We start from the raw sequence: 230,686 nt of genomic DNA, 5'->3' as shown, positions 1-230,686 counted from the left end.
CAAAACCCTGCTCTCGCAACAGAGCCGCGATCCGGCCGAGTTTCCCGCCTATCTGGAGCAGTTAAAAACCGAGGCGCTGGCCCAGGGCATTAATGCCGGCGTCGTGAACCAGGCTTTTGCGCAAACGCACTTTGTCGATCGGGTCATCAGCTCCGATCGGAACCAGCTGGAAAATAAAGTCACCCTGGATGAGTACCTGCAGCGCGTGCTGCCGGCCTGGAAGATAGAACAGGCGCGGACCCAATACCGGGACTACCAGCCGCAGCTGGCGACCATCAGCGCCCGTTACGGCGTGCCGGCGCGCTTTATCGTGGCGTTGTGGGGCATGGAAAGCGGCTTCGGCAAGATCCAGGGACGTGAGGATGTCGTCTCCGCCCTGTCTACCCTGGCGTTTGAGGGCCGGCGTGAAAAGTTCTTTAAAAGTGAATTGTTCGCCGCACTGCGTATCCTGGAGCAAAACGACATCGGCGTCGGTGAGCTGAAAGGCTCGTGGGCCGGCGCCATGGGGCAGAGCCAGTTTATGCCCAGTTCCTACCTGCGCTATGGCGCCGACGGCGACGGCGACGGCAAAATAGATATCTGGAATAATGTGATGGACGTGTTCGCCTCCACCGCCAATTATCTGGCCACGGAAGGATGGAAGCCGGGGCAGGGATGGGGGCAAGAGGTCCGCCTGCCGGCGGGGTTCCCGGCGCAGGCTGCCGGACTGAAGGACACGCAGGCGCAAACGGTGGACGCCTGGAGCGGGCAGGGCATACGCCTGGCCGACGGCAGTTCCCTGCCGGCTTCGGCGCAGCGCGCCTGGGTGGTTATCCCGGACGACAATCAAAGCCGGGCGTTCCTGGTCTATGATAATTTCCGCACCCTGATGCGCTGGAACCGCTCTTATTATTTTGCCCTCAGTATCGGCACGCTGGCGGATGCCCTGGGTCAATAACGACCGCCGTGAAGGTTTGCGGCGACTGGGGTATGATAATAGCGGAAACTACTATGTAATCGACTCATCATTTACCGGCAGGAGACTGTGGACATGTATCAACATCGCGATTGGCAAGGCGCGTTACTGGATTTTCCGGTGAGTAAGGTGGTCTGCGTCGGCAGCAACTATTCCGACCATATCAAGGAGATGGGCAGCGCCACGCCCACCGAGCCGGTGCTGTTTATCAAACCCGAGACCGCCTTGTGCGATATCCACCAACCCATCGCCATTCCCGCCGATTGGGGGGAAGTGCACCATGAGGTGGAACTCGCGGTCCTGATCGGCATGCCGCTCAAGCACGCCGATGAGGCCCATGTGGCCCGCGCCATCGCCGGCTATGGTGTGGCGCTCGACCTGACGCTCAGGGAGATGCAGGCCAAATTCAAGAAAGCCGGGCAACCCTGGGAAAAAGCCAAAGGTTTTGACGGTTCCTGCCCGATTTCCGGCTTTATCCCGGTGGCGGAGTTTGGCGATGCGCAGCAGGCTACGCTGACGCTTAAGGTGAATGACGACGTGCGCCAGCAGGGCAACACGCGGGATATGATCACGCCCATACTGCCGCTTATCGCCTATATGAGCCGTTTTTTTACCCTGCGCCCCGGCGATATTATCCTGACCGGCACGCCGCAGGGCGTGGCAAAGCTGCAGTCCGGCGACCGGCTTACCGTGACGCTTAACGAGCTGGCCCTGGAAACCCGGGTTATCTGAATCTGATTTCATCGCCGCCTTGCGTCACGGCAAGCCGGCATCTAAAATAGCTGCCCGTCGTTTAACCGGATACCATTATGACAAGCCGCCCCTTTTGGCAAGAAAAAACCCTGGCCGAGATGACCGACGATGAATGGGAATCGTTATGCGACGGTTGCGGCCGGTGCTGCCTGCATAAGCTGATTGACGATGACACCGAGGAAGTCTATTTCACCAACGTGGCCTGCAACCAGCTGAATATCAAGACCTGCCAGTGCCGTCATTACGACACGCGCTTTGAATATGAACCGGATTGCATCAAGCTGACGCGCGAAAATCTCCTCACCTTTGACTGGCTGCCGCCCACCTGCGCCTATCGGCTGCAGGAGGAAGGCAAGCCCCTGCCGCAGTGGCATCCGCTGATCACCGGCTCCAAGGCCGCCATGCACGGCGAACGCATTTCGGTGCGTTATATCGCGGTGCGGGAAAGCGAGGTTACCGACTGGCAGGACCATATCCTGAACAAACCGGCCTGGGCGCGTTAAGCTGCCGCCCGGCGCGGGCTTAGCCCAGGGCCTTTTCCGCGCGCATCAGCGACGGGTATTGGAACAGTACGCGTCCGACGCCGCGGTTAAGCGCCCACCAGATGCCGATCGCGCCCGCGGTGCATAACGCGGTTGCCGCCAGCGGATATGCCGCCAGCCAAAACAGCGAGAACAGGCGATGGTCAAACGCGTGGTAACGCGCCAGCGCGCCCAGCATGGGTACGGCCAGCAGCTCGGTCAGCAGTTTATGCAGCACATAGATCTGCAGCGTATTTTTGCCTATCCAGTTAAGCATCCGCAACGCTTCGTTATGCCATGACCAGTTACGGTTCACCCACTGGCAGCACAGTATGGCGATACACACCGCCAGCGCGCTGGTAAACAGGCTCTTATCCATGGCAAGCACCGCGTGAATCAGCGCCAAGACGGCAAGGGATGCCAACAGTATCCGCCGCGAGCGGCTCTCGGCCAGCAGGGCGACGATGCGTGCGCCCAGGAAACAGCCGGTAAAAAAGAAAATCCCGTTTTGCGCCACGCTTGCCGGCCCCCACCACGGCACCATCCCCAGGACGCATGCGTAATTCAGCAGCGCGCCCAGGATAAGCAGCGCCAGCCAGTGACGTCGCCACAGTTTGCAGACGACAAAATACATGGCCAGGGCGTACAGATACCAGGGGCTGGACATCGCGGTCGCCACATACAGCAGAAACTGGCCGGTGGAGGCCGCGTAGGCGGCGTTATGCGCCATCAGCCGCCAGTCGTCAAACGCCAGCTCGCGGTTGATGAAACTCACGCATAACCACTGTACGGCGCACCATAGCAGGTAAAGATAAAAGAGATTGACCGCTTTCTTGGTCGCCACCTCATGCCAGGAGCGGTTGATCACGCTGTCAGCGGCCAGCAGGCCGGAAATAAAGAAAAACGCCGGCATGCGCAGCGGCACCAGATAATGGTTAACCGCCACCCAGGCGCGGGTGAGAAATAGGTGCGCGTCAATCAGCGCGAGCGAGGGAATATAGCTGGTGGTAATGACATGATTTAATACCACCAGCAGAATGCAGATCCCCTTAAGGGAATTAATCCACTGAATTTTTTTGGCTGTATCGGGCATGAGCGACTCCCCGCGGGGCGATGTGGGCGAACCTGGAGGGAGAGTAGCGGGCGAGGGGGTCGGACACGAGTGAAATCGCTGTGTTTTTGTACGATTTCACTTTTACTTATTTCGTTCCCCCTCTCAGGTTTACGTAACAACAGCCATCGCCGGCATGGCGCAGCTCATAAAACGCCGCCGCACGTCCCTGCGGCCATCGGGCGATGCTCAGGGCGTCTTTGTCATGGCGCCCTCTACGTGATTATTGAGGCCTCTTCACCGTTTTGCCTGAAGAGCTGAAGGCGCGGCGGTCGATTTCCGGTTAACGGTTAAACAGGTCGCGTTTTTTGGGGCGAAACGGCTGGGCGATCAGGACCAGCACGCCGACCAGGAGATAAGCGCCAAAAATCACGATCATCCACTGCGGCATCTCCAGGGACATAAAATGCCATTGTCTGACCGCGCAATCACCGGTGGCGCTGAATACGGACGGCAGCCATTTATCCAAGGGCAGCCAAGAGGGGAAGCTGACAAAAAAATCACAGGTGACAAACGGCGAGGGATTAAGCTGGATATCCGTATGCTTCATCGCCAGCATTAGGCCTTCCCAGGCGCTGTAGAGCCAAATAATTAGCGCACCGTAGCGCAGGGGCGTCGACGGCGCGACGGCGCCGACGATGCCGGCACCCATAATGCCGAACAGCGCGCAGCGCTGGTAAATGCACAGTACACAGGGTTTTAATAACATGACATGCTGGAAATAAAGCGCCACCAGCTCCAGGGCGAAGGCGGTAAGCGCCAGCAATACCCAGGCACCACGCCCTCTTGAGCAGCGGTTAAAGAATTGCAACATACATTATTATCCAGGCCGGTTGGTTGCTTTTAAACAGGCAGTTTAAATCAATTAAAGCCAGAAGCCAGCCTCTTTTTTAGGAATATGCCACTTGATATCATACTTGTTTCCCTTTTATTCAATCTGATGGTGTTCTGCTTTTTCCGCTGCTATTTTGTCGTGCCGCCTGCGCGGGAATCGCCGCAGCGGAATCATGCCGAATAAGGCCGTTATGCGCCGTGGTAGGAAAACCCCGCCGGTAATGCGGCGGACATGACATTTTATTGCCGGATATGGCAGGGTTTTGCTGTTACTATCCCTTAACGCTGTATATCGGGTTCACGCGTTCTGATATCATTAGGCCGTTTTTAGCTCACATACGCATGCTGCTACGGAACATAACATTATGGTCATTAAGGCGCAGAGTCCTGCCGGTTTTGCGGAGGAGTATCTGATTGAGAGTATTTGGAACAATCATTTCCCGCCAGGTTCAATCCTGCCCGCGGAGCGCGAACTGTCCGATGTGATAGGCGTTACGCGCACCACCCTGCGGGAAGTGCTGCAGCGGCTGGCGCGTGACGGCTGGCTGACAATCCAGCACGGCAAGCCCACCCGGGTGAATAATGTCTGGGAAACCTCCGGGTTGAATATCCTGGAAACCCTGGCCCGCCTGGACCATGACAGCGTGCCGCAGCTGATTGATAATTTATTGTCGGTGCGCACCAATATCGCCTCGATCTTTATCCGCATGGCGATACGCTTTTATCCGGATAAGGCGCAGAACGTGCTGGCCCAGGCGAAAGACCTGGAGGATCAGGCGGATGCCTTCACCGAAATGGATTACCGTATTTTCCACGAGCTGGCCTATGCGTCGGGCAATCCTATATATGGCCTGATCCTGAACGGCCTGAAAGGCATGTACCTGCGGGTGGGACGTTATTATTTCTCCAATCCCCAGGCCCGCGAGCTGGCGCGTAATTTTTACACGCATCTGGCGGCGCTGTGCCGCGACGGCCTGTACGATCAGGTTATCGATCTGGTCCGCCACTACGGTAATGAAAGCGGCGTCATCTGGAGCAGCATGCAGTCCGCCATTCCGCGCGATATCGCCGAATTCAGGCGTTAACCTCAACGCCTGACAGGCCCGCAGAACCGTTCCCGGCCGGCGCGCACGCGTCGACATGCGTTTGGAATGTTATGGGAAAAGAATACAGACGATAAAGCGTAGCCGCGCTATTGAAAACGCGGCGCCTCTACAAGACGGCGCCCATGCCATCACAGCGGTATAGACCGCGGCGGACAGCGTTCAATCAACTCAATATTGCCATCGTCATTGACCTGTTCCATATAGACATCAAAACTCCACAGCCGATGAATATGCTTCATCACCTCGCGCCGGCTTTTAGCCAGCGGCGCGCGGTTTTGCGGCGTATAGCGCAGTGTCAACGAGCGGTCGCCGCGCAGATCGACATTCCAAATCTGGATATCCGGCTCCAGGTTGCTCAGGTTATATTGCGATGAAAGCTCCTGACGTATGGCCCGGTAGCCCTCCTCGTTATGAATGGCGGCAATTTCCAGATAATTATTGTGGTCGTCATCCAATACCGTAAACAAACGGAAATCGCGCATGATTTTCGGCGACAGGAACTGGCTGATAAAACTCTCATCCTTGAAATTATGCATGGCGAAATGCAAGGTCTCCAGCCAGTCGCTGCCGGCGATATCCGGGAACCAGTGCTTATCTTCGTCCGTCGGCGACTGGCAGATGCGTTTGATATCCTGGAACATGGCGAACCCTAACGCATAAGGGTTGATGCCGCTGTAATACGGACTGTTATAGGGCGGCTGGTAGACGACGTTGGTGTGGCTGTGCAGAAACTCCAGCATAAAACGATCGGTGACTTTTTTCTCATCATAGAGATGGTTAAGAATGGTGTAGTGCCAGAAGGTGGCCCAGCCTTCGTTCATTACCTGGGTTTGTTTCTGCGGATAAAAATATTGGCTGACCTTGCGCACGATGCGCAGGATCTCACGCTGCCAGGGCTCGAGCAGCGGGGCGTTTTTCTCCATAAAGTACAGCAGGTTTTCCTGCGGCTCATGGGGATAGCGGCTGGCCTGGGCCGGCAACTCTTCTTTTTCGCGCCGGGGCAGGGTGCGCCACAGTTCGTTAACCTGGCTTTGCAAATACTCCTCGCGGCTCTTTTGCCGCGATTTTTCTTCCTGCAGCGAGATTTTCTGCGGACGTTTATAACGATCGACGCCGTGGTTCATCAGCGCATGGCAGGAATCGAGCAGTTGCTCCACCTGCTCGACGCCGTAGCGTTCCTCGCATTTGGTAATATAGCCGCGGGCGAAGATGAGATAATCGACGATGGAGCTGGCATCGGTCCAACTGCGGAATAAATAGTTATTTTTGAAAAAAGAATTATGGCCGTAACACGCATGCGCCATGACCAGCGCCTGCATGGTCATGGTATTTTCTTCCATCAAATAGGCAATACAAGGGTTGGAGTTAATGACAATTTCATACGCCAGCCCTTGCTGGCCCTGTTTGTAACGTTGTTCAGTCTCGATAAATTTTTTGCCGAACGACCAATGGGTATAATTAATCGGCATGCCGACGCTGGAATAGGCGTCCATCATTTGCTCGGAGGTGATCACTTCTATCTGGTGGGGGTAGGTGTCCAGCCGATAAAGCTTCGCCACCCGGTCGATCTCGTCCAGATAATCCTGCAGCAGCTCAAATGTCCAGTCGGGTCCATCGCTAAGACAAGTGGTATCCTTAAAACTTTCGTCAAGAGAAATCGTCATCAGCGCACCTCATCGTTACAGACAGCACTTCATCATGCTGGCTTATAATTAATCCTAGTGCAAGATGAAAATGACGCAGGCGCCGCGCCAAATTTAATCCCGGCGCGATTATCCCCGGTTAATGGCGTATTGCCCTTGAAATAACCCCACGGCTGAGTATTTTAGGATGGGCTAACAGCAATGTCGCGGCTTGCGCCGGCCAAGGAAACGCTGGCCGGTTAACCGTTTTTTCTCCCCTACTACATTATTATTGTGCTGCGCAATGGGCGCCATAGGATTGGATAATCATGCGGGTCATCATTCTGGGTAGTGGCGTTATCGGCGTGGCAAGCGCGTGGTATCTTGCCCGGGCGGGGCATGAAGTGCGGGTGCTTGACCGGCAGCCCGGACCGGCGCAGGAAACCAGCGCCGGCAACGCCGGACAGATTTCCCCCGGTTATGCCGCGCCATGGGCCGCGCCGGGCGTACCGTTAAAGGCTATAAAATGGATGTTTCAGCGCCATGCGCCGCTGGCTATCCGGCTGAAAGCCAGCGATCACCAGTTGCGCTGGATGTGGCAAATGCTGCGTAACTGCGACAGCCACCATTATTATATTAATAAAAGCCGCATGGTGCGCCTGGCGGAATACAGCCGTGATTGCCTCAAGGCGCTGCGCGACGAAACCGGTATCGCCTATGAAGGCCGCCAGGGCGGCACGCTGCAGCTGTTTCGCACCGACCAGCAGTATGCCGCCGCCGCCAGGGATATCGCCGTGCTGCGCGATGAAGGCGTCCCTTTCGCCCTGCTGGAAGCCCATCAGCTGGCCGGCGTCGAACCGGCGCTGGCGGGCGTGGCCCATAAGCTTAGCGGCGGGCTGCGGCTGCCTAACGATGAAACCGGCGATTGCCAGCTGTTTACCCAGCGTCTGGCCGCCATGGCCGCCGCGCAGGGCGTTGAATTTCAGTATAATTGCTCTATTACCGGCCTGATGCGCACCGGCAACCTGGTGGCCGGGGTCGTCTGCGACGGCGAGCTGCTGCAGGCCGATGCGTATGTGATGGCGCTGGGTTCGTATTCCACCGCCATGCTGCGCGATCTGATCGACATACCCGTCTATCCGCTGAAGGGCTATTCGCTGACCATCCCCCTGGCCGATGAACAGGGCGCGCCGGTATCCACGGTCCTGGATGAAACCTATAAAATAGCCGTCACCCGCTTTGATCGGCGTATCCGGGTGGGCGGCATGGCGGAAATCGTCGGTTTCAACACCGGCCTGGAAAAAGCCCGGCGCGACACGCTGGAAATGGTGGTGCGCGATCTTTTTCCGTTCGGCGGCCATATCGAACAGGCCACATTCTGGACCGGACTGCGCCCGATGACGCCGGACGGCACGCCCATCGTCGGGGCCACGCCGGTGAAAAACCTGTATCTCAACACCGGACACGGCACGCTCGGCTGGACCATGGCCTGCGGGTCGGGGCGGCTGCTGGCGGATATCATCAGCGGCGCGCGGCCGGAGATTCCCTATGACGATTTATCGGTCGCCCGCTATGACGGCAATTTCAGGGCGGGCGTGGAGCCGAAAATGGCCTGACGAGCGCGCGGCGGGGCCGCCGCCGCCGGTGCTATTGCTGCAATGACGTCAGCCTCCCCGACAAGCGCCGGGTATGCAGGCGGGCGAGGCCGGCAAATACCGCGCCCAATAACATCACCAACGACAGCGACAGGCGCGGCGGCAGCGGCAGGGCGATAAACGCCAGGCTGATGGCGGCCGCGCCCGCCATCTGGACAAAGCCGTTCAGCGCGGCCGCCACGCCCGCCTGGTCGGGATACGGCTCCAGCGCGTAGCTGGCGGCGGGGCCCAACAGAAAGGCCAGTCCGGAACAGGCTATCGCCACCGGCAGCATATAGCTCAGCCAGTGGGTTTGCCATATCAGCGGCGTCCAGGCGACGCTGGTCAGTAACGTCAGGCTGCCCAGACCCATCAGCAGGGTACCGATGGTCAGGCAGGCGGGGCGGCCCGCTTTGCGGATCACCCGGTTGGCGATGACGCTGACCAGCATAATCCAGCCCCCATTGGCGCCGAAGGCCAGCGAAAACTGCAGCGGCGTCAAGTGGGCCACCCCCATCAGCACCTGGGATGAAAGCGACACATAGGTCAGCGCCATCGCCATGGCGCCGGTATTGACCAGGGAAAACACCCGAAACCGCCGCTGACCGAGGATCGCCAGATAGGCGTTCACCGGCAGGCCCAGGCGGCGCAGGGTATTGCCCGGGCGCGTTTCCGGCAATCCCCGGGCAATCAACGCCAGCACCACCAGGGCATAAGCAGTCAGCGCCCAGAAGGGCGCGCGCCAGCCGAACCACTCGGCCAGCAGCCCGCCGGCCAGCGGGGCCAGCGCCGGCACGATATTCAGCGTGCCGTTCAGGAAGCTGAAGGCGCGGGCCGCGTCGTCGCCGTTGAGCCGGTCGCGCACGCAGCTGAACAAGGCGACGGTGGTACAGCATACCGCCAGGCCCTGCAACACCCGCGAGCACAGGAACACCGCGGGCAGTTGGGCCAGGGCCGCCATGGCGGCCCCCAGGCCGTACAGCGCCACGCCCGCCAGCGCCATGGGCCGGCGGCCGAAATAATCCACCAGGGGGCCGGTAAGCAGCTGACCGACGCCCATGACCAGGATAAACAGCGGGATAGTGGACTGGATCAGGGACTCCGGAGTACCCAGTCCTTTGGCGATGCCCGGGATCACGGGCAAATAGAGATCGATACCCAGCGGACCCAGCAATACTAATGACAGCAACAGCAGCAGAAATTTTCGCATCTATAACCACATATTAAGAACGAGCTTAAGAATAGGGGCAGCCGGCGGGCAAGGAAAGAGGAAAAATGGTCATCCAGGCTAATATATGATAATTTTTGTCACATTGTTTCTGATGTTGTTACCCGCCTTTATGAAAACGGAATATAAAAGTTTTTCCAAATTGTTGCATTTGACTTCCAGGGCATTGCGCATGGCGATTGACCGGCGTTTGAAATATCTCGGGCTCAGCCAGGCCAGCTGGGTGGCGGTGGCGGCGATAGCCGGCGCGCAGTCGCCGCTGTCGCAAAGCGAACTGGCGCTGATCCTCGGCGTCGAAGGCGCCACTATCGTCTCCATGATAGACCGCCTGGTGAAGCTGGATTTGGTTCAGCGCATTCCCACCGCCCAGGACCGGCGCAAGAAATTGCTGGTGGTCACCGCCGAAGGCAAGGCATTGTACGAAAAAGTGCGCATGGAAGCCGATGCCATCGGTAAGGAGATCCTGGAAAACGTGACCGAACAGGATATCCAGGTTGCCATGCAGGTGCTGACCAAAATCTACGCCGCCACCGAATCCCTGGATTGACGCCCCCGTCCGCCGTGCCGACGGCGCTGGCACCGGCCCATCCGGGCAGATGGCGACGTTTTTGCGTTGCCGCGGCGCCGTTAAACCTGCTCTTCGGCGATTTTAATACCGATTTTACTCACTTTCTGATCGTCTTTTTCGGCGATGGTCCACACCAATCCTTCCGAGACGACGTTATCGCCCACCACCGGTTCGCCGCCGCCCAATAATTGCATCACAAAGGCGCCCAGCGTCAGCTCATGTTCCACTTTCTCATGCAGATCGAGGCCATAGATGGCCGCCACGTCTTCCAGCCTGGCATTGGCCTCGAGAATAAAATCGCCGAAAAAACGCTGATCCAACGCCACCGGCGGCGACTGGCTGAACAGCCTGCCCAGCGCCGGCAAATCCCGTTCCCGGCCGATAACGCACAGTACATCGCCCTCTTTCAACCGGGTGTTGCCGGTGGGATGCAACATCACGTTATCGCGAAACAACGCGGCGATACGGGTGTGCTTGGGCATTTTCATATCGCGCAGCGCGGCGCCGACACACCAGTTATCCTCATTAAGCTGGTAAATAAACTGTTCCCAGGGATTTTCGGGATGGATATCCATGCCCACCCGGTTGATAGGCTTGGCGGTGGGCGGCACCACCACCTTAGCCAGCCTGGCGGCAAAACCCAGCGACGTTCCCTGCAGCAAAAGTGAAATCAATACGATAAAAAACGCGACGTTAAAATACAGGCGCGCGTGGTCCAGGCCGGCCATCATCGGGAATACCGCCAGGATGATCGGTACGGCGCCGCGCAGTCCCACCCAGGAGAGAAACACCCGCTCCCGGGCGGTAAAGTTGCGAAAGGGCAGCAACCCGACCCAAATGGATAACGGACGGGCGACCAGCATCAGCCAGAGCGACAAGATCAGCGCCGGCACCGCAATCATCCACAAATCGCTGGGCGTCACCAACAACCCCAGCACCAAAAACATGCCGATCTGGCTTAACCAGGCCATGCCGTCGAAGGTTTGCAAAATACCGTGTCGGTTGCGGATCGGCCGGTTGCCCAATAAAAAGCCGCAGAGATAGACCGCCAGGATGCCGCTGCCTTCCAACGCCGTGGTCAGGGAGAAAATCATGATGCCGCCGCTTACCGCCAGCAGCGGATACAGTCCCGGGGCCAGGGAAATTCGGTTAATGGTTTGCAGCAGCAGCCAGCCGCCGCCCAGGCCGAACAACATCCCCAGGCCGAACTGCTGGATCAAATGCACCAGGAACATCCAGCTTAAATGGGATTCATGTCCCTGGATCATCGAGATAAGCGTAATGGTCAAAAACACCGCCATGGGATCATTGCTGCCGGACTCAATTTCAAGCGTGGCGTTGACGCGCTCGTTCAGGCCTTTGTCGCCCAGCAGCGAGAATACCGCGGCGGCGTCGGTGGAACCGACGATGGCGCCGAGCAACAACCCTTCTATCAGGTTGAGGTGAAATAGCCAGGCCGCCACCATGCCGGTCAGTCCGGCGGTAATCAGTACGCCCACAGTCGCCAGCGACAGCGCGGGCCACAGCGCCACGCGAAACGAGGTGGCGCGGGTGCGCATGCCGCCGTCGAGTAATATCACCGCCAGCGCCAGGTTGCTGATGAGGTAGGCGACCGGATAATTATCGAAACCGATGCCGCCGATACCGTCCACCCCGGCCAACATGCCGATGGCCAGGAAAATAACCAGGATTGGAATACCCAAACGGGAAGAGAGGGAACTCAGCAGGATGCTGCCGCCCACTAAAATAGAGCCAATAATAAATAAACTGATGATGGTGCTGCTGTCCAACCTAACTCTCCTTTATTGTTTTCGCCGGCTCCCGCTCATCCTGAACGGAAATATGAGGCTACTGTTCCAGACAATATTGCCGGGCGGTGATGGGTGCCGCTGTTTATGCATGGAGGGGGCTTTCAAACTACCTCCTTTCACGCCAACCACAAAGCCGTTTTTTGCCAAAAGGCTGTTTTTAGGCATTTCACGTCCAATACGCGGGATAATGGCTAAAAATCGACGCAAAGGGTTTTATGCCATGGCCGTGCCGGGATAATCATCGACATCGGCCGGCGGCTGGACAAGGGGGTCTGAATGGAGCGCCCATGCTATGGCGCATGCCTGGGTTTTTCATTCATGTTACTATAAATTACCGCTGATAATGAATTACTGAATAAAAATTCCGATGAAATTTGACGGGCAATATTACGACATGCTGATCGTGAAGGAATGGCAGGATTTGATTGCCATCACCAGCGAGGCCGCACATAAGCTATTAATTTCATTGAAAAATGAAGATATTGATTTATTGGTGGACGATTTTTACGATTATATGCTGGGGGATGATAGCGCCCGGCTATTTCTTTCCAGCCAGCAGGTCAAGGATCGTCTGCATGCCACGCTGGTTCAATGGCTAAAGGCGGTATTGAGCAGTTCCGCCGCCGATCTGCCGGCATTGATCAGCGTCCAGCGTAAGGTCGGCGACGTGCATGCCCGCATCGGCATCCCCATTGATCTGGTGGCGCGCGGCGCCCGACGTGCCAAAAGATCCCTTTATATCCTTCTGCGGCGCGATATTACCGATTTGGCCTTATGTTACGACGCCATGCGCTTTTCATCCCTGGCTATGGATATGGCTATCGAAGTCATGACCACGGCGTATTCCCGGTCCCATGAAAATACCACCAAGGGCAAGGAGAATTTCCGCTTATTCTCCATTCTCGACAACGTCCATGTGGAACGGGAGCGCCAGCTTGCGGCGTTGCTGAACTGGGAAAACCAGTTTATCTACAACATCGCCACCGGTCTTCCCCTGGCGGAGATCGTGCCGCTGGCAGACGCGGAATTCGGGCTGTGGTTTCAGCACAAAGGACGGCACGTGTTTGAATCCGTTGACGAAGTCGCCGCCATCGAGGGATTGTTGGCCGGCGCCGACGCGTTTATTGCCTCCTACAGCGCCGATCGGGTGGCGGTAGCGGAACTGCGCCACACCCTGCTTCGCACCGTGCGTAACCAGGTAAAGCAGATCAGCACGCTGCTGGCGACGCTGTTCGACGAGCTGGCGAAATTTGAAAATGGCAAAGATCCCCTGACCAATCTGCTGAACCGGCGCTTTATTCCCACCATACTGCGCCGGGAAATCGCCCTGGCGATGCGCTCCGGCACGCCGTTTGTCATCGCCATACTGGATGTCGACTATTTCAAAAGCATTAACGACAGCTTTGGTCATGATGCCGGGGATGCGGCGCTGAAAAAAATTGCAGTGACCCTCTATGAGAGCGTACGCAGCAGCGATTATGTTTTTCGTTACGGCGGGGAGGAATTTATGCTGCTGTTTGTGGAAACGTCCGAAAGCCAGGCGGTTTCCATACTGAACACTATTCGCAACCGCATCGCGGAGCGGCCGGTCCAGCCGGCGGACGGTGGCAATATCACCCTGACGGTGAGCGTCGGCCTGTGCATATTCGACGGCCATCCCGATTATGAGCGCTTAATTAAAAAAGCCGACAACGCGTTATATCTGGCGAAACAAAACGGCCGGGATCGCATCGAAATCTACCGCGAAGGGCATCACTGAGGCGGGAGCTACACCTGGCAACGGGCGTTGTGGCAACGGGGCGGGGCAAAACCTAAATCAGCCAGAATAAAACCGCAGTCTGGCTGATTTACCTACAGTTGCGTTTATCTTTCGTTAACCTGTTTATGGAACAATTCCCTGAATACCGGATAGATATCTTCCTGATCGCGGATATGCTGCATGGCAAAATTGTCATATTTGGCCTGCAGATCTTCATATTCCCGCCACAGGGTTTGATGCGCCCGGCGGGTGATCTCGATATAGCTATAATACCGCACCATCGGCAATAGCTTGCCGGCCAGCAGTTCGTGGCACAGCGGCGAATCGTCCGCCCAGTTATCGCCGTCGGAGGCCTGCGCGGCGTAGATATTCCACTGCGCGGGGTCATAACGTTCCTTCACCACCTCTTCCATCAGCTTCAGCGCGCTGGAGACAATGGTGCCGCCGGTTTCCTGGGAGTAGAAAAACTCATGCTCATCCACTTCCTTGGCCTGGGTGTGATGACGGATGTAGACCACGTCGACGTTTTTATAGGTCCGGCTGAGAAACAGATACAGCAGGATATAAAACCGCTTCGCCATATCCTTGGTGGCCTGATCCATCGAACCCGACACATCCATCAGACAGAACATGACCGCCTGGCTTGACGGTTCGGCGCGCCTTTCGAAATTTTTATAACGCAAATCAAAAGTATCGATAAACGGTACCCGGGCGATTTTCTGCCGCAGCTCCGCTATCTCCTTATGGATCCGCTCCTCCTCCAGCAATTGGGCCGGCTCGCTGTTGGCGAGCATGGCCAGCTCCTCCTCGAGCTCCCGGATGCTGCGGCGTTTGCCGGCGGTCATGGCGGTGCGCCGCACTAAGGAGTTTTGCAGCGAACGCACCACGCTGATATTGGCCGGCACGCCGGTGGACGTATAGCCGGAACGGTGCGTCTTGTACTCATTCAGCTGCTTATGCTGGTTTTTTTGCAGATTGGGCAGCGCCAGGTCCTCAAACAGCAGGTCGAGGTATTCGTCTTTCGAGATTTGAAAGACGAATTCATCCTCGCCTTCGCCGTCCTGGCTGGCATTGCCCTGGCCGCTGCCGCCGCCCCCGCCCGCGGGCGGACGCTCAATGCGGTCGTTCTGGATAAAGTGATCGTTGCCGGGATGCACCCGATGGCGCATGCCCCCACGTCCCTGATGGAAAATAGGCTCATTGATATCAGTATTGGGAATCGACACCGATTCCCCGCTTTCTATATCGGTAACCGAACGCTTGTTGATGGCCCCGGCAATCGACTGTTTGATTTGCGACTTATAGCGGCGTAAAAAGCGCTGGCGGTTCACCATGCTTTTGTTCTTGCCGTTAAGTCGTCGGTCAATAAAGTAGGCCATATATTTCCTCCGGGCGACACTGTCCACCAGCTTTACTTATGCCGAAATCCTCGACAATAAGCCACTACGGCCAGCCACGCCGCAGCACAAATGCGGCGGCGTGACGACAATGTCGGCTACTGCGATCAAGACGATTTCCTCACCCGCAGATACCATTCACATAACAGGCGCACCTGTTTGCGGGTATAACCCTTTTCCATCATGCGATCCACAAAGTCGTCATGTTTTTTCTGCTCATCGGTAGATGTTTTCGCATTAAATGAAATAACAGGCAACAACTCTTCGGTGTTGGAGAACATTTTTTTCTCAATAACGGTGCGCAATTTTTCATAACTGGTCCAGTTAGGATTACGTCCGTTATTGTTGGCGCGGGCCCGCAGCACGAAGTTGACGATTTCGTTACGGAAATCTTTCGGGTTGCTGATGCCCGCCGGTTTTTCAATTTTTTCCAATTCCGCATTCAGTGCTTCCCGATCGAATAACTGGCCGGTATCAGGATCGCGGTATTCCTGGTCCTGGATCCAGAAATCGGCATAGGACACGTACCGGTCAAATATATTTTGACCATATTCGGAATAGGATTCGAGATAAGCGGTTTGAATCTCCTTACCGATAAACTCGGCATATTTAGGAATCAAATAACCCTTGAGATGTTCGAGATATTTTTCGGCAATATCCTGCGGAAACTGCTCGCGTTCAATTTGCTGTTCCAGGATATAAAATAAGTGTACCGGGTTAGCCGCTACCTCGCCGTGATCAAAGTTGAATACCCGCGACAAGATTTTAAAGGCGAAGCGGGTGGATAAGCCGTTCATGCCTTCGTCGACCCCCGCGTAATCACGGTATTCCTGATAGGATTTTGCCTTCGGGTCGGTATCTTTCAGGCTCTCGCCGTCATAGATGCGCATTTTGGAGTAGATACTGGAGTTTTCCGGTTCTTTCAGCCGTGAAAGGATGGAGAAACGGGCCAGCGTTTCCAGCGTGCCCGGCGCGCAGGGCGACTCCGACAGCTCACTATTGACCAACAGTTTTTCGTAGATCTTGATTTCCTGCGAAACCCGCAGGCAATAAGGCACTTTGACGATGTAGACACGGTCAAGGAACGCCTCGTTGTTTTTATTGTTGCGGAACTGCACCCATTCCGATTCGTTGGAGTGGGCGAGAATGATGCCGTTGAACGGCAGCGCGGCGATACCTTCGGTACCGTTATAGTTCCCTTCCTGGGTGGCGGTCAGCAGGGGATGCAGCACCTTGATCGGCGCCTTGAACATTTCGACGAATTCCATGATGCCCTGGTTGGAGCGGCAAAGGGCGCCGGAATAGCCATAGGCGTCGGGATCGTTCTGGGCGTGGTCCTCCAGTTTGCGGATATCGACTTTACCTACCAGGGCGGAGATGTCCTGGTTGTTCTCATCGCCCGGTTCGGTCTTGGCGATGGCTATCTGCTCTAGAATGGACGGCCAGACCTTGACCACTTTAAAACGGGTGATATCACCGCCGAACTCGTGCAGGCGTTTGGCCGCCCACGGCGACATGATGGTGCCGAGATAGCGGCGCGGCACGCTATACTCTTTTTCGAGGATGTTGGCGTCTTCCTGCGGGTTGAACAGGCATAACGGATGATCGTTGACCGGGCTGCGCTCGCCGTTGGCGCTCAGGATGTAGATGGGCACCCGCTGCATCAGCGCCTTGAGACGCTCGGCCAGGGAAGATTTACCGCCGCCAACCGGTCCGAGCAGGTACAGGATCTGTTTCTTTTCTTCCAGTCCCTGGGCCGCGTGCCTGAGATATGACACGATTTGCTCAATAGCCTCTTCCATGCCGTAAAATTCTTCAAAGGCGGGGTAGCGTGCTATAACGCGGTTGGAAAACAGTCGGGAAAGCGGTGGCTCCTGGGCGGTGTCGACCATGACCGGCTCACCGATGGCCATTAACAGTCTTTCCGCCGCGTTGGCGAATGCGCTGCGATCCTGGCGGCAGATGGTAAGGAATTCCTGCAGTGTGAACTCTTCGTCCTTGGCAGCTTCGTAGCGCTGACGATACTGGTCAAATATGTTCATAGCGATGCCCGTCCTTCGTTATTAGCACAGGTTAAAAAGGAGCTAGGATAAGTATTTAGTGCTCCTGAAAAAATCGATCTCTCCTAAGTACAGCAACCACTATGCCAACTTTGTTTGCACTTTATTGTTACCGCTCTCAGGAAAAACCTTTCTCTATAATAAAGTTTAGTTGGCATCTGGCAAATGTCATTTATGTGTTACCGCTTTTTTTAAGATATATCAATGACTCAGTTAACGTTTTTTTACCAAAGCCCTGTGTGGCGCGGCCTGTAGGGCTGTGGACCGATTTTGGCATAGTGTATATAAAATTAGGATATAATTTAGACGTTAATTGTTCTTTTCTGTAAATAATCGGCAAACGGCGTTGGTTTACTTTACACTTCACGTTTATATTGCGGTTTGTTCGTTTTTTTAACACTACGGGAAGCATCCATTGTGAAAACTCACCCATTATCCTTACTGAGTCTCGCGGTAGCCCTGGGCCTCTGCGCCCCGGTGGCAATGGCCGGCACCTGGTCCGTGGGCGCATCCGCGCTGCACGCCACCAGCCCTTATAAAGGCGCCGACGACAGAACAATCCCGTTTCCCATCATTAACTATGACGGGGACAGCGTCTACCTGCAAGGCCTGAGCGCCGGCTATTATCTGTGGAAGGATGCGCAGAACCAGCTGTCGCTGACGGCCGAATATTCGCCGTTCGGCTTCAAGCCCAGCGACAATGATTACGGCTATATGAAGCAGTTGGATAAGCGGCGCGGAACCGCCATGGCGGGGCTGCGCTATAAGTATACGGCGCAATGGGGCATAGTTCGCGCATCCTATCTAGGCGATATCCTGGATAACAGCGATGGATTTACCGCCGATCTCGCTTATCTTTATCCTTTTACATTCGACCGGTTGACCCTGTTGCCCGGCATCGGCGCCAACTGGGCCAGCGATAACCAGAACGATTACTATTATGGCGTCAGCCGGCATGAATCCAGGCGCAGCGGCTTGGCGGAATACCAGGCCGACGACGGATGGTCGCCGTACCTGGAGCTGACGGCGGTTTACGCGTTGAACGAAAACTGGAATGCCTCGCTGATGGCGCGCTATACCCGGTTGAGCGATGAAGTGAAAGATAGTCCGATGGTGAATGCCAGCGCGACGACGCTTATCGGGGTAGGGATGACCTACCGCTTTTAAATGGTGCGCACCATGCTTCATTGGGGTGCATTTATGCGCGGGCGCACCAATCAGGTGCGCCCGCGGTGTTTTATACAACAGGAGGAACTATGGCCAGTAAACAGGTGATTTTTCCCGATGGGCATACCCTGCCCGCGATAGGTCAGGGCACCTGGTATATGGGCGAACGGTCCAGCGATATCCAGGCTGAGGCGCGCGCGTTGCAGTATGGACTCGACCTGGGGCTGAGCCTGATTGATACCGCCGAAATGTACGCCGACGGCGGCGCGGAGCGCGTGGTGGGCCGGGCTATACAGGGCCGGCGCGAAGAGGTGTTCCTGGTGTCGAAGGTCTATCCGCAGAATGCCGGTGGCGCCAAGGCGCAGGCGGCATGCGAAAACAGCCTGCGCCGTCTGCAAACCGATTATCTTGATCTGTATTTATTGCACTGGCGCGGCGGCATTCCGTTGTCCGATACCATCGCCGCCATGGAGACGCTGCGCCAGGCGGGAAAGATCAAACGTTGGGGCGTGTCGAACCTGGACGTGGCGGATATGGAGGAACTGTGGTCGCTGCCGGGCGGCGATGCCTGTATGACGGATCAGGTGTTGTACCATCTGGCCTCGCGCGGTATTGAGTACGATCTGCTGCCGTGGTGCCAGGAACGGGGAATGCCGGTGATGGCATACTGTCCGCTGGCGCAGGCCGGCAAGCTGCGTAACGGGTTGATGGACAATCAGGCGGTACAGCGTATCGCCGGCGAACTGGCGCTTACGCCGGCCCAGGTGTTACTGGCATGGGTGATACGGCGTCCGGGGGTGATTGCTATTCCCAAGGCGGGAAGCCGGGCGCATGTGAAGGAGAATGCCAGGGCGCTGGAGGTGGTATTGAGCGCGGCGCACCTTGATGAATTGGATCGCGCGTTTCCCGCGCCCCAGCGCAAAACCCATCTGGATATCGTCTGATCTTAGCGACGACCCGAGAGGACCGGCCCGGCCCCACCGGCACGCTTTCCCGGTAACAGGTTTGCTGCAGTTTAGCGTGGGCGGCCCTGGCCGCCATGGGGCCGTAAGCCGCGGTCAGGCTTTACGTAGGCTGATAACCGTCGCCAGGCGCGCGGGGGCGGCCGGCGTGGCTACCAGCGGTTTATTGACGCGTGCGGTTTCCACGCAAACATAGGTTTTATAGCCCTCGTCCGTGATATCGCTGATTTTTTTCGCCAATTCCGCGCCGGGATTCCAGGCTACCACGTCGCTGTAGTGGTGATGATGGATTTCGATGACGCGTTTATTGCCCCGGTCGTTAATCAGGCTGATGTCCTGCGGGTGGGTATATACCCGATCCACTTCGCCGCTGAACGTGACGTCGCCCTGCTGTTGCGCGGTAACGCCGCCGTTCACCTTGTCGATATAGCTGTTGCCCAGTCCGCTTACGCTGACGTCGTTAATATCCTTGATATTAAAATAGCTGTGCAGGGCGGCGGTGTTCTGGAAATCGCCTTTGGCTTCCAGTTCGATGCTGCAGGTGCGGCCCAGGACAAATGTCGCGGTCAGGGTAAAGGGTTTCGGCCAGTATTGCTCGGTAACGGCGCTGTCGTGCAGGCTGAGGGACAGGGTGACCTGCTGATCGTTTTCCTGATGGACGTCGAGATGCCAGGGCAGGATACGCGCAAAACCATGGTTGGGACTGGCTACCTTGCCGAACCAGGGCCAGCAGACGGGCACGCCGCCGCGAATGGCCACGCCATCCTTGAATTCGCTGCTGTCGCTTAACCACAGCACCGGTTCTTCGCCTGCGGGCTGCCAGGCCACCAGATGGGCGCCCTGCAGGGTAACCGCCGCCTTGACGCGCGGATGATCGATGACGATAACCGGCAGTTCATCCATCTGACGCAAGCTGATGGAGGATGAGAGCTGCTCTTTGACGGGTAACGCAAAAACAGAGTTATGCATACATGAGCCTTGTGAAGTTAAGCATTGGAATCAAATAAAAAGGGCGACATTGCTGTCGCCCCATAAGCCGTTCTTTATCGACAATGATTACTTGGCGATATGGGAAATCAGATCCAGTACTTTATTGGAATAACCTGTTTCGTTATCGTACCAGGCTACCAATTTTACAAAATTCTTGTTCAGCGCGATGCCGGCTTTGGCGTCAAATACCGACGTCAGTTTTTCGCCGTTGAAATCGGTGGAAACCACGTCTTCATCGGTGTAGCCCATTACGCCTTTCAGTTCGCCTTCGGACGCTGCTTTCATCGCTGCGCAGATTTCTTCATACGTTGCGCTTTTTTCAATGCGCGCGGTTAAATCGACAACGGAAACGTTCGGGGTCGGAACACGGAAGGACATGCCGGTCAGTTTACCGTTCAGCTCGGGGATAACTTTACCCACGGCCTTGGCGGCGCCGGTTGAGGACGGAATGATGTTCTGGGACGCGCCGCGGCCGCCGCGCCAGTCTTTATGGGACGGGCCGTCGACGGTTTTCTGCGTTGCGGTGGTGGCGTGTACGGTGGTCATCAGCGCTTCAACGATACCGAATTTATCGTTAAGTACTTTGGCCAGCGGCGCCAGGCAGTTGGTGGTACAGGAAGCGTTGGACACGATATCCTGGCCATCATAGGATTTATGGTTCACGCCCATGACGAACATCGGGGTATTGTCCTTGGAAGGGCCCGTCAGGACCACTTTCTTAGCGCCGGCGGTGATGTGCTTGCGGGCGGTTTCGTCGGTCAGGAAGATGCCGGTGGCTTCTGCAACCACGTCAACGCCAACGTCACCCCATTTCAGGTTAGCCGGATCTCTCTCAGCGGTAACACGGATGGTTTTGCCGTTTACAACCAGATGGCCGTCTTTCACTTCCACGGTACCGTCGAAACGACCGTGAGTTGAATCATACTTCAGCATGTAAGCCATATAGTCGGCGTCTAACAGGTCATTGATGGCGACGATTTCGACATCGTCACGTTCCTGCGCAGCACGGAAAACAATACGGCCGATACGGCCAAAACCGTTGATACCTACTTTGATAGTCATATATTCCACCAGCTAATTATTAGTGAATAAAAGGTTACTTGTAAACTTACAAAAACCTCGCGCAGCGTCAAGCGGAATCGTGTCAATTATTGCTGCAAATCAAACGTAATCACACCATTTGAACGTAAATTGTCCGTTCCGCCGCCCGCACAGCTACGAATAAGATGGGGGCCGTAGCCCGCCATTTAAACTGCACCTGGCAGCTAAATGTGACATGCATCACACTTACCGCTCACGTCGTTTCTCGCCCTCTAGTTTAAGCTAAAAATCATCCCGGTGTTGTTAATTATTTGTTATAATAAGCCGGTTCAAAACCCTTATCATTCATTCACCGCCTGAGAATCGCACGTATGGCTAAAAATGATCCCGATCGCATCGTCCCCGACCATCTGACCGATATGCAGCGCCACGTCACGCAGGAGCGGGGCACCGAGCCGCCTTATAGCGGTAAGTTGCTGGAAAATAAGCGCACCGGCCAGTACCACTGCCTGTGCTGCAACGCGCCGCTGTTTTTTTCTGCAACCAAATATGACTCCGGCTGCGGCTGGCCGAGTTTTTACGAGCCGGTTAACGAGTCCGCCATCCGTTATCTGGACGACAACTCCCATGGTATGCATCGCGTGGAGATCCGCTGCGGCAATTGCGATGCCCATCTTGGGCACGTATTCCCGGACGGGCCGCAGCCCGGCGGCGCCCGTTTTTGCGTTAACTCCGCTTCGCTGCGTTTTAAGGACCAGGAAAATGGCGAAGAAATCGACGGCTGATTCGCACGTAACACACCCGCGCGTATCGCTGCCGGCGGAGGCAAGCTTTATCGATTCAGCTAATTATTCTTATGATAAGGAATAAATCGTGGACGTTGATGCGCTACTGGCTAACCTGACGCCTGACATCTACCAGCGCCTGAAAACGGCGGTGGAACTGGGCAAATGGCCCGACGGCGTTCCCCTGACCGCCGAACAAAAGGATAACTGCCTGCAAATGGTGATGCTGTGGCAGGCCCGTCATAATCATCAGCCGGAGCATATGAGCATCGGCACCGACGGGCAAATCGTGATGAAAAGCAAGCGCGAGCTGCTTGAGGAACTGACCGGGCGACCGGTGGCGCGTATCAAGCCCGAATAGCGCGGCCACCCCGGCAGGCGCGGCCGCGTCACCATGCCGGGAAACGCCTATCCTTCGCCGGCGCCGCTTCGCGCTCAGACGCCGCGCATCATCTCATCCAGGGTCACCAGCCTGGCGCCGTGGCGGCGCATTTCCTCCAGCGCCCTTTGGCTGTCGCCGGCGTCCAGGTTGACGCCGCGGCATCCTTCGGTGAGCACGTCGGTGCGATAGCCCAGCGACAGCGCGTCAAGCACGGTGAACTTTACGCAATAGTCGGTCGCCAGCCCCATCACCGTCAGATGGGTGATATCCAGCGCGCGCAGCCAGTCATCCAGCTCGGTCTGCTGGCGATGGCCGTTATCAAAAAATGCGCTGTAGCTGTCTATCTCGGGCTGGCGGCCCTTGAGGATCTTCTTATCAATCCATTGCTGATGCAACTGCGGGTGCAACTGCGCCCCGGGGGTATCCTGTACGCAGTGCACCGGCCACCATACCTGGCTGAGACCGTCCAGCATGCCGGTATCGCCCACCCGGGCGCCGGCGTTGACCGCAAAACTGCCGTGCTGGCGTGGATGCCAGTCCAGCGAGGCCGCCACCGGGAAACCCGACCGGCGGCAAAAGGCCATCGCCTGGTTGGCGACGCTTATCACCGCGTCTCCCTCGGCGACCGCCAGCGCGCCGCCCGGGCAAAAATCATTTTGTAAATCGATCAACAGTAAGGCGCTGTTCATAGATCTCTCCCGTTCACTCTTTAACGGTTAACTCCCCGCGCAGGTTTTGCTGCATCAGACGGCAAATATCGGCGGCCGGCAGCGACTGGCTCAATAAAAAGTGCAGTTTGGTCAGGGTGGCCTCGACGGTCATATCAAATCCGCTGATAACGCCGGCCCGCGCCAGGGCGTTGCCGGTAGCGTAGCCGCCCATATCGACCCGGCCGGAAAAACATTGGGTCAGGTTGACCACGATGCTTCCACGCGCCACCGCCTGGCGCAATTCATCCAGCAGCGCCGGGTGCTGCGGGGCGTTGCCCACGCCGTAGGAGCGCAGGATCAGCGCTTTCACCGGCTGGCGTAAAAAATTGCCCACCACATCGGCGGAAATGCCGGGATAAAGCGTGACCACCCCGACCGGCTGCGGCGTGATCGGATGACTGATAAGCACGCCGTCGCCCCCGGGCGGCAGCGGGGAGGCCATGCGGCGTATATGGATGCCCGCTTCCAGCAGCGGCGGCAAATTGGGTGAGGCAAACGCGTCGAAACCGTCGGCGTGGGCTTTGGTGGCGCGGTTGCCGCGAAACATCTTATTGTTAAAAAACAGGCTGACTTCATTCACGGGATAGTTGGCCGCCAGGTACAGCGCGTTGAGCAGATTGGTCTGGCCGTCGGATCGCAGTTCCTCCAGCGGGATCTGCGATCCGGTGACGATCACCGGCTTATTCAGGTTTTCCAGCATAAACGACAGCGCGGAGGCGGTGAACGCCATGGTGTCCGTGCCGTGTAAAATAACAAACCCATCATAGCGATGATAATTTTCCGCGACATCCTGGGCGATATGTTGCCAATCGTCGGGCGTCATATCGGAGGAGTCGATCAGCGGCGTGTATTCATGCACGGTGAAATCGGGCATTTCCGGGCGATAGAATTCCGGCATCAGGGCCAGCTGACGCTGCAGATGCCCCGAGACCGGGATATAACCGTTTTCGGAACGTTGCATACCAATGGTGCCGCCGGTATACGCAACATAAATGGATTTTTTTGACATGAAGGGACAGGCGTTGACGGGATAATACGCTAATTATACGTCCTGCAGGCAATAACACCAGCCCCGGACGGGGCTGGTATCGGTTGGGGCGGCCAGGTTATTGGACGTCACCGCAGGTAAGGCAATAGGCGTAACGGTTCTGGGGGTCGTTCAATTTCGGAAACGCGTTGGCCTGGGTGGAAAACAGGGCGGAAATCTGCGCGGCCGGCACCGGCAGGAACGCCTGGATCATGACGGGCAGATGCGCATAAACCGCGGCGCTGGTTTGCGACATGACCATATCAAGCAGGCTCGGCTCATCCAGATACCAGTTCAGGTAGTATTGCTGTAATTTCGCCAGTTCGGCCGCTTTCGCCACCGCGTCGTCAAAATCCCCCAACTGATCGACCAGGCCGTTGGTCTTGGCATCGCTGCCGACCCAGACATGACCCTGGGCAATCTTATCGACCTCCTCGGGAGATTTGTTCCGCGCCTTGCCCACAAGCGTAATAAAGTTCTTGTAGCCGTTCTCGATGTTGAGCTGCATCATCTGCGAAAATTCCGGCGGCAGCGCCTTGGTCATCGACAGATCGGCCAATGGCGAGGTGGCGACGCCATCGGTATGGACGCCTATGCTGCCCAGGGAATCCTCGAAGGTGTTGATAACGCCGAAAATACCGATCGAGCCGGTGAGGGTGCTGGGACTGGCGATGATGTAGTTGGCCGGGGTTGAAATCCAGTAACCGCCGGATGCGGCCATGCCGCCCATGGAAACCACCACCGGTTTACCCGCGGTGCGCGCCGCCTCGAGCTCGGAACGGATCATCTCGGAGGCGCTGACGCTGCCGCCGGGACTGTTAACCCGCAAGACGATGGCCTTGACATCGGGATCCAGCCTGGCGTCGCGGATCTGGCCGGCGGTCGTGTCGCCGCCGACCGACCCCGGGGTTTCCGGGCCGTCGATAATGGCGCCGTTGGCGAAAATAACCGCAATCTGGCCGCCTTTTTGCGGTTGCCGCGGCGTCTGGTAATCATAAATACTGACGGCGTTAAACGCGTTTTTTTGCTTGTTCCAGCCAAAGGCCTTGGTCATTTCCGCTTCGATGGCCACACGGGAGGCCACGGTATCGACCCACTTATTCGCCAGCGCGAACTGCGCCGTATCGCCGTCGACGGACCGCAGGCCGGCCACCATCGCCTGGGCGCCGGGGAACAGCTGATCAGACGTGATCTGGCGGTTTGCGGCCACGGTATCTACATAGTGCTGCCATAACTGGCCGAGCCAGCGGCTGTCGGCGTCACGGGCGGCGGGGGACATATCATCGCGCAGGAACGGCTCCACGGCGGATTTATAGGTGCCGACCCGGAAAATATGGGTATTGACCTTCAATTTATCCAGCAGTGATTTGTAATACAGATTATTGGTGGCCAGACCATGAAGATCCACCGCGCCCTGGGGCGTAAGGTAGATTTTATTGGCGAAGCTGGCCAGGTAGTACTGCGCCTGGTTGTAGCTGTCGCCGGCGGCATAGATCGGCTTGCCAGAGTCGCGGAATTCGCGCAGCGCCTTACCGATATACTGCAGCGAGGCCTGGTCCGCGCCGGCGAAATCCTTCAGCGAAAGCACCAGGCCGGTAATGTTGCCATCGGATTTTGCCTGGCGCAGCATATCCACCACGTCAAACAATGAGTTTTCCTGCAAACGGTTACTGGATGCGCCCAGTAATTCACGGCCGATTTGCCGTAATTTATTATTGACCGACGGCTTTTCGACCACCACCCCGGTAAGATCCACCAGTAAGGCGCCTTTGCCCGGCTCCGGCGCCGACCGGTGCAATTGCAGGTAAATACCTACGCAGACGACAATAATGAAAATAAGAAACAGGTTCAGGATAAATTCGCGGATGAAATTTAACAAACGCCAGCACCATCTGAAGGGGCCGGATATTATTCGCCACAATGTGCGCATGTGTGCTCCATAAAAACTACGTGTGCAGGAATCATAATCTAAAATCAACTCAGCAACGTTTAACCATCAACGTTACGATGGCTGAATAGTCGTCACGATGCCGATGAGAGTGTGTTGTCAGGTATCCTAAAGATCCCCCCGCTAAAAGTCAGCATTAAAGATAAGAAAAAATCCGCTTAAAAAGCGTCATACTGTTTCCAACCAAGGGCATATGTTACCGTAGCGGTCGTGCCCACCATCAGGAGTAAGGTAATGGATGCATTAGAACTTTTGTTAAACCGGCGTTCGGCGTCACGACTTGCCGAGCCGGCGCCCGCCGGCGACGTCCTGGATAATATTATCCGCGCCGGCATGCGCGCCCCGGATCATGGCGCGCTGCAGCCGTGGCGCTTTGTCATCATCGACGGGGAAGGGCGTACGCGTTTTAGCGAACTGCTGCACCAGTCGGCACTTGAGGCCGGGCTGGACGAAAAGGGCGTTGAAAAAGCCCGGCAGGCGCCGTTCAGGGCGCCGATGATTATCGCCGTACTGGCCTGGTGCGATACCCAGACCAAAGTTCCACGATGGGAGCAGGTCATTTCGGCGGGATGCGCAGTGCAGGCGATGCAGATGGCCGCCCTGGCGCAAGGCTTCAACGGCATCTGGCGCACCGGCCTGTGGGCGACGGCGCCGGCTGTGAAACAGGCGTTCGGCTGCCGTGAACAGGATGAGATCGTCGGCTTTTTGTATTTGGGTACCCCGCAGTTGAAAGCCTCCACCACTATCCTGGCGCCGGATACGGAGCCGTTCGTGCGTCACTTCTAGCCGTTCCCGGCGGGCCGGCGTTGCGCGATGTGCCCGCGCCGCGCGCCGGCGGCGCGTGGCGCGGCCTGGCCAACAGTGGTATCCTGATGCCCGTAGATCCGGCCCTGGCGGCCTGTGTAAGAGTAAAATAGAGGGTGCGCGATGCAGCTTTTTATTGCTGAAAAACCCAGCCTGGCCCGGGCGATTGCCGATGTCCTGCCGCAGCCCCACCGCCGGGGAGACGGCTATATAGCCTGCGGACCGGACCATGTGGTGACCTGGTGTATCGGTCATCTGCTTGAGCAGGCGCAGCCCGACGCGTATGACAGCCGCTATGCCCGCTGGTCGCTGGCCGATTTACCTATCGTGCCGCAAAAATGGCGGCTGCAGCCGCGGCCATCGGTGCAAAAACAGCTAAATGTGGTGAAAAAGCTGCTGGCCGACGCCGCGGAAGTGATCCACGCCGGCGATCCGGACCGCGAGGGCCAACTGCTGGTGGATGAGGTGCTGGATTATCTGGCGCTGAGCGGGGATAAACGTCGCAATGCCAAACGCTGTCTGGTCAACGATCTCAATCCGCAGGCGGTCAGCAAGGCTATTTCCCGTCTGCGCGAAAACCGCGAATTTATTCCGCTGTGCGTTTCCGCGCTGGCGCGTGCGCGCGCCGATTGGCTTTACGGCATCAATATGACCCGCGCTTATACCCTCCTGGGCCGCAACGCCGGCTATCAAGGCGTATTATCCGTGGGTCGCGTGCAGACGCCGGTGCTGGGGCTGGTGGTCAAGCGCGATGAGGAAATCGAGAACTTTGTGCCGAAAACCTTTTTTGAGGTTAAGGCGCATATTGTGACACCGTCACAAGAACGCTTTGTCGCCCTGTGGGTGCCCAGCGAGGCCTGCGAATCCTATCAGGACGAGGAAGGACGCCTGCTGCATCGCGCACTGGCCGATCATGTGGTTACCCGTATCGCCGGCCAGCCGGCGCGCGTAACCCTGTATCAGGATAAGCGGGAAGCCGAGGCGCCGCCGCTGCCGTTCTCGTTGTCAACCCTGCAAATCGAGGCGGCCAGGCGCTATGGACTTAGCGCCCAGCAGGTGTTGGATGTCTGCCAGCGCCTGTACGAGACCCATAAGCTGATTACCTATCCCCGTTCGGACTGCCGTTACCTGCCGGAAGAACATTTTGCCGGGCGCCAGGCGGTGCTTAACGCCATCCAGGCCCACCAGCCGGACCTCATGACGCAGGCAACACTGGATAAAGACCAGAAAAACCGCGCCTGGGATGATAAAAAGGTGGACGCGCATCATGCCATCATTCCCACCGCCCGCGGTGGCAAAACGACGCTCACCGAGAACGAGCATAAGGTGTATGCGCTGGTGGCCCGGCAATATTTGATGCAGTTTTGCGCCGATGCGATGTTTCGCCGCTGCGTGATCAATCTGGATATTGCCGGCGGCAAGTTTGTCGCCAAAGCGCGCTTTCTGGCGGAAGCAGGATGGCGCACGCTGCTGGGCGGCAAGGAGCGCGACGAGGAAAATGACGGCACGCCGCTGCCGGTGGTGGCGAAAGGGGATGAACTGCTGTGCGAGTCGGGGGAAGTGGTGTCCCGCGAGACCCAGCCGCCGAGGCCGTTCAACGATGCGACGCTGTTGTCCGCCATGACCGGTATCGCGCGGTTTGTGCAGGATAAGGAATTGAAAAAAATCCTGCGGGCCACCGACGGGCTGGGCACCGAGGCCACCCGCGCCGGCATTATCGAGCTGCTGTTTACCCGCGGGTTTTTAGTGAAAAAAGGGCGAAATATCCTCTCGACCCGCACGGGACGCGGCCTGATCCATGCCCTGCCGCCCAGCGCCGCCAGCCCGGATATGACCGCGCATTGGGAGGCGACCCTGACCAAAATCAGCGAAAAACAGTGCCGCTATGAGGATTTTATGCAGCCCCTGACCGCTACCCTGCAAAGTCTTATCCAGCAGGCGCGACAGCAGCCGGCGCCGCCGTCACTGCGCGGCCTGCCGCCTGCCGCTGCTAAGGGAAATACCGGCGCGACAGGCAAAAAAACCTTCCGGCGCGCGCCCCGCGGTACGCCAAAACCCCAGGCGGGCGCCGCCTGAGGCATTTTGTGACGCCGTCACATTTTTTCTGCCGGCATGGCCATAAAAATACCTGTGCCCGGCGTTGGCCGCGCGCCTTATTGCCTGCGTATACGTATAAAAGCCTGTAACAGCGGCCCATCCGCGGGCGCCAGCGCATAGGTGGCGGCAACCGCCGGTGGAAGCCAGGCAATTTCACTGTGACAGTGTAACGATATCCTGCCGCTAAAAGCCGTCACGTGCCAGGCGTGCAGCTGGATATGGCGGTCGGGCAGCGTAAGGCGTTCGCTGCCGATATACGCGCCGATTAGGGCGTCGATAGACAACTCCTCTTGTAACTCGCGCCGCAGCGCCTGCTGCTGGCTTTCCCCCGCCTCCTGTTTGCCGCCGGGAAATTCCCACAGGCCCGGCTGATCGCGTCGGGCATCCCGCCGCGCCACCAAAATGCGGCCGTCGCGCTCGATAATGGCCGCCACCACCTCAATGACCGGGGACGGCGCAATCACAGCGTGAAATCCGCCCAGACCGGCGCATGATCGGACGGTTTTTCCATGGCGCGGATAGCATAGTCGATGCCGGTGGCCGTGCAGGTCTGCGCCAGCAACGGCGACGCCAGCAGCAGGTCGATGCGCAGCCCGCGATTTTCATCAAAGCCGCGCGAGCGGTAATCGAACCAGGAGAACCGGTCGGCGCTGTCGGGAAATTGCTGGCGGAAGGTATCAACCAGGCCCCAGGTCTGCAGACGTCCCAGCCATTCCCGCTCTTCGGGCAAAAAGGAGCATTTGCCGGTGCGCAGCCAGCGTTTACGGCTTTCCTCGCCGATGCCGATATCCAGGTCGGTGGGACTGATATTCAGATCGCCCATGATCAGCAACAGGGATTGCGCATTGTGGTGTTGTTCAACGTAGTGTTGCAGATCCTGGTAGAAACGCTGCTTGGCGGGAAACTTAACCGGATGATCGCGGCTTTCCCCTTGGGGGAAGTAGCCGTTGACCAGCGTCAGGATGCCTTTCGGGGTAGCGAAATCGGCCATGATAATGCGGCGCTGGGCGTCGGCCTCGTCCGTCGCGAACCCGCGGCGCAGCGCCAGCGGCTGTTCGCGGCACAGCAGCGCCACGCCGTAGTGGCCTTTTTGGCCATGGTAATAGACGTGGTAGCCGTGGCGGGAGACCTCTTCCAGCGGGAACATATCGTCATGCACTTTGGTTTCCTGCAAGCCGATAACGTCGGGCTGATGCTGCTCGATAATGGCCTCGAGCTGATGGGGCCTGGCCCGTAGCCCGTTGATGTTAAAGGAGACAAACTTCATTTTGTGCGCCATCAAGGAAGTGATACGTGATGGTAGCAGAAAAAAAAACGGTTATAAACGATGGCGAACCTGGCGAAGGTTTCATCCTCCCCCCAACGGGAAGTCGGTAATCCTGGGTGCTTTGGGAAATAATGAGGCGTATACGAGATGGTGGTGGGGGAAGGAATATTCGTCGCTGCGCTCCTCACCCTGCGGGCCGATGCTGGCGCATCGTTGTCTCGCTGCGCTCGGCTCGAACCTTGGTCGAAGGTTCTCATCCTCCCCCCAACGGGAAGTCGGTAATCCTGGGTGCTGTGGGAATGTATGCGGTGTATGCAGATGGTGGTGGGGGAAGGAATATTCGTCGCTGCGCTCCTCACCCTGCGGGCCGATGCTGGCGCATCGTTGTCTCGCTGCGCTCGGCTCGAACCTTGGTCGAAGGTTCTCATCCTCCCCCCAACGGGAAGTCTGTAATCCTGGGTGCTGTGGGAATGTATGCGGCGTATGCAGATGGTGGTGGGGGAAGGAATATTCGTCGCTGCGCTCCTCACCCTGCGGGCCGATGCTGGCGCATCGTTGTCTCGCTGCGCTCGGCTCGAACCTTGGCCGAAGGTTCTCATCCTTCCCCAACGGGAAGTCGGTAATCCTGGGTGCTGTGGGAATGTATGCGGCGTATGCAGATGGTGGTGGGGGAAGGATTCGAACCTTCGAAGTCAGTGACGGCAGATTTACAGTCTGCTCCCTTTGGCCGCTCGGGAACCCCACCTGGCTCAGAAATGAATATCTGGTCAAGCGGGGCGCATCATATCAAATAAGACGGCACTGTAAAGAACAAACTTGCGTTAAATGATTCACTTGCCGTTTTTTTCGGCACAAGGCGGCAAAACCGCCCTGGAACCCCTCACAAGATAATGGTGCGGTTACCGTAAACAAAGACCCGCTGCGCCAACACCCGGTACAATGCCCGGCTCAGGACGTTTTTCTCGACGTCGCGGCCGGCGCGCATCATATCCTCCGCGGTATAGGTATGATCGACGTTAATCACGTCCTGGCTGATAATAGGCCCCTCGTCCAGATTATCGTTCACGTAATGGGCGGTGGCGCCAATGATCTTTACGCCGCGCTCGTAAGCCTGGTGATAGGGCCGCGCGCCGATAAAGGCGGGCAGGAACGAATGGTGGATATTGATAAGCTGGTTGGGATAGCGGCGCACAAACGTAGGCGTCAGCACGCGCATATACTTGGCCAGGACCACATAATCAGGGTGGTAGCCATCGATCTGCTCCGCCATGCGCGCATCGTGCTCTTCGCGGGTAAACCCTTCGTGGCTGACCAGATGAAAGGGAATTTCAAACCGCTCCACCAGCGTGCGCAGCGTCTCGTGATTACCGATCACCGCGGCGATGTCCACATCCAGCCCGCCGTAGGTGCTTTTCATCAGCAAATCGCCCAGGCAGTGCGCCTCCTTGGTCACCAGGACCACGATGCGGCGGCGCCCGGCCTGGTTCAGCTCGCGCACCGTGCCGGCCGGTAAAACCCGATCTAGGTCGGCCAGCAGCCGCGCGTCGTCAAATACGCCTTCCAGCTCGGTGCGCATAAAAAAACGCCCGCTGCGATGATCAACGTATTCGTTATTTTGCACGATGTTTAAATGATGGCTGAAACAAATACTGGTGATTTGCGCGATCAGGCCTTTTTCATCCGGGCAAATGGTGCGTAAAATTTTTCTTTGTATAGTTTGCGACTGCATTAACTTGCTGATCCTGTCGAAGCCGATGATATGTCATGAAAAGCATACCGGAACGAACCGGCCGGGTCAGCGTCCACAACACTTCTTGTATTTGTTACCCGAGCCGCAGGGGCAGGGCTCGTTTCTGGCGGGCTGCTTATGCAGGCCGTCGACATAATACCAGCGATCGTCCATGCGGACAAAGCGTGAACGTTCATGGATAAAGCCCGGCCGATGCCGCTGCTCATCAAAAAAGCGGGCGATGAATTCAACATAGCCCTCCTGCGCGTCCCGGCCGGCGGATTCCGCCTTGACCACAAGCCCGCGCCATTGCGTTACCGCGCATTGGGCGGTTAATTCAGCGCGCCAGCGCGCCGCTTCGCAGTCCGGATGCCAGGTGGCAATCAGGTAATCGACGTTACGTTGCGTGAACGCGGTATAACGCGATCGCATTAACTGGCCCGGCGTCCGGGGCGGGCGGGCGCCGCTGATAAACGCAGCGCAACACTGGTCCGGAGGCAGGCCGCTATCGCATGGGCAAAGAATATCCACAACACCTCTTGTCACGACGGCAAAGCCGCCTTGTATTACCATTGCTACCGGTCAGATCCGGCGCCGGGTACGGCGCGCGGACTGTAAAGACGCTATTTTATGCCATACCTCAAGCCAAGGCAAAAAATCAATGATTTTGAACAAAAAAGCATATGGTTTTACAACGAAAAGGCTATTTATCCTTGTCAAAATATGCCGAAACCGCCATCATTTTGCCCGGAAAGGGTGCATTTTTACCTAATGACTACTACGCTCCTTACTTAAGCAACATCATTTTAACGCCGTCGAGAAGGTTATCCGGCTTGTTGAATGGGGTATCAGGGGATAGGTCGGTAACCAATGTAGCCGATTGCTGTTCAAACGCAGGAACGCATAAATTATAAGCAACACACTAATCAGCCCCTGAGATTTCTTAAAAGTAAAAGTGGTCTGCTTGAGCCGCTGTTAAGCTGATTGGAAAAAGAGGTTTTTGATGGCGAAGCCGTTAGTAAACAAACAAATTTTAGTTGTTGAGGACGAGGCTGTTTTTCGCTCCGTACTGACGCAATTTCTTCAATCGCTGGGGGCCGTTGTTCATGAAGCATCCCATGGCGGCGAAGCGCTGAGCATGCTGCCTATCACTAAACCGGACCTGGTAATCTGCGATCTTGAAATGGCCGAAATGAACGGCCTGACGTTTGTGGAGCGTTTCCGCTCGGTGGATGCCGCCACGCCGGTATTGGTGGTTTCCGGTACCGATCAGATGACCGATATCGCCAAGGTCCTGCGGCTTGGGGTGCAGGATGTGCTGCTCAAGCCCCTTGATGATTTTGTCCGTCTGCGGGAAACCGTGCTTGGCTGCCTTTACCCCGATATGTTTACCTCGCAGGTGGACGAAGAAGAGCAACTGTTCCAGGATTGGGACGCCTTAAGCCAGCACCCCGGCGCCGCCGCTAAGCTGCTCAAGCAATTGCAGCCGCCGGTACAGCAGAATATTGCCCGCTGCCGGGTGACCTACCGGCAACTTACCATGGCCGAGCAGCCTGGACTGGTGCTGGATATCGCCGCCTTATCCGAGCACGATCTGGCCTTCTATTGCCTGGATGTGACCCGGGCGGAGGAAAAAGGCGTTTTGGCCGCCTTGCTGCTGCGCGCCTTGTTTAACGGGCTGCTGCAGGCGCATCTGGCCAACCGCGCCCATCGCCTGCCGGAGCTTACCACCCTGTTGAAACAGGTGAACCAACTGCTGCGCAAGGCCAACCTGGACGGACAGTTTCCCCTGCTGGTGGGGTACTACCACCGCGGCCTGAATAACCTGATTCTGGTATCGGCGGGGTTGAACGCCACGCTCAGCGCCAATGAGCAGCAAATCCAGCTCAATAGCGGCGTGCCGCTGGGCACGATGAGCGGCGCCTATTTAAACCAGGTGAGCCAGCATTGCGACGCCTGGCAGTGCCAGGTCTGGGGCGCGGGCGGCAGATTACGGTTAATGCTGTCCACGGAATAATCGCATCCTGCGGCATGCGTTGCAGGTTGCCGTTTATTTGACCAGCCAAGTTATTAATTTATAACCCGTTCTAAAATGGGTAATTGTCCTAATTTCTTCACAAACCCCTCCTTTCATCAGGCACCTTCTTCGTAAACTGATATACTTGATAGGTTTAAAATTAGATAAAAAAATTTATTATCTTGATGATAAGAGAGAGGTGGTTGATGTCTGCAATTAATACCAAAGTAAGAAAAGCGGTGATTCCTGTGGCCGGTTTGGGAACGCGTATGTTGCCGGCGACCAAGGCTATACCGAAAGAAATGCTACCTTTAGTCGATAAGCCCCTGATTCAATATGTTGTCAACGAATGTATCGCTGCCGGCATTAACGAAATTATCCTGGTCACCCATTCTTCTAAAAATTCCATCGAAAACCATTTTGATACCAGCTTTGAGCTGGAAGCCATGCTGGAAAAACGCGTTAAGCGCCAGCTGCTGGCTGAAATCCAGGCCATCTGCCCGCCCCACGTTACCATCATGCAAGTGCGCCAGGGCCTGGCGAAAGGGCTGGGACATGCGGTTATGTGCGCCCATCCGCTGGTGGGCGACGAACCGGTGGCGGTTATCCTGCCGGACGTCATTATCGACGAATACGAATCCAACCTGAAAACCGAAAATCTCAGCGAAATGCTGGCGCGCTTCGCCGAAACGGGCCGCAGCCAGATCATGGTTGAACCGGTGGAAGACGTAACCAACTACGGCGTGGTGGATATCCAGGGCAAAGAATTGAAACCCGGCGAAAGCGCGCCGATGGTCAACGTGGTGGAAAAACCCGCCGCCGAGGACGCGCCGTCCAACCTGTCGGTGGTGGGCCGTTATGTGTTGTCCGCCGATATCTGGCCGCTGCTGGCTAAAACGCCTCCGGGAGCCGGCAATGAAATCCAGCTCACCGACGCCATCGCCATGCTGATGGAAAAAGAAACGGTGGAAGCCTATCACCTGAAGGGGCTGAGCCACGACTGCGGCAATAAACTGGGTTACATGGAAGCCTTCGTCGAATATGGCATTCGTCATGAAAGCCTGGGCAAAGAATTTACCCAATGGCTAAAAGAAACCATCGTGGATTGATTTTTTTTTGAGCGCATTTTTTTACCAGGAATTTCAACATGAAAGTGACTGTGTTTGGTATCGGTTATGTTGGTTTGGTGCAAGCGGCGGTACTGGCTGAAGTGGGTCACGACGTGCTTTGCGTCGATGTCGACGCGCGTAGAGTCGAGAATCTGAAAAACGGCAACATCCCCATCTATGAACCAGGGCTGACCCCGCTGGTGCAGCAGAACTACGAATCAGGCCGGCTGCAGTTCACCACCGACGCCAAGGCCGGCGTTAGCCACGGCATCATGCAGTTTATCGCGGTGGGCACCCCTCCCGACGAGGACGGCTCGGCGGATCTGCAATACGTCACCGCGGTGGCCCGGACCATTGCCCAGTATATGGACGATCATAAAGTGGTGCTGGACAAGTCCACCGTACCTGTCGGCACGGCGGATAAAGTTCGCGCCGTTATGCAGGAAACCCTACAGGCGCGCGGCAGCAAGCTGACTTTCGACGTGGTCTCCAATCCCGAGTTCCTTAAGGAAGGCGCCGCGGTGGCCGACTGTATGCGTCCCGAGCGTATCGTGGTCGGTACCGATAACGATGACGTGGTTGAACTGCTGCGTGAACTTTACGAACCGTTCAACCGCAATCATGACCGTATGATCCTGATGGATATCCGCAGTGCGGAATTAACCAAATATGCGGCTAACTGCATGCTGGCCACCAAGATCAGCTTTATGAACGAGATCTCCAACCTGGCGGAGCTGCTGGGCGCGGATATCGAGAAAGTGCGCCAGGGCATTGGCTCGGATCCGCGTATCGGCTATCACTTTATTTACCCTGGGTGCGGCTACGGCGGTTCGTGCTTCCCTAAAGACGTGCAGGCGCTGATCCGCACCGCCGAGCATATCGGCTACCAGCCCAAACTGCTGCAGGCGGTGGAAGACGTTAACTACCAGCAAAAGGATAAGCTGCCGCAGTTTATCAAGCGTCATTTCGGCGACAATCTCGCGGGCAAAACCTTTGCCTTGTGGGGCCTCTCCTTCAAGCCCAACACCGACGATATGCGCGAAGCCTCCAGCCGGGTATTAATGGAAGCGCTATGGCAGGCCGGGGCGCAGGTACAGGCTTTTGACCCGGAAGCGATGGACGAAACCCAGCGCATCTACGGCCACCGTGCCGACCTGAAGCTAATGGGCACCAAGGAAGCCGCGCTGCAGGGGGCTGATGCCCTGGTTATCTGTACCGAATGGCAAAATTTCCGCGCGCCTGACTTTGATATGCTGAAATCGGCGTTAAAGCAGCCGGTCATTTTCGACGGACGCAACCTGTACGATCCGGAACGCCTGGCCAGCCGTGGTTTCACGTATTACGCCATAGGTCGTGGGGCTTCGCTCGCGTCTTATAAGTAAGAGGGGCCCCATGAAATTTTTGGTCACCGGCGCCGCGGGTTTTATTGGTTATCACGTCAGCAGGCGCCTGCTTGCTGACGGCCATCAGGTCATCGGCATTGATAACCTGAACGACTATTACGACGTCCGCCTTAAGCAATCGCGGCTGCTGCAATTGCAGGGCGACACCGCCTTTACCTTTCATCGGCTGGATTTAGCCGACCGCCAGGGAATGGCGTCCCTATTCGCCGGGGAAGGGTTCGAACGCGTGATCCATTTGGGCGCGCAGGCGGGAGTGCGTTATTCGCTGGAAAACCCCCTGGCGTACGCGGACTCCAACCTTATCGGCCATCTGAATATACTGGAAGGGTGCCGTCACAATGGCGTCGGGCATTTGCTTTATGCCTCATCCAGCTCGGTATATGGCCTGAATCGTAAAATGCCGTTTTCCACTGACGATACGGTGGATCATCCGGTGTCATTGTACGCGGCGACGAAAAAAGCCAATGAGTTAATGTCTCATACTTATTCACATCTTTATCAACTGCCAACCACGGGTCTGCGTTTTTTTACCGTATACGGCCCCTGGGGCCGGCCGGATATGGCATTGTTTAAATTTACCGAAGCCATGCTTGCCGGCAGACCTATCGATGTGTATAACCGCGGCGAGATGCGGCGTGATTTCACTTATATAGACGATATCGCGGAAGCCATTATCCGTTTGCAGGATGTCATTCCCACGGCGGACAGCCAATGGACGGTGGAAACCGGGTCTCCCGCCACCAGTTCCGCGCCGTATCGCGTATATAATATCGGCAATAGTCAACCGGTCCAATTGATGGAATACATCAAGGCGCTGGAAAATGCGCTGGGCATTAAGGCCGAGATGAATTTATTGCCGATGCAGCCCGGCGATGTGCTTGAAACCAGCGCGGATACCGCGGCGTTGTACGCAGCCATTGGTTTTAAACCGCAGACGGAGGTAGCGGAAGGAATACAACATTTTGTCAATTGGTATCGTGATTATTATCACCAATGACTTTAGGGGGATGTTGCGATTAATGTCAAAAAGGCGACCTTCAGGTCGCCTTTTTGTGAGCGCTGCCCGCTAACGGTTAATCACTCCACCGGCGGCGGCAGTAAAGGACAAATTGCCTGGCACCCGGATCGAACGCCAAATGTTTCTTATGCTAATAATGCTGCTCATAATTTATGCACATTATGAGCTGAGGTTTGCTTACCGGTAAAAAAAACACCCGCTGAGTATTCAAACGGGTATTTATAATAGCGGTAATTTGGATTAAAGCAGGAAATCGTCCAGCGTCTTGCCTTCATCTTCAATAGACTTCTTGATGACGGCAGGCGTACGGCCTTGGCCGGTCCAGGTTTTGATTTCACCGTTTTCATCGGTGTACTGATATTTAGCCGGACGTGCCGCACGCTTGGTTTTACCCGTTGCTTTAGAAGCGCTCATGGTTTGCAGCAATTCATTCGGATCGATACCGTCGGCAATCAGCATTTCACGATATTGCTGTAATTTGCGGGTGCGTTCTTCGATTTCAGCCTGTGCTTGGCTGTCTTCCTCACGGCGTTCGTTGACAACGACCTCAAGTTTCTCCAGCATTTCTTCCAGAGTCTCCAGGGTACATTCTCTCGCTTGCGCACGCAGAGTTCGGATGTTGTTAAGAATTTTAAGTGCTTCGCTCATTGTCCTAATCTCGAATAATATAAATGGGGCGTCGGGGTAATAATAGAGCGGTAGTTTCTTTTCTGCAATAGCTAGTTTGTAAGTAAAGTAAAAAATAATCTTTTTTTTAAACCACCGCAGCCAAACGACAGTAAATATAAGGCTTGGGGCGAGTAACGACAAATTGATTCGCCATGTTGCGTTTTTCCCCTACTGCACTTTATGGAGCGCATATTGCACAAGACGTTTCATTATGAGCCATGTTTATATCAGGGGGAAATAGCAGGGTTATAAGCCCCCCATTAACCTCCGCCGGTTAATGAAGGTCCGACCTGGCGCCGGGGTAAGCGCGCCTGGCAAATGACCGGAGGGTGAATGGTAAAGTAGCCTGTAAATGATTCAATAAAATTACACTATTTTTATTCATTGCGGCGGGGGCGCCTTATTAGACCCGGCCCGGCCAACCGCCGCGCAGGGCGGGGGGAGTGAATCCGACGCGGGGCGGGGTGGGCCTTTGTGTTAAAGAATATGATACACTTATGGTCATATTAATTATGTCATGATTTTTCACCGGGGTATGGGGCTGATGGCTCAACTATATTTTTATTATTCTGCGATGAATGCGGGTAAATCGACGGCGCTGCTGCAATCTTCCTATAATTATCAGGAACGGGGCATGCGTACGCTGGTATTTACCGCGGAAATAGATAATCGCTTCGCGCGCGGGCAGGTCCGTTCCCGTATCGGCCTTTCCTCGCCGGCCGAGCTATACCGCCCCGATACCGATTTACTGGCCGTCATCACGCAGGCGCATCAGCTTGAGCCGTTGCACTGCGTGTTAGTCGACGAAAGCCAGTTTTTAACCCGGGAACAGGTTAACGGGTTGTCCGATGTCGTGGACCAGCTCGATATTCCGGTGCTCTGCTACGGCTTAAGAACGGATTTTCGCGCGGAATTGTTTCCCGGCAGTCAATATCTTCTTGCCTGGGCGGATAAATTGATTGAACTGAAAACTATCTGTTATTGCGGTCGCAAGGCGAACCGGGTATTGCGGCTAAATGACGAGGGCAAGCCCGTGCATGATGGGCAACAAGTGGTTATCGGCGGGGATGAGCGTTATGTCTCCGTTTGCCGCAAACATTACAAACAGGCGCTGGAACAGGATGTGTCCGTGCCAGGTTACACGCGCCTGACGCCGTCGGCTTAGGTTCGCGCCGGTCCCGACCGGCGGCGAATCCGCCAGGCAGGCAGCCCGCGCGCTTAAACCGCCCAGGCGGCGCGCAGCGGCTGCCAATGACCGGGCCTGGGCGTCGGCCGCGCCCAGGCCCGGGAATCCCGTGTCGGGGCCTTTAGGGGCCTTCAGCGGTCTTTGTCTACGAGTGGCGGCGTTGCCGGCGAAAGCCGGGGACGGTATTGAGGACTGGGCGGTGGGACGCGCCGGGGACGGCTAAAGGCAGGCAAGGGCACCCGGAGTTATGAATACCCCGTACGGCGCTGGCGTTGCGATAGCGCGTTAAACGGCCCAGGCGGGCCGTAGCGCGCATCCCCAGGCGGGGGCGCAGTGATAGCGCTGCGGACACAAAAAAGCCCCTTACGGGGCTTTTTGGCGTTTCCCCCGCCGGAACGGGGGACTGACAGGCATCAGCAGTATCAGCTGGTGACTTTCTTGCCTTTCTTCTCGGATTTCACGACGTCATTTATCGTCGCTTTGATATTACCGACAGGGGCGGGCGCATTGGCCGCCGCGACGGCGTTTTCAAAGGGTTCGACGAATTTACGGCCGTAGTAGGTATCCATCAGGATTTGCTTGAGTTCGGCAATCAGCGGATAACGCGGGTTGGCGCCGGTACATTGGTCATCGAACGCATCTTCCGACAGTTTGTCGACTTTTGCCAGGAAGTCTGCTTCCAGCACGCCGGCTTCGCGAATAGAGGTCGGGATGCCCAGGTCTGCCTTGATTTCGTCAAGCCAGGCGAGCAGATTCTCGATCTTCTGCGCGGTACGGTCGCCCGGTTTGCTCAGGCCCAGATGGTCCGCCACTTCGGCGTAGCGACGGCGTGCCTGCGGACGGTCGTACTGACTGAACGCGGCCTGCTTGGTCGGGTTGTCGTTGGCGTTGTAGCGGATCACGTTGGAGATCAGCATAGCATTGGCCAGGCCATGGGGAATGTGGAATTCCGACCCCAGTTTATGGGCCATGGAGTGACATACGCCGAGGAAGGCGTTGGCAAACGCGATACCGGCGATGGTGGCGGCGTTATGCACGCGTTCACGGGCCACCGGGTTCTTGGCGCCTTCATGATAGCTGGCCGGCAGGTATTCTTTAAGCAGCTTAATGGCCTGCAGCGCCTGGCCGTCGGAAAACTCGGTGGCCATAATGGACACATAGGCTTCCAGCGCATGGGTTACCGCATCCAGGCCGCCGAAGGCGCACAGGGATTTAGGCATGTTCATCACCAGGTTGGCGTCGACAATCGCCATATCCGGCACCAGGGCATAATCCGCCAGCGGGTATTTCTGGCCGGTGGCGTCATCGGTGACCACGGCGAACGGCGTAACTTCCGAACCGGTGCCCGAGGTGGTGGTAACCGCAATCATCCTGGCTTTTACGCCCATTTTCGGGAACTTGTAGATACGTTTACGGATATCCATAAAGCGCAGCGCCAGCTCTTCGAACGGGGTACCCGGATGTTCGTACATCACCCACATGATCTTGGCGGCATCCATCGGCGAGCCGCCGCCGAGGGCAATGATGACATCGGGTTTAAACGACATCATCTGCTCGGCGCCCTTGCGCACGATGCTCAGGGTCGGATCGGCCTCAACCTCGAAGAACACTTCGGTTTCAATGCCGTGGTTTTTCAGCACCGAGGTAATCTGGTCGGCATAGCCGTTGTTGAACAGATAGCGGTCGGTGACGATAAAGGCGCGTTTTGCGCCGTCGCTGGCCACTTCGTCCAGGGCGATCGGCAATGAACCACGACGGAAATAGATGGATTTAGGAAGCTTATGCCACATCATATTTTCAGCTCGCTTGGCCACGGTTTTCTTGTTGATGAGATGCTTGACCCCGACGTTCTCGGAGATCGAGTTCCCGCCCCAGGAACCACAACCCAGCGTCAGGGACGGCGCCAGCTTGAAGTTATAGAGGTCGCCGATACCCCCTTGAGAGGCCGGGGTGTTGATCAGGATACGCGCGGTCTTCATCTTGTCGCCGAAAAAATTCACGCGTTCAGGCTGGTTATCCTGGTCGGTGTACAGACAAGAGGTATGGCCGATGCCGCCCATCTCCACCAATTTTTCCGCTTTGATCACGGCGTCTTCGAAATTCTTGGCGCGGTACATGGCCAGCATCGGCGACAGTTTTTCATGGGCGAAGGGTTCTGAGTCGTCCACGACGGTCACTTCACCGATCAGCACCTTGGTGTTGCCCGGCACTTTGATACCGGCCATATCGGCAATCTTCGATGCCGCCTGGCCGACAATGGCCGCGTTAAGCGCGCCGTTTTTCAGGATGATGCCCTGAACGGCCTTCAGTTCCTCGCCGCGCAGCATATAGCCGCCATGGCTGGCGAAACGTTCGCGTACGGCGTCATAGATTTCGTCGACCACGATAACCGACTGTTCGGAGGCGCAGATGACGCCGTTATCGAAGGTCTTCGACATCAGGATGGACGCTACCACGCGTTTGATGTCCGCGGTTTCATCCACCACGACCGGGGTGTTGCCGGCGCCGACGCCGATGGCAGGCTTGCCGGAGCTGTAGGCGGCCTTGACCATGCCCGGACCACCGGTGGCGAGGATCAGGTTGACCAGCGGATGATGCATAAGCTGGTTGGATAATTCCACGGTCGGCTCGTCTATCCAGCCGATGATGTCTTTCGGCGCACCGGCGGCGACGGCGGCCTTAAGCACGATTTCCGCCGCGCGGTTGGTGGCGTTCTTGGCGCGCGGATGCGGCGAGAAAATGATGCCGTTGCGGGTCTTCAGACAGATTAACGCCTTGAAGATAGCCGTCGATGTCGGGTTGGTGGTGGGCACGATACCGCAGATGATACCGATGGGTTCGGCGATGGTGATAGTGCCGAACGTATCGTCCTGGGCCAGGATGCCGCAGGTTTTTTCATCTTTATAGGCGTTGTAAATATATTCGGAGGCAAAATGGTTTTTAATCACTTTATCTTCGACGATGCCCATACCGGATTCGGCTACGGCCATCTTGGCGAGGGGGATGCGCGCATCGGCGGCGGCCAGGGCGGCGGCGCGGAAAATTTTATCCACCTGCTCCTGGGTAAAATTGGCATATTCGCGCTGGGCTTTTTTGACGCGTTCTACCAGCGTATTAAGTTCAGCGACATTAGTAACAGCCATAATGCTCTCCTAATAAATGTTAAAATTTTGGGTTAGATTGTTAAACTCTTTAAGTAAAAAGCCTGCCCGCCTCGCCCACAAAGATATATATGACTAATATTATATCAGTTAGTCTATCTGCCCAATCAGGGATATGCATTGGCACAATGAGCTTTTTACTTAATGAGTTTCTTCAATCACCTACTTTAACAAAAAATTCAGTTAAATTGCCGCTTTTTTATGCTTACCCGGCTTTGCGTTAAAGGGATCTTAAAGAGTATTACCGCAGTTATATGTGATACATATCACAAATTATGCATGCTGACTCCATTCAGCATGGAGGGATGGCCGCAAAAGTTACACAGGTGCCTTAATTACGTTAACCGATGAAATGTCGGGATAAATACGATTACAATTAATTAACAAACTGGCTGCAAAATTCGCCCCAAATAGCGATTTACCGCCGGGGGAGAAAGCAAAACGGCAGGCCGCCAGAAAAATCCACCTTAACATTGCCTGCCTAACCCCGCGCAGCGATGCTCATAACGGTCAGCATCAAAATAGGACAAAACATGCACGGAATTGGCCAAAATGCACCATAAAGCATCAGCGTATATTAACTGCGCAATGGGATTTTGTCGGCATAATGGGAAATTAATCGTGCTTTATTTCAAAACGATAGCGGGTTTTATCGGAATTTTCCGGATTTTTTTTCAGCCTAAGCGGCAAAGGGTCTTGTCACAATGCTACTCAGATGTTATTAGTGTTTATTCACGCATCATTAGGCGTTTATTCTCTTTACAGGCCATAAATTGACCTTATGTGTTTTTATGTAACAAATGATTAAATAATAATTATTTTTCCATGTAAGGCTGATATTTTTTGATGCCATGATAACTGTAAATAACTTCTTGCCAGGCCTGTGTCCCACCCGATTGCTGTTTTTGCCGGCGCCGCGCCGGCTTGTTTCCTTTATAGCCTTCACCAATAAGGAATACCGCTTCTTTGCCTTGTGGTTTCGTTCACCATAATTGGCGTGGGAGTTGTCATACCCGTTTAACGGGAACCTGCGTGCCGCAAAGCCGGGGCCACGCAATAATAAAAAACTGGAGTGCACTGATAATGACCAACATCACGAAAAAGACACTGCTGGCGGCGGGCATCATTGCCGCACTGGGCGTCGTGTCGGTAGGATCCTCTTTCGCCGCGGACGTTCCCGCCGGCGTGCAGCTTAGCGACAAACAGGAATTGGTGCGCGGCAACGGCGCCGAAATACAGTCCCTCGATCCCCATAAGATAGAAGGGGTGCCGGAATCCAATATCAACCGCGATGTGCTGGAAGGGCTGACCATTAACGACCTGTACGGCCATACGCAGCCGGGCGCCGCCGAAAGCTGGGAGACCAAGGACTCGAAAGTCTGGATCTTCCATCTGCGCAAAGACGCCAAATGGTCCAACGGCGATCCGGTGACGGCGCAGGATTTTGTCTATAGCTGGCGTCGCCTGGCCGACCCGCAGACCGCGTCGCCGTATGAAAGCTATCCGCAGTACGCCCATATCGTGAATATCGATGAAATCATTGCCGGCAAAATGAAACCCGATACCCTGGGCGTTAAGGCCGTGGACGATAAGACGCTGGAAGTGACCCTGAGCCAGCCGGTGCCTTATTTTCCTAAATTACTGAGCAACCCCGCCATGTCGCCGGTGCCGCAAAAGGTGGTGGAGCAGTTTGGTGAAAAATGGACCCAGCCCGCCAATTGGGTCGGCAACGGCGCGTATAAAGTAAAGGATTGGGTCGTCAACGAGCGTCTGGTGCTGGAGCGTAGCCCGTCCTATTGGAATAATGCCAAGACGGTGATCAACCAGGTGACCTACCTGCCGATTTCCTCGGAAGTAACCGACGTGAACCGCTATCGCGCCGGCGAATCCGATATGACCTATAACAATCTGCCGATCGAATTATTCCAGAAGCTGAAACGCGAAATCCCGAAAGAAGTGCATGTCGATCCGTATCTGTGTACCTATTATTATGAAATCAATAACCAAAAGGCGCCCTTTACCGATGTGCGCGTGCGCACCGCGCTGAAACTGGCGCTGGATCGCGATATTATCGTTAACAAGGTTAAAGCCCAGGGCGACTTGCCCGCCTTTGGTTTTACGCCTCCGTATACCGACGGCGCCAAGTTGACCCCGCCGGAGTGGTTTGGCTGGAGCCAGGACAAACGTAATGCCGAAGCGCGTAAGCTGCTGGAGCAGGCCGGCTACACCAAGGATAAGCCGCTGACCTTCGATTTATTGTACAATACCTCCGATCTGCATAAGAAACTGGCGATTGCCGTTGCGTCGATATGGAAAAAGAACCTGGGCGTGGAAGTCAAGTTGGTAAACCAGGAATGGAAAACCTTCCTCGATACCCGTCACCAGGGGACCTTTGATGTATCCCGCGCCGGCTGGTGTGCCGATTACAACGAACCCACCACCTTCCTGAACATTATGCTGACCAATGGTTCGAGCAATACCGCCCATTACTCCAGCCCGGCCTTTGATAAGCTGATTGCCGACGCCGTCGACGCCAAGAGCGATGATGCGCGCACAACCTTGTATCAGCAGGCTGAACAGCAACTGGATAAGGATTCCGCCATCGTTCCGGTGTATTACTATGTGAACGCCCGGCTGGTGAAACCTTATGTTGGTGGATATACCGGTAAAGATCCGCTGGATAATGTGTATGTAAAAGACCTTTACATCATCAAACATTAACCAGGCGTAATGGATGACAACAGGGCAGGGTCTTCACGGGCCGTGCCCTGTTTTTCCTGTTCAAGTGAACGATTTGAATAAATGCACGTTATAGGTATTGGGCATGTTAAAGTTTATTATCCGCCGGTTGCTTGAAGCGATTCCGACGCTATTCATATTGATCACCATTTCATTTTTCATGATGCGGCTGGCGCCCGGGAGTCCGTTTACCGGCGAGCGCGGCCTGCCGCCGGAAGTGATGGCCAACATCGAAGCCAGGTACCATCTCAACGATCCGATGATAAAGCAGTACGGCGCGTATCTGGTCCAACTGGCGCACGGTGATTTCGGCCCGTCGTTCAAATATAAAGACTATTCGGTTAACGATTTGGTGGCCAATTCTTTTCCCGTCTCGGCCAAGCTAGGCCTGGCGGCGTTTATACTGGCGATGGTGGTGGGGGTATTCGCCGGCGTCATGGCGGCGCTGCGGCAAAATACCAAATGGGATTACCTGGCCATGGGTTTTGCCATGACCGGCGTCGTCATACCCAGCTTTGTGGTGGCGCCGCTGCTGGTGCTTATCTTCGCCATTACGCTTAAATGGCTGCCGGGCGGCGGCTGGAACGGCGGCGCGCCCAGGTTTGTGCTGCTGCCGATGATTGCCCTGTCGCTGGCCTATATCGCCAGCATCGCCCGTATCACCCGTGGCTCGATGATTGAGGTGCTGCACTCCAACTTTATCCGCACCGCCCGGGCCAAGGGACTGCCCATGCGGCGCATTATTTTCAGCCACGCCCTCAAACCCGCGCTGCTGCCGGTCATTTCTTATATGGGACCGGCGTTTGTCGGCATCATTACCGGCTCCATGGTAATAGAAACCATCTTCGGACTGCCGGGGATCGGCCAGCTGTTTGTCAACGGCGCGCTGAACCGTGATTATTCGCTGGTGTTAAGCCTGACCATCCTGGTCGGGGCGCTGACGATTTTATTTAATGCGATTGTCGATGTGCTGTACGCGGTTATCGACCCGAAAATACGTTATTAAGCTGGAGCACGCACATGATGATTGGTAACAAAAATAGCGAGGCTCTGGAGAAACTCAGCGAAACGCTGCAAGTGGAAGGCCGTAGCCTTTGGCAGGACGCCCGCCGGCGTTTTATCCATAACAAGGCCGCGCTAACCAGCCTTATCGTTCTGGCGCTGATCGTGGTGTTTGTCGCCCTGGCGCCTTCCCTGGCGCAATTCAGTTACGACGATACCGACTTTGCCATGATGTCGGCCGCGCCGAGTATGGAATCCGCGCATTATTTCGGCACCGATTCCTCCGGCCGCGATCTGCTGGTGCGCGTGGCCATCGGCGGACGGATTTCCTTGATGGTCGGCGTCGCCGCCGCGCTGGTGGCGGTGATCCTGGGCACGCTTTACGGTGCGCTGTCCGGCTATCTCGGCGGTAAAACCGACTCGGTGATGATGCGCCTGCTGGAAATCCTCAACTCTTTTCCGTTTATGTTTTTCGTTATCCTGCTGGTGACTTTTTTCGGCCGCAATATCTTTTTGATCTTTATCGCCATCGGCATGGTGTCCTGGCTGGATATGGCGCGTATCGTGCGCGGCCAGACCCTGGGGCTGAAACGCAAGGAGTTTATCGAGGCCGCGGTGGTCAGCGGGGTGCGTACCCGCAATATTATCCTGCGCCATATCGTCCCCAACGTGTTGGGCGTGGTGGTGGTTTATGCGTCCCTGCTGGTGCCGAGCATGATCCTGTTCGAGTCGTTCCTCAGTTTCCTGGGGCTGGGCACGCAGGAGCCGCTGAGCAGCTGGGGCGCCTTGTTAAGCGACGGCGCCAATTCCATGGAAGTGTCGCCCTGGCTGCTGATGTTTCCCGCCTTTTTCCTGGTGGTGACGCTGTTTTGTTTTAATTTTATCGGCGATGGCCTGCGTGATGCCCTCGACCCGAAAGATCGTTAAGGAGTGCCGTGATGAGCATAATCGACCCAAAAACGCCGACGCCCTCCCTGGCGTCGGCTGCGCCCGCGCCGGCATTGCTGACCGTTAAGGATTTGCGCGTGACCTTCGCCACCGCCGACGGCGATGTGACCGCGGTTAACGACCTGAACTTTACCCTGCGGGCCGGGGAAACGCTGGGTATTGTCGGCGAGTCCGGCTCGGGTAAGTCTCAGACCGCGTTTGCCCTGATGGGACTGCTGGCCGCCAACGGGCGTATTGAGGGCTCCGCCGCCTTTAATGGCCGTGAAATTCTCAACCTGCCGGAGAAGCAGCTGAACAAACTACGCGCCTCGGAAATCTCGATGATTTTCCAGGATCCGATGACGTCGCTTAATCCTTATATGCGGGTGGGCGAACAGCTGATTGAAGTACTGTTGATGCATAAAAAAATCAGCAAGCATGAGGCGTTTGAAGAGTCGGTGCGTATGCTCGACGCGGTAAAAATGCCCGAGGCGCGCAAGCGGATGCGGATGTATCCCCATGAGTTTTCCGGCGGCATGCGTCAGCGGGTGATGATCGCCATGGCGCTGCTGTGCCGGCCGAAACTGCTGATAGCCGATGAGCCCACCACCGCGCTGGATGTCACCGTCCAGGCGCAGATCATGACCTTGCTAAACGATCTGAAACGCGAGTTTAACACCGCCATCATCATGATTACCCACGATTTGGGTGTGGTGGCCGGCATCTGCGATCGCGTGCTGGTGATGTACGCGGGCCGTACCATGGAATACGGTACGGCGCGCGATATTTTTTACCAGCCCAGCCATCCTTATTCCATCGGCCTGCTGTCGGCGGTGCCACGGCTGGATGCCGACGGTTCCACCATGATGGTGACCATTCCCGGCAATCCGCCCAATCTGCTGCGTTTGCCGGAGGGCTGTCCGTTCCAGCCGCGCTGTCCTTACGCCATGGATATCTGCGTCAACATGCCGCCCCTTGAGCGGTTCGCCACGGAGCGTCTGCGCGCCTGCTATAAGCCCCTGGAGGAATTGGTATGAATGCCATGGACGAACATAAAAAGGTGCTGCTGGATGTCGAAAACCTGAAAGTGTATTTCGAGGTGAAAGGCGATAAACAGTGGTTCTGGCAACCGGCCAAGAGCCTAAAGGCGGTCGACGGCGTGTCCCTGCGGCTGTACGAGGGAGAAACGCTGGGGGTGGTGGGCGAGTCGGGCTGTGGCAAATCGACCTTTGCCCGGGCGCTGATTGGCCTGGTGAAATCCACCAGCGGGCGTATCGCCTGGCTGGGCAAGGAATTGCAGGGGATGAGCAGCGATGAGTGGCGCGAGACGCGTAACGATATCCAGATGATTTTCCAGGACCCGCTGGCCTCGCTTAATCCGCGCATGACCATCGGCGATATCATCGCCGAGCCGTTGCATACCTATCATCCGAAGATGCCGCGCCAGTTGGTGAAAGACAAGGTGCGCAACATGATGCTGAAGGTGGGGCTGTTGCCGAATCTTATCAATCGGTATCCGCATGAGTTTTCCGGCGGGCAGTGTCAGCGTATCGGCATCGCCCGCGCGCTGATACTTGAACCCAAGCTGGTGATTTGCGACGAGCCGGTGTCGGCGCTGGACGTGTCGATCCAGGCGCAGGTGGTGAATTTATTGCAGCAGCTGCAGCGTGAGATGGGGCTGTCGCTGATCTTTATCGCCCACGATCTGGCGGTGGTGAAGCATATTTCCGATCGGGTGCTGGTGATGTACCTGGGCCACGCGGTGGAGTTGGGTACGTATGATCAGGTGTATCATAATCCTCAGCATCCCTACACCAAGGCGTTGATGTCGGCGGTGCCGATACCGGATCCGGATAAGGAACGTAATAAGGCCATTCAACTGCTGGAAGGGGATTTGCCGTCGCCGATCAATCCGCCGTCGGGGTGTGTGTTCCGTACCCGGTGCCCGATTGCCGGCGAGGCGTGCGCGGTGACGCGGCCGATACTGCAGGGCAGTTTTCGGCATGCGTGCTCCTGCATTAAGGTGGATGTGAGCCAACTGGCGCAATAATCGGGAATAAAACCCACTTTTCGCCAGCAGGGTGCCAGCGGGCGTACCAATGATATGGTCTGGTGATTTTGGTGCGCCGGATGGATGTCGCCACGTTTATGCCGCTGCGGCGAGGGTTTCGCTGGTGGTTGGGGGGAGACTTATGCCGCTGCGGCGAGGGTTTCGCTTGCCGTGCGTTAGGTTGTTTTATGTCTTGCCCGGTGCCGGCAAGCGACAAGAAGGGTGGTTCGCGCCACCCTTCTTGACTTCCGCGCGTCCGGCAGACCGTGCGCCGCTGCGCGGTTCCCGGCATCACCCATCCCGTCTTTTGGACCGCACGGGACGCGCTCCCGGCGCGCCCTTTGCTTTCGCCGCTCCCGGCGGCTCATCCAGCCGCGATGCGCGCCGCCGGCGCACTCTATGCCGGCACCACGTCAACACCATCGTCTGTGAGTAAATTAATGTTTTAGGGTTCTCAGCGGTATGCGTTTACCGGGAAAAATATCAGCATCCAATTTGGGCTAAAGTCTACAATCTAATGGCTAATGGCTAATGGCTAATGGCTAATGGCTAATGGCTAATGGCTAATGGCTAATGCTTACTGCTTACTGTTAAAACTTAAAACTTAAAACTTAAAACTTAAAACTTAAAACTTAAAACTGAATGATGAATGCCTTACTGCCTTATTACATGACGGCTCTACCGCCTTACTGCATGACTCCATGTCTGTATGACCTGCTTTTCGCTGTGCCAGCTGCTTTTTTCCATACGCGTTGCATCCCATAACCGTCAATCCTATCCCGACGCCAAACTCTATCCAAGCAAAAGCGCCGCTATCGCTTCAGAAAATACATTGCCAACAGCGACATATGTCCCGGCATAAAGCGCGCTGACGGCGCCAGTGCCCCCGGCATGAGCCGCCGGGAGCGGCGAAAGGCCCGGTGGCGCCGGGAGCGCTAACCGGGCCGGTGCATCACGGGGGCATGGGCGGCGGAAGGCATCGCGCAGCGACGCGCGACCTGCCGGGCGCGCGGAGGTCAAGGAGGCCGTCGCGGTACGGCCTCTTTGTCGCTTGCCGGCACCCGGCACTGCATATAACCACCGAACGCACGGCAAGCGAAACCTCCGCCACGGCAACATAAACTTTATCGCAGCGGCATAACCTCCGCCACGGCAACATAAACCTTATCGCAGCGGCATAACCTCCGCCACGGCAACATAAACCTTATCGCAGCGGCATAACCTCCGCCACGGCAACATAAACCTTATCGCAGCGGCATAACCTCCGCCACGGCAACATAAACCTTATCGCAGCGGCATAACCTCCGCCACGGCAACATAAACCCTATCGCGGCGGCATAACCTCCGCCACGGCAACATAAACCCTATCGCAGCGGCATAACCCCCGCCACGGCAACAGAAATCCCCCAGCCTAGAACGGACCTGGCATGTCATGCGGCACTTGTGAAGTTATTCTTTCCAGAGGATATGGCAGATTTTTTCCGCTTTATCGCGGCAGATCAGCATGCGCGCAAAAACGTCGTTGACCTCCTGTCCGTCTTCATCCGCCAGGCCGATAACCACTTCAGCGAAAAAATCCGGATTGAGGTCAAAATCCACCTGCTCGTGCCATTCTTCCGACGGGTCAAACAGCTCAGCCGCGCCGCGTTGTTCAAACTGCAGATTAAAAAGAATCAGATCGGCCTGATCAAGGTTATCCGGCGCCAGTTCAAGAAAAATATCATAAGCCTGCTCCAGCGTTTCATCATCTGTCAGGCGATTGTCCAAATCCATAACCGGGGTCCTGTGTGGGTATCACGGAGGCATCAAGGGCGTTGCATGGCGCTATTACATCATGGCCTTCGCTAAATTTACAGCAATGGACTGAAAAAGTAGAACAGGCGCTCGACAATGCGTTGCCAGTAGGGGCGTTTGGCCCAGACCTGCGGGTCGATAAGCCGGGAGCGGGCGATATAATCCTCCTGGACCCGCGCCAGGTCGCTGCCGAAGTCATCATCGTCAATCACCAGGGTAATTTCAAAATTGAGCCACAGGCTGCGCATGTCGAGATTGACGGTGCCGACCAGGCTGAGCTGGCCGTCCACCAGTACGCTTTTGGTATGCAGCAGGCCACCCTCGAACTGATGGATATTGACGCCCGCTTCCAGCAGTTCGGCGAAAAAGGCCCGGCTGGCCCAGCCGACCAGCAGGGAGTCGTTATCGCGCGGCACCACGATATGCACGTCCACGCCGCGCTGGGCCGCGGTGCAAATGGCGTGCAGCAGATCGTCGCTCGGCACCAGATAGGGCGTGGTCATGATTAACTGCTGCCGCGAGGAATAAATTGAGGTCAGCAGGGCCTGGTGGATCATGCCTTCCGGGAAACCGGGGCCGGAGGCAATGACCTGGATAGTATGTCCCGTCGCCTGTTCAAACGGCATGATATTGACATCGGGCGGCGGTGGGAGCACCCGCTCACCGGTCTCGATTTCCCAGTCGCAGGAATAGATAATGCCCATGGCGGTCGTCACCGGGCCTTCCATCCTGGCCATCAGGTCGATCCATTGCCCGACGCCGGCATCCTGCTTGAAATAGCGCGGATCGACCATGTTCATGCTGCCGGTGTACGAAATATAATTATCAATCAGCACCATCTTGCGGTGCTGACGCAAATCCATGCGCCGCAGAAAGACACGCAGCAGGCTGACGTGCAGCGTTTCCACCACCTCGACGCCGGCGTTACGCATCATGGCCGGGTAGGGGGTGCGGAAAAACGCGACGCTGCCGGCGGAATCGAGCATCACACGGCAGCGCACGCCGCGCCTGGCGGCCGCCATCAGCGCCTCCGCCACCTGGTCCACCTGGCCGCCGGCCTGCCAGATATAAAACACCATCTCGATATTAGTCTGCGCCAGTCCGATATCCCTGATCAAGGCTTTAAGGGTGGCGTCGGTACCGGTAAGCAGCTGCAGCTGGTTGCCTTTCAGTCCGCCCATACCCTGGCGTAACTCGCACAGCTTGAACAGGGAGCGGGCGACTTCGCTGTTTTCGGTGGCGAAAATCCGCGTGCACTGCTTGAGGTCATGCATCCACTTGGCCGTGGACGGCCACATGGCCTTGGCCCGTTCCGCGCGGCGCTTGCCCAGGTTGAGTTCACCGAACAGCAGGTAGGTGATGATGCCCACCAGGGGAAGGATATAGATAACCAATAACCAGGCCATTGCGGAGGGGACCGCGCGCCGCTTCATTAACACCCGCAGGGTGACACCTGCGATCAGCAACCAATAGCCGAATACTATTAGCCAGTTGATTACAGTATAAAAAGTTGTCATAGAGGCGAAAAATCCTGTTCGCAAGGCGTTAAGCATGAGTGTACGCATACGGGGCGAAAAGAGGAAATTTTTTCGCCCCGCGCGCGCCCTTTACCAGTCCGCCGCGCCGGCGTTACAGCCTTGGCAGTCCGGGAAAATGGTTTATAATGGCGCCCTTATTATCCGGTAAGAGTCCGTTCGTGCCATGAAAAGAAGCAGAAATGAAGTCAGCCGCTGGCGCATGTTAAGGCAGGCGCAGCGCCGGCGTAGCCAGTGGGTGGAAGCACAGTCCCGCACCTATCGGCATCTGACGCGTTTGCGGCATCTTCAGTTGAAACAGCAGCGCCGTTCGTTGCTCTTTTCCGTAACGTCTTATGGTCTGTGATCCGCGCTAAATAACAGCGATAAAAAAACCGGCTTTTGGCCGGTTTACCGTATTTGAGTTCCTTATTACGGTTTTAATCAGGATTATCCCTTTCCTTATGATGTCTCTGTCACTGTGTGGCGGTGGTCGTTGATGTCGACGTCGACGTAGACGTCCCAGTGCCTTCCGGGTCGCTGGCGGATGCCATGGCGGCCACCGAGCCGGAAACCAATCCCGGATCGGTGACCGTCGCGGCACCGGAAGCGCTTTGCGTAGCCGCTTCCGTGGTTCCCGCGGCGCCGGCTGCAAAAGCAGTACCGGTGCCGGCGGCGGACATAACAAGTAGTGCCATAAAGATTTTCTTCAACATACTTACCTCCGGTTGTTAACTTCTTAACGGGGAGTACAGCAATTCCAAAGTATTAGAAATTGCCGGCGCCTACAAACCGGATATTGGCGCCCTGGCGCGTATTAACTGAATATTTATGCTGTCTTGGCCGGTAAGAGTCTGATTAAATGTTGGTTATTTTTTATACTAAGATAATTCCTAAATGATAATGATATGCCGGGACGATCACGGTAATTTCTATCAATTTTAAGGGGTTAATAGCCGTTACGTTGATTAATTGCCGTTAAGTATTAGTCGGCGTTAAGTAACAAGCAAAATAATAATGAGGCGACCAAAATAGGCGGCAGAAAAAAAATAGCATTAAGGGAAAAGCAAATTCACCGAAGGCAGGGGTTGGCACGCATTATATATAGCCCCGGCGATATCCAGGTCTGGCCAACAAAGAAAATAATGGCGTTGTTTGCCGGTAAATCCGTTGGCGCAGCCTCCTTAATAGAGAGGATAAATGATAAGCTTAGATAATGATTGATGGGTTTTGCCGCCGGGTAAATTAACCTAGCGGGCAATCAGCCGTTATTTCACGCCCGGGCCGCGTGGCGGCGCCGGGATGCAATAGGGTAATAATCAGAAGGTTTTACGGTAGGGTTTAACCTGCACCTGCTTATAAACACCCGCGGCGACATACGGGTCGGCATCCGCCCATGCCTGCGCCGCTTCCAGGGAATCAAATTCAGCAATAATGGTGGAGCCACTGAATCCCGCCGCCCCGGGTTCGTTACTGTCTATCGCCGGCAGCGCGCCCGCCGTCAGTAAACGACCCTCATCACGTAGCAGTTGCAGCCGGGCGACATGAGTGGCGCGTACGGATTGGCGTTTTTCCAGGGATCCGGGCACGTCTTCAGCATAGATAACATAGAGCAAGGGCATTACTCCCAAAGGAATGGATTCATTTCAAGTAATTTACGTTAAGACATTGAACCCCGCGGCGCAATGAAAAAATTTTCCTGGCCGCTGACGGTTGTTCAGACAGGGATAATTGCCGGTTTATCCTGTTAACCTGGCAAGAGTTTGTTTTGAGTTATTGAATATGATTGCTATTTGCATTTAAACTTCACCTTTACTGAAACTTTTGTTGATATGGCGTTGATAATTTTGAAACCGACCCGTCGATTTTCGTGGCCGTTTGTCTTGTCCGCAGGGCTGCATACCTCGCTGGTGGCGGGATTGCTGTATACGTCGGTAAACCAGATAACCGCGCCGACCGCGGTTGAGCAGCCGATGAGCGTTACGCTGGTGGCGCCGGAGCCTGAGCCGGTGGCCGCGCCGCCGCAGCCGCCGGTGGAACCGCCCGAGGTTGAGCCGACGGCTGCGCCCGAACCCGCCCCGGAGCCTGTGCGCGAACCGGATCCCATCCCCGCGCCTGAGCCTCCCGCGCCGGTACAGCAGCCGAAACCCCTGCCCAAGCCCAAGCCGGTGCATAAAGAAGCGGCTAAACCCAGGCCCAAGGTGACCGAGCCGCGCGCCGAACCGACACCGCTCGCCGCTCCGCCCCGTGAGGCGCCCGTACGTGCCGCTCCGGCGCCCGCGCCGGCGCCGTCCGCACCGGTGGCCGATACCGGCCCGAAAGCCATCAGCCGCCCGGAACCGGGCTACCCTGAGCGCGCCAGGGCATTGGGCATCGAGGGAACGGTGAAGATCCAGTTTGATGTCGATGATAGCGGCCAGGTGGAAAACCTGCGTATCATCTCCGCCACGCCGCGCAATATGTTCGAGCGCGAAATTCGCCAGGTGATCCGGCGCTGGCGCTACCAGAGCGGCAAACCGGGCAAAAACCAGACCACGACCATCGAGTTTAAGCTGTCGGGCGTCAGCAGCAGCTAGGCCGGGCCGCGGTGTGCGCAAGGCCCGGCACGGGCCGCCGCCTGGGGCAAAACGGGCGGCTAAGCGCCGCCGGGGGCGAAGTGGCGCTTGCCGTCGGGCAGGGGACGCGCCTTGCCTTCGTCGTCCACCGCGACATAGGTGAAAGCCGCTTCGGTGGCGCGGTAGCGCTGGCCGATGGGGGCGGAAGAGACTTTTTTGATCCAGACTTCCACGTTAATGCTCAGCGAACTGTTGCCCGTGCCGGTACAGCGGGCGTAACAACAGACCACGTCCCCCACCGCCACCGGTTTCAAAAACGTCATGCCGTCGACGCGCACCGTGACCACTCGGCCCTCGGCTATTTCCTTGGCGAGGATAGCGCCGCCCATATCCATTTGCGACATCAGCCAGCCGCCAAAAATATCACCGTTGGCATTGGTGTCGGCGGGCATGGCCAGCGTGCGCAGCACCAGCTCGCCGGAAGGTAAAAAAGGATTGTCGCTCATCAGGGGTTCCGCTTGGTTTGACATCGGTCCGCCCCGCGGCGGACCGGGGGATCAACGGGAGTTTTTCTGGTCTTCCGTCATATGACGATAGACATACACCCCGCTTAACAGGGTGAATACCAGCGTCAGGCCGGTCAGGCCGAACACCTTGAAATTCACCCAAACGTTTTGCGGCAGCCAGAAGGCGATATAGATATTCGCCGCGCCGCAGCCCAGGAAAAACAGCGCCCAGGCAATATTAAGATTGTTCCAGACGCGCTCGGGCAGGGTCAGTTCCTTGCCAAGCATGCGCTGAATCAGCGGCTTGCCCAGCATGAACTGGCTGACCAGCAGCGCAATGGCGAACAGGCCGTAAATGACCGTGACCTTCCATTTGATGAATTCGGCGTTATGGTAATACATCGTCAGTGAGCCGAAGATGGCAACCATGATAAACGTCAGCAAGGTGACTTTTTCCACTTTCCGGTAGCGGATCCAGGTATAAATCAGCACCAGCGCCGACGCGGCAATCAGCGCGCCGGAGGCAATATAAATGTCGTACAGCTTATAAAAGACAAAGAACACCACTAACGGCAGAAAATCCAGAAACTGCTTCATAAAAAAATCCGTGGTTGGTTAAGTGACGCCGGCTTGGTTTCAGGCCTGGCGCAGCAACATATACAGGCGATACAGGTAAATCAGCAACAGTGCGGAAATAATATTACTTAAGCCGTTAAGCAGCACCGCGGCCACCAGCGACGACACCTGGGTAAACTGTGCCGCCAGCAATAATACCGCCGCCTTGGCCAGCAGCCATACCAGCACCGCCGGGGCAACCAGCCGTACATTGGCGAAAGCCAGTTTACTACTCAGGCGCATCGACTTGAATACGCCCAGATTGTCGCTGGCGGCAATCACCGGCGCCATGCTGAACGCTATGGCAATCAGGATCCCCGGTATCACAATCAATAATAGCCCGAGTTGCACCAGCAGCGTGGTAATAAATACCAATAACAGCAGGCGGGGCAGGATGGGCGCGGACAGCCCGATGGCGCGCAGCACGCTGACCGGCTGCCGGTCGGATACCAGGCGAATCATGGTCAACAGCGCCCCGGCCAGGATGACGTTGCCCACCAGACCGGCGAAAGTGCCCGCCGCAGAGGCTTTCAGCAGCACTTTTTGCTGTTCAGGCGTCATTTGCTGCACCAGTTCCTGCAGGCTGAGGCTGGATGAGTCGGCCATGTCGGGACCGTCGGCGCTCAGGATGACCAGCTGATCGCTACTGGGCGATAAGGCATGGCCGAGCACCACGCTAATCAGCGCCGCCAGCAGGGCCAGCAGGATGATGCTGGTAAACTGGTTACGGGTAAAATTCAACATGTCGCGATACAGGGTACTTGCCATAATTGGCATGTAGAGCTCCTTGGCAGAACGTTCTAAATTATCAGCCCGGTATTCTACCCTGTTAATGCCCCGGAGGGCACCCCGCGACATGATGATGCTGATTTTCCACCCTAATAAGCGTCTGCGCGGGCGCTGCGAGCGGCGGCAGGCCGTAATGCGCCCTGGCGCGATCGCAGGCGTCGTTGGGCCGCCCGCCGTCGCCGGCCATGGCAAACTCCCGGCAGGGCGAGGGACGACCGGCATAAATGGTGCAACGGACCGCTTTACCCACCTCGCCCGCCAGGGCATGGCAACGCGGCGTCCGCTCGTTGGTGCCGCGCATGCAACGTAAGAAAGGGGTAAGGGGTTCAGTTAAGGCATGGGGCACCGGGCCGCCGCCGTCATCGCCCTCGGCCCAATAAAAGGATACGCGGAACCACGCGCAACACGCGCCGCAGCTCATGCAGGGATTACTGTTATCGCTCATCGTGTCACCCGCCGACTCCACGGCGCCGAATCAGATTTGCCTGTCTGTTAACTTACGCCCGGTGCGCGGGAAAGCAACTGCCCGGGCCAAAGTATTTTTTTTGTCCTGTTTCGGTCCTGGTTGATTTGGATCAATCTCAATCAAGTCAATCCCTTGGTATAAAACATGATAAACAAGGTTCAGCTCAAATTTACCCTACGATGTGCCAAAGTAACATTTGTGAACTGAATCAACTTTGCGTGGCAAAGGCATTATCTCAACAAGGAGCGGGACATGAACAAGTGTGTTATGGGCTTGGCGGCGGCGGCCGCGCTGCTGTCGGCAACGGCGCAGGCGCATCAGGCGGGTGATATTATTGTTCGCGCGGGCAGCGCCACGGTACGGCCGAGTGAAAGTTCGGATAACGTGCTGGGGATGGGCGAGTTTAACGTGGATAACAACACCCAGCTCGGCCTGACGTTCAGTTATCTGATCACCGACAATATCGGCGTGGAGCTGCTGGCGGCAACGCCCTTCAAGCACCATGTCGGGCTGAAAAGCACCGGCGACATCGCCTCGGTTAAACAACTGCCGCCAAGCCTGATGGCGCAGTATTATTTTGGCGACGCCCCGGATAAACTGCGGCCATACCTCGGGGTGGGCATCAACTATACCACCTTCTACGACGCGCACTTTAACCAAACCGGGCAGGACGCCGGACTGAGCGATTTAAGCGTCAAGCACTCCTGGGGCATCGCCGGCCAGGCGGGGCTGGATTATAACGTCAATGAAAACTGGCTGGTGAATATGTCGGTATGGTATATGGATATCGACACCGACGTGCGTTTCAAGGCCGGCGGCCAGCAGCAATCAGTGCATACGCAAATCGATCCCTGGGTATTTATGTTCGGCGTCGGCTATCGCTTCTAAAACGAGGGTGCGGATCTGAAACCGTGCCGGCGACGCGTGCGCGCCGCCGGCAACGGGATTATTTGATACTGATGTCGTTTTCCACCGAACGCACGCCCTTGACGCCGCGGGTAATGGTCACGGCGCGGTTGGCGTCGGCCATCGAGCTGGCGAAACCGCTTAACTGCACCCGGCCCTTAAAGGTTTCGACGTTGATTTCGGTGCCCTTTAAATGGTCATCGGCAAGCAACTGCGTTTTCACTTTGGTCGTGATCACGGTGTCGTCAATATACCCGCCGGTGCCTTCGGTCTTGGCGGTCGGCGCGCAGCCGGCCAGCACGGCCGCGACGATTGCGGTTGCTGCAAGTGTCGTAAGGGATTTCCAGTTTTTCATTTTTTCTCCTTGGATTTGAATTATTTATTATAATATATCACCCGCATCTTACAGGATGGCGGCGTAATTGATACGCCGCCATTAGAGTGTTGTGGATAAAATGATTTTTTTCAAATCAACCGCGCGTGGCGGCCTTCATTTTACTGACGAAGGTGCTTAACTGCGTCAGCATGGCGGCCGGGTCTTCCAGGTTGCGCTCGATAATCTTGACGATGGCCGAGCCGGAAATGGCCCCGGCCGCGCCCGCCGCCAGCGCGTCGCGCACCTGCGACGGCTCGGAAATACCGAAACCCTGCAGCGCGGGCGCGGCATGGAACTCGGTAAGCGTCGTCACCAGATGGGCCAGCGGCACATGGCCCTGGTTTTCACTGCCGGTTACGCCTGCGCGGGATAATAAATAGGTGTAAGCCCGGCCGTGGGAGGCGATTTCACGCAGCAGGTCTTTATCGGCGTTGGGCGGGCAGATAAAGATAGGCGCCACGCCGTGGCGCATGGCGGCGGTACGGAACGGCAGGCTCTCTTCCAGCGGCACGTCGGCCACCAGCACCGAATCCACGCCAACCTCGGCGCAGCGGGCATAAAACGCATCGATACCTTTGTTAAACACCAGGTTGGCGTACATCAGCAGGCCGATGGGTATGGCGGGGTATTTCTGCCGGACAGTGGCCAGCAGTTCGAAACACTGATCCGGCGTCACCCCGGCGGCAAATGCCCGCAGGGTGGCGTTCTGGATGGTCGGGCCGTCCGCCAGCGGGTCGGAAAACGGAATGCCCAGTTCCAGGGCGTCGGCCCCGGCCTCGATTAAGGTATCGATAATTTTCAGCGACAGGCCGGGATTAGGATCGCCCAGCGTGACGAAGGGCACGAAGGCGCCTTCTTTACGGCTGTGCAGCGTGGTAAACAGTTGCTGATAGCGTTCCATTACATTTCTCCTCGCGCTTTTAATATATCGTACACGGTAAAAATATCCTTATCGCCGCGGCCCGAGAGATTGACCACCAGGATCTGCTCCTTGTCCGGCTCCGCCTTGATCATTTTCAGCGCGTGCGCCAGCGCGTGCGAGGATTCCAGCGCCGGGATGATGCCTTCATGGCGCGACAGGGCCTTGAACGCATCCAGGGCCTCCTCATCGGTCGCCGAGACGTATTCCGCGCGGCCGATACTGTCCAGATAGGCATGCTGCGGACCCACGGAAGGGAAATCCAGGCCGGCGGAAATGGAATAGGATTCCTCTATCTGCCCGTCGGAGGATTGCATCATCGGCGACTTCATGCCGAAATAGATGCCGATGCGGCCGTGTTTGAGCGACGCGCCGTGCTGGCCGGTCTCGATGCCCAGGCCGCCCGGCTCGACGCCGATCAGACGTACCGACGGCTCATCGATAAAATCGGCGAACATGCCGATGGCGTTGGACCCGCCGCCGACGCAGGCCAGCACCGCGTCAGGCAGGCAATGCTCCCGTTCCTGCATCTGCGCCTTGGTTTCCTCGCCAATCATGCGCTGGAATTCGCGCACGATGGTGGGGAACGGATGCGGACCGGCGGCGGTGCCCAGCATATAGTGGGCGCGCTCATAGCTGCCGGACCAGTCGCGCAGCGCTTCGTTGCAGGCGTCCTTTAGCGTCGAGGAGCCGCTGTGCACCGGGATCACTTCCGCGCCCATCAGACGCATGCGGAACACGTTGGGCTCCTGGCGCTGAATATCCTTGGCGCCCATATAAATGCGGCATTTCAGCCCCAGCAGCGCGGAGGCCAGCGCCGAAGCCACGCCATGCTGACCGGCGCCGGTTTCGGCGATGATTTCGGTTTTTCCCATGCGCTTGGCGAGCAGGGCCTGGCCGAGCACCTGGTTGGTTTTGTGCGCGCCGCCGTGCAGCAGATCCTCGCGCTTAAGATACAGTTTGGTCTTGGTGCCCGCGGTCAGGTTACGGCACAGGGTCAACGGCGTGGGGCGGCCGGCATAATTGGTTAACAAATCGCTGAATTCCGCCTGGAATGCCGGGTCGCTTTGCGCGCTGACAAAGGCGTCCTCCAGTTGCAGCAGCGCCGGTACCAGGATCTGCGGCACATACATGCCGCCGAATTCGCCGAAATAGGGATTTAATAGTGTCATGCGTTCCTGTCTCTTGTTGATCTGGGCAATCGATTAATAGGCGCGCAGCGTCTGAAATACCGTAGCCAGTTTATGGTGATCTTTAATACCCGGGGCGCTTTCAACGCCGGAGTTGAAGTCCAGCCCAACGCAGCCTAATTGCGCGGCGGCCACGCAGTTATCCGCCGCCAGCCCGCCGGCGAGCATGACGTTATCCAGACGCAGTCCGTCCAGCAGCGACCAGTCAAAGGGTTTACCGCTGCCGCCGCCATTATCGAACAGATAACGATCCACCGCGCTAAAATCCCGCGCCGGCGCATGGGTCCGCATATCCAGGGCTTTCCAGATACGGCAGGCGGAAGGCAGCGCCAGACGCAGGGCGCTTATATAGGCCTGGTCCTCGTCGCCGTGCAGCTGTACGGCATGCAGCGCCAGCGCGGCGGCGCTGCCTGCCACCTCCTCGATGGCGGCGTCGCGGAATACGCCGACGTAGCGCAGCGGCGCGCCGGCCATCACCGCGCGGGCGCGCGGGATATCCACACGCCTTGGCGACGAGGCGGCAAAAATCAGGCCGCCATAGAGCGCGCCGGCGTCATATGCCGCCCTGGCATCCTCGGGACGCGTCAGTCCGCAGACCTTATTCTCGCCGAGCAATACCCGGCGCACCGCGCCGTCCAGATCCGGTTCCGCCATCAACGCGCTGCCGATCAGGAAGCCGTTGGCGAAATGGCTCAGTTCCCTGACGTGGCGATAGGCGGTAATGCCGGATTCGCTTATCACCGTCACTCCCGGCAGCAGGGGCGCCAGGCGGCGGGTACGGTTTAAATCGATGGATAAATCGCGCAGATCGCGATTGTTAATGCCCACCACCCGGGCGCCGAGCGCCTGGGCGCGCCGGCACTCCTCTTCGGTTATCGCCTCGGTGAGCACGCCCATTTCCAGGCTGTGCGCCAGGGCGGCCAACTGACGGTAGGTGTCGTCGTCCAGCACCGACAGCATCAGCAGAATAGCGTCCGCCTGATGATGACGCGCCAGGTAAACCTGGTAGGGATCGATGATGAAATCCTTGCACAGCACCGGCTGGGGTACTACTTGGCTAATCTGGCGCAGGAAATCAAAGCTGCCCTGGAAGTATTTTTCGTCGGTCAGGCACGAGATGGCGGCGGCGTAGTGTTTGTACACGCCGGCGATGGCGGCCGGGTCAAAATCCTCGCGGATCAGGCCCTTGGACGGCGATGCTTTTTTGCACTCGAGGATAAACACGGTGCGCGAACCCTGGAGGGCATGATAGAAGCTGCGCGTGCTGGGGCGCACGTCGTCGATGAACCCGTCCAGCGGCTGGCGTTGCTTACGCTCGGCCAGCCATACTTTTTTATCAGCGACAATGTTTGTCAGTACCGTATCCTGCATGTCTTATCCTCTGGCCGCCAACGCGACAACACGTTCATAGGCGCCGCCGCCGCGGATGGCCGCCAGCGCCTGTTGGGTATTTTCGCGCAGATTCTCCTGGCCGAATAGTTTTAATAACAAGGCGACATTGGCGGCAACGGCGAATTCATGGGCATGTTCGCCTTTACCTTGTAACAACCGCGCCAAAATGTCACGATTTTCTTCCGGCGAGCCGCCCAGCAGGGCGTCCATTGACTGTTCCCGCAGGCCGAAATCCTCCGGCGTCAATTGATAGCTGGCGATCTCGCCCTCATTGAGTTCGGCCACCTGCGTCGGCGCGTGCAGCGCCACTTCATCCATGCCGCCGCCATGGACTACCGCTGCGCGCTGATAGCCCAGCACCCGCAGCGTTTGGGCGATGGGCAGCACCAGCTCCGGGCTGTAGACCCCGATCAGCGCCAGCGGGGGACGGGCGGGGTTAATCAGCGGCCCGAGCACGTTAAACAGCGTGCGGGTTTTCAACTGCTGGCGCACCGGCATGGCATGGCGAAAACCGGTGTGGTACTGGGGGGCGTACAAAAAGCATACTCCCAGCTCGTCGAGCGCCTGGCGCGACGCTTGCGCCGGCATATCCAGCCGGATGCCGAAGGCCGCCAGCAAATCCGAGGAGCCCGAACGGCTGGACACGCTGCGGTTGCCGTGCTTGGCCACCCGGGCGCCGCAAGCGGCGGCGACAAAGGCGCTGGCGGTGGAAATATTGATGCTGTTGCTGCCGTCGCCGCCGGTGCCGACGATATCGGCAAAAGGATAATCAGGGCGCGGGAACGGCAGGGCGTCCGCCAGCAGGGCGGTGGCCGCGCCGGCAATTTCATCCGGATGCTCGCCGCGGATTTTCATGCTGATCAGCGCCGCCGCCAACTGCGCCGGTTCCAGCCCGCCCTGGATAATCAGGCTGAAAAGCTGTTCACTTTCCTGGCGGCTGATGCGCTCGGCGCGGTAAAGTTTTTCCAATATCTGTTGCATGATCAGGTTCCTATCGTTCAGGCCAGCGCCCAGTCCAGGGTTTGGTTAAGCAACCGCGCGCCCTGGGTGGTCAGGATGGATTCGGGATGAAATTGAAAACCGCAGACGCGATCGGCGTCATGACGCACCGCCATCACCATCTCGTTAAAGTGCGCATTGACCGTCAGTCCCGCCGGGATTTCGCTGCCCACCAGCGAGTGGTAGCGCGCCACCGGCAGCGGGTTCGGCATGCCGGCGAACATGCCGGCGCCATCATGGGTGATAAGGGACGCCTTGCCGTGCAGGATTTCCCCGGCCTGGCCGACGTAGCCGCCGTAGGCTTCCACAATCGCTTGGTGGCCGAGGCAGATGCCGATAATCGGCATCTGTCCGCGCAGCCGCGTAAGCAACTGCGGCATGCAGCCGGCGGCGGCGGGGGTGCCGGGACCGGGGGAAAGCATCAGTATGGGATTATCCATGGCCATCAGATGCCCGATGATGGTCTGCGCCGGCAGTTGGTTGCGGTACACCATCACCCGGTGGCCGGTGGCGCGCAGCTGATCCACCAGGTTGTAGGTAAAGGAGTCGATATTATCGAGTAACAGGATATCAGCCATCAGAACACCTCCCTGGCATGATGTGCGGTGGCGATGGCGCGCAGCACCGCGCGCGCTTTATTGCGGCTTTCGTCGGCTTCCGCCTGCGGCACCGAGTCCAGCACCACGCCGGCGCCGGCCTGTACGGTGGCGATGCCGTCCTCGACATAGGCCGAACGGATAACGATACAGGTATCCAGCAGGCCGCTGCCGGTAAAATAGCCGATGGCGCCGCCGTAGCTGCCGCGCCGCGTGCCTTCGGCCTTGGCAATCAGCTGCATGGCGCGCACTTTGGGCGCGCCGCTCAGCGTGCCCATGTTCATACAGGCGCGGTAGGCGTGCAGCGCGTCAAGATCGGCGCGCAGGGTGCCGACCACCCGCGAAACCAGGTGCATGATAAAGGAGTAGCGATCGACCTTGGTCAAATCGGCGACATAGCGGCTGCCGGGTTCGCAGATGCGCGCCAGATCATTGCGCGCCAGGTCGACCAGCATCAGGTGTTCGGCCAGTTCTTTATGATCGGTGCGCATTTCAAGCTCGATACGGCTGTCCAGATCGCGATCCAGCGTGCCGTCCGGCCTGCGCCCGCGCGGACGGGAACCTGCAATGGGATAAATTTCTATCTGCCGGTTGGCGGCATCGTATTTCAGCGAACTTTCCGGCGAGGCGCCGAACAGGGTAAAATCGTTATCCTGCATAAAGAACATATAGGGACTGGGATTGCTCTCTTTCAGAGTATGGTAGGCGGCCAGCGGCGACGGGCAGGGCAGCGAAAAACGCCGTGAAGGCACCACCTGGAAGATTTCCCCCGCGCGGATCGCCTGCTGCATGCTGGTCACGATGCGGCCGAACTCCTCGTCGCTGCGATCGGTTTCCAGGGTCATGCTGTCGATCACCTGATGGGGGATCGGCCCCGGCGCCTGCTGCAACTGATGCTGCAACTGCTCGATGCGCGCCTGTAGACGGCGTTTTTCGCCGGCCAGAGGAGTGAACAGGCTGCCCTGCAGCCGGCAGGTGCGCTGCTGATGATCAAGTACCAGCAGGGTTTCCGCCAGGTAGAAGCAAAAATCCGGACAGCGCTGCCCCTGGCTGAGCGCGGGCAGCGTTTCAAAACCCGCCACCAGGTCATAGGCGAACAGGCCGCCGAGGAACAGGGCATCCGGCTGATCCGCCGGCGCCGGCACCAGGGTCAGCAGCAGGCGCAGGCAATCGAATACCGACAGGCCGCGCAGCCGCGCATCCTCATCCATGTCGTTGCCGACGGACGGAAACACCAGCTCGCGGCCGCTGGGATGGGCGTTCACCTCAACCCCGGCCGGCAGCGCGGCGTCCAGCAGCGGCAGCAGCGCCGCGCCGTTGGCGGTCAGCGCCTGCAGCGTAACCCGCTGGCCGAGGGCGGTAATGCGCATGGCGCTGTCAAGCACCATCAGGCTTTGCAGGTTTTGCTTATTATCGATTTCGGCCGATTCCAGCAGCAAGGTGGCCGGTCGGGCGCCGCAAAGCTGGTTGAACATCGCGGTAGGATCGTCGCGATAAGTGGCGGTGGCCTGCAGCAGTTCTAATTGAGGTTGTGTGGCTTGCATAGTGTGTTCCCTGATTATCGCCCATAAAAAAACCCGCTTGAAAGGCGGGTTAGTAGGGATCTTGCTCTGTCCGACGACAGCGACGCATGATAACACCACCCGCTAAAGGGAAGTGCGCCACCAGCGAAGCGTTACCACGGTTAAGGTTATCATCGTCAGATTCTCATTGGTTGTCTTAATGTGTACTAGTAAACTAGTTCAGCAATGAAATGTCAACAGTCACCGCTTAAAAACAGTTAAATATTTAACAGGTTCGATTCACGGGCATTTGACGTTATGATAGGAACATTCATTTTGGAAGGTAGCCTATCGTTGACTGAGATCTACGTTAAATCATCGTTGCTGACCCTATACGATCTGCACAGCCATACCACCGCCTCCGACGGCCAGCTTTCGCCGGCGGATCTGGTGGCGCGCGCCGTGGCCATGGGCGTCGACGTGCTGGCCGTGACCGATCACGATACCGTGGCCGGCCTCGCCGGGGCGCGGCAGGCGATCGACGACGGCGCGCTGCCCCTCACGCTGGTGGCCGGAGTGGAAGTCTCCACCCAGTGGCAAAACCATGAGATCCATATTGTCGGCCTCGGTATCGATGACGCGCATCCGGCCATGGACGGGCTTCTGCGCGCCCAGCGGGAAAGGCGCCTGGCCCGGGCCCATGCCATCGCCGAGCGGCTGGAACGCGCCGGTATTCACGACGCCTGGCTGGGCGCCAGCCGTTTGGCCCAGGATGAACTGGTCACGCGCGGCCATTTCGCCCGTTACCTGGTCAGCATCGGCGCCGCCGATAACGTGACCAAGGTATTCAAAAAATACCTGTCCAAGGGTAAAACCGGCTATGTGCCGCCGCAGTGGTGTACAATCGAGGAAGCGGTCGGCGCCATCCACCAGGCGGGCGGACAGGCGGTGCTGGCCCATCCCGGCCGCTACCAGCTGTCGACCAAATGGCTTAAACGCCTGCTGGACCATGTTACCGACGCGGGCGGCGACGGTATCGAAGTGGCCATGTGCCAGCAGTCGCCGCAGGAAAAAACCGCGCTGGCGGGGTATGCGCGCGAGCGCGGGCTGCTGGCCTCCCAGGGATCCGATTTTCACCAGCCCTGCGCCTGGATCGAGCTTGGCCGTAAACTTTGGCTGCCGGGCGGCGTGGAGCCGATATGGCGCGATTGGCCGGTCGGCCGGTCGGCGGTAGCAGAAGGCTTGTCAGAAGGATAATCGCGGTATGCCGGGGGTGTTCTCCCGCCAGACTATATAAGGAGTCACAATGAGTCAGTTTTTTACCATTCATCCGGAAAACCCGCAGCCGCGGTTAATTAACCAAACCGTCGATCTGCTGCGCAAGGGCGCGGTTATTGTCTACCCCACCGATTCCGGCTACGCCCTCGGCTGCCGTCTGGAGGATAAAACCGCCATGGAGCGCATCTGCCGCATCCGGCAGCTGGACGGCAACCATAATTTTACCCTGGTCTGCCGCGACCTGTCCGAACTGTCCACCTATGCCCATGTGGATAACCAGGCGTTCCGTCTGATGAAAAACAATACGCCGGGCAAATATACCTTTATTCTCAAAGCCACCAAGGAAGTCCCCCGGCGGCTGATGAACGACAAGCGCAAGACCATCGGTCTGCGCGTGCCGAGCAACCCCATTGCCCTGGCGTTGCTCGAAACCATGGACGAGCCGATGATGTCCACCACACTGATGCTGCCCGGCAACGATTTTGCGGAATCGGACCCGGAAATGATCAAGGATCATCTGGGCAAACAGGTGGATCTGGTGATTCACGGCGGTTTTCTCGGCCAGCAGCCGACGACGGTAATCGATTTGACCGACGACACGCCGGTGGTGGTGCGTGAAGGCGTCGGGGATGTTTCCCCCTTCCTTTAACGGCCGGCCGGCGGCGTTTTTACACCGCCGCCCCCGTCACCGTAAACTATGGATTGTGATCCGCGGGACCATAGTGTAAAATAGCCCCCTATCTTTCAGTTAAGTTACTGATAAGCTTACTAAATTATGGCGAAAGCCACCATTCGACGCCTGTGAAGGTGCGATTGTCACACTTTTAAAGCCTTATTTATCAGAAAGTTGTGTGTGTGAATCATATAACCCATTGATTGTACATAACTATGGTACACAGGCATGGCAAAATCTAAGTCACCAAAACTGTCACACACAGTTCTCAGAAATGGCGTTTTTTATACCAACTTCCGAACCCAAGCTGGTAAGACAATCCGGCTATCCCTAGACACTGATAGCGCCCGTCAAGCTGAAGTTACAATGTCACGGTTAAATCCCTATATCCCCCTTGTTCAATCCGGCACAATGACGCTAGAAGCATTCAAGGCGCGGGCGGCGGGGGCTGCGTGAAATGACTCAGACTGACCTAGATACATTTTTATATCGATGCTTAGAAAGTGATATTGGGGAAGCGGAACGGATCACACAGCTGGGTAAGATTGCACGCCAAATGGGCCAACCTATCGACGCTAATCATCAAAAAAGTGTTGATGAGGCAAAGGGATATCACGATGCTGTTGTTAATCCCCTGATTGATGGGGAATCTCTTACCGATGAAGCTATAGCCTTAATTCTGCGAAAACAATCAATTGACCCTACAGGTCATGAGCAGGAGATAGAGCAGGCGGCGGCGAGGATGGATATGTCTCGTTCGTTGTTATACAAGGCTTATCAGGATTATTACAGCCACGATATCGTGGGTTATCAACGCACCGTTGAACAGCTTAAAAAGCAACTGCCATCAAACAGGCAGACCGCTAATTCTCCATTTATCCAAGCTCCAGTACAGCAAAACAAGATAGAAAATAAACTCTTGTTATCAGATGCATGGAGCATGTTTATCAAGGAGAAGGGTGCGGGCTGGTCGAAACCTGTTGCACGAGAGAATAATCGTCATTTTGAATTGCTTTTGGCGGTCATAGGCGAGAAGCCAGTTGATGAAGTAACCAAGCAAAATATTCGTGACGTTGTAACCGTTGCAACTCAGATGCCAGTCAGAACCCGCTTGCCCTATAGTCGAATGACCCTTAGAGAACTTATAGAATTTGATGTTCCCGAGGAGGACTTAATTAGCCCTGCCAACGTAGGCAAGCATCTTAAAATTTACAAAGGATTCTTTAAAGTTTATCTCAAGGATTTCAAAGATATATTGACTATATCCCCCACTGAGGGAGTGACGTTTAAAGCGACGGAACGGCGGTATGGGAGTTATAGCAAAGGAGAAATGAAATTGCTCATGGGTGGGTTTGATACTCTTCCGGATGACTTGTCCTTATATTTCAAAACATTATGCTATACAGGAGCTAGGAGAAGCGAGATAGCAGTGCTTCGGAAAAAGAATCTAAGGAAAGATAAGGATACAGGCCGCTGGTATATTTTTATTGAGACCGGGAAAACCGATCACGCAGTACGACAGGTGCCGGTGCATAAGTCTATTGAACAGCAGTTGCGCCAGCACGTTAAAACTAAATCTCAGGACGATTTGATCTTTGATTTGCCAGAGTATCCCGTCATCACGCAGACGTTAACAAAGCTGTTGGGCCAGTTGGGCATCCCTGATAATGATGATTTCGGTCTTAAGAGACGCATTCATTCCATACGGCATACTTTCATATCGAATACAATAACAACTAATAATCAATCATTTGTGCAATTCATCGTTGGTCATTCTCTTAGTCAGAGTTTAGGAATATCGGCGCGGTACACGCATAGACCGCCGTTGGCTGACCTTCTGCCGGTTATTGATAGCCTTGAATGGGGTTGAGTTTGTCAGCGCGTAGTGTGGATTGGAGCTATGGTATATATATGAATTACGTCATAGGTTTTCATAGCGTAATTCTAGGTGGTATTTATGACATTTGTTTTCCCAAAATTAACGATAATTAATGGGGTATACAATGGACAAAAGCTTTTCTGTTACATTAGACAATGTGAGCTATGGGCGTATCAAAGATGGTTTTTTTGAAGTTAAACGACACGAACAAGACTTAAAAATCAAGGATAATCAAGTAGAATTAACGACTTCTACAGCTTACCCTGGAAAGGGCATTGTTAAGAAAAAAATCGTATTTGAATTTGATCCGGAAAATAAGACATTGACGCGTGATGACGGTACGGTTTTTACACTTGAAGAAGAGACCGAGTAAAGATTAATCAGACCGCAATTTCCATATGGGCAAGCCTGCTGTCTGCCCATCCACTTATAACTGATAATCATCATATGTGGCCATAATCTCGGATTTCCTGATCCCGATATACCGCATAGTCACTTCAATTGAGCTGTGGTTGAGCATCTGGCTAATCCGTGCGATATCGACCCCTGCATCGTATAACACCTTCCCTCGAGTCTTTCGGCAGCTATGCGTTGAGACTGTATAGTCATTTCCCGCAGCCTCACCAGCGCGTTTAAAAGCTGCGGCAACACTCTCCCTACGGACAGGGGCAGGGATGGCCTTACAGCGGTTGCTATGGCTCTGGAATAGGTATATGTCATCAGGATAAAGGGAGCGGCGTCGATTAATAATATCTTTGGCGACATCGTTAACCTGAATCTGGCGCACCTTGCCCGTTTTGCCTTCAGGGACAGAGAAAACATTTTTCCCTATCACATCATCAAACCTCAGGGCCAGCAGGTCGGAAATGCGCAGGGCGAAGTTCAAATCCAATGCAAATATGTCATGGTAAACATCAGTTTTATTCTGGTTTATCAACGCTTTCTTGATGACGGGGATATCCGCAGCTGGTATAGCATCAACAGTATTCATGCTCTTGTTCTCCTTATTTAGGTAACATTAAAAATAAAGTGTAATCTAAAAAAGTGCATAAGACAAGTGTCTAAGGGGTATATTTTGAGTCTCAGAGGGAGGGGTATAATTTGATTAAAAATGAATTAAATCATTTAAATGCTAAAATAAACTTAATAGTATCAGTAACTTACAATAGCATAATGAATTGTTTAATTAATTAAAGCAGCATATTATGCTAATACAATCGTCTATATCAAATATTAACTATATATATCAATAAGTTACAATGTTAATAATATGTTAAATTAGACAAGTGTTTAAAAAGAATGGAAGTAATTAATTTTTTTATTCCATTTAATTCATAGAAATATCATTACTTCATTCACCCTAACCCCCGCCCCCGTAGCATGGTCCCTAAACAGCCCCCCATTAAGCCCTATTAATGTAGGTATATCATTGCATTACTAATCATTAAGAATGCCCTTGTAGGGCCATTATAGGCCATTAAAAGGCATTTATTTTAAGAGGTTTTGCACAATGTCTGAAGTGCTAATCAACCCCTATGACCCCAAAATAGTTGCATCCTGTGATTATAAAATATCTAACGATATTTCTTTGAACCATTCTTGCATAAATCATGAATAACTCATGCATAAATTAATTCAAACTGGCCCGTCCCTCTACAGCCCTTGGTATACGTGGCTTCGTGCTATGCATATCAATGAGTTACATCATCTATAAATAGTTAGATAACATAATTACATTGTGTTATCTAAGTTTTATGACAGGGATTCGAGGGGTAATAACGTGGATTTATAAGATGATAACGTTAGTTACTACATTGAATCTAACTATAACATGATGGATTCAATTAGCATCAATTAGACGATTTTAGGGGCTTTTCGAAGAAAATAGGAGAAGATAGAGATTTATGCTTAGCTTTAAAATGAATCATCAGATCTACATCTACTAAAATAATAAATTTATACTGTTGCAATATGCGATCAGTATCACATAGGGATTAATAAGATAATGGATAATAATTAATACTCAGATAGCGTTAAAAATTCGACATAACAGAAATAAGGTCTTAATATGCCAGTTTATAAAATAATTACTCCTGATGGGTTGGGTTGTGTCACTGAAGTGAATGTCAAAAATGCAAGAGATGCAGAGATTGCATTTATGAAATCAGATGTTAGAAGACAATGTGCCAAGTATTCTTATAATGGTTCGATAGGAGATCAGAAATCATATATGGTAGTGGATATTACAGGGCTTGAAAATTTGTCAAATTTAGAATTAACCATGAAGGTTGAGAATAATACACTGGAGGCATACCTTTTTAAAGTTGAGTATAAATAAACAGGAAATTTTCTTTAAAAGGTGCCGGGCAATAGTTAAAATTATTGTAATTATTTATAAATTTTGTCTGTAAAGTTACTCCATCCACTCCTAATACACAATAGCACCGGCAAATTCTGCCGGTGCTTTCTTAACTCATACTCACATAAAAGCATGTTAAGTGTCCTATATGGGTGTCCTGCTTGTCGGAAAAGTACCGGCAAAAAATGTCAAAAGTACCGGCAAATTCTGCCTCTACCACATACATTATTTGCCTCATAGATAAAGAGAGAATAAAGAGAAAAAAAAGAAAGGGACCTAAGATCCCTTGACCTTGACCTAAGGGAGGTCTACGGAGGGATCTAATCCCTAAAGGCTCCCTTGGTTTATATGGCTCTTGCCTTTCAGGCTGCGGACACCACGCCATAGAGTGCAGTGCAATGATTGAAAATCTTGCATGTCCCTAAAGAGATAAAAGGAAACCCTAAGGGATAAAAGATATTAAATCTTTATTGTTATTATTGTTTTGATGTTTGAAGGCTCCCTTGATGTTTCTGCTATCGCAGCCTAAATGATATTGGTCGATTCGTTATCCTCAACTCGACCAATTAATTGAGTTAGTGCTCTCATAGTCATTCGAACGCACTAACAGCCCTATGTGTAACGTTCTATGGTCAGTTGAAACTAACCATACAACTAACACTCAAGACGATTACATAGCATAATGTCTTAAGGGAAGGGATACCTTAATCCATTATTAACTATGCAATCTGTTCGTGTTTATAATTCCAATCTACCCAACCTATCCCCAAAATCAGTTTAAAAGGTGACAAAAAAACATAAGCTTTCTATAGATAAATTGTCCCCTTTTTAACTGTGCAAAGATTTTTGGGGTTAGGGTTTGGGTTTCGCACAGAGAGTTGCTATGAAGGGGCTAGATTAATTATAATCCCTATAGTCGGGCCGTAGAGAGGTTTATATTTAATGGCAGTGCAATCCTATGCCTATAGCACAAGAATTGAATAGGGAGCCTTTCAGGAGATTTTATATGAATTATTCTATATTTCAGCTATCAGTGCTGCGAACAATTAAGGATAGCCAATGCGGTTGTTTTTATGGTATAGTAGCTATGTAAAAATTTATGTAAAATAATAATTGTTAATTTATGTATTGCATGATAAAATTACTCTAAGTAGTTAGATAAGCATCCCACAACTACAAGTTTATCCACTATATCTAACCTGTCCGCACCTTGAATAATCAAGCCGTGTGGGGTTTTTATTTATATAAATAAGGAGTCAATTTGAAATACGTAAATGTTGAAGATTATCTGAAAGGTCTTATCAATAAAGAAACAAACACACCACGACTTATGGCACAAAGATCACATCCAAATTGCCATCCCGCCCGCCGACTGATGATTACAGAGGCATTAATTCGCTATCGTGAATGGAGAGACAATAATAATAATGCAGAAGCAAAACAGGAGACCATTTGAATAATATCCCATATAGTTTTACATTTGAATCGATTCTAATTGAAAAGGTTGATGTTATTGCGAGAATGTGGACACACAATAGCGGGCGGCTTTACACAAGAAAAGACGTTTTAAATATATTATTAACTGAAAGTATTGAGTCAAAATTAAATGAGAGGAAATAAGTATGGCAATTAGAGAAATAAATTTTAATGAGGATCTATATTGCGTTCTGAACGAGATGTTAATACAGAGCAATCAAAACGGTGCAATATTGACATATGATGACCTTGTTAATATGTGTCTTGGGGAAGGGCTACAATCATTGCAGAAAGCGGGGATGTTGGGTTTTAATGATGTGGGGAGTAATAACAATGAATAATGAACAATTGGATAATAAAAATATGAACCAAGAAGAAAAGTCATTTTATGAATATCTTGTAAATCATGTTAATGAAAATAAAGGGTTTCCATTTAATAGCAGGATCAAACGAGATTTCTCTATCAATAATAAAGAATTAAAAGTTAGAATGAGTCATTTAATTGATCATAAATTGGTGGAGGTAGATGGACAGGATAAATATGGGAATGATGAGTATAAATTGGTTGTCCTAAAAGTCCCAGTTCCAGAGGTAGTGGTTGAAGATGATGGCCCCATTAGCTTTGCCCCCCATCGTCGGCCTGATAATTTCGATCAGTATGGCCCTATAATCCTCGGCAATATTCCTGATTGCCCCTTCTAAATCAAAATGAGGAATATAAATGAAAATTAACCTGAGATCTGATATTTATCATACATTATTATTAGAAGCACAAAAAAATGGATTATCTTTGCCAAAATTAGTTCATTTGCTTTTAGAAAATCACGTAGCAACAGTCTCAACAGTCTCTACCTATGGGGAAAATAGTGGAAATAAAAACAAATAAGAAAAGGCAAATAAAGAGTGATATTTACACCTACAATAACATTGAATTTGCGTGGACTGCGACTGTCAATCTTATAGATAAGGTGACAGGGGAAAAGATTAAAATAGATTTATCAACTAAAAACATCTTTAGCTACATGCGACAACGATACGATTATTTTAAATCTCAGAACCAGTCTTATTATGAGAATCAGAATGTTATCGCTGTATGTTGTGGGGTATCTGAGAGAAAAGTTAGGGATGCTATTAAATTATTGAATCAATTGGGGCTATTAAAGATCTACACACGTAGAACGGGAACTAATCAATCTAATGCATATCATTCCTTTTTGTCTCTTGATGAGATAGAAGATAAATATAAACTAATCAATTCTATTGGACTTGATGCCAAAACATCAGTTAAAGAAATTACTCAACATTTAAATGACATGCCATCTCTTGATCAAATAGAAGGCCCGAAATCGGGCTGTAGTGAGGTTGACGCTATTAAGCAATGCAATCCTACGCCTATACCTGTTACTCCCGTTATGGAGCCTCCTGTGCGGCCTGAACAGGCTACAATACATGCATGGAATTCTATGGAATACCTTTTTGAAGATGATGATGATCCATTCCCAATAAGACCTCAGAATAGGAGAGAGGATGAAAAAGAAGTCAGATGATTGGTACTACAAACCAGAGGACCATAATAAAAAACGTCACCACAGCCTAAATATTGCAGTCTCACAAGAAACAAGCAAACGCCTTGCCGAGGGGACGCCTGACTCCTATGCAATACTGACATGGACTGATGAAAAAACTTTTATGAAATTAATACAATTGTGCAGGAAGTATAATTATGACGCCACCAGGACAGGTGTTAATTATTTAATAGAGGATTTATTGTTTCTCATAAAAAATAACGAATTAGACCTGAGTGATTTATCTTCACTGGACTAATGATGCTTTTCCTTCAGGGCAGCCATTCTAAGCGATTTAAACAAGCAACCCGCCACTGTGGTATTGCTATTCAATTTAGAGCCCTTAGGATGCCGTTCAGGAGGTTTAAGGATGGTGGGGTTAATATCACTGATGAATAACTTCAGATAAGAATATAAAATAGGAAATTAAATGAGTGAAAATAAAATAAGTGAAGCAAAAACTATAATCTTAAATCAAATACAAGGTCGAAATGATTCAAATTCTACTAATAGTCATGATAATGATCTGGGTAATCGAAATAATAAAATAAAGGAAAAGGGCATTGCTATTACTCATATGGAGTACCAGAACGGCGCTGCCAATAAAAGAAATGCAAGCCTTCTTATGAAACAAAATTCATCCCGTAAACTATCTTTTGTAATACTGATGAAAGCAGACATTTTCCCTATTAATTCAGTCAATATAATAAAAAGTTGGCGAACATTTGAGGCTAACTGTTACACAATTCTGGATAACGGTTTGAAGGTAAATATCCCCGGAGAATCTTTATGCCTTGAGGTTACCAGTTTGATTGGAATACCTGAAAATGAATATCAAATTATTAAAATTAAAAATGGGGAATAATGACTAATAAAATTGTTAATAAGACTATTAACCAAGTGGTGTTTGAGGTTTCAGCCTCTTCCTATCAAAACACATTAAAAAAGATAAAAAGTATAGGTGCGGCTTGGGAAGCTATCAATAAAAAAGTAGCAGGGAAGGGATTATCAGGGACCGGGGGGATCGATAAACAATTTAATAGAATCAGATCTGTCAATTCTAAAATATCAGCAAGTGCAGATGCAACTGCCAAAAAGGTCGAATCAGCGCAAGCCAGGATTGATAAAGCTCAAGCCAAAGCTGTTAATCAGGGATACCGCAGACAACTCCGTGCTAAGGATGTTATAGGGACAACTCACATACAAAATCAGTCTCGGCATGGTTTAGATTATCAGTCCCAGATGAATAAAATCTCCTCTGTTAAACCTCATTTGACTGGCATAAATTCGTTGAATGCACAATTAGCAACTGGCGCTGTATCTGTCAGCCATTATCGTGCTGGAGTTGCAGCGTTAGGCGCAGAATTACGCAGAGCGCGTCCTGCTGCTGCTGGCCTGAAAGCTGAAGTTAGCGGGCTAGGTCATGTCTTGGGAATTGCAGGGATAGCGTATAGCGCCTTTGCGACGGGACGTAGTATCACCACTCAAGGCCAGAATATCGAAAATCTTTCGGCGGCTATGCAAATGGTCGCAGGGAGCAGTCAAAAAGCACAAGAGGAAATGGCATATGTTAGAACAGAAGCTCAGCGCCTTGGCCTTGATCTAAATAGCGCCGGAAAAGAGTACGTTCGTTTTGCAATTGCAGCGCGAGGCAAATTAGATCTGGGACAAATACACTCGGTTTTTTCCTCGATGAGTGAATATGCTACGGCTGTCGGTGCTAATGCGGACGAATCAGGACGGGCATTACTTGCGTTAAATCAGATGCTTAGCAAGTCAAACGTCCAATCAGAAGAGCTAATGCCTGTGAATTGGCTCACTATTTAGAAATAAATAGAACAAATAACCCCTTTAATTGCTGGAAACTCCTTATAGTCCCACTGCTACAACATAATCTGAAAAGATAAGTGTGAATGCTTGAAAAGTGTGGGAATTGGACAATCAGCAGCGAAGCCTAATTAAATTGGGCGCGTTCAACGATCATCGAAAAGCAGCTTAGTGCTGAACTTAGTAGAGTAGGGCCAAGCGGTCCGAAATGGGGGGCATCTTAACCTTTTTAAGGAAGATGAAGATATGACCTGTTCTGCATGGAAACTTGCAGCTGGATTTAATATCCGGGTGAGTTGTTGCGTAACTCATTGAACATTAAGAAGAGGGCAATTTGCCGAGGCTTTGCCCGGTGGCGTTGGTTTGTTTGTTTCAGCATTGCAGAAACTTCGTAAAAACTCAAAATTAACAGAAAAAGATTTATTTGCTGAAATGCAAAAAGGGGCATTAAAGGCCGCCGACATTATGCCCTTTTTGGCTGAGGAGATGCATAACGCGGCATTGGCGGGTGGTGCATTGAATAAGATGCTTTCAGGTAATGGCACGGCATTGAGACGTTTATCTACAGCGTGGGCGACCTCTCAACAGCAAATATTTAGCGCGGGATTTGGTGATGCTTTAACCAAATTATTTAATGATCTGTCTGATAATTTAAATAATAATAGCGCTTTGTTTTCTGGAATAGGGAAATTCTTTTCTGGGATTATTGGTTTTGCCAATGATATGTTTAATGGGGTCAGTGATTTTTTCATCCTCAGCAATGCAATTATTAACCATTTTTCCCAGAAATGGCATACAGACCTAAGCACGGCTTTTGATATGAGTGTTGCGTTAGGCTCGATAGGTCTGCTTATTAGCTCATTCACAAGGCTAAGTGGAATTATAGGGACTGTTCTTAAGGGCATGAGGACTATAGCGGGTTTTGGTGAGTTGGGTGCTATCGCTGCTGGCAAGGCAGGCATTAGCGAAGCAGCAGGGACAGCAGGAAAGGGTGCAGCAGCAGCAGGCGGAGGTGGTGGTGCTGGACTATGGCAAACTCTTGGCAAGATATTCAGCATTGGCATGTTAGACCCCGGTCGATCTGCACAGGGCAAATTAGATGGGATAGCTAAAGGACCAAGGATGAGCGCTTATTTAAACGAACCCGGTGCGGGCAAATTTGATTTCTCTTCACTGTTCACCCCTAATGAGATACCTATGCTGCCCAGTCTTGGACAAGCTACGCAATATCAGCCAAATAATATGACGACTCAAGCCCAAATGCCTATAAAAATTCAACAGGATCCCTTGAAGGTTAGCATTAGCGTTCACGATTCTGAATTTTCTCGTGTTATAGATGCTAGATTGGACGATTATAACGATCAACTGATAAATTTATTATCAACAGATCAGGAATAATATGCTGCCATCTTTTATTTATAGACAATTGTCCTAATAATTCTTTATTAATTATGATATTTATGGTAAAATAGCCCTAAGGGAATAATAATATGGTTTATGCTTGGTCGCTGTTCTATGTTATTAACTCCCGTTTTGATTCTACAAATCAAAATCCATTGACAATAGCCTTTGTCAAAATAGCTGGTTATTCTGGACTCTCTCCCAGAACACAGCAACTAAAAAGATAATATCCTCATCTTAAGGTCAACTCCTTCAGCAGATGCAGCCTTTGTTAGCTTATTGTCTTAACATTCCCTCGAAAGAGGGATGTTTCTTATATTTTCTTATTCAAGAGACCATAAGAAACATTGAATATCATCAAATATTTTATGCTCCCTTAGGGCCAGTGGCCCTATTTTTTTATCCAAAATAAATATTGGACGATTGTCCAAAAAATTAAAACAAAAGGAAATAAATTATGGCTCTATATACTCAACCATTAGATCAAGATGACCTGATCGTCCTCTGTGAAGATATGACGTTCTCCCGCCGTGATGTTGTTATTGCCAATTTGGCGATTGACGTGAATGTTGGAGATATTATCAAGGTTAATGGCTCGGGTTTATCCACATCAACGGATACAGCCTTTTTGCTGGTTGCCATCCCACAAGAAGCAGGCGCTAATAAGACAGTCACGACCGTTGACCGTGATTGCATTGTACGTTATCAGATGCTTCACGCAACTAACACCGCCGCTGTCACCGCAGCCATGACCTATTTTGATACTAAAAATATCCGTGTCCTTTAATAACGAAAATAATAAATAAAAAGGAAATAATATATGTTAAATCTTAAAGACAATGAAGTGATCGATCTTGGCACAAGTTATGAAGGTTACGACTTTGAAAATAATTTGCTGATCAATAGTGGTCTATTTAACCCCATCCCTGAAACCTCCACATCCGTTGCATTTGACACTTTGATGAATACAACCCCCGGCGCACTGGATGCTCTGGCCCGTTATGGTGCTGCATGGAATAATGTTAAGCGTGATAAATTTTCGACGCATTATTTGCCCATCCCTACATTTCCTGTAGTGGGTAGCGTAACAGCTCAGAGTTTTCAAAGTCGTCGGGCATTTGGGACTGAAGCGGAAGATTTGCTAAGTACAGCTATCGCTAATGAACAATTCCGACAGGCTCAAGCCGTTAACGAGACGAAAGAAAAAAGCTTTGGTAGTTCTTTATTTCACAATCAGGTTATTGGTGAGAATGCTATCGTGTTGGTTGATCTTGCTGCGGAGTTCGGCTTTACACAACAGACGGCAACGGTAGACCTCTCATCGAGTACTGTTAACCCTGTTAGCGCTATGAGCGATATCGTGGGCGATGCGCGGGAACAGATTGCAGGCTCATTGAAAGCCGTCACTGGGTTTATGGTCGTTTGCTCTCCAAGCTTTTTTAAAGCGCTGAAAAATAGCACGTTTGTTCTTAATATGGCGCAGTACAGTCTTGTGGATCGTGATGTGGCCTTTCCATCAAACCTGCCAGCCTATCGCCGGTTCTCTGTGGATGGCGTGACCTACGTTGAAGATCTGTCTCTGGCCTCTCATGGCATTGCAGATGGGGATGCATACATGTTCCCCACCTTCAGCCAGAAAAACGAAGCGAACCCCTACAGGTACGTTTATGGCCCGTGTAGCCGCAACATTGCCTATGCCGCCTCACTTGCACCACAGCAGATTTTTCAGTGGGCCGTTGCTCGCATGGCTTCCGTGGAGGTATATGCAGAGGCTGGCATTCTGGCCCTGAACACCCGTCCCGATTTCGTGACTAAAATCACCAACACCGCAGCCTAATAATGATGCAGGAGGCAGTATGGTTTTGACGTTGATGAACATGGGCCAAAGCATATCGTTGCCGCTGGACGCTGTGAATATTTCAGCGCTGGCTGACCATTTCGGTGTAGCAAAAAGCAGCTTCCATGCGGATGTGAAAAAGTATGGATTGTACTTGGCTGTACTTCGAGCACAATCACACAAGCGATAATCAAAGCCGGGCTAATCCCCCGGCTTTTTTGTTGTCTTGAAATTGGAAAACAACAGGCGAAGCGCAACATATGGTGATAATAAAAATTATTAATACTAAATGTGTGCTGTATGCATTGACAGGTAATGTGGTATTGGTTAATATTCAATCGATAGTTGAACTGTAGAACCTTAATCAATTTGCAAGATTGGAGAAATGATATGCCAACACGTAAAGTTGTAAGAGATGCAGGTACGGGTGAGTTTGTGAAGCCGAGCGAAGCAACAAGAAGGCCTAAAACCACCGTGACGGAAACTATAAAAGTTCCTAAAAAAAATCTGGAAAGTAATCAAACTGAAGCGCCTCAGGGCGCTTTTTTGAGGCATTTCTATGGCTAAACCTGAAGAACCCTATTGCTATGTCGTTGTTGAAAGTTTCATCCCTAATAAGAAATCGGGTAAACATGGCAAAATTCATATCCGTCCCGTTTCTGGTCAATCAAACTATCCGCCTTCCTTACAGGTAGAATGCAGCAAACAGTTATCAGACACCAAGCTGCACCCGGTAGGCACAAAGTTTAAAATACGAGCAAAACTGACAGATCGTGAAGACGGGGGAGAGTATCTCTACAGTTCATATCGTTGGGCTTACGAAGTAGTAAAGTACCCATGAAGCCGGGCTAATCACCCGGCTTTTTTATGTTCAAAATTCATAGAGAAAATGATAGGTCATTAAATAATCACTGCTGTACCACATTAAATACCAATCAGTGATTGCAGGGTTGTCACACATACTGTAAAATGAGCCCTACAGAAATCAGCAACTACTTGATTTTTAACGATATATTTTTCCCACACGACGCCTGTGAAGGCGACAGCCGAGGTTGCTCAATGAGCGAAAAGCTGCAAAAAGTCCTGGCCCGCGCCGGGCATGGTTCCCGCCGTGAAGTTGAATCCCTGATTGAACAAGGCCGCGTCAGCGTTGACGGCAAAATTGCCACGCTGGGCGATCGGGTCGACGCCGTGAGTTCCATGAAAATCCGCGTCGATGGCCGGGTGGTTTCCATCACCGCGTCAGAAGAGGCGGTGTGCCGGATTCTGGCCTATTACAAACCCGAAGGCGAACTTTGCACCCGGCGGGATCCCGACGGCCGGCCGACGGTATTCGACCGTTTGCCTAAACTCAACGGCTCGCGCTGGATAGCGGTTGGGCGTCTGGATATCAATACTTCCGGCCTGCTGTTATTCACCACCGACGGGGAGCTGGCCAATCGCCTGATGCACCCGAGCCGGGAAGTGGAGCGCGAATACGCGGTACGGGTCTTCGGCCAGGTGGACGACGAAAAACTGCGGCTGCTGACCAAAGGCGTCACCCTGGAAGACGGCACGGGCGCGTTCCGTACCCTGAGCTTCCAGGGCGGGGAAGGGCTGAACCAGTGGTACAACGTGACCCTGACCGAAGGGCGCAACCGCGAAGTGCGGCGTTTATGGGAAGCGGTGGGCGTGCAGGTCAGCCGGCTGATTCGCACCCGCTACGGCGCCATTCCCCTGCCCAAAGGCTTGCCGCGCGGCGGCTGGACTGAACTGCCGCTGGGTGAAATCAACTATCTGCGCGAACTGGTGGAACTGGCGCCGGAAACCGTCACCAAAGTGCCGGTGGAGAAAGAGCGCCGCCGTATGAAGGCCAACCAAATCCGCCGGGCGGTGAAACGCCACAGCACGGTCACGCCTACCCGGCGCGGCGGCCAAAGCAGCAAGCGCAACTCCGGCACCAAATAAGCCCGTCCAGGCGCCCGCGCCAAACGCCGGCTTGGCCGGCCGCGGCGCGCAATGCATCTTCCCGGTCGCCATCCCGCCGCGGCCTGGCCCCGTCTGATTGACCGGGCCAGCCCGCAGCCGCCTCACCAGTCCACGCCCTGTTGCGCCTTGATGCCCGCGTCGAACGCATGTTTCACCGGGCGCAGCTCGCTGACCGTATCCGCCAGCTCCAGCAGTTCGCGGTGGCAGGCGCGGCCGGTGATGATCACCGTCTGCCGCGGCGGGCGATGGTTCAGTGCCGCTATCACTTCGGGTAAATCCACATAATCGTACGTGATCATATAGGTCAGCTCGTCGAGCAGCACCAGATCCAGGCTGTCGTCCGCCAGCATGCGCAGGCCGTGGCGCCAGACCTCTTGGGCCGCGGCCCGATCGGTGACCCGGTTCTGGGTATTCCAGGTAAAACCGGTGGCCATTACCTGGAATTCAACCCCATGCTGCTCAAGCAGATTTCTTTCGCCGTTCGGCCACTGCCCCTTGATAAACTGGATCACGCCGGCGCGCATGCCGTGGCCTATCGCCCGGGTCACGGTGCCGAAGCCGGCGGTGGTCTTGCCTTTGCCGTTGCCGGTAAACACAATGACGATGCCGCGCTGCTCCGTGGCCGCGGCAATACGGGCATCCACCTGTTCTTTTAAACGCTGCTGGCGCTGCTGGTGCCTGTCTTCACTCATTTGCTGGTCCTGTATGATTACGCCGGGCCCGGTGTACGGTCCGGCTGGGCATCGAAACTGATCCCGGTTTTGCGGCGGCTGTCATCCCCCATTAAATAAAGGTAGATGGGCATAATCTCGGCGGGGGTCTTGAGGCGATCGGCATTTTCATCCGGAAAGGCGCTGGCGCGCATACCGGTACGGGTGCCGCCGGGGTTGATGCAGTTAACCCGCAGGGTAGCCGCGGGATATTCGTCCGCCAGCACCTGCATCATGCCTTCGGTGGCGAATTTGGAGACAGCGTACACTCCCCAGTTGGCCCGTCCCTGGCGCCCGACGCTGGAACTGCTGAATATCAGGGAAGGCCGGGACGCCTGCAATAACAGCGGCAGCATCGCCTGGGTCAGCATAAAGGCGGCGTTCACGTTGACCGCCATCACCTGCTGCCAGCTGGCGGGGGACTGCTGCGCCATCGGCACGATTTCGCCTAACAGGCCGGCATTGTTCAGCAGGCCGTCCAGGCGCGGAAAGTCGGCCGCGAGCCGCTGGCCCAGCAAGGCGTAATCCTCCGCTCCGGCCACCGCCAGGTCAAAGGGGATAACCCGCGCCGGCTGGCCGCCTTCACCGGCAATCAATCCCGCCACCGCCGCCAGCTTGGCTTCGGTGCGCCCCAGCAGCAATAGCCTGGCGCCGTGGCGGGCGTAAGTCAGCGCCGCCTCGCGGCCGATGCCGTCGCCGGCCCCGGTCACCATAATGATGCGGCCGGCCAATAAGTCATGTTTGGGCTGGTAGTACAAGGGACGCTCCTTTGCTAACCCGTCACCCTGGAGGTGATATTAGCGCTCTTTTTACCCGACGGTCTCTCATTTTATGCCTGAAACCTGACCTCATTTCAATCGTTAACGGTTTACCGACTTAATATACGTAAACCTACGTAATATTCTGATTTTCCCGGCGACGTATACCCGCGCCTTAGCTAGAATAGACCGCAACGGAAAACACATTCAGCAAGGCGACAGCGTGGAATTTATTACTCTTTATGGACTCTTCCTGGCAAAAACCATCACCGTGGTGCTGGCCTTCGGCGCGATTTTGCTGCTGGTCATGGGATTGCGTCAGCGGCAGCGCCGGCGCAAGGGCGAAATCCAGATAACGGATCTGGGTAAACAGTATCGTGAGATGCAGCGCGAAATGCAGCTGGCGCGCATGGGCGAGGCCGAACAGCGTATCTGGCACAAGCGGCATAAGAAGCAGGAAAAAGGCGAGGCGAAACTGGCGCGCGCGCGCGCAAAGCATGGCGAAAAAACGCCGCAGAAATCCTGTTTGTACGTACTGGATTTCAAAGGCAGCATGGATGCAGGCGAGGTCGCTTCGCTGCGCGAGGAAGTGTCCGCGGTGCTGGCGGTGGCGAAACCGGAAGATGAGGTGCTGCTGCGCCTCGAAAGCCCCGGCGGGGTGGTGCATGGCTACGGCCTGGCCGCCTCGCAGCTGCAGCGCCTGCGCGATCGCGGCATCCGCCTGACGGTAGCGGTGGATAAGGTGGCCGCCAGCGGCGGTTATATGATGGCCTGCGTCGCCGATCGCATTATCGCCGCGCCTTTCGCCATTGTCGGTTCCATAGGCGTCGTGGCCCAGATTCCTAACTTCAATCGGCTGCTCAAGCGCAATGATATCGACATGGAACTGCACACCGCCGGGGCCTATAAGCGGACCCTGACCCTGTTTGGTGAAAACTCGCCGGAAGGACGGGAAAAGTTCCAGCAGGATCTGAACGAAACGCACCAGCTCTTCAAGCAGTTTGTCCATGACATGCGCCCCACGCTTGATATTGAAGCGGTGGCGACCGGCGAGCACTGGTACGGCACCCAGGCGCGGGAAAATGGTCTGGTTGACGGCATCGGCACCAGCGATGATCTGCTGATTGCCGAAATGGCCAACCATGAGGTCATTAGCGTGCGTTTCACGCGGCGTAAACGTTTGCTTGCGCGGTTTACCGACAGTGCGGCGTTAAGTATCGAGCAGCGCCTGTTGCATTTATGGCAACGGGGCCAAAAACCCCTGCTGTGACGGCTCCCCGCCCCGAGGGCGGGTATGTCCGGCGGTTTGCGTCCGCCCGGGAACGGGAAACCGGCCCGGGCGTGGGTCATTTATTCCTCCAGGTGATACTTTTCTGACAACACCACGGCGAGATGTTTAAACATATTGAACACTGCCGTGGTTTTACGGGTGGGTAATCCATCCTGATCGAAAAAGAATTCACCGCGGAAAATCAGCACGCCGCCTTTCTGTTCTACCTCGGTGGCCTCCATGCCGTGCATATATTCATCATGCGCGCGAATAATCCGGTTAGCCTCAATAAGCAGGCTGTTGCGATCAATGGGGGTGGTGTTAGCGTACATACCTATTACTCCTTAGATGTCTTCCGGCCTATTGTAATCCCCGGTTGTGTTTGGCTGCAAACAGACTAAGGTTTATTCGTCGAACGGGCTTTTTAAACGCTTTTGCCGCCCGGGAAATTTTTTGCGCCGCTAATAAGTTGCACCAACTTTTTTATCATGTAGAGTGTGGGCCTTCATCAACTGGCGGGGATAACCGCATCCCAATCAATAGTTGATTTATCAATATTCAATGAAAGTATTGATAAATTAATTTTATTTTTCAATAGGTTAATCTCATGGCAAAGGCGAAAAAGCAGACTGGCTGAACAGAGGTTGATTTTTGACGGCGCTGCCGCAATATAAAATTAGTAAATGCCCAGCCAGGGTCTGGCGCACAAAATGCTTCTTAATTACAGAAGAAATCATTCAGGTAAAGGTAAACATGGGTAAAGCTCTCGTTATCGTTGAATCACCGGCTAAAGCCAAAACGATTAATAAATATTTAGGCAATGACTACGTCGTTAAATCGAGCGTCGGTCACATCCGTGATTTGCCCACCAGCGGTTCCGCCACTAAAAAAAGCGCCGACGCCACCAAAACGAAAAAAGTGAAAAGCGACGCGCAAACCGCACTGGTCAATCGCATGGGCATTGATCCTTACCACGGCTGGAAAGCGCATTACGAGATCCTCCCCGGCAAAGAAAAAGTGGTCAACGAGCTCAAAGCGCTGGCGCAAAACGCCGACCATATCTATCTCGCAACCGACCTTGACCGCGAAGGGGAAGCCATCGCCTGGCACCTGCGGGAAGTGATCGGCGGCGATGACAAGCGTTTTAGCCGGGTGGTATTTAATGAAATCACCCGCAATGCCATTACGGCGGCGTTTAAAAAACCCGGCGAGCTGAATATTGATCGGGTCAACGCCCAGCAGGCCAGGCGTTTTATGGACCGCGTGGTGGGCTACATGGTCTCGCCGCTGCTGTGGAAAAAACTGGCCCGCGGCCTGTCCGCCGGACGCGTGCAGTCGGTCGCGGTACGCCTGGTGGTCGAACGCGAACGCGAGATAAAAGCCTTCGTGCCGGAAGAGTATTGGGAACTGCACGCCGACCTCAAGGTGTCGGACAAGGCGCAACTGCAGATGCAGGTCACCCATCATGGCGACAAGCCCTTTAAGCCGGTCAACCAGGCGCAGACCCAAGCCGCCGTCAAGCAGTTGGAAAACGCGCAGTATGTTATCGCCGACCGTGAGGACAAGCCCACCAGCAGCAAGGCCGGCGCGCCCTTTACCACCTCGACATTGCAACAAGCCGCCAGCACCCGCCTGGGTTACGGCGTCAAAAAAACCATGATGCTGGCCCAGCGCCTGTACGAAGCGGGGCATATTACCTATATGCGTACCGACTCCACCAACCTGAGCCAGGACGCGCTGGCCATGGCGCGCGATTACATCGGCGCACAGTTCGGCGCCAAATATCTGCCTAAGCAGGCCAATGAATACGCCAGCAAGGAAAATTCCCAGGAAGCGCATGAAGCGATCCGTCCTTCCGATGTCAATAATCTGGCCGAACAGCTAAAAGATATGGAAGTGGACGCGCAAAAGCTGTATCAGCTGATCTGGCGCCAATTTGTCGCCTGCCAGATGATGCCGGCGCAGTACGATTCCACCACCCTGACGGTCAAAGCGGCGGATTACCAACTGCGCGCCAAGGGCCGCATCCTGCGCTTCGACGGCTGGACCAAGGTCATGCCCGCGCTGCGCAAAGGGGATGAAGATCGCACCCTGCCGCCGGTTAGCGTGGGCCAGACGCTCGGGCTGGAAAAATTACTGCCCAGCCAGCACTTCACCAAGCCGCCCGCGCGCTACAGCGAAGCGTCCCTGGTCAAGGAACTGGAAAAACGCGGCATCGGCCGGCCGTCGACCTATGTGTCCATCATCTCCACCATCCAGGATCGCGGGTATGTACAGGTAGAAAACCGCCGTTTCTACGCCGAAAAAATGGGCGAAATCGTCACCGACCGCCTGGAAGAAAATTTCCGGGAACTGATGAACTACGACTTTACCGCCCGCATGGAAGACAAGCTCGACCAGGTGGCCAATAACGAAGCCGAGTGGAAAGCCGTGCTGGACTCATTCTTCAGGGAGTTCAGCGAGCAGCTCGAAAAGGCGGAAAAAGATCCGGAAGAGGGCGGCATGCGCCTCAACCAAATGGTGATGACCAGCATCGATTGTCCCACCTGCGGGCGCAAAATGGGCATCCGCACCGCCAGTACCGGCGTGTTCTTGGGATGTTCGGGGTATTCACTGCCGCCGAAAGAACGCTGCAAGACTACCATTAATCTGATCCCGGAATCGGAAACCCTCAATCTGCTGGAAGGCGAGGATGCCGAAACCAACGCTCTGCGCGCCCGTCGCCGCTGCCCTAAATGCGGCATGGCCATGGACAGCTACCTGATTGACAACGGCCGCAAGCTGCACGTCTGCGGCAACAATCCGCTTTGCGACGGCTATGAAATCGAGCAAGGCGAATTCAGGATCAAGGGCTACGACGGCCCGGTGGTCGAGTGTGAAAAATGCGGCTCCGATATGCATTTAAAACTGGGACGCTTCGGCAAATACATGGCCTGTACCAACGAGGAATGCAAAAACACCCGCAAAATCCTGCGCAACGGCGATGTTGCGCCGCCAAAAGAAGATCCGGTGCCGCTGCCTGAGCTGCAGTGTGAAAAATCGGACGCTTATTTTGTCCTGCGTGACGGCGCGGCTGGCGTATTCCTTGCGGCCAACACGTTCCCGAAATCACGTGAAACCCGGGCACCGCTGGTGGAGGAACTGGCGCGCTTCAAAGATCGCCTGCCGGAAAAACTGCGCTACCTGGCCGACGCGCCGGCAAAAGACCCCGAGGGCAACAAAGCCATGGTGCGCTTTAGCCGCAAGACCAAACAACAGTACGTTTCTTCCGAAAAAGACGGCAAGGCCACCGGCTGGACGGCGTTCTACATCGACGGCAAATGGCAGGTCACCAAAAAGTAGCCATGCGCCAGGCCCGCCAACACCGAGTTTAAAGCAGATGTGTTCAAGGCAGACCTAGCCAATGGGGTCGAATCGGGCGTGGTGTCCCCGCCAAACCGAGCCCCGCGGCGCGCCAGGCCCGCCAACACAGAGCTTAATGCAGACGTGTTCAAGGGAGAGCGTGCCGATGGGGTCGAATCGGGCGTGGTGTTCCCGCCCGACCGAGCGCCCCACGGCGCGCTAGGCCCGCCAACGCCGAACTCAAAGCAGACGTGTTAAAGGGAGACCGTGCCAGTGGGGTCGAATCGGGCGTGGTGTTCCCGCCCGACCGAACGCCCCATGGCGCGGTAGGCCCGCCAACACTGCGCTTAATGCAGACGTGTTCAAGGGAGAGCGTGCCAGTGGGGCCGAATCGGGCGTGGTGTTCCCGCCCGACCGAGCGCCCCGCGGCGCGCCAGGCCCGCCAACACAGAGCTTAATGCAGACGTGTTCAAGGGAGAGCGTGCCGATTGGGTCGAATCGGGCGTGGTGTTCCCGCCCGACCGAGCGCCCCGCGGCGCGCCAGGCCCGCCAACACAGAGCTTAATGCAGACGTGTTCAAGGGAGACCGTGCCAGTGGGGCCGAATCGGGCGTGGTGTTCCCGCCCGACCGAGCGCCCCATGGCGCGGTAGGCCCGCCAACACTGCGCTTAAAGCAGACGTGTTCAAGGGAGACCGTGCCAATGGGGTCGAATCGGGCGTGGTGTTCCCGCCAAACCGAGCCCCATGGCGCGGTAGGCCCGCCAACACTGCGCTTAAAGCAGACGTGTTCAAGGGAGACCGTGCCAATGGGGCCGAATCGGGCGTGGTGTTCCCGCCCGACCGAGCGCCCCATGGCGCGGTAGGCCCGCCAACACTGCGCTTAATGCAGGCGTGTTCAAGGGAGAGCGTACCAGTGGGGCCGAATCGGGCCGGCAATCATCAACCAACCTACGGGTTGGTTTTTTTATGTCTTATAAATAAGTTATATATAGCGATTTTTTATGATTAAATAGTATTAATTGCAAGATTAGCTTTCCCGCTGACGCCGGGGAAAAAAAACGCCCCCAGGCCGCGCCGCTGACAAGTAACTCTTGCGCCAAATTTATGCCAGGATGACAAAAATGAAATTGCAGCAACTTCGCTATATTGTTGAAGTCGTGAACCACAACCTCAATGTCTCCTCCACCGCCGAGGGGCTATACACCTCCCAGCCCGGCATCAGCAAACAGGTACGGATGCTGGAAGACGAACTCGGGGTACAGATCTTCGCCCGCAGCGGCAAACACCTCACCCAGGTTACGCCGGCCGGACAGGAAATCATCCGCATTGCCCGCGAAGTCCTCTCCAAGGTCGACGCCATCAAGGCGGTGGCGGGCGAACATACGTATCCGGATAAAGGCTCGCTCTATGTCGCCACCACCCACACGCAGGCGCGCTACGCGCTTCCGGATGTGATCAAAGGGTTCATCGAACGCTACCCCCGCGTTTCCCTGCACATGCATCAAGGCTCGCCGACGCAAATCGCCGAAGCGGTCTCCAAAGGCATCGCGGATTTCGCCATCGCCACCGAAGCGCTCCACCTCTACGACGACCTGGTCATGCTGCCCTGCTACCATTGGAACCGCGCCATCGTGGTACTGCCCACCCATCCGCTGGCGGGCAAAGACCAGATCACCATTGAAGAACTGGCCGCGTTCCCCCTGGTCACCTACACCTTTGGGTTTACCGGCCGCTCGGAACTGGATACCGCCTTCAACCGCGCCGGGCTCACGCCGCGCATCGTCTTTACCGCCACCGATGCCGACGTGATTAAAACCTACGTCCGCATGGGCCTGGGCGTTGGCGTCATCGCCAACATGGCGGTCAGCAGCGAGGCCGACCCCGATCTGGTAAAAATCAACGCCGACGCCATGTTTGCCCTCAGCACCACCAAAATCGGCTTTCGCCGCAGCACCTTCCTGCGCAGCTACATGTATGATTTTATCCAGCGCTTCGCGCCGCATCTCACCCGAGACGTCGTGGATACGGCGGTGGCCCTGCGCTCCAATGAAGAAATCGAAGCGATGTTCAAGGATATTAAATTACCGGTAAAGTGACGTGCCGGTGCCGGCACCGGCATGACCGCATCGGTGAACACACTTTATGTTATGAAAAAGTTGCGTAATTCTTGTAAATTGTTTACTGCAATGCCTCAACCTGGATAGGGTTATGACTATAATGAAGTAAAAGTCTGGAGGAGAGCTATGTCGACAACGATTCGAGAAGCCAGTAAGGATCAACTGGTCATACGTGATAAAACCTACCGCTATTACAGCCTGCCGCGCGCCGCCCAACAGCTGGGCAACCTCGACCGGCTGCCCAAATCCATGAAGGTCCTGCTGGAAAACCTGCTGCGCAACCAGGATGACGACATCGTCACCGAAGCGGATCTGCGCGCCCTGGCGGGCTGGCTTGAGCACGCGCACGCGGACGGTGAAATCGCCTACCGTCCGGCGCGGGTGCTGATGCAGGATTTTACCGGCGTTCCGGCGGTGGTAGACCTCGCGGCTATGCGCGAAGCGGTAAAGCGCCTTGGCGGCGACGTCGATAAGGTCAATCCGCTCTCGCCGGTGGATCTGGTTATCGACCACTCGGTCACCGTCGACAGCTATGGCGACGATCGCGCCTTTGCCGAAAATAACCAATTGGAAATGGAACGCAACCTCGAGCGCTATAAATTCCTGCGCTGGGGACAACAGGCGTTCAGCCGTTTTCGCGTGGTGCCGCCTGAAAACGGCATCTGCCACCAGGTCAACCTGGAATATTTGGCGCTCACCGTCTGGCATGAAGAGCAGGATGGCGAGGCGGTGGCGTTTCCCGACACCCTGGTTGGCACCGACTCGCACACCACCATGGTCAACGGCCTGGGCGTGCTGGGCTGGGGCGTAGGCGGCATTGAGGCGGAGGCGGCCATGCTGGGCCAGCCGGTCTCGATGCTGATCCCCGATGTGGTCGGGTTTAAACTTATCGGCAAACTCAATGAAGGCATTACCGCCACCGACCTGGTGCTTACCGTCACCCAAATGCTGCGCAAACACGGCGTGGTGGGCAAATTCGTTGAATTCTACGGCGACGGGCTGGACGTACTGCCGCTGGCGGACCGGGCCACCATCGCCAACATGGCGCCGGAATACGGCGCCACCTGCGGTTTCTTCCCTGTGGATGCCATTACCCTGGATTACCTGCGCCTGACCGGCCGCTCCGAGGAGCAAATCGCCCTGGTGGAAGCCTACAGCAAGCAGCAGGGATTATGGCGCCACCACGGCGACGAACCCCGCTTTACCAGTACCCTGACGCTTGATATGGGAAGCGTAGTGGCAAGCCTTGCCGGACCGAAGCGTCCGCAGGACCGGGTGGCGCTGCCGGGCGTGCCCGCCGCGTTTCGCGCCAGCGACGAGCTGGATTTTACCCGGCGCACCCACCATCCTGATTTCCAGACCTTTGAACTGGATGGACAACAGCATGAACTGCACCAGGGCGCGGTGGTGATTGCCGCCATTACCTCCTGCACCAATACGTCCAACGCCAATATCCTGATGGCCGCCGGCCTGCTGGCCCGCAACGCGGTCAACAAGGGATTGCGGACCAAGCCCTGGGTCAAGACGTCCCTGGCCCCCGGTTCCAAAGTGGTGACCGATTACCTCGCCGCCGCCGGCCTGACGCCTTATCTGGATCGCCTGGGTTTCAACCTGGTGGGCTACGGGTGCACCACCTGTATCGGCAATTCCGGCCCGTTAAAGGAATCCATCGAGGCGGCGATTAAATCCGGCGACCTGACGGTGGGAGCGGTGCTTTCCGGCAACCGCAACTTCGAGGGGCGCATCCATCCGCTGGTGAAAACCAACTGGCTGGCTTCACCGCCGCTGGTGGTGGCCTATGCCCTGGCCGGCAACATGCAGGTGAACCTGAGCGAAGATCCGCTCGGCACCGACCCGCAGGGACAACCGGTATATCTCAAGGATATCTGGCCCAGCTCGGCGGAAATCGCCGATGCGGTGGCGCTGGTCAACAGCGCCATGTTCCACAAGGAATACAGCGCGGTCTTTAACGGCAACGCGCAATGGCAAAATATTGAGGTCAACCGCACGCCGACCTACGACTGGCAGCCGGATTCCACCTATATCCGCCTGACGCCGTTTTTTGACGATATGCAGCATCAGCCGAAGCCCGTGGAAAATATCACCCATGCCAGAATCTTGGCCATGCTGGGCGATTCCGTGACCACCGATCATATATCGCCCGCGGGCAATATCAAGGTGGACAGCCCGGCCGGCCTGTACCTGCGCGAGAACGGCGTCGAAGCCGGTAACTTTAATTCCTACGGCTCCCGGCGCGGTAATTACGAAGTGATGGCGCGCGGCACCTTCGCCAATATCCGCATCCGCAATGAGATGGTGCCGGGCGTAGAAGGGGGGATTACCCGCCATATCCCGTCAGGAGAGGAGCTGGCGATTTACGATGCCGCCATGCGTTACCAGCAGGAACAGGTGCCGCTGGCGATTATCGCCGGGAAAGAGTACGGCTCCGGCTCCAGCCGCGACTGGGCCGCCAAGGGGCCCCGGCTGTTGGGTATACGGGTGGTGCTTGCCGAGTCGTTCGAGCGTATCCACCGCTCCAACCTGATCGGCATGGGCATTTTACCGCTTGAATTCCCGGCGGGGGTCACCCGGAAAACGCTGGGCCTGACCGGCGACGAAAGCATCAGCATCAGCGGACTGGACGAACTCGCGCCGGGCCAAACGGTACCGGTGCGCATTACCTATGCCGACGGACGTGTTGAAGTGGTGCCGGCACGTTGCCGCATCGATACCGGCAATGAGCTGACCTACTTCCGCCATGACGGCATTTTAAACTACGTGATCCGCAAAATGTTGTAATCTCCCGGCGCTTCCCGCCACTCGCCAGGGCGGCGGGAAGCGCGCTGGACAGGACGCGATGCGAATAAACGACAGAATCTGCGTGACATTGGCGATGCCGGGTATATTATTTCCCCCGCATATTTATTTTTCTCGCCAGACTTAATTATTTTATTTATTGGCCTGACAAGGTTATTCTGTTATTATGTTGGCATATAAAGTATCAAATTAGCACCCTTACAGCGCGCCGGTGATAAAGTATTAATATTGACATTTTAATTTAAATACCGTTTTTTATCCTCTCAATTAATACCTGCAATTTTGTGATCCCTACAGGGTTATTATTAATTCCATTTGATATAGAATGCCGCCACTGAAAGATAGCGCCTGCGGATGAAAATAAAAATCTATTTTCATGAGTGGTTATTTTTAACCTTAGCGCAATATCTTTAACATATTCGCGGCATTTTTATTTCATCGTTCCCTGAGGAAAACACTATAATGAATAGCATCACGGAAAGCGCATCGGTGCTGGAGGCGTCCTCCGCCTCCAGCTGGCGCAGAAGCGACACCATGTGGATGTTGGGCCTGTACGGCACGGCCATCGGCGCGGGCGTGCTGTTTTTACCTATTAATGCGGGCATCGGCGGGCTGTTGCCGCTCATTATTATGGCGATTCTCGCCTTTCCCATGACCTTTTATGCCCATCGCGGATTATGCCGCTTTGTATTATCAGGTAAAAATGGCGGCGAGGATATAACCGAAGTTGTTGAAGAACATTTTGGCGTGGGTGCGGGTAAATTAATCACCTTGCTGTATTTTTTTGCAATATATCCTATTTGTCTGGTGTATGGCGTCGCCATCACCAATACCGTTAACAGCTTTATTACCCACCAGCTCCATTTGGTGGCGCCGCCGCGGGCGATATTATCGCTGATATTAATTGTCGGGCTGATGACCATTGTGCGCTTCGGCAAAGACATGATCGTCAAAGCGATGAGTATCCTGGTTTTCCCTTTTGTCGCGGCATTGATGTTGCTGGCGCTTTATCTTATTCCCAACTGGAGCGCCGCCATATTCGATAACGCGTTCGTTGCCGGCGCCGCCACCGGCCATGGTCTGATGACCACGTTATGGCTGGCGATCCCAGTCATGGTCTTCTCGTTTAACCATTCGCCGATTATCTCCTCGTTTGCGGTAGCCAAGCGTCAGGAATATGGCGTGGGCGCGGAGAAAAAATGTTCCCGCATCCTGGCCTGCAGCCATGTGATGATGGTAGTAACGGTGATGTTTTTTGTGTTTAGCTGCGCGCTCAGCCTGTCCACCGCCGATCTGATGGAAGCCAAGGCGCAGAATATTTCCATCCTGTCCTACCTGGCCAATCATTTTAACAACCCGCTGATTGCATGGATGGCGCCGATTATCGCCACGGTCGCTATCAGCAAATCCTTTCTTGGCCACTACCTCGGCGCCCGCGAAGGCTTCAACGGCATGATGATCAAAGCATTACGCAGCCGTGGCAAAACCGCCTCCGAAGAAAAGCTTAACCGCATCACCGGCATCTTTATGCTGCTGACCACCTGGCTGGTGGCGACGCTTAACCCCAGCATCCTCGGCATGATTGAAACCCTTGGCGGTCCGGTTATCGCCATGCTGTTGTTCTTGATGCCGATGTACGCCATCCAGAAAGTACCGGCGATGAAAAAATACAGCGGCCACTTCAGCAACGTATTTGTGGTGTTTATGGGCCTGATCGCCATGTCGGCGATTATCTACAGCCTGATGGGCTGATGGCCAAGCCGGGTCCTTCGGGCCCGGTCCGCTTTTCGCGCCGAGGACGTCGATGGAAAACCTTCGGCGCCGCATAATAAGGACAGGGTTATGGTTAGCATTTTTGATATTTTCAAGATAGGCATCGGTCCTTCCAGTTCGCACACCGTCGGCCCGATGAAAGCCGGGAAAATGTTTACCGATGATTTGCAGGCGCAGGGGCTGCTTTCCTCGATCGACCGCCTCGGCGCGGACGTCTATGGTTCCCTGTCATTAACCGGCCGGGGACATCATACTGATATCGCCATCATCATGGGCCTGGCCGGCAAGGCGCCCGATACGGTTGACGTGGATGCCATCCCGCAGTTTATCCAGCAAGTGCGGCAGCGTGGGCGGCTGCCCCTGGCGGACGGCCACGAAGTGGATTTTGCCGTGGCCTCGGCCATTGTGTTTCGCGATGAGAACCTGCCGTTGCATGAAAACGGCATGATGTTCAATGCCTACCGGCAAAATGCGCTGGTTTACAGCAAAACCTATTATTCCATCGGCGGCGGGTTTGTGGTCGATCGGGAAAACTTCGGCAAAAAGATCCCATCCGAGCAGGCGGTGCCGTTTCCTTTCTTTTCGGCGCAGAACCTGTTGCGCCACTGTCGCGATAATTGCCTGTCGCTCTCGGCGGTGGTGATGAAGAACGAACTGGCCCTACATACCCGGGAGGAGATCGAACACTATTTCGGCGCGGTATGGCTCACCATGCAAAACGCCATGCAGCGCGGCATGAATACCGAGGGCGTGCTGCCGGGGCCGATCCGGGTGCCGCGCCGCGCCTCCAGCCTGCACCGGCTGCTGTTTACCAATGATCGTTTCTCCAGCGATCCGATGAACGCCATGGACTGGGTCAATATGTTCGCCATGGCGGTGGCCGAGGAAAACGCCGCCGGCGGGCGGGTGGTTACCGCGCCGACCAATGGCGCCTGCGGCATTATCCCAGCGGTGCTGGCCTATTATGATCATTTTATCCAGCCGGTGACCCCGGAGGCGTACCTGCGCTATTTCCTGGCCTCCGGCGTGGTCGGCGCGCTGTATAAAATGAACGCGTCCATTTCCGGCGCCGAAGTAGGGTGCCAGGGTGAAATCGGGGTGGCCTGCTCGATGGCGGCGGCGGGGCTGGCGGAGCTGCTGGGCGGCAGTCCGGAACAGGTGTGCATCGCGGCGGAAATCGGCATGGAGCATAACCTCGGCCTGACGTGCGATCCGGTGGCGGGCCAGGTGCAGGTACCCTGTATCGAGCGTAACGCCATTGTGGCGATGAAGGCGATTAACGCCGCGCGCATGGCGGTGCGGCGCACCACGGAACCGCGCGTGTCGCTGGATAAGGTTATCGAGACCATGTATGAAACCGGCAAGGACATGAACGCCAAATACCGCGAAACATCGCGCGGCGGACTGGCGATCAAGGTTGTGTTATGTGAATAGCGCGGGGCATGAAATCAGCTGAACCCGGCGGCAAGGATGGCCGCGTCCGGGTCCGCCACGGGCATTGCGGCCTCAGGGCCGGGGAAGGCGGCGATGACCGCCGCGATAGGTGCTCCCGCCGCCGGGAGGGCCGGGGTTCACCACAGGATATTGTTTTCGGCGGCGGAGATATACCAGTCGACGGCAGAGGCATCCGCGCTTTTTTCCACCAGGGGTTTGTCCGCCTCATCCACGGTTGCGGCTTTTTTGCGGATCCGCAGCGGCGTGTTCGCTTTTTCGCCGCTGACCTGGGCGTTAAAGGCGCGCACTTCGGTGTCGAACAGCACCCCTTCCAACTGATGCAGGCGATTGAGGCCGCGCAGAATGCAGATAAGCGTGCTGAGCGTGACCGAACCGCCCATTTCGGCGCGCTTAATGGTGGCGATGCCCAACCCGGAACGCTCCGCCAGATCAATTTGCGACAGGCGCTGCTCAATGCGCGCATCCTTAATCCGGCAGCAGAGATCGGCAATGATTTCGCTGTCGTTCATGGTACTGAACTTCATGGTTTATAACCCTGTATTTAAAGAGAGTAATATACCTTAATCATGGGCCCGGATTCGGGTGGCCGATCTCATAATCAGGCTCCAGGGGCGCGCCGGATGGCGCGGCCCCATCATCCGCGGGGCGTTATTTAATATCCAGCAAATGACCCATTTTGGTCGCTTTGGTGTTCAGGTAGCGTTCATTTTCCGGGTTGCGCCCGACGATAAGCGGCACGCGCTCGGTAATGTTAATGCCCGCCTCCGTAAGGATTTCCACCTTTTGCGGATTGTTGGTCAGCAAACGTACCGATTCCACGCCCAGCAGTTTGAACATATCGGCGCACAGGGTGAAATCCCGCTCGTCGGCGGCAAAGCCCAACTGGTGATTGGCCTCAACGGTATCGGCGCCTTTATCCTGGAGCGCATAGGCGCGTATTTTATTCAGTAAGCCGATGTTACGGCCTTCCTGGCGGTGATAGAGCAAAATGCCGCGGCCTTCCTCGGCAATGTGGGTTAACGCGGCCTCAAGCTGAAAGCCGCAGTCGCAGCGCAGGCTAAACAAGGCGTCGCCGGTGAGGCACTCGGAGTGCACCCGCGCCAGCACCGGTTCCACGCCGGTAATATCACCGAAAACCAATGCCAGGTGATCGTGTCCGGTCGCTAATTCCTCGAATCCCACCATCAGGAAATCGCCCCAGGGTGTCGGCAGTTTGGCTTCTGCCACACGTTTAAGCTGCATGTTGCTCTCCAAAACTTCTTTATCGTCGCTCATCTCACTCTCGATGATGCCGTCTGACCAAGCATGGTGCGGTCGAGTGCGCGAAGATTCATTAATAGTGCATTTTGCCATAAATTTACCGAAAACTGACGGTTGAAAATCCTGTTTGCTGGCAAAATAGTCATTAGATTGTCACAATTGCTTACCGACCGATCGTTCTTATTAGGAAAATTGCCGCCGCCCTGACGTTAAACTGTTCAGCGGTAAGACATTTAACGGAAAATTATCTTTATGTTTGAAATAGCGAAACGCACCGGCCTGGGCGCGGTAATACTTATGATAATACCACTTTTGGTCTGGGTCAGTGGCTGGCAGTGGCATCCCGGCAATGAGGCCGGCTGGTGGCGGGGTATGTTCTGGATAACCCAAACCGTCAGCGCGCCGTGGGGCATGGTTACCAGCGCGCTGCTGCTGGGCTGGTTTCTCTGGTGCCTGCGCTTTCGCTTAAAGCCCGCCCTCGCACTGGCCTGTATCCTGGGCGTGACGATTTTAGCGGGCCAGGGCCTGAAAACGGTTATCAAGGAGCGGGTGCAGGAGCCGCGGCCCTATGTGCTGTGGCTGGAGAACGCCTTCGCCATCGACGATCGGGCGTTTTATTCGCTCCCGCCTAAAGCGCGCGCGCAATGGGTGAAAAAGGAGCTGCAGAACGAGGAGCAGATCCCGCCGTGGCTGCGTAAGCACTGGCAGCATGATACCGGTTTTGCCTTCCCTTCCGGGCATACGATTTTCGCCGCCAGCTGGGCGCTGCTGGCGCTGGGGCTGCTGTGGCCGCGCCGGCATTTCGCCTCGGTGGCGATTATCATGATCTGGGCGGTGGCGGTCATGTGCAGCCGGCTGATCCTGGGGATGCATTGGCCGCGGGATTTGGTCATGGGAACCGTGCTGAGCTGGCTGATGATAACGCTAGCCTGCTGGCTGGTGCAGCGCTGGATTGGCCCGCTGACGCCGAAAATCGACGAGGCGCGGGATATTAAATCCCGCGCGTAGCCGGCTGCCCCCCCAGCGGCGCGTTCTCGCAAACGCACCCTTGCCGGGAAAAACATAAGCCTCATCGCATGCCGTCCCGTGCCGGCCAGCCTGGCGCGCCACGAGGTCGCGGGCGGGCGGGGGAACCACGCGCGATTCGACCCCAGCGGCATGTTTTCATTTCCCCGCATCCGATGTAATCATCTTGTTGCTTTTTGTGACAGCACTCGCTATTCCCAACAATCGTAATGGACATTATCGCGGGGACTTGCCACACTCCAGTTGAATATAAAATCAAAAGTGAATATATATTCACGTGTATTCATCCAGGAGAACAACAATGAACACCTTCCTACTGAAACCCTGCGTTGCCGCCGTCCTCTTGTCATTATCCATGGCGTCCTTCGCCGCGGATAAAGGCCTGATTGCCATCATTACCCCGTCCCATGATAACCCGTTCTTCAAGGCGGAAGCCGATGCCGCCTCGGCCAAGGCCACCGAGCTGGGATATACCACGCTGGTGGCGTCCCATGACGATGACGTCAGCAAGCAGAACCAGCTGATTGAAACCGCCATCGCCCGTAAGGCCAAGGCAATCGTGCTGGATAACGCCGGGTCCGACGCCACTATCGGGCCGTTGAAAAAGGCCAAGGCGGCCGGTATTCCCGCCTTCCTGATCGATCGTGAAATCAATGCCACCGGCGTGGCGGTGGCGCAGATCGTGTCCAATAACTACCAGGGCGCGCAGCTGGGCGCGGAGAAGTTCGTCAAGCTGATGAACGGCAAAGGCAAGTATGTGGAACTGCTGGGCAAGGAATCTGATACCAATGCCCACGTGCGTTCGCAGGGCTACCACGATGTGATTGACGAATATACCGGGCTGAAGATGGTGGCGCAGCAAACCGCCAACTGGAGCCAGACCGAGGCTTTCAGCCGGATGGAATCCATTTTGCAGGCCAATCCGGATATTACCGGCGTGATCTCCGGCAACGATACCATGGCATTGGGCGCCGAAGCCGCGCTGAAGGCCGCCGGGCGCAAGGACGTGATCCTGGTGGGTTTTGACGGCAGCGATTATGTACGCGACTCGATAATCGCCAAGGGCAATATCAAGGCCACGGTGCTGCAGCCGGCCGCGGCGCAGGCCGAAATGGCGGTGGAACAGGCGGATGTGTACCTGAAGACCGGCAAAGCCGGTAAAGAAGAGAAGCAACTGATGGATTGCGTGCTGATCGACGAGACCAACGCCAAAAACCTGAAGACCTTTAGCCTGAAAAACTAATCACCTGTGGCAAGGGGCCGGACGGCCCCTTGATTGGGAGACGACATGCAGCTCAACGCATTACGCAAGACGGGAATAGGATGTGTGATCCTGCTGCTGCTGACGGCCTGTGACGTGGTCGGTCTGGACAGTAACGGCAAACCTGTTATCCCCGCCGATCCGTCGGCCGGGCCGGATTATTCCAACCAGACGCCGGCGCAAATCGCGCAGGCCTTCTGGGCGCCGAAGGTGCTGCCGGCCGCGCACGCCCAGGCACTTGACTGGACGGCGCTCAAGCAGGCCCAGGGGCAGGTGAAGGGCGTCGACGGCAAGAGCGTCTATACCCGGTTCAGCGGCAAGGTGACCGCGGTGGATGCCGACGGCCTGGAACGCAAGCTGACGCTTAGCGTTAACAACGAGCCGGTTACCCTGCAGTTGGGACCGATTATCAGGGGCAACGCCGTGCGCGATGCCGCCGGTTTTCTTCGTTTTGAGGATTTTAAAAACCAGGTGCAGTTTGCCCAGGTGGCCAAGGCGCTCAATAAGCAGGCGTTAAGCGGCCTGCCGGCGGTGGATGGCGGCTGGGTCGGGCAGCAGGTGGACGTGCTGGCGGCGGTGACACTGCGCGCGGACAGTATTGATGACGCCGTGGCGCTGGAGCTTAAATGGGGGACGGCACAATGAGCGAGACACCGGACATCATTTTACGCGCCAAGGGCATCACCATGCTTTATCCCGGCACGCTGGCGCTGGATAATGTGGACTACAACGTCTATCGCGGCAAGGTGAATGTGATTATCGGCGAAAACGGCGCCGGTAAATCAACCCTGATGAACGTACTGGCCGGCGTGCAGCAGCCTACCTCCGGCCAGATGCTGCTTAACGGCGAGCCGGTAAGCTTCGGTAATACCCGGGACGCGGCGGCCAAGGGGATCGGCATGGTGCATCAGGAGCTGAACCTCTCGGAAAACCTGAACGTGGCGGAGAATATTTTTCTCGGACGCGAGCATCAGAAGGGATTATGGCCGATCGATCAGGCCGGGCAGGAACGCATTGCCGCCGAGCTGATGAATCGGCTGGATCAACCGATCTCGCCGCGCGAACTGGTGGCCAACCTGAAGGTCGGCCAGCAGCAAATGGTGGAGATTGCCAAGGCGCTGGCGGAACAGGCGGATATTCTGATCCTTGACGAACCCACTTCGGCGTTAAGCAAAACCGAAGTCAACGTGCTGTTCCGGGTGATCCGCGAGCTGACGCGCCAGGGAGTGACGATTATCTATATCTCCCACCGCTTGGAAGAGCTGATGACCATCGGCGATTACATCACCATTCTGCGCGACGGGCGTTTCCAGGCCGAGGCGCGGGTCAGCGAAATCGACGTGCCCTGGATCGTGCGGGAAATGCTGGGAGGTGACCCTGTCACAACATTTCTCAAGCCGGGCCGCACTTTTGGCCTGCCGGTGTTGCAGGTCGATCATATTACCAGCGTTAACGATGCCGGGCATCCCGTGGTCAACGACGTGTCCTTTAGCGTGCGCGCCGGCGAAATCGTCGGCATTTACGGTCTGATGGGCGCCGGCCGCACCGAGCTGTTTGAATGCCTGCTCGGCACGGAAAAAAACTATCTGGGCAAAATCTGGCTGGGGGATTTGCCGGTGTCGACGCGTATGCCCACCGCCAACCGTATCAAGCTCGGCATGAGCCTGGTGCCGGAAGATCGCAAAAAAACCGGCATTTTCCCGGCCTCGAGCGTCGCGGTCAACCTGACCATTGCCAGCCTGTGGCGCCGCTTGCAGCACGGTTTCAGCATCATGCGCCAGCAGGAGCAGCAGGCGGTGGCCACCACCATCGGCAATCTGTCAATCAAGGTCTCGTCGCCGGATGTGGAGATCCAGGCGCTGAGCGGCGGCAATCAGCAAAAGGTGGTGATCGGACGCTCGCTTTTGACCAACCCGAAACTGCTGCTGCTGGACGAACCCACCCGCGGCATCGACGTGGGCGCCAAGGCGGATGTGTTCGAGATGATGGTGGCGTTGTCGGAGAAGGGCATCGGCATTTTGTTCTCCACCTCGGATTTGAAAGAAATCATGGCGGTCTCCGACCGTATTCTGGTGATGTCGAACGGTAAATTGACGGCCAATGTCGAGCGTCAATCGGCCCAGGAATCGGCATTGGTCTCGGCGAGTGCAAAAGGGTTTTGATATGAAAGCAACCAACACCGCGACATTAGCGCCCCTGACGGGCACCCGGCGTTTTCGCTCGCGCGAAAATATGCTGCTGCTGCTGCTTAAATTGCGCACTTTTATCGCGTTATTCCTGATCCTGGGTTTTTTTACCACCACGGTGCCCGGATTTCTCGAGACCGGCAGCATCATCATCATGATGAAACACATCTCGATTAACGCCTTTTTGGCGCTCGGCATCACGTTTGTCATCATCACCGCCGGCATTGATCTGTCCATCGGCGCCACCCTCGGCCTGTGCGGCATGTTCGCCGGCTGGATGCTGACCCAGGGCATCGTATTGCCGATGTTCGGCATCGCCATATTTCCCAGCGTCTGGGTGATCGTCCCGGCGGTACTGCTCCTGGGGGGCCTTATCGGCGCCATTAACGGCTGGATTATCACCCGCTATAACGTCGCGCCCTTTATCTGCACCCTGGGCACCATGTACATCGTGCGCGGCGCGGCGATGCTGCTCTCCAACGGCGAAACCTTTCCGGGACTTGACGGCAACCCGCGCCTGGGCAACACCGGATTTGATCTTATCGGCGCGGGAACGCTGTTCGGCGTGCCCTACAGCATCTGGATGATGTTTGTGCTGGCGCTGGCGATTGCCTATATCGCCCGCCGCCTGCCGTTCGGCCGCCATGTGTACGCCATCGGCGATAACGAGCGCGCCGCCGAGCTGTCCGGCATCAAGGTCAAGCAGGTCAAGGTCTGGGTGTACACCATCTCGGGGCTGTGCGCCGCCGTGGCGGGGATCGTGGTGTCCTCGCAGCTGGTGGCCAGCCATCCCGCCACCGGCACCGCGTTTGAAATGAACGCCATCGCGGCGGTGGTCCTGGGCGGCACATCCCTGGCCGGCGGGCGCGGCACCATCGTGGGCACCCTGATCGGCGCCTTTGTCATCGGCATCCTGGCGGACGGCCTGGTGATGATGGGCGTCAGTGAATTCTGGCAAATGGTCATCAAGGGCATGGTCATTATCGTGGCGGTGATTATCGATCAGATGCAAAACCGCATGCAGCGCAAGGCGGCCATTGTCTCGCAAAAAATCATTAAAGAGGGCGCGCCTGAATAACGCTACGCCCGCATCGCGGCGGGTAGCGTTTTTTTTGGCTTATTCGAATAAATATTCTTTTATGCGTAAAAATTCGCTTCAAGCGAAAGAGAGGTAACGTGATGAACTCCTATTCATTATCAGTCGATGAACTGGTCAAGAAGGCGCGTCAGATTCGCCGCCGCATCGTAGCGTTGAACGCCGGAAGCCCGGCCGGCGGCCATACCGGCGCCGACCTCTCCGAGGTGGAAATCCTGACGGCGCTTTATTTCCGCGTGCTGAACTGCGCGCCCGACAGGCTAGACGATCCCGCGCGGGATATCTATATCCAGTCAAAGGGCCACGGCGTCGGCGGTTATTACTGCACGTTGGCCGAAGCCGGCTATTTCCCCATCGATTGGCTGCCGACCTACCAGCATGCCAATTCCCATTTGCCCGGCCACCCGGTGCGCCATAAGACGCCCGGCATCGAACTCAATACCGGCGCGCTCGGCCACGGCCTGCCGGTGGCCGTGGGCATCGCCCTGGCGGCCAAACGCGACCATAGCGCCAGGAAAGTGTTCGCGCTGACCGGCGACGGCGAACTGGCCGAGGGCAGCAACTGGGAAGCGGCGCTGGTGGCCGCCCATTACGGCCTGGATAACCTGGTCATTATCAACGATAAAAATAAACTGCAGCTGGCGGGCCTGACGTGCTCGATCATGAATACCGATCCCCTGGCCGACAAGTGGCTGGCCTTCGGCCTGAACGTGACCGAATGCGCCGGCAACGATATGCAATCAGTCGTGGATACGCTGGAAAACCTGCCGGCCAACGGCAAGCCTAACGTGGTGATCGCCAATACCGAAAAGGGCGCGGGTATCTCTTTTACGCAGGGACGGGCCGAATGGCATCACCGCGTATTCAAAGGGGATGAAATCACTCAGGCGTTGGAGGAATTAAAAGATGAGTAATGCAGAACATTTGGCAAGCGTGATGGTGGAGCAGCTAATCAAGGCGGTAGACAATGGCATGGACGTGGTGCCGGTGCTGGCGGATTCCACCTCCACGGCCAAGATCGGCCCGTTTATCGCGCGGTTCCCGGATCGCATCGTCAACGTCGGCATCGCCGAGCAAACCATGGTGGGCACCGCGGTGGGGCTGTCCATCGGCGGCAAGATTGCCGTGACCTGCAACGCCGCGCCGTTCCTGATTTCCCGCGCCAACGAGCAGGTCAAAATCGATGTCTGCTATAACAACTGCAACGTCAAGCTGTTCGGGCTTAACGCCGGCGCCAGCTATGGGCCGCTGGCCAGCACCCATCATAGTATCGATGATATCGCGGTGCTGCGCGGTTTCGGCAATATCCAGATCTTTGCGCCGTCGTCCCCTGAGGAATGCCGCCAGATTATCGATTATGCCCTGTCTTACGTCGGGCCGGTCTATATCCGTCTTGACGGCAAAGCGCTGCCCGCGCTGCACGATGCCGGTTACCGTTTTAAACCGGGACAAATCGACATGCTGCAACACGGCGGCGACGTGGCGCTGGTGGCCATGGGCTCGACGGTGCACGAGGCGGTGGAGGCCGCCGGTCTGCTGGCGGAGCAGGGCATTTCTGCCGCGGTCGTCAACGTATCCTCTATTCGCCCGTGCGATACTCGCCAACTCCTGGCGCTGTTAAAAGAGAGTCAACGGGTGATTACGCTTGAAGAGCACAATATCAACGGCGGCCTCGGCAGCCTGGTGGCAGAGGTGCTGGCCGAGGCGGGCTGCGCCATTCCGCTGGTGCGCCTGGGCATTGGCGACGGCGAGTACGCCATCGCGGCGGACCGGGCGGCGATGCGCGCCCATCACGGTTTTGACGCCGCGGGCGTGGTGCGCACCGCCCTGCGCGTGTGCCGGGGGGCCTGACGATGACGACGCCCATCATCCTCGCCATTGACGAGGGCACCACCAACGCCAAGGCGATTGCCGTCGATCGCGCGGGGGCGATCCTCGCTAAGGCGGCGGTTCCCCTGGTTCTTTACCATCCCCGGCCGGGCTGGGCCGAACAGGATCCCATTGCCATCTGGCAGGCGGTCTGCCAGGCGGTGGCCGCTTGCCTGGCGCAGGTCCCCGACGCGCTGGTAAGCGCGGTGGCCGTCAGCAATCAGCGCGAGTCGGTGATGATTTGGGAACGGGCCTCCGGCACGCCCCTGACGCCGGTCGTCAGCTGGCAGTGCCGGCGCTCGCAGGATTTTTGCCGCGAGCTGGCCGCAAGCGAACACGCATCGCTGATTTACCAGCTCACAGGGTTGCCCATCGACCCGCTGTTCCCCGCCGCGAAAATCCGCGGCATGCTGGCCGCGCTGCCGCAAGGCGTGGAACGCGCCGCCCGCGGAGAACTGTGCGTCGGCACGGTGGATGCCTGGCTGAACTGGCAACTGACCGGCGGCCTGGCGTTCAGCACTGATTACGCCAACGCTTCCCGCACCCAATTATTCAATATCCACGAGCGCCGCTGGGATGAAAGGCTGCTGGCGATTTTTTCGATACCCGCCGCCTGCCTGCCGGCGGTTAAACCTTCGGCGGCGGTGCACGGCCATACCCGCGCCGGACAGGTACCCGGACTGGCGCAAGGCATTCCCGTCGCCGCCCTGATCGGCGATTCCCACGCCGCGCTCTATGGCCAGGGCGGCAACCAGGCCGGCGACGTCAAGGCCACCTATGGCACCGGCTCATCCCTGATGCTGGCGGTGGACGCCGTCGGCGCCGGTGGGGAAGGGTTAAGCGCCACCGTGGCCTGGCATGACGGCGAAATCCGGTATGCGCTCGAAGGCAATATTACCCACACCGGCGCCGGGCTTTCCTGGGTGGCGCAACTGCTCGGCGTGACGTCGCTGACGCGGCTGTCCGAGATGGCCTTAAGCCCGGCGGGCAACCAGGGCGTGTTTTTTGTCCCGGCGCTGTCCGGCCTGGGCGCGCCCTACTGGGACAGCCGGGCGCGCGGCCTGATCTGCGGGCTGACCGATGCCGCCACGCCGGACGTCCTGGCGCGGGCCGGGCTGGAATCCATCGCCTATCAGGTCGCCGATGTGTTTTTTGCCATGGAACGGGCCGCCGGAAGACGGCTGCCGGCCTTGCGGGTGGACGGCGGCGCCACGCAAAACCGCTGGCTGATGCAGTTCCAGGCCGATTTATTGCAGCGCCGGCTGATCCGCAATCTGAACGCCGAGGTATCGGCGCTGGGCGCCGCCTACCTGGCGGGCAGGACACTGGGCTGGTGGCCTGATAACCAACATATCGCGGCGTTGCCCCGAGAAGTGGAATACATCGAACCGCGCGCCGAGACCGCGGAGATGCGCGAGAACTATATCCTCTGGCAAACGGCCGTCGCGCGCGCCCGTTATCAGCCGGACTAACCCTATCTGGAGTAAAGCAATGTCGACAAAAATAATTGAAAATCTGACCCTGGCCGTGATCGTCGGCAATCGGGGATTTTTTCCCAGCTATCTGGTGACGGAGGCGCGTCGCGACGCGGCGGCGGTATTCGAGCGCTTGGGCATCAATATCGTCTGGCTGGACGAAACCCAAAGCAAACTGGGCGGGGTGGAAACCTGGCAGGACGCCAAGGCCTGCGCGCAGCTGTTTCGCCAGCGACGCGACGACATTCACGGCGTGGTGGTGCTGTTGCCCAACTTCGGCGACGAAAAAGCGGTGGCGGACGCGATTCGCCTGTCGGGGCTGACCGTGCCGGTGCTGATCCAGGCCGAGCAGGACAGTCTGGATAAAATGGGGCTGGCAACCCGGCGCGACAGTTTCTGCGGCAAGATTTCGCTGTGCAACAACCTGCGCCAGTGCGGCATTCCGTTTACCCTGACCCAACGCCATGTCTGTACCGTGGCGGGCGACGCGTTTGCCCAGGACCTGCGTCAGTTTACCCAGCTTTGCCGGCTGGTACACGCCATGAAAGGCGTGCGTATCGGCGCCATCGGCGCGCGTCCCGCCGCCTTCAACACCGTGCGCTACAGTGAAAAATTGCTGGAGCGCATGAACGTCTCGGTGGAAACGCTGGATTTATCCGAAATTTTTACCCGCGTCGGCAACCTGGCCGATAACGACCTGCGGGTGGGAGAAAAGCTGGCGCTGTTAAAAGACAACGCGGATACCGGGGCCATTCCCCCGGAAAAACTGCATACCATGGCGAAGCTGTTCGTGGTGATAAGCGAATGGGTGCAGGCGAATGATATCGACACCACCGCCATCCAGTGCTGGACGTCGTTGCAGGAAAATCTCGGCATCAACGTGTGCTCCATCATGAGCGTCATGTCGGGGCAGTTGATGCCCAGCGCCTGCGAAGTGGACGTGATGGGGGCGCTGTCGATGTACGCGCTGGCCAGCTGTTCGCTGTCGCCCGCCTCCATCGCCGACTGGAATAATAACTTCGGCGATGAGCAGGACAAATGCGTGCTGTTCCACTGCGGCAACTTCCCCAGTGAAAGCCTGGAAAACCCGGCCATGGGCACGGCGGACATTATCGGCACCACCGTCGGCTGCGAAAATACCTGCGGCGCGGTGCATGGGCGCATGAAGGCCGGCCCCTTGACCTATTTCCGTCTGTCGTCGGATGATTTTACCGGTAAGGTCCGGGCTTACGTCGGTGAAGGCTCGGTGGTGAACGATCCGCTTGATACCGTCGGCTGTCGCGCGGTGGTACAAATTCCGGCCATGGAACCGTTGCTGCGCCATATTTGCGAGCAGGGCTTCGAGCACCATGTGGCCATGAACCATTCGGCCACCGCGGCGGTGCTGCATGAAGCCTTTACCAAGTATTTGGGCATAGAGTGTTACTGGCATGCCAGACCCTAACTCACCACCGGCTGGGCAGGGAGGCCCGGCGATGGCCGGACGTTAGGAAAGGGTAATAAAATAATCAGAATTCACGACCTCGATCGTGTTCCGGGGCGCCCTGATACCGAACTTCATAATATAACTGCGGCACAATTCATCACCGCAGGGTCATTAATGATGTTCATCAGAGGGTTTCTTTTATTGTCTGCTTTGCTGTTGTGTATACAGGTGCAAGCAGCCCCGGGCTTTCGTCAGCTACCGTTGTCGGACCAGAAGGGGGACGCGCTGAATGTGGCGGTGTGGTATCCGGTTTCTTCCGCGGGAATAACGGAATCGGCCGGGGATAATCCCGCTTTCATCGGCGTTGCCGTCATCCGCGATGCGCCGCCCGCGCCAGGCGCACACCCTCTCCTGGTTATTTCACACGGTTACAATGGCAACTGGCGGAATTTGTCCTGGATTGCCGCGGCCATGGCGGCGCAGGGATATATTGTCGCCGCCCCGGATCATCCGGGGACCACCACCTTTAATCAGAATCCTGCAGACGCTAAACAGCTGTGGCGGCGTCCGCGCGATCTTAGTGCGGTTATCGACCTAGTCATTCACTCTCCCGGACTGTTCGGGGCAACGGACAAAGACCGGATTGCCGCGTTGGGGCATTCCCTGGGAGGATGGACCGTCATGTCGCTGGCGGGGGCACGCTTTGACCCTGCCCGGTTTTTGCACGACTGCCGGCAACACCCACAACGGGGCGACTGCCGGTTAACGGACAAGCTGGGCATCGATGAAGCGTTGTCGCAGGAAAAATTATCTGCAGATCACCGGGATGCAAGAATCAGAGCCGTCGTGTCTCTCGATCTCGGACTGGCCCCCGGGTTTACCCCCCGCAGTCTGCATGATATTAGCCTGCCTGTCCTGATCCTCGCGGCCCAGATGGACCAGCTGGCGGCGTTGCCAGCCGAAGAGGAATCAGGGTACCTTGCCGCCGCAATGCGTCCGCAATGGAGACAATTCGACATCATTGATGGGGCTACCCATTTCAGTTTTATGTCGTTGTGCAAGCCCGGCGCTGAAACGCTTATCAATGAAGAATCCCCTGGCGATGGCATCGTCTGCCGGGACGGTAGCGGAGCAAGCAGGTCTGGTATTCATCAGGCGCTGGTGGGTAAGATCAGTGCATTTCTCAATGCGTCGCTTGATTATCATGCGCCCGCTGGCGAAACACCGTAGGAGACACGCCGGAAACCCGCTGAAATTCGCGGTTAAAATTAGATTTAGTCATAAATCCTGACTCCAGCATGATATCCGTAACGGGCATCGGGGTGCTTAGCAGCAGTTCCTTTGCCCGTTCAACCCTGAAACCGTTGATCCACTGCGATACGTTGCACTGACTTATCGCATTTACCGCACCTGAAAGCTGCCGCGCGGGCACACCTGTTTTCCTGGCCAGAAGACTGAGTGTGAGATCGGGATTGAGGTAGATTTGCGATTCACGCACCTGTTTCTCCAGCAGGCGATATAGTCCCGCCAGTTCTCCCGCGGGTAGCACGGCGCGTGCAGGTGGCGTTGCTTCCCGGGCAGCCGATCCGGATAGCGCCGCCGTACTTCTCGCACTGACAATGGCAGCCCCGATAAGCGGCAGCAGCATGACCTGAAAAATAACAACCATAACAGGAGCCTGTTTGCCGCCGGTGATGCTGAAGTCAAATGACACCGCAAGATCTGTCAGCGCGGATAGGCACAGGAAGCAGCCGGCGAAAAAAGCCATCCTTGTGGTATGCGATGACTCGCCCAGTCGGCTCAGCGTGAAGTTATGCTCTCCCTGCCATGCCATACGCAACAAGCTGCATCCGTAGCCGGCAAATAGCATAAACAAGATAAAATCTGTCGCTGCCGGCCAGAATATCCTGATAAAAAAGGCGAGGGTAGCAGGGACGAACAGCAGTAGCCAATGACGTTGCCTGTTGATTTCAGTCATTGAGATGAAGCTGTGCCAGGCGACAGGCGGCAAAAGCAGCGCCAGCCCCGACTGGATATTCCTCAGCATGGCGGAATGATATTCCCAGCGCAGCGTACTTACAGACAGGAGGACTATGCAGGCAACCAGGAAACGTAGCGTACCGCCGTGGCGTTGTTTTTTAGGAAACAGCGCCAGTCCCAGTAAGAAAAGCAGCGCGGATACAGTAATAACGGGAAAGGGAATAGAAAGCATGGCAGCGGCACCACAACAGAAAGTTACCGGGAATATTTACACACATCGGGCCACGGGGCAATGACGCGCCCGCGGGCTATACCAAGCTGTTCCGCCACCAGGCGATCCGTTATCAGCACATCGATATACCGTCCTTCCAGCGCACCCTTAATCGCGGCGACCTTTTCCTGTCCGCCGGCCAGCGCCACCACCCGCGAGCATTGCCGCACCTGCGGCAGCGGCATGCCGATGACAGGATCCTCGTCGTCCTCGAGCACCGCCTCGCCCCGGGCGTTGAAATAATGCAGGCAGATATCGCCCACCGCGCCGCGCTCCGCCAGCAGGCGCAGCATCTTTTCGTGATAGTAGTTGCCGGAATTCATCAACAGCTGCGACGGCTCCAGGGCGCCGATGCCGACCAGCGCCACGTCCACCTCGCCGAACTTGGCCACCACATCCGCCACCTCGCTACTGTTGACCAGCCGCATACGGTCCTCCACCGAGCGCTCGATACTTTGCGCCGGCAAAAGATAGGCCTTGCAGTTGAGCTGATCGGCCAACAGCTGGGTGAGCAGGGTGGCCTGAACGTTGCCGTTGGGGCCGACACCGCCCAGCAGTTGGATAACGCCGCTCGCCTTGACCGCCAGAGGATGAAGGTTGTCCACCATTTCCCGCAGCGTGCTGCTCCACGACGAAATGCCCACCAGGTCGTCCGGCCGGATGCTGGTCTGCATATAATGCGCCGCGGCGGAACCGATGGCCTGCTTGATTTGCTGCGCCCCGGCGTTATCGGGCACATCCACCACGATGGCCTGGTCGATGCCGTAGCGCTGCTGGATGGCCGACTCCAGGCCCATAAACATATTCGGCGGTTGCACCACGCTGATTTTCACCACGCCGTCCTTGATGCAGCGGGTGATGGCGCGGGAAACGAAGGATTGCGACAAATGCAAGGCGGCGGCGATATCCGCCTGTTTTTTATTTTCCGTGTAATATAACGTCGCAATTTTAACCAATAAACGCTGTTCGTCTTGTCTGGACATGCGGCGTTCTCCAACGGGTCCCTTTCATGCTTACATTTTTATGCATAACTGAATAAATAACAAGCTGTGCATGATCTTGCGGTTGGGTTTTCTGCCGGCGGCACCTATAGTTTTAAGACCGGCTTCATGAATCGGGCAGGCGCAGACGGTTTCCAGGAAGGTCGGCAACAGATAATGCCGTTATGTTGTCTACAGCATTTCCTTCGTAACGCGGGAAATGCTAATTTATACCATCTTGGCGCCGGTTTATGGACGCGGCCCATCCGAATAACGTGGTTTGCGGGAAAAAATGTGAAATATGCTCTGATATTTTTGCTGGTTCTGGTGATTTTTATTATTTCTTTCACCTTTGGAGCCCATAACGATCAGGTGGTGACCTTTAATTATTTACTGGCCCAGGGGCAATACCGGGTATCTACGTTGCTGACGGTCCTGTTTGCGATGGGATTTATCCTCGGCTGGGTGATCTGCGGCCTGTTTTATCTGCGCGTGCGTCTGGCCTTGTTGCGCGCCGATCGCAAAATCAAGCGTCTGGAGCAGCGGCCGGCGGCCGGCGCCGACATCGCCACGACCGTACCCACAGCCGCGAAGGAATAACCGGTTATGCTAGAGCTGCTGTTTCTGTTGTTGCCCGTGGCGGCCGCATACGGCTGGTACATGGGGCGCAGGAGCGCGCAGCAGGATAAACAACAGGATGCCAACCGCCTGTCGCGCGAATATGTCGCCGGGGTCAATTTCCTGCTGTCCAACCAGCAGGATAAGGCGGTGGACCTGTTCCTGGATATGCTCAAGGAAGACAGTAACGCCGTGGAGGCCCATCTGACGCTGGGCAACCTGTTCCGCTCGCGCGGCGAAGTGGATCGCGCCATCCGTATTCACCAGGCGTTGATGGAAAGTACCGCCCTGAGTTTTGAACAGCGCCTGCTGGCCATCCAGCAACTGGGCCGGGATTACATGGCGGCGGGTTTTTACGATCGCGCCGAGGAAATGTTCAACCAGCTTATCGAGGAAGAGGACTTCCGCACCGGCGCCTTGCAGCAATTATTGCAAATTTACCAGGCCACCAGCGAATGGACCAAAGCCATAGAAACGGCCGAAAAGCTGGTCAAGCTGGGTAAGGATCACCGGCGCATCGAAGTTGCCCATTTTTATTGCGAACTGGCCCTGCAGGCCATGGGCAGCGACGATCTGGATAAAGCCATGGCGTTGCTGAAAAAAGGCGCGGCGGCCGATAAGAACTGTGCGCGGGTGTCCATCATGATGGCGCGTATTTTTATGGCGCGGGAGGATTACCCGGCGGCGGTGGCCGTATTGCAACGGGTGCTGGATCAGGATAAAGAGATGGTCAGCGAAACCCTGCCGATCCTCCAGACCTGCTACCAGCATCTGGATCAGCCGCAGGCCTGGGCCGATTACCTGCGGCGCTGCGTCGAGCTGAATACCGGCGCGGCGGCTGAGCTGCTGCTGGCCGACGTCATTGAGCAAAACGATGGCACCGAGGTCACCCAGATCTATATCAACCAACAGCTGCGCGAGCACCCCACCATGCGCATGTTCCACCGCTTGATGGATTTCCATCTTAACGAGGCGGAAGACGGCCGGGCCAAGGAGAGCCTGCAGGTGCTGCGCGATATGGTCGGCGAGCAAATCCGCACCAAACCCCGCTATCGCTGCATAAAATGCGGTTTTACCTCCCACAGCCTTTACTGGCATTGCCCTTCCTGTAAATCCTGGGCCTCCATCAAGCCGATTCGCGGCCTCGACGAGCAATAAGCCGGCCTTGACGGCTAGGCATTTGCCCCGGCGGCAGGTAACATATCGCCATAAATCAAGGCTGCCCCGCTAAGGCATTATTAAAGGTTCTCGTCATGACAAGCGATCTTATATCAACCCCCTCGCCGGTGATCGTCGCCCTGGATTATGCCGACCGTAGGCAGGCGCTCTCCTTTGCCGACCAGGTTTCCCCCCACGAGTGCCGCCTGAAAATCGGCAAGGAAATGTTTACCCGGTTTGGCCCCGAGCTGGTGCGTGAACTGCGGCGCCGGGGATTTGATGTTTTTCTCGACCTGAAATTCCATGACATCCCCAATACCGTGGCCAAGGCAGTGGCGGCGGCGGCGGAGCTCGGCGTGTGGATGGTAAATGTCCACGCCTGCGGCGGCGAACGCATGATGAGCGCGGCCAAAGCGGCGCTTGCGCCCTATGGCGACCAGGCGCCGCTGCTTATCGCCGTCACCGTGCTGACCAGCATGGCCGATGCGGATCTGACCGGCCTGGGCATTCCTTATACCGCCGCCGACTATGCCGGGCGCCTGGCCGAGCTGGCGCAACGCTGCCATCTGGACGGCGTGGTCTGTTCGGCCATGGAGGCGGCGGCGTTTAAAGCCCGTTTTGGCCGCGATTTTCGCCTGGTGACGCCGGGCATACGCCCGCAGGGCAGCGACGCCTCCGATCAGCGGCGCATCATGACGCCACTGCAGGCCCGGCGCGCCGGGGTGGATTATATGGTCATCGGCCGCCCCATAACCCAAGCCGCCGATCCGGCCGCCGCGCTGCAGGCCATTTTACGCCAATTGCAAACGGGAGAAGCCTGATGGACGACAACAGCCGGTTGGTTTATTCCACCGACAGCGGGCGCATCGACGACCCGCCACAGACCGCTCCGCGCCCCGCCGGGGACGGTATCGTACGTATCCAGCGCCAGACCAGCGGCAGGAAAGGCAAGGGGGTTTGCCTGATCACCGGGCTTGCGGGGGACGATAACGCCCTGGCCCTGCTTGCCGCAGAGCTGAAGAAAAAATGCGGCTGCGGCGGCGCGGTTAAACAAGGGGTTATCGAAATCCAGGGCGATAAGCGGGAGTTGTTAAAACAATTGCTGGAAGCGAAGGGACTGAAGGTAAAACTGGCCGGAGGCTAGCATCGGCGGATGACGGTGATGCGCGGCGGCATGTGATGCCGGCGGGTGGCGAGGGGCACGCCAAGCACGCGCGCCTGACTACGGCGGTCATACCGGCGCCGACGGCGCCGGGAACGCGTCCCTCAATGGGGGATGAAGCTTTACCCGTCCGTGAGGGTATTAATGAACCTGATGGCCGATAATACCGCCGACCGCGGCGCCGCCTACCGTGCCCAGTCCGCTGCCATTGGTGAGCACCGCGCCGCCCAGGGCGCCGGCGCCCGCGCCGATGGCGGTGTTACGGTCACGTTTTGACCAGTTTGAGCAGGAACTTAGCGACAAGGCGAGGGTGACCGCTAATACTACGGCGGCAATACGTTTTGTTGAATTATTCGTCATCGTCAACTTCTCCATAGGTGTCAATAATAAGTATTTATTATAGTACCGACTCGGTTGTTTAGCTTGTATTGCTATAAATAAAGTCATTCGCTATGACGGGGCCGAAAGCGGACCGGTCAGGGCACGCTAAAACGGGGCAATAGCAGAAGACAACCGGATCTTCAGCCGTTTTGACCATACCGGTGGCGTCCGGCTGCCGGGACAATGTCCTCATGGCGTTTCTGAGGACAACACAATGCTTAACGAATTAAAAGAACAGGTTCTGGCGGCCAATCTGGCTTTGCCGCGCCATCATCTGGTGACCTTCACCTGGGGCAATGTCAGCGCGGTCGATCGCGGGCAGGGGCTAATGGTGATCAAACCCTCCGGCGTCGGTTATGAAGCCATGACCCGCGACGATATGGTGGTGGTGGAGCTGGAGACCGGGCGCGTGGTCGAAGGCGGCAAAAAGCCGTCATCGGACACCGATACCCACCGGGTGCTTTATCTTGAGTTCGCCGGCATCGGCGGCATTGTCCATACCCACTCCCGCCATGCCACCATCTGGGCCCAGTCCGGCCTGGATATCCCCGCCTGGGGCACCACCCATGCGGATTATTTTTATGGCGCCATCCCCTGCACCCGTTTGATGACGGAGGCGGAAATCCAGGGACGTTATGAATGGGAAACCGGCCGCGTGATTGTAGAAACGTTTAAAACGCGCGCCATCGAACCCACCGCCATCCCGGCCGTGCTGGTCAACTCCCACGGTCCGTTCGCCTGGGGCAAAGATGCTGATACGGCGGTGCATAACGCCGTGGTGTTGGAGGAGGTGGCCTATATGGGTATTTTCTCGCGTCAGTTGACGCCGCAACTGCCGGCCATGCAGCCGGAATTACTGGATAAGCATTATCTGCGTAAACATGGCAAGAATGCCTATTACGGTCAATAGCCCTGCTTTACGACACCCGCTTGGTCCCTGGTGATTAATTAACCATTGGCGGAGTGGGTGTTATCATTATTGTATTTAAATTAATTAATATAATAATTATTGTTTTATATACGTATATAATCCGCATTATTTTTCACTTCGGCTAAATACTTTCCTCAGGCTTTTTGTCAAGCGCCATGCTTTCCCCTCCCTGGTGTTATTGATGCGCCGCGCCGCGCCGTTGTCTACACTTAGCCCGGAAAACCCGCGCCAGCCGGCGCGACGCCTTGCCGCGCCGGCTGGCAGATAGTTATCTTTACCAGAACGATGGCGGAAACGTGATCTTCATCTCATTTTGAAACCTTATATCCATTCAATTAAAATGATCTTCTTTTAAAAAAGAAACATTGTTTCATTTTATGCTCCAGATCACTGTATTACAGGATGTAACCGGTTACTTTAACGCTCAACTGACCCCGTCAATGAATGGGGCATGGCCACGGAACGGCGCCCTACGACTCATGGGAATACTTCGAACTTAGGTGGAATCACGATGCAAATCAAACGTGCAATTGACAAAATCCCTGGTGGTATGATGCTCGTGCCGTTATTTATCGGCGCGTTATGTCATACTTTTGCCCCGGACGCGGGTAAATATTTCGGATCATTTACCAACGGCCTGATCTCCGGCACCGTGCCTATTCTGGCGGTGTGGTTTTTCTGCATGGGAGCGTCAATTAAACTCAGCGCCACCGGCACCGTTTTGCGTAAATCCGGTACGCTGGTGGTAACCAAAATCGCCGTTGCCTGGGTGGTCGCCGCGGTAGCGTCACGTTTACTGCCGGCCAACGGCGTGGAAATCGGCTTCTTTGCCGGCTTATCCACCCTGGCGCTGGTCGCCTCCATGGATATGACCAATGGCGGGCTGTACGCCTCCATAATGCAGCAATACGGCACTAAGGAAGAGTCGGGGGCATTTGTCCTGATGTCGCTGGAATCCGGCCCGTTGATGACCATGATTATTTTGGGCACCGCCGGTATCGCTTCTTTCGAGCCGCATGTGTTCGTCGGCGCGGTGCTGCCGTTCCTGATTGGGTTTGCCCTGGGCAACCTGGACCCGGAGCTGCGGGATTTCTTCAGCAAAGCGGTGCAGACGCTGATCCCGTTCTTCGCCTTCGCACTCGGCAATACCATTAACCTGAACGTCATCGCGCAAACCGGCCTGCTGGGCGTGCTGCTGGGCGTTTCGGTTATCATCATCACCGGTATTCCGCTGATCCTGGCCGATAAGTTTATCGGTGGCGGCGACGGTACCGCGGGTATTGCCGCCTCCAGTTCCGCCGGGGCCGCGGTGGCCACGCCGGTGCTGATTGCCGAAATGGTGCCGGCCTTTAAGCCGATGGCGCCGGCGGCAACCGCGCTGGTGGCCACCTCGGTGATTGTTACCTCAATACTCGTGCCGATTATCACCGCGCTGTATTCCAAACGCGTGAGAAAAGGCCATGTCAGCCTGATGGATGAAGAACTGGCCGCGCAGGCCGCGCTGAAATCCAATGCCGCCGAAAGATAACGCTGACGATGAGCAGTAGCAAATAAAAATCCCCGCAGGTGAAGTGAACCCCGAAAGTTGGACACCCAACGAGTAGGGGTTTTTGCTTATGGGGCAAAATAAAATGCCGGAGATACGACAACGTTTTTTCCGGTGTTAGCCGTATACAGGCGCAGGCGAGTCGCCCACATTCCGTTTAGCCGGGTGGTGCGAGTGTCGGTTTGAGAATAAAACCCAGGTACTTAAATCCACCTTGTTTATATTATATTGAAATATTCGTGATGGATTTTGTTATTATCTGCCGGATTTTAAATCTACTGCGCAAGTATAGTAAGAGTAACATTATTTATTACCTGCATTCTTTTATCATAAACAGAAAGCCGATTTTTAATGGACTTTTTTCTTTTTATTTTTTTATGGATAAAAAAGTTGATTACCTTATCATATATCTCCAATGAATTATTTCCATTACGGCATGAAAGCACTGATTTTGGCGAGAAGGGCGATTATTATCAGGCACTGAACCTGTGGAAAAGTGAAGCCCGGAACGGCTTTGGGGAACGTCGCGATATAGCGGCTGACATAATAAAAAACTGCATCGAGACGGGCAGCGTGACGTTGAATTTAAGCGGTCTTAACTTAACCAGTCTGCCGGTTTTACCACCGCATATCGAAGAGCTCAATGTCGTTAATAATGTACTGAAAACATTGCCTTCTTTTCCAGATACATTGAAAATACTTAAAGCTAGCCATAACAGGCTTATGACGTTTCCCGCAATTGCGTCGGGATCATCATTGGAAGAGTTATATTTAGCGGATAACTTCATTAAAATAAAACCACAATCCGCAGGTTCGCTGCAACATCTTGACCTTAGCAACAATCCACTCTGTTTTGTTATCCCAAAAATTATCCATCATATTTGGTTGGGTGACGCACCTTTTCCTTATGAAGCGATGATAAATCTTGTACGAAATGTAGACTTAAATCCTGATTATGTCATTAAGCTATGGGTTGATAATCCTAAGCGCACGCACTCGGAACTGATGACCGTCGGATTAACATCAGCGATCTTTGCTCGTGTTGAGATTTTGAGGTACTCGGCACCCTATGAACTTGAAGCTATAATTTTAAGAGAATGCGCGGATACCCCCTATAAGAATTACGCAGCGGCGTCTGATGTTTTGCGCTTGTCCGTACTCAGGGATTTTGGCGGTATCTATATGGATGTTGACATTGCTTTGAGCGAATCTTTGGGCGACATATTAATTGATAATCAGTTTGGGCAACCTGCGGTAGATTCACTCTTCAAATATGATAGTGTGACTACGTCTGATGACGATTTTAAGGTGGGTGTAATCAACGGTGTTATTGCTGCCCTTAAAGACGCCAAGGATATCAATTTTCTCTTGGAAGCAATAAAAGCTGTTTACACAGGCAAAGAGTTTACATTGGGACCTAATAAAACAAAATTCATGGATTTTTTTAAGCATTTTTGGAGTGGTTATTCTGGCGACAACAGTCTAACCGCACAAATAAAAGTTAGGGAAATTTTACGTACGCAAGAAAAATTGAATGGATCAGCCAAGTTAGAAGCATTAAATCTGTTAGATGAAACAGAGAAAAATAAACGACTGGAAGCATTGAGTAATTATAATAGAAATTTATTCAGCGATGATGCCGATTTTGCGAATATCACATGGGGCCTTAAGCGGGAACGAGCGCTGGTGAGATATACAGGTACTTTAATTTTTACGGGACCCCTATTACTTTTCTTATATCTGAACAATGAAAAACCGGGTGATCTTATACCTGCTAATTTACAGCAAGACCCCAAAAATGGTTTTCACAGTGTTAGGAAATTCATTAAGACTGATATTTTTGGGAAAATAGAGGACCCGTTTGGTAAATGGATTGCAGATGAAAATGGTAAGGGTGGCCGCGTGGAACATCCTATGGGTAGATGGACGCAAAAAAATAACGACACGGGTGACTGGATCGCTCCCGCCATGCATGGCTGGATCACTGACATCTAACGGCAAATACTGCCCGTCCCATCTGTTTATCAAACCAACCGGGGAGGCGTAAGCCTCCCTGAATTATTACGCCATCAAACCGGGCGGGCTATCACCGAACGGGTTTCCTGGCGCACTTCCGCCACGGTCACCTCAATGGTGTCTCCCTGGCGGTAGCGCTCCTCGCCCTTCACCTGCACGGTGCCGGTTTCCTGGCTGCACACCAGTTCATCGCGCACGCTGTGGATAAAGGGCGCCGGGATAAACGCCACCGCGCCGTTCTCAATAAGCCGCACGCGCATGCCGCCGCGCGAGACATCGATGATTTCAGCGCTGTAGCGGGTATCGCTGCCGGCTTTACCCGCCAGGTAACGGGCATAGAGCCAGTCGCCCACATCACGTTCCGCCATGCGGTTTAGGCGGCGGCGTTCGGACATCTGCACGGTAATCTCTTCCGACGGCCGCACGGCGCTGCCCTGGCTTATCAACGCCTTTAGCAGGCGGTGGTTGATCATATCGCCGTATTTACGGATAGGCGATGTCCAGGTGGCATAGGCGTCCAGCCCCAGGCCGAAATGCGGGCCGGGTTCGGTGCTGATTTCCGCGTAGGTCTGGAAACGACGCACGCGGCTGTCAAGGTAGGAGGTCGGCATGGCGTCCAGCCGGCGGCGCAGGGCGCAAAAGCCCGGCAGCGTCAGCAGGGTGGCGGCGTCGGCCTCGACATCATTGGCGGCGAGGATCGCCACCGCCTGATCCACCAGGGTCTCGTCAAAGCCGTTATGCACGTTGTACACGCCATACCCCAGGCCGTCGCGCAGCACGCGCGCGGCGCAGACGTTGGCCGCGATCATCGCTTCCTCGACCATGCGGTTGGCGATGCGCCGCGGTTCAATCTGTATGGACAAGACGTCGCCTTTATCATCGAGGACAAAACGATAGTCGGGACGATCCTTGAAGACCAGCGCATGAGCCTGACGCCAGGCGGCGCGGGCCAGACAGGCGCGCTGCAGCAACCGAATCTGTCCGGCGATGGCCGGATTGCCGGGCTGCCATGCGCTGTTGCCTTCCGCTTCCAGCCAGTCGGAGACATCGTCATAGGCCAGCTTGGCCTTGGATTCGATCCAGGCGGCAAAAAAGCGCGGTTCGTCGCCAAGCGAGCCATCGCCGTTAATGACCACGCGGCAGGCCAGCGCGGGACGGCGTTCGTTGGGACGCAGCGAACAGACATTATCGGACAGATCGCGCGGCAGCATCGGGATATTGAATCCCGGCAGATAATTGGTGAACGCGCGTTCCCGGGCAATCAGGTCAAGCTTGCTATCGGCCTTGACATAGGCCGTCGGATCGGCGATGGCGATAGTCATCACCAGCGCGTCGCCTTCGCCCGCCTCGACGTACAGCGCGTCATCCATATCTTCGGTGCTGGCGCTGTCGATGGTGATAAAATCCAGCGCGGTTAAATCTTCGCGCGGCAGGTTGTCGTCGTCCAGCACCAGCCCTGCGGGCATCGGCGGCGCCTCGCGCTCCAGGTTATGCCGGGCGAGGGTGACCCACCAGGGGGCGAAATGGTCGTCGCCGACGGTCACCAGTTGGGTGATCTCGGCATAAAATTGCCGGTCGCCCTTAAGCGGGTGGCGGCGCATTTCCGCCACCGCCCAATCGCCGGTCTGGAACGCATGCTCCACGCCGCGCACCGGTCGGCAGGGGATGACTTCACGGATCAGCGGATGGTTCGGCACGATGGACAGGCGGTCGTCCTTGAGCTGGACGCGGCCGACAAAGCGCGACAGGAACGGCTCCATCAGTTCTTCCGGCTCGACAATTTCCCGGTCTTTTTCAGAGCGCACAGTGGCGGTGATCCGATCGCCGTGCATGACTTTTTTCATGAACGGCGGCGGAATGAAATAGCTTTTTTGAGCATCGACTTCAAGGAAGCCAAACCCTTTCTCAGTGCCTTTGACCACGCCTTCGACACGCGGCGTCTGAGAGTGAAGTTGCTGTTTTAGCTGTGCGAGCAGCGGGTTATCTTGAAACATAATGTCCAGAAATAAGAAGGTAAAAAGGCTTCAATAACGGCAGACAGTTTTACGCGAATCGGCCGGCGGCGGCAAGTATAACCACCCGCTTGCCGATGAAAAAAGCCGCCCGCGCGGACGGCGGGCGGGTTGAGCGGCGAAAACGGGATTAAATAATGCGCGCGTCGGCGGCCACCGGGCTGCGTACCAAACGCACCGGCACCGATTTGGAGGTCGGGGTATGGGTGCCGTCGCCAAAACTCGACAGCGGCACCAGCGGATTGGTTTCGGGATAATAGGCGGCGAGGTTGCCGCGCGGGATATCGTAGCTTATCGCCTTGAATCCGCAGACTTTACGGTCGACGCCGTCGTGCCATAGCGTTTCGATATCCACCCGGTCGCCGTCGGCCAGTCCCAGCGTCGCCAGATCCTCCGGATTGACAAACACCACGTCCCGCTGGCCGTAAACGCCGCGATAACGATCGTCCATACCGTAAATGGTGGTGTTGTACTGGTCGTGCGAACGCAGGGTCTGTAAGGTAAAAGGCGCCGTCCGTGCGCCGATTTGCGGGAAAAGCGTGTCCGGCAGTGCGGCGGCGCTGAAATGCGCCTTGCCGTCGGGAGTGTTGAAACGCAGTTCGGCGGCGGCGTTGCCCAGGTAAAAGCCCCCCGGTTGTTCGCAGCGGCGGTTAAAATCGGCAAACCCGGGCAGGGTGGCCTCGATATGATCGCGGATCAGATTATAATCGCCCGCCAGCCGCGGCCAGTCGAGTTTTTCGCCGCCGAGCACCGCGTGGGCGATGCCGGCGACAATGGCGGTTTCCGAGCGCTGCAGCCCGGAGATCGGCGGGTTTACCCCTTCCGAGGCATGCACCATGCTAAAGGAATCTTCCACCGTGACGTACTGGCTGCCGGTGGCCTGCATATCCCGTTCGGTACGGCCCAGGGTCGGCAGGATCAGCGCGTCGGCGCCGGTAATCAGATGGCTGCGGTTGAGTTTGGTGGCGATATGCACCGTCAGGGCGCAGCGCCGGATCGCCTGCTCGGTGCGCGCGGTATCGGGCGCCGCCGCCGCCAGGTTGCCGCCGAGCGCAATCAGCACCCTAATTTCGCCGCGCAGCATGGCTTCCAGCGCCTCGACGGTGCTGTGGCCGGGCGCGCGCGGCGGCGTGAAGTCAAAATGCGCCGCCAGGCTGTCGAGCATGGCGGCGGAGGGCTTTTCATCAATGCCCATGGTGCGGTTGCCCTGCACATTGCTGTGGCCGCGTACCGGGCACAGGCCGGCGCCCGGCTTGCCCAACTGGCCGAACAACAGCTGCAGGTTGACGATTTCCCGTACGGTGGCCACCGAATGTTTATGCTGGGTCACGCCCATCGCCCAGGTGCAGATCACCCGTTCGGCCCGGCGGTAGATGTCCGCCGCTTCCCGCAACTGCTGTTCACTCAGGCCGGACTGGCGGGTAATGTGCTCCCACGTGGTGGCGTCCACCGCCGCCAGGTAGGCTTCTACACCCTGGGTATGCGCCTGGATAAAGTCAGCGGCAAACAGCCCCGGCTGGTTGTCCGCCAGGCGCCGGCGATGGGTTTCCAGCAATGCCTTGACCATGCCGCGCACCGCCGCCATATCACCGCCCAGGTTGGGCTGGAAATAGCGCGAGCTGATGCGTCCTGATTTGGGCGTCAGCAGTTCCAACGGGTTTTGCGGGTCGGCAAAGCGTTCCAGGCCGCGTTCGCGCAGGGTATTGAACGTGACGATACTGGCGCCGCGGTCGGCGGCGTGGCGCAGGCTGTGCAGCATGCGCGGATGGTTGGTGCCCGGATTCTGGCCAAAGACAAAAATGGCGTCCGCCTGCTCGAAGTCATTGAGGTGGATGGTGCCCTTGCCGACGCCGATACTGTGTTTCAGGCCGGTGCCGCTGGCCTCGTGGCACATATTGGAGCAGTCGGGAAAATTGTTGGTGCCGAACATGCGGCCGAACAGCTGGTAAAGATAGGAGGCTTCATTACTGGCGCGCCCGGAGGTGTAAAGCTCCAGCTGATTGGGATGGTCCAGTGCGCGCAGATGCTGCGCTATCAGGGCAAACGCGTCTTCCCAGCTTACCGGCGCGTAACGATCGGTCTGGGCATCGTAACGCAGCGGCTGGGTCAGCCGGCCCTGGTATTCGAGGAAATAATCGCTTTGCCGATACAGGGCGCTGACACTGTGTTGGGCAAAAAAAGCCGCGTCCAGCCCTTTGCGCGTGGCTTCCCAACTGACCGCCTTGGCGCCGTTTTCACAAAAACTGAAGGTACTGGTATTGTCGTCGCCCCAGGCGCAGCCGGGACAGTCGAACCCTTTGGATTTATTGACCCGCAACAGGTTACGGATATTTTTAAAGGCTTGTTTACTGTCGAAGACATAACGGGTGGTGGCTTCCAGGGAGCCCCAGCCGCCCGCGGCGCCGGTATAGGGTTTTATCGCAGGTTTAAATTTCATTATGGGTATTCGCAGGTGAATGATACGGGCTGAATGTTAAATAATCTTTAACGCCTTGCTCTTATGAAGTTAAGTTTAAGCGGTTCGGTATGGTGCGTCTAATCGAATGCGGTTATCGCAGCATAGAGCGGAACTATGGCGATCGCGGGGGCGGTCAGGGGGTGGTTATTTGTGATCCCGCTCTAAATTCCGCTCATCGGGCCGCGTTGCGGGCTGACGGCGGCGCAGGTTGACGCATAATTAACCTCTTGATGACACAACGAGATTACCCCGTATGAAAGACCTAGCCAGCCAAATCCACGGATTTGGCAAAGCGTTAATGATGCCGATTTCGGTTATCGCCGCCGCCGGTATTTTCCTCGGGCTGGCGGCGGCGATGCAGAATCCGGCGGTTACCGGCGAGGCGTTCGCCAATCTGCATTATCCGCAACTGGTTATCGGGTTTATCCGCCAGGTGGCGGGCGCCGTGTTCGCCAATCTGCCGCTGTTTTTCGCCGTGGCCAGCGCCATTGGCCTTGCCAAGGCGGAAAAACCCACCGCGGCGTTCGCCGCCGTGATCGGGTTTATCGGCATGCATGTCGGCGTCAGCGCCAGCCTGGCGGCGCAGGGCCTGACCGCCGCCACCACAACGGTGCCGGCCTTGACCGCGCACGGCATGGCCCAGAATGCGGCGTTGGTCTATTCCGCCGAATTTATTCCGATGCTGGGTATTTTTACCTATAACATGAGCGTGTTGGGCGGGGTGATCGCCGGGCTTATCACCGTGGCGCTGCATAATCGTTTTTATACCCAGGTATTGCCGACGGCGATCGGTTTTTTCGGCGGCCGACGGTTTGTACCTATCGTGACGGTGGTGGTGTTGCCGCTGGTGGGGCTCGGCCTGTCGTTTATCTGGCCCACCGTAGGCGCGGGCATTGCCTGGGTCGGCCAGCTGATTGGCAAAAGCGGCCAGTACGGTATGTTTTTATATGGCTTCGGCGAACGCCTGCTGATCCCGACCGGCCTGCATCATATTCTTAACGAGACCGTGCGTTTTACCCCCATCGGCGGCATGACGACGGTGGATAACCAGACCATCGTCGGCGCGCTGAATATCTTTAATACCGCGCTGACCCATCCCGGGCTGCTGAGCGATCAGGTGGTGCGCGACGCCACCCGTTTCCTGGCGCAGGGCAAGATCCCGGTAATGATGTTCGGCCTGCCCGGCGCGGCCCTGGCGATGTATCACTGCGCACGTCCCGAACATAAAAAACGCGTCAAGGCGCTGATGATGGCGGGCATGCTGGCGTCGTTCACCACCGGCATTACCGAACCGCTGGAGTTTTGCTTTATCTTCGTGTCGCCGGTGCTGTACTTGCTGCACGCCGCGCTGAGCGGCCTGTCGTTTATGCTGATGGATATACTGCAGGTGATGATCGGCAACGTGCAGGGCGGCGCCATCGATCTGGTGGTTTTCGGCATTCTGGGCGGGGCGAAAACCCACTGGTGGTATCCGGTGATGCTGGGGGTAATCTACTTTCCTCTTTATTATTATATTTTCCGGCTGGTCATCATCCGCATGCGGGTGGAAACGCCGGGACGCGAGGCCGAGGAAGTGGAGGAACCGGCGCGTAAGGCAGTGAGCGCCGATGAGCGCGCCGGGAATATTATCACCGGCTTGGGCGGCCAGCCGAATATCGCTGACGTCGATTGTTGTTTTACCCGTCTGCGGGTGCGGGTGAAGGATATGCGCCTGGTGATCGACCGCACGCTGATGCTGACCGGCGCCAGCGGCGTGAAGCGCGTCAGCGCTAACGATGTCCAGGTTATTTATGGGCCGCAGGTGGAAAAAATCGCCCAGGACGTCAAGACCTCGCTGGGCGTGAATACCTGAGGGCCGTCCGGTGCTATTGCCGGAGGCGGGCCGCCGGCGCGGCCTGTTCCGGCATGGCATCGGGCGCGATGATGTTATACTGGTTTCCTGCGCCCCCGCCAGTCAGAATCTATGGATATTAAACAGCTTATCTATTTATGTAACCTTGAGCGTGAACGCCATTTCGGCCGCGCCGCCGAGGCCAGTTTTGTCAGCCAGCCCACGTTGTCCGCCCGTCTGAAAAATCTGGAGCGTGAATTGGGCGTGGCCCTGATCCACCGCGGCAACAGTTTTCAGGGCTTTACCGCCGAGGGGGAGCGGGTGCTGACATGGGCGCGGGAAATCGTGTCGGTGTACCAGGGGCTGAAGCTGGACGTGGAGTCTCTTAAGCAGGGGCTGGAGGGGACGTTGCGTATCGGTATCGTGCCGCAGTGCGGTATTCCGCTGGCGCAGCTGCTGTATGATGCGCGTCTGAAGTATCCCGCGCTGGAGTTCCAGGTGACGGTGCTGAGCGCCGATCCGTTGCTGGAGGCGCTGACCAATCATAGCGTGGATATTGGGATCGGTTTTTTTGAACTGGGGCTGCTGGCCGAGCTGCATTATCAGGTGGCCGCCATTGCCGATCGCGGCGTTGAGCTGGTATTCCATCCGCGGCATTTTCCGCAGTTGGCCGCGGGGCATACCCTGACGCTTGCGGAGGTGGCGGCGTTGCCATTGTGTTTGGCCGAGCCGAGTCGTTATTTCCGGCGTTATCTTGACGAGCATTTTCGCGCCGGCGGGCTGCGGCCGCATATCCGGCTGGAGAGCGCGTCGATTTTCCAGTTGTTGCAGGGGGTGTTCGCCGGCTTGGGCTGCGGGATGATGCCGCGCGGGCATTTGTTGCCGGGGATGACGCCTGAGTTGCGTTCGGCCCTGATAAGCCTGCCGGTGATGAAGCGCCAGAGCGCGATTGTGATTACGGAGGCCGGGCGGGCGACGCCGCTGGCGAGGACGTTGTTTGAATTTGCGCGGGAGTGGCTGGCGCAACGCAATTAGGGCACGGTGGTGGGGGTGTCGCTGGCGGCTTGCGGCCGGGCTTGATGGTAGTCAGGCGAGGATTTCGCTGGCGGCTTGCGGCCGGGCTTTATGGTAGTCAGGTGAGGATTTCGCTTGCCATGCATTCGGTTGATCTATATATCGCCGGGTGCCGGCAAGCGACAAAAAGGGTGGTGCGCGCCACCCTTTTTGATTTCCCCGCGTCCGGCAGATCGTGCGCCGCTGCGCGGTCCCCGGCAGCGCCGTATCCCGGCTATTGGACCGCCCGGTAGCGCTCCCGGCGCAACCGGGCTTTCGCCGCTCCCGGCGGCTTATCCAGCCGAGATGTGCGCTGCCGGCGCACTCTATGCCGGCACAACACCATCGCCTGTTGGCAAAATAGCGCTTTGAGGTTATATGGGGTATGCACCTACCGGGAAAAAACAGTTCTGATTTTACCCAATCGCCAGGGGCAGAATATTAATTCCCAACGGCTAAATGCCAATATCCAATAGCTAAGAACTAAGGACTAAGAACTAAGAACTAAGAGGTGGGTGCTGAGTGCTATGAGGTGAATATTTATGTCTCACTTGTGGGCCTGATATTTCGCTATGCCAATGGCCTTTCATAATAGTTAACCGTATCTTGACGCCCGATCCGATCCTAAGCAACAGCGCTGCTATCGCTTCTTAATGTGCATTGCCAACAGCGACGCAGGTCCCGGCATAAAGCGCGCTGACGTTGCCTGTGACCCCGGCATGAGCCGCCGGGAGCGGCGAAAGGCCCGGTTGCGCTGGGAGCGCAAACCGGGCCGGTGCATAACGGGGGCATGGGTGACGGAAGGCATCGCGCAGCGACGCGCGACCTGCCGGGCGCGCGGAGGTCAAGGAGGCCGTCGCGAAACGGCCGCCTTGTCGCTTGCCGGCACCCGGCGTTACATATACAGCTCAACGCATGGCAAGCGAAACCCTCGCCGGGGCGACATAAACCTTACAAGCACGCCGTCCGCGAAACCCTCGCCGGGGCGACATAAACCTTACAAGCACGCCGTCCGCGAAACCCTCGCCGGGGCGACATAAACCTTACAAGCACGCCGCCCGCGAAACCCTCGCCGGGGCGACATAAACCTTACAAGCACGCCGCCAGCGACCCCTCGCACGAGGCGACACAAACCTTACGGCATGCCATGCCATAGAATGGGCCTGGTTTTATTCGGCGTCGAGTTCACCCATGGCGGCGATGCTGAAACCGCCGTCCACGTGGATCACTTCACCCGTGATGCCTGAGGAGAGATCGGAGCACAGGAACGCGGCGGTATTGCCCACGTCCTCAATGGTGACCACACGGCGGATCGGCGTGACCGATTCGCAGTGGGCCAGCATTTTCTTGAAGTTTTTAATGCCGGATGCCGCGAGGGTGCGGATGGGGCCGGCGGATATGGCATTGACGCGGATGCCCTGCGGGCCCATGGCATTGGCCATATAGCGGGTGTTGGCTTCCAGGGATGCCTTGGCCAGTCCCATGACGTTATAGTTAGGAATGGCGCGTTCGGCACCCAGGTAGGTGAGGGTCACCAGCGCGGAATTCGGGTTCAGCATAGGGCGGCAGGCTTTCGCCATGGCGACAAAGCTGTAGGAACTGATATCGTGGGCAATGGCGAAGCCTTCGCGGGTGACGGCGTTGACATAGTCGCCGTCCAGCTGGTCGCCGGGGGCAAAGGCGATGGCGTGCACAAAACCGTCAAAATTTGGCCATACGTTGGCCAGCTCGGCAAACAGCGCCTCGATGCTGGCGTCTTCGGCCACGTCGCAGGGCAGTACGATGCTGGAGCCGAGTTCGGCGGCAAAACCTTCCACCCGCGACTTCAGCTTGTCGTTCTGGTAAGTGAACGCCAGTTCGGCGCCTTCACGGTGCATCGCCTGAGCGATACCGAATGCGATAGAACGGGTGCTGGCCACGCCAGTGACCAGAATGCGCTTACCGGTAAGAAAACCCATAGCATTAATCCTTGTGATCATTATTACATGCGCGCGCCGCGTCTGTATGGCATGACGCCGGCGACGCTGCGTTTCGACGTTGATAAACCGGCGAAGTGTAACATATATCGCCGGGGGAGGTGTAGACCCCGCCGGTGCCAGCGTGACGTGACGCGCCCCGGCGTGCGCAGGCCAGGTGCGCGATCAGGCGATAACCCCGTCGCGCCGCCAGGCGTCGGCGGTCAGCGCTTCGCCGAAATGGCTGGTTATCAGGCGTTTGGTCAGGTCATGGAGCGGCGCGGCCAAAACATCGGCGGTATTGCCGCGTTCCACCACCTCGCCGTTTTGCATCACCATAATCTGGTCGCTGATATGCTTCATCATACCCAGATGCTGGGTAACATAAATATAGGCGATGCCGTGTTTGGCCTGCAGTTCCAGCATCAGGTTGATGATTTGCGAGCGCATCGACATATCAAGCGAAGCCAGGGCCTCGTCCGCCACGATAACCTTAGGCTGCAGGATCAGCGCCCGCGCCAGGCCAACGCGCTGTTTTTGCCCCGGCGCCAGCATATGCGGGTAATAAAACGCGTGATCGGGACGCAGACCAACCTGGCGCAGGGTTTTGTCTATGGCGCGCTCGCGCTCGGACGCGGGCAGATCGGTATTCAGCCGCAGCGGCACGTCAAGCAGTTGCCCGATGCGCTGCCGGGGGTTGAGGGCGTTGCTGGCGTCCTGGAAAATCATACGGATGCGTTGGCTGCGGTAGCGGTAATCGCCGAAGGTCAGGGGGTGATCGTCGATAAACAGCTCGCCGGCGGTGGGCGCCAGCGTGCCGGCCAGCATTTTGGCAAGCGTCGATTTTCCGGAGCCGTTTTCGCCGATAATCGCCAGCGTCTGGCCCTCGCGCAGGATAAAGCTGATGGGTTTAACCGCCTCGACCTGATGGCGGGTAAACAGTCCGGTGCGATAGCGGAAGGTTTTAGTCAGGTTGCGCGCTTCCAGCAGGGTTTCCATGCTTATTGCCCCTCCATGTTGAGCGGAAAATGGCAGGCGAACCAATGGTTTTTCACCGGCACCAAGGGCGGCATTTGGATACAGGTTTTCTGGGCGTAGGGACAGCGCGGCCCCAGGCGGCAGCCGATGGGCAGGTTTTCCAGGGACGGTATGCCGCCGGGCAGGGTGTTCAGCCGGCTTTTAGGCGGCATGGAGCGGCCGAAATCGGGGATGGCGCGCATCAGCGCCTGGGTATAGGGATGATGCGGCGCGGCGATCAGCTCCTCGCAGGTGGCGCTTTCCACCGTCTGGCCGCAGTACAGCACGTTGATCCGGTTGGCCCATTTGCTCATCATCTGAATATCATGGCTTATCAGCAGGATGGTGGTGTTGTTATTCTGGTTCAGCCCCGCCAGCAGGCGGAATATCTGCGCCTGGGTGGTGGGCTCCATGGCGTTGGTCGGTTCGTCGGCAATCAGCAGCCTGGGCTGGTTGGCCAGGGCGATGGCGATCATGACCTTCTGGCATTCCCCCTCCGTCAGCTCGTAGGGGTAGCTGCCCATGATATCCTTGTGATCCTTGATGCCGACCCGGTGCAGCAGCTCGATGGCGCGGCGTTTGCGCCAGCCGGGCCGTCGCCACCAGGTGCCTTTATAGGTCCAGCCCGGTACGGCCTGGCTCAGCTGGCGGCCGATGGTTTCCGAGGGGTCGAGACAGGACTGCGGCTCCTGGAAAATCATCGAGACGTTATGTCCGACCAGCCGCCGGCGCTGGCGCGGCGTCAACTGCAGCAGGTCGATATCGTCAAAACGGAACCGGTCCGCCGTGACGCGCCAGTTATCCTTGGTGACGCCGCAGATGGCTTTGGCAATCAGGCTCTTGCCGGAGCCGGACTCGCCCACCAGGCCGCGCACCTCGCCCTCCGTCAGGGTAAAACTCACCCGGTCGACGGCTTTGACCGGCCCTTCGGCGGTCATGAATTCAATGGTTAAATTACGGATATCCAGTAACGGCATTATTCCACCCCCGAGATCATGGCGCGGCGCAGACCGTCGCCCACGATATTGACGATCAGCACGCTGGCCATGATGGCGCCGCCCGGCAGCATCACCGTCCAGGGGGCGACATAGACCAGTTCCAGGGTATCGCCCATCATCGCGCCCCATTCCGGGGAGGGCAGTTGGGCGCCGAGGTCGAGAAATCCCAGCGCGGCGATATCGAGTATCGCCATCGACAGGCAGCGGGTAAATTCAGATACCAGGACGCTGGCGATATTCGGCAGCACCGCGTAGCGCAGGATATGCATCATCGACGCGCCGTCGATGCGCACCGCCAGCACGTACTCCTTGTCCAGTTCGTCATGCACCGCGTCATAGACCGTGCGCACGACGCGCGGCAACAGGGCCAGCCATACCGCCAGCATCGCATGCTCCAGCCTGGGGCCGAGAAACGCCACCACCACGATGGCCAGCAGCAGCGAAGGAATCGACAGCAAGGTGTCCAGCACATGATTGAGCACCGCCGAGCGCAGGCCGCGGGTGATGCCCGCCAGCACGCCGAGCGTGACGCCAAATACCGAGGCGGCGATGGTCACCACCAGCGCCGAGCCGAAGGTGGGCGCGGTGCCGGTCAGCAGACGGCTTAACACGTCGCGCCCCAGGTCATCGGTGCCGAGGAAAAACGACACATCGCCATAACGCGACCAGGACGGCGGCAGCAGTTGGTAGCCGAGAAACTGCTGATCGAGCGCGTAGGGCGCCGCCACCGTACCAAACAGGCATAATAACAGCAGGGCGAGAAACCCATAGAAGCCGATCATCGACAGGGCGTCATGATAAAATATGCGCCAGATATGGCGCAGCGGGCTGGGCATGCGTTTTTCGCGGTAAATATTATCTGAGAGCATACCATTCCTTATGGCGCAGCGGGTTCGCCAGCGCGCCTACCACGTCGGCCAGCACATTGACGCAGATAACCAGCGTCCCCACCACCATCACCCCGGCCGAGATGGCGGCGTAATCCTGCTGGCGGATGGCGTTGACCAGCCAGCGCCCAAGACCCGGCCAGCTGAATACCACCTCGGTTATCATCGCCAGGGTCAGCATGGTGGAAAACTGCAGGCCCAGCTTGGGAATAATCGGCGGCAGCGCGTTATGCAGGACGTGGCGGCGAATAATGGTGAACAGGGTCAGCCCGCGGGTCGCCGCCGCTTTGACATAATTGCTGCCGAACACGTCGGCGGTGCTGACCCGCATCAGCCGGATGACCTCGGTGGTGGGCGCCACCGCCAGGGCGGTGATAGGCAAGACCATGTGCCGCAGGGCGCTGGTCAGCATTTCATGGCGGTAGGGGGAATCGGACAGCCACGCGTCGAGCAGGGCGAAACCGGTGACCGGCCTGACCTGGTAAAGCAGGTCGTAACGCCCGGAAACCGGCAGCCAGCCAAGGTGCAGGGCAAAAAACAGCGTCAGCAGCAGGGCCAGCCAGAACACCGGCATCGACAGACCCAGGAGCGCGAAAACGCTGATGCCCGCATCCTGCCATTTATTACGCGTTACGCCGGCGATAATGCCGAGCGGAATACCCACCATCAGCGCCAGGATAAACGCCAGGATGCACAGCTCAAGCGTCGCCGGGAACACGTCGCGCAGCTGTTCGCCGATGGGCTGGCCGTTAATGCTCGACACGCCGAAATTCCCGTGCAGCAGGCTGTTGAAATAATAGAGGTAGGCGTCGGTCAGCGCCGCGCCGCCAAGCGGCGCGTGCGGGGTAAAATAGCTCAGGCTGAAGGCGACCAGCGTCAGCAGGATCAGGGTGATCAGCAGCAGCACCAGCCGGCGCAGGGTAAAGATAATCATGGTTTCTTTTCCTCGTTATCTTCCCGGTATACCCCGGCAAAGGAAGCGTTGCCGAAGGGGCTGAGCACCAGTCCCTTGATATCATAGCGATAAGCCTGCAGGCGCAGTGAAGACGCCAGCGGCAGCACCGGCAGCTCCTGCTCCAGCATTTTCTGCACGTTGCGATAGGTGTCCATCCGTCCCGACAGTTGCTGCGACAGCAGCGCCGCGCGCAGCAAATTATCAAACTGCGGCTGGCACCAGTGCGCGTAGTTGGTTTGGGAGCGAATGGCGGCGCAACTGAGCAGCGGCCGGAAGAAACTGTCCGGATCGTTACTGTCGGTAGACCAGCCGGCCAGGGTCAGGTCATGATTGTTGGCCATCAGCCGCGCTTCCTGGAACCGGCCCTCCACCGGCACGATGGTAAGCGTAATGCCTACCTGCGCCAAATCGGCCTGGATCAGCTCGGCGGTTTTCAGCGGACTGGGGTTATAGGACTGCGAGGCGGTCGGCACCCATAAACTCATCTCCAGGCGCTCTTTGCCCAGGGAGCGCAGGATCGCGCGCGCCTTATCCGGGTCATATTCAGTCACCTTGGCATCGTTGTCGTAAGCCCAGGAGGCGCGGGGCAAAATCGAGGCCGCGGTCTCCGCGGTGCCGTAATAAATCGATTGCATCAGGCGCTGGTTGTTGATGGACAGCGCGATGGCATGGCGCACCCGCGCATCGTCCAGCGGCGGTTTGGCGGTGTTGAACGCCAGGTAGGCGATATTCATCCCCGGGCGCAGCGTCAGGCGCAGGCGCGGATCGTCGCGCAGGATGGTCAGCTGGCTGGCGGCCGGATACGCCAGCACGTCGCATTCGCCGGTTAACAGTTTAGACAACCGGCCGATGCCGCCGGCCCCCAGGTCGATGACCACCTGCGCCATGCGCGGCAGCCCTTTCCAGTAATGGTCGTTGCGTACCAGGCGGATATACTGGCCCGCCCGGTATTCGTTCAGCATAAAAGGACCGGTGCCCACCGGCTGGCGGTCGATTTGCTCCTGGCGGCCGGCTTTGCTCAGCTGTTCGGCGTACTCCTGTGACAGCACCGGGGCGTAGTGGGTGGCGATATGCCACAGGAACGAGGCGTCCGGCGCGTTCAGGCGGAACTCCACCGTATCGTTATCCAGCTTCACCACGCTGTGCACCGAGTCGGGGAACTGCAGGCTGTCGAAGTAGGGATAAGCGCCGCCGTTGATGTCATGATAAGGATGGCGCTGGTCGAACATGCGCGCAAAGCTGAATACCACGTCGTCGGCGTTCAGCACGCGGGTCGGGGTAAACCAGGCGGTATGCTGGAAGGGCACGTTTTTGCGCAGGTGGAAGCGATAGGTGGCGCCGTTATCCAGCACTTCCCAGCTTTGCGCCAGCTCCGGTATCAGCCGGTAGGTGTAGGGGTCCACGGCCAGCAGGCGATCGTAGAGCTGGGCGGAAAGGGTATCCACCGTTAATCCGCTGCTGGCCATCTGGGGATTAAAGGTGTTCAGCAGTCCGTTGACGCAATAAACAAAACCGCTCTGACGTATATCCGGCGGCGCCGCCGCGGCGAACTGGCCGCCCAGCGTCAATAAGAGCGCCCACGGCAGTAACCGCAGGGACACCCTATGCCGGCGCCACGCGCGCCGCCATGCCGGCACAAAACACGCCTGCCAGGAAAACCATTTAATTCGCATATACGACTTACATCTCATGGGGCAATGATCCCAGTTTACCTTACTCTGCCTTGACACCCAATTCATGGCGCGAATATAGCTGACGCAACGGGTTAAAAAGCGCCAAGGCGGCGAAAAGAACCCCAATAATAGTATGGTAATGAGAATAATTATCAACAAAATGCTTTACAGACGATAGTGATAACTATTATCATCGTTTTGCTGTCAACCGACAGGCCTCGTTTGCCGGTTGTCAGCACGACATTGCTCACATTGCTTCCAGTATTATTTTAGCCAGCTTGGGTGCTGGCTTTTTTTTTGCCTGATCGTTACTCCCCGCCGCCCACCCTGATACCGTGTTTTTTCATCATGCCGCGCAGCTGGTGATAGGTCAGCGCCAGCAGGTCCGCTGCCTGGCGCTGGTTATAACGGGCTTGCGCCAGGGCGCGCTCCACCCATAGTCGCTCCTGCTGATCCAGGGTGCGCTTCAAATCCAGCGGCAGGGACGCCGGTTCGTCCGCCGCCGGGACGGCCGTCTCCGCCGGCGGCGTTACCGACGCAAACGGATCCAGCAGGATGGCGTCCAGCGGCCGTTCGGTGGTGTCATGGCGGTAAATAGATCGCTCGACGACGTTTTTCAGTTCGCGCACATTGCCCGGCCAGCCATAATCCAGCAGGGTGCGGCGCGCACGGGCGGTAAAGCCGGGGAACAGGGGCAGCCCTATTTCCCGGCACATCTGGATGGCGAAATGCTCGGCCATCACCATGATATCCTGCGGCCGTTCGCGCAGCGGGGGCAGCGCCACCACGTCGAACGCCAGCCTGTCCAGCAGATCGGCGCGAAAGCCGCCCGTTTTCGCCAGGCGGGGCAGGTCGGCGTTGGTGGCGCAGACCAGCCGCACATCCACCTGCAGCGGCCGGCTGCCGCCGACGCGTTCCAGCTCGCCGTATTCAATCACCCGCAGCAATTTTTCCTGCACCATCATGGGCGCGGTGGCCAGTTCATCAAGAAACAGGGTACCGCCGTCGGCGCGTTCAAAACGCCCCTGGTGACGTTTTTGCGCGCCGGTAAACGCCCCGGCTTCATGGCCGAATAATTCCGAATCCAGCAGGTTTTCATTGAGCGCGGCGCAGTTCAGGGAGATAAACGGGCCTTGCCAGCGCGGCGACAGGTAGTGCAGCCGCCGGGCAATCAGCTCTTTGCCGGTGCCCCGTTCGCCTATCACCAGCACCGGCTTGGTCAGGCGCGCCAAGCGGGACACCTGCTCCAGCACCTCGAGGAAATTATTGGATTGCCCCAGCAGATTATCATGGGTCTCGGTCATGGTTAATTTCGCCAATAATTGGTAATAATATTCACTATAACTGACGCATCGGCGCCGTCAATTTTAAAAGTTATTTTAAATCAATAAATTAAATTATCAGCGCTCTTGGCACGGTAATTGTAATGATAGGGTGGTGAAGGATGACGACATCTTTCGGCCATGACTGTTTATAGAGGATCAAGCTATGGGTATTTTTTCTCGTTTTACCGATATTGTGAATGCCAACATCAACGCACTGTTGGATAAAGCGGAAGATCCGGAAAAACTGGTGCGCCTGATGATCCAGGAAATGGAAGACACCCTGGTCGAGGTACGCACCACTTCCGCTCAGGCGCTGGCGGAAAAGAAACAATTGCTGCGGCGCATCGACCAGGCTGAAACCCAGCAGGCCGACTGGCAGGGCAAAGCCGAGCTTGCGCTGGCCAAAGACAAAGAAGATCTGGCGCGCGCCGCGCTGATGGAAAAACAGCGCCTGACGACCATTATCGCCACCCTGCGCCAGGATGTTGCGGTTATCGAGGAAACCCTCGATCGCATGAAACGCGAAATCGGCGAGCTGGAAAATAAGCTCGCGGAAACCCGCGCCCGCCAGAAAACCCTGACCCTGCGCCACCAGGCCGCGGCCTCGTCGCGCGATATCCGCCGCCAGCTGGACAGCGGCAAGATTGATGAGGCCATGGCCCGCTTCGAGCAGTTTGAGCGGCGCATCGATCATATGGAAGCGGAAGCGGAAAGCGTCGGTTTCGGCAAGCAGAAATCGCTGGACCAACAGTTCGCCGAATTGCGGGCGGATGATGAAATCAGCGCCCAGCTGGCGGCGCTGAAGGCCAAAATGAACCAAAGCGAATAATAAAAGCCACTTAAAGGAGCCATCATGGAAGCCGTGTCGATTGTGCTTGCCATTCCGCTGACCATTTTCATCCTGTTCGTGGCGCCGATATGGCTGTGGCTGCATTACAACAGCCGCCGCAGGCAGGGTTCGGCATTGCAGGCGCAGGACAGCCGCCGCCTGGCCGAACTCAACGCACAGGCGGCGCGCATGCAGGCGCGCATCCGGGCGCTGGAAGATATACTGGATGCCGAACACCCCAACTGGAGGCAATGATATGGCTCAACCTTTTAAACAGCCGCTTTACCTCAGGCCGGAAGAAGGCATGTTCAAAGGCGTCTGCGCCGGGGTGGCGCATTATCTGGACGTACCGGTGAAACTGGTGCGTATTATCGTGGTGCTGTCGATGTTCTTCGGCCTGTTTTTGCTGACCCTCGCCGCCTATGCCATCCTGGCCTACTGGCTCGAGCCGGCGCCGGCTGACGAAGCGCCGGCCGGCCGCTCGCGCATGCCGCCGGCCCAGCAGATCGAACTGCTGGAATTGCAGTTGCAGGACAGCGAGCAGCAACTGCGCGAGGTAGAGCGTTACGTCACCTCCGACACCTTCGGCGTGCGCAATCGCTTTCGCCAGCTGTAACGCCTTGCCGGCACTGTATGTCATGCCAAGGCGCGTAAGGGATGGCGTGCCGGGGGATACCGCGATCCTGTTACTCTTTATACTAGGATAAAGCCACTACTTTTATCGCCCGGACTTTAGGAGAATACTTGCTGCACGACCACACAGGAGGTATTTCATGCGCGTATTTCTCACTGGCGCGACCGGCTTTATCGGCGCGCGCATTGTACCCGAACTGCTGGCGGCCGGACATCATGTCCTCGGCTTGACAAGATCCGACGCCGGCGCCCAAGCCCTGGAGGCGGCCGGCGCGCAAGCCCATCGCGGCGCCCTGGAAGATCTCGACAGCCTGCGCGCCGGGGCAGCCGCGGCCGACGCCGTTATCCATACCGCATTCGATCATGATTTCGCCCACTTCGCGGCGAACTGCGAAAAGGACCGGCGTGCCATCGCCGCCTTGGGCTCCGCGCTTAAAGGCACCGATCGCCCCCTTATCATTACCTCCGGTACCGGCATGGGCGATGCCGGCCACGGCCAGCCCGCGACGGAGGATGTCTTTAACGCCAACCATCCCAATCCGCGCGTGGCGTCCGAGCTGGCGGGCCATGCGCTGCTCGAGGATGGGATAGACGTGCGCGTGGTGCGGCTTCCTCAGGTCCACGACACCGTTAAACAGGGGCTGATTACGCCCTTTATCGCCATCTCGCGTGAAAAGGGCGTGGCGGCCTATGTCGGCGACGGCGCCAACTGCTGGCCGGCGGCCCATGTGCTTGATGTGGCGAAGCTCTATGTGCTCGTCCTGGACAAGGGCAGCAGGGGCGCGCGTTATCATGCCGTGGCCGAGGAAGGGATACCGGCGCGCGACATCGCGCAATGCGTCGGCGCGGGGCTTGGCGTGCCGGTGGTTTCGCTGTCGGGCGGGGACGCGGCACCGCATTTCGGCTGGTTCGCCATGTTCGCCGGCATGGATCTGCGGGCTTCAGGCGTTTGGACGCGCCGGCAGCTCGGGTGGGAGCCGACCGGCCCGTCGCTTATGGCGGATTTGCAGCACATGGACTACTCGGTTGGCGCGGCGCCGGCCCGGAGGTGAGCTCGCCCGTCCGGCATCGGCGGCGGAAATTTGTTTGTTAGGCCATTGGGCGACATAATAGACTTCTTTCAACCAGGAGGAATATATGTTCGCTCAGGCCACGGTGCGGTTTTTTTGCTTTTTTTATGCCCCTTACCCATTGAAAGCGTTATGAGCCGGCTGCAAAATGATCTCGGCGCGTTGCTGAACCGCGGCCTGGACCGCCATTTGCGCCTGGCGGTTACCGGACTGAGCCGCAGCGGCAAAACCGCGTTTATCACCTCCTTTGTCAATCAATTGCTGATGGTCAATAACGGCGCGCGCCTGCCGATGTTTTCGGCCGTGCGCGACGGCCGTTTGCTCGGGGCCAAGCGGGTGCCCCAGCGCCATTTGGGCATTTCGCGCTTTGCCTATGACGAGGGCATCGCCGCGTTGTACGGCACGCCGCCCGCCTGGCCGGTGCCGACGCGCGGCGTAAGTGAAATGCGCCTGGCGCTGCGCTATCGTTCACGCGATTCCCTCTGGCGCCATATCAAGGATACCGGCACGCTGTATCTGGAAATTGTCGATTACCCCGGCGAATGGCTGCTGGATTTGCCGATGCTGGAGCAGGACTTCCTGTCCTGGTCGCGGCAGATGCACGGCCTGCTGCAGGGCGATAGGGCGCAATGGGCGGCGCCGTGGCTGGCGAAGTGCGCCGCGCTTGACCCACTGGCGCCGGCCGATGAGCGCGCGCTGGCGGATATCGCCGGCGCCTATACCGATTACCTGCTGCACTGCAAGCGCCAGGGCCTGCACTTTATCCAGCCCGGGCGTTTTGTCCTGCCGGGCGATATGGCCGGCGCGCCGGCGCTGCAGTTTTTCCCCTGGCCCGATGTGACGGACGACGGCGAGGCACGGCTGGCACAGGCGGCAAAAACGTCCAATCTCGGCATGCTGCGCGCGCGATATCACTATTACTGCCAGGAAGTGGTCAAGGGCTTTTATAAGCAGCACTTTACCGGGTTCGATCGGCAAATCGTGCTGGTCGACTGCCTGCAGCCGCTAAACAGCGGCCCCCATGCCTTTAACGATATGCGCCTGGCCCTGACCCAATTGATGAGAAGCTTTCATTACGGCAAGCGCAGCCTGTACCGCCGTCTGTTTTCGCCTTGTATCGACAGGCTGATGTTTGCCGCCAGCAAGGCCGATCACGTCACCACCGATCAGCAGGCCAACCTGGTGTCGCTATTGCAGCAACTGGTACAGGACGCCTGGCAAAATGCCGCGTTCGAAGGCATCACCATGGACTGTGCGGGACTGGCCTCGGTGCAGGCCACGCAAAACGGCCTGGTCGATCATCAGGGCGGCGCCATTCCCGCCCTGAACGGACATCGTCTGGAAGACAACCAGCCGCTGACCTTTTATCCGGGCGACGTGCCGGCCCGTTTGCCGGGCGCCGCCTTCTGGCGCGAACAGGGATTCGCCTTCGAAAATTTCCGTCCGCGCGCCATGGACCCCGACCGGCCGCTGCCGCACATCCGCCTGGATGCGGTGATGGAGTTTTTATTGGGAGATAAACTACGATGAACGATCCCGTAAAGCCCCGTATCGATTTTCCACCACAGCCGGACAAGCCGCTGGCGCCGCCGGCGGAGGCCGCGCTGCGCGCGAAGCTCACCTTTGAGCAGTTACAGGATGCGCAGTTTCATCCGCTGACGCCGCCGGAGCAGGAGCAGGATGAGGAAGGGCGGGCGGAGCAATTGCTTGTCAACGCCCTGCGGCCGAAACGCAGTATCTGGCGCCGCATGGTCATTGCCGGCACCGGGCTGCTGGTCGTCAGCGCGGGGGCGCAGGGGGCGCTGTGGGCCGCGCGCGCCTGGCAGCAGCACGACTGGCTGGCGCTGGGCGGGCTGGGCGCCGGCGCCCTGTTTGTCCTGGCGGGCGCCGGGTCGCTGGCCACCGAATGGCGGCGGTTATATCGCCTGCGCCAACGGGCCGGGGAACGCGACCGGGCCGGGGAGCTGCTGCGCAGCCACGCGCTGGGCCAGGGTCGCGCGTTCTGTCTGCGCCTGGCCAGCCAGGCCGGAATTGACGATGCCCATCCTGCATTGCGGCGCTGGCAGGCGATGCTGCACGATACCCACAGCGATCGTGAAGTGGTTATGCTGTACGCCAAAATAGTGCAGCCGGTCATCGATGGCCGGGTGCGGGCGGAAATCAGCCGTTCCGCGGCCGAGTCCGCGCTGATGATCGCGGTCAGTCCGCTGGCCATCGTAGACATGGGGTTTATCGCCTGGCGCAATCTGCGGCTTATCAACCGGGTGGCGGCGCTGTATGGCATTGAAGTGGGGTATTTCAGCCGCATCCGGTTATTCCGGCTGGTATTGCTGAACATCGCCTTTGCCGGCGTCAGCGAATGGGTGCGCGAAGTGGGACTGGACTGGATGTCGCAGGACCTGACCGCGCGCCTCTCCGCCCGTGTTGCCCAGGGCATGGGCGCGGGCCTGCTGACCGCGCGCCTGGGCATCAAGGCCATGGAACTGTGTCGTCCGCTGCCCTGGATAGAGGGCGACAAACCGCGCCTGGGGGACTATAGGCGGGAAATTATCGGCCAGTTGAAAAGCCTGATGGAGCGTAAACCCGCCCCCTGATGCTCCCGTCCGCTGCGCCGTGGCCCGCGCCGGGCGGAAAATTTTCCATCCTGGCAACTTTTTGTGACAGATGACTTCATCCCGGACGCGTCGCCACGTATTATGTAGCCAATATTGTCATCACGGGTAAGAGGCGTACATGCGTTTGGAAGTTATTTGTCAGGACCGCCTCGGTCTGGCCAGGGAATTGCTGGATTTACTGGTAGCGCGCGGTATCGATTTGCGCGGTATTGAAATCGACCCCAGCGGGCGGATCCATCTTAATCTGACTACGCTTGAAATCGACACCTTTCGGGCGCTGATGGCGGAAATCCGCCGCATCCCCGGCGTCTGCGACGTGCATACCGTCGCGTTTATGCCCTCCGAGCGCGAGCACCGCGCGCTGGAAGCCATCCTGGCCGCCATGCCGGAGCCGGTGTTGTCCATCGACCTCAAAGGCCGGGTGGAACTGGCTAACCCGGCCACGCTGGCCCTGTTCGGCCAACGCGCCGATCAACTGCACCAACAGCCGGTAAACCAGCTGATCGGCGGTTTTAACGTCGTGCGCTGGCTTGAGAGCGGCCGGCAGGCCGCCGAAAGCCTGCGGGTGGTGATCCAGGGCCAGGACTATCTGCTGGAAATCACCCCCGTTCAGCTGACCGGCGAAGACGGACAGCCCGCCACGGTGGGCGGGGTGATATTGCTGAAATCCGCCGTGCGCATGGGACGTCAGCTGCAGGAACACGCGCCGAACGATGATAGCGAATTCAGCCATATCATCGCCGTCAGCCAGGCCATGCGCCAAACCCTCGATCGCGCCAGACGGCTGGCGATGCTGGATGCGCCGCTGTTGATTACCGGCGAGACCGGCACCGGCAAGGATTTGCTGGCCCATGCCTGCCACCTGCGCAGCCGGCGCGGCAAACACCCGTTCCTGGCGCTGAACTGCGCCGCGTTGCCGGATGATGTGGCGGAGAGCGAATTATTCGGCCACGCCGCCGGCGCCTATCCCAACGCCCTTGAGGGCAAAAAAGGCTTTTTTGAACAGGCCGGCGGCGGCTCGGTCTTGCTCGACGAAATTGGCGAGATGTCGCCGAGCATGCAAAACAAACTGCTGCGCTTTCTTAATGACGGCACGTTCCGCCGCGTGGGCGAGGATCGTGAAATGCACGTGGATGTGCGCGTCTACTGCGCCACCCAGAAAAACCTGCTGGAACTGGTCCATAAAGGACAGTTTCGCGAAGATCTTTATTATCGCCTGAACGTGCTGACGCTCAGCCTGCCGCCGCTGCGCGACCGGCCGGACGATATCATGCCGCTGGCCGCGCTGTTTATCGCCCAGTTCTGCGATGAGCAGGGCATCCCCCGCCCGCGGGTCGCGCCCGACCTGGCCGCTATGCTTAACCGCTACGCCTGGCCGGGCAATGTACGCCAGCTGAAAAATGTTTTAACCCGCGCCATGGCCCAGCTGGACGGGGACGAACTGCGCGTCGCCGATATTGATCTGCCGGATTTCGACCTGACGCAGCCCATGGCGGAGGAAATCCTCGACGGGTCCCTGGATGAGATCAGCAAACGCTTCGAACGTTCCGTGCTGACCCGCCTTTACCGAACCTATCCCAGCACGCGCAAACTGGCCAAACGCCTGGGCGTTTCCCATACCGCCATTGCCAATAAGCTGCGCGAATACGGCCTTAGCGCCAAAAAATCCGGCGAAGAGGGCGAAAGCTGACGCCCGCGCCGCGCCGCGTAAATATCTTCATGACCTTGTGTTTGCCGGCAGGGTTGTTTAGTTTTGATTTATTATTGCTTATCTAAGGGGTCACAATGAGAGTAATGCGTTTCTATCCGGAGGCATGGCCGCTGCATACGCCGTTTGTTATTGCGCGCGGCAGCCGTACCGAAGCCCGGGTAGTGGTGGTGGAGATAGAACAGGACGGCGTCCGGGGCATTGGCGAATGCACGCCTTATCCCCGCTATGGCGAAACTGAGCAGTCGGTCATGGAACAGCTCGCCGCCGTGGTTCATCCGGTGGAACAGGATATCACCCGCGACGTATTACAGCAGCTGTTACCGGCCGGCGCGGCGCGCAACGCCGTCGATTGCGCGCTCTGGGACCTGGAACGCCAGCTGGCCGGCCAAACCCTGGCGCAAAGGGCGGGCGTGGCGCTGCCGGCAACCATCGCCATGGCGCAAACGCTGAGCATCAACGATCCGGAGCGCATGGCCGAGGCGGCGCTGGGTTACTGGCAGGCGGGGGCCCGGCTGCTGAAAATCAAACTTGACGACCGGCTTATCACCGAGCGCATGGTGGCCATCCGCGCCGCGGTGCCGGACGCCACGCTGATTGTCGACGCCAACGAGGCCTGGCAACCGGAAGGGCTGGCGTCCCGCTGCCAGCTGCTGGCGGATTTGGGCGTGGCCATGCTTGAACAGCCGCTGCCCGCAGAGCAGGATGCCGCGCTGCAGCATTTTATCCATCCGCTGCCCATCTGCGCCGACGAAAGCTGCCACACCCGCCAGCAGTTGCCCGCATTACGGGATAATTACGAGATGATCAATATCAAGCTGGATAAAACCGGCGGCCTTACCGAAGCCCTGCTGCTGGCGCAACAGGCGCGGGAACAGGGTTTCGGCATTATGCTCGGCTGCATGCTGTGCACCTCGCGCGCTATCGCCGCCGCGCTGCCGCTGACGCCCGGGGCGCGGTTTATCGATCTCGACGGTCCGACCTGGCTGGCGCTGGATGCCGAACCGCACCTCAATTTCGGCTGCGGCTCCATCACCCTGGGCTAAAATGGCTTCGTCTGCCGTCCGCCGCTCTTTTCGCCAAAATTTGTAAGTGACCTCGCCAATCGTGGCGGGGGCGCTGGCGGCTGGCGGGGAGGCCTAGGTTGCCGCGGTGGGGGTTTCATTTGCGGATGGCAAAATGGCCTATGTTGCCGCGGTGGGGGTTTCATTTGCGGATGGCAAAATGGCTTATGTGGCCGCGGCAGGGGTTTCATTTGCGGATGGCAAAATGGCTTATGTTGCCGCGGTGGGGGTTTCATATGCGGATGGCAAAACGGCTTATGTGGCCGCGGCAGGGGTTTCATTTGCGGATGGCAAAATGGCTTATGTGGCCGCGGTGGGGGGGCATTTGCGGATGGCGAAATGGCTTATGTTGCCCCAGTGGGGGTTTCGCTTGCCGTGCGTGAGGTGTTCATATGTAGTGCCGGGCGCCGGCAAGCGACAAAGAGGCCGTACCGCGACGGCCTCCTTGACCTCCGCGCGTCCGGCAGATCGTGCGCCGCTGCGCGGTGCCCGGCATCACCCATCCCGGCTTGTGGACCGCCCGGTATGCGCTCCCGGCGCAAACCGGACTTTCGCCGCTCCCGGCGGCTCATCCAGCCGTGATGCGCGCTGCCGGCGCACTCTATGCCGGCACCACGTCAACACCATCGCCTGTGAGTAAAACCGCGTTTTGGGGTTCCTAGCGGTATGCGATTACCGGAAAAATATCAGTATTGATTTTGCGCTAAAGTGTACAGCCTGATGGCTAATGGTTGAAAGCGTAATGCTTACTGTTAAAACTTAAGCTTAAAGTTGAATGATGACTGCAAGACTGCAAGACTGCAAGACTGCATGTCCAACATTTCGTTGTGTCAGCTGCATTCCACAGCAATTGCATCCCATGATGGTCAATCCTATCCCGACGCCAATCCCTATCCTAAGCAACAGCGCCGCAGTCACTTCATAAAACGCATGGCCAACAGCGACATGTGGACCGGCATAAAGCGCGCTGACGGCGCCTGTGACCCCGGCATGAGCCGCCGGGAGCGGCGAAAGGCCCGGTGGCGCCGGGAGCGCTAACCGGGCCGGTGCATAACGGGGGAACTGGCGGCGGAAGGCATCGCGTAGCGACGCGCGATCTGCCGGGCGCGCGGAGGTCAAGGAGGCCGTCGCGCTACGGCCTCCTTGTCGCTTGCCGGCGCCCGGCAATACATATGAACACCTCACGCACGGCAAGCGAAACCTTCGCCAAAGTGACATATACCCTGGCGCACCCTCACGCACGGCAAGCGAAACCTTCGCCAAAGTGACATATACCCTGGCGCACCCTCACGCACGGCAAGCGAAACCTTCGCCAAAGCGACATATGCCCTGGCGCACCCTGACGCTGGCACCCTCACGCACGGCAAGCGAAACCTTCGCCAAAGTGACATATACCCTGGCGCACCCTCACGCACGGCAAGCGAAACCTTCGCCAAAGTGACATATACCCTGGCGCACCCTCACGCACGGCAAGCGAAACCTTCTCCAAAGCGACATATGCCCTAGCGCACCCTCACGCACGGCAAGCGAAACCCCCGCCGCAGCGACATCACCATGGCGACATTCATCTTCATGTAAGCCCAATATTACCAGGACGGCGATCGCCAAACCTACACAAGACGTGTTAAAGGGACACCGTGCCGATGGGGTCGAATCGGGCGTGGTTTTCCCATCCGCCCGAACGCCCATGGCAGGGTATGGCCGCCGATACCACCGGACTTAAAACCGGCTGGTTAAAGTATGAGCGTCTCTCACCCGGCATTCCCATCGTAGATCAGCAGCTCAACCAGCGCCGCCAGGTAACGATCGGTGGCGGCGTCGGCCGACACGGCGGGAAGCTCGGCGGTAATACAGGACAGACCACGATCTGAGCACCAACTCCCGAACGAACCCGGCGTCTCGTAGCCCACGCTTGTCACCAAGGGCAGCGCCAGCCGCGCCGCCAGCCAGGCGCCCAAAGGCGATGGCACGGCCTCTTCCACGCAGGCCAGCGGCTCATGAAAAGACGCCACCCAGGCGGGGGCGAGTCGCGCCACCAATCGGCATAACGCCGCCGTTTCCGGCTCCGAGCCCGGTCCGGCGCCGGTGGACAGCAAGACATCCCGCTCCGCCGCGCTGCTGGTCCAACGGTACACCGTCTCCTCCGGTCGCCAGTTGGCGGCGGGAAAATTGCGGTTCAGGTCCACGCCGTTAGCATTAGCCCGCAATCCCAATTGGCAGCCGTCCGGATTTACCGCCAGGATCACATGATGACGCGCAGGATGGCCAAGCGTGCGCAGCGCGCACGACAGCGCCACCACGCTTGCGGTTTCGTCGCCATGGGTACCGGCGATAATCAACCCGGTATCCGGGGCTGGGGCGGCGGCCGGGAAAAAAAGCAACGGCGCGCCCAGCACCGACCGGCCGTAGGGCTCGCCCAGGGAAGGCAGCTTTCCCCGCCGCGCGCGTGGTTGAAATAACTCCATACTGTTTCCTGACCGAAAATAATACGTTACATTGATTCATCTACTTTAGCGCAAAACGTCCGGCGTTATTATCCCTGGCAGGAAAAACACCGGGAAAGCGCCGGGCCGCTCTGCACCGGTTACGATAACAAGGATAATGCCATGCCGCGTTTCAACCCTACCTTATGTGCGTCGTTTATTATCGCCCTGAGCGGCAATCTCTGGGCCGCCACGGTACCCGAAGGCACGCAGCTGGCCGAACAGCAGCACATCGTGCGCCATATCAAAGATGAACCGGCTTCCCTCGATCCGATCAAAGTGGTCGGCCTGCCCGAAGCCCAAGTGGTGCGCGATCTGTTTGAAGGACTGGTCAATGAGGACGCCAAGGGCAATCTTATCCCGGGGGTGGCGACCCGCTGGCAAACCAACGATAACCGCACGTTTATTTTCCACCTGCGCCACGACGCGCGCTGGTCAAACGGTGACCCTGTCACGGCAAATGATTTTGTCTACAGCTGGCGGCGTCTCGCCGACCCGAAAAACCTGTCCTCCTTCGCCTGGTTCGCCGAACTGGCCGGCCTGGAAAACGCAGCAGACATCACCGCCGGGAAACTTCCCGCAGAACGGCTTGGGGTCAGCGCGCCGGATGATTACACCCTGAAGGTGCAACTCAGCAAACCGGTGCCGTATTTTGCCAGCCTGACCGCCAATTTCAGCCTGTTCCCGGTGCATCGCGCCACGGTGGAAAAATACGGCAACGACTGGACCAAGGTCGGCAACCTGGTGGGCAACGGCGCCTTCGCCCTGCACGAGAGGGTCGTAAATGAAAAAATCGTCCTCACGCCCAATGAACATTACTGGGATCATCAGCATACGGTATTGACCCAGGTAACCTTTATTCCGCTCAATCAGGAATCGTCCGCCCTGAATCGCTACCTGGCCAACGATATTGATATCACCGAATCCTTCCCCAAAAACCGCTACCAGCAGTTGCTAAAGGATATTCCCGGCCAGGTTTATACCCCGGACCAGTTGGGCACCTACTATTACGCGTTCAACACCCGGCGCGCGCCCACCGACGATGTGCGGGTGCGCAAGGCGCTGTCCTATGCCATTGATCGTAAAATTATCGCCGAAAAAGTGGTCGGCACCGGCGAAAAACCCGCCTGGCATTTTACCCCGGATGTCACCGCGGGTTTCACGCCGCAGCAGAATTTCCTGCAGCGGCATTCCCAGGAAGAGCTGGACGCCGAGGCAAAAGTGCTGATGAAAGCGGCGGGCTACGGCCCGGAGAAACCGCTGACCCTGAGCCTGCTGTATAACACGTCGGAAAGTCACGAAAAAATCGCTATCGCCGTGGCCTCGATGTGGAAGAAAAAGCTGGGGGTAAACGTCAAGCTGGAGAACCAGGAATGGAAAACCTATATCGACAGCCGCAATACCGGTAACTTTGACGTGGTGCGCGCTTCCTGGGTAGGGGATTACAACGAGCCTTCCACCTTCCTGTCATTATTGACCGCCACCCATAGCGGCAATATCGCCAAGTTTAATGATCCCGCCTATGATCGCCTGCTCGCCGAGGCCAGCCGGCAAACCAATCCGCAGCGCCTCAGCGCGGATTACAATAAAGCGGAAGATATGATAGCCGAGCAAGCGCCGATTGCGCCCATTTACCAATATACCAACGGCCGTTTGATCAAACCCTGGGTGCAGGGGTATCCGATAACCAATCCGGAAGATGTGGCTTATAGCCAGACGATGTATATCCTCAGGCACTAAGTCCGCGCCGTTGCTTTATCACTGTCCGCCGCTTGGCGCATAGCCCTGTTAACCCGCTGAAGTTCTGCGGGTTATTGCTCTTCGTCGCGCTATATTATTTTGCTGGACGGCATCTGCCGTCGCCGTCAACGCCTTTTTGGGGCAAAGACGCGGACGGTATTTCTGACGGATTTTGCGGACTCCGCTTGTCGCGCATGGCCTGGAAATTCCGCGGTCTATCCCTGCGGCTTGTCCGGGTGGGGTTATTAATTGCAAATTACATTAATTAGTTTAATACTTAACTGAAATTCCCTGCCTCCTGCGCATAACAGTACGCCGTCGCAGCTGATGTAAAACCTGTAAAATCAAGGAATAGATGGATTATTCGCCGAATGGTGCCTTACGCCTGCTGCATAAGGTCGTCAATCATGCTTCGCTGCTGATCCATGCCGCTATTTTTATTGTGGTGGTGGCCTGCGCCATTATTTTCCTTGATACCTGGCAAATCTGGAATGCGCATGGGCGCGATCTGGTGAATGCCGAACAAGATTCCGCCAATCTGTCGCGCGCCCTTTCCCAGCATGCGGAAGACACCTTTTTGCAGGTGGATATTACGCTGCAGGATTTGATGGAACGCCTGGACACGGACGGCCTGTCGCAGGCGCGGCTGCCGCGCCTGCAAAAAGTCATGAGTGAGCAGCTTAAACTCCTGCCGCAGCTGCACGGCGGGTTTATTTATGACGCCCAGGGGCACTGGCTGGTGACGGCTTCGGGTATTATTCCGCCTCATGCCAATAATGCGGATCGCGAATATTTCAAATATCACCAAGCTCATAATGACAATCGCTTATATATAGGCAAGGTGATCCGCAGCCGATCCACCGGCGATCTGGTCATTCCGGTGTCGCACCGGATAAATAACCAGGACGGAAGCTTCGGCGGCGTGGCGCTGGCGACGGTCTATGTCAGCTATTTCCAGGAGTATTACAATCATTTCGCCATCGACAATGACACCGCCCTGGTATTAATGCTGGCCGATGGCACCATTTTATATCGCCGGCCTTATGAGGAAAGCGCCATCGGCCGGAGCATGGCCAAAAGCACGCTGTTTACCGATGTGTTGCCGCGGGCCAAATCCGGCAATGCAACGATTATTTCTTATTACGATAAGGTGGAACGCATCTTCGGCTATTCCAAGCTGGATCAGTATCCGCTGGTCATCGCGGCGGGTTTGTCTAAAAAGGAAGTTTTGCGTGGCTGGCTTACCGACAGTATTATTTTTGCGGCGGGCGGGGCGGGGATCCTGATCATTTTAACCCTGCTGGCATGGGCGCTGCTGCGGCAAATTAACTTCAGCCTGCGCTCGGAAAAAGACCTGCTTATCGCCCGGGACTTATTGACGGAATTAAATCAAAAGCTGGCTGTTCAGGCCCTGCATGACGGTCTTACCGGCCTCGCCAATAGGCGCCAGTTTGATATCGTGCTGCAAAATGAGATGCAGCGCGCCTGTCGCGACCTGACGCCGTTGGGGCTGATCCTGCTCGATATCGACTTATTTAAAAAATATAACGATATCTACGGCCATGTCTCGGGGGATGAATGTTTGCAGCGGGTAGGACAAACGCTGCTGGCGCTGCCGCGCCGGGTGAACGATCTGGTGGCGCGTTACGGCGGGGAAGAGTTCGCCGTTATTCTGCCCGGCACGGATCTCGCCGGCGCGCGTACGTTTGCCGAGACGGTGGTCAGGGCGGTGCATGAATTGCAAATCCCCCATGACGCCAGCCCCTTTGGCGTGGTGACAATCAGCGCCGGCGCCCACGCCGCCATGCCGGTGAGACCGGAAGATACGCCCGCCGCATTTATCCGCAGCGCCGATGCCGCGCTGTACGCGGCCAAAAGCCGGGGCAAAAACCGCGTATGCGACGTCCGTCCGCGCGCATAGCGGGGGTGCCGGCATCACGTGCTGTAACCTCGAGGTTTTATAATTCTTTATATCTTCCCGTTTGGCGCTAGACTTGACATCAATCCGTGCCGAATCGTGCCGAATAAGGAAAAAAAGTTGGAAGTACTCGATCGTGAAGCCTTGCATATCAACGGCGTGGTCTACGCCGGACAATTAGACGGCCAGGGCGGCATTACGCCTATCGAGGCCTCGGACATTGCGCATTGCCTCCATCCCTGTTGGCTGCACCTGGATACGGAACATCAGGCCAGCATGGAATGGCTGGCCACATCGCCGCTGATACCCGATCCGGTGCGCGAATCGCTGGCCGGCAACAGCACGCGGCCGCGGGTTAACCGCATTCCCGAAGGCGCGCTGATAATTTTGCGCAGCATTAACTTCAATACCGAGGAATACCCGGAAGAGCTGATTGTCCTGCGTATCTATATCACGGAAAAACTGATCGTCACCACCCGTAACCAGCCGATCCAGGCGGTGGAGGAGATGCTTGACGAATTGCAGAAAAAACAGGGGCCGGTGGACAGCGGCAACTGGCTGGTGGATATGTGCGATACCCTGACCGATCACACCAGCGAGTTTATTGAAGATATGCATGACCGCATCATCGTATTGGAAAACGATCTGCTGGACCAGCAGATCCCGCCGCGCGGCCAGCTGTCGAAACTGCGCAAGCAGCTGATTGTCCTGCGGCGCTATATGGCGCCGCAGCGCGATGTCTTCGCCCGCCTGGCCAGCGAGCATTTGCCCTGGATGGGGGATGACGACCGCAGGCGCATGCAGGATATCGCCGATCGCCTGGGGCGCGGCATCGACGATATCGACGGCGGCATTGCCCGCACGGCGGTGATTGCCGATGAAATTAACTGGATTACCGCCGAGTCGATAAACCGCCGCGGTTATACCATGTCGCTGATGGCCATGGTTTTCCTGCCGACCACCTTTCTTACCGGTTTGTTTGGCGTCAACCTGGGCGGCATCCCCGGCGGCAATATGCGTTATGGTTTCAGTATCTTCTGCCTGGCGTTAATTATCTTGGTGCTTTGTGTGGCGCTATGGTTAAAACGGCGTAAATGGTTATAGCCATATGCATAGCGTGGCGGCGATGCGCGGCAAAATTTACGCAAAAAACGCAAAAAAGCCGGCTAATATTGAGCAATATCAAAAAGCAGGGGCGCGGGATGGGGCACTATCGATCCCGCAGGTGAATGCAACGTCAAGCGATGGGCGTTGCGCTCCATATTGTCTTACTTCCTTTTTTGAATTATTGCATAGCATATTTAATTCATACGATGCCGGGTTTATTAACCTGGCATTTTTTTTTGGTTTTTCCCCGGCGGGCATATTAACCGGGCGGCAGGGCGGGGATTTGTCCTTACCCCAATTGCCCACTATCCTTAACGTGAGTCCGCAGCAAACGCGCTGCTTTGATAAGACCCTTTAAAGAGGTGGACAGTATGCCTATGACTATGACACCCCGGGTGCGCCAGGCACCGGTTCCGTATCGAATGAGCATTCCAGGCGATCCGATACCGGAAGAACCCATCCCGACCGATCCGCCGCCGATCCCGAACCCACTGCCGGATCCGCCCCTGGAGCCGCCCTATAATCCCGACCCCAAGCCGATACAGGACCCGCCGCCGCATATGTGGTAGCTCGCGCTATTTTATTTCCACGACGTCGAGGCGCGCGCCGACAGGCGGCAGGGCATCAACGTCATCATCCGCCAGCCAGCCCGCGGGCTGCGCCGGCAGTTCCAGCGGGTCAAACGCCATATCGCCGCCGTCGATGATGTCGCCGCCGGCATGCAATTGCCTGAAATCAAATAACCCGCCGTCGGCGAGATGGGACGGCACCACGTTTTGCATCGCGCGGAACATGGTCTCCAGGCGCCCCGGGTAGTGTTTATCCCAGTCCCTGAGCATATTGCCTATCACCTGCCGCTGCAGGTTGGGCTGCGAACCGCACAGGTTGCAGGGGATAATGGGAAAGGCGCGCGCCTCGGCAAAGCGCTCGATATCCTTTTCGCGGCAATAGGCCAGCGGGCGGATGACGATATGTTTACCGTCGTCGCTCATCAATTTCGGCGGCATGCCTTTTAACTTGCCGCCGTAGAACATATTCAGGAATAGTGTCTGCAGGATATCGTCGCGATGATGCCCCAGGGCAATTTTATTGGCGCCAAGCTCGGTGGCGGTACGGTATAAAATGCCGCGCCGCAGGCGCGAACACAGGGAGCAGGTGGTTTTACCCTCGGGGATCTTATCTTTAACGATACCGTAGGTATTTTCTTCAACGATTTTATACTCGGCGCCCAAGGCATCGAGATAGGCGGGCAGGATATCGGCGGGAAAGCCCGGCTGCTTTTGATCCAGGTTGACCGCCACCAGCGAGAAGCTGATCGGCGCGCTTTGCTGTAGATTGCGCAGGATTTCCAGCATGGTGTAGCTGTCCTTGCCGCCGGAGAGGCATACCATGATGCGATCGCCGTCTTCGATCATATTAAAATCGGCAATGGCCTGCCCGACGTTGCGGCGCAGGCGTTTTTGTAACTTGTTCAGGTTGTACTGCTCTTTTTGGTCGACCACGGTGGTTATGCCTTTGACTGTTACCGGCGCGCCGCCAAGCCCGCGGGGCCGCGATGTGAGGACTCTTGTCGGGGATTGTACGCGATTATGGCGGCGACGTTGAACACTTTCAGTTGGGGAAATCCTGCATCAGCTTTTGGTTGATGACCGCCGCCGCCTGGTTGCCGCGCTTGATGTGGGTTACCAGGATTTCGTTCGATTGGGTAAAGCGGTGGCCGACGCGGACCCGGTACGACTTGGTCAGCCAGCTGAAAAACCCGGTGTCAAACGTGGCCTCGTCAATATCGCGCCATTTGACGCCGCCGACGCCTTTTTTCCACGGCAATAGGCCGCGGAACACCCAGACGCCGTCATCATCATAATAAAATACGAAACGCCTGCGCCAGGCAAAATCGTAGATTACCTTGATAATAGCCACAAACAGGATACCGTAGCCCACCAGGATGTAATTGGCGTCGCGCGCAGACTGCGACACGATAAGGCCGATGGCGCCCATTACCAGAAACAGCACCACGGGGCGAATATAGGCCACCCATGAGAGATAAAAAACGTCCTGCGCCGGCTGTTGCACCGCGAAGGTCACGTCGCCCTGATCCATTGCGTACCTGAATAATCGCTAAATTATGCTTAATAATAACCCCTGGGGCGGCGACTGGAAAGTCCATGCCGCCTCATGGCGTCGATATTCGCCGCCTGCCGGCCCGCAGCGTTGATAACGTAACGCCGGCGGTCGGCTATTCCGCCGCGTCGGTTTTACCCGCCATGCGGGCCAGGAAGTCATATTTCGCCTTCAGGTCTTTTTCCGCCGCCTGGTATAGGGCCGCGGCCACCTCCGGCTGCTGGGTATTCAGCCGCCGGAAGCGCTGCTCGTTAAGCAGTGTGGTGCTCAAATCGCTGCTGGGCGGGCGCGAGTCCAGCGCCAGCGGCAATTTGCCTTCGTCGCCGCGGCGGGGGTCGAACCGGTACAGCGGCCAAAAGCCCGTGGCGGTGAGCTGGCGCATCTGATCGTGGCTTAGCGCCAGATCATACCCATGCTCCTCGCACGGGCTATAGGCGATGATCAGCGACGGGCCCGGATAGGCTTCCGCTTCCTGGATGGCTTTCACCGTCTGGTTAAGCTGGGCGCCGAGTGAAATCTGCGCCACGTAGACATGGCCGTACATCATCATGCTGACGCCCAGATCCTTGCGGGTTTTGCGTTTGCCCTGTTCACCGAATTTGGTCACCGCGCCCAGCGGTGTGGCCTTCGACTGCTGGCCGCCGGTATTGGAATAACATTGGGTATCCAGCACCAGTATATTGACGTTTTCCGTCAGGCTCATGACGTGATCCAGCCCGCCGAAACCAATATCATAGGCCCAGCCGTCGCCGCCGATAAGCCAGATGGATTTATCCACCAGGTAATCGGCGTCTTGCGCCAGCTGGCGCAGGCCGGCGTCGACGCTCTGCGTTTGCAGCAGCGGGCGCAGTTCGGCGCGAAGCCGCGTTATCTGCCCGCGCCGCGTTTCCACCGCCACGCCGTCCGCCCGCAGTTCGCCGACCAGATCCGCCGGCAACAGCGACGCGTGCTCTTCAAGCAAACGCAGCACGCGCCGGCGATGGTGATCCACCGTCAGGCGAAAGCCCAGGCCGAACTCGGCGTTATCCTCGAATAACGAATTGGCCCACGCCGGACCGCGGCCTTCCGCATTGGTGGTGTAGGGGGTGGACGGCAGGTTGCCGCCGTAAATGGAGGAACAGCCGGTGGCGTTGGCGATTAACAGCCGGTCGCCGTACAGTTGGGTCAGCAGCTTGATATAGGGGGTTTCGCCGCATCCGGAACAGGCGCCGGAGTATTCGAACAGCGGTGTAATCAGCTGTGAGGTGCGGATATCGATGCGTTCCAGCTGGGACACGGCCATCTCGGGCAGATCCAGGAAAAAGTCATAATGGATTTTTTCCTCCTCCACATGCTCCAGCCGCGAGGCCATGTTAATGGCCTTGATGGCGGGATCCTGCCGATCCTTGGCCGGGCACACCTCGACGCACAGGTTACAGCCGGTACAGTCCTCGGGCGCCACCTGCAGCACATATTTCTGGCCGCGCATATCACGGGATTTCACGTCCAGCGAAGCCAGGCCGGCGGGGGCGGCGGCCATGGCCTGCGGCGCCACGACCTTGGCGCGGATGGCGGCATGGGGACAGGCGGCGACGCAATGGTTGCACTGGGTACACAAATCCGGCTTCCAGAGCGGGATTTGTTCGGCGATATTGCGTTTCTCCCAGCGGGTGGTGCCGACCGGCCAGGTGCCGTCGGGCGGCAGCGCGGAGACCGGCAAGGCGTCCCCCAGGCCCGCCAGCATGGCGGCGGTCACGGTTTTGACAAAGTCCGGCGCGGCGTCGGAGACCACCGGCGGACGCATGGGGCTGCGATCGTTAACGTCTTCCAGCGGCACGGCGAACAGGGCTTCGCGCGTGGCGGCCAGCGCCTGCCAGTTACGCTCCACCAGTTCCTGGCCTTTGCTGCGGTAGCTGCGGGCAATGGCCGACTGCAGCTCCGCCAGCGCGCTGTCCGCAGGTAGAATCGCGGCCAGCTGGAAGAACGCCATTTGCATTACGGTATTGATGCGCGCGCCCAGTTGGCATTCGCGGGCAATCTGCGCCGCGTTGATGATATAAAACCGCGCCTGGCGCGCCTTCAGCAGCGCCTGCACTTCTTGCGGCAGGCGCGCCCAGATCTCATCGGCGCCATAGGGGGTATTCAGCAGGAAGATACCGCCGGGGCGCAGCCGCTCCACCATCTGGTATTTATCGATAAACTGCGACTGGTGGCAGCCGATAAAGTCGGCGTGGCTGATAAGGTAGGCGGAGTTAATCGGTTTTTCGCTGACCCGCAGGTGGGAAACCGTCAGGCCGCCCGCTTTTTTCGAGTCATACACAAAATAGCCCTGGGCGAACAGCGGGGTGCTGTTGCCGATAATTTTAATATTATTTTTGGTGGCGGACACCGTGCCGTCGCTGCCGAGTCCGTAGAACAGCGCCTCCAGCTTTGCCAGGCGCGGCAAATCCGCTTGCGGCAGGGGGAGGGACAGGTTGGTGACGTCGTCATAGATGCCCACGGTAAAGCGCGGCTTGGGCCGCGGCAGGGACAGCTCGTTGAAAATCGCCAGCACGCAGGCCGGATCGAACTCTTTCGACGACAGGCCGTAGCGCCCGCCTATGGTACGCGGCAGGCTATCCCGCTGTCCCTGGCTGTAGGCTTCCGCCAGCGCGGTCATCACGTCCAGGTAAAGCGGTTCGGCCAGCGCCCCCGGTTCCTTGGTGCGGTCGAGTACCGCGACGGCCTTGACGCCCGGCGGGATCTCGGCCAGCAACGCATCGGCGCGAAACGGGCGATAGAGCCGCACCTTGACGATGCCGACCTTTTCACCCCGGGCGAGCAGGGTATCAATAACTTCTTCACAGGTGCCGATGGCCGACCCCATCAGGATAATCACGCGCTCGGCCTCGGGATGGCCGTAATATTCAAAAGGACGATACTGGCGGCCGGTGGCGCCGGCGAAGGCGTCCATGGCCTGGCGCACATGGTCGTAAGCCTGGTGGTACCAGGGGTTGGTGGCTTCGCGCGACTGGAAATAGGTATCCGGATTGGCCGAAGTACCGCGAATCACCGGGCGATCCGGCGTCAGCGCGCGGGCGCGATGGGCGTCGATGGCCTCCTGCGGCAGCAGGCTTTTCAGCGTGGCGTCCGCCAGCGGCGCGATTTTATTGATTTCATGCGAGGTGCGGAAACCGTCGAAGAAATGGATAAACGGCAGCCGGCTATTGAGACTGGCAATCTGTGATATCAGGGCGAAATCCTGCGCTTCCTGTACGCTGGCGGCGCAGAGCATCGCGCAGCCGGTCTGGCGTACCGCCATCACGTCCGAATGGTCGCCGAAAATCGACAGCGCGTGGGTGGCCACGGTACGGGCCGCCACATGCAGGACAAACGGCGTCAACTGACCCGCCAGTTTATACAGCGTTGGGATCATCAGCAGCAAACCCTGCGACGAGGTAAAGGACGTGGATAATGCGCCGGTCTGCAGCGCGCCGTGCACCGTGGCGATGGCGCCGCCTTCGGACTGCATCTCCACGACGCGGGGAACATCGCCCCAGATATTGGCGGTGCCCGCCTCGGACCAGGCATCGGCCTGCTCCGCCATGGTGGAACTGGGCGTAATCGGATAAATGGCGATAACTTCATTAATGCGATAGGCCACCGAAGCGACTGCGTTATTCCCGTCTGTGGTGATCATGCTGTACCTTTTCTGTTCACGGTTGATAACCCATAAATCATTGGGTTACCCCTTATGGGCGCCAGTATACCAGTAGCAACCCTAGGGGATTTTTGCTTTTGTGCGATGAAGCGCGCGGATAATTGTAAAACCGGCCCCGCAAGACTCGACGTCAAGACGCTGTGCGACTAGAATGCAAGCTTCAGACTATTCCTAGTACAATTATTACGGAGCTGATTAATGACGTTTTCACGGTGGTTGATGGCAACATCCGCGCTATTATTAGTCGCCTGCAGCAGTTCCAATAATGACGAGCCCGAGCAGATGGGCCAGCAGGCTACCACCGCCAGCCTGCCGCAGCGCGTGGACGTGCCCAATACCCCCCGCTGCATGAACGCGGGCGGCACAATGACCCTGGCGCGCCAGCTTGACGGCACCACGGTGGGCATGTGCCAACTGGCCAACGGCAAGCGTTTTTAAGCATCCCGCTCCCATCCCCAGCCAGGCAATACGTTCTTGCCTGAACCCTCGGGCAACGCCGGTCCGATAGCGTTACGGGGAGCCCCCTGATGGCATAACATCGTGGTCCTGCTGGCAACTGCCGTTGACAGGGGCCAGGATCGCTACCCGTCCATCAAGGATAAAACGCTATTATGAACCCATTTCTGAATAAACTCTCCCCTCCCGCCATGCCTGATGCCGCCGGTTTATCCCCGGCGGGAGATGATGCTGCCCGGCGGCGGGCGCCTTGGCCGCGGGCCGTCAGCCACGCGCCCGCCGACATCAGCCTCGCGCCTGCCGGCATCGGCCGGCAGCGCAAGCGCGACGCCGCTGTCGCCGGGCAAGACGCCGGCGCTGTCGTGCCGGTAAAAATCAGGTGCTGCGAACCGGGCGCCGCCTTGGCTGCCGGGAGCTCATGGTCTGCCAGCCATTTTCTTGCCGCATGCGGCGCGTTTGGCGAAAGTATCGAGGCGCTATGCCGGGATGTGCAGGCCCTGCTACAGGATATCAATGCCGGCGCGAGGGAGGATGGGGGCGCGACACAGATCAACTGCCCGAGGCAGTTCGACCGTCTGATGGACGTAATGGACCGATATGTGCAATGGCTGCGGGAACTGAATAATGACGCTTATCCGCTGGAGGCAATAAGAGCCGAGGTACAGGAGAATTTGACCCGGCTGGGTCCTTATATCGATAAAATGAGCCTGCTAATCGAGAGAATGGGCTTAATCACTGACGCCAGGTAACCCCCAGCCGCGTTTAGGCCGGCCCCGCGTATCATCAGGCGGGGCCGGCCGGGTATCAGGCGGTAACCAGGTTCGGGCAGTGCTCGCCCTGGCTTAGCTGGCGCAGGTTTTCCAGCGTAACCTCGCCGATGCTGGTCAGCGCTTCTTCGGTCAGGAACGCCTGGTGGCCGGTGAACAGCACGTTGTGACAGGCGGAGAGGCGGCGGAACACATCATCCTGGATTACGTCGTTGGAGTTATCTTCAAAAAACAGATCGCGCTCATTTTCATAGACATCCATGCCCAACGCGCCGATTTTCTGCAGCTTCAGCGCTTCTATGGCCGCCTGCGAATCGATCAGGCCGCCGCGGCTGGTGTTGATAATCATCACGCCGTCCTTCATTTGCGCGAAGGCTTCCCGGTCAAGCAGATGGTGATTTTCCGGCGTCAGCGGGCAGTGCAGGGTGATCACATCCGATTGCGCGAACAGGGTCTTTAAATCCACATATTCGGCGCCCAGCGCCAGGGCCTGGGCGCTGGGGTAGGGATCAAACGCCAGCAGGCGCATGCCGAAGCCTTTCAGGATGCGCATGGTGGCGACACCGATTTTACCGGTGCCGATCACCCCGGCGGTGCGGTTGTGCATATTAAAGCCGATTAAGCCCTCAAGGGAAAAATTGGCGTCGCGGGTGCGCTGGTAGGCGCGGTGAATGCGCCGGTTCAGGCACATCATCAGGCCGATGGCATGTTCCGCCACCGCTTCGGGCGAATAGGCGGGTACCCGCGCCACCTGAATGCCAAGCTCTTTGGCCGCCGCCAGATCGACATTGTCGAAGCCGGCGCAGCGCAGCGCCAGCAGCTTTACGCCCATTTCGGCCAAGGCCTCCAGTACGTCGCGCCCGCCGTCGTCATTGACAAAAATACACACCGCATCGCAGCCTTCAGCGGTCTTGGCCGTACGCGGCGTCAATTGAAATTCGAAAAATTCTATTTCAAAGCCAACATGTTCATTTACCTGTGACAAAAATTTATGATCGTAATTTTTAGTGCTGTAGACGGCTAGTTTCATCAGTCCTACTCCATAAGATCGGCCGGCAGGTGGCGCGGTATCATTCAATGTATCCTTCTCAGACGGATAAAAGTACGCGTTTGTGCCGTATCACCTAAAATGTTGCGTGGAATATAATTATGGTATCTTGCAGGCTTAGGGACAATAAGGAATGTCATGACCGACGCATCAGGCGCATACAGGCGCACAGGCCTTTTTCTACGCCGTTCCGGAGCGGTTGCCCTGTTGCTGCTGGCGCTTCTTGGGCTGTCGGTGGCAGTGGGGTGGTTTTTTTTACCGCTCTGGCTGCCGGTGGCGGCGCGGTTGGTGCTGCCCGCCGATGTCGATATTACCCTGACCGGTCGCCCGAGCTGGCATCAGGGGACGGTGATCCTGCCCGGCTTTGCGTTAAACCGTCCGTCCTGCGTCTGGATAACCGGCCAGAATATCAGCGCCCGGCGCCAGGACGGCGCATGGCGCATCCTCGCCGGCCAGGTAACGGTGGACAGCACCTGTAATGCGCCCCGCGCGCGTGAAGAAAGCGGCGAGCCGCTGACCTGGGCGGCCGTCGAGCAGGTTCTGCCGCGCTTTACGCTCGGCATCGGCCGCCTGACGGTGGCGCCCTGGCAGGCCTATGCCGGCGGACTGGAACTGGAGCATCTTGCCGCCGGCACCCGGGCATATTACCACAATGAACATCTGCGCCTGGCCTTGTCGTTGCGCGATCGTCAACTGTCGATAAGCGACTTGACGTTTACCGGCGCGCAACCGCAGCCCCCGCGGGCCTTACCGGCGCTGCCGGTCTTCAACGCGCCCTTCGGCTTACAGAACCCCGCGCCGGCGTCGTTAGCCGCGCCGCCCCAGCCGGCACCGCTATTTCCCGCGCGACCGGCGGTATTATCCGGGGCGCTGCGCATCGGGTTAACCGGGGATATGACGTTGTCGCCCCAGGTGATGATGCCGCCGGAACAGGGCGAACTGACCGCCGGCCTGGTTTTGCCCGACGGCAGGCCGGTGAACGCCGATATCAGCTGGCGGCAGCGGCAGGGGGCGTTATTGGTGACCGACGGTCAAACCGATATCAGGCTGGCGCGCTTGCCCTGGCGCATCGCCGGCGATGACCTACAGATTACCGACGGCGAGTGGCGCTGGCCCTATGCCACCCAGCCCCTATCGGGCAATATCGCCCTGACCCTGGCGCATTGGCTGGACGGTCCCGACGCGCTGGGATTAACGGCGCGCATGAATATGCTGACCCAGGGCCTGCGCGGCAGGGCCAATGCCGTATTGACCGTCGGCCCCGGCCCGCTGCGCCTGAGTGACAATGCGCTGGATTTCCGTTTTACCGGCACGGCTAACCAGGGGGGGCTCTCGTTAAGCGCGTCGATTCCCGGCCAGTTGCGTGGATTGCTGACCGATCCGACCCTGGCGCTGCTGCCCGGGGCGTTATTGCGCGTCACCGGACTGATTTCCGAGGCGCTGAGCATTAACAGCGCGCGTCTGCCCCTGGCCGGCGTGCAGGTGTCATCCCGGGGCCTCAGCGGGCGATTGCAGGCCATCTTACAGGCTAACGTGCCGGATTACGGGCACTTCACCCTGCATATGGACGGCCGCGCGCTGGATTTCCTGCCCGATAAGGGCGAGTGGCGCTGGCGTTATTGGGGCGGGGGCAACCTGACGCCGTTCGAGGCGCGGTGGGATATCGCGGGACGCGGATCCTGGCTGGCGGACCAGATTGAACTGACGGAGTTGTCCAGCGGCCTCGATCAAATCCACTACGGTCTGGTCAGCGTTGCCGTCCCGCGCCTGGCGCTTACGGCGCCGCTGCGCTGGCGCCGTGGGGAGCATAATCCGGCCTTCAGCGGCGCGCTGCGGGTCAATGCCCGCCGGATCGATATTGCCCGCGGCGGCTATTTGCCCCGGCCGGTGATGACGCTGCGTTTCACCGGCACCACGCCGCAGGATTTTCTGTGGCAAGGCCAGCTTCAGGCCGGCGTTACCGGGCCGGTGCGCCTGAACGGCCGCTGGGACGGCAACCGACTGCGCGGGCAGGCCTGGTGGCCGAAACAGCCGCTGAAGGTCTTTCAGACCTTACTGGCGCCGGATTTGCGCATTACCCTGCGCGACGGGCAATTCAACGCGCAAAGCGCGTTTTCCGCCGCTATTGGCCAAGGCTTCCTGGCCGGCGGACATGCCACCGTCGGCCAGGGAGAGGTGTGGGTGGGCGAAAATCATCTGTCGGGCGTTGCGCTCGGGCTTTCTTATCGTTTGCAGGACCAGCGCTGGCAACTGGGCGTAAAACAGCCGGTCAGCCTGCGTGTCGCGACGATTATCACCCCGGTGACGCTGAATAACCTGGCGATAGGACTACAGGGGTATTACCCTTATGATGAACGTCGTCCGCTGACGCTCACCGGCGTGGATGTGGACGCGCTGGGCGGCAAGATCCACCTTACGCCGCTAAGCCTGCCTCAGCGCGACGCCGCGGTGCTCAGCGTCAAATCCATTGAGATGAGCGAACTGATTACCGCGCTTAAACCTAAGCAGTTTGCCCTCTCCGGCCGTGTCAGCGGCGAGCTGCCGCTGCATTTTAGCGATCGGGCGGGGTATATCCGCGGCGGCTGGGTCGCCGGCGACAACCGGATGGCTTTGCGACTGGATAAACAATTCGCCGACGCCATCGGCAGCCGCAACCTGGCCACAGGCGCGGCCATCAACTGGCTGCGTTATATGGAAATCAGCCGTCTGCGGGCGGATGTCAACGTGAACCGCGACGGCGAGCTGGATTTACTGGCGCATTTTATCGGCACCAATCCGCAAATCAATGCCCAGCGCGAGGTCAGGTTGAATTACCATCATCAGGAAAATATTTTCATGCTGTGGCGCAGCCTGCGCTTTGGCACCAACGTGGAGCAGGCCCTGGAAAAACAGGCCGGCACCGTCCCCGCCGGGGCAGCAAGGAGAGAGAGATGAACACAGGATATAAGCTGGCCGGCCTGCTGTTGACGCTGGGCGCCGCCGCCTGCGTGCCGCGCATTGAGCTGGCGATGCCCAGCGAACCAATTACCATTAACATGAACGTGAAAATCGAACACGACATTACCATCAAGGCGGACAAACAGAGCGTGGCGCTGCTGCAGCCGACGCTGTGCCAGGACTCGCAGACGCAGCCTTGCGTGCCGGCCAAATAAAAAAGCGCATCCGGGATGCGCTTTTGCAATCTGTAAGCGTGCAGCGGCACTGATGGCCAGGGCGCCGCGCGCGGATTGTATTCCAGGGACGTCGGGATGCAGGGTGTCTTGAAGACCTTACCCATCATGGCCGCCGTCACGGCATCAGGCGGCGATAAACTGGCTGATGGCGGCTTTAGCGTCTTCCTGGGCTTTGCCCGCCACTTCCGGACCGTAGGCCACGCCTTCGGCAAACACGAATTCCACGTCGGTGATGCCGAGGAAGCCCAGCATCAGGCGCAGATAGGACGTCACCAGATCGCTGGGGGTGTCTTTATGGATACCGCCGCGGGTGGTCAGCACCACCGCTTTTTTGTTTTTTACCAGGCCTTCAGGGCCTTGTTCGCTGTAGCGAAAGGTCACGCCGGCGCGCGCAATCAGGTCAATATAATTCTTTAACTGGGTAGGGATGTTGAAGTTGTACATCGGCGCGGCAATGACGATCACGTCGTTGGCCTGCAGCTCATTGATCAATTCATCGGATAAATCCAACGCTTCCTGCTGGCGGGGCGTCAGGGTTGCGTCGGCCGGGCGCAGGGCGCCGACCAGCTCGCCGTCCAGCACCGGTACCGGCTGCGCGGCCAGGTCGCGTACCGTAATCTCGTCGCCGCTGTGGTTTTTTTGCCATTGTTCGATAAAGAAGTCGGCCAGCTGGTTGGACTGGGAAAACGTGGCAAGAATACTCGATTTAAGAATTAATACTTTGCTCATCAGATGTTCCTTATAATTCAATAGGTCATTAACCCTTAGGCGTTGAGAAACACTCTATTGATTATCCTCCCGCAGTGATAGCGCAATATTTCGAGCTGTTTGTTCGAATTTCCTGAACGATGGGAAAGGCGGCTAAAGCCGGCGCCGGGGATATGGTAAACTAACGGCATAAGCACATTCTATTCGGGCCGGAACAGCGCCTGTATCCGGTCGCAGTATAAGGAAAGGTATCGTGAAGTCATCGCTGGCGGCACTGTCCGCTTCGCTGGAGTCGGTTATGCTCCGCGATAAAACAGTTTTACGTCGCCGTCTGCAGGGGGCGCAAAAAGTCACCCGGCCCGAGGCGCAGACCGCTATCGCCGAGCAAATCGCCGCCGATATCCAGGCGTCCGCGCAACGCGCGGCAAACCGCCTGGCCGCCCGCCCGGCCATAACCTATCCGGAAAATCTGCCGGTCAGCCAGAAACGCCAGGATATTCTCCAGGCCATCCGCGATAACCAGGTGGTGATTGTCGCCGGTGAAACCGGCTCCGGCAAGACCACCCAGATCCCCAAGATCTGCCTGGAGCTGGGGCGCGGCATCACCGGTCTCATCGGCCATACCCAGCCCCGGCGCCTGGCGGCGCGCAGCGTGGCCGATCGCATCGCCCAGGAGCTGGCGGTGCCGTTGGGCGGGGCGGTGGGGTATAAGGTGCGTTTTAACGATCAGATAAGCGACAACACGCTGGTCAAGCTGATGACCGACGGTATCCTGCTGGCGGAAATACAGCAGGATCGGCAACTGCTGCAGTACGACACCCTGATTATCGACGAAGCGCATGAACGCAGCCTGAATATCGATTTTATCCTCGGGTATCTGCATCAGCTATTGCCGAAACGTCCGGACTTAAAGGTGATTATCACATCCGCGACCATCGACCCGCAGCGCTTTTCGCGCCATTTTAACAACGCGCCGATTATCGAGGTTTCCGGACGCACTTATCCGGTGGAGGTGCGCTATCGTCCGGTGGTGGAGAGCGAGGAGGACGGCGACCGTGACGTGTCCCAGGCCATTTTCGACGCGGTGGATGAACTCAGCCACGAGGCGCCGGGGGATATTCTGATCTTTATGAGCGGCGAGCGTGAAATCCGCGACACCGCCGATGGCCTGAACAAGCTCAACCTGCCCCATACCGAGGTGCTGCCGCTGTACGCCCGCCTGTCCAATAGCGAACAGAACCGGGTATTCCAGTCCCACAGCGGCCGGCGTATCGTGCTGGCGACCAATGTGGCGGAAACCTCGTTGACCGTGCCCGGCATTAAATATGTTATCGACCCCGGCACCGCGCGCATCAGCCGCTACAGTTTCCGCACCAAGGTGCAACGGCTGCCCATCGAGGCGGTGTCGCAGGCCTCCGCCAACCAGCGCAAAGGGCGCTGCGGCCGCATATCCGACGGTATCTGCATCCGGTTGTATTCAGAACAGGATTTTCTCTCCCGGCCGGAATTTACCGATCCTGAAATCCTGCGCACCCATCTGGCCTCGGTCATCCTGCAGATGACCGCGCTCGGCCTTGGCGATATCGCCGCCTTCCCGTTTGTGGAAGCGCCGGACAAGCGGCAAATCCAGGACGGCGTGCGGTTATTGGAGGAGCTGGGGGCGCTGGAGGCAGAATCCGCGCGCGGCTACCGGCTTAGCCCGCTGGGCCGCCAGCTGGCGCAGCTGCCGCTCGACCCCAGGCTGGCCAGGATGGTGCTTGAAGCGCGTAATAATGCCTGCGTGCGCGAGGTGATGGTGATCGCCGCCGCGTTGTCCATCCAGGATCCGCGCGAGCGGCCGATGGATAAAAAACAGGCCGCCGACGAAAAACACCGCCGTTTCGCCGATAAAGAATCGGATTTTATCGCCTTCGTCAAATTGTGGGATTATGTGCAGGAACAGCAGAAGACGCTGTCCTCCAGCCAGTTTCGCCGTCAGTGCCGGGTCGATTTCCTCAGCTACCTGCGGGTACGCGAATGGCAGGATGTCTATACCCAGCTGCGACAGACGGTAAAAACCCTCGGGCTGCCGGTCAATACCCAGCCCGCGGATTATCGCGGCCTGCACTGCGCCCTGTTGTCGGGCCTGCTGTCCCATATCGGGCAAAAGGACGCTGAAAAACAAGAATACACCGGCGCGCGCAACGCCCGTTTTGCCATTTACCCCGGTTCGGGGCTGTTTAAAAAACCGCCTAAATGGACCATGGTGGCCGAACTGGTGGAGACCACCCGGCTGTGGGGGCGCATTGCCGCGCGCATCGATCCGGAATGGATAGAGCCGCTGGCCCCGCATCTGGTTAAAAGCAGCTACAGCGAGCCGCATTGGGAAAAGGCGGCCGGATCGGTGATGGCGGTGGAGAAAGTCACCTTGCTGGGGCTGCCCATCGTGGCCGGCCGCAAGGTCAATTACAGCGCTATCGATCCGGCGCTGTGCCGTGAACTGTTTATTCGTTTCGCGCTGGTGGCCGGCGAGTGGCAGACCCGGCACGCGTTTTTCCATGCCAACCGCAAGCTGTTGACGGAGGTGGAGGAGCTGGAGCATAAATCACGCCGCCGCGATATCCTGGTGGATGACGAGACGCTGTTTGCCTTTTACGATCGGCGCATCGGCGCGGAGGTGGTCTCGGCGCGGCATTTTGACAGCTGGTGGCGAGACGCGGCCAAACAGGACCCTGATCTGCTTAACTTTGAAAAAAGCATGCTGATCAATCCGGGCGCGGATGCGATAAGCGCCCTGGATTACCCCAACGTTTGGCACCAGGGCAATCTGAAATTAAAACTCAGCTATCAGTTCGAACCCGGCGCGGACGCGGACGGCGTCACGGTGCATATCCCGCTGCCGGTACTTAACCAGGTCACCGCCGCCGGTTTTGACTGGCAGATCCCGGGCGTGCGGCGGGAGCTTATCATTGCGCTGATTAAATCGCTGCCTAAGCCGTTACGGCGTAACTTTGTGCCGGCGCCCAATTACGCCGAAGCCTTTCTCGGCAGGGCCACGCCCGCCGACGGGCCGCTGCTCGATACGCTGGAGCGCGAGCTCAAGCGCATGACCGGGGTGGGCATCGACCGCGACGCCTGGCAGTGGGATCAGGTGCCGGATCATCTGAAAATCTCGTTCCGGGTGGTGGATGATAAACATAAGACGCTGGCAGAAAGCCGGGATCTCGACGCGCTGAAGCTGCAGCTAAAAGACAATGTGCAGCAAACCCTTTCCGCCGTGGCCGACGACGGCCTGGAGCAGCGTGATTTACATCTGTGGAGCTTTGGCGATTTACCCGAGCGCTATGAGCAAAAAAGAGGCGGCTATTCGCTCAAGGCTTATCCGGCGCTGGTGGATGAAAAAGACAGCGTGGCTATCCGCCTGTTTGAAACCGAGCACGATCAGCGCCGGGCGATGTGGCAGGGCATCCGGCGCCTGTTGCTGATCAATATCCCCTCGCCGATAAAATACCTGCATGAAAAATTGCCTAACAAAGCCAAGCTGGGGCTGTATTTCAATCCATTCGGCAAGGTGATGGAGCTGATTGACGACTGCATTACCTGCGGCGTCGACAAGCTTATCGAGCAGCGCGGCGGCCTGGTCTGGCGCGAGGAGCAGTTTGCCGAACTGCAGGAATACGTGCGCGCCAACCTGAACCCGACGGTGGTGGAGATTGCCGGGCAGGTGGAGCAAATCCTGACGGCGGTGTTCGCCATCAATAAACGCCTGAAAGGACGGGTGGATATCAGCCTGGCCCTGGCGCTGTCGGACATCAAGGCGCAGCTGGGCGGCCTGGTTTATCGCGGTTTTGTCACCGGCAACGGCTGGCGACGGCTGCCCGATACGCTGCGTTATCTGCAGGCCCTGGAACGCCGCCTGGAAAAACTGCCCAACGATGTGCATCGCGATCGCGCCCAGATGTTGAAAGTCGAGCAGGTGCAGCAAGCCTGGCGCCAGTGGCTGGACAAGCTGCCGCCGCTGCGGCGCGAAGATGAGGATGTCAGGGAAATCCGCTGGATGATTGAGGAACTGCGGGTCAGCTATTTTGCCCAGCAGCTCGGCACGCCTTATCCCGTCTCGGAAAAACGCATCTTGCAGGCGATGGAACAGATAGCGGGTTAATCGGGAAATGTAACGGGCTACGCTGAAAATCCTTCACTTCGCCAAGGCTTTCCCCGGTTTGTCGGCCAATGCCGACAGGCCATCCTGAATGGCGGTCACCGCCAGCGCGCGGTTATCCGCCCGATAACGGTCCTTGCCCAGCGGGGCGGAACTCTGGATTGCGATTAAACGCCAGCCGGTAAGGGTATACAGCATTAACGGCGAACCGCTGTCGCCCGGCAGAGTGTTGCAGCGATGGGATAACACCTCCGACTGCGCCCAGCCGGTCACCAGGCAATCCTGATGACGATAGAGCGTATCCAGGTGATCCTCGGGATATCCGGCCTGGGTGACCTGGTGATTGGCCTGCTTTAGCTGCAGGGTCAGTTCCTGATGGTCGCCCTGCCACAGCGGCAGTGGTTTGATTTTTTTAAATGTTTTGGTCAGGCGGATAAGGGCGAAATCCAATGCGGCCGCATCGGGCGGCACGATCCAGCCGTCGCCGGAGGGTTTCAGGCGTTGACCCAGCTGTTTGTCGACCAACGTATCAATGGCGCTGGTCTGATAACGCCAGAGCTGGTTTTCCGCCACGAAACGCAACATCACCGCTTTATCAATAACGCCGCCCGCGGTCAGCACGCAATGACCGGCTGTCAGCGCCAGGTGCGGAGAAATCAGAGTGGCGGTGCAGAGATTGCCGCTGGCGGTTTCCACCTGTCCGATGGCTTGCCACGGCCATTCATCCGGCTGGGTGATGGCCTGGCGGTGGTCATGGCCGAAAAACAGCGCCTTCTGTTCTTTACTCAGTCCGGCCGATGCGGCGTTAAAGGTAGCGAGAGGCAACAAACACCACAGCAACAGCGGAACAATACGCATATACAAGCTTGCCTTATGATAAGTGCTGATATCATCCATGAAAAAATATTATCTCAATATAGCTTATAAATAGGGGAATACAGAGAAAAATCGTTGTGTTTCAGCACGCTAAAACAGATCGCCGTTAAGGCGGAAAATACGCAGGCGCTGGGCAAGGGAAGGGACTTAAATAAAAAAGAAGGTGCTGACAACGGCGCAAATAATCAGGCAACCCAGGATGATTTCATACCTATATCGGCGCAGCATAGACGAAGCCTTAAGAAACCGACACCCGGCGAACCGGGTGTCGGTGAGTCAATAATAATGCGCTAAAATGACTATTTCATCAGCTCTGACAGCCATGATATTCCGACTCCGGCCTGAACGGCGTTAAACCAGGTTCAGGCGCTGCGCATCTTATGATGCAGGGGTCGTGGTGGCAGCGGCAGCGGCCGGAGCGGCTTTCTTATGCTGCACTTTTTTCACGTGTTTTTTAGCGGCCTGGGCAGTCTGCGCCGGAGCGGCTTTCTTCACTTTCTTCACGTGTTTTTTAGCGGCCTGGGCAGTTTGCGCAGGGGCTGCTTTTTTCACTTTCTTCACGTGTTTCTTGTGAGTAGTCGTGGTGGTTTTAGCCGGTGCAGCGGTAGTCGTGGTGGTGGTCGTCGCGGCAGGAGCGGTAGTCGTAGTGGTATCGGCGGCAAACGCAGCGGTGGACAATCCCATGGCGGCAGCAATAACCAGTGCAAGTACTTTCTTCATTGTCAAATCCTCAGAATTGCGGTTTCTATTTACAACCCCGATTCGGGGCCGGTGAAGACACAATAAGGATTTAACGCCGCGTTGTCCGTGAGTGTTTGGTTTCGGCGTGTAACCGAATGTACAGGCGGAGAAACAAAGAGGTACCACCCTCGCTGCTGTATTTTAGTTACAACATACAATTACGTGTATCCATCCACCACCTCGACCACGGATATCTTCTGACATCCCGCGGCCACGCAGGTTACAGCGGGCTTTTCAGCGCCAGCGGGTCGCGCGCGCCCTGGTTTACCGGCCAGCGGTATAAAAAGCTGGCCCCGCCGAGCGGGCTCTCGTTCACCGCCACCTGGCCTTCATGCGCCAGGGCGATGGAGCGTACGATCGCCAGACCCAGCCCGCAGCCGCCGGTGCTGCGGTCGCGGCTGGGGTCGAGACGGACGAAAGGCTCGAACACGCGCAGGCGCTCATCCTGGGGAATGCCCGGCCCGTCGTCGTCAACCTGCAGGAAGCCGTAACCTCGCTCGATGCCGAGCCGGACCATAACGGCTTCCCGACTGTAGCGCAGCGCATTATTCACCAGATTATCCAGCACCCGTTCCATTAGCCGCGCATCGACCTGGCCGAAATCGCCGGAGGCAGTGATTTCCTGGCCGATAATACGTTCCGGATGCAATAACCTGATGTCCTTGAGTTTTTCCGTAAGCCAGGTGGGCAGGTCCATGGGTGCCAGGTTAAGCGTGACCTGGGGCCGGTCGAGCCGGGCGAAGGTTAACAGCTCATCAATCAAGCCTTCCAGCTGGCTGACATCATGATTCAGCCGTTCCTGTTCCGCGGTGGACAGCCCTTCGCTCATGGCCAATCGATAGCGTAGCCGCACCAACGGAGTGCGCAACTCGTGGGCGATATTATCGATAAGCTGTTTTTTACTGGCGATCAGGGTATTAACATTATCCGCCATCTGGTTGAAGGCTACGCCGAGACGCAGCAGGCTTGATGCGCTGTCGAAATGGATGCGTTCTTCCAGGAACCCTGCGCCCAGGCGCTGCGCCGCCGTTTCCAACCGCAGCATGTCCTGCCAGTGCGGCCGCATCCAGATAAATACCGGAAACGCCAGGGAGAGTCCGATAAAGACCAGCAGCGCCAAATCCAGTAACCGCATTTCATGAATAAAAAACAGATAGGGTATGGGGCCGACCGCCAGCACATAATTACTGCGCGGTATGCGCTGGATAAAAGTGTATTCATCGTCCAGGGCGACGATTTCGCCACGTCTAAGGCGCAGATCGTCATGGGGATTCAACTGGTACTTTTTCAGCGGTTCAATATGCAATTGAAACGACAGGTTAAGATCCAGCTTATTGATGGTTTTATTCCAATCGCGCGGCGGCGTGGCGCGCAGCTCGTTGCGCAGCAGATAAATCGAGCTTTTCATCAGGTCGTCCATTGATTTCCTGCCGGCGCGTTCGGCCGTCACCTTATACACCAGCCCGACCAGTAAGGTCATGACCAGAAAACAGACGAACAGCAGCAGATAAAATTGAATGAACAGTTTCCTCATGACCCGGCGTTCTCCCACGCATTCGGTGCGAACAGGTAGCCTTTATTACGCACGGTTTTAATCCGGAACGGCTCCAGCGCGTTGTCATGAAGTTTTTTCCGCAATCGGGAAATAGCCACGTCGATGCTACGGTCCAAACCGTCATAGCTGACGCCGCGCAGGTTTTTGAGCAAAGCCTCGCGGTCCATAATATGGCCGGCGTGGGTGGCCAACTCCCATAGCAACTCGAAATCCGAGGTCGAGAGCAGAATGGTTTCGGTCCCTAAAATCACCTCGCGATTAATCAGATCGATGCTCAACTGGCCGAAGTGCAGCACGCTGCCGGTCGTGGCCGGCGTCTGCGCGGCGGGGCGCGGGATAAGCGTATTCTGCCGCAGGTGCAGGCGCAGGCGCGCCAGCAGTACCGCCGGCGGCGTCGTTTTAAGGATATAGTCGTTGGCGCCCATCTCCAGCGCCAGAATATGATTCATATCGCTGTCCAGGGAGGTCAGCAGCACGATCGGACCTTCGTATACCGGGCGTAGATCGCGGCAGATGGTCATGCCGTCCTTGCCCGGCAACAGGATATCCAGTAGCACCAGGTCGGGGTTAAGCCGGGTTATCACCTCCTGCGCCCGGTCGCCGCGGGGTTCTATGGTTACCTCGAAGTCATGTTTGCCTAGCCACGCGGCAATCAGGTTGCCGACCTCGGTATCATCTTCAACAAAAACGATCGTGTTCATAACGCCAGTAATCTGCTTAAAATAGGTGAAGGTTATCGGTAGCCGCCATGAGCATACCGCCTGTATTGATGTTGCGCCATCGGATAAGCGTTAATGGTTTTTACCGGTGCGATTTACCGGCGGCCGAACCGCGGCGGCGATAAGGGAGGGCCGGCGGCACAAAATTTTACCATTAAGTGATGGGCGCATCTGGCGCTGATTCGCCTATTATTGATCGCGATATGCTATAATAATCGCCACTTTTTCGAACACGGGCATTCAACTTCGGTTGGTCACGAGAGGAACGGGCTAGATGGCTAATCATCTGCGTGCGACGGCCGGTCAAGGCGAAAAACTCTGCTTTGATTATACGAATTATCTTTCGGCTAGTTGCAAAAAACGCTGGAGTTTCATCGACGCGATTTATGGCGTAATGCCCATCTTCGGCATTGTCACTAAAACCCCGCAGAAACATGTCCAAACCCGGCAGGAGCAGTTGAAGGCCCTGGCGCTGCAAGTCCTGTCCACCCAGGTCAATGATGAAACCAATGTCATCAGGCTGATTGCCCTGGCGCAGCAGCAGGGTATCGGACGCTTTGATATCAAGCTGCCGTATTCCTTGGATCGCGCGCAGCTCGGCGCAATCCAGCAGGAATTTGGCGAGCAGCTGTTGCTTAACCAGCATGACGAGCGATTGTCCGTGGTGCTGCCGCTGGTAAGCGAAAATCCCGCCGCCTGACGGCAGCCAATAAAAATGGGCAAGTTTCCTTGCCCATCGCGCTGCGCGTCATTCTCATTGTCCTGCATTCCGGCCTGCCAACGACACGCCGGACGGCGGATTCGCTATTTAAACAAATCGGCGCTGACGGTCAGGTTGCCGCCGCTCTGGTTTTGTTCCCATTGCCGGGTAATATGATAATATTTGGCGCCTTTTTTCGCGCCGAGCCGGGCGACTTCATGCGCCACGTCGGTTGAACTGTTGTAATGCCCGGTGAAGGTCACGGAATCGAAAGGCACCATTTGCGCCGCGGTGATTTTATTGACTTCCTGCACTTTAGTGCCGTCGGGTAGCGTTACAGTGTAACGACCGCCGGTGGTGGATTGCGTTTCATAGAACCGGCCGACGGTACGACTCGGTGACTCGGACGAAGCCACCCCGGGAATTTCGACCTTGGCGGCGGCGGCGCCGCCGGCGGCCAGCGCGGCTTTACCCGCCTGCGAATCGGCGGGGATGGCGTCCGGGCTTTGCACTACGCGCTTGGCGGCGTCGGCTTTGTACACGTAGGCGGTAACAAACTGATTGCCGCCTTCGTTGGCGTCAATTTGGCGCACGATAAAGAATGAGGCCGCGCCCTTGGCCTGGGCGGCTTTGGAAATGGCGTCGTTGATATCAGGCTGGCTATGGAAAAAGCCTTTTACGCTGACGGTGTCATACGGTTCCAGCAGGTTGGCTTCCTGGCGCGGCAGTTCTTTTACGCCGTTAAAATAGCGGTATTGGGTTTCCTGCGAGGCGGCGGGGGCGTCCTTATGATACAGGTCCGCGGTGACGCGCCAGTTGCCGCTGTTGTTGGCGTCGTTAATGCCCTGGATATAATAGGCGTAGGCGCCTTTGGCATCGGCGCGGCGCGAAATCTCATCGTTGGCGTCGCCAATGGCGTTAAACCGCCCGGTAATCGTAATCCGGTCAAACGGCTGCAGACTGGCGGCTTTTTCCGGCGTCAGCTCTTGGGCTGCCTGCGCGGATAACGCCGTCAAAGTGAGTAACGCAGAGACCAAAAATGTGTTCTTCAGCTTCATAAAAAATCCTTTCGACAAACGCTTTCAGGCTAAACATGCTGAACTGTTGATGTATAACAGATTAGCTGGCGATTATGGCATGTAATAATGGTGAGTGTCTCAGCAATTTATGTCACTGTGAATAACAATTGCTTGAGCAGGGGCAAACAGTACGCCAATTTTAGGGGAAAATGCTGTTTGTCCGCACAAAATATAGACCGCTGAAACTATTTTCAGTAGGTTATTGTGTGGCTCTTGTAGGGTGATCCCAGGGTCTACCGTATGACACATTTGACTTTTGGGTCAGGATGACGGTTATCTTCAAAAAAAACGGTTAAAAAAGGGAAAGCTATGCGTATTGGTGTACCAAAAGAACGCCTGGCCAATGAGGCCCGCGTTGCCGCAACGCCCAAAACGGTAGAGCAGTTGCTCAAACTCGGCTTTACCGTGGCGATTGAAAGCGGCGCAGGCAAACTGGCCAGTTTTGAAGACGCGGCCTTTCTGGCGGCCGGCGCCTCTGTTACAGATACCGCCGATGTCTGGCAATCCGATATCATCCTCAAGGTCAATGCGCCGCTGGATGATGAAATTCCGCTCATCAAACCGGGCAGCACACTGGTCAGTTTTATCTGGCCGGCGCAGAATCCTGCGCTGCTGGAAAAACTCAGCGCCAGCAAGATCACCGCGATGGCGATGGATTCGGTGCCGCGCATTTCCCGCGCGCAGTCCCTGGACGCCCTGAGCTCCATGGCCAATATCGCCGGTTACCGCGCCATAGTGGAAGCCGCCCATGAATTCGGCCGTTTTTTCACCGGCCAGATTACGGCGGCGGGTAAAGTACCGCCGGCCAAAGTGATGATTATCGGCGCGGGCGTCGCCGGGCTTGCCGCCATCGGCGCGGCGGGCAGCATGGGCGCCATAGTGCGCGCCTTCGATACCCGTCCCGAAGTCAAGGAGCAGGTCCAGAGCATGGGCGCGGAATTCCTTGAGCTGGATTTTGAAGAAGAGGCGGGCAGCGGCGACGGTTATGCCAAAGTGATGTCTGAGGCGTTTATCAAGGCCGAAATGGCGTTGTTCGCCGCCCAGGCGCAGGATGTGGATATCATTGTCACCACCGCGCTGATCCCCGGCCGGCCGGCGCCGAAGCTTATCACCAAAGAAATGGTCGCCTCGATGAAACCGGGCAGCGTGATTGTCGACCTGGCCGCGCAAACCGGCGGCAACTGCGAGCTGACCGTGGCCGATACCATCACCGTTACCGATAACGGCGTGCGGATTATCGGTTATACCGATCTGCCGAGCCGTTTGCCGACCCAGTCCTCCCAGCTCTACGGCACCAACCTGGTCAACCTGCTGAAACTGCTGTGCAAAGAAAAAAACGGCGAGATCCTGGTGGACTTCGACGATACGGTCATTCGCGGCGTCACGGTAGTCAAAGACGGCGAACTGACCTGGCCGGCTCCACCGATCCAGGTTTCCGCCCAGCCGCAGAAGCCGACCGCCGCTCCGCTGCCGAAACCGGTTGCCAAACCCAGTTCGCCGGCCCTGAAATATGGCCTGATTGCGCTGGCGATTATTTTATTCGGCTGGCTGGCCAACGTGGCGCCGCGTGATTTCCTGTCGCATTTCACCGTGTTTGCCCTGGCCTGTATCGTGGGTTATTACGTTGTCTGGAACGTGAGTCACGCGTTGCACACGCCGCTGATGTCGGTAACCAACGCTATTTCCGGGATAATTGTTGTTGGTGCGCTGCTGCAAATCGGCCATGGCGGATGGGTGTCTTTCCTTTCCTTTATCGCCGTGCTGATTGCCAGTATCAATATTTTCGGTGGCTTCACCGTGACTCAGCGCATGCTGAAAATGTTCCGTAAAAATTAAGGGGTAAACCCATGTCTGAAGGATTAGTGACGGCGGCGTATATAGTTGCCGCTATTTTATTTATTTTCAGCCTGGCGGGGTTGTCCAAACACGAAAGCTCACGGCAGGGCAATCTGTTTGGTGTCAGCGGGATGGCGATTGCGCTTATCGCCACCATTTTTGGCCCCCATGCCGGCAATGTCGGCTGGATCATCGTCGCCATGGTGATAGGCGGCAGCATCGGGGTTTACCTGGCGCGTAAGGTCGAAATGACCGAAATGCCCGAACTGGTGGCCATCCTCCACAGCTTTGTCGGCCTGGCCGCCGTCCTGGTGGGCTTTAACAGCTATCTCGATCATGGCGATATCATCAATGCGGTGATGGAAAATATCCATCTGACCGAAGTGTTTTTAGGCATCTTTATCGGTGCGGTCACCTTTACCGGTTCGATTGTGGCGTTTGGCAAACTGCGCGGTAAAATTTCCTCGCGCCCGCTGATGTTGCCGTACCGCCATCATATGAACCTGGCGGCATTGGTCGTGTCGTTCCTGCTGCTGGTGCTGTTTGTCAGGACCGAAAGCGTCGCCCTGCAATCCATCGCGCTGCTGCTGATGACCATTATCGCGCTGGTGTTCGGCTGGCACCTGGTGGCTTCCATCGGCGGGGCCGATATGCCGGTGGTCGTGTCGATGCTGAACTCCTATTCGGGGTGGGCGGCGGCGGCGGCGGGTTTTATGCTCAGCAACGACTTGCTGATCGTGACCGGCGCCCTGGTAGGGTCATCGGGGGCGATACTGTCCTATATCATGTGTAAAGCCATGAACCGCTCGTTCCTGAGCGTGATTGCCGGCGGGTTCGGCACCGACGGCTCCGGCGGCGGCGAAGAAACCGAGATGGGCGAATATCGCGAAACCACGGCGGAAGAAGTGGCCGAGCTGTTAAAAGGCTCGAGTACCGTCATTATCACCCCCGGCTACGGCATGGCGGTAGCGCAGGCCCAGTATCCGGTGCATGATATCACCGCCAAGCTGATTGCCCGCGGCATCAAGGTCCGCTTCGGCATCCATCCGGTGGCGGGGCGTTTGCCCGGGCATATGAATGTGCTGCTGGCGGAAGCCAAGGTGCCTTACGATGTGGTGCTGGAAATGGATGAGATCAACGAGGATTTCAGCAGCACCGACACCGTGCTGGTGATCGGCGCCAACGATACCGTTAACCCGGCGGCGCAGGAAGATCCGCGCAGCCCGATTGCGGGGATGCCGGTACTGGAAGTGTGGAAAGCGCAGAATGTGATCGTGTTTAAGCGCTCCATGAACACCGGCTACGCCGGGGTGCAGAATCCGCTGTTCTTCAAGGAAAACACCCAGATGCTGTTTGGCGATGCCAAGGCCAGCGTCGAGGCGATCTTGCGCGCGTTATGATGTGATGGGATAGTGCCGCAAAGGTTTCGCTTGCCATCCGTTGGGTGACTATATGCTTAGCCGGGCGCAGGCAAGCGATAAGGAGGGCCATACGCCTGGCCCTCCTTAACCTCCGTGCGTCCGGCAGATCGCGCGCCGCTGCGCGGTCCCTGGCTTCACTGCATCACAGCTTTGGACCGTACGGGATGCGCTCCAGGCGCAGCCCGTCCTTTCGCCGCTCCCGGCGGCTCATCCAGCCGTGATTTGCAAAGCCAGCGCACTCTATGCCGGATCAACGTCAACACCATAGTCTGCATGACATGGTGTTTTTTATTTATGGAAGCAGGCATGTTTCGGGGAAACTATCGACTGTCGGTATCTTGATGCAACGTCCCGTCCACCAAGGCAACAGCAACGCAATTTCTGCATAAATGCAATGCGTAAAGCGACATTTAACCCGGCATAAAGCGCGCTGACGGCGCCAATGACCCCGGCACGAGCCGCCGGGAGCGGATCGAGGCCCGGTTGCGCCTGGAACGCATAACCGGGCCGGTGCATAACGGAAGCATTGGCGGCATAAGCCAATAACCCACGCCGATCTTTATTCGTACTTATCGCCGCCTTCCAGCGTCACCGGCGAGACATAGTCGTCCGGCTTGATAGCCAGCAAATCGCATTTCAGATGATCGATCACCAATTCGGTGGTATTGCCGATGAACGCGGCGGAAAACCCGGTGCGGCCGATGCTGCCCAGCACCACCACACCGGCATCCAGATGCTCGGCCAGATCGGGAATGACTTCCTCCGGCAGGCCTTTTTCCACATGGGTGAATTTTTCATCCAGCTGGAATTTCTGGCGCAGGCTTTTCATCGCGATCAAATGCTGGCCGCGAATGGCATCGTTATAGACGCTGGGATCAAAATCCGGCAGTTCAATGGCGATATTAATGGGCGTGACCGGGTAGGCGCCCACCAAATGAACCTCGGTCTGGTTCACCTGTTTCGCCAGGGCCAGGGTTTCGGTGACCAGCTTGATGTTCAGGGGATCGTGATACGGCTCCTCGCCGGAGAGATTGACCGCCACCAGCGCCTTGCCGCCTTCCGGCCACGGCTGATCCTTCACCATCCAGACCGGGCAGGGGCATTTGCGCAGCAAATGCCAGTCTGTCGGGGTAAATATCACTGATTCAAACCTGTCGTGCTGATGGGCCATTTTCAGCACCAGGTCGTGTTTATGGGCGATGACTTCCTGGATAATGGCTTCGAACGGACGGTTATGCCACACCACCTTGATTTCGATGGGCACGCCGCTGCTCAAGTAGTGCTGGCACTGCTCCTCTATCCAGGCGGTACGCTGGCTGATGACGCCCTGGCGCATCGCGGTGCGTTCGTCGGGGGAGAGCAGCGTGGTCATTTCGTAGGAAAAATCATAGATGGGCAGGAAGGCTTTGATGGAACCGCCCAATTGATGCACCAGATACACGGCCCGGCGCAGGGCGGGCTGATCATCCTGGTTAGGATCGATTGCGACTAATAAATTGCGATACTTGGCCATTAAGAGACTCCTTCATTTCTGTAATGCCACAGAATGTTAAAATAAGAGTAACTCATTGGAACAATCACGGACAGAAGAGAAGTGAAGCCGGATCAATAAAATAGAAAATTATGTCCCCGGCCGGAGGCTAAATGCTTGTTATCAACTGACCTTTTGCGGCGTGCCGGCCAGCTCCGACAACGCTTCGCCGTCTTCAATGGTGATGTATTTACCTTTCACCGCCAGCATGCCGCTTTTCTGGAACCGGCCCAGCAGGCGGCTGATGGTCTCGACGGTCAGGCCGAGATAGTTGCCGATATCGCCCCGGGTCATGGTCAGGCGAAATTCACGGGGTGAGAAGCCGCGCTGGGCAAAACGCCGCGACAGATTATAGACAAAAGCCGCCAGCCGTTCCTCGGCGTTCTTTTTAGACAGCAGCAGGATCATATCCTGATCGCCCTTAATTTCGCCGCTCATGAGCCGCATCATCTGCTGGCGCAGGTTGGGCATCTTGCCGGACAGGTCGTCGAGGGTTTCAAAGGGGATCTCGCATACCATCGAGGTTTCCAGCGCCTGGGCGAAGCTGGGATGCTGGCCGGCGCCGATGGCGTCGAAGCCCACCAGATCGCCCGCCAGATGAAAGCCGGTAATCTGCTCGTCGCCCTGCTCGGTGATGGTGTAGCTTTTGATGGTGCCGGAACGGATGGCGTAGAGGGATTTAAGCTCGTCGCCGGCCTTGAACAGCGCCTGGCCCTTCTGAATGGGTTTTTTGCGCTCGATGATATTGTCGAGCTGGTCCAGCTCGTGTTCATTGAGGGTAAAAGGAATACATAATTGGCTGATACTACAATCCTGACAGTGGATCGCACAACCGCCAGACTGGATTCGTCTGATAATACGCTTTTCCTGGATGATCATATCTCGCCGCTCATGCATTACTTGATTTGGGTCAATTTTACCATCATTTGGTGTCGATGATAAAGTGTCCAGCGACCCTGGTGCACATTTAGCTAAAATATCCCGGGCGCGGGGGACATTTTGCCGGTGGGTTTTGCGTTTTAAAAGGTGTAAGGTAAAAAAAACACGGGGATGAAACACCTTTAACATCAGGGGATAACAGCTATGGGGCGGACAGTAGGCATTATCGGCGCGGGCCATGTGGGGGCCGATACGGCATTTTCCCTGGTGACCCAGGGACTGTGCGACGAAATCGTCTTAATCGACACTAATGAGGCCAAGGCGCGCAGCCAGGGGCTGGAACTGCGCGATATGGCGTCCCTGGTCGCGTCCAGGGTGCATATCGTCGTTAATGATTATGCCGCGCTGCAGCGGGCGCGGGTGGTGGTCATGGCGATCGGGCCGACGACCCTTTTGCGTGAAGACCGGATGGAAGAGCTGGTGGAAACCAGCGCCACGGTCTCGCAGGTGGTGCCGCGCATCATGGCGAGCGGTTTTAGCGGCGTCATTATCAGCATCACCAATCCCTGCGACGTGATTGCCGCCGTCATCCAGAGGGAAAGCGGCCTGCCGGCATCACGGGTGTTCGGCACCGGCACGTCGCTGGATACCGCGCGTATGAAAAGGGTGGTCGGCGAGTTTTTCGCGGTGGATCCCAAAAGCGTCAGCGGCTACGTGATGGGCGAACACGGCGAATCTCAATTTGTCGCCTGGAGCACCGTGCGCATCGGCGGGCTGCCGGTCAGCGAATGGGCCGGCGATAAACAGCCCGATCTGGCGGCAATGAAAGATCAGGTGCGCGCGGGTGGCTGGGAAATTCTGCAGGGCAAGGGCTGGACCAGTTTCGGCATCGGCACCGCCACGGCGCGGCTGGTGGACGCGGTGCTGTCCGACGGGCAGACCGTATTCCCGGTGTCGGCGTGGGATGAGCGGGAAGGGGTGTATATCGGCCAACCGGCCATCGTCGGGGCCGGGGGCATTGAGCGCACGCTGCCGGTGACGCTGGCGCCTGAGGAGCAGCGGGCCTACGCCGCGTCGGCCAGGGTGATCGGCCGCGCCTTCGCGTCTCTCTGAGCGGCCGCCGCCGTCGGGGAGGAAAATAGACCGGCCGTGAAATTACGCCGCCGCCGGTCTATAGTAAACCGGTACTGCAAGTGATGTGTGACTGATTAACACCAGGGCGAAACCGGTCGCCCCGGTAAGCGCGAGTGACAACAATGACCTGTAATGATGAAGATCTGTTCAAAGAGGCCATGGACGATGTCAAACCGCTAAAGGATCCGGCCAACGTGGTTTTCCTGCGGCATAAACCCCCGGTGGCGAGGCGCCGGCCAGACGACGCTGTCGATAATTTCCTTGTCACCGCCCTGCATGACGTCATCCCGCTCGATCTTCCCCTGAGTTATAAGCGGGACGGCATTCAGCAAGGTGTGCTTGATAAGCTGCGCGGCGGCCGCTATCCCATCGAGGCCACCCTGAACCTGACCCGCGCGCCCGTGGAGACCTGCCGGCTGAATCTGTTTGCCTTTATGCTGCGCCTGCAACGCGCGGGCGTGCGCACGGTATTGATTATTCACGGGAAAGGGCGTAATCACGACAGTCATGCCAATATTGTGCGCAGCTTCGTGGCGCGCTGGCTGGCGCAGTTTGACCAAGTACAGGCGTTTTGCAGCGCGCAGGCCTGCCACGGCGGCGCCGGCGCCTGCTACGTAGCGCTGAAAAAATCCGACATTGCCCGTAGCGAGAACCGTGAGCGTTTTGCCCGCCGGGGGCGTTAATTGATGAGGACCGCGCCATGACAGATTGGAATCCCACCCTTTACCGACAATTCGAGGCGGAGAGAACCCGCCCGGCGCTTGAACTGCTGTCGCGCATTCCGCTAACGTCGCCTGCGCGGATAACGGATCTCGGCTGCGGCCCCGGCAACTCCACCCAGGGGCTGCATGAGCGCTTTCCGCAGGCGGTGATAACCGGTATCGACAGTTCGGCCGCCATGCTGGGCAACGCGCGCGCGCGCTTGCCGCAGTGCCGGTTCAGCCAGGAGGATATCACCGCCTGGCGGCCGGACGCCGCTCAGGACATTATTTACGCCAACGCTTCGCTGCAATGGGTGCCGGACCATGAGACCCTGTTTCCCCGGCTGTTTTCCCTGACGGCACCGGGCGGCTGCCTGGCGGTGCAAATGCCGGATAACCGTGAGGAGCCCAGTCACAGCGAAATGCGGCGTATCGCTCAGGAAGCGCCCTGGCGGCAGCATATCGGCGATGCGGCGGGTATCCGGGTAAAGATAGTAAGCGCGCGGGATTATTATGATCTGCTGGCGCCCGATGCGCTATCGGTGGATATCTGGCGCACCACTTATTTCCATGTCATGCCGTCGGCGGGGGCGATCGTGGAATGGCTGCGCGCCACCGGCCTGCGCCCGTTCTTGGAGCGGCTGGACGATGCGCTGCAGGCGTCGTTTATTGCACGCTATCAACAGGCGCTGGTTAACGCTTATCCGGCGCGCGCCGACGGCAAGGTATTGCTGGCGTTCCCGCGCCTGTTTATCGTCGCCATGAAGCGGGTTTAAGCCCCTGCAAACCGGACGTGCGGCGGCCCTTCCCGCGCCGCAACATGGCCGTTGCCGTTGCCGGCGGCATTCCCGCTCCTGGTATCCGTCTCTTCCTCCTATTCCGCAGCGCCTATTTATTGTCTGTTATATGCGCATCGCGACCGATAAATACAGAAATTAGCAAAAAATTGAGATATTGATCAAATTATTTCATTAGCACTTGCCAATGCTAACGCTGATAATTACCGGCGCGAATTCTGGCGCAGTCAATATGCAGTTTCCTTGCGCTAATAATAGAGTCGGTTAATAATAATCTCTAACATAGGGAGGGTTATGAAATATGTAGATAATACATATCCTTGTTATAAGGATAATGTGGATGATATATCTGAATCATTTGCCATAAAATTCTGCCTGTCTAAAAATTCTACGTTGCGGCGTAATTTTCAAACCGCGAGAAATGACGGTGAAAAATTATCATTGCAATATGCATCGATTCCTGATGCTTTAAATGCCGTAAGCGGAACAAAGGAGAACGATCCCCCCTTAGCGACATTTATGCTACGTCGTACGGAAGCGTTACCTGATATAAACAGTGAGTCTGATCTTGTGCTTATAAAAAGCACGTTGCGTTATGATCTCGCCGGCGCGGATTATGCGCTTGATGCCGCCCAGTATGTTTATAGCGGTTCCCTGCGCGATGGTTTCTTTTTGCAGCAAGGCATAACCCTTGACCAGGAAGGGAGGATAGTACTGGTAAAAGGCAAGCAAAAGGATTTTTTCAAAGGCGCCTGGCAGAAGGTCAAGGGGACGAAAAAATTTTATATTGCCACGGTTGATTTTAAAGACCATGACGACCTGCGCTTTGATCGATTAATCGTCAATGATAAGGGCAGCCTGATAGGGAAAAAAAAAGGCGCGGCCGATTATTATAAATTAACGCTGAATACCGACAGCACCACGACTACCCTCGACGTCAATGCCGGATTCGATGCCTGTTTCAATATCAGCATTTTACTGAAAAAATTGCCGCAAGCGGGACGGATGCCGGATGATCTATGCTTACACAGCCATGATCGGAAGACGGTAGAATTGGTCTTTAAAGAGGGCAGCCTTTTTCTGGCGATCCCGACACAGGGTTACGATCACACCCGGGGCCGCCGGGAGATAAAACTCCGGTTACCCCTATCCGGGGCAGTTAACATTTTATCCGCTTGCCAAATACTCAATAGGGTTAAGCTAACGGTGAATCACAACGGGAAATTAAACGTTTTTTACCTGGATGCCGACCATGTGGATGCCGTGAAGGCCACTATCAGGCATTTAAGCCAAAAACCGCCGCAGAATTTTTCGTCAGGCTCCGGAAACAACCCCTATGATAAGGTATTTTCAGGCCAGCCTTTTACCAACTACCGCTGGGGAAAATTCAGCAGCCGGCGGATCCCGTTATTGGCTAAAACCATTGATAATTTCAGGGTGAGACTAAAGCGCGCCAGAGCATTGAACTACCGTGGCGATCGCAGACGTGCCGGTATCGCACTGGCGCAAGCGGTGGACCCCGGGGTACGATGCCTGGCGCAAACCCTGACCAGAAAAATCGCCCAGCCCCCACGCGTCGCCGCGCCACAAACCGGGACTCATGCCTTCACCCGTGAGTTCGGCGAAATAAATAAGTTCGTAAATAATAAAGGAATGAACAAATTATTTGCTTCTGCTTCCTCTTATCTCAGCGCTAAGGAGGATATCACCGACAAAATAAGATACACCTTATCCTTGCTGGGAAAAAATGAATCGATTTCCCTGAACAAATTGTTCGATGCTTCTTTTTTTCTCGGTATCGCCGCGGCCGGACTGCCCTTTATGCCCGGCTGGTTTACCGGCGCCATGGTCCGGTATAGCCGGGGGCAATCGTTAACGTTGACCAAAAATGACAACGGAAGTATCAAATTAAATTATAACAAAATTAATTATAAGACATTAATTGCTATTCTAGGAACCGGCCAAGGTTTAGAAGAGAATGGTAAATTATTAAATTATAATAATATTGATTTCTCTACGGTATTGCCCTTAGAAGCGAATGCCATACTGGTGGCTAACAAAAACGCGCAATTCAATTTTAGTATCGATGTCTGCGAACAGGAAATCGGCCTGCTGCTTGACGCTATTTTTATTCCGCAAAGCGCAGCCCTGCATCGCGAAGAGCATCTCGCACCTTATTTCGCGAAATTGATCCGGCAAGCGATAACCAAAACCTGCCGCGGCCAGGGGGCAACCCTGCTGCTGGAAGCCAAAAGCGAGCTGCGGGCACAGGTGGGTTTTATGGCCGATCCAAACACCTTTATGGTGCTGCCGCGCACCGCCTTGGGGGCAGGTGGCGCGGTAAATATTTTTGATATCAATAAGCAAACGGATGAGGTCACCACGTATTTTTCCGGGCAACCCGTCAACGACAGGCAGGTTAACCTGCAGCAAAAATACCTCGGCTTCTCCTTATTTTCTTATCAGGAGAGCAAAATTATGCCCATTGCCATGACACCGGCACCGGGTAATACCCTGCTGTGTTTTCCCTTGCCGTTAACCGAGGAGCTCAAGCAGACGCTGCCCGTCACCCGCAATGCCGCGGCCAGACATTATCGCCTGGACGGGGCGACGTTGAAAATTGAGTCGTCCCCCCTGATTACATTGCCCGCAGGCAACGCTGAAACAGGGCGGGAGCAGGAAGCGGAGCCGGCGTTTAACCTGATAGCCAACGAGCTTAACTACGTGATTGCCGGCTTTTTGAAACGATTGCCGAAACACGTCGGCGACCAAGTGGAATCGCTAAGCAAAATCCTCAAGAATGCCGTCGATCGCTTCCACGGTTATCAAAGGATAAAAGCGGGGGAGGAGATCAGTACGTTTATTGTATCCCCGGGGGACTATAAACAGAATCTGCGGTTATTTAATCAGCAAAAAACCGCGGAAGTTATTATCTATCCCCCTGCGCAAAAGCCCTTTTACCTGCGGCTGAAAAAGTCCTTGCGACCCTGGACCATGAATACCACGCTTGGCGAATATTTGCTCGTTAAAAAGAAAGACCCGGGCTGCAATGCGGGCCAAGGGCAGGGACAACAACTCCATCTATACGATATTATTCACGCCGTCGAGGACTATGCCGCCCGAAGCAACATCGACAGTTTAGATAAACGTTCCGCGGTGAGGGCAATCGCGACTTATACAATCCAAAAGAAGGTGCTCCGGCAGATTTATGATGAATTTATCATTGCGCTCAATCAGATGATGTCGGCGCTGGCGGCCGATAAAAGCTACGATCCGGCCCTCAAGCGGCTGGAGCATCTTGCCGATAGCTGCAGCCTGCAGAACGCGGGGACCAATCCGCTCTTCCAGCTTAATGATATCCAATTGGTCAGGCAGAATACGCTGGCATCGCGTGTCGGCACCGTGCCTTGTACCTTACTGAATGTGGCCGCCAGAAATGAATTAACCTATACCGCCTCGCTTGGCACCATCAGGTTTATGTACCGCGATAAAGAGGTATTTCCTCATAGCTTAACCCTATCGCTGGATATCCTGCCCGATCTGTGGTTTCAGTGCCCGTCATAGTCTTTAGGTAGACTAATATTGATAATTGGTCCATAATAATACCAAGACGACAGCGGAGGGCTCAGTAATGGTATTGCCGCACAAATTACCGTTTAACGACGAGAAACGGCATGTCGCCGCCGTTGGGCTTAAAACGGTGATGGCTATCCTTGATAAATGGGGGTGCACCCCTGAACAGGCGCAGGCCATTTTGCAGATCTCAAAAGCGTCCTTTTATAAATTCAGGAAAGATCCGGCCGCAGCCCAGCTGACCAACGATCAATTGGAGCGTTTGAGCTACCTGCTCAATATCCACGCCTCGCTGCGCACGTTATTTGAAAACCCCGAAAACGTGTATGGTTTTATGGCGCTGAACAACCATAATCCTTATTTTAGCGGGCGCAGGCCGCTGGATATGCTCAGCACCGGCCATTTCGGCACGTTATACGAAGTCCATAAACAGCTGGACGCGCTGCGGGGGGGGCAATGGTAGTCACGGCCCCACCCAGACTGCCCGCCCTGGAGATCGCGCAACAGCGCGGCTACCGGCTGATTACTTCTAAATATCCGCCGATCGCGTTATTTGAGGATGTGGCCGACGAGGCAGAGTTCGACATCCTTTATGCGCTACAGGCATTGACCAACCCCAGGCTGCAAAATGAAACCGGCGACCTGGCGTTTTTGGCCGCCGGGGAAATTCCGTTCGGCATTGCGGGCTGTTCCTACGCGGTAGCGCCGTTTACCCATGTTAATCCGCTGGGCAGCCGTTTTTCCGACGGCACGTTCGGCATGTTGTATCTTGCCGATGAGATGGCCACCGCCCTGGCGGAGGTGGCCTATCACCAGGAGCGCTACTGGCAGTTTATCGATGGACTGAAATATGATCGCCTGGTGATGCGCGGCCTGGTGTTTATTTTCGATCCGGCGCCGGCTTACGACGCGCTGGTGCTGCCGCTTGCCAACGTGGTCTATGATCCGCTTAGCTATACCGCCGCCAGGGAGCTGGGGCGCTCTTTGAAAGCCAATGGATGTGCTGCGCTGCGCTATCGTTCGGTCCGCCGGCCGGGCGCGGTCTGCTGGGGACTGTTTACCCCGAAAGGAGTGAAAAGCGTCCAGCAAAGCGCGCATTATGAGTTTATCTGGGACGGTAAACGGATCGCTAAAATAGATCGCATTGTGTCCACCCAGGCGCTGAGGTAACGGCGTGGGTGTAAAGGCATCGTTGGCGGGTAACATTAATCCGCGCCGCAGGCGTCAGATGGCCACGAATAAACCTGTTCCGGCGTAAAACAGTTAAGCGGTTCCGATGCTACGCTTAATATATTGTCAAAGCCTACGGCAAAAATATAAAAATCATGGCGTGTGTTCGGGGAAAGATAACAAATTGACACGGATGTCTCATCGCCGCGGGTTTGTGCTATCCAACCCCCGGGAAACCCCGCGTGCAATGCGCGGTAATAGGCGGTGGGCGCGCCGCCCTGGCCAGCGTCCCAGGTTAAAATAGCGGTGGTCGCGGTAAGTATGGCGAGATTCAGGTTTACGGGAACCGCCGGGCGCAAAAATACAGGGGCATTGCGGTCCAGGGAAAATTGATTTTGCATTATAATACCCTCAATGTTCACTATTTAAATGTTGGCTTATCATTATGATTATAGCTAAAATGCTGGATTGAGTTTTTCCCCCTGTCATCAATTTCAATTAATGATCTTTATTTATTGATAAAGTATAAAATTAATAAAACAAACCCATTATTGGTTTGCCTGTTTTTGCTGCCCGTTAAACGGGCAGCTGGGAGGGTGTTATTTAGTAGTAAATTAATATCGTTGATGTTCACCAGAGGGACGCGGCGGATAATAAGGCGGGCGCGGCGGCTCGCAGGGCTGATGCGGCGGATAATAAGGCGGGCGCGGCGGCTCGCAAGGCTGATGCGGCGGATAATAAGGCGGGCGCGGCGGCTCGCAATGCTGATGCGGCGGATAATAAGGCGGGCGCGGCGGCTTGCAAGGCTGATGCGGCGGATAATAGGGCGGGCGCGGCGGCTCGCAATGCTGATGCGGCGGATAATAAGGCGGGCGCGGCGGCTTGCAAGGCTGATGCGGCGGATAATAGGGCGGGCGCGGCGGCTCGCAAGGCTGATGCGGCGGATAATAAGGCGGGCGCGGCGGCTGGCAATGCTGATGCGGCGGATAATAGGGCGGGCGCGGCGGCTCGCAATGCTGATGCGGCGGATAATAGGGCGGGCGCGGCGGCTTGCAAGGCTGATACTGTGGATAATAGGGCGGGCTCGGCGGCTCGCAATGCTGATGCGGCGGATAATAAGGCGGACGCGGCGGCTCGCAGTGCTGATGCGGCGGATAATAAGGCGGACGCGGCGGCTGGCAATGCTGATGCGGCGGATTATAGGGCGGACGCGGCGGCTCGCAGTGCTGATGCGGCGGATTATAGGGCGGGCGCGGCGGCTGGCAATGTCGGTGCGGGTCGCATCCTGGGCGCGACGAACCCGGTAACGCATTCGTGAAAAAGTGAAAAGGCCGGTTGAGCCTGCTCGGTGTGCCGTCGTAGCCTATGCCAACAATAAATATAGTATAGAAGGTATAGGGGTATAAATCGGTAAGAAAAAGTCTATGGGGAAATCCCGGAATGTATTTTATGACCACATTTCTCTCACTGTCGAAAATCTGCCAATATTGAACTGGCGCGCCTTCGCTAATATCCCAGAGTATCGTGACGGTGGTTGACGTAACGTTTTCTAAATGTATATTTACCGCTGTTGATGGGGGGGCTAGAGTGGGTTGATTGCAATTACTTACAAATGAATTTTTCATGTATAATTCCTCGTTATAATATGTGCGATTTCATAAAATATGAGTATTTTTCAATTAATATCTCGTCGTTGTTGAAATGGATGGGATAATCAATTTATCAATATAAAAATTGCGATAGTAAAAAAACCTGAAAAAAATTTATTTCACTGGCGTCGCCTCCAGGGATGCTGCCCGGGGTCCCTGTCATATTCTGGCTTATTAACTGCAACGGGAATAATCACTTCCTTATATTGCTATCTCAAAATTATATTTGAATCTTATAAATGAGGGCGATGACCTTATATCTTTCAAGAAATATCGGCAGGTCAGCCCTTCGTTATAGGTTGAAAAATAAAATTAATAAACATTTTATCAAAGCCAGTAAAATATAATCACATAGGAAGTAATACTAAGTATATTGCCTGGTATGGAGTAGTCAATTGCCTAATAGGGCATGTTGTTTTTTGATAGGGCTAACGCACGCCGCCCGCTACCAGGCGCGTAATATGCTGGCGGGTGTAGTGGCGCAGGAGGCCGGTTTCCGCCAGGGCGGCCATAAGCCTGTCGGTGTCATGTGTCCTCGCATTGAGCAGCAGGCCCACCACGGTGCCGCTGTGGGCGACGTTCAGGCCGTAGAGATCCTGCTGTTCCACAATGCGCAGCAGCGTCTCGAACCCGGGTTTCGGCAACAGCGCATTACGCGCCCGGGCGCTGAGGGTGGCGGCGGCGCCCAGCTGGCCGTGAGAGTGCGCGACGCAGCTTTGCTGGAACAATAGCCAGGCATTTTGCAGCGGCTGCGCCTGCGCGCGAAGCTGATCATCGTGAATTTGCTGATGTGACGCGGCGGTGGTAAGCGTATGCGGGCTTTCCAGGATAAGGATATCGAGCTGGGGCAACCAGTGATGGGAAATATGGCAGGTGCCCCGGCGGTGGTCAAACAGCGTCAGCGCTTTAAATACCGTGCTGTCGGTGGGCTCCAGCCGCAGGCAAAGCCGCGCCAGGGTCATTTCATCAAGCTCCCGCCCAAGCCAGCGCGCGGTGGCCACTGCCGTGGCGGCAATATCGGCGGTGCTGCTCGCCAGCCCCTTGGCGATGGGAATGGTGGACCGGCGCTCGATGCGCAGCGGCGGCACGTCACCGGGATTGACACCAAAATGCTTGATAACCTGATCGAGCATGCGCCGGCTGAGCAGGCGTTCATCCGCCATAGGCGGCCCCGCGCGCACTTCCACCTCGCTAAACCAGTCGATAGGGCAGGACACCAGCTTTTCGCCGCCGTTAATCCAGCCCTGCAGCAGCTCGCCGCAGGAAGCGGGGCAGCGTGCCTCAGCCATGGGTATACCACGGGCCGCTGGAATGACAGCATTGTTTAACCATGGGCAAACACCTTGCGCAAAGCGTCGAGCAGGCGGCGGTTATCCGCCTTATCCTTGATAGCCACACGATAATACTCGCCGGACAGGCCGGCATAGTTGGCGCAACTGCGGATAAGCAAGCCCTGTCGCAGCAGCAGACCCTGTAAATCAAGGCCGGGGCGCAGGCAGCGAAAAAAGATAAAATTGGCCGCCGGCCGCCAGACCTTGAGCGCTGGCAGGGCGTGAAGTCCTGTAAACAGGTATGCCTGCTGCTCTTGCAGCCATTGCCTTGAATCACGCTGATAATCCGCATCGTCCAGTACCACTTCACCGGCCAGCGCGGCGAAGGCGTTTATGGTCCAGGGAGGGCGGCGTTCGCGCAACCGCGCCACCGCCTGCCCGTCGCTGCTGACCATATAGCCCAGCCGCAGGCCGGGGATGGCGTAAAATTTAGTCAGCGAACGCAGAACAAATACCGCAGGCAAACCGGACAGGCTATCAATCATACTGACGCCGCCGGGGATGAAATCCATAAAAGCCTCATCCACCACCAGCGTAATCGCCAGTTCGCGGCAGCGCAGGGTGATGGCCTGCATAAGATCAGGTTCAATCAGCTGGCCGGTGGGATTATTGGGCGTGCAGAGAAACAGGCAGTCGATGCCGGGGCCGAGCGCCGCCAACAGGCGAGGGTCGGGGCGAAAATCATCGTGCTCCGCCAGCCGATATTCCCTGATGCGGCAGTCCATGCCCTCCAGGGCGAGCCGATATTCGGCGAAACCCGGGCTTAACAGCAGCACGGTTTTGCCGCGCAGCAGGAACGCAAGATCATAAATCAGCTCGGTGGCGCCGTTGCCCGCCAGGATCCAGGATGCCGGGCAGCCATGGTGCGCGGCAAGCCTGGCGTGCAGCCGGCGATAGAGCGGATCGGGATAGCGCTCCGCCAGCGCCCACGTTTCGGCCAGCGCCCGCCTGAGGCTAGGCGGCATGCCGAGCGGATTGATATTGGCGCTGAAATCCACGATCGAGGCTTCATCCACCCCCGAGGCTAACGCCATGTCCAGTACGTTGCCGCCGTGCTGATTGGCTTGCGCCATAAATAACTCCCTGCAGATCTATCGGGTTGGCGGCAAGGCCATGGACGCCGCGCAGCCAATGATATCGCCAATATTATATAACAGGCGGCCGCACCGCCGTCATCATAACGATTGCAGCAAGGTCAGCGCGGCCACGTCGCCGATGACAATCAGCGACGGCGCCGCCATTCCCGCCCGCGCGCTTTCTTGCGCAAGCGTGCCGAGGGTGGCAAGCACGGTGCGCTGTTCCGGATGGCTGGCGTTCATTACCACCGCCGCAGGCGTATCCGCGTCCCGGCCATGGAGGATAAGCTGCCGGCAGATATCCGCCAGCCGCGACATACCCATCAGGATAATCAGCGTGCCGTCCAGCTGCGCCAGCACCCGCCAGTTATGCGGATCCTTGCCGTCGCGCAGGTGCCCGGTAATAACATGAAACGAGGAGGCGAAGTCACGATGGGTCACCGGGATGCCGGCGCGCGCCAGGCCGCCGATGGCCGAGGTAATACCCGGCACCACCTCGCAGGTAACGCCGGCGCGCACCAGCGCCTCGGCCTCTTCGCCGCCGCGGCCGAAGACAAAAGGATCGCCGCCTTTCAGCCGCACCACCTCGCGGCCCATATTCGCCTGTTCGATCAGAATGGCGTTAATCCGATCCTGCGGGATCGGATGGTGATCGGCGCGTTTGCCCACGTCGATCAGCACGCAGTGAGCGGCGGCTTCTTTCAGCAGCAGGGGATTGACCAGGCGATCGTAGACCACCGCGTCGGCGCGCTTCAGGCAGTCCAGCCCCATCACGGTTATCAGCCCGGGATCGCCCGGACCGGCGCCCACCAGCCATACCTTACCCGACATGTTGCACCTCTTTTGGTTGCGCCAGACCGACACGCATGACATCGCGGGCGATCATCAATTCTTCATTGGTGGGGATCACCGCGACGATAACCGGCGCGCCGTCCTGCTGGATAAACGTGGCGTGACGCTTGTTTTTGTTTTCGTCGACACGGATGCCCAGAAATGCGAGATTACGGCAGATTTGCCGGCGGATGCCGGCGGCATTTTCACCGATGCCGGCGGTAAAAATCACCACATCCACGCCGTCCATTTCGGTTGCGTACGCGCCGATAGCGCTGCGGATGCGATCGGTGAACATGGCCAGCGCCAGCGCCGCGCGGTGATTGCCCGACTCGGCGGCGCTTACGATATCACGACAGTCATTGGAGATCCCAGAGACGCCCAGCAGCCCGGACGCGTTATTCATGATCTCAAGCAATTGTTGTGCAGATTTATTTTCGCGCAAGGCGATAAACGGCACTATCGACGGATCGATATCGCCGCAGCGCGTGCCCATCATCAGTCCGGCCAGCGGCGTAAATCCCATGGAGGTGGCGACCGACCGGCCGCCGTTAATGGCGCAGATGCTGGCCCCGTTGCCCAGATGGCAGGAGATGATGCGCAGGTCCCTCCGCCCCAGCAGACCGGCGCAGGTTTCGGCGATGTATTTATGGCTGGTACCGTGAAAACCGTAGCGGCGGATGCCGTAATCACGGTAATAACGGTAGGGCAGCGGATAAAGATAGCCGGCCTCGCTGATGGTCTGGTGAAAAGAGGTATCGAACACCCCCACGCAGACCGCGTGCGGCAGACGCCGCTGGAACGCGCGGATACCCTTGGCGTTAACCGGGTTATGGATAGGCGCCAGGGCGCCGAGTGCGTCGATTTCCTCCAGCGCGGCGGCGTCGATAGGCGCGGAATCCTTGAAATATTCGCCGCCGTGGGCCACCCGGTGGCCGACGCCGTCGATATGCGCCAGGGAGTCGACGATGCCGCGTTGCAGCAGGGTATCCAGTAAATACTCCGCCGCCTGCTGGTGATCGTTAAGCGCTACGTCGGCCTGATGTGTGCCCCCGTCCGCGCGCAGGGTAAAGCGCGCGCTGCCGCTGCCCAGCCTTTCAAACAGGCCCTTGGCCAGGGTGATTTCCTCCGGCATGGCAAATAATTCGAACTTAAGGGACGAACTGCCGGCATTCACCGCCATAATTAGGTGTGTCATCTGTTACTCCGAAACTGTTATTCCAGATACGTCAGCAGTGGCGCAATACCTTCCCGCCGGGTGGCCGATACCAGAAACAGCGGATCCGCGCCGGCCTGCTTTAATTGATGAATAACGAAGGCTTTTTGTCTTTCATCCACAGCAAGGTCGCCCTTGGTGATAATGCCGATAACCGGTTTATTAAACAGGGTGGCGAACATGGGTGAAAAATAGCTGTTTTCACTGTCGAGGCTTTGTACCAAAGCGACGATATCCGCTTCATAGGAACTTGAGAGCAGCGCGCTGTAAAAATGGCGGTTCTCGATATATTCCCCCGGGCTGTCAATGGCGTCGGCCAGGTAAACCATGGACTGCGTTTTGCGGTAGACCAGGGGATCGCCCCGCAGGCATTGCAACAGCGTGGTTTTCCCCGACTGACTGGGTCCGAGCAGCATCAACCGTTTCATGGCTCAGGTCCGGGTCAGCGCGCAGGGGGTGAATTTCATCATCTCACCCAGGGTATACAGCACCTGTTTCAGGGCATATTCCACCGAGGACACATCGCCGCAAATAATTACCGCGCCGGTAAAACGGTCGATAAAGCCAATCTTTATCGCGCCGGATTTCGTGGCGATATCGCTGGCGATAATCGAGGCTTCGCTGGGCGTGATGGTGAGAATGCCGATAGCATTGTCATCCTCATTCAGCCCCAGTTTTTTATAAATATCCTTATTGGGATTGGCAATTAAATGCGCCAGCGTAATTTGTTTGCCGGGAACATATTCCTGAATGACCCGCTCGGTTTTTATCTCGCTATTCATAATGTCCTGTTTTTCGCTATATCACGGCGCCGATAATCGCCCCGATATCGTTATCCGACGCCGGGCGCGGATTGGTGGTTAACGTGGCGTCGCTTAACGCCGCCCGGATCATAGGGGGCGTGGCGAGGCGTATTTTTTCCGCGCCAAGGCCAAGCGCGCCCAGGCCGGCGGGGATGCCGACGGTGCGTTTTAACTGGCTGATATGGTTGAGCAACTGATTTAGCCCGGCCCGATCGTCGTTTTGCCGGGCGGCCAGGCCACAGAGCCTTGCCAGGCGGGCATATTTTTTCGTCGCCCGCGCGTCCGCGCTGTTAAAGCGGATCACTTCGGTCAGCAGCAGCGCGTTGGCCAGTCCGTGCGCCACATGCAGCTGCCCGCCGAACTGATGGGCGATGGCGTGGTTTAAACCCAGCCCTGCCTGGCTGAAGGCCATGCCGGCCAGGGTCGCGGCGTTGTGCATTTTTTCCCGCGTGCGCAGGCAGTCTCCCGTGGCATACGCGGCCGGCAGGTAGCGGAACACCAGCTGCGCGGCCTTCTCCGCCAGCGCGTCGCTGAAATCGCTGGCGCCGGTGGACACATACGCCTCAATGGCATGGGTCAATACGTCCATCCCGGTATTGGCCGTAACCGCCGCCGGCACCGATACCACCAGCTGCGGATCGAGCAGGGCGATATCGGGATAAATGGCATCGTCGAACAGGGGATATTTGATGCCCTGCGCCGGATCGCTTATCACGCTGGCGCTGGTCACTTCCGAGCCGGTGCCGCTGGTGGTGGGAATGGCGATAAAGGTGTCGATGGCGATGCCCACCCGGCGGCCGAAAAACACCATGGCCTTGGCGGCGTCGATGGCGGACCCGCCGCCGAACCCTATTACCACGTCCGGCCTGACCGATTGCAGCTGCGCGATACCGGCCACCACGGTGGCAATGGGCGGATCCGGCATGATCTCGCTGAACAGGCTGACCCGGTCGGCGTCCAGATGCGCCAGCAGGCGCGCGATGGCGCCGCCCTTGGCCAGGAAGCCGTCGCAGACCACCCAGATTTTCTTGCCGCGGTAGCGCTCCAGGCGCTCCAGGCTGTCGATGCCGCTGTAGACGCGGGTCGGGATGACAAAACGTTTCATCGTCTTTCCTTTACCTCAACGCAATTTGTTCAACGGATGGAGAACGCATTCGTCAACACACAGCGGCGGTGGCGGGCGAAGGTGCGCGCCGACGTGGTGCCTTCGCCGGTGGGGGTGGCGATGGTAAAGGTGGCAAACCCTTCGGCGCCCACGCCGATCCCGGCATAGGACGGGCCGTTTTTGACAAAAATGGAGGTTTGCAGCAGCCTGGCCGCCTTATTGAGCCGCGAGACATTTTGCGAATGCATGGTGGCGGTGTGGTGCAGGCCGCCTTCGACCTTGAGCGCCAGCTGCAGGCCGCTGTCGAAATCACGTACGCGCACCACCGGGAGGATCGGCATCAGCTGTTCCACCGAGACAAACAGGTCGCCGGCGCCGACCTCGACCAGCAGCAGGCGCGGCGCCTTGTCGGGCCGCGGCAGGCCGGCGGCCTGCAGCAGCGCCAGCGGGCTTTTGCCCACCAGCGCCTTATTGGCGTGGCCGTCGATAATGGCGACGTTGCGCAGCTTGTCGATATCGCCGCCGGCGACCATCAGCGCGCCGCATTTTTGCATTTCGGACAGCAGGGCGTCGGCCACGCTTTCCACCACGATCAGGCTTTTTTCGGCGGTGCAGGGCAGGTTGTAGTCAAAGGAGGCGCCGCTGACGATATCCTGCGCCGCTTTATCCAGCACGGCGGTTTCATCCACCAGGCTCGGCGGGTTGCCGGCGCCGGCGCCGATGGTTTTTTTGCCGCTTTTCAGCGCCATGTTGACAATACCGGGGCCGCCGGTGATGGCCAGCAGGGCAATCAGGGGGTGTTTCATCATCTGTTGGGTGGACTCGAAGCTTGGCTCGCGCAGGCAGGTCACCAGGTTATGGATGCCGCAGGCGGTGAAAATAATGGCTTCGATCTGCTCGATAAGCCACAACGACACATTTTTGGCCCCGGGATGCGGGCTGAAGAAGATGGCGTTGCCGGCGGCCAGCATGCTGATACAGTTATTGATAATGGTCTCGGTGGGATTGGTGCTGGGCGCCACCGATCCGATCACGCCGAACGGCGAATACTCGAACAAGACCATGCCTTCGTCGCCGGTGATGGCCTCGGTGACCAGGTCTTCCACGCCGGGCGTTTTTTCCAGCGCCACGCGGTTTTTCAGCAGCTTATCCTCTACGCGCCCCATGCCGGTTTCCTCGGCGCCGCGCTCGGCCAGCACCTGCAGATGCGGCACCAGGTCATGGCGAATGGCGGCGATCACGGCGTTGCGCGTTTTCAGCGGGCACTGCTGATAGGCCAGGAACGCCGCGTGGGCCGCATCGATCGCCTGATCGACGTGGTCGAACAGGGCCGAGGTGGTTTTTTCCCGCCGCGCCGGCTCGAGTTTTTCGCGCACTATGGTGCGGATCAGCGTTTCCAGTTCATTTGTATTCATGACTCTTTCCCCACATGACATTGAGTGATAGCCCATTGGGCGATGTGCCGGTCCTGGTCGACGGTGCCGCCGCTGATGCCCAGCCCGCCGATAAGAAGGCCCGCGCGGTAAAGCGGATATCCGCCGCCAAAGGTGACAATCCTGCCGCCCGATGAGGCTTCTAATTGATACAGTGCGGCGCCGGGCTGGATGTCCGGGCCAAGTTCATGGGTGGCGGTTTTCAGCGCCACGGCGGACCAGGCCTTTTTCGGCGCCAGATCGATGGCGGCCAGCAGCGCGCCGCTCATGCGATAGGTGATGACCGGATTGCCGTGCCGATCCACAACGGCCATCACCACCGCCACCGCCAGCTTGCCGGCCGCCGCCATCGCCGCGCGCAACAGGCGATGGACCAGCATAAAGTCCAGTTCCTCCGGCGCGCCGGACGTTTCGCCGTCAGGCGGGGCGGGGTCCGTACCGGCCTGGCCGGTGGTGGATGCCGTGCTTGCCTGATAGCGCCGTAGCACCTCGCCGACCACGGCGTCGGTTTCGGCACAGCGATCCTCAAAGCGGGCCAGCGCATACAGGCAGTCCGATAACCGGTTGATAAAACCGAGCACCTCGCCGCGCACCGGCGTCTCGTCCGCCAACTGCACCAGCAGTCGCTCGGCGCGCCTGGCCACGGTGCGCGCCAAATGCAGTTGACTGCCGGCCGGGCTGTCGCCGGGCAGTACAAAGCCCGTGACCGGCGGCAGCGCCGCCATGCAGCGATCAATGGCCTGCTCCAGCTGCGTTATCTGTTCGGCGCCCAGGCGCTGGACGCTATCGGATCGCAGGCCGGGCCGTTCGTCGGCCAATTCCGCGCCCAGCCAGAACAACTGCTGTTGGATGGCGCGCAGCAGACGTCGGTTTTGCGCGTCGCGCACCTGATGGGCGGCCACCGCCAGGCAGGCGTTCAGTTCATCCACCGTGCCGTAGGCGTCGACGCGCGGGTGGTATTTTTTAATGCGTTGGCCGCCGATAAGCGAGGTGATGCCTTTATCGCCGGTTTTGGTATAGATGCTCATAACCCGCTCCCGATCCGGCCTCTGTTAAGGAACAATGGTGTCGACGATGCCGACAATCGCCAGGTCGATGGCCTGGTTGGGCTCGGCGAATACCCAGCGCGCCGACGCCCCCCGCGCCAGCAGCACGATTTCGCCTTCGCCCGCGCCGACGGAATCCACCGCCACCTCCTGCTGCGTGAAGCCGCTGGGGGCCGAACCGTCGACATTGACCGGTTCCACCACCATCAATTTTTTACCCAGCAGCGAAGGCGCTTTCTGCGTCGACACCACCGAACCGATTACGCGAGCCAGTTGCATGTTCTAGTCCTGCCTGTAAAGTTGAAGACGACGTTTAACAATTTCATCCCTGGCCAATGCGGTCAGCAGGACATGGCGCGCCACGACGAGATATCCCGGCGGCAGCGGTCGCACATCGGCGTAGCCCGCCACCCGGCGCGCCAGCAGGTGAACCGGCCTGCCGTCCGGCGCGCAAAAACGCAGCGGCAGCCGTAGCAACCCGGCGACCGGCAGCAGGCCGAAGCAGGCATTATCGATTTCAAGCCATACCTGCATGCCGTCGCGCCAGGCCCGCCTCAGCGCGTCAAACGCCGCATCTTCGTCCCCGCCGCTGGCCAGCCGTTGCCAAAAAGCCGGCGTGGTGTGCGTCACCCGCAGACGCGCATGGTTCAGCGCGGCGTTCGCGGGCCAGTCGCGGATTAAGCGCGGCAGCGGCAGCACCAGCTCAGCCCGCTGGCGCTGTTGTAGCCGCTGCAGTACCCGGACGACGCATTCCGCCAGCCATTGTTCGCGCCCGCCTTCCCAAACCATCCTCAGCGCCCCAGCAAAACCGCGGTGGCGCCTTTGTCACCGGCGTCGGCCGCGTTGGCCTCGTCGGTATCAATATGCATTTCCAGGCGCATATGCTCGCCCACCCGGATCACCACATCGTCAAAGATCAGCCGGCGGCCGGTGCCGTTCAGGGCTACGCGCACCACATCGCCCGGCTTAACGCCGAACAGCAACGCATCAAGGGGCGACATATGGATATGCCGTTGCGCCACGATCACGCCATGGGGTAATTCCAGCTCGCCGCTGGCGCTGACCAGCCGGATGCCCGGCGTGGCGTCCAGGTTGCCTGACAGGCGCAGCGGCGCGGCAATACCCAGCAGCCGGGCGTCGGTCCGGGAAATTTCCACCTGGGACCGGCCGCGCAGCGGGCCGAGGATGCGCACGTTTTTCAGCGTGCCTTTCGGACCGACGAGGTTGACCACCTGCTCGGAGGCGAACTGTCCGGGCTGATACAAATCCTTTTTGAAGATCAGCGGCCGGCCGGGAAACAGATGTTCATAATCCTCAAGGGACAGATGCAAATGCCGGTTCGATACGCCAAGCGGCACGGGGCGCCGCCGCATATCGAGCAGTACGTTTTCCACCAGGGACTGCAACTCCAATGTTTCCATCTGACTTAGCCTCTTTCTCCGTCATGAATACATGTCGCGCGGGGGTCGCCTTTGCGGCGCGGACATGCCGGGTCGTGACATAAATTACATTCGCCCGGCACCCGCCCAGGCAGGTCCGGCAACATTGCCGGTTCGCCGCGTACTTCCGCCGCCGGTTTTACCGGCGGGGCGGTGAGGATCGCCGCCGGCGGTGCGGCGGGTTCCTCTCCCGCCGCGATCGCGCCGGCCGGGGCGATATCCGCCGCTGCCGGGATACTGGCCGCGGGTGGCGCCGCGCGGCTTGCGAGCGCAACCGCGCCTGATTCCGCCGGCGCGCCGGACGCGATATCGTCATGCCGGTCCAGGGCATTGTTGCCGCCGTCGGCGGGCCGGGTTTTTATCGCGCCGTCCAGCCAGCCGTCCAGACCGTCCGCGGGACGGGCGATAACCCGTTGCGCCACCCAGCCGTTTTCCCGGCGCGCCAGCGCCGCGCCGTTGGCAATGGCCGAATTGACCGCCGCCACGTCACCGGTAATGGTGATCAGCATCCAGCCCGAGCCGTTGGTCCTTTCGATGCCGGTCAGGGCAACGTTCGCCGCCTTGGCCATGGTGTCGGCCGCCTTGACGGCCAGCGCCAGACCGGCGACTTCAAGCAAACCCAGTGAGGTTTTCACGCGGTCACCTTCAGGTTATTCACCCAGTACCGGGGTGGCGGTGGGCAAAAAGCCCTCGACATCCGAATGCGGACGGGGAATAACGTGCGTGGAGACCACGTTGCCGATGCCCTGGGCCGCCGCCGCGCCGGCATCCACCGCCGCCTTGACCGCCCCGACGTCGCCGCGCACCATGACCGTTACCAGACCCGAGCCTATTTTTTCATAGCCCACCAGTTGGACGTTGGCCGATTTGACCATGGCGTCCGCGGCGATAATGGCGCCGACCAGCCCTTTAGTTTCAATTAATCCCAATGCGTTGTTCATGCTTTCTCTCCTGTTGTGGGCGACGTGATGTGGTTGATTGCCCGGCATTATTTAAACGGTAACCCTTTCACCAGCCGTGCCGCGTTGCAGCCCAGCCGGCGGATTTCTTGCGCCGGCAGCCGCGTATAGTCCCTGAGGACAAACAGCGGGCGGTCGGCGGGTAAATGCGGATCGTGCACCGCGATATCCTGCGCGCCGACCGCCACGCCCACCGCCAGCGGCGATGCGTTCGAGGCCTGGTGCGCCAGGAGGGCCAGCGGGGTGGCGTCATCGCCGGCGTCATGCAGCGCATACGGGATGCCTTCCTCTTCCATGCCCAGCAGCAGCTGTTGCCAGCCGGGACGCCCGCCGCCGCACAGGATGACGATGATGGCCGGATGGCTGATATCAGGCAGGCTCATGCGCCGCCTCCCCGATCCATGACAGCACCAGTCCCGTGGCGACGGCGTTGCGCGGGCCTTCGCAGCCGCGCACGTTGCCCTGGCCGGCCACCAGGTGGAAATGGGCCAGCGCGTCCGTCACCAGCTGCGGTATTTCAAAGTCCAGCGCGGAGCCGCCCACCAGCACGACGAAGGGAATATCGCGAATGCTGCCGGTCGGGCTGACCTGGGCCAGCGCGCGCAGGGCATTGGCGACAAACACCCGTTGCTTGGCGCTGCGCCGCACCACGCGCACTTTTTCCAGCGCCAGATCGGCCGGCAGGGGCACCATGCCGTCCTCCTTGACCACCACCACCCGGGCAAACACGTCGGCCGGCAGGGGGTGGTCGAAAAACTGCACGCTGCCGTCCTCATGGCGGATATGGAACAGGCTCTCCACCTTGGCCAGGGGATACTTTTTGATGTCCTCCGCCAGTTGGCGCTGTTCAAGCCCCAGTTCGGAATTGATCAGCAGCGTCACCATATCGCCGGCGCCCGCCAGGTGCGTGGCGACGATGCGGCCGTTGCCGTCGATGATCGAGGCGTCGGTGGAGCCGGCGCCCAGATCGAGGATCGCCAGCGGCCGCTGCGTGCCCGGCGTGGTCAGCGCGCCGAGGATGGCGGCCTCCGCCTCGGCGCCGCCGATGGCGACCCTGACCCCGGTCTGCTGTTGCAGCGCGTCGGCGATGTCCATCATCTGCAGCCGATCGGATTTCACCATCGCGGCGATGCCCACCGCCTGTTCCATAAAGAATTCCCCGGCCAGGCCGCCTTTAACGTTTACCGGCACGAAGGTATCCACCGCCAGCAGATCCTGGATGGCGATGGCGGACGGATCCTTATTGGTCAGTTCCGCCATGGTCTGGCGCACCTGCTCCAGCATGCCGCCGATATGGGTGCCGGATTCGCCGCCGGCGTTGTCGAGCCGGCCGAGGGCGGACACCGCCGCCATGATTTTTTCCGCTCCCTGGTGCACATCGATGCGCGTTACCCGGTTACCGGCATACAGCTCCAGATGTCCGGCCGGGATGGTGCGCGCCTTGACGTCGCCTTTGGGCGTTTTCACCACCACCGCGGAGCGGGTGCCGATAAGCGAACGGGCCACCGGCACGATGGCGCGGGTTTCGTCGGCGTTCAGCTTGAACACGGTGGCGATGCCGTAAGGATTGGCCAACTGGGTAATCACCTTGCCGGGGGCGGCCACTTCCACCGCCGCGGGCATGCCGAGCGGGATGCGCTCGATATGACGCACCTCGTCGACGATGGGGATGGGCTGGTCCAGCCGGTTGCTGACCAGCACGCCGTCGTCGCGCTGCAAAATAGCCGCCGTAATACGAAAACCGGCCTTGACCGCCGCGTTGATCATCGCGGCGATATCGGCAAAATCGAGCGCGGCGGGGGCTATGACGATATAGGGCTCCTCCACGGAGCGCGTCAGCAGTTCGTCGAAGCCGATGGTAATACCGGCTCCCAGCCCCAGACCGCCCGGCGTTTTGGGGTTATGGCCGATCATGGTGGACTCGGTAATCACGGTTTCGGTGATGGTTTCCATCGCCACGTCGCCGATGACCGGCGTTGCTTCGTTGAGCCGTATCAGCGTCAGGTCGGCAATGCTGATGCCGGCCCGCGCCACCACCGCGTTCAGGGCCTGCATAATCCCGAACACGTTGCGTTTGGTGCCTTTGATACCGGTGGTTTCCGCCAGCGAACTGGCGATAAATGTCAATGCCCCGCTGGCGGAGGCCTGCGCCAGCGCCGCCTCGGTGGAGGCATTACCGATATCCACCCCTACGATATAACCCATCTGTTGCTCCCGCCCGCCGGTTCCCCGGTGTTAATCGTCGCCCTTGAGCTTTTTACGCTGCAGGTAATACCCCGCGGCCTCGCGGACAAAACCGGCGCAAATCGTCGCGTTGTAGCGCGACTCAAGCTCACCGGCTATCGCCAGTAATTCTTCCTGGCTTGAGCGGAACGGACGCAGGGCGTTATAGATTTCCAGGACCCGCTCATCCGGCACCGCCGTCAGCTCGGCGGCGCGCTCGAAGTTCATCGCCAGCAGGGAACGTCCGGCGGAGCGGGCGATATCCGCCTGGATGCGCAGGATTTCCGGAGTGATCCGCACGTCCTGGGCGGTGACGCGGCCGTTAAGCACGTTGGCCAGCGTCAGGTCGTCCAGGGTTTTGCCGGTGGCGGTCTTGACCCAGTCCGGGTGCTTATTGGTCAGCGGATAATCCGCCACGCCGGCCGTGAAGGCCTTGGGCGCGCTGGACGCCGGGGCCGGCGTTTGCACCGCGTCCGGATTGTTCATGCGTGCCAGCACGTCACGCACCATGGTTTCAATTGCTTCAGCATTCATCGTCGTTACCTTAATTCGCGCATCGCCCGCGGCGGGCGCGTAGAGGTTAAAGTCGTGGCGTTCAGAGGGCGACGCTCAGTTCCTGCGGCTGCTTGCCGGTCACCACATACTTGGTTTCCTTGATATGCAGCACCGCGGATTTGGCCTGGTATTTTGGCCGAGCCATCTGATCGTTGAGCGTCGGCACAGGATCCGGCGATTCGCCCTTGGCGTAGCGCGCGGCGTTTTTACCGATATGCCGGTAGGTCTCCAGCGTCAGCAGCGGCGCCTGGGGGAACAGCTCCAGGTTGGACAGCGGCGGCAGGCCGCGCTGGTGGATAACCGTCGTCCCTTTGGACTGGATGCCGATGGAAATGCCCGACCCGCTCAGCCGGTTGCCTTCCACCGCCACAAACGCCACGTCGGAGGATTTAAAGCAGCGGATCACCCGGGCGCGCACGCCTTCCTCCTCGATGCCGGCAATCAGTTCGCGCAGGATCTGCTTATGGGGCAGGCCGATGATATTGACGGTCTGCGACAGGCCGAACGCGGGGCCGACCGCGATAATCACCTCGTCTTTATGGGTGCCGGGCCGGGCGTCGCCCACCACCTTGAGAAAATCGCAGGTCTTGCCGTCGCCGGTGGGCGCCGCGGCGGCGGGTTTGGCCGCCTGCGCGGGGGCGAAGGAGACCTGGTTATCCAGCGGCTGCATCTGGCTGAGCACGTCGCCGATGATTTGCCGTAATAGTGTTTCGTTAATTTCCATCATGGCCGCCTTGGTTAACCCAACTCACTGGGATCGAGCGCGTTGGGAATGTTTTTGATTTCTTCCCAGCGTGCGCCCTGCAAACGGTATCCGGTGGCCGGACCCGCGTAATCATTCACGTCGTTCACCGCCGACAGGACCTGGCCGTTGCCAACGATAATGGCCGAGGTATGCAGGTAATCGCCGGCAATCTTGGCTTTCTGGATATCCAGCACGCTTTGCGCCACGTCCGTGAAACCGCCTTCGGCCAATGCCTTGACCACTTCCAGTCCGGTACGGTTCTTCTCGATAATCTCCTGGGCGAACTTCATGTCCTCCACCTTATTGCGCGCCGGCATATCCTTCGAACCGTGGGCATAGGTGGCGGCGGTGACCTCCTCGTCGCTAATGGGCGGCAGGCCCATGCCGGCGAACGTGGCCTGCAGCGCGCGCGCCGCTTTATTGCGAATGGCCACCACCTGTTCCTCGCGCACCGGACGCAGCCCGCCGTCCACTTTTAAATCCCGCTGCAGGATGTTGTAGTCGTCGAAGTCCTCGGCGTCTTCATTGGAGCCGGCGAACATATTGTCGTAGTTCGGCACCGCCGAATAACCGGAGGAGATAAAGTCGGTGCCGGGCAGGAACTGCATAAGCAAACGCGCGGTACGGCGCATATCGGAATGGGTGAAGGTCTGGTCGTTGCTGGAGGCGCACTCCAGATCCAGTGACGAGCAGATCAGGTTTTCCGCCAGCACCGCGCGGATGCCCGAGGGAACCGCCGACGGAATGCCGATACAGCTTACCGACCCGTTTTGCAGCCCCTGCACCCCGGCGGCGCGGGTAATAAAAATACAGCGGGCTTCCAGGTACAGCATGGATTTGCCCTCGGCGTAGCCCATCTGCACTTCCGAGCCGGAACCGGAGGTAAAGCGCATCTTCAGGCCGCGCGAGGCGTAGGAGGAGGCGAGAAATCCTTTCGACCAGGGCGTATCGTCGCCGTCGGTAAACACCGGTTCCGTGCCGTAGACCGAAATGGTTTCGGCATAGCAGGTATGGCCCAGCATGCCGAGCTTCAGTTCGGTGGCTTCCTCCAGCGAGCATTGCGTCAGCACGCCCGGCCGGCCGACCTGCGAGCCGATAAGCAACGCGATGGCGTTAAACGGCGCGTAGCGCGCCACCGCCACGGTGGTTTCCTGTTCGTCAAAGCCGCGGAAGGCCCCTTCGGCGGCGTCGGCGGCAATCTGCACCGGATTGTCCTGGATATTGGTGACGTGCGCCTGCTGCGAGGGAGTGCGCCGGGCGCGCATCTTCTGCATCGACATCATCATTTCCACCACGTTCATCTGCGACATCACTTCGACGATTTTCGCCGGCGTCATGGCGGTGGTCAGCGGGATGATATCGGCGCGCGACACGTTGGGGTCGCACAGCATTTTTGCCAGTTGTACCGAATCCATCGCCATGACTTCTTCCGACCGCGCCAGGTTAATGCCGTAGTTGGCGATAAAGTGATCGATCAGATCGAAGTCGGCGCGGGCCTTGCCGTCGAGTTCGGTAACCTTGCCGTCGACGATTTTGATCGACGGCTTGGGGTCGTTGGGACTTTCCATGGCTATAAAGCCTTCCTCGACCCACTCTTTGACGAAACCGTCCTGGTTAACCGGCCGTTTCGCCAGCGCTTCAAATCGCTTGGATTTCATGCCATCCCCCACAAGGAGTTAAATATAAGACGGACGATCGTTATGCGGCACCGCGCCGAGCGTGCCGAGCAGGGTCTTGCCGATTTCACGGGCGGAGGTCACCGCCTGGCGCACCGCGCCGGAATCGCCGGAGACCACCAGGATCACTTCGTTGCTAAAGCTGGTGCCGTTGGACGGGGAGCTGTAGGAAACCACATCGACGTTGGCGGATTTCACCGCCGTATCGGCCATCACCACGCCGATGGCGGCGGGGGCGCCGACTATCACGCCGCAGGCTTTGCCGATCGGCGCGCCGAAGGCTTTCTCCAGCGCGTAGCTGGCGCGGGCGCTATACTGCAGCTCGATATGGCCCGCCTCATTGCTGTAGACGTCGCCGAACGTCCGGTCCAGCTCCTTGAGCGCCACTTCCACCGCCCGTTTCACATCGGACACGTCCTCGCCGCCGAAAATGATCAGCGAGCCGTGTCCCGCGCCGCCTTTGGTGTCGCGGGGTAATTCGATGCTGACCACTTCGGTATTGGTCGCCTTGACCGCCTCGTCCGCCGCCATAATGTGCGGACCCGCGCCGATGCGCGTGCCGAGAATACCGATCGAGCGGTAGCGTTTTTCCAGTTTCATCGCCGTCAGCACTGCGCTGTCGACATTGGCGATCACCAAACCGATGGTGTCGCCCATGGCCGTGCCGACGAATTCCGTCAGGTTACAGGTGTTTTCCGACATATCCGGACCTCGTTCCAATGGGGAGAGAGAAGGGGGCGCCGCGGGGGCGTCGTCACCGATTTTCGCCATCACCTGGGCCAGGATCGCCTCGATGACCTTATCGGTGTTCATTCGCGGGTACCTTTAGGCAAAAATTTCTCCACATCCGCGTGGGGACGTGGGATGACATGGGTGGCGATCACTTCACCGACGTTGGCCGCCGCCATGGCGCCGGCATCGGTGGCGGCTTTCACCGCGCCGACGTCGCCGCGCACGATAACCGTCACCAGACCGGAACCGATTTTTTCATAACCGACCAATAACACATTGGCCGATTTCACCATGGTATCGGCCGCCTCAATCGCGGCGGTCAGACCTTTGGTTTCCACCATGCCCAGGGCTTCTTGTTGCATTTTTATTACCTCGACCAATCATTAAAATTCTGAGGATGTCCGAGGTAAAATATACGCATAAGCGATAAAAAATAGTGGCTTGATTAGGGTGAAAATAGAAGAAATGATTGGCGGTGGCATAGCAAAAAATTGTCATTTCAGTTTGAAAATGCGGCGCCCTGGCTGGTTTTTATCGACTTGTGCAATAACACCAATTAATTTTTTACCTTCCATAATTCAATAATTGATCTTGAAATTCAGGCCCGGCTGTGATTTTTCCGGCGACCCGTTAACGGTAAAAAATAATGCCAGAGCAATAATATAGTATGGCGAAAAAACGGCAATGCCTTGCGCGGCAAGGCTTGCAGCGCCTATGACCCATAAAAATTATCGACTGTGGCGATTATTTTATATTTTAAAAAACGAAATTTTATGTCTTGTTTTTGTTACGTAAAAAGATAATTGCAGGCGAGATCTCATTTGATTGATAAATAACTTTGCTAAACGCCATGGGGGCATATAGCGTAGTGCCTTGAAGGTCTTATGTTCATTAAAAAGATTTTTTAAAAATAGACAAAATGTCAGTCGGAAGCAATGCGATTTCACGCTAATAATTATTTCATTTCGACCTCATACAGGAAAATTACGATGAGCGACACTCTACGAACGGTAAAAGGGCAATGTGTTGCCGAATTGCTGGGTACCGGGCTGTTTATGTTTTTCGGCACCAGCGTGCTGTGCGCGGCCAAGCTCGCCGGCGCCAGCTTCGGCCTGTGGGAGATTTGCGTGGTGTGGGGGCTGGGCATTGCGCTGGCGGTGTATCTGACCGCGGGTATTTCCGGCGCCCATCTGAATCCGGCGATAACCATTGCCCTGTGGCTGCTGGCTAATTTCGAGGGCAGGAAAGTGCTGCCCTATATCCTGGCCCAGGTGGCGGGGGCCTTCTTTGGCGCGGCGCTGACCTATCTGCTGTACCATAATATGTTCGGCCTCTACGAGCAGTCCCACCAGATGGTGCGCGGCAGCCAGGAGAGCTTGTTCCTGGCCAGCATCTTTTCCACTTATCCGGCAAGCGCCATCAGCGTCGGGCTGGCCGCGTTGGTGGAAACCGTCATCACCTCCATCCTGATGGGGCTTATCATGGCGCTGACCGATGACGGCAACGGCGTGCCCAAAGGTCCGCTGGCGCCGTTGCTGATCGGTATCCTGGTGGCGGTGATCGGTGCGTCCACCGCGCCATTGACCGGTTTCGCCATGAATCCGGCGCGTGACTTCGGCCCCAAGCTGTTCACCTTTTTTGCCGGCTGGGGCGAGGTGGCGATGACCGGAGGCCGCGAGATTCCCTACTTTATCGTGCCCATCGCCGCCCCCATCGTCGGGGCGATCCTGGGCGCCGCGGTATACCGCTTCCTGATAGCGCCCCATTTGCCCGGCAATATTAAACAGGACGCGGCGGGACAACCGCCGCTGCAATCTTAAACCCCGGGCAACCCGGCCGGCACCCGGCTTCAGGACCGGGTGCCGGCGCAATCCTATAATTGTGTGATAGAGCACGGTTTTGAATAAGGAAAAAATGATTAAATCCCAAACGGCTTTAAGATATTGCGTCGTAATCGCTGCATCTTTCATTAAAACGTAACAATCAGGCGAAATATATCTTTTTTGTTACTGGTTTATTAAAAATAAGTAAAGCGCGAGAGGGCATAATATGAATTCCGGTAGTTTTATGGATTCAGAACTGATAAATAAAATCGCGCATGATTTCGCTAATGCCACCAATTTGGCTGTAGTGGTAGTCAATATCCACGGCGAGGAAGTTTCGGATTTATATCATTTCACCCCGTTTTGCCAATCATTGCGCCAGGATCCGGAAATGGGCCGCCGCTGCCGCATGAGCGACCGCTGCGGCGGACTTGAAGCCTCTAAATCCAATCAGCCCTGTATCTACCGCTGTCACGCCGGGTTGACCGATTTTTCCATTCCCCTGGTCATCGGCGGCCATTTGGTGGGATTTGTGCTGTGCGGCCAGGTGCGCATCAATGATACCGTCAAGCTGCCCGAAGTGCAGGAGAGCAGTTCCTTCACCTGGCGCCAGAACGGCGTGCTGGCCGAGCATTTCGAGAACATTCCGGTTATCGATTACGACCGGCTGCTGTCTTCCGCCGATTTGCTGAAAATCATCGTTGATAATTACCTTAAGCAACAGCTTGATTTCGTGGTAATTAAAGAACACGCGCCGGCGAGCGCCGGGCACCGGGCGGCGATCCCAAGCGCGCATGACGGCAAAATGAAAAAGGTGCTGCGTTATATCGACAGTCATTACTCCGAGGACCTGCGTCTTGAGGACGTGGCGGCGATGGTCTATCTCAGCCCTTATTATTTCAGCAAATTATTCAAAAAATACCAAGGCGTGGGTTTTAACGCCTACGTGAACCAGCAGCGTATGGAAAGCGCGCGCCAGATGCTGGAGCAAAGCGACTGGTCCATCGCCGTCATTGCGCGCAACCTCGGTTTTTCCCAGGCCAGCTATTTTTGCAAAGTATTTCGCCAGGCCTATCGCATTACCCCCCAGGCGTATCGTGAGCAGCGTTTATCCGCGCTGAATAACAGCCCGGCGAAAAATATCGCCATGCCGCGTAATTAATCCTTTTTCCCTTTTGTCGCTTTAATTATTGTGACGTTATTATTTCCAGCCGATCGTGATCTCATTTTTTAAATTTAACCAACGCTATTTAATGCTATGGCTTTCGCCGCTGAAAATGGCCGCTCATCGCGCCATGCCGTGGCATGGCTAATTGCCGATAGCTAAAAAGTGTTATCCCCCGACAATAAATTTTAATCAAATCATCGCCGGCGAACATTTTTTTTGATCCAATCCGGGGTATATTTTCCCCAGATACTTTAGATTAACGATGACAGGGGCGCCGCCGGCAACGATTTGCCATTTCCGCGCGGCGCCAATGCCAATGTTACCAGGTTGCACGCGCCGCAAGGCCGTCAGGGAAGGAGGTGTGAATCCTCCGCAGCCCCCGCTGCTGTAATGCCGACGAATCCGGCGTCACCACTGATCGAAAATGATTGGGAAGGGCCGGAGGAGGATGACGCAAAGCCAGAAGACCTGCCTGATAACAAGAGCCGTACCGGCTCGGTAACAACTCCTTCGGTGGGAAGCGGGTTGTCCTAACGACTGCGTCGGGATAGCGCCTTTCCGCCGCCGTTGCTTACGACAATCCCGTTCGGCCCGCCCTGGCATTACGGGATACGGATGAAAGCGATACTGATTGGCGGCGCGCAAAGCGGGACCGGGAAAACATTGCTGACGCTCGGCCTGCTGCGGGTGCTGGCCAGGCGCGGCCTCAGGGCGCAGCCGTTCAAGTGCGGGCCGGATTATATCGATACCGGCTGGCATGAAGCGGTCAGCGGCATCGCCTCGCATAACCTGGACGCCTATATGCTGGGGGCTGACACGCTTAACGGCCTGTTTAACCGGCATATGCAAACTGCCGACGTGGGCGTTATCGAAGGCGTCATGGGACTCTACGACGGCCTGGGCAGCGACGGCGGCGACTGCAGCAGCGCCGCGCTGGCCAAGCAGCTGGGCGTGCCGGTGGTGCTTATTATCGACGGCAAGGCGGTATCCACCTCGGCCGCCGCCACCGTACTGGGCTTTCAACTGTTTGATCCCGCCGTCAACATCGCCGGCATTATCGTAAACCGGGTATCCTCCGCCAATCATTTCAACCTGATTAAAACCGCCATTACCCGCTACTGCGATCTGCCGGTGCTGGGGTATCTGCCGCCGCTCAGCGACTGGGCATTGCCCTCCCGGCATCTGGGCCTGGTGCCGGCGCAGGAAAACCGGCGCCTGGAGGCGCAATGGGACCAACTGGCGGATGCGGTGGAACAGCATATCGATATCGATTGTCTTCTGCGTCTTGCCGACTGCCAGCCCGCTCCGGGCCGCCTGCCCGCACCGCCCGCCGCGCCGCGTTATGCGCAGCTGACGCTGGCGCTGGCCGAGGACGAGGCGTTTCATTTCTATTATCCGGATAATCTGCAGCTCCTGCGCGATATCGGCGTGCGTATCGTGCCGTTCAGCCCGCTAAACGATCGGGAACTGCCGGCGTGCCAGATGATTTACCTCGGCGGCGGTTTTCCGGAACTCTTCGCCGACCGGCTGACGGCCAACGGCGCGATGCGGGCGGCGCTGCTGCGGGCCGGTCTGCAGGGCACGGCCATCTACGCCGAATGCGGGGGGCTGATGTACCTGGGGACTTCCCTGGAGGATCAGCAGGGCCGCGTCTTCCCCATGGTCGGCCTGTTGCGCGGCGTCAGCCGCATGAGCGAGGGACTCAAGCGTTTCGGCTATTGCGAGGGGCGGGCGCTGGCCGATAATCTGCTGACCGCCAGGGGAGAAACGTTACGCGGTCACGAATTTCACCATTCCGAATTTATCACCGATGAGCCGCCGCTGTTTACCCTCACCAAACGCGCCGCCGGCGGCGAGGTAAAACAGTGGCCGGGCGGTTATGGCGACGCCACGCTTCTCGCCAGCTACCTGCATGTGCATTTTTACCAGCGCCCGGCCTTGCTGCGGCGCTGGCTGGATAAAGGATGCGAGCTGCTATGACCTTGAGCGCCTACCTCGCCGGCTACCTGCTGGATCTGTGGCTTGGGGATCCGCCGCACTGGCCGCATCCGGTGCGCTGGATAGGCCATGCCGTCACGGGCCTGCAACGCGTTATCCGCCGTTGCTGCCGCAGCCGCCGGGCGCTGTATATCGGCGGCGGCGCGCTGTGGCTGCTGGTGGTGGGCGGCAGTGGGGGATTGACCTGGGCCTTGCTGCGCCTGCTGTCCTTTTCGCCCGCGCTGGAGTGGCTGGCCACCGCCTGGCTCACCTACACCCTGCTGGCGACCCGCTGCCTGCGCGATGCCGCCATGGCGGTTTATTACGTGCTGCGCGCGGACGACCTGGCGGCGTCGCGCCGGCAGCTGTCCTACATTGTCGGCCGCGATACCCAGCACCTGACGCGGCCGCAAATGATGCGCGCGGTGGTGGAAACGGTGGCGGAAAACAGCGTTGACGGCGTGATAGCGCCGCTGTTCTGGCTGTTTATCGGCGGCGTGCCGCTGGCGATGGCCTATAAGGCGGTCAATACCCTGGATTCCATGGTGGGGTACCGCACGCCGCAGTACGAAGCCATCGGCTGCGTATCGGCGCGAATGGACGACGCGGCCAACTGGCTGCCGGCGCGATTGGGCTGGCTGCTGCTGGCGCTGGCCGCCGGCCTGTTGCGTCTGGACGGGCGCGGCGCCTGGCGCATTGGCTGGCGCGACCGTTATCAGCATAAAAGCCCGAACTGCGCCTGGTCGGAGGCGACGGTGGCGGGCGCGCTGGGGGTGCGGCTGGGCGGACCCAATGATTATTTCAGCATCCGGGTGGAAAAACCCTGGATTGGCGAGGCGCGGCGCGAGATTGCCCTTGGCGACATCATCCACAGCATCCGCTTGATGTATGTCGCCTCCGCGCTGATGCTGGCGACGATGTGCCTGCTCCGCGCCGGCGGCGCGGGATTAGGGTGGTGGTGAGACTTAACAGGGCTGTATAACAGGGCGCAGGCCCGGAGCTGTAACGCGAATGAGTTATATCAAACAACCGCAACAAATCGAGCGCACCAGTTTTGCCATTATCCGGGAGATCATTGCCCGCGAGCGTCCCGATTTCCATTTCCAGGATATCTGGCAGGAAAAAATCATCCTGCGCGCCATCCACACCAGCGCCGACTTCGACTGGCTGGATATTCTGCATTTCTCGGCCGGCGCGGCTGAACGCATGGCCGACGCCCTGAGCCGGGGCTGCACGATATATACCGATACCACCATGGCGCTGTCCGGCATCAATAAGACCGCGCTGGCGCAGCTGGGCGGCAAAGCGGCTTGTTATATCGGCGATGCCGGTATCGCCGAGCAGGCGCGGGCGCAGGGCATGACGCGCTCAATGGCGGCGGTGGACTATGTGGTGGCGCGCGCCGGCCGGGAGCCGGACAACAGCCTGTTTGTGTTCGGCAACGCGCCCACCGCGCTGTTTCGCCTGCTGGAGCATGTCGGTCGGTCGGATTACCGGCCGCAGGGGGTGATAGGCGTGCCGGTGGGGTTTGTCGGCGCCAGCGAATCCAAGCAGGCGCTGGCCGACAGCCCGTTGACCTGCATCGCCGCGCTGGGCCGCAAAGGCGGCAGCAATATCGCCGCGGCCATCGTCAACGCCCTCCTTTATCAACTGCGGGAGGCATGATGGACGACGTGGTCTGGCACAATGGCCGGGCGCTGCGCAAGGGGTATACCACCGGATCCTGCGCCACCGCGGCGGCTAAAGTCGCCGCCGAGATGCTTTTGCGCCAGCAGGTGATAGATACCGTTTCCATCGTGACGCCGTCCGGCGTCACGCTGTGCCTGAACGTCGAGCTGCCGTTGATAAGCCCCGGCGAGGCCACCGCCGCCATTCGCAAGGACGGCGGCGATGACGTGGACGCCACCGACGGCATGCTGATTTTTGCCCGCTTAAGACTGCGCGCCGATGCCGCCATTATCATCGAGGGCGGCGCCGGCGTGGGCCGGGTAACCCGCAACGGCATCGGCCTGGCTATCGGCCAGGCGGCGATTAACAACACTCCCCGTCATACCATCGAGACGGCGGTGCGCGAGGTCATCGGGCCGGATCGCGGCGCGGATGTGGAGATTTTCGCCCCGGAAGGGGAAGCGCGGGCGCGGAAAACCTATAACGCGCGCCTGGGCATCCTGGGCGGTATTTCCATTATCGGCACCAGCGGCATCGTGACGCCGATGTCGGAGGAAAGCTGGAAGAAATCCCTGTCGCTTGAGCTGGGCATGAAGCGCGCCGACGGCATGGACCGGGTGATCCTGGTGCCGGGCAACCACGGCGAGCGTTTCGTCGGCGAACGGCTGGGCATCGATAAACGTTACGTTGTCACTATGAGCAATTTTGTCGGCTATATGCTTAAGGAGGCGGAGCGCCTGGGGTTTCGCCAGATCCTGATGGTCGGCCATTTCGGCAAACTGGTGAAGGTGGCGGCGGGGATCTTCCATACCCATAGCCATATCGCCGACGGACGCATGGAAACGCTGATTGCCTGGCTGGCCTTGTGCGACGCCCCCCACGCGCTGATGCATCAGGTGGCGGCGTGCGTGACCACCGAGGAGGCGATGGCGTTAATCGACGCCGCCGGCTGGCAGCGGGTATACCCGGCCATTGCCGCGCGCGTCGCCGCCCGCATGGCCGAGCTGTTGCGTTTTTCCTCTGCGCCGCCCCGCTGCGACGCGCTGCTGTTCTCCTTCGATCAGCAGATCCTCGGCAGCAGCCGGCCGGCGGCGGAACTGAGAGAGGCCTTCCGATGAACAGGAGGGTTGACGATAACGGCCACCGGCACGCGCCCCGGTTAAGCGTGGTCGGGCTGGGGCCGGGGGATGGCCGCTACCTGACGCCCGGCGCCCGGCGGCTGATCGATCAGTGTTCGGTGCTGATCGGCAGCCCGCGCCAGCTGGCGTGTTTTCCTGGGTTCCAGGGCGAAAAGCGGCCGTTCGGCCCGTCCCTGGCGGCGCTTGCGGCCTGGCTGGACGCCCATCCCGACGTGGACACGGTGGTGCTGGCTTCCGGCGACCCGCTATTGTACGGCATCGGCGATTACCTGAGCCGGCGCATGGGGGCGGAAAACCTGCATATCGAGCCGGGGATCAGCGCGGTGCAATACCTGTTTTCACGCCTGCGCATGGCGATGAACGATGTCTATCTCACCAGCAGCCATGGCCGCGCGCCTGATTTTGATTTTTTGCTGCTGCACCCCAGGGTGGCGATGGTCACCGACGAACGCATCGGTCCTTATGAAATCGCCCGCGAGATCCTGGCGCGCGAGCGGCCGCGGGTCATGATTATCGGCGAAAACCTGTCCTACCCCGATGAACGTATCCACCGGCTGCCGCCCGCGCAGGTGGCGCGGCATTATGCAATGAACGTGGTGGTGATCCTCGATGAGAGATGAAGAATTTATCCGCGGCCCGGTGCCGATGACCAAACGCGAAATCCGGCTGGCGTCGGTGGACCGGCTGGAGCTGGCGCAGGCCCGGCTGCTGATTGACGTCGGCGCCGGTACCGGCAGCGTCGGCATCGAGGCGGCCAGCCGCTACCCCCAGCTGCGGGTGATGGCGGTGGAGCGCAATCCCGACGCGCTGGCGCTGATTCGCGCCAACAGCGCCAAATTCGCCCTGGACGAGCGTATGGACATCGTGGCCGGCGACGCGCCGCTGCCGCTGGCGGTAAGCGCCGATGCTGTTTTTATCGGCGGCAGCGGCGGCAACCTGGCGGCGATTATCGGCTGGGCCGGTGAACTGCTGGTGCCGGGCGGACGCCTGGTGATTAACCTGATTTTGCAGGAGAACCTCGGCGAGGCGCTGGGCGCGCTGCGCCAGGCGCCCTTCGTTCGCGCGGACTGCGTCCAGATGCAGGTTGCCAGCCTGGCCCCGCTGGGCAGCGGACACTTTTTTAAACCGAACAATCCCGCTTTTATTATTTCCTGTCTCAAGGAGAACACTCATGACAGAGCCCTTTGACCGCCGGCTGATCTGGTTTGTCGGCGCAGGACCGGGCGACCGGGAACTGATCACCCTGAAAGGCTACCGGCTGTTATGCGCGGCGGACGTGGTGATCTACGCCGGATCGCTGATTAATCCCGCGCTGCTGGACTATTGCAAGCCGGGCGCGGCCTGCTATGACAGCGCCGGTCTCAACCTGCGGCAGATTATCGGCCATATGAGCGAGGGTATCGCCGCCGGCAAGCTGGTGGTGCGCCTGCAAACCGGCGATTTATCCCTGTACGGCTCGATCCGCGAACAGATTGAAGAACTGGCGTTGCTGAATATCGGTTTTAGCACCGTGCCCGGCGTCAGCGCGTTTCTCGGCGCCGCGGCGCAGCTTGGCGTGGAGTATACCGTGCCGGAAGTGGCGCAAAGCCTGATTATCACCCGTATGGAGGGGCGCACGCCGACGCCGGCGCTGGAAGCGCTGGAAGCGTTTGCCGCGCACCGCACGTCGATGGCCATTTTCCTGTCGGTACAGGCTATAGAGCGCGTGGCGCAGCGGCTGGTGGACGGCGGTTATCCCAGCGACACGCCGGCGGCGGTGATTTTCAAGGCCACCTGGCCGGAGGAAAAAACCGTACGCGGCACGCTGGCGGATATCGCCGGCAAGGTCCGCGCGGCCGGCATCGGCAAGACGGCGCTTATCCTGGTGGGCGCCTTCCTGGGCGACGAATACCACTACTCCAAACTGTATCACGCGGAATTCACCCATGAATATCGTCAAGCCTGAGTCGGTCGCCCTGTTTTGCCTGACCCCCGGCGGCGTTCAGTTGGCCAAACGGCTGTCGGCGCTGATCCCGATGACCTGTTTTACCAGCCAGAGTTTGCTGGAGCCGGGATTTGATGCGTTTCACGGCACGCTGTCCCATACGGTGGCGGAAGTGTTCAATACGTATTCGGCGCTGATATTTATCTGCGCCACCGGTCTGACGGTGCGGGTTATCGCGCCGCTGATTAAAGATAAGTTCAGCGATCCGGCGGTGGTGGTGATCGACGATCGCGGCCACCAAGCCATCAGCCTGCTGTCCGGTCATATGGGGGGCGCCAACGCGCTGACCGGCTATATCGCCGGGCTGATCGGCGCCACGCCGGTGGTCACCACCGCGACCGATGTCAACCAGCTGGCCGCGGTGGATATCCTGGCGCAGCAGTTGAACGCCACCATGACGGATTTTCGCCAGACGGTGAAAAAGCTTAACCAGTTGCTGGTGTGCGGCGGGCGCGTCGGGCTGTATTGGGACCAGACGTCGCTGGCGACGATAAAAATGCGCTGGCCGGAAGAGTATTGCGATACCCGCGGCCTGGTGCTGGTCACCGATCTGGACGATTTGCCCGAACTGGACGCGCTGCTGTACGTCAGTTTGCACGACAGCGTGCCGGAGGTGCCGGTGCCGGTGTACAAACTGGTGCCGCGCTGTGTGGTGGCGGGTATCGGCTGCCGCCGCGACACGCCGCCGTCCACCGTGGCGAACCTGCTGGCGCGGCAACTGGCGGGACTGCATATCGACCCGCTGGCGCTGCGCGCCATCGGCAGCGTGGCGATTAAACGCGACGAACCCGCGCTGCGCCATCTGGCCAATCAATGCTGCGTGCCGTTCGAGATTTTTTCCGTCGATGCCCTGAAACCGGCCGCCGCCCGATTTCCCGGCTCGGACTTCGTGAAGCGCGTGGTGGGCATCGGCAGCGTCTCCCAACCCGTCGCCTGGCTGATGAGCAACGGCCGCCTGGTGGGCGATACGCTGCGTACCCAGGGCGTGACCATAACCTTAGGAGTTTCCTGCTGATGCTGTATGTGATTGGTATCGGCCCGGGCAGCCAGGCCGCGATGACCCTGGAGGCGCTTGACGCCATCCGCGACGCCGACATTATCGTCGGCTACAAAACCTATACCCACCTGGTCAAGCACCTGACCGGCGACAAACAGGTGATCAAGACCGGCATGTGCAAGGAAATCGAACGCTGCCAGGCCGCGCTCGATCTGGCGGTCACCGGCCAAAAGGTGGCGCTGATCAGTAGCGGGGACGCCGGCATCTACGGCATGGCGGGCCTGATCCTGGAACTGGTGACGGCGCAGGGGCTGGACGTGCAACTGAAGCTTATCCCCGGCGTCACGTCCAGCACCGCCGCGGCCTCACTGCTGGGCGCGCCGCTGATGCATGATTTTTGCCATATCAGCCTGAGCGATCTGATGACCCCCTGGCCGGTGATTGAACGGCGCATCCTGTGCGCGGCGCAGGCGGATTTCGTGATCTGCTTTTACAATCCGCGCAGCCACGGCCGGCCGGATCACCTGGCCAACGCCTTTGCCCTGATGGGCCGTTATAAATCGGCGCACACGCCGGTGGGCGTGGTACGTGCCGCCGGGCGTAAAAAACAGGAAAAATGGCTGACGACGCTCGGGGATATGGACTTCGCGCCGGTGGACATGACCTGCCTGGTGATTGTCGGCAACCAGGCGACCTACTGCCGTGACGGCCTGATGATCACGCCGCGCGGCTATCAAATCCAGGCGGACGCGCAGTGACGGCGGGCCGGATATGCCCACCTGCAGCAGCCCGGGAGCCGGTTGACGGCGGCGGCGGGATTGTCCGCGCGCCGGCGCCCCAGGTGCATATCCTCGGCGGCACGTCCGACGCGCTGGCGTTATGCCGGGTGATGGCCCGGCGCGGAGTGTCCTATAGCCTGTCGGTGGCCACCGCCACCGGCGAGGCGCTGGCGGCGGGCGTGGGCGGCGCCAGGCAGGTGGGCCGTATGGACGCCGCCGGCATGGCCGGGTGGCTTTCGGGGGCGCGCTGGGTTATCGACGCGTCCCATCCCTATGCCGAGCTGGCGTCGCAACATCTGGCGGCGGCGTGTCGGGCGCTGGCGCTGCCGTTGACGCGTTATGAACGTCCCAGCGATATCGACGCCATCACGCATCCCCGTTTATTACCGGTGGGTTCGATAGAGCAGGCGTGCCGGACGGCGGCGGCGCTGGGACAGCGCATCCTGCTGACCACCGGCAGCAAACAGCTGGCTGATTACGTCAGGCTGCTGCCGGGCAAAACCCTCATAGCCCGCGTGCTGCCCACCGCCGCGATCCTGGCCCAGTGCGCGGAGCTGGGCCTGGGCGTCAGCCAGGTGATCGCCATGACCGGTCCCTTCAGCCGCGAGCTGAACCTGGCCCTGTACCGCCAGTACCGGCCAGAGGTCATGATCACCAAGGAATCCGGCCGGGAAGGAGGCTACGCCGAAAAGGTCTTGCCTTGCCTGGCGCTGAATATCCCCTGCGTGGTCATCCGCCGGCCGCTGATGCGGTGGGATGACGTGATAAGCACGCCGGACGCGTTTGAACACCGGCTGGACCAGTGGCTGAACGCCGCCGGCACGGCGAATAAGGAATCATCATGAAAAAAGCGCTGTTGACCATCAGTTTCGGCACCACCTACACCGAGGCGCGCGAGCGCAATATCGACGCCTGCGAACGGCGGCTGGCCGCCGCATTCGCCGATCGCGTCCCGTTTCGCGCCTTCACCTCCGGCATGGTCATGCGCAAGCTGGCGCAGCGGGACGGCCTGTTTATCGATTCGCCGCAGCAGGCGCTGGAAAAACTCTGGCAACAGGGCTATCGGGATGTGGCGATCCAGTCGCTGCATATCATCAACGGCGATGAGTACGAAAAAATCCTGCATCACGCCGCGGCCTGGCGCGGACGTTTCGACCGGCTGCATATCGGCGCGCCATTGCTTAACGACGAGCGCGATTACGGGCGGCTGATGGCGGCGCTACAGGCGCAAATGCCCGCGCTGGCCGACGACGAGCGGGTGGTGTTTATGGGGCACGGCACCCGCCATCATGCGTTTGCCGCCTACGCATGCCTGGATCATATGCTGGCCGCGCGCGGTATCCCCGCGCTTATCGGCGCGGTGGAAAGTTATCCCGATCTGCAACTGGTCATCGCGCGGCTGAACGCCCAAAAGGTACGCAAGGTGCATTTAATGCCGCTGATGCTGGTGGCGGGCGATCACGCCATCAACGATATGGCGTCCGGGGAGCCCGATTCCTGGAAAAGCCAACTACAGCGTGCCGGCTACGCATGCCGGTGCTGGGTACAGGGGTTGGGGGAAAACCCGCTGGTCCAGCAGCTGTTTGTCGATCATCTCCTGGATCGCGTCACCGAAGAGGTGATGCCATGACCGGCCGGCTGTATGCCATCGGCACCGGGCCGGGCGCCGCCGATTTGATTACGGTGCGCGGCGCCCGCGTGCTCGGCCAACTGGATGTGCTGTACGCGCCGGCGGGACGCAAGGGCGGCGACAGCCTGTCGCTGAGTATTGTGCGCGAATATCTCGCCGCGCGGGTCGATATCAGGACGCGCCATTTTCCCATGAGCCTGGACGCCGGGGAAAAGGATGCCGTGTGGGACGCGGTGGCCCGCGAAATGACCGCTGATGTGGAGCAGGGACTGCAGGTGGGTTTTATTACCCTGGGAGACGCCATGCTGTACAGCACCTGGGTATTTTTACTGGCGCGGCTGCAGGGGCGCATACCCATCGACATTATTCCCGGCGTCACCTCGTTCGCCTGCATCGCCGCCCGGGCGCAAATGCCGCTGGCGATGGAAAGCCAGTCGCTGGCGGTGATGGCCTGCACCGATGATGAAAGCGCGCTGGAACAGGCGCTGCTGTCCCATGACTGTGTGGTGCTGATGAAGGTGTATGGCCGTTTTGCCCGCATCCAGGCGCTGCTGGGCCGCCTTGGCCTGCTGGAACACGCCCTGCTGATGGCGGACGCATCGTTGCCGCAGGAGAGGTGCTTCCGCGCGCTGGGCGACCTGGCGCCAGATCAGGCGTTACCTTATTTTTCCACGGTGGTGGTCAATAAAGGCTGGCCCGCCGCCGCAACAGCGCATTTTAATGGATAACCGAGGAGTTAACCGATGAACCTACAGATTGGCAAGGGGATGTCCGCGTTCGGCGCCGGCATGACGCTGTTATTGCTGGTGGTGCCGCAGGATGCGTACGCCATGCATATCATGGAGGGTTTCCTGCCGCCGATGTGGGCGCTGGCCTGGTGGCTGCTGTTTTTACCCTGTCTGGCGATCGGACTGACGCGCATGCGGCGGATTGTGGCCGAGGACAGCAACCGCAAGGTGCTGCTGGCGCTGTGCGGCGCGTTTATCTTTGTGCTGTCGGCGCTGAAAATCCCGTCGGTGACCGGCAGCTGTTCCCATCCCACCGGGGTGGGCCTGGCGGTGATTATGTTCGGGCCGTGGGTGCTGTCGGTGCTGGGGGCGGTGGTGCTGCTGTTCCAGGCGCTGCTGCTGGCCCACGGCGGCCTGACCACCCTGGGCGCCAATGCCATTTCCATGGCGGTGGTCGGCCCGATGGTGGGGTATGTGGTCTGGCGGCTGTCGCTGCGCTTAGGCCTGCGGCGCGATGTGGCGGTGTTCCTGTGCGCCATGCTCGCCGATCTGTCCACCTATATGGTGACGTCGCTGCAACTGGGACTGGCGTTCCCCGACCCGGTGTTTGGGTTTACCGGCTCGGCGCTGAAATTTATGGGCGTGTTCTGCCTGACGCAAATCCCCATCGCCATCGCGGAAGGACTGTTAACCGTCATGATTTACGACCAACTGACCAAACGGCAGTTGTTAACCGTCGGGAGTCATTAAAATGAAAAAAATGCTGATATTGCTTTCCCTGGTGGTGGCGCTGATGGTGATGCCGTTTTTTATCAACCATGGCGGCAGCTACGGCGGATCGGACAACGAGGCGGAAGGTCTGATAGGCACCCTGGCGCCCAATTATAAACCCTGGTTTTCGTCGCTCTATGAACCCGCCAGCAGTGAAATCGAAAGCCTGCTGTTTACCCTGCAAGGCTCGATCGGCACCGGGGTGGTATTTTATATTCTCGGTTTTTATCGCGGCAGGGAGAGCCGCGGCAAAAACAAGCGCGGTGGGGAAGGCCGCGGCGATGGCCGCCAGCCCGAAGATGAAGACGACGCCGGCCGGGACGGACGTCATGCTTGAAATCGATCGCCTGTCCTGGCAAAACCGCTGGCAGGCGCGGGATCCGATGCGCAAGTTCGTTCTCTATGCGGCCTTGCTGGGCATTGCGCTGCTGACATCGCCGCTGTATCAATGTGCCACCCTGCTGCTGCTAATCCCCTTGACCTGCTATGTGGCGCGTGTGGGTCTGGCGCGCTATCTGCGCTGGCTCAGCGTGCCGCTGGGATTTCTGGCGGTCAGCCTGCTGAGCATCGCGGTATCTTTTGCCTGGTCCGGCGGTAGTATGATCTACAGCGTGCGGTTGGGAAGCCTGTACCTGGGGCTGGATAAACAGGGCCTGGCGTTGGCCAATCTGGCCATGTGGCGCAGCATAACCGCCCTGGCGGCCACCTATTTATTCGTGCTGACCACGCCTTTTACCCAGATTATCCAGATCCTCAAACGCTGCCGCCTGCCGCGGCTCTCTGATCGAGCATACCCTGCTAAGCTATCGCTTTATTTTTATCTTTCTTGACGAGGCCAACGCCATCCGCCAGGCGCAGTCGCTGCGCTTCGGTTACTGTTCGCTGCGTACCGGCTATCATTCGCTGGCGATGCTGGTGGGCATGCTGATGCTGCGGGTCATCACCCGCTACCGGGAAATGTCCGTCGCGCTGGAGGTGAAATTGTACCAGGGCGAATTCCATTTATAAGGATCGACGATGTTAGCGACCGAAGCACTCAGTTTTTCCTGGCAGCAGGATCAGCCGGCGCTGTGCGATTTAACGCTGGATTTCAGCCGCGGCCGGGTCACCGGCTTGATTGGCGCCAACGGCTGCGGCAAGTCCACGCTGTTCATGAACCTGCTGGGTTTGCAAAAGCCGCAAAGCGGCAGGGTGCTGTGGCGGGGCAAGCCGCTGGACTATGATAAACGCAGCCTGCTGGCGCTGCGCCAGCAGGTGGTCATGGTGTTCCAGGAACCGGATCACCAACTGTTCTATACCGATATCGACAGCGATATCGCGTTTGCCCTGCGTAACCTCGGCGTGAACGAAGCGGTCATCCAGGCGCGCCTGGCGCAGGCGCTGACGCTGGTGGGGGCCAACGGCTTTCGCCACCGGCCGATCCAGTACCTCAGCCATGGCCAGAAAAAACGCGTGGCCATCGCCGGGGCGCTGGTGATGCAATCGGATTACCTGTTGCTGGACGAACCCACCGCCGGACTGGATCCGCAGGGCCGCGAGGCGATGATCGGCATTATCCAGCGCATCGCGGCCCAGGGCCGGCACGTCATCATCGCCAGCCATGATATCGATCTGATTTATCATATCTGCGATTACATCTATGTCATGGCGCAGGGACGGCTGCTGGCCGAGGGCAGCGAGCGGGAGGTGTTCCAGCAAGCGGCGATGCTGGCGCGCGCGGGGCTGAGCCAGCCTTGGCTCATCAAGGCGCATACCCGGCTCGGCATGCCGCTGGTGAAGACGGAAGATGAACTGTTCGCTTTTTACGAACAATCCCGGGAGGCAAAAGTATGACGATGTCAATCATGGTACAGGGCACCGCGTCCGACGTGGGTAAAAGCGTCCTGGTAGCCGGGCTGTGCCGTATTTTTGCCCAGGACGGCCACCGCGCGGCGCCGTTTAAGGCGCAGAATATGGCGCTGAATTCCTGGATCACCCGCGATGGCGCTGAAATGGGCCGGGCGCAGGTGTTCCAGGCCGAGGCGGCGGGCATTGAGCCGGACGTGCGCATGAACCCGGTCTTGCTCAAGCCGACCAGCGATCGGAAATCGCAGGTGATCGTCATGGGCGAGGCGCTATGCCACATGGACGCCATGGATTACCATCGCTACAAGCCGCAGCTGCGCGCGCGGGTCGGCGAAGTATTCCGCAGCCTGGCGGCGGATTTCGACATTATCGTGCTCGAGGGCGCCGGCAGTCCGGCGGAGATCAACCTGCGCGATCGCGATATCGTCAATATGGGCATGGCGCAACAGGCGAACGCGCCGGTGCTGCTGGTGGCCGATATCGACAAGGGCGGGGTGTTCGCCGCCATTTACGGCACCCTGGCGCTGCTGCGCCCGGATGAAAAAGCGCGGGTCAAGGGGGTGATTATCAATAAATTCCGCGGCGACCTGGCGCTGCTCAAGCCCGGGATCGCGCAAATCGAGGCGCTGACCGGCGTGCCGGTGGTGGGCGTGATGCCATGGTTCGACGAGCCGCTGGAAGATGAGGACGGCGTCGCCCTGCAAGGGGATAAATACCGCCTGGGCGGCGCCCGTGAACTGGATATCGCCGTGGTGCAGTTGCCGCATATCGCCAACTTTTCCGATTTTAACGCGCTGGCGGTGCAGCCGGATGTACGGCTGCGTTATGTAAAGCGCGGCGAAGCGCTGGGCGTGCCGGATCTGCTGATTATTCCCGGCAGTAAAAACACCTTGGGCGATCTTGCCTACCTGCGGGAAAATGGCATCGATGCCGCTATCCATCGCGCCCATGGGCAAAGCGTGCCGGTTCTGGGCATCTGCGGCGGTTTCCAGATGCTGGGCAGGCGGGTCACCGACGGCATCGAGTCGGGCATCGCCGAAACCGACGGCCTGGGGCTGCTTGATTGCGACACCCGCTTCGAGCCGCGTAAAATCACCACCCAGGTGGAGGCCGGCGTACAGGCCTTGCCGGCGGGCATCTTCGCCGCCGCGGGCGGCCTGGCGCTGAGCGGCTATGAAATCCATATGGGCCAGACCACGCTTGGCGCCGGCGCGCGTCCCTTCGCCACGTTATTACGGCAAAACGGCCGCCCCTGCCGGCAGGACGACGGCGCGGTTAACGCCGCGGGCGACGTGGCCGGCAGCTATATTCACGGGCTGTTCGACAGCCCGTTGTTTACCCGGGCGCTGCTTGACGCGCTGCGCGCGCGGCGCGGCCTTGATGCGCTGGATACGCCGGTGACCGGCTGGCGCGAGCGCAAGGAGCTGTCGTTTGATGCGCTGGCAGGCCAGATGCGCGCCCATATCGATATCCCGCTGCTGTACCGTATTATGCGTGAGCAGGCGGCGACGGGAGAACCGGCATGATACTGGTGACCGGCGGCGCGCGCAGCGGCAAAAGCCGCCTGGCCGAAAGCCTTGCCGCCCGCGACGGCGGCGCGGTGCTGTATATCGCCACCTCGGTGGTGACCGACGAAGAAATGGCGCAGCGGGTGGAAAAACATCGCCGCGATCGTCCCGCGCACTGGCTGACCTGGGAGGGCCATCGCGATCTTGACCGGGTGATCCGCGCCCATGCCGGCCGGGTCGAGGCGGTACTGCTGGAGTGCGTCACCACGCTTATCACCAACCTGCTGTTTGACCAGGCGGGCGCCACGCCGCCCGATGCGATGGATTTCGACGCCATCGAGCGCCATATCGCCGGGCATATCGACGCGCTGATCGCCGCCTGCGCCGACACGCGCTGCCGGGTGGTGCTGGTCACCAACGAACTTGGCATGGGCATCGTACCGGAAAATCTGCTGGCCCGGCGGTTTCGCGATATCGCGGGCAGGGTCAACCAGCGGCTGGCCGCCGCTGCTACCGACGTCTGGCTGGTGGTATCCGGCATTCCGGTGCCGATCAAAGGCGGCGACCGTCCCGGCGCCGGCGCCGACCAGAGGGACCAGCCTGCCGGCAATCCCTGCGCAAATACTCACGATCGCCACGGCGGAGCAACACAATGACGTCTTTTCTGGCCACCCTGCAATTTATGACCCGCCTGCCTGTGCCCGCGCGCTGGACGCGGGATTTGCCGCTGGACGCCTATGCGCGCGGCGTGATCTGGATGCCGGTGGTGGGATTGGTGGTGGGCGGGTGCTGCGCGCTGGTCTTCGCCCTGGCGCAGCCGGCGTTCGGCACGCCGCTGGCCGCCCTGCTGGCGGTGCTGGCCAATGCCATGGTCACCGGGGCCTTTCATCTCGACGGGTTGGCGGATACCTGCGACGGTATTTTCTCGGCGCGCAAGCGCGAGCAGATGCTGGAGATCATGCGCGACAGCCGCATCGGCACCAACGGCGCGCTGGCCATGGTATTCGCCATCGGCCTGCGGCTGGCGGCCATGGCGGCGCTAAGCCTGCATCCCGGCGGCGCGCTGCCCTATATCATCGCCGCTCCGGTGGTAAGCCGCGCCCTGATAAGCATTCTGATGTATCACCAGCGCTATGCCCGCGAAACGGGGCTCGGCAACGTCTATATCGGCAAAATCAGCGGTCATCATTTTGCCGTGACGCTGCTCGCCGGCATGCTGCTGACCCTGGCGATTGCCGGCCTGCGCGGCCTTGCTGCGGCGCTTATCGTCCTGGCGCTGGCCTACGGCTACCGCGCCAGGATTAACGCGGTGCTGGGCGGCCAGACCGGCGATACCCTGGGCTGCGGCGTGGAGGTATTCGAATGGCTGTTTTTGCTCGCGGCCCTGGCCGTTCCGCTATGAGACTCTATTTAGTGCGTCACGGCGAAACCCATGCCAACCGCGACGGCGTTTACTGCGGCGTCAGCGATGTGGTCCTGACGCCGAAGGGACGCTTCCAGGCGCACCGGGTGGCCTGGCAACTGGCGGAGATTCCCTTCGGGCGGGTCCTGACCTCCAGGCTCAGGCGCAGCCGGGAGACGGCCGATATCATCCGTCCCGGCATGCCGCCTGAGGCCTGGCAGGAATGGGACGAAATGAATTTCGGCGCCTGGGAGCTACGCCATCATCGCGATCTCGCTACGCAGGATCCGCAGCGCTATGCGGCCTGGTGCGACGATTGGCAGCATGTGGCCCCGCCCGGCGGCGAAGGGTTCCAGGCGTTTGCGCAGCGGGTGGGGCTTGCGGCCGCGCGCCTGCGCGAACAGGACGGCGCGGACGCTATCCTGCTGGTGGCCCATCAGGGCGTGCTCGGCGTACTGCTGGCCACGCTGCTGGGAATGCCGCCCGCCGCCATGTGGCATTTTCCCTTCCGCCAGGACGCCTTTACCCAGGTCACGCTTAACGACGGATTTTGTGTGCTCAACCAGTTAAACGACAGCGGCCGGGCCATGATGCCCGCACGCTGAAACCGTAACCCATTTTCCAGGAGAAGATAATGAAAACACTGCAACAGGTCATCGACGCCATCCGGCCTTTGGACGAGAAGGCCATGGCGCGGGCGGAACAACGTCTCGACGGCTTGCTTAAGCCGCCGGGAAGTCTTGGCCGCCTGGAGACGCTTGCCGTCCAGCTGTCGGGCATTATGGGCGACCGGCCGCTGGCGTTTGCGGGTAAAGAGATGATGGTGATGGTGGCCGATCACGGGGTATACGAAGAAGGGGTGGCGGTATCGCCGCGCATCGTTACCGCCATCCAGGCGGCGAATATGGTCAAGGGCACCACCGGGATCTGCGTGCTGGCGGCCAACGCCGGCGCGGCCGTCACCGTGGTGGATCTGGGCATTGACTGCGAGCAGCCTTTGCCCGGACTGCTGGACCGGCGCATGGGCCGCGGCTGCGGCAATATCGCCACCGGTCCGGCGATGACCGCCGGCCAGGCGCGCACCGTACTTGAAACCGGCGCGGCGCTGGTTGCCGACGCGGTTGGCCGGGGCATCACCTTATTCGGCGTCGGCGAGCTGGGCATGGCGAACACCACGCCCGCCGCCGCGCTGGTGAGCGTGTTAACCGGCGCGCCGGCGCAGGACGTCGTCGGCCGCGGCGCCAACCTGCCGCAGTCCATGCTGGCGCATAAAATCGAGGTGGTGGAGCGCGCCATCGCCGTAAACCGCCCGGATGCGCGGGATGGCCTCGACGTGCTGGCGAAAGTGGGCGGTTATGATCTCGGCGGCATGGCCGGCGTCTTGCTGGGCGCCGCCGCCGAGGGGGTCCCGGTGATACTGGACGGTTTTCTGTCCTACGCCGCCGCCCTGGTCGCCTGCCGCATCGCCCCGCAGGCGCGGCCTTATTTGATCCCCTCGCACCTTTCCGCGGAAAAAGGGGCGAAGATCGCCCTGGCCCATCTGGATCTGCGGCCTTATTTTGATCTGGAGATGCGCCTGGGCGAGGGCAGCGGCGCCGCGCTTGCCATGAATCTGGTGGACGCCGCCTGCGCCGTTTATAACGACATGGGCACGCTGGCGGACAGCGCTATCGTCCTGCCCGCCCATTAAACGCCACCGCGGGCGGCAACGTGCCTATCCGGCGGTTGCCGCCCGCCCCGGCGGCAATATCGTGCCTTTTGCCGCCGCCCTCTATTGACCCTCCCGCGCTTACCCTGCATGCTCTGCAATACGACCGGTCGTATTATTTTTTCTCTTTTATCGTCTTTTATCTTTTCAGGCAGAGGATGTTCCATGAGCACACCCAAGTACGGCGCGCGCCTTGCGCCGCTATTATTGCTGCCGGCGCTGGCTGCCCTGATGGCCGCCGGCTGTAAGCCCGCCGCCCCGGCGCAGCAAACACAGCAGGCGATCCCGGTGGCGGTGACCACCGTGATGTTCCAGCCGGTACGCCAATGGGACGATTTTACCGGCCGGCTGGAAGCCATCCAAAGCGTGGACGTCAGGCCGCGGGTCGGAGGTTTTATCGATGCTATCGCGTTTGACGACGGCGCGCGTGTCCATAAGGGCCAGGTGCTGTACCAAATTGATCCCAGGCCCTATCAGGCGGAGGTGGACCGGCTGGAGGCCGGGCTACAGCAGGCGGTGGCTAACGCGGCGCTCGCCAGGACCAACCGCGAGCGCAGCCGGCGGCTGATCGTGGTGAACGCGATTTCCAGCAGCGAGCTGGATGCCCAGGAGGCCAACGCCAAAGTCACGGTGGCCAATGTGGCCGCCGCGCAGGCGGCGCTGGCCACGGCGCGGCTTAACCTGTCGTTTACCCAGGTGAGCGCGCCCATCGACGGGCGCATTTCCAAGGCGCTGATCACCCGGGGCAATCTGGTGACCACCGACAGCCTGCTGACCACCATTGTCTCCGATAGCCCGATATACGCGGCGTTCAATGTGGACGAGCAGGCCTACCTGAAATATGCCGCCGCCCAGCGCGGCAAGGATAACGCGGTCTTTATCGGCCTGATGGGCGAAAACGGTTTTCCCCACCGCGCGCGCCTGCGTTTCCTGGATAACGTGGTGGATCCCCGCAGCGGCACCCTGGCGGCCAGGGCGGTCTTGGATAATGCCGACGGCAGCCTGACGCCGGGCCTGTTCAGCCGGGTGCGCCTGGTGTCCTCCGAGGTGCAGCGGGTCGCCCTGCTGCCGGAACAGGCGCTGGGCACCGATCTGGGCAAACGTTATGTGCTGGTGCTGGATAAGGACCGGCGGGTGCAATATCGGGCCATTACCCTGGGACAGGCGGTGGGCGAGTGGCGCATCGTGAAAAGCGGGCTGAACGAGGGCGAACAGGTGGTGGTGGACGGGCTGCAAAAAGTGCGGCCGGGAGACGTGGTGGCGCCGCACGCCGCCACTGCGGATACGTCGCCGGCCGCGCTGGCCGCCTTGCTTCCCCATGATTAGCGGTGACCTGATGAAAGGCATCCGCGGCAGCGGCGCCATGGCCTGTTACCTATCTATGAGATTATTATGAATATTTCACGGTTTTTTGTCAGCCGGCCCCGGTTCGCGGTAGTGCTGTCGCTGGTGATTTTCGCCGCCGGCTTAGTGGCGCTGCCGCTGTTGCCCATTGCCGAATATCCGGAAGTGGTGCCGACCACCATTGTGGTCAATACCACCTTTGCCGGGGCGGATCCGTCCGTTATCGCCGAAACGGTGGCCTCGCCTATCGAACAGGCGATTAACGGCGTCGAGGGCATGCTGTATCAATCCTCGCAGGCCACCAGCGACGGCGCCCTGACCGTGACGGTCACCTTTGCGCTGGGCACCGACGGCGACAAGGCCCAGGTGCTGGTGCAAAACCGCGTGGCGCAGGTGCTGTCGAGGTTGCCGCCCGAAGTGCAGCGGGTCGGCGTGACCACCAATAAATCCTCGCCCACGCTGATTGAAGTGGTGCACCTGACCTCGGACGATAACCGTTATGACATGCTTTACCTGGCAAGCTATGCGCAACTGCATGTCAAGGATGCGCTGGTGCGCGCGTATGGCGTGGGTGATGTCAGCGTCTTCGGCCTCGGGCCCTATTCCATGCGCGTCTGGCTCGATCCGGAACAGCTGGCGGCGCGCTCCCTTACCGCCGGCGACGTGGTGGCGGCGCTGCGCGAGCAAAATATCCAGGTGGCGGCGGGGCAGGTAGGCGGGTCGCCCGCCGCCAGCCAGGCGCAGTTCCAGATTTCCGTGGTGACCCAGGGACGGCTGGAAACCGAAGAGCAGTTCGGCGATATCATCCTGCGCGCCGACGGGCAGGGCAAGATTATCCACTTGCGCGATGTGGCGCGCCTGGAACTGGGCTCGGACAACTATTCGTTGCGTACCCTGCTCGACAACCAGCCCGCGGTGGCGCTGGGCGTTTTCCAGCGTCCCGGCACCAACGCCCTGCAGATGGCGGATAACGTCCAGTCCACCATGGACCGGCTGGCGAAGGATTTCCCCCAGGGCGTTAAATACCATATCGTCTACAACACCACCGGCTTTGTGCATCAGTCCATCAATGAAGTCGTGCATACCCTGTTCGAGGCCGTCATCCTGGTGGTGCTGGTGGTGATTTTATTCCTGCAAAGCTGGCGCGCCTCGATTATTCCGCTGGTCGCCGTGCCGGTAAGCCTGGTGGGCACGTTTGCGGTCATGCTGCTGATGGGCTTTGGCCTGAATGCCCTGACCATGTTCGGCCTGGTGCTGGCCATCGGCATCGTGGTCGACGACGCCATCGTGGTGGTGGAGAACGTCGAGCGCAATATCGCCCTGGGATTAGCGCCGGTGCAGGCCACCCATAAGGCGATGAGCGAGGTCAGCGGCCCCATTATCTCCACCGCGCTGGTGCTGTGTTCGGTCTTTATCCCCACCGCCTTCCTCAGCGGTCTGACCGGCGAATTTTATCGCCAGTTTGCCCTGACCATTGCCATTTCCACGGTGATCTCCGCCTTCAATTCCCTGACGCTGTCGCCGGCGCTGGCGGCGCTGCTGCTGCGCCCGCATCACGCCGCCCGGGATAACTTCCAGCGCTTTATCGACCGGGTGTTCGGCTGGCTGTTCCGGCCGTTCAACCTGGGGTTTGTGCGCTTGTCCCATGGCTATGTCGGGGTGGTGTCGCGCGTACTGCACCGGTCGTCGGTGGCGCTGCTGATCTACGGCGGGCTGCTGGCGCTGACCGTCCTGCTGTTTATGCGCACGCCTGGCGGATTTGTGCCCCAGCAGGACAAGCTTTACCTGGTTTCGGTGATCCAATTGCCGGACGCCGCCACGCTCGATCGTACCGAGGCGGTGGTGCGCCAGGTCAGCGATATTGCGCTGCATACGCCGGGCGTCAGCCACGCGGTCGCGTTTCCCGGTCTGTCGATTAACGGATTTGTGCGCAGCACCAATTCGGCGGTGGTCTTTTTGCCGCTGGATGATTTTAGCGCCCGCCGCGACCCGTCGCTTTCGGCCGGGGCCATCGCCATAACGCTTAACCAAAAGCTTTCCGGCATAACCGAAGCCAATGTGGCGGTGTTCCCGCCGCCGCCGATCCTGGGGTTGGGCTCGCTCGGCGGTTTTCGCCTGCAAATCGAGGATCAGGCCGATCGGGGGCCGGACGCCTTGTTCCAGGCAACGCAACGGCTCATCGCCGCCGCCGCCAAAGATCCCGCGTTGACCGGATTGTTCACGTCCTATCAGATTGGCGTGCCGAAAATCCATGCCGACGTCGATCGGGAAAAGGCCAAGGCGCAAGGGGTATCGCTTACCGATCTGTTTGAGACCATGCAGGTGTATCTCGGCTCGGTCTATGTCAATGATTTCAACCGCTTCGGCCGCACTTACCAGGTGAATGTGCAGGCGGACCAGCGTTTTCGCATGCATACCGAGGATATTGGCCATTTGCAGACCCGTAACGCCGCCGGGCAGATGATTCCCATCGGAGCGTTTGTCACCACCTACGACACCACGGGTCCGGATCGCATCAGCCACTATAACGGCAGCCTGACGGCGGAAATCAACGGCGCGCCGGCGCCGGGCTTCAGTTCGGACCAGGCCCAGGCCAGGCTTGAGGCCCTGGCGCAACAGGAATTACCTCATGGGATGAGTTTTGAATGGACGGAACTGACCTATCAGCAAATTCTGGCCGGCAATACCGCCATCTATGTCTTTCCCATCTGCGTGCTGCTGGCGTTTCTGGTGCTGGTGGCCCAATACGAAAGCTGGACGCTGCCGCTGGTGGTGATCCTGACCGTGCCCATGTGCCTGCTGTGCGCGCTGATCGGCGTGCAGTTGACCCATGGCGACAACAACGTCTTTACCCAGATTGGTCTGGTGGTGCTGGTGGGGCTGGCATGTAAAAACGCCATCTTAATCGTCGAATTCGCCCGCGACCGCGAGCTGGAAAACGACAGCCTGCTGCAGGCGGTGCTGAGCGCCTGCCGGCTGCGGCTGCGGCCGATCCTGATGACGTCGCTGGCGTTTATCATGGGGGTGGCCCCGCTGGCGGTGTCGGTGGGCGCGGGGGCGGAGATGCGCAATGCCATCGGCATCGCGGTATTCGCCGGCATGCTGGGCGTGACGTTGTTCGGTTTTATCCTTACCCCGGTCTTCTACTGGACGATTCGCCGCATCACCGGCGGCACGCTCAAGGGCGGACAGGACGCGCCAGGGACGGACGCGGCCGCCGCCCCGGCCATCGCACCAACGGGCAAAGATGGCTGACAGGATAGGCTATGATGACAGGAGCGCTTTTCAGCGGCTGAAAAGCGCGCCGCGCCGTGGACCGCCCTGGCGGTAAAGGGCGGGGCGCCCGGGACGCTTTGCTTGCAAAATACGACCGGTCGTCTATATAATCATGCGGTATTCGTTATCTGGAGGCTCTGTTTTTTATGGCAAAACCAAGCGTACGCGATAAAATTGTCGACGCCGCGCTGGAACGTTTTCATACGCTCGGTTTCAGCGCGTGCAGCGTGCAGGATATTGTGGATACCGCCGGCGTGCCGAAAGGGTCTTTTTATAACTATTTCAAAGCTAAAGAATTACTGGCGCTGGAAGTGCTCTCCATTTACGGCCAGGACTCGAACCGTGAAATCCTTGAAGACGCCAGCCTGCCGCCCATTGAGCGTCTGCGCGCGCATTTCGAGTACATGGCCGCCTATTACGCCGACTTCGGTTATGAAAAAGGGTGCCTGATCGGCAACCTGGCCGCCGAGATGACGGATAACACGCCGCTGCTGCGTCAGGCCATTTGCCAGTCGCTGGAAAAATGGACCGCCGCCGTGACCGCGACCCTGCGCGAAGGGCAAAAGGACGGCACCATTATCGCCAGCCTGGATGCGGAAAAAGTGGCCCGTTTTGTTATCAATAGCTGGGAAGGCGCGGTTGTGCGCATGAAAATAGCCCGTTGTCGGCAGCCGCTGGATGATTTTTTCGCCGTGGCCTTTCCGTTATTAAACCGTCCGACGCCGGAATAATCGCCACAGCTATTTGCCTGACGCCCGTTTCTTTTCCTGACTGCGAGCCTATCATGACCGGAAGGACCTTGACCCTCGGACGCCGGGCCAGTTTTTGGGTGGCCGCCGCCGTTGTCGGCCATACTATCTGGACCAGCGCCGCGCCCGCCATGACCTATCCGCTGTATGCCTCGGAATGGGGCCTGACCACCACCCAAACGTCGACTATCTTTGCCATCTATCCCATCGTGGTGGTGGCCATCCTGGTGTGTTTCGGCGATATTTCCGATTATATCGGGCGGCGCACCACCATGTTGTTGGGACTGGCGGCGTCGCTTATCGGGGTATTGCTGTTCGCCGTCGCGCCTGGTTTGTGGTGGATTTATCTCGGGCGGGTCTTCATGGGCATCGGGGTGGGGTTGTCGGCGGGGCCGTCCACCGCCGCCATGATTGAGTTTAGCG

Annotated in this window: 206 protein-coding genes, 1 tRNA gene, 3 other RNA genes, 4 pseudogenes, 1 riboswitch and 1 other annotated feature (2 of these 216 running past the window's edge); of the genes and pseudogenes, 126 read left to right on the top strand and 88 right to left on the bottom strand. The window is 57.6% G+C overall.

Annotated features, from left to right (window positions below):
* From ACL2XF_RS09555 to ACL2XF_RS09545, 3 genes are all read left to right on the top strand, one after another.
* Window positions 1–937: the 3' portion of a lytic transglycosylase domain-containing protein gene (locus tag ACL2XF_RS09555; protein ID WP_413722767.1), read on the top strand. The gene continues 140 nt to the left of window position 1, outside the view; only the last 937 of its 1,077 coding nucleotides appear in the window; its start codon lies off the left edge, out of view; its stop codon occupies window positions 935–937.
* A 93-nt stretch (window positions 938–1,030) separates the two neighbouring features.
* Window positions 1,031–1,687, top strand: coding sequence for a fumarylacetoacetate hydrolase family protein (locus ACL2XF_RS09550; RefSeq protein ID WP_413728497.1), 657 nt, complete (start codon window positions 1,031–1,033; stop codon window positions 1,685–1,687).
* Window positions 1,688–1,764: 77 nt separating this feature from the next.
* Window positions 1,765–2,211, top strand: a complete 447-nt coding sequence (locus ACL2XF_RS09545) for a YcgN family cysteine cluster protein (RefSeq protein WP_410015278.1) — start codon at window positions 1,765–1,767, stop codon at window positions 2,209–2,211.
* 19 nt (window positions 2,212–2,230) lie between these two features.
* Here ACL2XF_RS09545 and ACL2XF_RS09540 read toward each other — a convergent pair whose 3' ends face one another.
* Window positions 2,231–3,322 carry an acyltransferase family protein gene (locus tag ACL2XF_RS09540; protein ID WP_410015277.1) on the bottom strand — a complete coding sequence of 364 codons (1,092 nt, stop codon included), beginning with the start codon at window positions 3,320–3,322 and terminating at the stop codon, window positions 2,231–2,233.
* A gap of 301 nt (window positions 3,323–3,623) precedes the next feature.
* Window positions 3,624–4,154: a disulfide bond formation protein DsbB gene (gene dsbB, locus ACL2XF_RS09535; RefSeq protein WP_410015276.1), complete on the bottom strand. Its 531-nt coding sequence runs from the start codon at window positions 4,152–4,154 to the stop codon at window positions 3,624–3,626.
* A 385-nt stretch (window positions 4,155–4,539) separates the two neighbouring features.
* Between dsbB and fadR the strand changes: the two genes are divergently transcribed.
* A complete protein-coding gene (fadR, locus tag ACL2XF_RS09530) occupies window positions 4,540–5,259 on the top strand; it encodes a fatty acid metabolism transcriptional regulator FadR (RefSeq protein ID WP_413722768.1) in 720 nt (239 codons plus the stop codon).
* Window positions 5,260–5,408: 149 nt separating this feature from the next.
* Here fadR and ACL2XF_RS09525 read toward each other — a convergent pair whose 3' ends face one another.
* Window positions 5,409–6,944 carry a SpoVR family protein gene (locus ACL2XF_RS09525; protein WP_410015274.1) on the bottom strand — a complete coding sequence of 512 codons (1,536 nt, stop codon included), beginning with the start codon at window positions 6,942–6,944 and terminating at the stop codon, window positions 5,409–5,411.
* Window positions 6,945–7,231: 287 nt separating this feature from the next.
* On the opposite strand from ACL2XF_RS09525, the gene ACL2XF_RS09520 reads away from it, so the two are divergent.
* Window positions 7,232–8,518 carry a D-amino acid dehydrogenase gene (locus ACL2XF_RS09520; protein ID WP_413728496.1) on the top strand — a complete coding sequence of 429 codons (1,287 nt, stop codon included), beginning with the start codon at window positions 7,232–7,234 and terminating at the stop codon, window positions 8,516–8,518.
* 31 nt (window positions 8,519–8,549) lie between these two features.
* Here ACL2XF_RS09520 and ACL2XF_RS09515 read toward each other — a convergent pair whose 3' ends face one another.
* On the bottom strand, window positions 8,550–9,746 hold the full coding sequence (locus tag ACL2XF_RS09515) for a multidrug effflux MFS transporter (protein ID WP_413722770.1): 1,197 nt from the start codon (window positions 9,744–9,746) through the stop codon (window positions 8,550–8,552).
* A gap of 130 nt (window positions 9,747–9,876) precedes the next feature.
* On the opposite strand from ACL2XF_RS09515, the gene ACL2XF_RS09510 reads away from it, so the two are divergent.
* Window positions 9,877–10,311 (top strand): MarR family winged helix-turn-helix transcriptional regulator, encoded by a 435-nt coding sequence (locus ACL2XF_RS09510; RefSeq protein ID WP_410016557.1) that lies wholly within the window; start codon window positions 9,877–9,879, stop codon window positions 10,309–10,311.
* A gap of 80 nt (window positions 10,312–10,391) precedes the next feature.
* Here the strand turns inward: ACL2XF_RS09510 and ACL2XF_RS09505 are convergent, their stop codons facing one another.
* Window positions 10,392–12,122: a potassium/proton antiporter gene (locus ACL2XF_RS09505; protein WP_410015271.1), complete on the bottom strand. Its 1,731-nt coding sequence runs from the start codon at window positions 12,120–12,122 to the stop codon at window positions 10,392–10,394.
* 388 nt (window positions 12,123–12,510) lie between these two features.
* On the opposite strand from ACL2XF_RS09505, the gene ACL2XF_RS09500 reads away from it, so the two are divergent.
* A complete protein-coding gene (locus ACL2XF_RS09500) occupies window positions 12,511–13,902 on the top strand; it encodes a diguanylate cyclase (protein ID WP_413728495.1) in 1,392 nt (463 codons plus the stop codon).
* Window positions 13,903–14,006: 104 nt separating this feature from the next.
* On the opposite strand, the gene ACL2XF_RS09495 is transcribed toward ACL2XF_RS09500, so the two are convergent.
* Both ACL2XF_RS09495 and ACL2XF_RS09490 read right to left on the bottom strand, forming a co-directional pair.
* The gene (locus ACL2XF_RS09495; RefSeq protein WP_410015269.1) at window positions 14,007–15,281 is read right to left on the bottom strand and encodes a YeaH/YhbH family protein; all 1,275 of its coding nucleotides are present in this window, start codon (window positions 15,279–15,281) and stop codon (window positions 14,007–14,009) included.
* A gap of 125 nt (window positions 15,282–15,406) precedes the next feature.
* Window positions 15,407–17,341 (bottom strand): PrkA family serine protein kinase, encoded by a 1,935-nt coding sequence (locus ACL2XF_RS09490; RefSeq protein ID WP_410015268.1) that lies wholly within the window; start codon window positions 17,339–17,341, stop codon window positions 15,407–15,409.
* 435 nt (window positions 17,342–17,776) lie between these two features.
* On the opposite strand from ACL2XF_RS09490, the gene ACL2XF_RS09485 reads away from it, so the two are divergent.
* Together ACL2XF_RS09485 and ACL2XF_RS09480 are read left to right on the top strand one after the other, a co-directional pair.
* A complete protein-coding gene (locus ACL2XF_RS09485; RefSeq protein ID WP_410015267.1) occupies window positions 17,777–18,526 on the top strand; it encodes a MipA/OmpV family protein in 750 nt (249 codons plus the stop codon).
* An 89-nt stretch (window positions 18,527–18,615) separates the two neighbouring features.
* Entirely contained in the window at window positions 18,616–19,470 is an 855-nt protein-coding gene (locus tag ACL2XF_RS09480; protein ID WP_413722772.1) for an aldo/keto reductase, read from the top strand.
* Window positions 19,471–19,584: 114 nt separating this feature from the next.
* Here the strand turns inward: ACL2XF_RS09480 and ACL2XF_RS09475 are convergent, their stop codons facing one another.
* Window positions 19,585–20,457 (bottom strand): D-hexose-6-phosphate mutarotase, encoded by an 873-nt coding sequence (locus tag ACL2XF_RS09475; RefSeq protein WP_410015265.1) that lies wholly within the window; start codon window positions 20,455–20,457, stop codon window positions 19,585–19,587.
* 87 nt (window positions 20,458–20,544) lie between these two features.
* Window positions 20,545–21,540 carry a glyceraldehyde-3-phosphate dehydrogenase gene (gapA, locus tag ACL2XF_RS09470; protein WP_410015264.1) on the bottom strand — a complete coding sequence of 332 codons (996 nt, stop codon included), beginning with the start codon at window positions 21,538–21,540 and terminating at the stop codon, window positions 20,545–20,547.
* Between the two features lie 350 nt (window positions 21,541–21,890).
* Between gapA and msrB the strand changes: the two genes are divergently transcribed.
* The gene (gene msrB, locus ACL2XF_RS09465) at window positions 21,891–22,304 is read left to right on the top strand and encodes a peptide-methionine (R)-S-oxide reductase MsrB (RefSeq protein ID WP_410015263.1); all 414 of its coding nucleotides are present in this window, start codon (window positions 21,891–21,893) and stop codon (window positions 22,302–22,304) included.
* Between the two features lie 88 nt (window positions 22,305–22,392).
* Window positions 22,393–22,665 carry a YeaC family protein gene (locus ACL2XF_RS09460; RefSeq protein ID WP_410015262.1) on the top strand — a complete coding sequence of 91 codons (273 nt, stop codon included), beginning with the start codon at window positions 22,393–22,395 and terminating at the stop codon, window positions 22,663–22,665.
* A 74-nt stretch (window positions 22,666–22,739) separates the two neighbouring features.
* On the opposite strand, the gene pncA is transcribed toward ACL2XF_RS09460, so the two are convergent.
* The 3 genes from pncA to sppA all read right to left on the bottom strand — a co-directional run bounded on the left by pncA (window position 22,740) and on the right by sppA (window position 26,353).
* A complete protein-coding gene (pncA, locus tag ACL2XF_RS09455) occupies window positions 22,740–23,375 on the bottom strand; it encodes a bifunctional nicotinamidase/pyrazinamidase (RefSeq protein WP_410015261.1) in 636 nt (211 codons plus the stop codon).
* A gap of 13 nt (window positions 23,376–23,388) precedes the next feature.
* Window positions 23,389–24,405: an asparaginase gene (gene ansA / locus ACL2XF_RS09450; protein ID WP_410015260.1), complete on the bottom strand. Its 1,017-nt coding sequence runs from the start codon at window positions 24,403–24,405 to the stop codon at window positions 23,389–23,391.
* 97 nt (window positions 24,406–24,502) lie between these two features.
* On the bottom strand, window positions 24,503–26,353 hold the full coding sequence (sppA, locus tag ACL2XF_RS09445; protein WP_413728494.1) for a signal peptide peptidase SppA: 1,851 nt from the start codon (window positions 26,351–26,353) through the stop codon (window positions 24,503–24,505).
* 252 nt (window positions 26,354–26,605) lie between these two features.
* Between sppA and ACL2XF_RS09440 the strand changes: the two genes are divergently transcribed.
* A complete protein-coding gene (locus ACL2XF_RS09440) occupies window positions 26,606–27,157 on the top strand; it encodes an NAD(P)H nitroreductase (protein ID WP_410015259.1) in 552 nt (183 codons plus the stop codon).
* Window positions 27,158–27,298: 141 nt separating this feature from the next.
* Window positions 27,299–29,251 carry a DNA topoisomerase III gene (locus ACL2XF_RS09435; protein ID WP_413728493.1) on the top strand — a complete coding sequence of 651 codons (1,953 nt, stop codon included), beginning with the start codon at window positions 27,299–27,301 and terminating at the stop codon, window positions 29,249–29,251.
* A 77-nt stretch (window positions 29,252–29,328) separates the two neighbouring features.
* On the opposite strand, the gene ACL2XF_RS09430 is transcribed toward ACL2XF_RS09435, so the two are convergent.
* From ACL2XF_RS09430 to ACL2XF_RS09395, 8 genes are all read right to left on the bottom strand, one after another.
* The gene (locus ACL2XF_RS09430) at window positions 29,329–29,733 is read right to left on the bottom strand and encodes a pyrimidine (deoxy)nucleoside triphosphate diphosphatase (RefSeq protein ID WP_410016556.1); all 405 of its coding nucleotides are present in this window, start codon (window positions 29,731–29,733) and stop codon (window positions 29,329–29,331) included.
* The gene (gene xthA / locus ACL2XF_RS09425; RefSeq protein WP_410015257.1) at window positions 29,733–30,539 is read right to left on the bottom strand and encodes an exodeoxyribonuclease III; all 807 of its coding nucleotides are present in this window, start codon (window positions 30,537–30,539) and stop codon (window positions 29,733–29,735) included. The genes ACL2XF_RS09430 and xthA overlap by 1 nt, the downstream gene beginning before the upstream one ends.
* A gap of 148 nt (window positions 30,540–30,687) precedes the next feature.
* Window positions 30,688–30,817, bottom strand: a non-coding RNA gene (locus ACL2XF_RS09420) — RtT sRNA.
* 41 nt (window positions 30,818–30,858) lie between these two features.
* A non-coding RNA gene (locus ACL2XF_RS09415) (RtT sRNA) lies at window positions 30,859–30,988 on the bottom strand.
* Between the two features lie 41 nt (window positions 30,989–31,029).
* Window positions 31,030–31,159: non-coding RNA, RtT sRNA (locus ACL2XF_RS09410), on the bottom strand.
* A 40-nt stretch (window positions 31,160–31,199) separates the two neighbouring features.
* Window positions 31,200–31,284, bottom strand: a tRNA-Tyr gene (locus tag ACL2XF_RS09405).
* Between the two features lie 135 nt (window positions 31,285–31,419).
* Window positions 31,420–32,268, bottom strand: coding sequence for a formyltetrahydrofolate deformylase (gene purU / locus ACL2XF_RS09400; protein WP_410015256.1), 849 nt, complete (start codon window positions 32,266–32,268; stop codon window positions 31,420–31,422).
* 66 nt (window positions 32,269–32,334) lie between these two features.
* Complete coding sequence (locus ACL2XF_RS09395; protein WP_413728492.1) at window positions 32,335–32,841, bottom strand: YchJ family protein; 507 nt, start codon at window positions 32,839–32,841, stop codon at window positions 32,335–32,337.
* Between the two features lie 430 nt (window positions 32,842–33,271).
* On the opposite strand from ACL2XF_RS09395, the gene rssB reads away from it, so the two are divergent.
* The 4 genes from rssB (at window position 33,272) to ACL2XF_RS09375 (ending at window position 37,794) form a co-directional block, all read left to right on the top strand.
* Window positions 33,272–34,285, top strand: coding sequence for a two-component system response regulator RssB (rssB, locus tag ACL2XF_RS09390; protein ID WP_410015254.1), 1,014 nt, complete (start codon window positions 33,272–33,274; stop codon window positions 34,283–34,285).
* Between the two features lie 206 nt (window positions 34,286–34,491).
* Entirely contained in the window at window positions 34,492–35,394 is a 903-nt protein-coding gene (gene galU, locus ACL2XF_RS09385; RefSeq protein ID WP_410015253.1) for a UTP--glucose-1-phosphate uridylyltransferase GalU, read from the top strand.
* 38 nt (window positions 35,395–35,432) lie between these two features.
* Window positions 35,433–36,776: a UDP-glucose dehydrogenase family protein gene (locus ACL2XF_RS09380; RefSeq protein ID WP_413722779.1), complete on the top strand. Its 1,344-nt coding sequence runs from the start codon at window positions 35,433–35,435 to the stop codon at window positions 36,774–36,776.
* Between the two features lie 10 nt (window positions 36,777–36,786).
* Entirely contained in the window at window positions 36,787–37,794 is a 1,008-nt protein-coding gene (locus tag ACL2XF_RS09375; RefSeq protein ID WP_410015251.1) for an NAD-dependent epimerase, read from the top strand.
* A 261-nt stretch (window positions 37,795–38,055) separates the two neighbouring features.
* Here the strand turns inward: ACL2XF_RS09375 and hns are convergent, their stop codons facing one another.
* Window positions 38,056–38,463, bottom strand: coding sequence for a histone-like nucleoid-structuring protein H-NS (gene hns / locus ACL2XF_RS09370; protein ID WP_410015250.1), 408 nt, complete (start codon window positions 38,461–38,463; stop codon window positions 38,056–38,058).
* Between the two features lie 565 nt (window positions 38,464–39,028).
* On the opposite strand from hns, the gene ACL2XF_RS09365 reads away from it, so the two are divergent.
* Entirely contained in the window at window positions 39,029–39,649 is a 621-nt protein-coding gene (locus tag ACL2XF_RS09365) for a thymidine kinase (protein WP_410015249.1), read from the top strand.
* A 443-nt stretch (window positions 39,650–40,092) separates the two neighbouring features.
* On the opposite strand, the gene adhE is transcribed toward ACL2XF_RS09365, so the two are convergent.
* Window positions 40,093–42,813 (bottom strand): bifunctional acetaldehyde-CoA/alcohol dehydrogenase, encoded by a 2,721-nt coding sequence (adhE, locus tag ACL2XF_RS09360; protein WP_410015248.1) that lies wholly within the window; start codon window positions 42,811–42,813, stop codon window positions 40,093–40,095.
* Window positions 42,814–43,914: 1,101 nt separating this feature from the next.
* On the opposite strand from adhE, the gene oppA reads away from it, so the two are divergent.
* From oppA to oppF, 5 genes are all read left to right on the top strand, one after another.
* Window positions 43,915–45,552 carry an oligopeptide ABC transporter substrate-binding protein OppA gene (gene oppA, locus ACL2XF_RS09355; protein ID WP_410015247.1) on the top strand — a complete coding sequence of 546 codons (1,638 nt, stop codon included), beginning with the start codon at window positions 43,915–43,917 and terminating at the stop codon, window positions 45,550–45,552.
* A 103-nt stretch (window positions 45,553–45,655) separates the two neighbouring features.
* A complete protein-coding gene (oppB, locus tag ACL2XF_RS09350) occupies window positions 45,656–46,576 on the top strand; it encodes an oligopeptide ABC transporter permease OppB (protein WP_410015246.1) in 921 nt (306 codons plus the stop codon).
* Between the two features lie 14 nt (window positions 46,577–46,590).
* Window positions 46,591–47,499 carry an oligopeptide ABC transporter permease OppC gene (oppC, locus tag ACL2XF_RS09345; RefSeq protein WP_410015245.1) on the top strand — a complete coding sequence of 303 codons (909 nt, stop codon included), beginning with the start codon at window positions 46,591–46,593 and terminating at the stop codon, window positions 47,497–47,499.
* Between the two features lie 11 nt (window positions 47,500–47,510).
* The gene (locus ACL2XF_RS09340; protein WP_413728491.1) at window positions 47,511–48,536 is read left to right on the top strand and encodes an ABC transporter ATP-binding protein; all 1,026 of its coding nucleotides are present in this window, start codon (window positions 47,511–47,513) and stop codon (window positions 48,534–48,536) included.
* Window positions 48,533–49,549 (top strand): murein tripeptide/oligopeptide ABC transporter ATP binding protein OppF, encoded by a 1,017-nt coding sequence (gene oppF / locus ACL2XF_RS09335; RefSeq protein ID WP_410015243.1) that lies wholly within the window; start codon window positions 48,533–48,535, stop codon window positions 49,547–49,549. Before ACL2XF_RS09340 ends, oppF begins: the two co-directional genes overlap by 4 nt.
* Before the next feature lie 1,449 nt (window positions 49,550–50,998).
* Here the strand turns inward: oppF and ACL2XF_RS09330 are convergent.
* Entirely contained in the window at window positions 50,999–51,322 is a 324-nt protein-coding gene (locus ACL2XF_RS09330; protein WP_410015242.1) for an HI1450 family dsDNA-mimic protein, read from the bottom strand.
* Between the two features lie 77 nt (window positions 51,323–51,399).
* Window positions 51,400–52,860, bottom strand: a complete 1,461-nt coding sequence (gene cls / locus ACL2XF_RS09325; RefSeq protein WP_410015241.1) for a cardiolipin synthase — start codon at window positions 52,858–52,860, stop codon at window positions 51,400–51,402.
* 184 nt (window positions 52,861–53,044) lie between these two features.
* On the opposite strand from cls, the gene ACL2XF_RS09320 reads away from it, so the two are divergent.
* A complete protein-coding gene (locus ACL2XF_RS09320; protein WP_410015240.1) occupies window positions 53,045–53,224 on the top strand; it encodes a YciY family protein in 180 nt (59 codons plus the stop codon).
* Window positions 53,225–53,333: 109 nt separating this feature from the next.
* Here the strand turns inward: ACL2XF_RS09320 and ACL2XF_RS09315 are convergent, their stop codons facing one another.
* Window positions 53,334–53,555 (bottom strand): hypothetical protein, encoded by a 222-nt coding sequence (locus ACL2XF_RS09315; protein WP_410015239.1) that lies wholly within the window; start codon window positions 53,553–53,555, stop codon window positions 53,334–53,336.
* 621 nt (window positions 53,556–54,176) lie between these two features.
* A complete protein-coding gene (locus ACL2XF_RS09310) occupies window positions 54,177–54,473 on the bottom strand; it encodes a YciI family protein (RefSeq protein ID WP_410016555.1) in 297 nt (98 codons plus the stop codon).
* 216 nt (window positions 54,474–54,689) lie between these two features.
* Here ACL2XF_RS09310 and ACL2XF_RS09305 point away from each other — a divergent pair, with 216 nt between their 5' ends.
* Complete coding sequence (locus tag ACL2XF_RS09305; RefSeq protein ID WP_413722780.1) at window positions 54,690–55,433, top strand: energy transducer TonB; 744 nt, start codon at window positions 54,690–54,692, stop codon at window positions 55,431–55,433.
* Window positions 55,434–55,492: 59 nt separating this feature from the next.
* Here ACL2XF_RS09305 and yciA read toward each other — a convergent pair whose 3' ends face one another.
* The 4 genes from yciA to ACL2XF_RS09285 are packed head-to-tail and all read right to left on the bottom strand — an operon-like array spanning window position 55,493 to window position 57,767.
* On the bottom strand, window positions 55,493–55,918 hold the full coding sequence (gene yciA / locus ACL2XF_RS09300; RefSeq protein WP_413722781.1) for an acyl-CoA thioester hydrolase YciA: 426 nt from the start codon (window positions 55,916–55,918) through the stop codon (window positions 55,493–55,495).
* Between the two features lie 51 nt (window positions 55,919–55,969).
* Window positions 55,970–56,515, bottom strand: coding sequence for a septation protein A (locus tag ACL2XF_RS09295; RefSeq protein ID WP_410015236.1), 546 nt, complete (start codon window positions 56,513–56,515; stop codon window positions 55,970–55,972).
* A gap of 39 nt (window positions 56,516–56,554) precedes the next feature.
* Window positions 56,555–57,310, bottom strand: a complete 756-nt coding sequence (locus tag ACL2XF_RS09290; protein WP_410015235.1) for a YciC family protein — start codon at window positions 57,308–57,310, stop codon at window positions 56,555–56,557.
* Window positions 57,311–57,362: 52 nt separating this feature from the next.
* Entirely contained in the window at window positions 57,363–57,767 is a 405-nt protein-coding gene (locus ACL2XF_RS09285; protein WP_410015234.1) for a YkgJ family cysteine cluster protein, read from the bottom strand.
* 273 nt (window positions 57,768–58,040) lie between these two features.
* Here ACL2XF_RS09285 and ompW point away from each other — a divergent pair, with 273 nt between their 5' ends.
* Window positions 58,041–58,676 (top strand): outer membrane protein OmpW, encoded by a 636-nt coding sequence (ompW, locus tag ACL2XF_RS09280; protein WP_413728490.1) that lies wholly within the window; start codon window positions 58,041–58,043, stop codon window positions 58,674–58,676.
* 58 nt (window positions 58,677–58,734) lie between these two features.
* On the opposite strand, the gene ACL2XF_RS09275 is transcribed toward ompW, so the two are convergent.
* From ACL2XF_RS09275 to ACL2XF_RS09250, 6 genes and pseudogenes are all read right to left on the bottom strand, one after another.
* Entirely contained in the window at window positions 58,735–59,049 is a 315-nt protein-coding gene (locus tag ACL2XF_RS09275; protein ID WP_410015232.1) for a BON domain-containing protein, read from the bottom strand.
* Between the two features lie 115 nt (window positions 59,050–59,164).
* On the bottom strand, window positions 59,165–59,971 hold the full coding sequence (gene trpA, locus ACL2XF_RS09270; RefSeq protein WP_413722783.1) for a tryptophan synthase subunit alpha: 807 nt from the start codon (window positions 59,969–59,971) through the stop codon (window positions 59,165–59,167).
* Window positions 59,971–61,161, bottom strand: a complete 1,191-nt coding sequence (trpB, locus tag ACL2XF_RS09265; RefSeq protein ID WP_410015230.1) for a tryptophan synthase subunit beta — start codon at window positions 61,159–61,161, stop codon at window positions 59,971–59,973. The genes trpA and trpB overlap by 1 nt, the downstream gene beginning before the upstream one ends.
* Window positions 61,162–61,194: 33 nt before the next feature.
* A complete protein-coding gene (gene trpCF / locus ACL2XF_RS09260) occupies window positions 61,195–62,550 on the bottom strand; it encodes a bifunctional indole-3-glycerol-phosphate synthase TrpC/phosphoribosylanthranilate isomerase TrpF (RefSeq protein ID WP_413722784.1) in 1,356 nt (451 codons plus the stop codon).
* Window positions 62,551–62,553: 3 nt separating this feature from the next.
* Window positions 62,554–64,148, bottom strand: a pseudogene (gene trpD, locus ACL2XF_RS09255) (bifunctional anthranilate synthase glutamate amidotransferase component TrpG/anthranilate phosphoribosyltransferase TrpD).
* Window positions 64,148–65,710 (bottom strand): anthranilate synthase component 1, encoded by a 1,563-nt coding sequence (locus ACL2XF_RS09250; RefSeq protein WP_413728489.1) that lies wholly within the window; start codon window positions 65,708–65,710, stop codon window positions 64,148–64,150. Before ACL2XF_RS09250 ends, trpD begins: the two are co-directional and overlap by 1 nt.
* A 23-nt stretch (window positions 65,711–65,733) precedes the next feature.
* Window positions 65,734–65,839 (bottom strand) — a sequence feature (Trp leader region).
* A 183-nt stretch (window positions 65,840–66,022) separates the two neighbouring features.
* On the opposite strand from ACL2XF_RS09250, the gene rnm reads away from it, so the two are divergent.
* From rnm to ACL2XF_RS09230, 4 genes are all read left to right on the top strand, one after another.
* Window positions 66,023–66,925 carry an RNase RNM gene (rnm, locus tag ACL2XF_RS09245; protein ID WP_410015227.1) on the top strand — a complete coding sequence of 301 codons (903 nt, stop codon included), beginning with the start codon at window positions 66,023–66,025 and terminating at the stop codon, window positions 66,923–66,925.
* Window positions 66,926–66,974: 49 nt separating this feature from the next.
* The gene (locus ACL2XF_RS09240) at window positions 66,975–67,595 is read left to right on the top strand and encodes an L-threonylcarbamoyladenylate synthase (protein WP_410015226.1); all 621 of its coding nucleotides are present in this window, start codon (window positions 66,975–66,977) and stop codon (window positions 67,593–67,595) included.
* Window positions 67,596–68,076: 481 nt separating this feature from the next.
* On the top strand, window positions 68,077–69,489 hold the full coding sequence (locus ACL2XF_RS09235) for a tyrosine-type recombinase/integrase (RefSeq protein WP_413728488.1): 1,413 nt from the start codon (window positions 68,077–68,079) through the stop codon (window positions 69,487–69,489).
* Between the two features lie 133 nt (window positions 69,490–69,622).
* Window positions 69,623–69,871: a hypothetical protein gene (locus ACL2XF_RS09230; RefSeq protein ID WP_413728487.1), complete on the top strand. Its 249-nt coding sequence runs from the start codon at window positions 69,623–69,625 to the stop codon at window positions 69,869–69,871.
* A 54-nt stretch (window positions 69,872–69,925) separates the two neighbouring features.
* Here the strand turns inward: ACL2XF_RS09230 and ACL2XF_RS09225 are convergent, their stop codons facing one another.
* Window positions 69,926–70,489, bottom strand: coding sequence for a tyrosine-type recombinase/integrase (locus tag ACL2XF_RS09225; RefSeq protein ID WP_413728486.1), 564 nt, complete (start codon window positions 70,487–70,489; stop codon window positions 69,926–69,928).
* Between the two features lie 1,077 nt (window positions 70,490–71,566).
* On the opposite strand from ACL2XF_RS09225, the gene ACL2XF_RS09220 reads away from it, so the two are divergent.
* From ACL2XF_RS09220 to rluB, 16 genes are all read left to right on the top strand, one after another.
* Complete coding sequence (locus tag ACL2XF_RS09220) at window positions 71,567–71,836, top strand: hypothetical protein (protein WP_413728485.1); 270 nt, start codon at window positions 71,567–71,569, stop codon at window positions 71,834–71,836.
* Between the two features lie 1,282 nt (window positions 71,837–73,118).
* Window positions 73,119–73,313 carry a hypothetical protein gene (locus tag ACL2XF_RS09215; protein ID WP_413728484.1) on the top strand — a complete coding sequence of 65 codons (195 nt, stop codon included), beginning with the start codon at window positions 73,119–73,121 and terminating at the stop codon, window positions 73,311–73,313.
* 166 nt (window positions 73,314–73,479) lie between these two features.
* A complete protein-coding gene (locus tag ACL2XF_RS09210; RefSeq protein ID WP_413728483.1) occupies window positions 73,480–73,674 on the top strand; it encodes a hypothetical protein in 195 nt (64 codons plus the stop codon).
* Entirely contained in the window at window positions 73,667–74,035 is a 369-nt protein-coding gene (locus ACL2XF_RS09205; RefSeq protein ID WP_413728482.1) for a hypothetical protein, read from the top strand. Before ACL2XF_RS09210 ends, ACL2XF_RS09205 begins: the two co-directional genes overlap by 8 nt.
* Before the next feature lie 19 nt (window positions 74,036–74,054).
* Entirely contained in the window at window positions 74,055–74,219 is a 165-nt protein-coding gene (locus tag ACL2XF_RS09200; protein WP_413728481.1) for a hypothetical protein, read from the top strand.
* Window positions 74,200–74,880: a DUF6945 domain-containing protein gene (locus ACL2XF_RS09195; RefSeq protein ID WP_413728480.1), complete on the top strand. Its 681-nt coding sequence runs from the start codon at window positions 74,200–74,202 to the stop codon at window positions 74,878–74,880. Before ACL2XF_RS09200 ends, ACL2XF_RS09195 begins: the two co-directional genes overlap by 20 nt.
* Complete coding sequence (locus ACL2XF_RS09190) at window positions 74,861–75,157, top strand: hypothetical protein (protein WP_413728479.1); 297 nt, start codon at window positions 74,861–74,863, stop codon at window positions 75,155–75,157. Before ACL2XF_RS09195 ends, ACL2XF_RS09190 begins: the two co-directional genes overlap by 20 nt.
* A 171-nt stretch (window positions 75,158–75,328) precedes the next feature.
* The gene (locus tag ACL2XF_RS09185) at window positions 75,329–75,763 is read left to right on the top strand and encodes a hypothetical protein (protein WP_413728478.1); all 435 of its coding nucleotides are present in this window, start codon (window positions 75,329–75,331) and stop codon (window positions 75,761–75,763) included.
* Window positions 75,763–76,725, top strand: coding sequence for a tape measure protein (locus ACL2XF_RS09180; protein WP_413728477.1), 963 nt, complete (start codon window positions 75,763–75,765; stop codon window positions 76,723–76,725). Before ACL2XF_RS09185 ends, ACL2XF_RS09180 begins: the two co-directional genes overlap by 1 nt.
* A gap of 363 nt (window positions 76,726–77,088) precedes the next feature.
* Window positions 77,089–78,123, top strand: coding sequence for a hypothetical protein (locus ACL2XF_RS09175; protein ID WP_413728476.1), 1,035 nt, complete (start codon window positions 77,089–77,091; stop codon window positions 78,121–78,123).
* A 460-nt stretch (window positions 78,124–78,583) separates the two neighbouring features.
* Window positions 78,584–78,913 carry an AidA/PixA family protein gene (locus tag ACL2XF_RS09170; protein WP_413728475.1) on the top strand — a complete coding sequence of 110 codons (330 nt, stop codon included), beginning with the start codon at window positions 78,584–78,586 and terminating at the stop codon, window positions 78,911–78,913.
* Between the two features lie 33 nt (window positions 78,914–78,946).
* A complete protein-coding gene (locus tag ACL2XF_RS09165) occupies window positions 78,947–79,963 on the top strand; it encodes a major capsid protein (RefSeq protein WP_413728474.1) in 1,017 nt (338 codons plus the stop codon).
* Between the two features lie 19 nt (window positions 79,964–79,982).
* On the top strand, window positions 79,983–80,153 hold the full coding sequence (locus ACL2XF_RS09160) for a hypothetical protein (protein ID WP_413728473.1): 171 nt from the start codon (window positions 79,983–79,985) through the stop codon (window positions 80,151–80,153).
* Between the two features lie 200 nt (window positions 80,154–80,353).
* A complete protein-coding gene (locus tag ACL2XF_RS09155) occupies window positions 80,354–80,530 on the top strand; it encodes a hypothetical protein (RefSeq protein ID WP_413728472.1) in 177 nt (58 codons plus the stop codon).
* Window positions 80,523–80,804 carry a hypothetical protein gene (locus tag ACL2XF_RS09150; RefSeq protein ID WP_413728471.1) on the top strand — a complete coding sequence of 94 codons (282 nt, stop codon included), beginning with the start codon at window positions 80,523–80,525 and terminating at the stop codon, window positions 80,802–80,804. Before ACL2XF_RS09155 ends, ACL2XF_RS09150 begins: the two co-directional genes overlap by 8 nt.
* Before the next feature lie 218 nt (window positions 80,805–81,022).
* Window positions 81,023–81,910 carry a 23S rRNA pseudouridine(2605) synthase RluB gene (gene rluB / locus ACL2XF_RS09145; RefSeq protein WP_410015225.1) on the top strand — a complete coding sequence of 296 codons (888 nt, stop codon included), beginning with the start codon at window positions 81,023–81,025 and terminating at the stop codon, window positions 81,908–81,910.
* A 122-nt stretch (window positions 81,911–82,032) separates the two neighbouring features.
* Here the strand turns inward: rluB and cobO are convergent, their stop codons facing one another.
* Window positions 82,033–82,623, bottom strand: coding sequence for a cob(I)yrinic acid a,c-diamide adenosyltransferase (gene cobO / locus ACL2XF_RS09140; protein ID WP_410015224.1), 591 nt, complete (start codon window positions 82,621–82,623; stop codon window positions 82,033–82,035).
* A gap of 17 nt (window positions 82,624–82,640) precedes the next feature.
* Window positions 82,641–83,399, bottom strand: a complete 759-nt coding sequence (locus ACL2XF_RS09135) for a YciK family oxidoreductase (RefSeq protein WP_410015223.1) — start codon at window positions 83,397–83,399, stop codon at window positions 82,641–82,643.
* Between the two features lie 223 nt (window positions 83,400–83,622).
* Here ACL2XF_RS09135 and sohB point away from each other — a divergent pair, with 223 nt between their 5' ends.
* Window positions 83,623–84,669 carry a protease SohB gene (gene sohB / locus ACL2XF_RS09130; RefSeq protein ID WP_413722790.1) on the top strand — a complete coding sequence of 349 codons (1,047 nt, stop codon included), beginning with the start codon at window positions 83,623–83,625 and terminating at the stop codon, window positions 84,667–84,669.
* An 80-nt stretch (window positions 84,670–84,749) separates the two neighbouring features.
* Here the strand turns inward: sohB and ACL2XF_RS09125 are convergent, their stop codons facing one another.
* Window positions 84,750–85,001: a YciN family protein gene (locus ACL2XF_RS09125; RefSeq protein ID WP_410015221.1), complete on the bottom strand. Its 252-nt coding sequence runs from the start codon at window positions 84,999–85,001 to the stop codon at window positions 84,750–84,752.
* A 421-nt stretch (window positions 85,002–85,422) separates the two neighbouring features.
* On the opposite strand from ACL2XF_RS09125, the gene topA reads away from it, so the two are divergent.
* The 5 genes from topA (at window position 85,423) to ACL2XF_RS09100 (ending at window position 96,152) form a co-directional block, all read left to right on the top strand.
* Window positions 85,423–88,011 (top strand): type I DNA topoisomerase, encoded by a 2,589-nt coding sequence (topA, locus tag ACL2XF_RS09120; RefSeq protein ID WP_410015220.1) that lies wholly within the window; start codon window positions 85,423–85,425, stop codon window positions 88,009–88,011.
* Window positions 88,012–89,132: 1,121 nt separating this feature from the next.
* Entirely contained in the window at window positions 89,133–90,107 is a 975-nt protein-coding gene (gene cysB, locus ACL2XF_RS09115; protein WP_410015219.1) for an HTH-type transcriptional regulator CysB, read from the top strand.
* A 147-nt stretch (window positions 90,108–90,254) separates the two neighbouring features.
* Entirely contained in the window at window positions 90,255–92,927 is a 2,673-nt protein-coding gene (gene acnA / locus ACL2XF_RS09110) for an aconitate hydratase AcnA (protein ID WP_413728470.1), read from the top strand.
* A 480-nt stretch (window positions 92,928–93,407) separates the two neighbouring features.
* Complete coding sequence (locus tag ACL2XF_RS09105) at window positions 93,408–94,697, top strand: HAAAP family serine/threonine permease (protein ID WP_410015217.1); 1,290 nt, start codon at window positions 93,408–93,410, stop codon at window positions 94,695–94,697.
* Window positions 94,698–94,787: 90 nt separating this feature from the next.
* Entirely contained in the window at window positions 94,788–96,152 is a 1,365-nt protein-coding gene (locus ACL2XF_RS09100; protein ID WP_410015216.1) for an L-serine ammonia-lyase, read from the top strand.
* 137 nt (window positions 96,153–96,289) lie between these two features.
* On the opposite strand, the gene ACL2XF_RS09095 is transcribed toward ACL2XF_RS09100, so the two are convergent.
* Together ACL2XF_RS09095 and ribA are read right to left on the bottom strand one after the other, a co-directional pair.
* Window positions 96,290–96,697 (bottom strand): helix-turn-helix domain-containing protein, encoded by a 408-nt coding sequence (locus ACL2XF_RS09095; protein WP_410015215.1) that lies wholly within the window; start codon window positions 96,695–96,697, stop codon window positions 96,290–96,292.
* Window positions 96,698–96,821: 124 nt separating this feature from the next.
* Complete coding sequence (gene ribA, locus ACL2XF_RS09090) at window positions 96,822–97,415, bottom strand: GTP cyclohydrolase II (protein WP_410015214.1); 594 nt, start codon at window positions 97,413–97,415, stop codon at window positions 96,822–96,824.
* 270 nt (window positions 97,416–97,685) lie between these two features.
* On the opposite strand from ribA, the gene pgpB reads away from it, so the two are divergent.
* The 10 genes from pgpB to ACL2XF_RS09040 all read left to right on the top strand — a co-directional run bounded on the left by pgpB (window position 97,686) and on the right by ACL2XF_RS09040 (window position 109,002).
* Window positions 97,686–98,441 carry a phosphatidylglycerophosphatase B gene (pgpB, locus tag ACL2XF_RS09085; protein WP_410015213.1) on the top strand — a complete coding sequence of 252 codons (756 nt, stop codon included), beginning with the start codon at window positions 97,686–97,688 and terminating at the stop codon, window positions 98,439–98,441.
* Window positions 98,442–98,760: 319 nt separating this feature from the next.
* Complete coding sequence (locus ACL2XF_RS09080; RefSeq protein ID WP_410015212.1) at window positions 98,761–99,702, top strand: D-ribose ABC transporter substrate-binding protein; 942 nt, start codon at window positions 98,761–98,763, stop codon at window positions 99,700–99,702.
* Window positions 99,703–99,747: 45 nt separating this feature from the next.
* The gene (locus ACL2XF_RS09075; RefSeq protein ID WP_413728469.1) at window positions 99,748–100,365 is read left to right on the top strand and encodes a DUF2291 family protein; all 618 of its coding nucleotides are present in this window, start codon (window positions 99,748–99,750) and stop codon (window positions 100,363–100,365) included.
* The gene (locus tag ACL2XF_RS09070) at window positions 100,362–101,882 is read left to right on the top strand and encodes a sugar ABC transporter ATP-binding protein (protein WP_413722793.1); all 1,521 of its coding nucleotides are present in this window, start codon (window positions 100,362–100,364) and stop codon (window positions 101,880–101,882) included. The genes ACL2XF_RS09075 and ACL2XF_RS09070 overlap by 4 nt, the downstream gene beginning before the upstream one ends.
* Window position 101,883: 1 nt before the next feature.
* Window positions 101,884–102,984, top strand: a complete 1,101-nt coding sequence (locus ACL2XF_RS09065; protein ID WP_410015209.1) for an ABC transporter permease — start codon at window positions 101,884–101,886, stop codon at window positions 102,982–102,984.
* Window positions 102,985–103,085: 101 nt separating this feature from the next.
* Complete coding sequence (locus ACL2XF_RS09060; protein WP_413728468.1) at window positions 103,086–103,916, top strand: transketolase; 831 nt, start codon at window positions 103,086–103,088, stop codon at window positions 103,914–103,916.
* Entirely contained in the window at window positions 103,909–104,853 is a 945-nt protein-coding gene (locus ACL2XF_RS09055) for a transketolase family protein (RefSeq protein ID WP_410015207.1), read from the top strand. The genes ACL2XF_RS09060 and ACL2XF_RS09055 overlap by 8 nt, the downstream gene beginning before the upstream one ends.
* A 2-nt stretch (window positions 104,854–104,855) precedes the next feature.
* On the top strand, window positions 104,856–106,343 hold the full coding sequence (locus ACL2XF_RS09050) for an FGGY family carbohydrate kinase (RefSeq protein ID WP_413722794.1): 1,488 nt from the start codon (window positions 104,856–104,858) through the stop codon (window positions 106,341–106,343).
* A 19-nt stretch (window positions 106,344–106,362) separates the two neighbouring features.
* Window positions 106,363–107,790, top strand: a complete 1,428-nt coding sequence (locus ACL2XF_RS09045) for an L-fucose/L-arabinose isomerase family protein (protein ID WP_410015205.1) — start codon at window positions 106,363–106,365, stop codon at window positions 107,788–107,790.
* A 159-nt stretch (window positions 107,791–107,949) separates the two neighbouring features.
* On the top strand, window positions 107,950–109,002 hold the full coding sequence (locus ACL2XF_RS09040; RefSeq protein ID WP_413728799.1) for an alpha/beta hydrolase family protein: 1,053 nt from the start codon (window positions 107,950–107,952) through the stop codon (window positions 109,000–109,002).
* On the opposite strand, the gene ACL2XF_RS09035 is transcribed toward ACL2XF_RS09040, so the two are convergent.
* Both ACL2XF_RS09035 and ACL2XF_RS09030 read right to left on the bottom strand, forming a co-directional pair.
* The gene (locus ACL2XF_RS09035) at window positions 108,956–109,984 is read right to left on the bottom strand and encodes a helix-turn-helix domain-containing protein (RefSeq protein WP_413728467.1); all 1,029 of its coding nucleotides are present in this window, start codon (window positions 109,982–109,984) and stop codon (window positions 108,956–108,958) included. The genes ACL2XF_RS09040 and ACL2XF_RS09035 overlap by 47 nt on opposite strands.
* 23 nt (window positions 109,985–110,007) lie before the next feature.
* Complete coding sequence (locus ACL2XF_RS09030; protein WP_413728466.1) at window positions 110,008–111,006, bottom strand: sugar-binding transcriptional regulator; 999 nt, start codon at window positions 111,004–111,006, stop codon at window positions 110,008–110,010.
* A 291-nt stretch (window positions 111,007–111,297) separates the two neighbouring features.
* On the opposite strand from ACL2XF_RS09030, the gene ACL2XF_RS09025 reads away from it, so the two are divergent.
* From ACL2XF_RS09025 to yciH, 4 genes are all read left to right on the top strand, one after another.
* Complete coding sequence (locus tag ACL2XF_RS09025; RefSeq protein WP_410015202.1) at window positions 111,298–111,603, top strand: LapA family protein; 306 nt, start codon at window positions 111,298–111,300, stop codon at window positions 111,601–111,603.
* 6 nt (window positions 111,604–111,609) lie between these two features.
* On the top strand, window positions 111,610–112,779 hold the full coding sequence (gene lapB / locus ACL2XF_RS09020) for a lipopolysaccharide assembly protein LapB (RefSeq protein ID WP_413728465.1): 1,170 nt from the start codon (window positions 111,610–111,612) through the stop codon (window positions 112,777–112,779).
* Between the two features lie 95 nt (window positions 112,780–112,874).
* Entirely contained in the window at window positions 112,875–113,600 is a 726-nt protein-coding gene (gene pyrF / locus ACL2XF_RS09015) for an orotidine-5'-phosphate decarboxylase (RefSeq protein ID WP_413728464.1), read from the top strand.
* On the top strand, window positions 113,597–113,923 hold the full coding sequence (yciH, locus tag ACL2XF_RS09010; RefSeq protein ID WP_413728798.1) for a stress response translation initiation inhibitor YciH: 327 nt from the start codon (window positions 113,597–113,599) through the stop codon (window positions 113,921–113,923). Before pyrF ends, yciH begins: the two co-directional genes overlap by 4 nt.
* Before the next feature lie 159 nt (window positions 113,924–114,082).
* Here yciH and osmB read toward each other — a convergent pair whose 3' ends face one another.
* Complete coding sequence (osmB, locus tag ACL2XF_RS09005) at window positions 114,083–114,301, bottom strand: osmotically-inducible lipoprotein OsmB (protein ID WP_413728463.1); 219 nt, start codon at window positions 114,299–114,301, stop codon at window positions 114,083–114,085.
* Between the two features lie 235 nt (window positions 114,302–114,536).
* On the opposite strand from osmB, the gene araD reads away from it, so the two are divergent.
* The 3 genes from araD to ACL2XF_RS08990 all read left to right on the top strand — a co-directional run bounded on the left by araD (window position 114,537) and on the right by ACL2XF_RS08990 (window position 118,794).
* Window positions 114,537–115,232 (top strand): L-ribulose-5-phosphate 4-epimerase, encoded by a 696-nt coding sequence (gene araD / locus ACL2XF_RS09000; protein WP_410015198.1) that lies wholly within the window; start codon window positions 114,537–114,539, stop codon window positions 115,230–115,232.
* A 532-nt stretch (window positions 115,233–115,764) separates the two neighbouring features.
* Window positions 115,765–116,781, top strand: a complete 1,017-nt coding sequence (gene kdgT, locus ACL2XF_RS08995) for a 2-keto-3-deoxygluconate transporter (protein WP_410015197.1) — start codon at window positions 115,765–115,767, stop codon at window positions 116,779–116,781.
* A gap of 408 nt (window positions 116,782–117,189) precedes the next feature.
* Window positions 117,190–118,794: a TcdA/TcdB catalytic glycosyltransferase domain-containing protein gene (locus tag ACL2XF_RS08990; protein ID WP_413728462.1), complete on the top strand. Its 1,605-nt coding sequence runs from the start codon at window positions 117,190–117,192 to the stop codon at window positions 118,792–118,794.
* Window positions 118,795–118,868: 74 nt separating this feature from the next.
* On the opposite strand, the gene ACL2XF_RS08985 is transcribed toward ACL2XF_RS08990, so the two are convergent.
* Both ACL2XF_RS08985 and ACL2XF_RS08980 read right to left on the bottom strand, forming a co-directional pair.
* On the bottom strand, window positions 118,869–120,809 hold the full coding sequence (locus tag ACL2XF_RS08985) for an exoribonuclease II (protein WP_413728461.1): 1,941 nt from the start codon (window positions 120,807–120,809) through the stop codon (window positions 118,869–118,871).
* Window positions 120,810–120,957: 148 nt separating this feature from the next.
* Window positions 120,958–123,264, bottom strand: coding sequence for an FdhF/YdeP family oxidoreductase (locus ACL2XF_RS08980; RefSeq protein WP_413728460.1), 2,307 nt, complete (start codon window positions 123,262–123,264; stop codon window positions 120,958–120,960).
* Window positions 123,265–123,538: 274 nt separating this feature from the next.
* Here ACL2XF_RS08980 and ACL2XF_RS08975 point away from each other — a divergent pair, with 274 nt between their 5' ends.
* A complete protein-coding gene (locus ACL2XF_RS08975) occupies window positions 123,539–125,137 on the top strand; it encodes a PTS transporter subunit EIIC (RefSeq protein WP_413728459.1) in 1,599 nt (532 codons plus the stop codon).
* 111 nt (window positions 125,138–125,248) lie between these two features.
* Window positions 125,249–126,151, top strand: a complete 903-nt coding sequence (locus ACL2XF_RS08970) for a LysR family transcriptional regulator (protein ID WP_413728458.1) — start codon at window positions 125,249–125,251, stop codon at window positions 126,149–126,151.
* Between the two features lie 1,187 nt (window positions 126,152–127,338).
* Here ACL2XF_RS08970 and fabI read toward each other — a convergent pair.
* The 7 genes from fabI to pspF form a co-directional block, all read right to left on the bottom strand.
* On the bottom strand, window positions 127,339–128,127 hold the full coding sequence (gene fabI / locus ACL2XF_RS08965; RefSeq protein WP_410015191.1) for an enoyl-ACP reductase FabI: 789 nt from the start codon (window positions 128,125–128,127) through the stop codon (window positions 127,339–127,341).
* A 183-nt stretch (window positions 128,128–128,310) separates the two neighbouring features.
* Window positions 128,311–129,123, bottom strand: coding sequence for a putrescine export ABC transporter ATP-binding protein SapF (sapF, locus tag ACL2XF_RS08960; protein WP_410015190.1), 813 nt, complete (start codon window positions 129,121–129,123; stop codon window positions 128,311–128,313).
* Between the two features lie 2 nt (window positions 129,124–129,125).
* The gene (gene sapD / locus ACL2XF_RS08955; RefSeq protein ID WP_410015189.1) at window positions 129,126–130,118 is read right to left on the bottom strand and encodes a putrescine export ABC transporter ATP-binding protein SapD; all 993 of its coding nucleotides are present in this window, start codon (window positions 130,116–130,118) and stop codon (window positions 129,126–129,128) included.
* The gene (gene sapC / locus ACL2XF_RS08950) at window positions 130,118–131,008 is read right to left on the bottom strand and encodes a putrescine export ABC transporter permease SapC (RefSeq protein WP_410015188.1); all 891 of its coding nucleotides are present in this window, start codon (window positions 131,006–131,008) and stop codon (window positions 130,118–130,120) included. The genes sapD and sapC overlap by 1 nt, the downstream gene beginning before the upstream one ends.
* Window positions 130,995–131,960 carry a putrescine export ABC transporter permease SapB gene (gene sapB / locus ACL2XF_RS08945; protein ID WP_410015187.1) on the bottom strand — a complete coding sequence of 322 codons (966 nt, stop codon included), beginning with the start codon at window positions 131,958–131,960 and terminating at the stop codon, window positions 130,995–130,997. The genes sapC and sapB overlap by 14 nt, the downstream gene beginning before the upstream one ends.
* Window positions 131,957–133,576 (bottom strand): ABC transporter substrate-binding protein SapA, encoded by a 1,620-nt coding sequence (gene sapA / locus ACL2XF_RS08940; RefSeq protein ID WP_410016552.1) that lies wholly within the window; start codon window positions 133,574–133,576, stop codon window positions 131,957–131,959. Before sapA ends, sapB begins: the two co-directional genes overlap by 4 nt.
* A 386-nt stretch (window positions 133,577–133,962) precedes the next feature.
* Window positions 133,963–134,958, bottom strand: a complete 996-nt coding sequence (pspF, locus tag ACL2XF_RS08935) for a phage shock protein operon transcriptional activator (protein ID WP_410015186.1) — start codon at window positions 134,956–134,958, stop codon at window positions 133,963–133,965.
* A gap of 184 nt (window positions 134,959–135,142) precedes the next feature.
* Between pspF and pspA the strand changes: the two genes are divergently transcribed.
* The 8 genes from pspA (at window position 135,143) to ycjG (ending at window position 142,880) form a co-directional block, all read left to right on the top strand.
* Window positions 135,143–135,808 carry a phage shock protein PspA gene (gene pspA, locus ACL2XF_RS08930; protein ID WP_413722801.1) on the top strand — a complete coding sequence of 222 codons (666 nt, stop codon included), beginning with the start codon at window positions 135,143–135,145 and terminating at the stop codon, window positions 135,806–135,808.
* 33 nt (window positions 135,809–135,841) lie between these two features.
* The gene (pspB, locus tag ACL2XF_RS08925; RefSeq protein ID WP_410016551.1) at window positions 135,842–136,063 is read left to right on the top strand and encodes an envelope stress response membrane protein PspB; all 222 of its coding nucleotides are present in this window, start codon (window positions 135,842–135,844) and stop codon (window positions 136,061–136,063) included.
* Between the two features lies 1 nt (window position 136,064).
* On the top strand, window positions 136,065–136,424 hold the full coding sequence (pspC, locus tag ACL2XF_RS08920) for an envelope stress response membrane protein PspC (protein ID WP_410015184.1): 360 nt from the start codon (window positions 136,065–136,067) through the stop codon (window positions 136,422–136,424).
* A 157-nt stretch (window positions 136,425–136,581) separates the two neighbouring features.
* Entirely contained in the window at window positions 136,582–137,493 is a 912-nt protein-coding gene (locus ACL2XF_RS08915) for an SDR family oxidoreductase (protein WP_413728457.1), read from the top strand.
* Window positions 137,494–137,643: 150 nt separating this feature from the next.
* The gene (locus tag ACL2XF_RS08910; protein ID WP_413728456.1) at window positions 137,644–139,041 is read left to right on the top strand and encodes a YcjX family protein; all 1,398 of its coding nucleotides are present in this window, start codon (window positions 137,644–137,646) and stop codon (window positions 139,039–139,041) included.
* Window positions 139,038–140,105: a YcjF family protein gene (locus ACL2XF_RS08905; protein WP_413728455.1), complete on the top strand. Its 1,068-nt coding sequence runs from the start codon at window positions 139,038–139,040 to the stop codon at window positions 140,103–140,105. The genes ACL2XF_RS08910 and ACL2XF_RS08905 overlap by 4 nt, the downstream gene beginning before the upstream one ends.
* 139 nt (window positions 140,106–140,244) lie before the next feature.
* Complete coding sequence (gene tyrR / locus ACL2XF_RS08900) at window positions 140,245–141,816, top strand: transcriptional regulator TyrR (protein WP_413722805.1); 1,572 nt, start codon at window positions 140,245–140,247, stop codon at window positions 141,814–141,816.
* A gap of 95 nt (window positions 141,817–141,911) precedes the next feature.
* Window positions 141,912–142,880, top strand: a complete 969-nt coding sequence (gene ycjG / locus ACL2XF_RS08895) for an L-Ala-D/L-Glu epimerase (RefSeq protein WP_413722806.1) — start codon at window positions 141,912–141,914, stop codon at window positions 142,878–142,880.
* 1,769 nt (window positions 142,881–144,649) lie between these two features.
* Here the strand turns inward: ycjG and mpaA are convergent.
* The gene (mpaA, locus tag ACL2XF_RS08890; protein ID WP_410015178.1) at window positions 144,650–145,363 is read right to left on the bottom strand and encodes a murein tripeptide amidase MpaA; all 714 of its coding nucleotides are present in this window, start codon (window positions 145,361–145,363) and stop codon (window positions 144,650–144,652) included.
* Window positions 145,364–145,504: 141 nt separating this feature from the next.
* On the opposite strand from mpaA, the gene ACL2XF_RS08885 reads away from it, so the two are divergent.
* The 5 genes from ACL2XF_RS08885 to ACL2XF_RS08865 all read left to right on the top strand — a co-directional run bounded on the left by ACL2XF_RS08885 (window position 145,505) and on the right by ACL2XF_RS08865 (window position 150,715).
* Window positions 145,505–147,121, top strand: coding sequence for an ABC transporter substrate-binding protein (locus tag ACL2XF_RS08885; protein WP_410015177.1), 1,617 nt, complete (start codon window positions 145,505–145,507; stop codon window positions 147,119–147,121).
* A 355-nt stretch (window positions 147,122–147,476) separates the two neighbouring features.
* Window positions 147,477–149,042: a diguanylate cyclase gene (locus ACL2XF_RS08880; RefSeq protein ID WP_413728454.1), complete on the top strand. Its 1,566-nt coding sequence runs from the start codon at window positions 147,477–147,479 to the stop codon at window positions 149,040–149,042.
* A gap of 117 nt (window positions 149,043–149,159) precedes the next feature.
* Entirely contained in the window at window positions 149,160–150,143 is a 984-nt protein-coding gene (zntB, locus tag ACL2XF_RS08875; RefSeq protein ID WP_410015175.1) for a zinc transporter ZntB, read from the top strand.
* A 4-nt stretch (window positions 150,144–150,147) separates the two neighbouring features.
* Window positions 150,148–150,504 (top strand): hypothetical protein, encoded by a 357-nt coding sequence (locus ACL2XF_RS08870; RefSeq protein ID WP_410015174.1) that lies wholly within the window; start codon window positions 150,148–150,150, stop codon window positions 150,502–150,504.
* 64 nt (window positions 150,505–150,568) lie between these two features.
* Window positions 150,569–150,715 carry a hypothetical protein gene (locus ACL2XF_RS08865; protein ID WP_413722810.1) on the top strand — a complete coding sequence of 49 codons (147 nt, stop codon included), beginning with the start codon at window positions 150,569–150,571 and terminating at the stop codon, window positions 150,713–150,715.
* Window positions 150,716–150,721: 6 nt separating this feature from the next.
* Here the strand turns inward: ACL2XF_RS08865 and ttcA are convergent, their stop codons facing one another.
* From ttcA to nifJ, 3 genes are all read right to left on the bottom strand, one after another.
* Window positions 150,722–151,657, bottom strand: coding sequence for a tRNA 2-thiocytidine(32) synthetase TtcA (ttcA, locus tag ACL2XF_RS08860; protein WP_410016550.1), 936 nt, complete (start codon window positions 151,655–151,657; stop codon window positions 150,722–150,724).
* A gap of 100 nt (window positions 151,658–151,757) precedes the next feature.
* A complete protein-coding gene (locus tag ACL2XF_RS08855) occupies window positions 151,758–152,246 on the bottom strand; it encodes a hypothetical protein (RefSeq protein WP_410015172.1) in 489 nt (162 codons plus the stop codon).
* Window positions 152,247–152,382: 136 nt separating this feature from the next.
* A complete protein-coding gene (gene nifJ, locus ACL2XF_RS08850; RefSeq protein WP_410015171.1) occupies window positions 152,383–155,925 on the bottom strand; it encodes a pyruvate:ferredoxin (flavodoxin) oxidoreductase in 3,543 nt (1,180 codons plus the stop codon).
* Window positions 155,926–156,144: 219 nt separating this feature from the next.
* Between nifJ and ACL2XF_RS08845 the strand changes: the two genes are divergently transcribed.
* Both ACL2XF_RS08845 and ACL2XF_RS08840 read left to right on the top strand, forming a co-directional pair.
* Window positions 156,145–156,384, top strand: a complete 240-nt coding sequence (locus ACL2XF_RS08845) for a DUF333 domain-containing protein (RefSeq protein WP_413728453.1) — start codon at window positions 156,145–156,147, stop codon at window positions 156,382–156,384.
* Window positions 156,385–156,557: 173 nt separating this feature from the next.
* A complete protein-coding gene (locus ACL2XF_RS08840) occupies window positions 156,558–157,151 on the top strand; it encodes a hypothetical protein (RefSeq protein ID WP_413728452.1) in 594 nt (197 codons plus the stop codon).
* A 55-nt stretch (window positions 157,152–157,206) separates the two neighbouring features.
* Here ACL2XF_RS08840 and ACL2XF_RS08835 read toward each other — a convergent pair whose 3' ends face one another.
* Window positions 157,207–158,199, bottom strand: a complete 993-nt coding sequence (locus tag ACL2XF_RS08835) for a 2-hydroxyacid dehydrogenase (protein WP_410015168.1) — start codon at window positions 158,197–158,199, stop codon at window positions 157,207–157,209.
* Window positions 158,200–158,424: 225 nt separating this feature from the next.
* Between ACL2XF_RS08835 and ACL2XF_RS08830 the strand changes: the two genes are divergently transcribed.
* Both ACL2XF_RS08830 and ACL2XF_RS08825 read left to right on the top strand, forming a co-directional pair.
* Complete coding sequence (locus tag ACL2XF_RS08830) at window positions 158,425–161,151, top strand: YdbH family protein (protein WP_413728451.1); 2,727 nt, start codon at window positions 158,425–158,427, stop codon at window positions 161,149–161,151.
* Entirely contained in the window at window positions 161,148–161,369 is a 222-nt protein-coding gene (locus ACL2XF_RS08825; RefSeq protein WP_410015166.1) for a YnbE family lipoprotein, read from the top strand. Before ACL2XF_RS08830 ends, ACL2XF_RS08825 begins: the two co-directional genes overlap by 4 nt.
* A 144-nt stretch (window positions 161,370–161,513) precedes the next feature.
* On the opposite strand, the gene ACL2XF_RS08820 is transcribed toward ACL2XF_RS08825, so the two are convergent.
* A complete protein-coding gene (locus ACL2XF_RS08820) occupies window positions 161,514–162,119 on the bottom strand; it encodes an FMN-dependent NADH-azoreductase (protein WP_410015165.1) in 606 nt (201 codons plus the stop codon).
* 232 nt (window positions 162,120–162,351) lie between these two features.
* Here ACL2XF_RS08820 and hrpA point away from each other — a divergent pair, with 232 nt between their 5' ends.
* Entirely contained in the window at window positions 162,352–166,239 is a 3,888-nt protein-coding gene (gene hrpA / locus ACL2XF_RS08815; protein WP_413728450.1) for an ATP-dependent RNA helicase HrpA, read from the top strand.
* A gap of 33 nt (window positions 166,240–166,272) precedes the next feature.
* Here hrpA and ACL2XF_RS08810 read toward each other — a convergent pair whose 3' ends face one another.
* The 4 genes from ACL2XF_RS08810 to rstA form a co-directional block, all read right to left on the bottom strand.
* Window positions 166,273–167,094, bottom strand: a complete 822-nt coding sequence (locus tag ACL2XF_RS08810; RefSeq protein WP_410015163.1) for a trypsin-like serine peptidase — start codon at window positions 167,092–167,094, stop codon at window positions 166,273–166,275.
* 396 nt (window positions 167,095–167,490) lie between these two features.
* The gene (asr, locus tag ACL2XF_RS08805; protein WP_413722817.1) at window positions 167,491–167,832 is read right to left on the bottom strand and encodes an acid resistance repetitive basic protein Asr; all 342 of its coding nucleotides are present in this window, start codon (window positions 167,830–167,832) and stop codon (window positions 167,491–167,493) included.
* Between the two features lie 241 nt (window positions 167,833–168,073).
* Window positions 168,074–169,387 (bottom strand): two-component system sensor histidine kinase RstB, encoded by a 1,314-nt coding sequence (rstB, locus tag ACL2XF_RS08800; protein ID WP_413722818.1) that lies wholly within the window; start codon window positions 169,385–169,387, stop codon window positions 168,074–168,076.
* Window positions 169,384–170,109 carry a two-component system response regulator RstA gene (gene rstA, locus ACL2XF_RS08795; RefSeq protein WP_410015160.1) on the bottom strand — a complete coding sequence of 242 codons (726 nt, stop codon included), beginning with the start codon at window positions 170,107–170,109 and terminating at the stop codon, window positions 169,384–169,386. The genes rstB and rstA overlap by 4 nt, the downstream gene beginning before the upstream one ends.
* 292 nt (window positions 170,110–170,401) lie before the next feature.
* Here rstA and ACL2XF_RS08790 point away from each other — a divergent pair, with 292 nt between their 5' ends.
* A complete protein-coding gene (locus ACL2XF_RS08790; RefSeq protein WP_410015159.1) occupies window positions 170,402–170,827 on the top strand; it encodes a hypothetical protein in 426 nt (141 codons plus the stop codon).
* Window positions 170,828–170,931: 104 nt separating this feature from the next.
* Here ACL2XF_RS08790 and ydgH read toward each other — a convergent pair whose 3' ends face one another.
* Window positions 170,932–171,885 (bottom strand): DUF1471 family protein YdgH, encoded by a 954-nt coding sequence (ydgH, locus tag ACL2XF_RS08785; RefSeq protein WP_410015158.1) that lies wholly within the window; start codon window positions 171,883–171,885, stop codon window positions 170,932–170,934.
* A 330-nt stretch (window positions 171,886–172,215) separates the two neighbouring features.
* On the opposite strand from ydgH, the gene pntA reads away from it, so the two are divergent.
* On the top strand, window positions 172,216–173,742 hold the full coding sequence (pntA, locus tag ACL2XF_RS08780; RefSeq protein WP_410015157.1) for a Re/Si-specific NAD(P)(+) transhydrogenase subunit alpha: 1,527 nt from the start codon (window positions 172,216–172,218) through the stop codon (window positions 173,740–173,742).
* A gap of 11 nt (window positions 173,743–173,753) precedes the next feature.
* Window positions 173,754–175,142, top strand: a complete 1,389-nt coding sequence (gene pntB, locus ACL2XF_RS08775; RefSeq protein ID WP_410015156.1) for a Re/Si-specific NAD(P)(+) transhydrogenase subunit beta — start codon at window positions 173,754–173,756, stop codon at window positions 175,140–175,142.
* Window positions 175,143–175,722: 580 nt separating this feature from the next.
* Here pntB and uspE read toward each other — a convergent pair.
* Window positions 175,723–176,676, bottom strand: coding sequence for a universal stress protein UspE (gene uspE, locus ACL2XF_RS08770; RefSeq protein ID WP_410015155.1), 954 nt, complete (start codon window positions 176,674–176,676; stop codon window positions 175,723–175,725).
* A gap of 141 nt (window positions 176,677–176,817) precedes the next feature.
* Window positions 176,818–177,570 (bottom strand): fumarate/nitrate reduction transcriptional regulator Fnr, encoded by a 753-nt coding sequence (gene fnr / locus ACL2XF_RS08765; protein ID WP_331119250.1) that lies wholly within the window; start codon window positions 177,568–177,570, stop codon window positions 176,818–176,820.
* Window positions 177,571–177,777: 207 nt separating this feature from the next.
* Between fnr and ACL2XF_RS08760 the strand changes: the two genes are divergently transcribed.
* The 7 genes from ACL2XF_RS08760 to ACL2XF_RS08730 all read left to right on the top strand — a co-directional run bounded on the left by ACL2XF_RS08760 (window position 177,778) and on the right by ACL2XF_RS08730 (window position 186,255).
* Window positions 177,778–178,686, top strand: a complete 909-nt coding sequence (locus ACL2XF_RS08760; RefSeq protein ID WP_410015154.1) for an L-lactate dehydrogenase — start codon at window positions 177,778–177,780, stop codon at window positions 178,684–178,686.
* Window positions 178,687–178,829: 143 nt separating this feature from the next.
* Window positions 178,830–179,390 carry a DNA endonuclease SmrA gene (smrA, locus tag ACL2XF_RS08755; RefSeq protein WP_410015153.1) on the top strand — a complete coding sequence of 187 codons (561 nt, stop codon included), beginning with the start codon at window positions 178,830–178,832 and terminating at the stop codon, window positions 179,388–179,390.
* 17 nt (window positions 179,391–179,407) lie between these two features.
* The gene (gene tam, locus ACL2XF_RS08750) at window positions 179,408–180,184 is read left to right on the top strand and encodes a trans-aconitate 2-methyltransferase (RefSeq protein ID WP_410015152.1); all 777 of its coding nucleotides are present in this window, start codon (window positions 179,408–179,410) and stop codon (window positions 180,182–180,184) included.
* Between the two features lie 315 nt (window positions 180,185–180,499).
* Window positions 180,500–183,769 carry a hypothetical protein gene (locus ACL2XF_RS08745; protein ID WP_413728449.1) on the top strand — a complete coding sequence of 1,090 codons (3,270 nt, stop codon included), beginning with the start codon at window positions 180,500–180,502 and terminating at the stop codon, window positions 183,767–183,769.
* Between the two features lie 67 nt (window positions 183,770–183,836).
* Window positions 183,837–184,241: an antitoxin Xre-like helix-turn-helix domain-containing protein gene (locus tag ACL2XF_RS08740; RefSeq protein ID WP_410015150.1), complete on the top strand. Its 405-nt coding sequence runs from the start codon at window positions 183,837–183,839 to the stop codon at window positions 184,239–184,241.
* Window positions 184,235–184,948: an RES family NAD+ phosphorylase gene (locus tag ACL2XF_RS08735; protein ID WP_413722821.1), complete on the top strand. Its 714-nt coding sequence runs from the start codon at window positions 184,235–184,237 to the stop codon at window positions 184,946–184,948. The genes ACL2XF_RS08740 and ACL2XF_RS08735 overlap by 7 nt, the downstream gene beginning before the upstream one ends.
* Before the next feature lie 623 nt (window positions 184,949–185,571).
* A complete protein-coding gene (locus ACL2XF_RS08730) occupies window positions 185,572–186,255 on the top strand; it encodes a hypothetical protein (protein WP_413728448.1) in 684 nt (227 codons plus the stop codon).
* A gap of 770 nt (window positions 186,256–187,025) precedes the next feature.
* Here the strand turns inward: ACL2XF_RS08730 and ACL2XF_RS08725 are convergent.
* From ACL2XF_RS08725 to pduA, 21 genes and pseudogenes are all read right to left on the bottom strand, one after another.
* On the bottom strand, window positions 187,026–187,886 hold the full coding sequence (locus ACL2XF_RS08725; protein WP_413728447.1) for a GHMP kinase: 861 nt from the start codon (window positions 187,884–187,886) through the stop codon (window positions 187,026–187,028).
* Between the two features lie 35 nt (window positions 187,887–187,921).
* The gene (gene cobD / locus ACL2XF_RS08720) at window positions 187,922–189,001 is read right to left on the bottom strand and encodes a threonine-phosphate decarboxylase CobD (RefSeq protein ID WP_413728446.1); all 1,080 of its coding nucleotides are present in this window, start codon (window positions 188,999–189,001) and stop codon (window positions 187,922–187,924) included.
* Window positions 189,002–189,103: 102 nt separating this feature from the next.
* Complete coding sequence (gene cobA, locus ACL2XF_RS08715) at window positions 189,104–189,835, bottom strand: uroporphyrinogen-III C-methyltransferase (protein ID WP_413722825.1); 732 nt, start codon at window positions 189,833–189,835, stop codon at window positions 189,104–189,106.
* Window positions 189,825–191,033 (bottom strand): acetate/propionate family kinase, encoded by a 1,209-nt coding sequence (locus tag ACL2XF_RS08710; protein WP_413728445.1) that lies wholly within the window; start codon window positions 191,031–191,033, stop codon window positions 189,825–189,827. The genes cobA and ACL2XF_RS08710 overlap by 11 nt, the downstream gene beginning before the upstream one ends.
* A 17-nt stretch (window positions 191,034–191,050) precedes the next feature.
* Complete coding sequence (locus ACL2XF_RS08705) at window positions 191,051–191,479, bottom strand: EutP/PduV family microcompartment system protein (protein WP_413728444.1); 429 nt, start codon at window positions 191,477–191,479, stop codon at window positions 191,051–191,053.
* A 3-nt stretch (window positions 191,480–191,482) separates the two neighbouring features.
* Window positions 191,483–191,833, bottom strand: coding sequence for a BMC domain-containing protein (locus tag ACL2XF_RS08700; RefSeq protein ID WP_331119159.1), 351 nt, complete (start codon window positions 191,831–191,833; stop codon window positions 191,483–191,485).
* A gap of 16 nt (window positions 191,834–191,849) precedes the next feature.
* On the bottom strand, window positions 191,850–192,959 hold the full coding sequence (locus ACL2XF_RS08695) for a 1-propanol dehydrogenase PduQ (protein WP_413728443.1): 1,110 nt from the start codon (window positions 192,957–192,959) through the stop codon (window positions 191,850–191,852).
* Window positions 192,960–192,988: 29 nt separating this feature from the next.
* Window positions 192,989–194,374: an aldehyde dehydrogenase family protein gene (locus ACL2XF_RS08690; RefSeq protein ID WP_413728442.1), complete on the bottom strand. Its 1,386-nt coding sequence runs from the start codon at window positions 194,372–194,374 to the stop codon at window positions 192,989–192,991.
* Window positions 194,371–195,420, bottom strand: coding sequence for a cob(I)yrinic acid a,c-diamide adenosyltransferase (locus ACL2XF_RS08685; RefSeq protein WP_413728441.1), 1,050 nt, complete (start codon window positions 195,418–195,420; stop codon window positions 194,371–194,373). Before ACL2XF_RS08685 ends, ACL2XF_RS08690 begins: the two co-directional genes overlap by 4 nt.
* A gap of 24 nt (window positions 195,421–195,444) precedes the next feature.
* The gene (locus ACL2XF_RS08680; protein ID WP_410015139.1) at window positions 195,445–195,717 is read right to left on the bottom strand and encodes a EutN/CcmL family microcompartment protein; all 273 of its coding nucleotides are present in this window, start codon (window positions 195,715–195,717) and stop codon (window positions 195,445–195,447) included.
* Window positions 195,718–195,720: 3 nt separating this feature from the next.
* Entirely contained in the window at window positions 195,721–196,227 is a 507-nt protein-coding gene (pduM, locus tag ACL2XF_RS08675; RefSeq protein WP_413728440.1) for a PduM family microcompartment protein, read from the bottom strand.
* A gap of 2 nt (window positions 196,228–196,229) precedes the next feature.
* On the bottom strand, window positions 196,230–196,859 hold the full coding sequence (locus ACL2XF_RS08670; RefSeq protein WP_410015137.1) for a phosphate propanoyltransferase: 630 nt from the start codon (window positions 196,857–196,859) through the stop codon (window positions 196,230–196,232).
* 401 nt (window positions 196,860–197,260) lie between these two features.
* Window positions 197,261–197,512 (bottom strand): annotated as a pseudogene (locus ACL2XF_RS08665) (BMC domain-containing protein); the annotation flags it as partial.
* A 15-nt stretch (window positions 197,513–197,527) separates the two neighbouring features.
* The gene (locus tag ACL2XF_RS08660) at window positions 197,528–197,818 is read right to left on the bottom strand and encodes a BMC domain-containing protein (protein ID WP_331119175.1); all 291 of its coding nucleotides are present in this window, start codon (window positions 197,816–197,818) and stop codon (window positions 197,528–197,530) included.
* A 47-nt stretch (window positions 197,819–197,865) separates the two neighbouring features.
* Entirely contained in the window at window positions 197,866–198,219 is a 354-nt protein-coding gene (locus ACL2XF_RS08655) for a glycerol dehydratase reactivase beta/small subunit family protein (RefSeq protein WP_413728439.1), read from the bottom strand.
* On the bottom strand, window positions 198,206–200,041 hold the full coding sequence (locus ACL2XF_RS08650; protein WP_413728438.1) for a diol dehydratase reactivase subunit alpha: 1,836 nt from the start codon (window positions 200,039–200,041) through the stop codon (window positions 198,206–198,208). The genes ACL2XF_RS08655 and ACL2XF_RS08650 overlap by 14 nt, the downstream gene beginning before the upstream one ends.
* A gap of 30 nt (window positions 200,042–200,071) precedes the next feature.
* Window positions 200,072–200,593 carry a propanediol dehydratase small subunit PduE gene (pduE, locus tag ACL2XF_RS08645; RefSeq protein WP_410015134.1) on the bottom strand — a complete coding sequence of 174 codons (522 nt, stop codon included), beginning with the start codon at window positions 200,591–200,593 and terminating at the stop codon, window positions 200,072–200,074.
* 61 nt (window positions 200,594–200,654) lie between these two features.
* Complete coding sequence (locus ACL2XF_RS08640) at window positions 200,655–201,338, bottom strand: propanediol/glycerol family dehydratase medium subunit (RefSeq protein ID WP_410016549.1); 684 nt, start codon at window positions 201,336–201,338, stop codon at window positions 200,655–200,657.
* A gap of 14 nt (window positions 201,339–201,352) precedes the next feature.
* Entirely contained in the window at window positions 201,353–203,017 is a 1,665-nt protein-coding gene (gene pduC, locus ACL2XF_RS08635) for a propanediol dehydratase large subunit PduC (RefSeq protein WP_413728437.1), read from the bottom strand.
* A gap of 18 nt (window positions 203,018–203,035) precedes the next feature.
* Window positions 203,036–203,848, bottom strand: coding sequence for a propanediol utilization microcompartment protein PduB (gene pduB / locus ACL2XF_RS08630; protein ID WP_410015132.1), 813 nt, complete (start codon window positions 203,846–203,848; stop codon window positions 203,036–203,038).
* Window positions 203,845–204,129 (bottom strand): propanediol utilization microcompartment protein PduA, encoded by a 285-nt coding sequence (gene pduA / locus ACL2XF_RS08625; protein WP_331119187.1) that lies wholly within the window; start codon window positions 204,127–204,129, stop codon window positions 203,845–203,847. The genes pduB and pduA overlap by 4 nt, the downstream gene beginning before the upstream one ends.
* A 627-nt stretch (window positions 204,130–204,756) precedes the next feature.
* Between pduA and ACL2XF_RS08620 the strand changes: the two genes are divergently transcribed.
* The 27 genes and pseudogenes from ACL2XF_RS08620 to ACL2XF_RS08490 all read left to right on the top strand — a co-directional run.
* A complete protein-coding gene (locus tag ACL2XF_RS08620; protein WP_410015131.1) occupies window positions 204,757–205,587 on the top strand; it encodes an MIP/aquaporin family protein in 831 nt (276 codons plus the stop codon).
* A 229-nt stretch (window positions 205,588–205,816) separates the two neighbouring features.
* Window positions 205,817–206,752, top strand: a complete 936-nt coding sequence (pocR, locus tag ACL2XF_RS08615; RefSeq protein ID WP_410015130.1) for a transcriptional regulator PocR — start codon at window positions 205,817–205,819, stop codon at window positions 206,750–206,752.
* Between the two features lie 313 nt (window positions 206,753–207,065).
* Window positions 207,066–207,249: riboswitch (cobalamin riboswitch) on the top strand.
* A 124-nt stretch (window positions 207,250–207,373) separates the two neighbouring features.
* Entirely contained in the window at window positions 207,374–208,738 is a 1,365-nt protein-coding gene (locus ACL2XF_RS08610) for a cobyrinate a,c-diamide synthase (protein WP_410015129.1), read from the top strand.
* Window positions 208,735–209,697: an adenosylcobinamide-phosphate synthase CbiB gene (gene cbiB / locus ACL2XF_RS08605; RefSeq protein ID WP_413722835.1), complete on the top strand. Its 963-nt coding sequence runs from the start codon at window positions 208,735–208,737 to the stop codon at window positions 209,695–209,697. Before ACL2XF_RS08610 ends, cbiB begins: the two co-directional genes overlap by 4 nt.
* Window positions 209,698–209,746: 49 nt before the next feature.
* The gene (locus ACL2XF_RS08600) at window positions 209,747–210,400 is read left to right on the top strand and encodes a cobalt-precorrin-8 methylmutase (protein ID WP_413728436.1); all 654 of its coding nucleotides are present in this window, start codon (window positions 209,747–209,749) and stop codon (window positions 210,398–210,400) included.
* Complete coding sequence (gene cbiD / locus ACL2XF_RS08595) at window positions 210,397–211,521, top strand: cobalt-precorrin-5B (C(1))-methyltransferase CbiD (protein ID WP_410015126.1); 1,125 nt, start codon at window positions 210,397–210,399, stop codon at window positions 211,519–211,521. The genes ACL2XF_RS08600 and cbiD overlap by 4 nt, the downstream gene beginning before the upstream one ends.
* Complete coding sequence (locus ACL2XF_RS08590; RefSeq protein WP_413728435.1) at window positions 211,518–212,162, top strand: cobalt-precorrin-7 (C(5))-methyltransferase; 645 nt, start codon at window positions 211,518–211,520, stop codon at window positions 212,160–212,162. The genes cbiD and ACL2XF_RS08590 overlap by 4 nt, the downstream gene beginning before the upstream one ends.
* Window positions 212,152–212,730: a decarboxylating cobalt-precorrin-6B (C(15))-methyltransferase gene (locus ACL2XF_RS08585; RefSeq protein ID WP_410015124.1), complete on the top strand. Its 579-nt coding sequence runs from the start codon at window positions 212,152–212,154 to the stop codon at window positions 212,728–212,730. The genes ACL2XF_RS08590 and ACL2XF_RS08585 overlap by 11 nt, the downstream gene beginning before the upstream one ends.
* Complete coding sequence (locus ACL2XF_RS08580; protein ID WP_410015123.1) at window positions 212,714–213,487, top strand: cobalt-precorrin-4 methyltransferase; 774 nt, start codon at window positions 212,714–212,716, stop codon at window positions 213,485–213,487. Before ACL2XF_RS08585 ends, ACL2XF_RS08580 begins: the two co-directional genes overlap by 17 nt.
* On the top strand, window positions 213,468–214,541 hold the full coding sequence (gene cbiG, locus ACL2XF_RS08575) for a cobalt-precorrin 5A hydrolase (RefSeq protein ID WP_413728434.1): 1,074 nt from the start codon (window positions 213,468–213,470) through the stop codon (window positions 214,539–214,541). Before ACL2XF_RS08580 ends, cbiG begins: the two co-directional genes overlap by 20 nt.
* Entirely contained in the window at window positions 214,541–215,281 is a 741-nt protein-coding gene (locus tag ACL2XF_RS08570) for a precorrin-3B C(17)-methyltransferase (protein ID WP_413722839.1), read from the top strand. The genes cbiG and ACL2XF_RS08570 overlap by 1 nt, the downstream gene beginning before the upstream one ends.
* A gap of 59 nt (window positions 215,282–215,340) precedes the next feature.
* On the top strand, window positions 215,341–216,147 hold the full coding sequence (cobK, locus tag ACL2XF_RS08565; protein ID WP_413728797.1) for a precorrin-6A reductase: 807 nt from the start codon (window positions 215,341–215,343) through the stop codon (window positions 216,145–216,147).
* Window positions 216,144–216,932 (top strand): sirohydrochlorin cobaltochelatase, encoded by a 789-nt coding sequence (gene cbiK, locus ACL2XF_RS08560; RefSeq protein ID WP_410015119.1) that lies wholly within the window; start codon window positions 216,144–216,146, stop codon window positions 216,930–216,932. Before cobK ends, cbiK begins: the two co-directional genes overlap by 4 nt.
* Window positions 216,929–217,660 (top strand): cobalt-factor II C(20)-methyltransferase, encoded by a 732-nt coding sequence (locus ACL2XF_RS08555; RefSeq protein ID WP_413728433.1) that lies wholly within the window; start codon window positions 216,929–216,931, stop codon window positions 217,658–217,660. Before cbiK ends, ACL2XF_RS08555 begins: the two co-directional genes overlap by 4 nt.
* Before the next feature lie 15 nt (window positions 217,661–217,675).
* Window positions 217,676–218,410 (top strand): cobalt ECF transporter S component CbiM, encoded by a 735-nt coding sequence (gene cbiM / locus ACL2XF_RS08550; RefSeq protein ID WP_413722842.1) that lies wholly within the window; start codon window positions 217,676–217,678, stop codon window positions 218,408–218,410.
* Window position 218,411: 1 nt separating this feature from the next.
* Window positions 218,412–218,768 (top strand): energy-coupling factor ABC transporter substrate-binding protein, encoded by a 357-nt coding sequence (locus ACL2XF_RS08545; RefSeq protein WP_413728432.1) that lies wholly within the window; start codon window positions 218,412–218,414, stop codon window positions 218,766–218,768.
* A pseudogene (locus ACL2XF_RS08540) lies at window positions 218,761–219,439 on the top strand (energy-coupling factor ABC transporter transmembrane protein). Before ACL2XF_RS08545 ends, ACL2XF_RS08540 begins: the two are co-directional and overlap by 8 nt.
* A gap of 9 nt (window positions 219,440–219,448) precedes the next feature.
* Entirely contained in the window at window positions 219,449–220,264 is an 816-nt protein-coding gene (locus ACL2XF_RS08535; RefSeq protein WP_413728431.1) for an ATP-binding cassette domain-containing protein, read from the top strand.
* Window positions 220,261–221,802 carry a cobyric acid synthase gene (locus ACL2XF_RS08530; RefSeq protein ID WP_413728430.1) on the top strand — a complete coding sequence of 514 codons (1,542 nt, stop codon included), beginning with the start codon at window positions 220,261–220,263 and terminating at the stop codon, window positions 221,800–221,802. Before ACL2XF_RS08535 ends, ACL2XF_RS08530 begins: the two co-directional genes overlap by 4 nt.
* Window positions 221,799–222,341, top strand: a pseudogene (cobU, locus tag ACL2XF_RS08525) (bifunctional adenosylcobinamide kinase/adenosylcobinamide-phosphate guanylyltransferase); the annotation flags it as partial. The gene ACL2XF_RS08530 and the pseudogene cobU, both read left to right, overlap by 4 nt.
* 95 nt (window positions 222,342–222,436) lie before the next feature.
* Window positions 222,437–223,186 (top strand): adenosylcobinamide-GDP ribazoletransferase, encoded by a 750-nt coding sequence (cobS, locus tag ACL2XF_RS08520; RefSeq protein ID WP_410015112.1) that lies wholly within the window; start codon window positions 222,437–222,439, stop codon window positions 223,184–223,186.
* On the top strand, window positions 223,183–223,791 hold the full coding sequence (locus tag ACL2XF_RS08515) for an adenosylcobalamin/alpha-ribazole phosphatase (protein ID WP_413728429.1): 609 nt from the start codon (window positions 223,183–223,185) through the stop codon (window positions 223,789–223,791). Before cobS ends, ACL2XF_RS08515 begins: the two co-directional genes overlap by 4 nt.
* Before the next feature lie 29 nt (window positions 223,792–223,820).
* Entirely contained in the window at window positions 223,821–224,876 is a 1,056-nt protein-coding gene (gene cobT, locus ACL2XF_RS08510) for a nicotinate-nucleotide--dimethylbenzimidazole phosphoribosyltransferase (RefSeq protein ID WP_413728428.1), read from the top strand.
* 183 nt (window positions 224,877–225,059) lie between these two features.
* A complete protein-coding gene (locus ACL2XF_RS08505; RefSeq protein ID WP_413722848.1) occupies window positions 225,060–226,220 on the top strand; it encodes an efflux RND transporter periplasmic adaptor subunit in 1,161 nt (386 codons plus the stop codon).
* Between the two features lie 66 nt (window positions 226,221–226,286).
* A complete protein-coding gene (locus ACL2XF_RS08500) occupies window positions 226,287–229,493 on the top strand; it encodes an efflux RND transporter permease subunit (protein ID WP_413728427.1) in 3,207 nt (1,068 codons plus the stop codon).
* A gap of 167 nt (window positions 229,494–229,660) precedes the next feature.
* Window positions 229,661–230,245: a TetR family transcriptional regulator C-terminal domain-containing protein gene (locus tag ACL2XF_RS08495; RefSeq protein ID WP_410015107.1), complete on the top strand. Its 585-nt coding sequence runs from the start codon at window positions 229,661–229,663 to the stop codon at window positions 230,243–230,245.
* Between the two features lie 53 nt (window positions 230,246–230,298).
* Window positions 230,299–230,686: the start of an MFS transporter gene (locus ACL2XF_RS08490; protein WP_413728426.1), read on the top strand. Its footprint extends 842 nt past the window's final position; only the first 388 of its 1,230 coding nucleotides appear in the window; the start codon lies at window positions 230,299–230,301; its stop codon lies off the right edge, out of view.

This window comes from Sodalis sp. RH19, from assembly GCF_047324215.1.
GTDB lineage: Bacteria > Pseudomonadota > Gammaproteobacteria > Enterobacterales > Enterobacteriaceae > Acerihabitans.
This window is presented reverse-complemented; position numbering and strand designations above follow the sequence as displayed.

Bases quoted from the DNA above. Each gene is read 5' to 3' on its own strand.
- cysB (WP_410015219.1), top strand. From the start codon at position 89,133: ATGAAATTGCAGCAACTTCGCTATATTGTTGAAGTCGTGAACCACAAC.
- cbiK (WP_410015119.1), top strand. From the start codon at position 216,144: ATGAAAAAAGCGCTGTTGACCATCAGTTTCGGCACCACCTACACCGAG.
- rstB (WP_413722818.1), bottom strand. From the start codon at position 169,387: ATGAGGAAACTGTTCATTCAATTTTATCTGCTGCTGTTCGTCTGTTTT.
- ACL2XF_RS08745 (WP_413728449.1), top strand. From the start codon at position 180,500: ATGAAATATGTAGATAATACATATCCTTGTTATAAGGATAATGTGGAT.
- pspF (WP_410015186.1), bottom strand. From the start codon at position 134,958: ATGACCGAGACCCATGATAATCTGCTGGGGCAATCCAATAATTTCCTC.
- ACL2XF_RS08515 (WP_413728429.1), top strand. From the start codon at position 223,183: ATGAGACTCTATTTAGTGCGTCACGGCGAAACCCATGCCAACCGCGAC.
- ribA (WP_410015214.1), bottom strand. From the start codon at position 97,415: ATGCAGCTTAAACGTGTGGCAGAAGCCAAACTGCCGACACCCTGGGGC.
- ACL2XF_RS08970 (WP_413728458.1), top strand. From the start codon at position 125,249: ATGGATATTAAACAGCTTATCTATTTATGTAACCTTGAGCGTGAACGC.
- ACL2XF_RS09275 (WP_410015232.1), bottom strand. From the start codon at position 59,049: ATGAAAAACTGGAAATCCCTTACGACACTTGCAGCAACCGCAATCGTC.
- ydgH (WP_410015158.1), bottom strand. From the start codon at position 171,885: ATGAAGCTGAAGAACACATTTTTGGTCTCTGCGTTACTCACTTTGACG.
- ACL2XF_RS09380 (WP_413722779.1), top strand. From the start codon at position 35,433: ATGAAAGTGACTGTGTTTGGTATCGGTTATGTTGGTTTGGTGCAAGCG.
- ACL2XF_RS09315 (WP_410015239.1), bottom strand. From the start codon at position 53,555: ATGGCACTACTTGTTATGTCCGCCGCCGGCACCGGTACTGCTTTTGCA.
- ACL2XF_RS09095 (WP_410015215.1), bottom strand. From the start codon at position 96,697: ATGAAGTTCAGTACCATGAACGACAGCGAAATCATTGCCGATCTCTGC.
- cobD (WP_413728446.1), bottom strand. From the start codon at position 189,001: ATGGCGCAAGCCAATCAGCACGGCGGCAACGTACTGGACATGGCGTTA.
- cbiM (WP_413722842.1), top strand. From the start codon at position 217,676: ATGAACCTACAGATTGGCAAGGGGATGTCCGCGTTCGGCGCCGGCATG.
- trpA (WP_413722783.1), bottom strand. From the start codon at position 59,971: ATGGAACGCTATCAGCAACTGTTTACCACGCTGCACAGCCGTAAAGAA.
- ACL2XF_RS08500 (WP_413728427.1), top strand. From the start codon at position 226,287: ATGAATATTTCACGGTTTTTTGTCAGCCGGCCCCGGTTCGCGGTAGTG.
- ACL2XF_RS09170 (WP_413728475.1), top strand. From the start codon at position 78,584: ATGGCTCTATATACTCAACCATTAGATCAAGATGACCTGATCGTCCTC.
- xthA (WP_410015257.1), bottom strand. From the start codon at position 30,539: ATGAAGTTTGTCTCCTTTAACATCAACGGGCTACGGGCCAGGCCCCAT.
- sapD (WP_410015189.1), bottom strand. From the start codon at position 130,118: ATGCCGTTACTGGATATCCGTAATTTAACCATTGAATTCATGACCGCC.
- ACL2XF_RS08620 (WP_410015131.1), top strand. From the start codon at position 204,757: ATGAGCGACACTCTACGAACGGTAAAAGGGCAATGTGTTGCCGAATTG.
- smrA (WP_410015153.1), top strand. From the start codon at position 178,830: ATGACCTGTAATGATGAAGATCTGTTCAAAGAGGCCATGGACGATGTC.
- purU (WP_410015256.1), bottom strand. From the start codon at position 32,268: ATGCAGTCGCAAACTATACAAAGAAAAATTTTACGCACCATTTGCCCG.
- sapC (WP_410015188.1), bottom strand. From the start codon at position 131,008: ATGCTCTCAGATAATATTTACCGCGAAAAACGCATGCCCAGCCCGCTG.
- ACL2XF_RS09290 (WP_410015235.1), bottom strand. From the start codon at position 57,310: ATGCCAATTATGGCAAGTACCCTGTATCGCGACATGTTGAATTTTACC.
- ACL2XF_RS09500 (WP_413728495.1), top strand. From the start codon at position 12,511: ATGAAATTTGACGGGCAATATTACGACATGCTGATCGTGAAGGAATGG.
- ycjG (WP_413722806.1), top strand. From the start codon at position 141,912: ATGAGAGTAATGCGTTTCTATCCGGAGGCATGGCCGCTGCATACGCCG.
- ACL2XF_RS08700 (WP_331119159.1), bottom strand. From the start codon at position 191,833: ATGAATAGCGAGATAAAAACCGAGCGGGTCATTCAGGAATATGTTCCC.
- yciA (WP_413722781.1), bottom strand. From the start codon at position 55,918: ATGAGCGACAATCCTTTTTTACCTTCCGGCGAGCTGGTGCTGCGCACG.
- ACL2XF_RS09200 (WP_413728481.1), top strand. From the start codon at position 74,055: ATGAAAATTAACCTGAGATCTGATATTTATCATACATTATTATTAGAA.
- ACL2XF_RS09035 (WP_413728467.1), bottom strand. From the start codon at position 109,984: ATGCTTTCTATTCCCTTTCCCGTTATTACTGTATCCGCGCTGCTTTTC.
- hns (WP_410015250.1), bottom strand. From the start codon at position 38,463: ATGAGCGAAGCACTTAAAATTCTTAACAACATCCGAACTCTGCGTGCG.
- sapF (WP_410015190.1), bottom strand. From the start codon at position 129,123: ATGGAAACCCTGCTGGAAGCGCGCAACCTGACTAAAACCTTCCGCTAT.
- oppF (WP_410015243.1), top strand. From the start codon at position 48,533: ATGAATGCCATGGACGAACATAAAAAGGTGCTGCTGGATGTCGAAAAC.
- araD (WP_410015198.1), top strand. From the start codon at position 114,537: ATGCTTAACGAATTAAAAGAACAGGTTCTGGCGGCCAATCTGGCTTTG.
- ACL2XF_RS08670 (WP_410015137.1), bottom strand. From the start codon at position 196,859: ATGGAAACATTGGAGTTGCAGTCCCTGGTGGAAAACGTACTGCTCGAT.
- ACL2XF_RS09320 (WP_410015240.1), top strand. From the start codon at position 53,045: ATGAAAAGAAGCAGAAATGAAGTCAGCCGCTGGCGCATGTTAAGGCAG.
- rluB (WP_410015225.1), top strand. From the start codon at position 81,023: ATGAGCGAAAAGCTGCAAAAAGTCCTGGCCCGCGCCGGGCATGGTTCC.
- ACL2XF_RS08680 (WP_410015139.1), bottom strand. From the start codon at position 195,717: ATGCAACTGGCTCGCGTAATCGGTTCGGTGGTGTCGACGCAGAAAGCG.
- rssB (WP_410015254.1), top strand. From the start codon at position 33,272: ATGGCGAAGCCGTTAGTAAACAAACAAATTTTAGTTGTTGAGGACGAG.
- ACL2XF_RS08915 (WP_413728457.1), top strand. From the start codon at position 136,582: ATGCGCGTATTTCTCACTGGCGCGACCGGCTTTATCGGCGCGCGCATT.
- ACL2XF_RS08610 (WP_410015129.1), top strand. From the start codon at position 207,374: ATGAAAGCGATACTGATTGGCGGCGCGCAAAGCGGGACCGGGAAAACA.
- ACL2XF_RS09250 (WP_413728489.1), bottom strand. From the start codon at position 65,710: ATGCAAGCCACACAACCTCAATTAGAACTGCTGCAGGCCACCGCCACT.
- ACL2XF_RS08905 (WP_413728455.1), top strand. From the start codon at position 139,038: ATGAACGATCCCGTAAAGCCCCGTATCGATTTTCCACCACAGCCGGAC.
- ACL2XF_RS08585 (WP_410015124.1), top strand. From the start codon at position 212,152: ATGAGAGATGAAGAATTTATCCGCGGCCCGGTGCCGATGACCAAACGC.
- ACL2XF_RS08870 (WP_410015174.1), top strand. From the start codon at position 150,148: ATGCATAGCGTGGCGGCGATGCGCGGCAAAATTTACGCAAAAAACGCA.
- ACL2XF_RS09395 (WP_413728492.1), bottom strand. From the start codon at position 32,841: ATGGTAATACAAGGCGGCTTTGCCGTCGTGACAAGAGGTGTTGTGGAT.
- galU (WP_410015253.1), top strand. From the start codon at position 34,492: ATGTCTGCAATTAATACCAAAGTAAGAAAAGCGGTGATTCCTGTGGCC.
- pntB (WP_410015156.1), top strand. From the start codon at position 173,754: ATGTCTGAAGGATTAGTGACGGCGGCGTATATAGTTGCCGCTATTTTA.
- pocR (WP_410015130.1), top strand. From the start codon at position 205,817: ATGAATTCCGGTAGTTTTATGGATTCAGAACTGATAAATAAAATCGCG.
- uspE (WP_410015155.1), bottom strand. From the start codon at position 176,676: ATGGCCAAGTATCGCAATTTATTAGTCGCAATCGATCCTAACCAGGAT.
- ACL2XF_RS09070 (WP_413722793.1), top strand. From the start codon at position 100,362: ATGAGCGAGACACCGGACATCATTTTACGCGCCAAGGGCATCACCATG.
- pduC (WP_413728437.1), bottom strand. From the start codon at position 203,017: ATGAAATCCAAGCGATTTGAAGCGCTGGCGAAACGGCCGGTTAACCAG.
- adhE (WP_410015248.1), bottom strand. From the start codon at position 42,813: ATGGCTGTTACTAATGTCGCTGAACTTAATACGCTGGTAGAACGCGTC.
- ACL2XF_RS09495 (WP_410015269.1), bottom strand. From the start codon at position 15,281: ATGGCCTACTTTATTGACCGACGACTTAACGGCAAGAACAAAAGCATG.
- cbiB (WP_413722835.1), top strand. From the start codon at position 208,735: ATGACCTTGAGCGCCTACCTCGCCGGCTACCTGCTGGATCTGTGGCTT.
- ACL2XF_RS08495 (WP_410015107.1), top strand. From the start codon at position 229,661: ATGGCAAAACCAAGCGTACGCGATAAAATTGTCGACGCCGCGCTGGAA.
- ACL2XF_RS08710 (WP_413728445.1), bottom strand. From the start codon at position 191,033: ATGACACACCTAATTATGGCGGTGAATGCCGGCAGTTCGTCCCTTAAG.
- sapB (WP_410015187.1), bottom strand. From the start codon at position 131,960: ATGATTATCTTTACCCTGCGCCGGCTGGTGCTGCTGCTGATCACCCTG.
- ACL2XF_RS08845 (WP_413728453.1), top strand. From the start codon at position 156,145: ATGACGTTTTCACGGTGGTTGATGGCAACATCCGCGCTATTATTAGTC.
- ACL2XF_RS09210 (WP_413728483.1), top strand. From the start codon at position 73,480: ATGGCAATTAGAGAAATAAATTTTAATGAGGATCTATATTGCGTTCTG.
- ACL2XF_RS09165 (WP_413728474.1), top strand. From the start codon at position 78,947: ATGTTAAATCTTAAAGACAATGAAGTGATCGATCTTGGCACAAGTTAT.
- oppA (WP_410015247.1), top strand. From the start codon at position 43,915: ATGACCAACATCACGAAAAAGACACTGCTGGCGGCGGGCATCATTGCC.
- cobS (WP_410015112.1), top strand. From the start codon at position 222,437: ATGACGTCTTTTCTGGCCACCCTGCAATTTATGACCCGCCTGCCTGTG.
- ACL2XF_RS08530 (WP_413728430.1), top strand. From the start codon at position 220,261: ATGACGATGTCAATCATGGTACAGGGCACCGCGTCCGACGTGGGTAAA.
- ACL2XF_RS09520 (WP_413728496.1), top strand. From the start codon at position 7,232: ATGCGGGTCATCATTCTGGGTAGTGGCGTTATCGGCGTGGCAAGCGCG.
- cobA (WP_413722825.1), bottom strand. From the start codon at position 189,835: ATGTCGGGTAAGGTATGGCTGGTGGGCGCCGGTCCGGGCGATCCCGGG.
- kdgT (WP_410015197.1), top strand. From the start codon at position 115,765: ATGCAAATCAAACGTGCAATTGACAAAATCCCTGGTGGTATGATGCTC.
- msrB (WP_410015263.1), top strand. From the start codon at position 21,891: ATGGCTAAAAATGATCCCGATCGCATCGTCCCCGACCATCTGACCGAT.
- topA (WP_410015220.1), top strand. From the start codon at position 85,423: ATGGGTAAAGCTCTCGTTATCGTTGAATCACCGGCTAAAGCCAAAACG.
- ACL2XF_RS09220 (WP_413728485.1), top strand. From the start codon at position 71,567: ATGCCAGTTTATAAAATAATTACTCCTGATGGGTTGGGTTGTGTCACT.
- pyrF (WP_413728464.1), top strand. From the start codon at position 112,875: ATGACAAGCGATCTTATATCAACCCCCTCGCCGGTGATCGTCGCCCTG.
- ACL2XF_RS09515 (WP_413722770.1), bottom strand. From the start codon at position 9,746: ATGCGAAAATTTCTGCTGCTGTTGCTGTCATTAGTATTGCTGGGTCCG.
- ACL2XF_RS08535 (WP_413728431.1), top strand. From the start codon at position 219,449: ATGTTAGCGACCGAAGCACTCAGTTTTTCCTGGCAGCAGGATCAGCCG.
- ACL2XF_RS09180 (WP_413728477.1), top strand. From the start codon at position 75,763: ATGACTAATAAAATTGTTAATAAGACTATTAACCAAGTGGTGTTTGAG.
- trpCF (WP_413722784.1), bottom strand. From the start codon at position 62,550: ATGCAGGATACGGTACTGACAAACATTGTCGCTGATAAAAAAGTATGG.
- pduA (WP_331119187.1), bottom strand. From the start codon at position 204,129: ATGCAACAAGAAGCCCTGGGCATGGTGGAAACCAAAGGTCTGACCGCC.
- pspA (WP_413722801.1), top strand. From the start codon at position 135,143: ATGGGTATTTTTTCTCGTTTTACCGATATTGTGAATGCCAACATCAAC.
- ACL2XF_RS09075 (WP_413728469.1), top strand. From the start codon at position 99,748: ATGCAGCTCAACGCATTACGCAAGACGGGAATAGGATGTGTGATCCTG.
- ACL2XF_RS09060 (WP_413728468.1), top strand. From the start codon at position 103,086: ATGAACTCCTATTCATTATCAGTCGATGAACTGGTCAAGAAGGCGCGT.
- ACL2XF_RS09080 (WP_410015212.1), top strand. From the start codon at position 98,761: ATGAACACCTTCCTACTGAAACCCTGCGTTGCCGCCGTCCTCTTGTCA.
- ACL2XF_RS08735 (WP_413722821.1), top strand. From the start codon at position 184,235: ATGGTAGTCACGGCCCCACCCAGACTGCCCGCCCTGGAGATCGCGCAA.
- pncA (WP_410015261.1), bottom strand. From the start codon at position 23,375: ATGAACAGCGCCTTACTGTTGATCGATTTACAAAATGATTTTTGCCCG.
- ACL2XF_RS08825 (WP_410015166.1), top strand. From the start codon at position 161,148: ATGAACACAGGATATAAGCTGGCCGGCCTGCTGTTGACGCTGGGCGCC.
- ACL2XF_RS08855 (WP_410015172.1), bottom strand. From the start codon at position 152,246: ATGGATCAGGGCGACGTGACCTTCGCGGTGCAACAGCCGGCGCAGGAC.
- ACL2XF_RS09340 (WP_413728491.1), top strand. From the start codon at position 47,511: ATGAGCATAATCGACCCAAAAACGCCGACGCCCTCCCTGGCGTCGGCT.
- nifJ (WP_410015171.1), bottom strand. From the start codon at position 155,925: ATGATCACCACAGACGGGAATAACGCAGTCGCTTCGGTGGCCTATCGC.
- ACL2XF_RS08885 (WP_410015177.1), top strand. From the start codon at position 145,505: ATGCCGCGTTTCAACCCTACCTTATGTGCGTCGTTTATTATCGCCCTG.
- ACL2XF_RS09155 (WP_413728472.1), top strand. From the start codon at position 80,354: ATGCCAACACGTAAAGTTGTAAGAGATGCAGGTACGGGTGAGTTTGTG.
- ACL2XF_RS09435 (WP_413728493.1), top strand. From the start codon at position 27,299: ATGCAGCTTTTTATTGCTGAAAAACCCAGCCTGGCCCGGGCGATTGCC.
- rstA (WP_410015160.1), bottom strand. From the start codon at position 170,109: ATGAACACGATCGTTTTTGTTGAAGATGATACCGAGGTCGGCAACCTG.
- ACL2XF_RS08590 (WP_413728435.1), top strand. From the start codon at position 211,518: ATGAACAGGAGGGTTGACGATAACGGCCACCGGCACGCGCCCCGGTTA.
- ACL2XF_RS09375 (WP_410015251.1), top strand. From the start codon at position 36,787: ATGAAATTTTTGGTCACCGGCGCCGCGGGTTTTATTGGTTATCACGTC.
- pntA (WP_410015157.1), top strand. From the start codon at position 172,216: ATGCGTATTGGTGTACCAAAAGAACGCCTGGCCAATGAGGCCCGCGTT.
- ACL2XF_RS09160 (WP_413728473.1), top strand. From the start codon at position 79,983: ATGGTTTTGACGTTGATGAACATGGGCCAAAGCATATCGTTGCCGCTG.
- ACL2XF_RS08555 (WP_413728433.1), top strand. From the start codon at position 216,929: ATGACCGGCCGGCTGTATGCCATCGGCACCGGGCCGGGCGCCGCCGAT.
- ACL2XF_RS09045 (WP_410015205.1), top strand. From the start codon at position 106,363: ATGTCGACAAAAATAATTGAAAATCTGACCCTGGCCGTGATCGTCGGC.
- ACL2XF_RS09205 (WP_413728482.1), top strand. From the start codon at position 73,667: ATGAATAATGAACAATTGGATAATAAAAATATGAACCAAGAAGAAAAG.
- ACL2XF_RS08910 (WP_413728456.1), top strand. From the start codon at position 137,644: ATGAGCCGGCTGCAAAATGATCTCGGCGCGTTGCTGAACCGCGGCCTG.
- ACL2XF_RS08985 (WP_413728461.1), bottom strand. From the start codon at position 120,809: ATGTTTCAAGATAACCCGCTGCTCGCACAGCTAAAACAGCAACTTCAC.
- ACL2XF_RS09305 (WP_413722780.1), top strand. From the start codon at position 54,690: ATGGCGTTGATAATTTTGAAACCGACCCGTCGATTTTCGTGGCCGTTT.
- gapA (WP_410015264.1), bottom strand. From the start codon at position 21,540: ATGACTATCAAAGTAGGTATCAACGGTTTTGGCCGTATCGGCCGTATT.
- ACL2XF_RS08695 (WP_413728443.1), bottom strand. From the start codon at position 192,959: ATGAAACGTTTTGTCATCCCGACCCGCGTCTACAGCGGCATCGACAGC.
- ACL2XF_RS09150 (WP_413728471.1), top strand. From the start codon at position 80,523: ATGGCTAAACCTGAAGAACCCTATTGCTATGTCGTTGTTGAAAGTTTC.
- cobT (WP_413728428.1), top strand. From the start codon at position 223,821: ATGAAAACACTGCAACAGGTCATCGACGCCATCCGGCCTTTGGACGAG.
- ACL2XF_RS08640 (WP_410016549.1), bottom strand. From the start codon at position 201,338: ATGGAAATTAACGAAACACTATTACGGCAAATCATCGGCGACGTGCTC.
- ACL2XF_RS09285 (WP_410015234.1), bottom strand. From the start codon at position 57,767: ATGAGCGATAACAGTAATCCCTGCATGAGCTGCGGCGCGTGTTGCGCG.
- fabI (WP_410015191.1), bottom strand. From the start codon at position 128,127: ATGGGTTTTCTTACCGGTAAGCGCATTCTGGTCACTGGCGTGGCCAGC.
- ACL2XF_RS09330 (WP_410015242.1), bottom strand. From the start codon at position 51,322: ATGGATTTGGACAATCGCCTGACAGATGATGAAACGCTGGAGCAGGCT.
- ACL2XF_RS09055 (WP_410015207.1), top strand. From the start codon at position 103,909: ATGAGTAATGCAGAACATTTGGCAAGCGTGATGGTGGAGCAGCTAATC.
- ACL2XF_RS09040 (WP_413728799.1), top strand. From the start codon at position 107,950: ATGTTCATCAGAGGGTTTCTTTTATTGTCTGCTTTGCTGTTGTGTATA.
- ACL2XF_RS08505 (WP_413722848.1), top strand. From the start codon at position 225,060: ATGAGCACACCCAAGTACGGCGCGCGCCTTGCGCCGCTATTATTGCTG.
- ACL2XF_RS09185 (WP_413728478.1), top strand. From the start codon at position 75,329: ATGAGTGAAAATAAAATAAGTGAAGCAAAAACTATAATCTTAAATCAA.
- ACL2XF_RS08840 (WP_413728452.1), top strand. From the start codon at position 156,558: ATGAACCCATTTCTGAATAAACTCTCCCCTCCCGCCATGCCTGATGCC.
- ACL2XF_RS09540 (WP_410015277.1), bottom strand. From the start codon at position 3,322: ATGCCCGATACAGCCAAAAAAATTCAGTGGATTAATTCCCTTAAGGGG.
- ACL2XF_RS08660 (WP_331119175.1), bottom strand. From the start codon at position 197,818: ATGAACAACGCATTGGGATTAATTGAAACTAAAGGGCTGGTCGGCGCC.
- pduE (WP_410015134.1), bottom strand. From the start codon at position 200,593: ATGAATGCTGAAGCAATTGAAACCATGGTGCGTGACGTGCTGGCACGC.
- fadR (WP_413722768.1), top strand. From the start codon at position 4,540: ATGGTCATTAAGGCGCAGAGTCCTGCCGGTTTTGCGGAGGAGTATCTG.
- trpB (WP_410015230.1), bottom strand. From the start codon at position 61,161: ATGACACTATTAAATCCCTATTTCGGCGAATTCGGCGGCATGTATGTG.
- ansA (WP_410015260.1), bottom strand. From the start codon at position 24,405: ATGTCAAAAAAATCCATTTATGTTGCGTATACCGGCGGCACCATTGGT.
- pduM (WP_413728440.1), bottom strand. From the start codon at position 196,227: ATGGTTTGGGAAGGCGGGCGCGAACAATGGCTGGCGGAATGCGTCGTC.
- ACL2XF_RS08790 (WP_410015159.1), top strand. From the start codon at position 170,402: ATGGCTAATCATCTGCGTGCGACGGCCGGTCAAGGCGAAAAACTCTGC.
- ACL2XF_RS09100 (WP_410015216.1), top strand. From the start codon at position 94,788: ATGGTTAGCATTTTTGATATTTTCAAGATAGGCATCGGTCCTTCCAGT.
- ACL2XF_RS09480 (WP_413722772.1), top strand. From the start codon at position 18,616: ATGGCCAGTAAACAGGTGATTTTTCCCGATGGGCATACCCTGCCCGCG.
- ACL2XF_RS09295 (WP_410015236.1), bottom strand. From the start codon at position 56,515: ATGAAGCAGTTTCTGGATTTTCTGCCGTTAGTGGTGTTCTTTGTCTTT.
- tyrR (WP_413722805.1), top strand. From the start codon at position 140,245: ATGCGTTTGGAAGTTATTTGTCAGGACCGCCTCGGTCTGGCCAGGGAA.
- ACL2XF_RS09105 (WP_410015217.1), top strand. From the start codon at position 93,408: ATGAATAGCATCACGGAAAGCGCATCGGTGCTGGAGGCGTCCTCCGCC.
- sppA (WP_413728494.1), bottom strand. From the start codon at position 26,353: ATGCGCACATTGTGGCGAATAATATCCGGCCCCTTCAGATGGTGCTGG.
- tam (WP_410015152.1), top strand. From the start codon at position 179,408: ATGACAGATTGGAATCCCACCCTTTACCGACAATTCGAGGCGGAGAGA.
- oppB (WP_410015246.1), top strand. From the start codon at position 45,656: ATGTTAAAGTTTATTATCCGCCGGTTGCTTGAAGCGATTCCGACGCTA.
- cbiG (WP_413728434.1), top strand. From the start codon at position 213,468: ATGAATATCGTCAAGCCTGAGTCGGTCGCCCTGTTTTGCCTGACCCCC.
- ACL2XF_RS08655 (WP_413728439.1), bottom strand. From the start codon at position 198,219: ATGAGCCTGCCTGATATCAGCCATCCGGCCATCATCGTCATCCTGTGC.
- ACL2XF_RS09365 (WP_410015249.1), top strand. From the start codon at position 39,029: ATGGCTCAACTATATTTTTATTATTCTGCGATGAATGCGGGTAAATCG.
- mpaA (WP_410015178.1), bottom strand. From the start codon at position 145,363: ATGGAGTTATTTCAACCACGCGCGCGGCGGGGAAAGCTGCCTTCCCTG.
- ACL2XF_RS09190 (WP_413728479.1), top strand. From the start codon at position 74,861: ATGAAAAAGAAGTCAGATGATTGGTACTACAAACCAGAGGACCATAAT.
- ACL2XF_RS08810 (WP_410015163.1), bottom strand. From the start codon at position 167,094: ATGCGTATTGTTCCGCTGTTGCTGTGGTGTTTGTTGCCTCTCGCTACC.
- ACL2XF_RS09550 (WP_413728497.1), top strand. From the start codon at position 1,031: ATGTATCAACATCGCGATTGGCAAGGCGCGTTACTGGATTTTCCGGTG.
- pduB (WP_410015132.1), bottom strand. From the start codon at position 203,848: ATGAACACCGATAAGGTCATCGAGGCGATCCTGGCCCAGGTGATGGCG.
- ACL2XF_RS09475 (WP_410015265.1), bottom strand. From the start codon at position 20,457: ATGCATAACTCTGTTTTTGCGTTACCCGTCAAAGAGCAGCTCTCATCC.
- ACL2XF_RS08740 (WP_410015150.1), top strand. From the start codon at position 183,837: ATGGTATTGCCGCACAAATTACCGTTTAACGACGAGAAACGGCATGTC.
- asr (WP_413722817.1), bottom strand. From the start codon at position 167,832: ATGAAGAAAGTACTTGCACTGGTTATTGCTGCCGCCATGGGATTGTCC.
- ACL2XF_RS08545 (WP_413728432.1), top strand. From the start codon at position 218,412: ATGAAAAAAATGCTGATATTGCTTTCCCTGGTGGTGGCGCTGATGGTG.
- cls (WP_410015241.1), bottom strand. From the start codon at position 52,860: ATGACAACTTTTTATACTGTAATCAACTGGCTAATAGTATTCGGCTAT.
- ACL2XF_RS09230 (WP_413728487.1), top strand. From the start codon at position 69,623: ATGGACAAAAGCTTTTCTGTTACATTAGACAATGTGAGCTATGGGCGT.
- cobO (WP_410015224.1), bottom strand. From the start codon at position 82,623: ATGAGTGAAGACAGGCACCAGCAGCGCCAGCAGCGTTTAAAAGAACAG.
- ACL2XF_RS08725 (WP_413728447.1), bottom strand. From the start codon at position 187,886: ATGGCTGAGGCACGCTGCCCCGCTTCCTGCGGCGAGCTGCTGCAGGGC.
- ACL2XF_RS08980 (WP_413728460.1), bottom strand. From the start codon at position 123,264: ATGAAATTTAAACCTGCGATAAAACCCTATACCGGCGCCGCGGGCGGC.
- ACL2XF_RS08760 (WP_410015154.1), top strand. From the start codon at position 177,778: ATGGGGCGGACAGTAGGCATTATCGGCGCGGGCCATGTGGGGGCCGAT.
- ACL2XF_RS09545 (WP_410015278.1), top strand. From the start codon at position 1,765: ATGACAAGCCGCCCCTTTTGGCAAGAAAAAACCCTGGCCGAGATGACC.
- lapB (WP_413728465.1), top strand. From the start codon at position 111,610: ATGCTAGAGCTGCTGTTTCTGTTGTTGCCCGTGGCGGCCGCATACGGC.
- ACL2XF_RS08600 (WP_413728436.1), top strand. From the start codon at position 209,747: ATGAGTTATATCAAACAACCGCAACAAATCGAGCGCACCAGTTTTGCC.
- ACL2XF_RS09065 (WP_410015209.1), top strand. From the start codon at position 101,884: ATGAAAGCAACCAACACCGCGACATTAGCGCCCCTGACGGGCACCCGG.
- ACL2XF_RS09235 (WP_413728488.1), top strand. From the start codon at position 68,077: ATGACTCAGACTGACCTAGATACATTTTTATATCGATGCTTAGAAAGT.
- ACL2XF_RS09490 (WP_410015268.1), bottom strand. From the start codon at position 17,341: ATGAACATATTTGACCAGTATCGTCAGCGCTACGAAGCTGCCAAGGAC.
- cbiD (WP_410015126.1), top strand. From the start codon at position 210,397: ATGATGGACGACGTGGTCTGGCACAATGGCCGGGCGCTGCGCAAGGGG.
- ACL2XF_RS08820 (WP_410015165.1), bottom strand. From the start codon at position 162,119: ATGAGCAAAGTATTAATTCTTAAATCGAGTATTCTTGCCACGTTTTCC.
- ACL2XF_RS08650 (WP_413728438.1), bottom strand. From the start codon at position 200,041: ATGGGTTATATCGTAGGGGTGGATATCGGTAATGCCTCCACCGAGGCG.
- ACL2XF_RS08690 (WP_413728442.1), bottom strand. From the start codon at position 194,374: ATGAATACAAATGAACTGGAAACGCTGATCCGCACCATAGTGCGCGAA.
- ACL2XF_RS08835 (WP_410015168.1), bottom strand. From the start codon at position 158,199: ATGAAACTAGCCGTCTACAGCACTAAAAATTACGATCATAAATTTTTG.
- ACL2XF_RS08865 (WP_413722810.1), top strand. From the start codon at position 150,569: ATGAGCATTCCAGGCGATCCGATACCGGAAGAACCCATCCCGACCGAT.
- ACL2XF_RS09440 (WP_410015259.1), top strand. From the start codon at position 26,606: ATGGATGCATTAGAACTTTTGTTAAACCGGCGTTCGGCGTCACGACTT.
- ACL2XF_RS09510 (WP_410016557.1), top strand. From the start codon at position 9,877: ATGAAAACGGAATATAAAAGTTTTTCCAAATTGTTGCATTTGACTTCC.
- ACL2XF_RS08580 (WP_410015123.1), top strand. From the start codon at position 212,714: ATGACAGAGCCCTTTGACCGCCGGCTGATCTGGTTTGTCGGCGCAGGA.
- osmB (WP_413728463.1), bottom strand. From the start codon at position 114,301: ATGACGAATAATTCAACAAAACGTATTGCCGCCGTAGTATTAGCGGTC.
- ACL2XF_RS09050 (WP_413722794.1), top strand. From the start codon at position 104,856: ATGACGACGCCCATCATCCTCGCCATTGACGAGGGCACCACCAACGCC.
- ACL2XF_RS08570 (WP_413722839.1), top strand. From the start codon at position 214,541: ATGCTGTATGTGATTGGTATCGGCCCGGGCAGCCAGGCCGCGATGACC.
- ACL2XF_RS09030 (WP_413728466.1), bottom strand. From the start codon at position 111,006: ATGTCCAGACAAGACGAACAGCGTTTATTGGTTAAAATTGCGACGTTA.
- ACL2XF_RS08880 (WP_413728454.1), top strand. From the start codon at position 147,477: ATGGATTATTCGCCGAATGGTGCCTTACGCCTGCTGCATAAGGTCGTC.
- ACL2XF_RS08685 (WP_413728441.1), bottom strand. From the start codon at position 195,420: ATGAGCATCTATACCAAAACCGGCGATAAAGGCATCACCTCGCTTATC.
- pgpB (WP_410015213.1), top strand. From the start codon at position 97,686: ATGTTTGAAATAGCGAAACGCACCGGCCTGGGCGCGGTAATACTTATG.
- acnA (WP_413728470.1), top strand. From the start codon at position 90,255: ATGTCGACAACGATTCGAGAAGCCAGTAAGGATCAACTGGTCATACGT.
- ACL2XF_RS08705 (WP_413728444.1), bottom strand. From the start codon at position 191,479: ATGAAACGGTTGATGCTGCTCGGACCCAGTCAGTCGGGGAAAACCACG.
- dsbB (WP_410015276.1), bottom strand. From the start codon at position 4,154: ATGTTGCAATTCTTTAACCGCTGCTCAAGAGGGCGTGGTGCCTGGGTA.
- oppC (WP_410015245.1), top strand. From the start codon at position 46,591: ATGATGATTGGTAACAAAAATAGCGAGGCTCTGGAGAAACTCAGCGAA.
- ompW (WP_413728490.1), top strand. From the start codon at position 58,041: ATGAACAAGTGTGTTATGGGCTTGGCGGCGGCGGCCGCGCTGCTGTCG.
- ACL2XF_RS09525 (WP_410015274.1), bottom strand. From the start codon at position 6,944: ATGACGATTTCTCTTGACGAAAGTTTTAAGGATACCACTTGTCTTAGC.
- ACL2XF_RS09125 (WP_410015221.1), bottom strand. From the start codon at position 85,001: ATGTACGCTAACACCACCCCCATTGATCGCAACAGCCTGCTTATTGAG.
- ACL2XF_RS09225 (WP_413728486.1), bottom strand. From the start codon at position 70,489: ATGAATACTGTTGATGCTATACCAGCTGCGGATATCCCCGTCATCAAG.
- ACL2XF_RS09240 (WP_410015226.1), top strand. From the start codon at position 66,975: ATGAGTCAGTTTTTTACCATTCATCCGGAAAACCCGCAGCCGCGGTTA.
- ACL2XF_RS08975 (WP_413728459.1), top strand. From the start codon at position 123,539: ATGAAAGACCTAGCCAGCCAAATCCACGGATTTGGCAAAGCGTTAATG.
- pspC (WP_410015184.1), top strand. From the start codon at position 136,065: ATGGCTCAACCTTTTAAACAGCCGCTTTACCTCAGGCCGGAAGAAGGC.